The organism is Variovorax sp. GW821-FHT09B01 (assembly GCF_059418345.1).
Genome location: NZ_JBWKPQ010000002.1, coordinates 76,497 through 265,735, shown reverse-complemented (window position 1 = coordinate 265,735; position 189,239 = coordinate 76,497). Strand labels below are relative to the sequence as shown.

The window sequence follows — 189,239 nt, the reverse complement described above, 5'->3', positions numbered from 1 at the left end:
GGGCACCAGATCCAAGAGCAGCTTCAAAAGGTTCTTGAGATTCTTCGAATGAAGCCACCGTTTCACGGTGGCTTTTTTCTTGTCCGTTCGAATCATCAAACGGGCAACGCGATCAGGTCGTGCCCCTCGGCGCCCACGATGCGCGCGCGTGTGAACTCCCCCACCTTGAGCGTCTTGCTGATTTTCTCGGGCGGCAGCAGCCGCACGGTGCCGTCGATCTCGGGCGCGTCGGCATAGGTGCGTCCCACGCCGCCCTTGCGCCCCATCGCCGGCGCGGAATCGACCAGCACCTGCATCGTCGCGCCCACGCGCTCCTGCAGCTTGGCGATCGACACCGCCTCGGCCACTTCCATGAAGCGCGCACGGCGCGCCTCGCGCTCGGCCTCGGGCAGCATGCCGGGAATGTCGTTGGCGGTGGCGCCCTCGACCGGACTGTAGGCAAAGCAGCCCGCGCGATCGATGCGCGCTTCGCGGATGAAGTCGAGCAGGTGCTCGAATTCCTCTTCCGTCTCACCGGGAAAACCGGCGATGAAGGTGCTGCGGATCACGAGCTCCGGGCACACCTCGCGCCAGCGCGCGATGCGCTCCAGGTTCTTCTCGCCGCTGGCCGGACGCTTCATGCGGCGCAGCACATCGGGATGGCTGTGCTGCAGCGGCACGTCGAGGTAAGGCAGCACCTTGCCGCTGGCCATCAGCGGAATGACCTCGTCCACGCTCGGATAGGGGTAGACATAGTGCAGCCGCACCCAGGCGCCATAGGGCTCGGCGATCTCGCCGAGCGTGCGCACCAGCTCGAGCATGCGGGTCTTGACCGGCTTGCCGTCCCAGAACCCGGTGCGGTACTTGACATCCACGCCATAGGCCGAGGTGTCCTGGCTGATCACCAGCAGCTCCTTCACGCCACCCTCGAACAGCGCCTTCGCCTCGCTCAGAACGTCACCCACGGGCCGCGACACGAGGTCACCGCGCATCGAGGGAATGATGCAGAAGGTGCATCGATGGTTGCAGCCCTCGCTGATCTTCAGGTAGGCATAGTGGCGCGGCGTGAGCTTGAGGCCCGCCACGCCGAAGCTGTTGGGCACCAGGTCGACGAAGGGATCGTGCGGCTTCGGCAGGTTGGCGTGGACCGCATCCATCACCTCCTGCGTGGCATGCGGGCCCGTGACGGCCAGCACGCTGGGGTGCATCTGCTTGACCAGATTGCCGCCCTGGTCGCCCGTCTTGGCGCCCAGGCAGCCGGTGACGATCACCCGGCCGTTCTCGGCCAGCGCCTCGCCGATGGTGTCCAGGCTTTCCCGGACGGCATCGTCGATGAACCCGCAGGTGTTGACGATCACCAGGTCGGCGCCCTCGAAGGACTTGGCAGTCTGGTAGCCCTCGGCGCTCAGCTGCGTGAGGATCAATTCGGAATCGGTAAGGGCTTTGGGACAGCCCAGGCTCACGAAGCCGACCTTGGGGGCGGCCGTCGTGGCTGTTCGTTCGTGGGAGGCAACTTCGCTCATAGCCTCCTATTGTCCCAGCTATCTGGGACGACAGGTATTTCAGGGACGCTTGATGCCAAAGGCGCCCAATACCTGCTCGGTGCTTTTCTGCATCTGCTCCTGCATCTGCAGGAAGACGTTCTTCGATTGCTCCACGTAGTTGCCCATCAGGCCCTGCAGCATCGGCGACTGCATGCTCATGAAGCGCGACCACATCTCGGGCGTCAGGCCCTCGGCCTTTTCGGCGAGCTGCGCCTGTACCTCGGTCATGGCCTGGATGTTCTTCTCGAGGTAGGGCGCCATGTAGCTCTGCATGGCCTGGCCATAGAAGCGGATGATGTTGGCCAGCACCTGCTCGGTGAACATCGGCGCACCGCCCGCCTCTTCTTCGAGAATGATCTGCAGCAGGATGCTGCGCGTGAGATCGTCGCCGGTCTTGGCATCGCGCACCACGAACTGGGCGCGCTCGATCACCAGTTGCTTGACCTCGGTCAGCGTGATGTAGGTGGACGTCTCGGTGTCGTAGAGCCTTCGGTTCGGGTACTTCTTGATCACACGCTGTACCGGCTTGACCCCGGACTTCTTGCTCTGCACTGCGGACTCCTTCACATGGACGCCCATGTCATCGGATGATTCTAGGGAGCGGTTTTGCTGCATCGCGACAAGGTTTACCCTGACCGCGCGCAACCGGCGGCCGCGCCTTCACTCCGCGGCGGTGGCGTATTCGGCGCCGCAAGCCGCGCAGGCGGCCGATTCGGGCCGCTCCGCCGTCTCCTCGCGGAAGCGCAACGGGCTCTTGTGCCCGTAGACGACCCAGCAGCGCGGGCAATGCTCGTGGCCAGCCGTCGGCAGATAGGCGCGGGCGCGCTGCTCGGCGCGCTCCTGCGTCACCGGCATGCCCTGCCGCGCCGCACGCTCGACCTCCCGCGCCGCCATGGTGTCGAGGCGGCCACCCGCACGGTCGTTGATGCCGTAGACGGCCCGCGCGAACTCGATCGGCGCCTGCTTCATCAGCGCGGCCAACCGCGCCTGCGCGCGCTCGCGATCCACCACGATCGGTCGCGCGCTCATCGGATGATCCCCGAGGGGAAATGAAAAGAAAAAAGGCTCTGCACGGCAGCCAAGTTAGCACAAGAAAATGGCCCGGTGGTTGCCTGTGGCGGCCATCCGAATGGGCGATTGCCACGACGGGAAGCCGGCCGAATGTCCGGTCCGACAGCCCGGCGAATGGCCGATCCAGGGAATGGCGCCCGTTCGGGCCCAGGCAGCTCTGCGAAAAAGATTCTACCCACGGGTAGGATCCTCATTCACCCTCGAGCCACCGCCCCGCCTGGAGCGCCCGGCTCCAGGATTCGGGAAGGACGCATCAGCGTCACGCCGGAATTACGGATGGGATGAAGAGGCAGGAGATGAAGCTTCGGACTTCACTGCAAGGGGGGAGAAGAATCTCCCCAAAATCTCCCGTTGTGCCTGAAGACTGGTCTTCTTCAGAGGGAGATTTGGTAGGCGCGATTGGACTCGAACCAACGACCCCCACCATGTCAAGGTGGTGCTCTAACCAGCTGAGCTACGCGCCTGCGATTGTTTCGAGAAGCTGAAAGTATAGCAGGAGAAATGGCCGTTTCCGGGGCGGCCGCCCCTTTTTCATCGGCGTCGCGCAGATCGAACGCCCGCCACCGCCGTGACCACGTTGAGCACCTGCGCGAGACGCGCCGCATCGGCGATCTCCACGGTGAAGGTCATCCATGCCGTGCCCTTGACCGACTGCGTCTGCACGCCGATCACGTTCATCTTCTCGCGCGCAAAGACATCGGAGATGTCGCGCAGCAGGCCCTGCCGGTCGGCCGCTTCCACGGCGACGTCGACCGCATAGACCGGAGCCTCGCCCTTGGTCGCGCCCCACTCCACGTCGATCACGCGCTCGCCGTCGCGCGAGGCCATCGTGCGGAAGTTGCTGCAATCCACGCGGTGCACGCTCACGCCGTGGCCGCGCGTGACGAAGCCCGCGATGGCATCAGGTGGCGCCGGCTTGCAGCACTTCGCGAGCTGCGTCATCAGCGAAGACACGCCGACCACCAGCACGCCGCCCTTGCCCGCCTTCTCGCTCGCGCGCGGCTTCTTGATCTGCACGCCGTCGTCGGGATTCGCCGGCGGCTCGGGCGGACGCAGCAGCGTCTCGATGTTGCGCAGCGAGAACTCGTCCTTGCCGACCACTTCGAACAGCTGGTCCGCCGACTTGAAACCCAATTGCGATGCGAGGTCCTCGAGCCGCATGGCCGTGCGGCCTTCGCGCTGCAGCAGCTTCTCGACCGCCTCGCGACCGCGCGCCACCGTCTCGTGCGTGATCTGCGCATTGAACCAGGCACGCACCTTGGCGCGTGCGCGATGGCTCGCGAGATAACCGAGTTCCGCATTGAGCCAGTCGCGCGACGGCCCGCCTTCCTTGGCCGCGATCACCTCCACCGTCTGCCCGTTCGACAGCGGCGTGTTGAGCGGCACCATCGCACCGTCGACGCGCGCGCCGCGGCAGCGGTGGCCCAGCGTGGTGTGCACCGTGTAGGCGAAATCGACCGGCGTCGCGCCCTGCGGCAGCTCGACGATCGCCGCATCGGGCGTCAGCACGTAGATGCGGTCGTCGAACAGGCCCTGGCCCTGCAGACCACCCGACAGGTCGCGCTCCCAGGCCAACAGCTGGCGCAGCACCGCGATCTTGGCGTCGTACTCGCCGCTGGCCCACACGCCAGCGTAGCCCTTGTGGCCGGCTTCCTTGTAGGCCCAGTGCGCCGCCACGCCATGCTCGGCGTGGTCGTGCATTTCCTCGGTACGGATCTGGATCTCGATCGGCTTGCCCACCTGGCCGTCGACCAGCGCGCGCACCACCGTGTGCAGCGACTGGTAGCCGTTGGGCTTGGGCCGCGCGATGTAGTCGTCGAACTCCTCGTCGATCGGCTGGAAGTGCGAATGCACCCAGGCCAGCGCGGCGTAGCAGTCCTTCACGTCGGGCACCACCACGCGCAGCGCGAGGATGTCGAAGACCTGCGCGAAGTCGAGCGACTTGCCGCGCATCTTCTTGACGATGCTGTAGATGTTCTTCGGCCGCCCCTGCACGACGGCGCGGATGCCCTCGGAGTGCAGCTCGCTCTCGAGCCGCGAGCGCAACTGCTCGACGTAGCTCTCGCGCTCGATGCGCTTCTCGTCGAGCAGGCGCGCGATCAGCTTGTAAGTTTCGGGCTCGAGGAAGCGGAACGAGAGGTCCTCGATCTCCCACTTGACCTGCCAGATGCCGAGCCGGTTCGCGAGCGGCGCGAACACCTGCAGCGATTCGCGCGCCACGCCCTCGGGCACCGGCTTCTTGCTGGCGGCCGCATAGCGCAGGGTCTGCAGGCGCGAGGCCAGGCGCAGCATCACCACGCGCAGGTCGCGCGAGAATGCCAGCAGCATCTTGCGCACGTTCTCGGTCTGGGCGCCCGCGCCCGCGCCCTCGTTCTGGTGCGCACGCGCCGCCGCGCGGGCCTGCTCCTGCACGCGCACGAGCTTGGTGGTTTCCACCGCCAGCGCCGCGAAGTTGTCGCCGAAGACCTTGGCGATGACTTCCTGCGGACGGTTGAGATGCGAACAGGCATAGACCAGATAGCTCGCGCCCTGCATGGCCTCGGAGCCGCCCATCTTCTTGACGATGGCGGCCACCGCGTCGGCGTGCGCCAGCGCGTTCTCGCCGGTGTCGAGCAGTTCGTCGACGATCAGCGGCTCGGCGAAGGCGCGTGCGCGCGCGAGCATGTTCTCCATCACCGGCGAGCGCTCGGCGGTGGCGGCCGACAACGGATAGTCGACGACGATGCCGTCCGAAGCCGGCATCCCCTGAAGGCTGGAAGACTCGCGCTTCACGCTGCCCTCAATCGAACAGGAAGTCCACGACCACCGCGGCCTGCGCGGGATCGACGAAGGTCGGCGCATGGCCGACGCCCTCGAACTCGACCAGTGCCGCATGGGGGCCGCGCTGCGTCATCGCGGTGACGGTCTCGCGCGACAGCAGGTCGGACTGGGCGCCGCGCGTGACGAGCACGCGCGCCGTGATCGCGTCGTACAGGCTCCACATGATGGCGCCGCCCTGTGCCGCGGCTTCCGGCGTGATGGCACGCAGGCCGACCGCGAGCGCCGGGTCGTAGTGAAGCATCCACGGACCGTCCGTGCCGGCCGGCGCATCGACCTTGGCCGTGCCATCGGCGCTGCGCTGCGAGGCCGGCACGACCATGGGCCGCGTCAGTTCGAGCCATTGTTCGGGCGTGTGCGGACCGAAGCTGGTGGAGATCGCCCACAGCGCGTCGGCCGCCTGCTGCAGGCTGTCGTAACGGCCGCCCTGCCCCACGTAGGCCGCGATGCGCTGGATCGCCGCCGCCTCGATGGTCGGGCCGACGTCGTTGACGACGAAGCGCCGCACCGGTGCCGGCAGCGGCAGTTCCTTGTGGCCGGCCAGCACGAAGCCGATCAGGCCGCCCATGCTGGTGCCCACGTAGTCGAGCGTCTGGATCGGATGCTGCTGTTGGAGCTGGGCGAGCAGCGCCGCCATGTCGCCCGCGTACAGCGGCACCTGGTAGGCCGCCGGGTCGCGCAGCCAGTCGCTGGCGCCGCGGCCCGCCACGTCGGGGCAGACCACCCGCACCCGGCCTTCGGCGCGCGCCACGAGCGCACGGGCCAGCGTGTCGAAATCGCGGCCCTGCCGGGTCAGGCCGTGCACGCAGAGCACCAGGTGAGGGCTGTCCGCGTCGCCCCACTGCCAATAGGCCATGCGGTGGCCGCCGTGGGTGTCGTTGCACGCCACGTGGTGAAGCGTCGGTTCGGTCATGGAAACAGGGCCGTTCTGGTGCGGATAATCTTCTCGTCGCATCCTAATTCATCCGGAGATTCATCTTCATGCTCAAAGGCAAAACCGCTCTTGTCACGGGGTCCACCAGCGGCATCGGGCTCGCCATCGCCAGCTCCCTCGCCCAGCAGGGCGCGAACATCGTGCTCAACGGCTTCGGCGACGCCGAGGCGCCCAAGGCGCAGATCGCCGCGCTCGGCGTGCACGCCGCGTACCACGGCGCCGACATGAGCAAGCCCGACCAGATCGAGGACATGATGAAGTTCGCCGCCGCCGAGTTCGGCCGCGTCGACATCCTGGTCAACAACGCCGGCATCCAGCACGTGGCCAAGGTCGAGGACTTCCCGCCCGAACGTTGGGACGCGATCATCGCGATCAACCTCACGAGCGCCTTCCACACCACGCGGCTGGCGATTCCCGCGATGCGCGAAGCCAACTGGGGCCGCGTCATCAACATCGCCTCGGCCCACGGCCTGGTGGCATCGGCCCAGAAATCGGCCTATGTGGCGGCCAAGCACGGCATCGTCGGCTTCACGAAGTCGGTGGCGCTCGAGACCGCGACCACCGGCATCACCAGCAACGCGATCTGCCCGGGCTGGGTGCTGACGCAGCTGGTGCAAAAGCAGATCGACGACCGCGCGGCCCGCGAAGGCATCAGCGCCACGCAGGCGCAGAACGACCTGCTGGGAGAGAAGCAGCCCTCGCTGCAGTTCACCACGGTGGAACAGCTCGGCGGACTCGCCGTGTTCCTGTGCTCGCCCGCGGCCGACCAGGTGCGCGGCGTGGCCTGGCAGATGGACGGCGGCTGGACCGCGCAGTAGGAAAGAAAAAACACGGGCGGAGCGCGCCAGGTGCCCCGCCCCGCAGCCCTTACTTGAGCTGCACCGATCCCGAGACGTTGACCACCACGCTGGTCTTGCCCGCCTCGATCGGCACCTGCGCGTCGGCCGAGAAGGACTTGGCCGACGCCGCCATCATGCGCGGACGGATCGGTCCGCCGTCGTTCGCATTCACCGACACCTCGCGCAGCGTGTAGCCCGCGAAGCCGAAGTTCTTCGACAGTTCGGTCGCCTTCTGCTTGAAGGCGTCGATCGCGAGCGTCTGCGCCTCGGCCTCGGTCTTGGCGCGCTGCTCGCGGCTCAGGCCGAAGCCCACGTTGCCGACGGTCAGCGTCGTGATGCGGCCGGCCGTCTGGGCGATGCGCGGGAAGTCCCGGCCCTCGAGCACGAGTTCGGCGGTGCCCTGCCAGCCGTTGATCTTGCCCTCGCGCGTGTAGCGCGGCGACAGGCTGAAGTTGCCGGTGCGCACGTCGAGCTGGCCGGCCTGCGCGTTCTTGCGAGCCTCGGTCAGCGCCGCGTCGAGCGCAGCCTTCAGCTGCGTCTGCACGCTGCCGGCATCGGTGCCGTCGCGCGTGGTCACGAGCGTCATGCTCAGCAGGTCCTGCTGCACCTCGACGGTTCCGTTGGCGCTGAGCTGCAGCACGTTCTGCGGCGGCGCCACGACAGCGTTCTGCGCCATGGCCGCGCCGGCCATGCCGGCCCATGCGGCGCAGGCCGCGATCAAGGTGATGGTTCTTTTCAAGATTGGCTCTCCCAGGTTGTAGGTACGTCGACGACGTACGAGAAGAAGACGGGTGCTCGGTGCACCCGCCCTCGCGGCGCGAGCCGTGGCTCGCGCATTGCGCTCAAGGTCGCTGGCTGCGCGGCGCGGGCAGGAGCCGCGCGGCCGGCATCGGTGCCGGCACGATGCGTTCGGCCGGCTGCGATTCTGCCGAATGCGTGGAGATGCCCGGCGTGCTCCACTGCCCGCGCACCTGCTGCCGCAATTCGTACAGCTCGGCCGGCGTAAGGCGCCGTCCCGCGATGGCTTCGCCGCGGCGCATCTCGTCGCGTTGTGCAGCGCGGTGCGCGGCCACCGCAGCCCGCAGATCGTAGCGGCGCCCATCGGCCACCCGAAGGAATTCGGCCGCCGAGATCGACGGCACACAGGCACACGCGAGCAGCAGCAAGGGTGTGGCGGATGAAAGAAATCTCTGCGCAAAAGTCATAGGGCAGAGGCACTGTGCCACCGCCGCGCTTACATCGGATGACTGGACCGCGAGCGGTCGCAAGTTTTGTAACTTAGTGTCAGTCTCAAAGCAAATCCGGCTCAACCGGCTTCCAACACCTTCAGAATCGGCGCTGTTACAAATTCGACGTTGTAGAAATGACTCAAGTTCCCGCTCGCACCGACAAGATCGTGATCGTCGACGACGACGCCCGCATCCGCGACCTGCTTCGCCGCTACCTGACCCAGGAAGGCTTCGAGGTGATCGTGGCCGAGGACGGCAAGGCGCTCAACCGCATCCTGTTGCGCGACACGGTCGACCTGATCGTGCTCGACCTCATGATGCCCGGCGAAGACGGCCTGTCCATCTGCCGCCGCCTGCGTGCCGCCAACGACCGCACGCCGATCATCATGCTCACCGCCAAGGGCGAAGACGTCGACCGCATCGTCGGTCTCGAGGTCGGCGCCGACGACTACCTCGGCAAGCCCTTCAACCCCCGCGAACTGCTGGCGCGCGTGCACGCCGTGCTGCGCCGCCGTCCGCCGCTCGAGGCGCCCGGCGCGCCCTCGACCGAGAACGAGACCGTCACCTTCGGTCCCTTCACCTTCGACCTGGGCTCGCGCACGCTCAAGAAGGACGGCGAGGAACTCTCGCTGACCACCGGCGAATTCGCGATGCTCAAGGCGCTGGTGCGCCACCCGCGCCAGCCGCTGTCGCGCGAGAAGCTGGCCCAGCTCGCGCGCGGCCGCGAGTTCGAGCCCTTCGACCGCAGCCTCGACGTGCAGATCTCGCGCCTGCGCAAGCTGGTCGAGTCCGACGCCGCGGCACCGCGCTACATCCAGACGGTGTGGGGCGTGGGCTACGTCTTCGTGCCGGACGGCACGGCCTGACGCGGCACCAGCGGTGGCCATCGGCCTCCCCTCTGGAAGAGAAGCCCCCCAGGAGGATGGCGCCCAGGTCACGATGCCCAGCCCGCTCGAGGGCGCGGCGCAGCGTGACCGGCGCCCCGGGCTCAAGCTCGGCTTCAGCCTGTTCTGGCGCACCTTCTTCCTGCTCGCCCTCCTGCTGATCGGCTGCACCGTCGCCTGGCTGCAGACCTTCCGCTCGCTCGAATACGAACCGCGCGCGATCCAGACCGCGCACCAGATCGCCTCGCTCGTGAACCTCACGCGCGCGGCGCTGGTGTACTCGGACGCGATCACGCGCGTGTCGCTGATCAAGACGCTGGCCGACCAGGAAGGCGTGCGCATCCTGCCGCGCGAACCCAACGACCGCGTGCAGCCCTACACCAGCGGCGCGCTCGACCAGCGCGTGACCGAGGAGCTGATCGACCAGCTCGGCGCCGGCACCACGGTGGCCAGCCGCGTCAACGACGAGGCCGGCCTGTGGATCGGCTTCACGATCGAGAGCGACACCTACTGGCTGCTGCTCGACCCCACGCGCTTCAGCCGCGTGGGCGGGCGCACCTGGCTGGTCTGGCTCAGCACCGCCATGGCGCTGTCGCTCGCGGGCGCGGCGCTGATCACGCGGCTCATCAACCTGCCGCTCAAGCAGCTCTCGCGCGCCACCATGCAGGTGCGCGAGGGCGAGTACGAGGCGCACCGGCTCGACGAGCGCGCGCGCACCAACGAGATCCGCGCGGTTAACATCGGCTTCAACCGCATGGCCGACCAGCTCGCCAAGATCGAGCAGGACCGCGCGATCATGCTGGCCGGCATCTCGCACGACCTGCGCACGCCGCTCGCACGGCTGCGCCTCGAGACCGAGATGAGCGTGGCCGATGAAGACGCGCGCGACCACATGGCGGCCGACATCGCGCAGCTCGACGCGATCATCGACAAGTTCCTCGACTACGCGCGGCCCGACCATGTCGATCCCAAGCCGGTGCTGCTGCGCGACGTGGTCGACTCCTGCACCTACGCCGTGCAGGACTACGAGGAGATGAGCATCACGGTCGACGTGCCGCCCGACTTGCGCGTGATGGGCGACGAGGTCGAGCTCACGCGCGTGATCTCCAATCTGGTCGAGAACGCGCGCCGCTACGGCAAGACGCCCGCCACCGGCATCGCCGACGTGGTGATCCAGGCGCAGGCGAGCAACGACGCGGTGCTGATCAAGGTGCGCGACCGTGGCGCCGGCGTGGAGCCGGCCCAGCTCGCGCAGCTCACCAAGCCCTTCTTCCGTGGCGATGCGGCGCGCACCTCGGCCGCGGGCGCGGGCCTGGGCCTGTCGATCGTGGCGAAGAACATCGAGCGCATGGGCGGCACCTTCGCGCTCACCAGCACGCCGGGACGCGGCCTCGCGGCGCACATCCGCATGCCGCGCGCGATGCCGGTGCCGCCGCGGCCGGTGCAGCCGCCGGTGCGCAAACTCTGAGAGAAAGAAGAAGTCGCGCGCTCAGCGGTGCAGCAGCACCACGGCGCGCGCTTCCATCGCGCGGCCCTCGCCCACCGGGCCCAGCTTCTCGGCCGTCTTGGCCTTCACGTTGACCTGCTCGCCCGCGATGCCCAGCGTCTGCGCGATGCGCTCGCGCATGGCCGGGATGTGCAGTGCCAGCTTCGGCGCCTGCGCGATCACGGTGCTGTCGATGTTGCCGATCTGCCAGCCCTCGGCACGCACGCGGCGCGCGGCTTCGGCCAGCAGCACGGCCGAGTCGGCGCCACGGAACTGCGCGTCGGTGTCCGGAAAATGCCGGCCGATGTCGCCCAGGCCCGCGCCGCCGAGCAGCGCGTCGGTGATCGCGTGCAGCAGCACGTCGGCATCGGAATGGCCGAGCAGACCCGTGACATGGGGCACCTCGACGCCGCCGAGGATCAGCTTGCGCCCCGCCACCAGCTGATGGACGTCCCAGCCCTCGCCGACGCGGATGTCGAAGGCGCCGCTCATGCGAGCACCTTCTTGCGCGCCAGCAGCAGCGCCTCGGCCAGCGCGAAGTCCTCGGGATAGGTGACCTTGAAGTTCTGCGCGCTGCCCGGTACCAGCAGCGGCGTCAGCCCGACCGCCTCGATCGCGCCGGCCTCGTCGGTCACCGCGTCGCCGGCACGCTCGAGCGCGTCGAGCAGCATGCCGATGCGGAACATCTGCGGCGTCTGCGCGAGCCATTTGTCGGCGCGCGGCAGGGTCTGCGCCACGCGGCTGTCGGCGGTCGACACCTTGAGCGTGTCGGCCAGCCGGTGCGCCAGCAGGCCGCCGACAGCATCGTGCTCGCAGGCCGCGATCAGCGCCTCGATCTGGCTCGGCGTCACGAGGCAGCGCGCCGCATCGTGCACCAGCACCCAGTCGTGCGCCCCGGCGCCCTTCTGCCGCAACGCCAGCAGGCCGTTGCGCACCGAGGCCGCGCGCGTCACGCCGCCCACGCGCAGCAGGTGCTCGTCCTGCAGCGGAAAGAGCGGCAGCGCGGCGTCCACGTCGCGGTCCTCGGGCGCCACCACCAGCGCGATGCCGGCGAAGCGCCCGTTCAGCGCGCGGAAGGCCTCCAGCGTGTGCGCCACCATCGGCGCCCCGGCCAGCCGCCGGTACTGCTTCGGCTGCGGGGACTGCGCATGGCCGGCACGGTGGCCGGAACCGGCGCACGGGATCAGCACGAAGAGGCGGGAAGAAGACATGGTGCGGCAGACGGTCGGCCAGTGCGCCGACAAGCAGAAGAAGGGCCGCCATTCTAGAATCGACCCCATTGCACACCCCTCGCCAGTCGGCGCGGGGTGTTGTGCATTTCCAGCAAGCCTTTATGGACCTCCCCCATCTCACGGCGGGCAAGCGCTTCACGCTGCCGCGCCCCCCGCTGTCGGCCGATGCGCTGCTGCTGGCCCAGCTCGCGCGGCGCGAAAAGTCCGCGGGTCGCGCCACGGCCATGTTCACGGCCGATGCCAACGACGCCCAGCGCCTGATCGACGAGATCGCCTTCTTCGCGCCCGAGCTGCGCTGCGCCCTGTTTCCCGACTGGGAGACGCTGCCCTACGACAGCTTCTCGCCGCACCAGGACCTGATCAGCGAGCGCCTGGCCACGCTGTGGCGCATCAGCCAGAAGGAAGCCGACGTGGTGCTGGTGCCCGCCACCACCGCGCTCTACCGGCTCGCGCCGCCGTCCTTCCTCGCGGGCTACACCTTCCATTTCAAGACCAAGCAGAAGCTGCAGGACGCCAAGCTCAAGGCGCAGCTCACGCTGGCCGGCTACACCCACGTCACGCAGGTGGTGAGCCCGGGCGAGTACGCGGTGCGCGGCGGCCTGATCGACCTGTTCCCGATGGGCTCGCCGGTGCCCTACCGGGTCGACCTGTTCGACGACGAGATCGATTCGATCCGCACCTTCGACCCCGACACCCAGCGCAGCCTCTACCCGGTGCCCGAGGTGCGGCTGCTGCCGGGCCGCGAGTTCCCGATGGACGACGACGCGCGCGCGCGCTTTCGCGGCCGCTGGCGCGAGCTGCTCGAGGGCGACCCGACCAAGAGCCGCATCTACAAGGACATGGGCAACGGCGTGGCCACCGCCGGCATCGAGTACTACCTGCCGCTGTTCTTCGACGAGACGGCGACCGTGTTCGACTACCTGGGCCCCGACACCACCGTGGTGCTGCATGGCGAGCTCGAGCCCGCGTTCCAGCACTTCTGGCAGGACACCGGCGAGCGCTACCGCCTGGTGCGCGGCGATCCCGAGCGCCCGGCGCTGCCGCCCGAGGCGCTGTTCCTCAATGCCGAGCAGTTCTACCAGCGCGTGAAGCCGCATGCGCAGCTGTCGATCCGCTCGACCGCCGACGCCGCGCCCTTCGCCGAGTTCGACACCCTGCCCGCCTTCTCGGTGGTGCGCGGTGCCGACGATCCGCTGGTGCGGCTCAAGGCCCACATCGCCGCCACACCGCACCGCGTGCTGATGATCGCGGAGAGCGACGGGCGGCGCGAGAGCCTGCTCGACTTCCTGCGCGCCAGCGGCGTGAGCCCGCCGGCCTTCGACTCGCTGGCCGAGTTCGAGGCCGCGGCCGACGAGAAGGTCGGCATCGCCACCGCCGCGCTGGCGGCCGGCTTCGCCTGGCGCGAAAAGGGCATCGACTTCGTCACCGAGACCGAGCTGTTCGCCACCGGCAGCACCGGCCGGCGCCGCAACAAGAAGCAGGAACAGGTCAGCGACGTCGAGGCACTGATCAAGGACCTGTCCGAGCTCAACGTGGGCGACCCGGTGGTGCACTCCGCGCACGGCATCGGCCGGTACCGCGGCCTGATCCACATGGACCTGGGCCAGGGCAGCGATGCCGAGGGCAAGCCGCTGCTGCAGGAGATGCTGCACCTGGAGTACGCCGACAAGGCCACCCTCTACGTGCCCGTGAGCCAGCTGCACCTGGTGAGCCGCTACACCGGCGTCAGCGCCGACGAGGCGCCGCTGCACAAGCTCGGTTCGGGCCAGTGGGACAAGGCCAAGCGCAAGGCCGCCGAGCAGGTGCGCGACTCGGCCGCCGAGTTGCTCAACATCTACGCGCGCCGCGCCGCGCGCGAGGGCCATGCGTTCCGCTACTCGCCGGCCGACTACGAGGTGTTCGCCAACGACTTCGGCTTCCAGGAAACCGCCGACCAGAAGGCCGCGATCCATGCCGTGGTGCAGGACATGATCTCGCCGCAGCCGATGGACCGCCTGGTCTGCGGGGACGTCGGTTTCGGCAAGACCGAGGTCGCGCTGCGCGCCGCCTTCATCGCGGTCACCGGCGGCAAGCAGGTGGCCTTCCTCGCGCCCACCACGCTGCTGGCCGAGCAGCACTACCAGACCCTGGTCGACCGCTTCGCCAAATGGCCGGTGAAGGTGGCCGAGATGAGCCGCTTCCGTTCGACCAAGGAAATCACGACCGCCGCCAAGGGCCTGGCCGAGGGCACGGTCGACATCGTGGTCGGCACCCACAAGCTGCTCTCGGAATCGGTCAAGTTCAAGAACCTGGGGCTGCTGATCATCGACGAGGAGCACCGCTTCGGCGTGCGCCACAAGGAGGCCATGAAGGCGCTGCGCGCCGAGGTCGACGTGCTCACGCTCACCGCCACGCCGATCCCGCGCACGCTGGGCATGGCGCTCGAGGGCCTGCGCGACCTCAGCGTGATCGCCACCGCGCCACAGCGCCGGCTCGCGATCAAGACCTTCGTTCGCAACGAGGGCACCGGCGTGATCCGCGAGGCCGTGCTGCGCGAGCTCAAGCGAGGCGGCCAGGTCTACTTCCTGCACAACGAGGTCGAGACCATCGAGAACCGGCGCCAGAAGCTCGAGGAGATCCTGCCCGAGGCGCGCATCGCCGTGGCCCACGGCCAGATGCCCGAGCGCGAGCTCGAGCGCGTGATGCGCGACTTCGTGGCCCAGCGCTACAACCTGCTGCTGTGCTCGACCATCATCGAGACCGGCATCGACGTGCCGACCGCGAACACCATTGTGATGAGCCGCGCCGACAAGTTCGGCCTGGCGCAGCTGCACCAGCTGCGCGGCCGCGTCGGCCGTTCGCACCACCAGGCCTATGCCTACCTCATGGTGCCCGACACCGAGGGCCTGACCAAGCAGGCTGCGCAGCGGCTCGACGCGATCCAGCAGATGGAGGAGCTGGGCTCGGGCTTCTACCTCGCGATGCACGACCTCGAGATCCGCGGCACCGGCGAGGTGCTCGGCGAGAACCAGAGCGGCAACATGATGGAGATCGGCTTCCAGCTCTACAACGAGATGCTCAGCGAGGCCGTGCGCTCGCTCAAGGCCGGGCAGGAGCCCGACCTGCTGTCGCCGCTGTCGGTCACGACCGAGATCAACCTGCACGCGCCCGCCCTGCTGCCCGACGACTACTGCGGCGACGTCCACCTGCGGCTGTCGTTCTACAAGAAGCTCGCCACCGCGAAGAACCCCGACCAGATCGACACCCTGCTGGAGGAGATCGTCGACCGCTTCGGCAAGCTGCCGCCGCAGGCCCAGACCCTGATCGACACCCACCGCCTGCGCGTGCTCGCGCGGCCCTACGGCGTGGTCAAGGTCGATGCGGCACCGGGCGTCATCAACATCACCTTCAAGAAGGATCCGCCGGTCGATTCGATGGCGATCATCCACCTGATCCAGAAGAACAAGCACATCAAGCTGGCCGGCAACGAGAAGCTGCGCATCGAGCGCGAGCTCAAGGAGCCGAAGGAGCGGGCGCAGATGGTGCGCGATGTGTTGCGCAGCCTGGGGCAGCCGCTGGTCAAGGAAAGCCCCACGGCCGTCGTATAAGTGCCAGCCACTTATATAATTGCCGATGTAATTTTTCGGGAGATCCGCCATGTCCCAAATCACGATCTACCTGGACGAAGAGTCCGAGAAAACAGCGCGCGCGGCAGCGGCGGCGGCGAACCTGCCCTTGAGCCGCTGGTTCGCCCTGCTGGTGGCGCGTGAAGGGCAGCGCGGCAAGAAGACCGGTTGGCAGAGCTTCTTTGCCGAAGCCGACAAGCAGAAAGCCGCCTGGGACGAATTCCCCCTGACCGAGGACATGCACAAGGACCTGCCTCCCGATACGCCGCGCGAGTCCTTGTGAAGTACCTGCTGGACACCAACACCCTCATCTACGCCTTTCGCGGCACGGGCGGTGTGCGCGTGCGCATGAATGGCACGCCCGATGCGGACATGAATCTGTGCGCCATCAATCTGTTCGAACTCGAGTTCGGTTTCGCCAAATCCGCCAACCCGGGCCCGCAGCGAGCGCTGCTCGACGAGCTGGTGCAGCGCCTGCGCGTCCTGCCGCTGGACAGCGCGAGCGCGGAATCGGCCGGACAGATCAAGGCCCACCTGCAACAGGCCGGTACGCCGATCGGCCCCTATGACCTGCTCATCGCGGGCATCGCGATGGCGCACAACCTGATCGTCGTCAGCCGCAACGTCAGCGAGTTCTCGCGCGTGCCCGGCCTGCGCGTCGAGAACTGGTATCACTGAATGACCCTTGCCCCCTCCTCCCCCGGCCTCGTCCTCCAGCGCTTCACGCCGCCGCTTCAACTCGCTGACTTCAAGCTCATCGCCTTCGACATGGACTCGACGCTGATCAGCATCGAGTGCATCGACGAGATCGCCGACGCGGTCGGCAAGAAGACCGAGGTGGCCGCGATCACCGAGGCCACGATGCGCGGCGAGATCAAGGACTTCAAGGAAAGCCTGCGTCGCCGCGTCGCGCTGCTGAAAGGCGTGCCGGTCGGCGCGCTGCAGCAGGTCTACGACGAGCGGCTCAGGCTCAACCCCGGCGCGTCCGAACTGGTGGCGGCCTGCAAGGCGGCGGGCCTCAAGGTGCTGCTGGTCTCGGGCGGCTTCACCTTCTTCGCCAACCGCGTGAAGGAACGCCTGGGCATCGACTTCGCGCGCTCGAACCTGCTCGACGAGGCCGACGGCCAGCTCACGGGCCAGGTCGCGATGCAGAGCTGGGGCGATATCTGCGACGGCGCCGAGAAGCGCCGCACCCTGCTTGAGGTGGCTTCGCTGATGGGCATCTCGGCGCAGGAATGCATCGCGGTGGGCGACGGCGCCAACGACCTGCCGATGATGGGCGAGGCCGGGCTGTCGGTGGCCTACCACGCCAAGCCCAAGGTGCGCGAGCAGGCGATGGTGGCGATCAACGAAGGCGGGCTCGACCGCCTGCTCGAGGTCGTCCGGCCCTGACCGGTCAGGCCGGGCTGCCGGCCGCCGGCGACCTGGCCGCGGTGCCCAGCAGCCGCTCGCGCATCGACGGCACCACGGTGTCGGCCGCGCGCTCGAGCTGCTCCACCAGGCCGCCCACGCCGACCGCGAAACGCGCGCCCGAGGCGCTCGAAGCCGAGCCCAGCGCGATGATGCCGATGCCCTCGGTGACCACGCCGCGCGAGAACGCATAGCCGCGCTCGCGCGTCTCCTGCACGCGCGCCTTCACGTAGTCGGCATCGACGTCCTGCCCGCCGGGCTTGAGGCGCGCATTGCTGCGATGGATGGTGCGCGCCACGTGGTCGTCGCTGCTGGCCGCGAGCAGCGCCCAGCCGGTGCCCGACATGCACAGCAGCCGGCGCGTGCCGGGCTGCACGTTGAACTGGATCGCGCGGCTGCCGAAGATCACGTGCACGTACTGCGCGTAGATGTCGTTCTCGACCGCGAGGATGGCGGTGAAGCCGGTCTCGCGCGCGATGTCGCCGAGCACGGTGAGCAGCTGCCCGCCCTGGAACATCGAGTCCATCACCCAGTCGCCGATCGAGGCCAGGCGCGGCGTGGCGAGGTAGGCGCGCAGCGAGGAGTCGTAGCGCAGGTAGCCCAGCGTGGCGACGCTCTTGAGCAGCACCTGCGCGCTCGACAGCGGGTAGCCGAGCCGCTCGGAGATCTCGCGCACCGTCACCGGCCGCCGCACCTCCCGCAGGTACTCGAGCACCTGAAACACCCGCCCCGCCGTCTTGATGACCGATTGCTCCACTTCATGTTCTCCGCGGTCCCAGCCGGCATGTTGCGCGCTCGACCGCCCGGGCCGGACCGCGCGCGATGCTACTGCAACTCGATGCCGGTGATGCCCATCAGCCGCTTCCAGCGCTCGATCTCCTCGGCCTGGTAGCGGCGCAGTTCGGGCGCCGAGGACATGATCAGTTCGGTGCCCTGCTTGCGGTAGTAGGCCTGGATCTCGGGTGTCTGCGCGGCCTTGGCGAACAGCGCGCCGAGCTGCTCGAGCGCGGCCGGCGGCGCCTTCGAACTCACGGCGGCGGCAACCCAGTTGAACGCGAGGTAGTCGGGATAGCCGGCCTCGCCGACGGTGGGCACCTCGGGCAGCACGATCGAGCGCTTGGGCGCGGTGAAGGCCAGCGGCCGCACGCGGCCCGAGCGCGCGAGCTCGTTGGCGCCGGTGGCATCGACCACCGCGAAATCGACCTCGCCCGTGAGCACCGCGTTGACGGCCTCGCCCGCGCCCTTGTAGTTGATGCCGGCGGTCTTGATCTTCGCCATTTCGTTGAACCACTCGGAGTAGAGCGTGTACGACATGGAGCCGCTCGCGTAGTTGAGCTTGCCCGGCCGCTTGCGCGCATCGGCCACGAGGTCGGCCAGCGAACGGTGGGCCGAGGCGGCCGGCACGATGACCAGGCAGGCGCCGCGCGACAGCAGCGTGATCGGCGCGAAGTCGGCGATCGGGTCGTAGGGCAGCTTGCGGAAGGTGGCGGCGTTGGTGGTCAGCGTCGAGTTGCTGCCGATGAACACCGTGTGGCCGTCGTGCGGCGGATTCAGCGCCGTCTGCACGCCGATGAAACCGTTGCCGCCGGGCTTGTTCTCCACCGTCACCGCCTGGCCCGAGAGGTCGCCGATGCTCTTGGCGAACAGGCGCGCCGTGATGTCGGTGCCGCTGCCGGGCGGGAATGGCACGATGAAGCGCATCGCGTGCGAAGGAAAGGCCTGCGCCTGCGCGCGGCCGGGCAAGCTCGCGGCACCGGCCAGCGCCGCGCCGGTGCCGAGCAGCAGCCGGCGGCGGTCGCGAGAGAAATCACTCATGGGATCGTCTCCTGGTTTCCTGTCTTCAGCGCCGCGAGCCCAAGAGCTCGCGCGCCACCACCCAGCGGTGCACCTCGCTGGGTCCTTCGTAGATGCGCATCAGCCGGGTCTCGTTGGCCATCTGCTGCAGCGGCATTTCCTTGGTCATGCCCATGGCGCCGAAGACCTGCATCGCCATGTCGATCACGTCCCAGGCCATCTCGGTGGCGTAGACCTTGATCATCGAGACCTGCGAGCGCGCCTCCTCGCCGCGGTCGATGCGCGCGGCGGCCTCGTAGGTCATGAGGCGGCAGGCGTGGATGCGGGTGGCGGCATCGGCCACGCCCCATTGCACGCTCTGGCGGTCGGACAGCAGCGCGCCGAAGGTCTTTCGCATCGGCGCGTACTCGCAGACCATGTCGAGCGCGCGCTGGGCGCGGCCGATGCACCAGGCCGCCATCTGCACGCGCCGGCTCGACAGCCGCGCCTGCATCGGCGCGAAGCCCTGCCCTTCCTGGCCCAGCAGCTGGCCGGCGCCGACGCGGCAGTCCTGCAGCCCCACCTCGTAGGTCGACACGCCGCCGAGCATCGGGATGCGGCGCTCGACGATGAAGCCCGGCGTGTCCTTGTCGACGATGAAGGCCGAGATGCCGCCGCGCGGGCCGAGCGCCTTGTCGGTCACGGCCATCACGATGGTCCAGTCGGCGCGCGCGGCGCGGCTGATCCAGATCTTGCGGCCGTTGAGCACCCAGTTGCCCTGCGCGTCGCGCTCGGCGCGCGTGCCCATCGCCGACGGATCGGCGCCCGCGCCGGGTTCGGAGATCGCGATCGCCGAGACCGTCTCGCCGCGCGCATAGGGCGCGAGGTAGCGCTCGGTCTGCGCCGCGTCGGCCGTCTTCAGCAGCATGCGCAGGTTCGGCGAATCGGGCGGCAGGTCGTAGGGCACGATGGTTTTGCCGAGTTCCTCGTTGACGCCCACCATGGCCGTCACCGGCAGGTCGGAGCCGCCGAGTTCGGCCGGCGCATCGAGCCCCCAGAGGCCGAGCTCGCGCGAGAGCGCATCGAGCCGCTCGTGCTCCTCGGGCATCAGCATCAGCTGCCCGCCCTCGGCTTCGCGTTTCAGCACCGCCGGCTCCAGCGGCAGCAGCTCGTCGCGCACGAAGCGCGCGACCAGGTCCTTGAGCATGCGGTGCTCGTCATCGAGTTCGAAGTTCATGCCCCCGCCCCTCACTCGCCGGCCACCGCGCGGTTGGCTTTGAGCCGCGCGATGGCTTCCTCGCCGAGGCCGGCCTCGCGCAGGATCTCGCTGGTGTGCTGCCCCACGGTGGGCGCCTGGCGGTACACGCGGGTCGGCGTGGCCGAGAAGCGCGCCGTGGGCCGCAGCTGGCGGATCGGTCCTTCGGTCGGATGCTGCGCGTCCTCGAACAGGCCCACGGCCTTCAGGTGCGGGTGCGCGGGCAGGTCGTCGAGCGCATAGATCGGCGTGGCCGGGATGTCCAGCTTCTCGCACAGCGCCATCCACTCGGCCGTGGTCTTCAGCGGCGACAGCTCGCGCAGGTGGCCGTAGAGCGCGCGCACCTGCGCATTGCGCTCCTGCCGGTTGGCGATGCTGTAGCGCTCGGCCAGCTCGGGCCGGCCGACCTCGACGAAGAAGGCCTGCCAGTGGCGCTCGGTGTAGGGCAGCATGCTGATCCAGCCGTCGCGCGTGCGCGCCGGCTTGCGTCCGCCCTCGAGCAGCCGCGGATAGCCGGCCTTCACCGCCGAGCCCTGGAAGGTCATGCCGCCCATGTGCTCGGCCAGCACGAAGGCCGCCATGGTCTCGAGCATCGGCACCTCGACGTACTGGCCCTGCCCGCTGCGCTCGCGGTGCAGCAGCGCGGCCAGCACCGCGTTGCAGACCGCGAGGCCGGTGGTCTTGTCGGCGATCAGGCTGGGCGTGTAGTCGGGCTGCTCGCGTCCCACCGAGCCCACGCCCACCAGGCCGCAGGCGGCCTGGATGATGTCGTCGAAGGCCGGCTTGTCGCGGTGCGGGCCGTCCTGGCCGAAGCCGGTGGCGGCGCAATACACCACCTTGGGGTTGAGCTTCGCCACCGCCTCGTAGCCGAGCCCGAGGCGCTCGACCGCGGCCACGCGCATGTTGTGCACCACCACGTCCACCTGCGGGATCAGCGCGCGCAGCGCGGCCACGCCCTCGGGTGACTTGAGGTCGACCGCGAGCGAGCGCTTGTTGCGGTTCACGGCCAGGAAGATCGAGCTCATGCCCGGGTGCTGCGAGATGCCGTTGGCGCGCATCATGTCGCCCTCGGGCGGCTCGACCTTGATCACGTCGGCGCCGTAGTCGGCCAGCATCTGGGTGGCCAGCGGGCCGAGCACCACGGCCGTGAGGTCGAGCACGCGGATGCCCTTGAGGGGGCCCGAGGGCGCGTTGGAAGTCGTATCGGTCATAGAGAAGAAAGAAGAGGAAATCAGTTGGGCAGGCCCACGAGATGCCGCGCCATCACCACGCGCTGGATCTGGCCGGTGCCCTCGACGATGTCGAGCGCCTTCACGTCGCGAAACAGCTTCTCGATCAGGTGGTCGCCGCGGCCGCCTGCCAGGCCCAGCACCTCCATCGCGAAGCTCGTGGCCTCGAAGGCGGCCGGCGGCGCGAGCGCCTTCGAGGCCGAGGCCTCGAGCATGTTGGGCTGGCGCCGGTCGGCCAGCCAGGCGGCACGCAGCGCCATCAGCAGCGCGGCCTTGAGCTTGCGGCGCGAACGCTCGAGCCGGTCGCGCAGCCGCAGGTCGGAGGCCAGGCCCTGGGCCTGCATGAAGGCCGCGGCCTCGTCGAGCGCGGCGCGGCCGATGCCCACCGCCATGCCGGCGATGGCCGGGCGGCCCGCGTTGAAGGTGTTCATCGCGCCCTTGAAGCCGCCCGAGCGCTGCTCGTAGTAGGCCTCGCCGCCGAGCAGGTTGGCCGCCGGCACGCGGCAGCCCGAGAGGAAGAAGGAGGTCGACTCGTAGGCCTTCAGGCCCATCTTCTTCTCGATGCGGAAGTCGCCGAAGCCCGGCGTGCCGCGCTCGACCACGAAGGCGCGGTGGCCCGCGCGGCCCAGCGCCGGATCGATGGTGGCGAACACCACGGTCCATTCGGCGCGGCCCGAGTTGCCCGAGAAGGACTTGGCGCCGTCGAGCACCCAGTGGTCGCCGTCGCGCCGCGCGCGGGTCTTGATGTTGGCCACGTCGGAGCCGCCCGAGGGCTCGGTCATCGCGAAGGCACCCCAGATCGGGCGCTGCGGATTCACGAAGGGCGAGAGAAAGCGCTGCTTCTGCTCGGGCGTGCCCATCGAGAGGATCGGCGGTTCGCCCAGGCCCGGGCCCGGCAGCGCGACGCCGATGCCGCGGTCCCAGTAGGCGCCCTCCTCGGCCAGCAGCACCTGGGCCACGGCCGAGCCGGCCTTGTTGGGCGCGGGCGCATCCGCGCCGTCGGGTGCCGCGTCGGCCGCGCGCCAGCGCGTGCAGCCGAAGCCCTCGGCCAGCATGCGCACGAAGAAGGGGTCGTCCACCGGCAGCGGCGCGCCCGCGCGGTCGGCGCGCCAGCCCGCGGGCCGCATCTCGTCGCGCCCGAGGCGGCGCAGGGTCTGCAGGCGGGACTGGTCGTCCGCGCTGATCGAAAAATCCATCTCAGGCTCCCTGGGTCGTTGCGTCGGTGGTGGCAAGAAAGTCGATCGGCGCGGCGATCGCGGCCGGCAGCGCGTCGTCGCGCGCGGCATCGGCGCCGCCGAGCAGCAAACCCAGCGCGCGCAGTTCGCGCAGCTGCTTCTCCACCGGGTAATCGCGCATGAAGCCCGCGCCGCCGAGGATCTGCACCGCGTTGGCGCCGATGAAGACCGCGTTCTCGATCGCCTCGATCAGCGCCGTGGCCGCGGCCTCGCGCGCGGGCCGGCCGGCATCGAGCCGCCAGGCGGCCTCGTGCAGCAGCTGGCGCGCGGCATCCACCGCGCTGTGCATGTCGACGATCAGGAAGGCCAGCGCCTGGTGGTGCGCGATCGGCTTGCCGAAGGCGACGCGTTCGAGCGCGTAGCGGCGCGAGTAGTCGGCCGCCGCATGCATCTGGCCGACCAGCAGCGCCGCGAGCTGCACGCGCGCATGGGCCAGCGCGAGCGCGGCGGCCGCGGGGTCGGTCCACGCGGCCTCGACCGGCGCGCGGTCCACGCGCAGCTCGCTCGCGCCCGCGGCACGCAGGCCGGCACCGGGCACTTCGGTGAGCACGATGCCCTGCGTGACCAGGCGCAGCCCGTCGCGGCTCAGCACCGCGAGCAGGTCGATGCGGTCGGTCGGCAGCCAGGCCCCGTGGCCGCTCAGCGCATCGCCGTCGCTCGTCCACTGGCCGCGCGCATCGAACACCAGCGCCGCGCGCGCATCGGGCCGCGCCAGCAGCGGCTGCAGATGGCGCTGCAATGCCGCCTCGCCGCCAAAGGCCAGCAGCGCCTGCGCGACCGCGCCGATCGGCTGTAGCGCCAGCGCCGCGCCGGGGCAGCCGGCCGCAAGCCGCTCGGTCACCAGCACGCGCGCGAGCGCGCCGAGGCCGGCACCGCCCGCGGACTCCGGCCAGTCGATGCGGTCGAAACCGATCTGGGCCGCCTCGCGCCGCAGGGCCTCGGGCAGCGCGCGCTGCGCCTCGAAGGCGCGCTGCGAGGGCAACAACTGTTCGTCGGAAAAACGCTGGGCCGTCTCGGCCACCAGCGCGAGTTCTTCATCGAGTGCGAAATCGATCATGGCGTGCTCCGGCGCGGCTCAATGGCGTCCGAAGACGGGATCGCGGCGCTGCGCCATCGCGGCCACGCCCTCGCGGAAGTCCTGGGTCTGGAAGTGCTGGCGCTGCTCACCGGCCTCGCGCTCGACCGCGGCACGCACCGCCTCGACCAGCCCGGCGCGCAGGCTCGCGCGCGTCGACTCGACCGCGATCGGCGCCGAGATCGCGATCTCCTCGGCCAGCGCCTGGGCGCGCTCGCGCACCTGGTCCTGCGGCGCCAGCTCGTCGACCAGGCCGATGCGCAACGCCTCGGCGCCGTCGATGCGGCGGCCGGTGTAGAGCAGCAGCGCGGCCTGCTGCGCGCCGACCAGGCGCGGCAACGTGTGGCTCAGCGCGAAGCCCGGATGGAAGCCCAGGCGCGCGAAGTTGGCGCTGAAGCGCGCCTCGGCGCAGGCGACGCGGAAATCGGCCACCAGCGCGAGCCCCAGCCCGCCGCCCACGGCCGGCCCCTGCACCGCCGCGATCACCGGCTTGGTCACCGCGAACAGCCGGATCGCCTGCCGGTAGAGCTCGCCCGGGTCGCGCCGCTCGCCGGCCGCGGGCGTGGGCGACGAGAAATCGGCGCCCGCGCAGAAGGAGCGCCCTTGCGCCGCCAGCACGATGGCGCGGCATGCCGGGTCGGCCTGCAGCGACTCGAAGGCCTCGGCCAGCGCCGAGATCAGCGCGAGGTCGAAGAAGTTGTGGGGCGGCCGGCACATCTCCACCGTGGCCGTGTGGCCGGCGCGGTGGATCGAGAGGTCGGACGGATTCGCTGCTGTGCTCATGGGACTCCTGTCTGGCTGTTCTTTTTCAACGATATAACAGATACATGTTTTTTAAAAGCACATATGTATTATTATTTGGCCAGCCCGAAGCCCGGGCAGGTCGGCGAACGACCGGTTCAGTCACGAACTCAGGAGCAAAAAAGATGGAGACAAGCAGGCGCCGGCTGTTGCTGGCATTGGCGGGTACGGCGGGCGCGGCGGTGGCGGGACCGGCCTTCGCGCAGGGCACGGCCTTTCCGACGCGGCCGATCAAGATCGTGGTGCCGTTCACGCCCGGCAGCGGCTCGGACAATTCGGCGCGCTACTTCGGCGACCAGCTCGCCGCGCAGCTCGGCCAGGCGGTGGTGGTCGAGAACAAGCCCGGCGCCAACGGCATCATCGCGCTGCAGCAGGTGAAGAACGCGCCGGCCGACGGCTACATGCTGCTGCTGGCGAGCAACTCGCCGATGGCCGTGAACCCGCTGACCATCAAGGACCTGGGCTACGACTCGGTGAAGGACTACAAGCCGGTGTCGGGCCTGACGCGCGGCATGAACGTGGTGGTGGTCTCGAACGATTCGCCGTTCGCGAGCATCGAGGCGCTGCTGGCCGCCAGCAAGAGCAAGTCGCTCACCGTCGGCACCTACTCCGCGGGCTACCAGCTCGCGGCCGCCTGGCTCGCCAACGTGGCCGGCGGCGACTTCACCAACGTGCCCTACAAGGGGCAGGCGCCGATCATGACCGACGTGATCGGCAACCAGCTCGACTTCGCGCTGGTCGACCTCGGCGGCGCGATGCCGCTGATCAAGGGCGGCAAACTGCGCCCGCTCGCGGTCTCGGGCGAAGCGCGCAACCCCGACCTGCCCAACGTGCCGACGATCCGCGAGAAGGGCTTCAACGAGTACGTGCAGTACAGCTGGGTGTCGTTCTACGTGCGCTCGCAGACGCCCGACGACATCACCGCGAAACTCGCCGAGGCGCTGCAGAAGACGCTGGCCACCGAGGACGCGCGCGCCTTCGTGCGCAAGTCGGGCGCCGAGCTCATGCCCTACCCGCCCGAGAAGATGCAGCGCTTCCACCTCGAGGAGATCGCACGCTTCCGCAAGATCGCGGCCATCGCCAACATCAAGCCCGAGTGACCCAGAATGGCGACATGAACCAAGCCGTCCCCTCGTCCGAAGCCCCCCTCTACAACGCGCCGGCGCTGGTCGCCTATGCCGATGCCCTGCTGCAGAAGTGCGGCCTCGCCGCGCCGATGGCCGCGAGCGTGGCGCGCACGCTGGTCGAGGGCGACCTGCTGGGTCACGACACCCACGGCCTCGCGCTGCTCGCGGGCTATGCGAGGGAGCTCGAGGCGGGCGGCATGGCGCGCGAGGGTGCGCCCGAGGTGCTGTCGGACCGCCCCGCCGCCGTGCTGTGGGACGGCCGGCGCCTGCCCGGCCCCTGGCTCATGGAGCAAGGCCTCGACCTGCTGATCCCGCGCGCCCGCGAACTCGGCACCGCCTCGCTGGTGATCCGCCGCAGCCACCACATCGCCTGCCTCGCCGTCTACATGCTGCGCGCGCTGCAGGAGGACATGCTGATGCTGCTGGCCTGCTCCGACCCCAACACCGCGAGCGTCGCGCCCTTCGGCGGCACGCAGGCCGTGTTCACCCCCAACCCGCTGGCGCTGGGCTTCGGGCTCTCGCAGGGCGGCGTGATGGTCGACATCTCGGCCTCCATCACCACCAACGGCATGAGCAACCGCAAGCGCGCGGCCGGCGAGACCTTCGCCGAGCAGTGGCTGATCGATGCGCAGGGCCGGCCCTCGAACGATCCGCAGGTGCTGTTCGACAGCCCGCCCGGCACCTTGCTGCCGGTGGGCGGCCTGAGCCATGGCCACAAGGGCTACGGCATGGCGCTGCTGGTCGAGGCGCTGACCGGCGGCCTCGCGGGCCACGGCCGCGCCGACCCGCCCGAGGGCTGGGGCGCGACCGTGCACCTCACGCTGCACGACCTGCATGCCTTCGGCGGCAAGGCGGCCTTCCTGCGGCAAATGGACGAGGTCGCCGAACGCTGCCGCGGCAATGCGCCCATCGACCCGGCGAAGCCGGTGCGGCTGCCGGGCGAAGGCGGGTTGAAGCGTCGGGAGGCGCAATCGAGGGACGGGGTGCGGCTGCACCCGTCGATCGCGCGTTCGCTGCAGGAGGTGGAGCAGCGGCACGGCCTGCGGCTGGCGCAGGCGCTGGCCCGATGACCTAGGCGGCGGGAGTGACGCGCACGGCCGTCACCTCCAGGGCTTCGCCCAGCCGCAGCTTGCGCATCAGGTCCATCGCCGCCAGCCGTTCGGCGGGCGGCAATGCCTCCTTCAGGCCGAAGGCATCGGACAGCTCGTCGACCTCGTGTTCCCCGGTCACGCCGGTGAGCTCGCGCACCTCGAAGCCGATCGACGCGAGGAAGGGCAGCAAGGCCTCCTCGGTGAAGTAGTGGAGATGGAACGGCGGCGCGAACCACTTCCATCGGTCGAGCCGTCGCTGCGCGACCAGTCCACCCCAGCAGGGCACCGCGATGTCGAGCACGCCGCCCGGCAGCAGCAGGTCATGGATGCGCCGCAGCGCCGCATAGGGATCGGGCATGTGCTCGAGTGCGTGAAAGCTCACCACCGCGTTCGCGCGCGGCAGGGACAGGGCCGCATCGGACAGGGTGCCGCAATAGCCGCGCCCTCCATTGGCGTTGAGAAACGCGATCCCTTCGGGCGAGGGGTCGACGCCGATGCAGTCGTACCCGAGCTTTCCGAGCTCCAGCATGACCAGACCGTGCATGCAGCCGACCTCGATCACGGTGGCATCGCCGGGCTGGCCGAATCGCTCGAGGATGCGGGCAATGTGCCGGGCATGGTTGGCCTTGTCCGACGGATCAGCCCGGTAGCGTGCCACATCGTCGTCGCCGATGTCGGTGAAGGCGTTTCGGGCGCCATAGATGGCCGCCAGTTCCTCGTTGGACGGCAGCGGCCACATCAGTTGCGCCTTGCAGCCCGAGCACTTGACCAGGTCGCCGTGGTAGTGCTTGAACATCTTGAGCGCCTCATGGCCGCCGCACGCAGGACAGGTGAACGGCGCCCGCAGGCCCAGGGATTCCAGGCCGCCGTGGGCGTGGGCGAGATCCCGCTCGAGCGATGCCAACCGCATCGCGCCGTCGGCAAGGGTGGCTTCGAGCTGATCGATCCGCAGCGTCTTCGCGCCGATCTCGGCCAGGCCGGCGTCGATATCGGCGCGCGCCGCCTGCGCGGTCGACGTTCGCTGCATGGTGTAGCCGAGTGCTCCCAGGAATGACTTCGCCGCCGTCTTGATCATGCAATGCCCCGTGTCGACCGTGGAGGGGGAAGGCGATGCCGGTCATCGCCCGTCGAACCGGTTTTCTACCACCGGGCGCCAGGAGGGCCTTGCCTCCATGCGCGCTCGATACCCGTAGGACTATTCAGCGTCGGACGGGGCGGCCTCGCCCGCAGGCCGCGCCTTGCGCGTGGCCGGCTTCGCGAGGATCTCGAGGTAGAACTGCTTGCCGCCCTCGGCCACCACGTGGTCGATGCTGGCGGTGATGGCCGACAGGTGGATGGTCTCGGCGTTGTCGGCGGTGCTGCCGAAGCGGCAATCGAAGTCCCAGAAATCGGCGCCGGCTGGCAGTGCATGGCCGCGCTCGCGCTTGATGTACTTGCGGATTTCGTGCTTGATGGCTTCGAGGAGGCGGTCGGGGTGCTTGCCCTCGACCTGAAGCTGGAAGGTTTTTCTCATGGGTGATGGTAACCAATGCCCCGCCGCGCCACTGTGTACAGTCGGCGGCTCAACGGAAAGCAGGTGAAAGACATGGCGCGCGCGAACGACTGGGCAAGCAAGGTGATGGCATTGATCAACGGCGGCAATCCCACCGCGGCCATCGCGCAGATCAAGGTCGCGCCCTCGGTCAAGGACCTGAAGGCGCTGCAGACCATCATGACGCTCTCGAAGATGAAAGGCCGCTATCCGAACGTGGATGCGGCCATTGCGGACAACCTGGCGCTGCTCGCGGCGCCCCGGCTGCACCGCTCGCCCTGACAGCCGGCTCTACAGCGCCTGGCCGAGGCGCTTGACGCCCTCTTCGATCTTCGCCACGTCGGCGGTCGCGAAGCTCAGGCGCAGGGTCGCCACGTCGGGGTTCTCGGCATAGAACGGCGCGCCGGGCACGAAGGCAACCAGCTTCTCGATCGCGCGCTTGGCGAGTTCGTTGGCGTTGGCCAGCTTGCCGTTGGCGCCCGTGAGACGGGCCCAGAAGAACAGGCCGCCATTGGGCTGGGTGAAGCTCACCGCGTCGCCGAGTTCGCGCTGCAGCGCCTGGCCCATGGCCTTGGCGCGCTGGCCGTAGACCTCGCGCACATGCGCCAGCGTGGCCGGCATGCGACCGCTCTTGAGGTACTGGGCCGCGGTGGCTTGCGAGAAGGTGCTGGTGTGGGCGTCGCTGAACTGCTTGCACATGGTGGCCTTGGCCAGCAGTTCGGCCGGCGCGATCATCCAGCCGATGCGCAGGCCCGGGCTCAGCACCTTGCTGAGGCTGCCGCAATGGGCCAGCAGCTCGCGGCTGCCGGGCACGTCCTTGCTCAGGGCCATGATCGACGGGGGCGGCGCCTCGCCGAAGTACAGGTCGCCATAGGGATCGTCCTCGACGATCAGCGTCTGGTACTTGACGGCCAGCTCGAGCACCTTCTTGCGGCGCTCCAGGCTCAGCATCGCGCCGCTGGGATTGCCGAAGGTGGGGATCAGGTAGACGAACTTGGGCTTGTGCTCGGCGATTAGCTTCTCGAGCTCGTCGGTCTTCACGCCGTTGGCGTCGATCGGCGCGCTGATGAGCTGTGCGCCGTAGAGGCGGAAGCACTGGATGGTGGCGAGGAAGGTCGGGCCCTCGACGATCACCTTGTCGCCGGGCGAAATCATGGTCTTGCCCAGCAGGTCGAGCGCCTGCTGGCTGCCGGTGGTAACGATCAGGCCGCTGGGGTCGACCTCGACGCCCTTGGTCTTCATGAAGGCGCTGAGCTGGGCGCGCAGCGGCTCATAGCCTTCGGTGGCGCCGTACTGCAGCGCGCCGCCGGCCTCCTCGGTGAGTGCCTTCTGGCTCGCCTCCTTGAGGCCCTCGACGTCGAACATCGCGCTGTCGGGGAAGCCGCCCGCGAAGCTGATGATGCCGGGCTTGCCCAGCAGCTTGAAGAGTTCGCGGATGGCGGAGGTTTCGACGTTGTCGAGGCGGGAGGCGAATTGCATGGTCAGTCTCACTTTCTGGCCGCCATTGTGGCGAAAGCCGCGGGAAATTAAGTTGCGTAGGTCATTCCCGTTTCAGCGATATATTGCGCCTGCCTTTCCGTCGCCCCATGAAAAAAGAAAACATCGCGCCCTTCTTCGCCGTCCTGCAGGCCGCCAACCCCACGCCCGAGACCGAACTCGAATACGACACGCCCTTCGAGCTGCTGGCCGCCGTGCTGCTGTCGGCGCAGGCCACCGACGTGGGCGTGAACAAGGCGACGCGCAAGTTGTTCCCCGTGGCCAACACGCCGCAGGCGATCCTCGACCTCGGCGTCGAGGGCCTGGAGGGCTACATCAAGACCATCGGCCTGTACCGCAGCAAGGCCAAGCACCTGATCGAGGCCTGCCGCATGCTGGTCGAGCAGCACGGCGGCGAGGTGCCGCGCACGCGCGCCGAGCTCGAGGCCCTGCCCGGCGTGGGCCGCAAGACCGCCAACGTGGTGCTCAACGTGGCTTTCGGCGAAGCCACGATCGCGGTCGACACCCACATCTTCCGCCTCGGCAACCGCACAGGGCTGGCGCCGGGCAAAAACCCGTTGGAGGTCGAGCTCAAGCTCGAGAAACGCGTGCCGCTCGAATACCGGCTGCATGCGCACCACTGGCTGATCCTGCACGGGCGTTATGTCTGCGTGGCGCGCACGCCGCGCTGCTGGGACTGCGCGGTGTCGACCTACTGCGACTACAAGCCGAAGACGCCCGCGCCCAAGCGCTGAGCCTGCATCAGGCCGACCGGAGCTCGACCACCTGCCAGCCGCCGAAGGGCAGCGGCGTCGACGGCCACTCGGTGGCATCGCGCGGACAGCGCGTACCGGCGTGCAGCAGCGACACGGCACGCAGCACACCCGCATGCGCGACCCACAGCGCATCGCCCTGCCCGGCTCGCCATTCGTCGTAGGCGCCGGCCACGCGCGCCATGAAGGCACGCACGCTCTCGCCATGCACGCCGGCTCGGGTGTCGGCGAAGTCGGCGGTCCAGGCATCGAGTTCGGCGCGCGCGATGGCCGACCAGGACTGCCCTTCCCAAGCGCCGAAATCCATCTCGGCGATGCGCGCATCGTGTTGCACGGCGAGGTCGGGCCGCAGCGCGGCGATCGCGCCGGCCAGCGCGGCGCAGCGCCGCAGCGGCGACGACAGCACGGCGAGCCCCGGCGGCAGTTCGCGCGCGATGCGCTCGGCGGCCGCGTGCGTGGCCTCGGCCTCGGCCTCGAGGTCGCTCGCGCCGTAGCACAGGCCCGCCTCGGCGATCACCGGCGCATGCCGCAGCAGCCAGAGCCTGCGCATGCTCATGCCCGCCACGCCAATGCGAGGTAGATCGCGATCTCGCAGACCTGCTGCGTGGCGCCGAGCCCGTCTCCCGTGAAGCCCTGCAGCCGGCGCCGGAAGAGCCGCGCCATCCACAGCGCCGCCAACGCCGCCGCGAGCAGCGCCGCCAGCGCATGGGCCGCGCCGTGCGACAGCGCGAGCAGCGCCAGCGCGGGCAGCGTCCACAGCACGCCGATCGCGAGCGCGCCGCCGCTGATCGCATCGGCCAGCGGCTTGGCCTTGCTCGCGCCGCTGTCGCCCACATAGGGCAACCAGCGGATCAAGGCGAGCGGCGCGAGCCGCGACAGCACATGAGCGCCGACGATGGCCGCGGCCACCGCGTGCAACCCGCCGCCAGCCAGCACCGCGATCAGCGCGCACTTGAGGCCCAGCGCCAGCACCAGCGCGATCGCGCCGAAGGCACCGATGCGCGAGTCCTTCATGATCTCGAGCGCCCGCGCACGGTCGGCCGAACCGCCCAGGCCGTCGGCCACGTCGGCCAGCCCATCCTCGTGGAAGGCGCCGGTCAGCATCATGGTCGCGACCGTGCTCAGCACCGCCGCCGCGAACGCGCCCGCCAGGCCTGGCAGGCCCATCGCCACGCCCACGAACACCAGCGCCGCCACGCCGCCGGCCAGCCAGCCGATGCCCGGCAGGTGCGCCGCGCTCGCGCGCAGCATCTGCGGGCTGTAGCCGACCCAGGCCGCGAGCCGGCCCGTGACCGGCACGCGGGTGAAGAACTGCAGCGCGAGCAGGAAGTGCCGCAGGCCGGTCATCGATCTCAGGCGTCCTTGCGCGAGACGCCGGCCGATTCGAAGCTCGCCATCTCGCGCACGATGCGGCAGGCCGATTCGAGCAGCGGCCAGGCCAGCGCGCCGCCCGAGCCCTCGCCCAGGCGCAGGCCCAGGTTCAGCAGCGGCTCGAGCTGCAGCCGCTCGAGCAGCAGCGCATGGCCCGGTTCGGCCGAGACGTGGGCCGCCACGCAGCGCTGCGCCACATGCGGGCGCAGCGCCTGCGCCACCAGCACGGCGGCGCTCGCGATGAAGCCATCGAGCACGATCACGCGCCGTTCCTCGGCCGCCTGCAGCACCGCGCCGACCAGGGTCGCGATCTCGAAGCCCCCGAGCGCGGCCAGCGCGTCGAGCGGCGCGGTGGCATCCGCATGCAGTGCCAGCACCTCGCGCAGCACGGCGCGCTTGCGCGCCAGTCCGTCGGCGTCGAGCCCGGTGCCGGCGCCGGTGCAGCGGTCGATGTCGATATCGGCCAGGCGCGCCAGCAGCAGCGCGGCGGCCGAGCTGTTGCCGATGCCCATCTCGCCGAGCAGCAGCGCATTGCCCGGCAGCGCGCGCACGATCTCGCGGCCGTTGGCGATGGCCTGCGCGCACTGCGCGGCGCTCATCGCCGGGCCAGCCGAGGCATCGGCGGTGCCGGCCGCGATGCGCCGCTGCACCAGGCCGGGCCGCGGCTGGAAGTCGCGCCGCACGCCGCAGTCGGCCACGGTCAGCGCCAGGCCGTGCTGGCGCGCGAGCACGCTGACGGCCGCGCCGCCGGCCAGGAAGTTCTCGACCATCTGCCAGGTCACGTCGCTCGGATAGGCCGAGACGCCGCGCGCCGCCAGCCCGTGGTCGGCCGCACAGACCAGCATCTGCGGCGCCTCGAGCGTCGGCGACTCGGTGCCGAGGATCGTGCCCAGGCGCAGCGCCAGCGCCTCGAGCCGGCCGAGCGCGCCCAGCGGCTTGGTCTTGTTGTCGAGCGCGGCCTGCAGCCGGGCCGCGAGCGCGGCGTCGGCGATGTCGGGCACCGCGGGAAGAAGGTCGTCGTGGGTCATGCGATCAGGCCGGCGAGCACGCCGGCGTCGAAGTGGTTGTCGATGAAGTCGGCCAGGCCGTCGAAGGTGGCGTCGAGCGTGGGCGCCGCGACGCCGAACAGCGCCTGCAGCGCCGCGGGGTCCTCGAACAGTCCGTGCAGATAGAGGCCGAGCACGTTGCCGCGCGCGTTCTGCCAGGCCAGCCCCTCGGGCATCACCGCGCCGCCGTCGCCGGCCATCTGCGGATGGGCCGCGGTCTGGCCGTGGTGGATCTCGTAGCCGGCCACCGCCACGTTCGACAGCGCGGCCCAGGCGCCCGCCAGCGTGCCGAAGGCGGCCTCGCGGCGGCGCACGGTCTTGTCGCGCTCGAACACCGTCACCAGCGGCAGCAGGCCCAGCCCGGGCGCGTTGCCGTCGATGCCGTGCGGATCGACCAGCGCCTCGCCGAGCATCTGCAGTCCGCCGCAGACGCCGAGCACCGCGCCGCCGCGCGCCGCATGCTCGGCCACCGCGCGGTCGAGCCCCTGCGCGCGCAGCCAGGCCAGGTCGCCGCTGGTGTGCTTGGAGCCGGGCAGCACGATCCAGTCGGCGCCGGCCACGTCGGCCGGGGCGCGGGCCCAGACCAGACGCACGCCGGGCACGTTCTTCAGCGGCTGGAACTCGTCGAGGTTGCTGATGCGCGGATAGGCGATGACGGCGACGGTGCGCGTCACCGCGCCCGAGGATCGGCTGCGGTCGTCGAACACGCCGTCCTCCTCGGGCAGGCCGTGCTGCCACCACATCGGCAGGGTCGCGACCACGGGCACGCCGGTCATCTCGCGCAGCTGCTCGGGCGCGGGCGCGAGCAACGAGGCATCGCCCCTGAACTTGTTGAGCACGAAACCCGCGAGCAGCGCGCGGTCGGCCTCGGGCAGCAGCGCCCAGGTGCCGTAGAGATGGGCGAAGGCGCCGCCGCGGTCGATGTCGGTGGCCAGCAGGCAGCGCGCCCGGGCATGCCGCGCGATGCGCAGGTTGACGATGTCGCTGGCCATCAGGTTGATCTCGGCCGGCGAGCCGGCACCCTCGATCACGACCACGTCGTTCTCGGCGCGCAGTTCGTCGAGCGCACGCGCGAGCTGCGGCCACACGCGCTCGCTGCGCCCGCGCCACGGCAGCGCCGACAGGGTCTCGTCGACCTGCCCCATCAGCACCACCTGGCTGTGGGTGTCGCGCTCGGGCTTGAGCAGCAGCGGGTTCATGCGCACCTCGGGCCGCGCCCGGGCCGCGAGCGCCTGGAAGTACTGGGCACTACCGATTTCGCCGCCCTCGACCACGCGCGCGTTGTTGCTCATGTTCTGCGCCTTGTAGGGCGCCACCTTGAGGCCCTGGCGCGCGTACCAGCGGCACAGCGCGGTCGCGATCCAGCTCTTGCCGGCTCCGCTGGTCGTGCCCAGCACCATCACGCAACGCGCCCCGCCGGTGTGCTCTCGCGCGCTCGCCGGCGCCGCCGCTGCCTGGAAATTCATGGCGGGATTGTCGTTGAGGGCGCACGGGTGCCCGAAACGCAACGCCGGAATGCGGCTTCCGTCACGCAACCGGCCTGGTGAACCCACAGGTTGCATCCGGTTCGGCGAATCCTCCGTATACACGGCTTCTCCGTCACAGCGCCCCGCGACCCTGCCCCATGCCCGCCCTCAACGACCTGGCCCTCACCGTCGAAGAACCCGAACCGGACCGCTTCCACTGGGTCCTGCTCGAGGCGCTGGACAGCGGCGAGGCCGACGTGCTCGATTACCGCGTCTACCGCCGCGCGGCGCGCGCCGAGGCCAGCTACTCGAATGCGCTGGTGATGGGCGTGGCGGAGCTGCAGAAGATCAGCGCCGCGCGGCCGTCCGATCCGGACGCCTGAGTGCCAACACTCAAGGCGCGAAGCCCGAGCGCCGCACCACCGGCTCCCACTGCTGCCGGTAGGCCTTGAGCATCTGCACCGTCTCGGCATTGCTGCTGACCACCGGCGTGATGTAGAGCGCATCGGCCGCCTTCTGCAGCCCCGGGTCCTGCATCACCTCGCGGATCTTCGCGGCCAGCAGCTGCACCTTGGCCGGCGGCATGCTGCTCGGCGCGAAGAAGGTGTTCCAGCCGTCGGCATCGATCTTCATGCCGGCCTCGCGGAAGGTCGGCAGCGAGGGCGCGAAGCTCGCGCGCTTCTTGCCCGACACGGCCAGGATGCGGATCTTGCCGGCCACGTGCTGCGCATAGAGCGAGTCCAGCGTGTCGATGGCGATCGGCAGCGAGCCGCCGGTCAGGTCGGCGGCCAGCGGCGCCGAGCCGCCATAGCCCTTGATCTGCGGCTGCACGCTCAGCGCATCGCCGACCATCAGGCCAAAGAAGTGCGGCAGGCTGCCGGTGGCCGGCACGCCGAAGATCGCCTCCTCGGGATGGGCCCAGAGCCGGCCCACGAGGAACATGGCGCGGTCGAGCTGCAGCTTCTGCCCCACGGCCAGCGCGAAGTCGTAGCTGCTGACCTGGGTGACGGGCACGAAGTCCTTGTCGGGGTCGTAGCCCGCGTCCTTGAACACCAGCGGCGCCACCACCATCACGGCCGGGTTGCCGAGCATCAGCACGTTCTCGGTCGCGGGTGCGCGCCGCAGCTGCTTGGCCGCGAGCCGGCCGCCCTCGCCCGCGCGGTTCTCGACCGTGACCGCCACGCCGAGCTTGGGGCCGAGCCGCTCGGCGATCAGCCGCGCGATGCGGTCGGTGCTGCCGCCGGGCGCATAGCCGACGACCAGCGTGAGCGGGCTCTCGAGGTTCTGCGCCTGCGCGGGCGCCAGGACACCGCCGATCGCGAGCGCGAGGCAGCAGGCGGCGAGTCGTCGCCGGGAGGGAAAAAAGGGCACGGGGGGATCTCCTCACGCCGGCGGCTGGTGGCCGGCTTTTGTTACGCTGTTTATATGCAGGTAACAAATAGTTGATCTAATCCATCATCGGGCGCCGCGGCGGCGCCGCCACATCCCGCGCCCTCCGTGAGTTCTTCTTCCCTGCAAGCCTTTCCCGACGCGGCCGCGCTGCTCGCGCCCCGCTCCCTCGACGACCTGCTGCTCTACCGGCTCTCGCGCGCGGCGCGCGCCGGTGCCGGCATGGCCACGCGGCTGGTCGAGGGCGGCTTCGGCATCACGCGCCGCGAATGGGGAATGATCGGCACGCTCGCGCAGACCGGCGAGATCACGCCCTCGGCACTGTCGGAGCAATTGAACCTGGACCGCGTGCGCACCTCGCGCGGGCTGCGCAGCCTGGTCGAGAAACAGCTGGTGGAACGGCGCCGCGACGCCGAGGACCGGCGCGAGGTGCATGTGCGGCTGAGCCCCGCGGGCCGGCAGCTCTACGACGAGCTGTTCCCGCGCATCGCCGACCTCAACACCGGCCTGCTCGAGGGCATGGAACCCGCGCACATCGAGATCCTGCTGCAGTGCCTGCAGCGGCTCGAGCAGCGCGGCGGCGCGCTCAGCGCCCAGGGCATGGTGCCCGAGAAGGCCGACCGCCGTTCGGGCGGCACGCGCCACCGCTGGCCGAAGCGGGGCGCGTAAGGACGACGCGAAGAGCGCTCAGCTCTTCGGACCGCGCGGGCTGCCGCCGCCCGAGGAGGCCACCGCGCCCGGCACTTCCCAGCCGCCGCCGATCGCGCGGATCAGCCCCACGGCCGCCTGGTACTGCGCCGACTTCACCTGCAGCGCCTGGCGCCGGTTGCGCAGTTCGCTGCGGCGCGCGTCGAGCAGGTCGAGCTGGCTGATGTAGCCGTTGCGGTAGCGCGTGTCCGACAGGCTGGTCGCGCGCGCGGCCGAGGCCACGGCCGTGGCCTGCACGCCCGACTGCTCCTGCAGGATGCGGATCGACGACAGCTGGTCCTCGACCTCCTGGAAGGCCACCAGCACCTGGTTGCGGTAGCTGGCCAGCGCGCCGTCGAGCTGCGCGTTGGCGCTCTGCAGCCCGGCCTCGCGGCGGCCGCCGTCGAAGATCGGCAGCGACAGCAGCGCGCCCACGCCCCACGAGCGGGCCGACCACTTGAACAGGTCGCCGACCTCGGGCGAGGCATAGCCGGCCGCGCCGGTCAGCGAGATGTCCGGGAACCACGCGGCCTGCGCCACGCCCACGCGCGACTGGGCCGCGAACACCGCGTTCTGCGCGGCCGACACATCGGGCCGGCGCGTCAGCACCGTGGCCGGCACGCCGGGCGGGATCGCGGGCAGCGCGGTGGTCCAGTCGGCCGGCCGCACGCCGAAGCTCGAGGCCGAATCGCCCACCAGCACCGCGAGCGCATGCTCGACCTGGGCCCGCTGGCGATCGATCGCCAGCGCATCCGACTCGGTCGACGAGACCTCGGTCTGCACGCGCGCCACGTCGAGCTCGGCGATGTCGCCGGCCTGCTGGCGGCGCTGCGACAGGCGCAGCGTGTCGCGGTAGGCCTCGACCTGCTCGCGCACCAGCACGCGCTCGGCATCGAGGGCGCGCAGCGTGAGATAGGTCTGCGCCACCTCGGCCTGCACCGCCAGCCGCGTGCTCTGCAGCAGCGCCTCGCGGCCGGCCGCGTCGAGCCGTGCCGCGTCGCTGGCGCGCGAGAGGCGGCCGAACAGGTCGAGCTCGTACGAGAAGGTGGCACCGGCATTGGTCATGGTGGCCGGCGAGGTGCTGGCCGTGGCCTTGTCGAGGCCGGCACCGCGGTTGGCGCCGGCGCTCAGGCCCACCTGCGGCAGCCGGTCGGCGTTGACGCTGCGCGCGATGGCGCGCGCCTCGGCCAGCCGCGCCGCCGCGCCCTGGATGTTGTTGTTGTTGACGTCGGCCTTGGCGATCAGCTCGTCGAGGACCGGGTCGTTGAAAGCCTGCCACCAGGGGCCGCGCGCGGCGCCCTCGGAGGGCACGGCGCGGGTCCAGCCGGCGGGCGGCGTGGCGCCCTGCTCCTTGAACTGGGCCGCCGAGGGGGTCTCGGGCAGGCCCGAGGGCACGCTCGCGCAGCCGGCCAGGGCCAGGGCCGCCACCAGGGGCAGCACGGCCGCGCGCAGCGGCGCCGAGAGGGATGAGAGCTTGAAGTTCATGATCGAGCTTCCTTCTTGTTCTGTGGTTCGTTCGTCATTCATGCGAGGTCCGCGGCGAGGCCGGCACCGGATGCAGGCCGCCACCGTGGCCACCGCCCGATCCGCCGTGCGAGCCGCCCGAGGCCGGATGGTCGGCCGACACGAAGTCCTCGCCATGCGGCACCTCGCCGTGCAGCTTCAACGGCCGGTTGCCCGCGATGCGGCGCATCAGCACGTAGAACACCGGCGTCAGGAACAGGCCGAAGGCCGTCACGCCGATCATCCCGGCGAACACCGCCACGCCCATCGCCTTGCGCATCTCCGAGCCCGCGCCGGTCGACAGCACCAGGGGCAGCACGCCCATGACGAAGGCCAGCGAGGTCATCAGGATCGGGCGCAAACGCAGCCGGCTGGCTTCGATCGCGGCCTGGATCGGCGTGCGTCCCGCGAACTCGAGCTCGCGTGCGAACTCCACGATCAGGATCGCGTTCTTCGCACTGAGCCCCACCAGCACGATCAGCCCGATCTGCGTGAAGACGTTGTTGTCGCCTCCCGAGATCCACACGCCCGCCATCGCGGCCATGATGCCCATCGGCACGATCAGGATGATCGCGATCGGCAGCGTCAGGCTCTCGTATTGAGCGGCCAGCACCAGGAACACCAGCAGGATCGCCAGCGGGAACACCAGGAAGGCGGAGTTGCCGGCCAGGATTTCCTGGTAGGTCAGCTCGGTCCACTCGAAGCTCACGCCCTTGGGCAGCGTCTCGGCCGCGATCTTGGTGATCGCGTCCTGCGCCTGGCCCGACGAATAGCCGGGGGCCGGGCCGCCGTTGATGTCGGCCGCCAGGTAGCCGTTGTAGCGCATGGCGCGTTCCGGACCGAAGGTCGAGTTGACCTTCATCAGCGCGGCCAGCGGCACCATCTCGCCCGAGGTCGAGCGCACCTTCAGCAGGCCCACGTCTTCGGCACGGGCGCGGTAAGGCGCATCGGCCTGGACGCGCACGGAGTACGTGCGGCCGAACTTGTTGAAGTCGTTGGCGTACAGGCTACCGAGGTAGATCTGCATCGTGTCGAAGATGTCCGTCACCGGCACGCCGAGCTGGCGCGCCTTGGTGCGGTCGATGTCGGCGTACAGCTGCGGCACGTTGACCTGCCAGCTCGTGAACATGCCCGTGAGCTCGGGCGCGGCATAGGCCTTGGCCATGAAGGCCTTGACCGCCACGTCCATCTGGTCGTAGCCGACCGAGGCGCGGTCCTCGATCTGCAGCTTGAAGCCGCCCGTGGTGCCCAGGCCCGCCACCGGCGGCGGCGGGAACATCACGATGAACGCGTCCTGGATGCTCGAGAAGGCGCCGTTGAGCTGGCCCGCCACCGCGCCGCCGCTCTGGTCGGCGCGCTTGCGCTGGTCGAAGGGCTTGAGCGTGGCGAACACGATGCCCGAGTTCGAGCTGTTGGTGAAGCCGTTGATCGACAGGCCCGGGAAGGCGATGGCGTCTTCCACGTTCGGGTTCTTCTTCATGATCTCGCCCATGCGCTGGATCACTTCGTCGGTGCGGTCGAGCGTGGCGCCGTCGGGCAGCTGCGCGAAACCGATCAGGTACTGCTTGTCCTGCGCCGGCACGAAGCCGCTGGGCACGGCCTTGAACAGGCCGAAGGTCACGCCGACCAGCGCGAGGTAGATCACCAGCATCAGCGTCTTGCGCGAGATCACGCGCTTGACGCCGCCGCTGTAGGCCTCGGAGCCGCGATGGAAGAACCGGTTGAAGCCGCGGAACAGCCAGCCGAAGGCCCGGTCCATGCCGCGCGTCAGCGCGTCCTTGGGCTGGTCATGGCCGCGCAGCAGCAAGGCGGCGAGCGCGGGCGACAGGGTCAGCGAGTTGATCGCCGAGATCACGGTCGAGATCGCGATGGTCACGGCGAACTGGCGGTAGAACTGGCCCGTGAGGCCGCTGATGAAGGCCAGCGGCACGAACACGGCCACCAGCACCAGCGCGATCGCGATGATGGGCCCGGACACCTCGCGCATCGCGCGGTAGGTCGCCTCGCGCGGCGTGAGCCCCGCCTCGATGTTGCGCTCGACGTTCTCCACCACCACGATGGCGTCGTCCACCACGATGCCGATCGCCAGCACCAGCCCGAACAGGCTCAGCGCGTTGATCGAGAAGCCGAGCACGTGCAGCACGGCGAAGGTACCGATCACCGACACCGGCACGGCCAGCAGCGGAATGATCGACGCGCGCCAGGTCTGCAGGAACAGGATCACGACCAGCACCACCAGCATGATGGCTTCGAGCAGCGTGTGGATCACCGATTCGATGGACGCGCGCACGAACTGCGTCGGGTCGTAGGCGATGCGGTATTCCAGGCCTTCCGGCATGTTCTTGTTGAGCTCGGCCATGGTCTTGCGGACGTTCGCCGAGATGTCGAGCGCGTTCGAGCCCGGGGCCTGGAACACGCCCATGCCGACGGCCGGGTCGTTGTTCAGCAGCGAGCGCAGCGAGTAGTCGGCGGCGCCCATCTCGAGGCGGCCGATGTCGCGAAGGCGCGTGACGGCGCCGTCGGTGCCGCTCTTGACGATGATGTCGCCGAACTCTTCCTCGCTCTGCAGGCGCCCTTGCGCATTGATCGAGAGCTGCATGTCCACGCCCGACAGGCCCGGCGAAGCGCCGACCACGCCGGCCGCGGCCTGCACGTTCTGGCCGCGGATCGCGGCCACCACGTCGGAGGCCGAGAGGCCGCGCTGCGCCACCTTCTGCGGGTCGAGCCAGACGCGCATCGAGTAGTCGCCGCCACCGAAGATCTGGACCTGGCCCACGCCTTCGATGCGCGCCAGCGGGTCCTTCACGTTCAGCACCGCGTAGTTGCGCAGGTAGTTGATGTCGTAACGGCCGTTGGGCGACACGAGGTGGACCACCATCGTGAGGTCGGGCGCGCTCTTCACCGTGGTGATGCCGAGCCGGCGCACTTCCTCGGGCAGGCGCGGCTCGGCTTGCGAGACGCGGTTCTGCACCAGCTGCTGTGCCTTGTCGGGATCGGTGCCGAGGCGGAACGTGACGGTGAGTGTCAGCACGCCGTCGGTGGTCGCCTGGCTGCCCATGTAGAGCATGCCCTCGACGCCGTTGATCTGCTCCTCCAGCGGGGTCGCCACGGTCTCGGCGATCACCTTCGGGTTGGCACCCGGGTACTGGGCGCGCACCACCACCGAGGGAGGTGCGACTTCCGGGTACTCGGAGATCGGCAGACCGCGCAACGCGATCAGGCCGGCTATCAGCATCAAGAGCGACAGCACGCCGGCAAAGATCGGCCGGTCGATGAAGAATTTAGAGAGATTCATTTCGTTGGCTCCATCGCGCGGACAGCGCGATCCACGCCGCTTCGAAAAAGACGAGCGGCATCCAGGTGGCTCCCATCAAGGAACTTCGAGTAACGCTGGCGAGCCGGCCGGTGCCGCTGTCGCCGTTGTCGGTGTCCCGGGTTTCCCGGCGCGCCGGCCTGTGGTCAGGCTGGCGCGCGGGGCCCGGTGTCGTTCAGGACTTCGCGGCCTGCGCCACTTGTTCCGTCGGTTGTTGCGCCTTGCCGTCGGCCTTGGCGTCCATGGTCACGGTCTGCGGCGCCACCAGCGCACCCGGGCGGATGTGCTGCAGGCCGTTGACCACCACGCGGTCGCCCGCCTTCAGGCCCTTGCTCACGACGCGCAGGCCGTTGATCGAGGCGCCGAGCGCGACTTCGCGGTAGACCGCCTTGTTGTCCTCGCCCACGACCATCACGAACTTCTTGTTCTGGTCGGTGCCGATGGCGCGTTCGCTGACCAGCAGCGCGGTGTCGTTGCGGGCCTGGCCCATGCGGATGCGGGCGAACTGGCCGGGGATCAGGGCGCCATCCTTGTTGTCGAAGGAGGCGCGCACGCGCACCGTGCCGCTGCGGGCGTCGACCTGGTTGTCGATCAGCTGCAGCTTGCCGACGAAGGGCGTGCCGTCCAGGCCGGCCGTGCCCATCTGCACCGGGATCGATTCGATCTGGCCGCGGGCGCTGGAGCCGGTCGGCAGGTCCTTCAGGGCCCGCGTGATCACCTGCTCGTCGGCATCGAAGCTCGCGTAGATCGGGCTCACCGAGACCAGCGTGGTCAGCACCGGGGCGCCGGGACCGGCCGCCACCAGGTTGCCCACCGTGACCTCGATCTTGCCGATGCGGCCCGAGACCGGGGCCCGCACCTGGGTGTAGCCCAGGTTCAGGCGTGCCGACTGCAGCGAGGCCTGGGCCGCGCGCAGGTTGGCTTCGGCTTCGCGGCCGGCGTTCACGCGCTCGTCGTATTCGCGCTGGGCGATCGCCTGCTCGTCCCACAGGCGCTTGGCGCGCTCCTGCTCGCTGCGGCTGAAGGACTGGCGGGCCTGCGCCGACGCCACCTGCGCCTCGGCGCGCTCGACCTCGGCCGCGTACGGCGCGGGATCGATGGTCACCAGCAGGTCGCCCTGCTTGACCAGCGCGCCTTCGCGGAAGTGCAGCGACTGCACGGCACCCGCGACGCGGGAGCGCACGTCGACGCGTTCGACCGCTTCGAGGCGGCCCGAGAACTCGTCCCAGGCGTTGATCTCGCTCGGCGCCACCGCGGCGACCGAGACCGGGATGGCTTGCGGCGCGCCCGCGGCCGGCGCGTTGGCCTCGGCCTTGAAGCTGTGCATGCCCAGCACCGCGGCGGCCACCGCCAGCAAGGCGGTGACGCCGGTCACGGCGGGCCACAGGCCCTTGCGGGCCGCGGAGGAAAACGTTGGCTTGTTGTTCGACATGGTGATTCGTCCTTCTCTCAGATGACTCAAATGACTCGGATGACTTTTCGGGATGCAACAGTCCGTCCTGGCGCCCTCGCACCAAGAAAAACGGAGATTTCGGAAAAAGGCCGGCCGCACCGGGTGCCCCCGGTGGCTCGGCCGTATCGGCGGGGCCGTCGCCGCGTTGGCGACCGACCTCACCGCGCTAGCGGCTGGCTATCTGGCTGACGTCGCTGGCTAACTGGGCTTCGGTGTCGCCCCTTGGGGCGGTGTGGTCGCCGCAAAGAATTCGCGGAAGTGCTGCTGCACGGTCGCCTCGCAGACCTTGCAGCCCATGCACTCGGCGTCGTAGAGCGCCTTGGGCCATTCGGCCGCGTTGCTCAGCACCGCGCTCGTGACCTCGATGCCGGCCGAGCGCAGCCGGCCCGCGAAGGTCAGCGCCTCGTCGCGCATCGCGTCGTCCTCGCCCACCAGCACCAGCGCCGGGGCCAGCGACGAGAGGCGCAGCGAACCGCTGGGCACCGCATAGGGGTGCGTGGCGTTCGACGGGCAGCTCAGGTACTTCTCCCAGCCCGTGGCCCAGCGGCATTCGGGCGAATCGTTGGTCGCCTTGCGCAGCGACGCGGTGCCGGCGCAGGGATCGAGCATCGGCGACAGCAGGATCTGGCCCGCCAGCGGCGGATGGGCGCGGTCGCGCGAGATCAGCGCCACCGCCGCCGCCAGGTTGCCGCCGGCTTCCTCGCCGGCCAGGTAGACCTGGGCGCCGCGGCCGCCGAGCTTGACGCGCTGCTTGTAGAGCCACTCGAGCGCCGCGTAGCCGACCTCGATCGGCTCGGGAAACGGCGACTCGGGGGCCAGCGGGTAGTCGAGCGAGACCACCACCGCGCCGGCGCCGGCCAGGAGGCGCGCCACGTTGCGGCCATTGTCGAGCCCGCCGCAGATGAAGGTGCCGCCATGGAAGTGCAGCACCAGCGGCACGGTTTCTCCCTTGGGGCGCTGGCCGTAGACACGGGCGCCCACCGGATCGCGGCCGGGCAGCTCGATCGACAGATCGGCTTCCGCGCCTTGCACCGCGGCGAGCGCGACTGCTTCGGCGGAGCGGGACGATGGACGGGGTGACATGGGGACGACCTCGGGAAATGGGCGATGGTTGAAATATAAGGCGCCGACTGTCGCGTTAAACAGGGATGCAAGCCCTACTCTGTTTCCAAACTACGAACAATCGGACCGGGTCACCAAAGGGTTATGACCTTGTGTGAGAATCCGCACCCCCCGGCGAGGGCCGGGTCTCAAGAACAGGCATTCGATGGATCAGATCCAGGCCATGCGGATCTTCGTCCGCGTCGTGGAAGCCGGCACCTTCACCCGCGCGGCGGACTCGCTCGCCCTGCCCAAGGGCACCGTCACCAAGCAGATCCAGGCCCTGGAATCGCGGCTGCGCGTGAAGTTGCTGAACCGTACCACCCGCCGGGTGACGGTCACGCCGGACGGCGCCGCGTACTTCGAACGGGCGGCGCGGCTGCTCAACGACTTCGACGACATGGAAGCCAGCATGACGAATGCGCAGTCCAGCCCCACGGGCCGGCTGCGCATCGACGTCGGCACCTCGGTTGCGCGGCTGGTGATCCTGCCGGCCCTGGCCACCTTCTGCGACCGCTACCCCGAGATCCAGGTCGACCTCGGGGTCAGCGACCGCACGGTGGACCTGATCAGCGACAACGTCGACTGCGTGATCCGCGCCGGCGACCTCGCCGACCAGTCGCTGGTGGCGCGGCGCATCGGCACCCTGCACTTCGTGACCGTGGCCTCGCCGGCCTACATCAAGCGCTATGGTGCGCCGCAGCATCCGAACGACATCGAGAAGCGGCACCACGTGGTGAGCTACTTCTCGGGCACCACGCGGCGCGTCTACCCGCACGAGTTCAAGAAGGGCGACGAGCACATCGAGCTCAACGGCCCCTACCGGGTGTCGGTCAACGAGAGCAACGCCCACATGGCGGCCGTGCTCGGCGGCTTCGGCATCTCGCAGTGCATCACCTTCATGGCCGAGCCGCACCTCGAGAGCGGCGAACTGATCGAGGTGCTGTCCGACTGGCACCGCGACCCGCTGCCGATCCACGTGGTCTACCCGCCCAACCGCCACCTGAGCGCCAAGGTCCGCGCCTTCGTGGACTGGGCCGCCGAGCTGTTCGCGAAGACGCCGCGGTTGCAGCGGCGCTGAGCGCCATGCTGTTCTCGCCCGAGCGCCACGAGCCCCTGCGGGCCGACGCCTGGGACGAGGGCCGCGCGCGCGAAGCCATCGAGCGCATCGTGCGCGACACCGAGGCGCGCTTCACGCCCGAAGGGCTGTGGCCCATGCATCCGAGCGATGCGTCGAATCCCGACCCGCAGTACCTGCTGTACTGGGGCGCCAGCGGCGTGATCTGGGCACTGCACCACCTGCAGGGCCGCGGCGCCGCGCGGCTGGCGCGCGACTACGCGCCGGTCGTGCCGGGCCTGATCGCCGCCAACCGCGCGGCCATGGGTCGTCCCGCCGACGCCGGCTTCGCGGCCTACCTGATGGGCGACACCGGCATCCGGCTGCTCGAGCACCGGCTCCAGCCCTCGGCCGCCATCGCCGACGAACTCGCTCGGCTGTGCTGCGGCCACCTCGACGACCCAACCCTCGAACTGATGTGGGGCACGCCCGGCACCATGCTCGCGGCGCTGTTCATGCACGAGCGCACCGGCGAGCAACGCTGGGCTCATATCTACCGCGACACCGCGCGGCGGCTGTGGTCGCAGCTCGAATGGTCCGAGGACTTCGGCTGCCACTTCTGGACCCAGCAGCTCTATGGCCAGCGCTCGACCTACATCGACGCGGTGCACGGCTTCGTCGCCACCGCGGTGCCGCTGATCCATGGCCGCCACCTGCTCGACGACGCCGAATGGAACGCCTGGCGCGACTGCATCGCCAACACCGTGCAGCGCACCGCCGACCGCGAGGGCGCGCAGGCGAACTGGCGCCCGCGCCTGTTCCCGCTGCCCGATGCCTCGCGGCCGAAGCTGGTGCAGATGTGCCATGGCGCGCCGGGCTTCGTGATCTGCCTCGCGGACTTTCCGGGCGACACGCTCGACGAGCTGCTGCTCGCCGCCGGCGAGACCACCTGGCAGGCCGGCCCGCTGAACAAGGGCTCGAACCTGTGCCACGGCACCGGCGGCAACGGCTATGCCTTCCTCAAGCTGTACCGCCGCTTCGGCGACGCCGCCTGGCTGGACCGGGCGCGCGCCTTCGCCATGCACGGCATCGCGCAGACCGAGGCCGAGCTGGCGGAACACGGCCACCTGCGCTATTCGCTGTGGACCGGCGACCCCGGCTTCGCGATCTACCTGTGGGATTGCATCGAGGGCACGGACCGCTTCCCGACCCTCGACTGTTTCTTCTAAGCCGGCGGCCGCCGCGCGCGCAGCTCGCCGGCCGTCGTCGCCCAGGCCTTGCCCAGCATGCGCGTGAGATAGGCGCCCGAGGCCCAGCCGACCTGCTGCGCCACCGACAGCACCGATTCGTCGGTGCTCTGCAGCAGATGGCGCGCGCGCTCGAGGCGCCGCTGCTGCTGGAATTCGAGCGGCGACAGCCCATAGGCCGCGCGGAACAGCCGCTCGACCTGCCGGCGCGAGAGCCGGTGCCGCACCGCGAAGGCCTCGAGCGGCAGCGCCGCCGCGAGCTCGGCCTCGATGTCGCTGGCCAGCAGCGCGGCGATCACCGCGCCGGGCGTGCCGCGGCCGTCGGGATGCACCAGCGGGTTGGCCATGAGCCGCGCCGCCTCCATCACCAGCGCGCCGCAATGGGCCACGTGCGCCATCGAGGGTTCGGGTGCGGAGGGCGCGCCGGCCATCTCGAGCAACCGGTGCGACAGCAGGTTGAGCGCGCCGCTGCCCGCGCGCAGGCCCTGGGCCGGCTTCGCGATGCCGTGCGCGCGCAGCGCTGTGTCCCAGAACTCCGAGTCGACATAGACCGCGAGGTGCGTCTGGCGCAGCGTCATCGCGCTGGTGGCATGGGCGGCGCCGGCCGCGAACCAGAGGAAGTGGCCGGGCGAGGATTGCAGCGCGTCGCCGCGCGGATCGATCACGTCGAAGCGACCCGCCAGCGGCACGAACAGCATGTCGCAATCGTGCGCATGCGGCGTGGTGGCGTAGCCGTCGAGCGTGCTCGCCACCGGCGTCGCCTTGTGGGCCAGGCGGTCGGAGAACGCGGAGATGCGCGGTCCGGATGGGGCGGCTGGGGACGGCATGGGGCCGATTGTGTGGTCAATCGCGCGGCCGATGTCGCATTCGTGCGCGCGCACGTCGCGAGCGGAGGCACGCGGAGGGGAGTCGGCAGGAAGACTAGGGCCTCCCCTCCACCCGTTCCGCCAAGGACCTCCATGATCGCCAGCCTCCGCCCGCCACGGCGCCTCGCCCTGATGGCCGCCGCCGCCCTGCTCGCCGCCGCCTGCGGTGCCGCGGCCGCCGCCGACACCTATCCCGCCAAGCCGATCACCATCGTCGTGCCCTTCCCGGCCGGCGGCGGCACCGACGTGATCTTCCGCGCGGTGCAGGTCAGGCTGCAGGCCGAGCTCGGCGTGCCGGTGATCATCGACAACCGCGCGGGCGCCGGCGGCACGGTGGGCACCGGCTATGCCTCCAAGGCCGCGCCCGACGGCTACACGCTGGTGGCCGCCACCACCACGACCATCGCCTCGGCCCAGGCCGTCTACCCCAAGCTGCCCTACGACCCGCTGGCCGATCTCGCGCCCGTGGGCACGCTGGGCACCACGCCCTTCGTGCTGGTGGTGGCACCCACGCTGCCCGCGAAGAACCTCGCCGACTTCATCCGCGACGCCAAGGCCAGGCCCGGCACGCTCAACTACGGCAGCATCGGCAACGGCACCGCGAGCCACCTCGCGGGCGAGCTGTTCAAGCAGCGCACCGGCATCGAGATGACCCACATTCCCTACCGCGGCGCGGCGCCCGCGCAGACCGACCTGATGGCCGGCCAGATCCAGGCGCTGTTCGACAACCCCACCGCGCTCGCGCCCCAGGTGCGCGCCGGCCGCATGCGCGCGCTCGCGATCAGCCAGCCCTCGGCGGTGTTTCCCGAGCTGCCGAGCTTCGAGGCCGCGGGCATCAAGGACTTCAAGCCCGAGCTCTGGTACGGGCTGATGGCGCCCGCGGCCACGCCCAGGCCGGTGGTGGAGCGGCTGCGCTCGGCGCTCGACAAGGCGCTGCAGGACCGCAACCTGCGCGCCGACATGATGGCCAAGGGCGTCTCGCCCGCGAGCTGGTCGCCCGAGCAGTTCGGCCAGCGCGTGCGCGCCGACATCGCGCTGTGGGGCGGCATCGCGCGTTCCGTCAACGCGAAGGCGGACTGAATCATGACCATGCAGCTCGTTCGCGTCTTCGCCCGCCCCGGCACCCGCGCCGGCGGCAACCCGGCCCCGGTCTGGCTCGATGCCGATGCGATGTCCACCGAGGACATGCAGGCCCGCACCCGCGAGAGCGGGCACGAGTCGGTGTTCGTGCTCGCGCCCGACGATGCCGCCCGGCACCGCCTGCGCATGCGCTACTTCGTGCCGCGCCACGAGATGGAGATGTGCGGCCATGCCACGCTCGGCGCGCTGTGGCTGCTGCACGAGCGCGGCCGCTGGAGCGGCGAACCGATCGCGGTGCAGACGCTCAGCGGCACGGTGCACGGCCGCTTCGTCGACGGCGCGGTCGAGATCAGCCAGCCCAGCGCCAGCATCGCCGTGGTCGACGCGGCCCTGGTGCGCGAGATCGCGCAGTGCCTGGGCATCGACCTGGTGCAGATCGTCGCGCCCGTGCTCAACGCCGCCACCAGCCGCGTGAAGACGCTGGTGCGGCTCGAGAGCCCCGAACTGCTGCACGGCCTGCGGCCCGACTTCGCGCGCGTCGAGGCGCTGTGCGACCGGCTCGGCTCGACCGGGCTCTATCCCTTCGCATCGAACGCCGACGTGCAGGGCACCGAGGTCAGCGCGCGCCAGTTCCCGCGTTCCTCCGGCTATCCCGAGGACGCGGCCACCGGCATCGCCGCCGCCGCGCTGGCCTGGGGCCTGCGCGAGATGGCGCTGGTCGGCGCCGACGGCACGCTGGTCACGGTGCGCCAGGGCGAGGCCATGGGCTCGCCCTCGGCGATCCAGGTGCGGCTGCCCGCGCAGGCCGATGCCGCCGAAGGCTGCTGGCTGCGCGGCGACGCGCAGGCGATGGACGAGGTGCCGCATGACTGATGCCGACCGGCGCCTGGAGGCGCTCGCCGCCCAGGCGGGCCACGATGCCTCGCCCGCCGCGCGCCCCGCGGGCCGCTATGCGAGCTTCGCGCGCGCCGGCGAGCTGCTGCATTCGAGCGGCGTGGTCGGGCGCGAGAACGGCGCGGTGATCGCGGGCACTATCGACGACAGCGACGCGGGCATCGCGCTCGGCGAACGGGCCGCGGTCGCCGCCGCCATCGCGCTGCTGCGTGCCGCGCGCACCGAGCTCGGCGGCCTCGACCGCGTGCAGAAGATCGTCGCCCTCACCGGCTACCTGCAGACCGGGCCCGGCTTCACGCAGCATGTGCGGGTGATGAATGCCGCGAGCGAACTGCTGCGCCAGGTGTTCCCCGACCAGCCGCTGCCCGCGCGCACCACGGTCGGCGTGGCCTCGCCGCCGGGCGGGGGCGCGGTCGAGATCTCGCTGGTGCTGCAGGAGCGGTCGGCGGACTGAAGGCGGGGCCTCAGGCCCCGAGCCAGCGCACCACCAGCGGCACCAGCAAGGCCGTCGCGATGCCGTTGAGCCCCATCGCGAGCGCCGAGAACGCGCCCGCGGTCTCGTTGACCTGGATCGCGCGCGCGGTGCCGATGCCGTGCGCCGTGATGCCGACCGCGAAGCCGCGCACCGCGGGCTCCTCGATGCGCAGCAGGTTCAAGAGGCCCGTGGCCATGATCGCGCCCGCGATGCCGGTGATGGCGGCCGCGACCGCCGACAGCGACGGCAGGCCGCCGATCTTTTCCGACACGCCCATCGCGATCGGCATGGTGGCCGACTTCGGCGCCAGCGACATCAGCAGCTCGTGCGAACCGCCGAGCGCCCAGGCGATGCCCACGGCCGACACGATGGCCGCCACCGAGCCCGCGAGCAGCGCCACGCCGATCGGCAGCCACAGCCGGCGCAGCCGCGCCACCTGGCTGTAGAGCGGCACCGCCAGCGCCACCGTGGCCGGCCCGATCAGGAAGTGCACGAACTTCGCGCCCTCGAAGTAGGTGTCGTAGGGCGTGCGCGTCGCCAGCAGCACGGCGACGATCACGATCACCGACACCAGCACCGGATTGACCACCGGATTGGCCCCGCTGCGCCGGTGCAGCCACAGCGCGCCCAGGTAGGCCAGCAGCGTGAGCGCGAGCCACAGCAGCGGCGACTGGGCCAGGAAGACCCAGATCTCGGACAGCTTCGCGGGCGCGCTCATTGGGCGTCCTTGCCGGTGATGCGGATCATCCAGCGCAGGGTGAGCGCGGTCACGGTCATGGTGAAGGCCGCGCCCAGGATGCCCGCGGCCAGGAACGGCAGCCACTCGCGGCCCACGCGCTCAAAGTGCAGCATCACGCCGGTCACGGCCGGGATGAACAGCAGCATCAGGTTGCGCAGCAGATGGCCCGAGGTCTCGCCCAGGCTCTCGGGCACGCCGCCGCGCCACAGCAGGCCGGCGAACAGGAACAGCATGCCGAGCAGCGGACCGGGCACCGGCAAGCTCAGCCACTGCACCAGCAGTTCGCCGGCGAGCTGGCAGAGAAAGAGCGTGGTGATGGCGTAGAGCATGGAAGAGGTCCTCGTGGTCGTTCTTGCCGGCTAGTTTGCACCCGCCAGGCGCTGCCATGCGGCGTGCAGCGCGGTCTGGCTCGCGGGAGGCAGCACGCCCATGCGCACCTGGCCCGGCAGGCCGAAGGACGCGCAGTCGCGCAGCTTGATGCCCTCGGCGCGCAAACCGGCCAGCAGGCCCGCGAAGTCGGTCGCCATCGGCTGCGCGAGGTGGTAGTTCGCCACGCTGGGCGTGCTCTGCCAGCCCATGCGCGCGCACAGCGCGAGCTGCGCGGCCTTCCATTCGCGCAGCGTGGCCAGGCTGTCGCGCACCCAGGCCTGCACCGCGGGCTCGGCCCAGGCCGACAGCATCGCCACGCCATGCGCGCCCACGGGCCAGGAAGCGCCCAGGCGCAGCAGCGCGCCCACCGCCTCCTGCGCGTCGGCCGGCGCGATCGCATAGGCCGCGCGCACGCCCGTCATGCCCAGCGCCTTGTTGGGCGACCACATCTGCCAGAGCCGGTCGAGCCGCGCGGGCGCCAGCGCGAGTTCGCCTTCGAGCCGCAACGGTTCGTAGGCGCGGTCGAGCACGAAGGGCACGCCCTCGGGCAGCGCGGCGATCGACGCGGCCAGGCCGGGCTGCGCCTGCCCCTGCGGCGCCGACGGATCGCAGCACCACGCGAGCCGCGGCCGCCGCGCCGCCTGCGGCGCACGCACCACCTGCAGGCCCCAGGCGCGCGCGGCGGCCGCGTAGTCGCCATAGGAGGTGGCCGGCAGCACGACCTCGCCGTGCGCGCCGCGATCCTCCCGCGCCACCCAGGCGGTGATGCGACGGATGAACTCGCTCGCGCCGGCCGCGATCACGATGCGCCAGGGCGCCACGCCATGCAGCGCCGCGAGCCGCGCGCGCAAGGCCGTGTAGGCCGGATCGGGGTAGCGCGTCGCATCGGCCGCGCGCACCCGCGCCAGCGCCTCGGGGCACGGGCCGCAGGCATTGGCATTGGTCGAGAAATCGTGCGCGGGCGCGCCGAGCGCATCGGGGCCGCCATGGGTCGGGGTGAAGTCGAGCTCGCTCATCGCGCCCCCATGAACAGCAGAACGACCGGCAGCCAGGCGGCCAGCGCCAGCAGCAGCACGGCGCGCTGACCGAAGCGGGCCGCACGCGCGGTGTCGGCGGGCATTGCGGCCCGGCCCTCGGCGTTGAGCGCATAGACCGCGGGCTTGGCCAGCCGCACGCCGAGCAGCAGCGCCATCGCGGCCATCGGCCAGCCGCTGTTGGGCGACGGCGTGCGGCGCGCCTCGCGCGCGAGGCCGCGCGGCCAGCGCCCGGCCGCCATTGCCAGCAACAGCACCGTGAGCCGCGCGGGCAGCCACGACAGCAGGTCGTCGGCGCGCGCGGCCCATTTGCCGGCCCAGGTCCAGTCGCGGCCGCCGCGCTCGCCGCGGTAGCCCCACATCGCATCGGCCGTGTTGGCGAAGCGGTAGAGCGCCGCGCCCGGCAGGCCCAACAGCAGGAACCAGAACACCGGCGCGACCAGCGAATCGTTGAGGTTCTCGGCCAGCGATTCGATCGCGCTCTCGCGCACCTCGCGCTCGCCGAGCAGCGAGACATCGCGGCTCACGAGGCGCGCGAGCCGCGCCCGGCCCGCCTCCAGCGATTCGCCGAGCGCGGCCTCGACCGCGAGCACCTCGTCGCGCAGCATGCGCCAGGCGAACAGCGGCTTGAGCAGCAGGCCCAGCAGCAGCGCGAAGGCCCAGGCCGGCAGCGCGTTCTGCAGCACCGCCTGCAGCGCGACGGCGATCGCGAGCACGGCCAGCGCCCCCGTGCACCAGGCGATGGCGCCGAGCACGAAGGCGCGCCCTGCCTGGCCGGAGGCCGCGCCGAACGGCGGCGCGATGCGCGCGCCGGCCCAGCCCAGGTAGCGCCCGATCCACACCACCGGATGCCAGCGCGCGGGCGGCTCGCCGAGCCAGAGGTCGACCGCGAGCGCGATCCACATCGCGGCCAGCATGGCCAGCACGGGAGCGGTGAAATCGATGGCCGGCATGGCGCGATTGTCCCGAATCAGTGAACGGGCCGCGGCCGGCGGTGCCGGTGCCACTGGGTCAGCGCGCCGAGCGCGAACAGCGCCGCCATGCCGAACAGCGCCCAGAGCGTGCGCACCACCGAGGCGCTGCGCGGCGCGGGCACGGTCTCGGGCTGCGGTTCGAGCCGCAGGCCGCGCACGGGCTGGGTCGCGGCCGCCTCGCCTTGTCGGCTTTCACTCGGTGCCGGCGACTCGGCCTGCGTCGCGGGGGCCGTGGCGCCCTGCACCTCCACCGGCACCACGACCGGCTTCGGCGGCGCGTTCATCGCCGCGCCCGCGAAGCGCTCCACCGCCACGTTGCGCTCGCGCAGCCCGCTGGCCTGCGCCGCCTGCGAATAGGCCTGCGCGAGCTCGCGCCGCGTCGCGGCATCGGGCGACCAGTAGTTCAGGCGCACCGCATCGAGCATGCGTTCCAGCGTCTGCGCGTAGGCCGCGCGGTTCGCGCCCTCGAGCCAGGCGCGCGTGCCGAGCCGCTCGCGGTCGCGCACATAGGTGTCGTGCAGCGACTGCCACTGGTCGGGCCGCACCGTGGCCGGCGCGGTCACCTGCCAGCCCCAGAGGAACTGCGCGGTCTTCAGCACCTGCAGCGCGCCGCTGTAGCCCTCGGCCTGCTGCGCCGCGATCCATTGCGGGTGCAGGTAGCGCGTCTGCATCTCGCGCGCGATCGCGCCGGCGGCGGTGTCGGTGCGCACCGCGCCGGTGTCGCGCAGGTTCTGCACATAGAGCGCCGGGTCCTTGCCCGTGAGATGGCGCACCGCCTGCGCGATGCCGCCGAGGTACTGGAACGGATCGTCGTTGGTCAGCACGCCATAGAGGTTGGAGCTGCGCGCCATCAGCGCCGCGTCGACCTGCGCGAGATTGCCCGCGAAGGCACCGGGCCGCGCGGCACCCTCGAGGCCCTGGCCATAGGCATGGCCCATGCGGTCGATGAACAGGCCCGCCATCTGCGCGTCGCCGCCGCCGCGGCGTTGCGAGCGCCAGAGCTCGCTCGCGAGCGCGGCCTCCTCGAGCCCGGCGCCGTAGCTGCCCTGCTCGTTCGAGAACACGCGCGCGGTCGACCAGCGCGTGGCCTCCGCCTCCGACGCGCCCTCGCCCCGCAGCCGCCGCGCCAGCGCCTCGCTGTGGCGCGCGACCGCGTTGGCGCCCGCGGGCTCGCGCAGCGCCGCCACCTGCCGCACCGCTTCGTCGAGCCAGCGCATCACGTGCGGGAACTGGTCGCGGTACGAGCCCGTCACGCTGACCAGCACGTCGATGCGCGGCCGCTTCAAGGCCGAGGCGGGCAGCACCTCGATGCCGTTCATGCGCCCCGCCTCGTCCCAGCGCGGCCGCACGCCCAGCGCGTGGAAGGCCTGGCTCTCGAGCACGCCCTGATGGCGCGAGGCTTCGCCGGCCCAGAGCGTGAACGCGATCTTCTCGGGCGCCTTGCCGCCGTGGGACTGCGCGTAGGCCGCGATCCAGGCGTCCATGGCGGCCACGCCGGTGTCCCAGGCCGCGCGCGTGGGCACGCGGCTGGGATCGAAGCCGTAGAGGTTGCGCCCGGTCGGCAGGCTGTCGGGATTGCGCACCGGATCGCCGCCATAGCTGGCGCGCAGATAGCGGCCGTCGAGGGCCGTCAGCAGGCCCTCGATCTCCTCGTTGTGCGCCAGCGTCGCGTCGAGCTGGCGCACGCGCGTGGCCAGCGCGCGCAGGGTCTCGGCCTGCGCGGGCGCGGTGGTTGCACCGTCGAAGTCGGCATCGTCGAGCACCCTCGCCACCCAACGCCCCAGCGGCGAATCGGCCATGTCGGCCGGCTCGCGCAGGAAGGTCTCGTCGAGGTCCTCGCCGAGCGCGGTCGCGAGCGGCTTGCCGACGATCTGCAGCAGCGTGGCGCGCCGACGCCGGGCATCGGGCGCCTCGCCGAAGGTCGCGAGGCCCAGCGGCTGCGCGGTCTGCGCGAGTTCGTCGAGGTAAGGATGCAGCACCGCCACGAAGCCCGCGAAGTCGGCGCGGATGCGCGCGGCGGTCCAGGCCAAGTCGCGGTCGTAGCGCTGGGCCACGAAGTCGGCCAGCAGTTGCCGTTCGAGCGCGGCCTTGACCGGGCCGGGGGCGAGCGTCTCCCAGTCGTGCATGCGCTCGTGCATCTGCGTGAGGCCCGGGCGCAAGCCGGCCGGCGAGAACATCGGCGTCGAATGGCTGACCATCGTCGCGCGGCCGCGGCGCTTGGCGGTGGTGGCCTCGCCGAGGTTGTCCATCACATAGGGATAGATGTTGGGCAGGTCGCCGAGCACCAGCAGCGGATCGTCCTGCACCGACAGCCCGCGCTCCTTGCCGGCCGACCATTCGACCGTGCCGTGCGTGCCCACGTGCACCACGGCCGAGGCGCCGAACTGCGTGCGCAGCCAGAGGTAGGTGGCGAGGTAGGCATGGCCCAGCGGCACCGCCGAGCGGTGGTAGACCTGCTGCGCCTTGTCCTTCACCGCCGTGCCGGGTTCGAAGCGCGGCGGCTGGCGCAGCACCACCACCTTGCCGAAGCGCACGCGCGGAATCACGAAGGCCGGCGCGCCGTCCACCGTGCGCAGCTGGGTCGAGCTTTCGGGCGCGCCCCAATAGGCCTCGATGCGCTGCTGCGTTTCGACGGGCAGCGCGCGGAACCATGCGAGGTAGCGCGCGAGCGGCAGCGTGTCGGCCAGGCCCTGCGCGAGCAGCGGCTGCAGTTCGTCGGGTCCCGGCGCCGGGTAGGACGCCTTGAGCGTGGCCTGCACCTGCGCGATCAGCGTCTCGGGCGCGGGCGCCTCGGTCCGGTAGCCGGCCGATTGCATGGCCGCGATCATGCGGCTCACGCTGCGCGGCACGTTGAGGAAGGAGGCGCCGAAGTTGGCCTCGCCCGGCGGGTAGTTGTAGACCAGCATCGCGACCCGGCGCTGGTCCGCGCTGGTGCGCTGCAGCCGCAGCAGCGCGGCGGCCTTGTCGGCGACCGCCTCGATCTGCGCGGGCAGCGGCTGCAGGCTGCCGCTCGCGGCATCGCGCGCGCTCACGAGCATCGGGTCGGTCATGCCGGCGAGTTCGCTCGGGCTGTAGTAGGCGGCGATGTCGGACTGAGCCAGGCCGTCCTTGCTCTGCGCCCACTGCGCCGCATCCATGGCCAGCGACGGCAGGGTCTGCAGCACCGGCACGCCGATGCGCTCGAACTCGGCCTTGCGCTCGTTGGGCGTGAAGACCAGCGCGGCATTCACGATCAGGTCGGCCACGCGGCGGCCACCCTCGGCCTGGGTCATGCGCGTGTAGAGGTCCTTCTGCTGGCGCGGACCGTAGAAGGCATAGGCGCGCAGGCCGCGCTGCGCGAGCGCGGCGATCATCGCGTCGAGCCAGGCCGTGTCCTCGCCGGTCACGGTGGCGGCATTGACCGCGATCGCCACCGTGCCGTTCGTGCCGGGCAACTGTTCGACCGCCTCGATGCTTGTTTCGATGCGCGGCCATCCCGGGTGATAGAAGCCCGCGAGCGGCGTCGCCACGGGTTCGGGCAGGCCCTCGGACACGCCGACCCTGGCGAGCGCCTGCATCGACGCCGAGAGATTCGCGCCGCCCGCGAAGCGCCAGTAGGCGCGCAGCCGCTGCGCCCAGGCCGCATCGACGCCACGCTCGGCCGCGAGCGGCGGCGCGGCCGTGAGCTGGCCCCGGGCGACCAGCGCGAACTCGCCGACCAGCACATAGGGCGCCGCGCTGCGCGCGATCGCGTCGCCGAAGCGCGCCGCCGCGGCCTGCGCCACGCTCAGGTGCGGCGCATCGATCACCAGCAGCCGCGCGCCCTCGAGCGCGGCCGACAGGGCCTCGGGCGAGTCCCGCGTGGCCGACAGCACCTGCAACGGCAGCCCGGCCTGCTGCGCCGCGGCCTGCAGCCGCGCCACGCGCGCGGGCGACACCAGCGAAGTCGCGAGCACAACGACCGGGCCAGCTGCCTGTTGCTGCGCCCAGGCCGGCACCGCCACCAGCCACGCCAGCAGCCACAGCGCGACCCAGCGCCGCGGCAGGCTCACTTGCCGCCCTGCACCGGCACCGCGTCGGCCGGCACGTAGACCATGGTCCCGTCCTTGAGGCGCCAGGCCGTGCCCGCGCGTTCGCCGTCGCCCTCGCCGGTCGCGCCGCTGGCCTTGAAGCGCGTGATCTTGCGGCCCTCGCGCGTCACGATCTCCATGTTCGGCTGGCCCTCGTTGCGGATCACCGTGACCTTGTCCTGCGCGAAGGGGTTCATCGGGTTGTTGATGACCGCGATCATCAGCATGCCGATCACGACCATGAAGACGTCGATCAGGTTGATGGTCGAGAGCACCGGATCGTCGTCGTCGCCGTCCAGGCTGCTCAGGATGGAGAACTGCCGCTTGGTCATGAAAGCCGATCCCGTGCGTCGAGCAGCATCACCAGCTCGCGCATCAGCCAGCGCCGGCGCACGGTGTAGACCACGAAGGCGATCGAGGCCGAGGCCAGCGCGACGATCACGCTCGCGAAGGCCGGCGCGAGGCTCTGCGCCACGCCCTGCGACTCGCCCGAGGCCACGGCCACCAGCGCGGGGCCCATCGGGATCATGGTGGCGATCAGGCCCAGCATCGGCGCCACGCGGCTGCACAGCCGCACGCCCTCGAGCTCCTTGAGCACGGCCAGCTCCATCTGCTCCTGGCTGGCCTGCGCATGCGGCGCCAGCACCAGCGCGCGCGACGGGTCGCGGCGCCGCTGCAGGTATTCGACGCCGAAGGCACCGAGGCACCACACGGCATAGACGAAGGACAGCAGCACGCCCAGCGTCACCGGCCAGAGGAACAGGCGCGCGAGCTCGAACAGGACGGTATCGAAGGCCAGCATCAGGCGGACTCCAGGTCAGGCGAAGAAGGATCGGGATCGAACAGGTCCGCGGGCCGGCCCCAGGCCTCGTCGAACACCAGCGACGACAGCGGCGCGCGCCGCGCCCAGCGCTCGCGCTGCAGCATCGGCTCCTCGTAGAAGCCATGCACCGGCCCGAGGCACAGCAGCGCGATGATCTCGGCGCCAGCCGGCAGGCCCAGCAGCGCCGCCACCTCGGCCGGATCGAACAGCGAGACCCAGCCCATGCCCAGCCCCTCGGCGCGCGCGGCCAGCCAGAGGTTCTGGATCGCGCAGGCCGCGGAGGCCAGGTCCATCTGCGGCAGGGTGCGGCGGCCGAACACATGGTGCTCGCGGCCGTCGGCCAGCGTCACGGCGAGCAGCTCGGCAGCGTCGAGCAGGCCCTCGACCTTGAGCCGCATGAAGGCGTCCTCGCGCTCGCCGAGCGCGCGCGCGGTCAGCACGCGTTCGCGCTCGACCGTCGCATGCAGGCGCGTGCGCAGGGCCGCGTCGCGGATGCGGATGAAGCGCCAGGGCTGCATGAAGCCGACGCTGGGCGCATGGTGGGCCGCCTCGAGCAGCCGGCGCAGCAGCGCGGGCGCGACCTCGCCGCCCGCGAAATGCCGCATGTCGCGCCGCTCGTGGATGGCGCGGTAGACCGCCCTCGCCTCCTCGGCCGCGAACGCCTGGCTCATCCGGCTCAATCCTCGATGCCGCGCTGCGCCGGGATGCCGGCCTTGAAGGCATGCTTGACCAGCGTCATCTCGGTCACGGTGTCGGCCAGCTCGATGAGCTCGGGCGGGCAGCGGCGGCCCGTGAGCGCCACGTGCACATGTTTCGGCCGCGCGCGCAGGGTCTCGAGCACGCCCTCGAGCGGCAGCCAGCCGTAGATCAGCGGGTAGGTGATCTCGTCGAGCACCACGAGGAAGTACTCGCCCGAGAGGATCGCGGCCTTCGCCTTCTCCCAGCCGTCGCGCGCCAGCTGCCCGGAGCGCTCGAGGTCCTGGCTCTTCCAGCTGAAGCCGTCGCCCAGGCCCTCGATCGGGATGCCGATCTGCTCGAACATGCGGTGTTCGCCGAAACGCGCGCTCGGCACCTTCATGAACTGGTAGATCTTCACGGCCTTGCCGCGGCCATGCGCGCGCAGCGCCAGCCCGAAGGCCGCGGTGCTCTTGCCCTTGCCGTCGCCGGTGTTGACGATGACGATGCCGCGGCGTTCGCCTTCGGGCTTCTCGTAGGGCTTCTCGCTGGGTGGGGTTTCTATCTGCATGGGTGGGTCTCTTTCAAGGCTTTCGAATACGGGCAGCCGGACGCAGAGGACGCGAAGGTTTCGCGAAGGACGCAAAAGAAGACATCCAAAAATTTTCTTTGAATTCTTTCGCGCCTTTCGCGATACCTTCGCGCCCTTCGCGTACGGCTGTCCGACCCCGCATTCATCGCGGCAACGCAATCCATTGCTCGGCCACGCGATGTACGCGAATCCGGTGATCGAACACCTGCTCGAGCGCCGCATGCGTCGCGGGATCGCTGCTGCCGCCGTGGTGCACCACGCGGCCGCGGTCCATCACCACGAGTTCGTCGGCGGCCAGGGCCATGGGCAGTTCGTGCAGCACGCTGACCACGGTATGGCCCGCGGCGACCAGCGCGCGCACGGTCTGCATCCAGTCGGCCTGGTGCGGCGGGTCGAGGTTGGCGAGCGGCTCGTCCATCAGCAGCAGCTCGGCCTCGACCGCGAGCGCGCGTGCCAGCAGCACGCGCTGGCGCTCGCCGCCCGAGAGCTGGCCCAGCGGGCGTTCGCGCCAGTCCCAGGCCTGGGTGGCGCGCAGCGCGCGCTCCACGGCGGCGCGGTCGGTGGCGTCGGGCGCGGCCAGCCAGCGCTGGTGCGGCAGGCGGCCGAGCATCGCGACGTCGTAGACCAGCAGGTCGTCGGCCGCGCCCTCGCCCGCCACGCCCTGGCCCAGCCACGAGAGGCGACGCGCGCGCTGGCGCGCCGGCAGCTTCGCCGCGGGCTCGCCGAACAGCCGCAGCTCGCCGCGGTGCGCGAGCAGGCCCGCCAGCACCTTGAGCAGGGTCGACTTGCCGGCGCCGTTGGGGCCGACGATGCTGGTCCAGCGCGCGGCCGCGATCGCGAGGTCGATGCCGTGCAGCACCTCGGTGCCGCCGAGCGCCGCGCTCACGCCGCGCACCTCGAGCGCCTGGGCGGTGGCGGCCGTCATGAGGCCGTGCCCCTCGCGGTGCGCCGGTGCATCAGCCACAGCAGGTAGCTGCCGCCCAGCACCGCCGTGAGCACGCCCACGGGCAGCTCCTGCGGCGCGATCAGCCAGCGCGCCAGCAGGTCGGCCGCCATCAGCAGCAGCCCGCCCATCGCGGCCGACAGCACGATCAGCCGCGCATGCGTGGTCTTGACGACAGAGCGCACCAGGTGCGGCGCGGCCAGGCCGACGAAGGCGATCAGGCCGGTCTGCGCCACCGCGGCGCCGGTGGCCAGCGCCAGCACCACCACCAGCGCGGCGCGCATCGCGCCCAGCGGCAGGCCCAGGCTGCGCGCGGTGGCCTCGCCGAGCGCCAGGCCGTCGAGCACCGGCGCCAGCGCCCAGGCCAGCAGCAGGCACAGCGCGCAGGCCAGCGCCATCACCGCGCAGGCGCTCCAGCCGACAAGACCGGTGTTGCCGAGCGTGAAGCCCTGGATCGCCTGCAGGATGTCGGCCGAGGCGATGGTGATCAGGTCCTTCATCGCGCCCAGCACCACGCCCACGATCACGCCCGCGAGCAGCAGCCGCAGCGTCTGCTGCACGCCGCGCGCGAGCAGCAAGGTGAGCATCACGGCCGCCATCGAGCCGAGGAAGGCCGCGCCCGTGAGGCCCAGCCGCACCACCCACTGCGCGCTGGCGGCCGAGCCGCCGAAGAACAGCAGCGCCAGCGCCACGCCCAGCGAGGCGCCCGAGGCGCTGCCGAGCAGGAAGGGATCGGCCAGCGGATTGCGGAACAGCCCCTGCGCCACCGCGCCGGCCAGCCCGAGCAGCGCGCCCGCGAGCCAGGCGCCGAGGGTGCGCGGCAGCCGGATGTCCCACACGATCTGCAGCGACACCGGATCGTGGCGCGCCGACAGGAAGCTCTCGAAGCCGGTGCTGCCGATGCCCAGGCCGAGCAGCAGCAAGGCGGCGCCGAGCACCAGCAGCGCGAGGCCGAACAGCACCACGCGGCGCAGGTGGCCCGCGGGCATCAGCGCGCGCCTCCCTTGTCTGCCTTGTCGCCCAGGCATTGCGCCATCAGCCGTGCCGCCTCGTCCATGCGCGGGCCGGGGCGCACCAGCACGTCGGACTGCTCGGCCGTGAAGCGGCAGATGCGCCCTTCGCGCACCGCGCGCATGGTGCTCCAGCCCGGGCGCTGTTCGAGGCCCTGCGCGCTGCGCACGCTGACCATGATCAGGTCGGGATTGGCGCGCACCACGTATTCGGGATTGAGCTTGGGAAAGGGGCCGAGCGCCGCGGGCACGATGTTTCTGGCGCCCAGCCGCGTCAGCGTCTCGCCGATGAAGGAGGATTCGCCGGCCGCATACGGGCCGCTGTTGACCTCGAAGTACACGCGCACGCCGCGCGCGGCGGCCGGCAGCGACTGCGCCACGGCCGACACCGCCGCATCGATGGCGCGCCAGACCGCCGGCGCCTCGTGGGTGCCGAGCACCTGGTCGAGCTTGCCGAGCACGCGGCGCACGTCGGCATGGTTCTTCGGCTCGAGCACCAGCACCTTGAGGCCCAGCGCCTCGAGCCGCTCGGTCACGCGCGAGGACTTGGCGAGCAGCACCACGTCGGGCTTGAGCGCCACCACGGCCTCGACATTGGGGTCGATGCCGCCACCGAGTTGCGGCAGGCCGCGCACCGGCGCCGGCGAATTCGAATAGCGGTCGACCCCGACCAGCCGCGCGCAGGCGCCGAGCGCGCAGACCGATTCCGTCAGCGAGGGCAGCAGCGTCACGATGCGCTGCGGCGGCTGCGGCAGCTCGACGCTCACGCCGCGCTCGTCGACCACCGCGAGCGCGCTCGCGGGCGGCGACCACAGGCCCGTGGCGAGTGCCAGTGCCGCCAGCGCGGCGGCGAGAAAGCCTTTCATCGGCCCGGCTCCTTCAGGGTCAGCGGCAGGCCCGCGGCCATCAAGGTGACGCGGTGACAGACACCGGCCACATCCTGGTTGAGCCGGCCCAGCGCATCGACGAAGGCGCGCGTCTCGCGGCCCAGCGGGATCACGCCCAGGCCGATCTCGTTGCCCACCAGCACCACGGGACCGCGCGCATCGCGCAGCGCGCCCAGCAGCAGGTTGATGTGCGCGGTGGGCGTGCGCGAGACCGGCCGCGCGCCCACGGCGCGCAGCGGCATCAGCAAGTTCGTGAGCCACATCGTGAGGCAGTCGACCAGCACCAGCGATTCGGGCGTGCTCTGGGTCACGATGGCGCGCGCCAGCTCGACCGGTTCCTCGATCGTGCGCAAGCTGGGCACGCGCTCGGCGCGGTCGGCCTGGTGGCGCACGATGCGCTCGCGCATCTCGTCGTCGTAGGCCTGCGCGGTGGCGATCAGCACCGCGCGACGCTGCTTCGGCGCGGCCGCGAGCCAGTCGGCCGCGCGCTGCTCGGCGCGACGCGACTTGCCGCTCTTCTGGCCGCCGAGGATGAATTCGTGTTCAGGCGTCAACGCGATGCTCCTGGGCAACCGGTGCCCCGGTTTCGAGCGGCGCGGCATCGAACAGCCGCGCGGTGGCTTCGGGACTGGAGGCGAACCAGGCGTGGAAGTAGCTCGCGCGCACGGCGCCGCGCACATAGAGCGCCTCGCCGCCGGCCGTGCCTTGCGGGCGGCGCGAATGGGCGGCCGGCACCAGCGGCGTCTCGCAGCGCGAGTAGTGGAAGGTATGGCCACGCAGCGTGTGCGCGCCCAGCGCGAGCGCCTGCGGGCCGAGGCCGGCGAGCCGCTTCTGCAGCGTGACGCGCCCGGGCAGCAGGCCCCAGAGCGCATGCACCGCAGCTTCGTCGCCATCGCCGATGCCGGGCACCGCGATCTCGTCGAACAGCGCCATCATCCCGCCGCATTCGGCCCAGATCGGCCGGCCTGCGGCCGCATGGGCGGCGAGCGCGGCGCGCAGGTCCGAACGCCGCGCGAGCGTGGCGGCATGCAGCTCGGGATAGCCGCCGGGCAGCCACAGCGCATCGCAGTCGGGCAGCGCCTCGCCGGCCAGCGGCGAGAAGAAGACCAGCCTGGCGCCGAGCGCGTTCAGCGTGTCGAGGTTGGCCGGGTAGATGAACGAGAAGGCCGCGTCGCGCGCGATGCCGATGGTGCGGCCCGCGAGCAGCGGCGCGATCGGTGCGACCTCGCCGGCCGGCGGCGCTTCGAAGCGCACCTGCGGCAGCTGCAGCGACCCCAGCGGCGTACCGGCCAGCGCATCGGCCACGCGGTCGAGCCGCTCGGCCGCGTCGCCGAGCTCGTGCGCCGCCACCAGGCCCAGGTGGCGTTCGGGCAGCGAGAAGCCCGCATCGCGCGGCAAGGCGCCGAGCCAGTCCGCGGGTTCGCGCAGCGCGCCGCGCAGCATGTCGGCATGGTGCTCGCCGGCCACACGATTGGCCAGCACGCCGGCCCAGGGCAGCCCGGGCCTGAAGCTCTGCAGCCCATGCGCCAGCGCGCCGAAGGTGCCGGCCATCGCATGGGCATCGATCACGGCCAGCACCGGCAGGCCGAAGCGCTGCGCCAGGTCGGCCGCGCTCGGCGTGCCGTCGAACAGGCCCATCACGCCCTCGACGATCACCAGGTCCGACTCGGCCGCGGCCGCATGCAACCGTGCGCGGCAGTCGGCCTCGCCAGTCATCCACAGGTCGAGCGAATGCACGGGCGCGCCGGTGGCCAGCCGCAGCCAGTGCGGGTCGAGGAAGTCGGGCCCGCACTTGAAGGCGCGCACGCGCCGGCCCTGGCGCGCGTGCAGCCGCGCGAGCGCGGCGGCCACGGTGGTCTTGCCCTGCCCGGAGGCGGGCGCGGCCACGAGCACGGCGGCGCAGCTCGCCGCGCGATCAGGCAGGTGTTGGCTTACTGGGGCGTCCACTTCAATCCGACGTACGCGTTGCGGCCGTTGGTAGCGTAGCCGCGCGCGAGCATGTAGTCCTTGTCGCCCGCATTGTCGATGCGCGCGACCAGGTCGACGTCGCGCACGATCTTCGTGCTGGCCACGAGGTTCAGCAGCGTGTAGCCGCCGAGCTTCAGGGTATTGGCCGCGTCGTCGTAGCGCTGGCTCGAGGTCTGCACCTCGGCGCCCAGCGTCCAGCCACCGAGGCGCCAGTCGGCGCCCAGCGTGGCATAGCGCTTGGCGCGGCGCGCGAGCAGCTTGTCGGTGGCCAGGTCGCGCGGGTCCTGGAAGTCGAGCGAGGCGCGCAGCGTGACGTCGCCGATGCGGTGGCCGGCCGAGAGCGTCACGCCCTCGTAGCGCGCCCGCGCGGTGCTGCCGTAGCAGCCGAAGGACGAGGCGCAGCCCTTGGCGGTCGAGTCGAACACGATCAGGTTGCGCACCTGGTTGCGGTAGACCACGATGCCGGCGTTGGTCGGGCCATCGGTGTACTTGAGGCCGAGCTCGACGTTGCGGCTCGACTCGGGCTGCAGGTCGGGCTTGCCGTATTCGCTGAAGCGCTGGTAGAGCGTGGGGGCGCGGAAGGCGGTGCCGGCCGACGCGGTCACGCGCAGCTTCGGCGTGATCGCGAAGCCGTAGGCTGCGCTGCCGGTGGTCTTGCCGCCGAAATCGCTGTCCTTGTCGTGGCGCACGTTGAGCTGCAGCGAATGCGGGCCCTGCACGAAGCCATAGCCGAGCGCCACGGCATCCTGCGAGCGCTTGCCCACCAGCCCCTTGTCGGTAGCGCTGGTGGGCGCGTTTTCGAGCCGGTCCTCGCGGCGTTCGAGTGCGGCCGTCACCAGGTGCGCCCCGAAGCGCAGCTCGTTCTGGAACAGGTAGCCGCGCAGCCGGGTCTCGGTGCGGTAGTACGAAGGCATGGTGCTGTAGACCGATTGCGAATCGGTCACCTGCAGCCGCGTGCTGTAGACCTCGTTCCATTGCGCCGACCAGGTGAGGCCTCCCGTCAGCAACCGGTTGCGGCCCAAGTCGTCGAGGTAGTAGGCCGGCGGCTTCTTGGCGGTGACCCTGTTGTCGTAGCGCGCCTGCATGTCGTTCGCCAGCGCAGTGGCCTCGATGCGTTGGCCGGGCGCGATCTGCCAGCCCAGGCGCACATTGCCCGAGGTGGTGTTGTAGCCGTCGCGGTCGGGGCTCGTGAAGCCGTCCTTGAGCGGGGCACGCTTCTCGAGCGGCTGCACGTTGAAGCCCCGGCTTTCCTCGTGCGCCACGCCGAACGAATAGTCGAAGGCATTGGCCTTGCCGCTGATCGCGGCCTCGGTGCGGAACAGGCCATGGCTGCCGACGCCAATGCCGATCGAGGGCGACACGCCTTCTTCGCCGCGCTTGGTGAACAGCTGGATCACGCCGCCGATGGCGTCGGAGCCGTAGACCGCGGCGGCCGGGCCGCGCAGCACCTCGATGCGGTCGATCTGCGAGAGCGGAATGGTCTGCCAGTTCGCACCGCCCGTGGTTTGCGAATCGATGCGCACACCGTCGAGATAGACCGCGGTGAAGCGCGTTTCGGCGCCACGGATGAACAGGCTGGTGTTGTTGCCCACGCTGCCGTTGCTCACGATCTGGATACCGGCCTGGCGCGCGAGCACATCGGCCACGCTTGCGGCCCCGCTGCGCTCGATGGTCTCGCGGTCGATCACCGAGACATCGGCCACCAGGTCCGACAGCGGCTGCGCGGTGCGGGTGGCCGTGACCACCGTCTCGCCGAGCACGCCGGGCTGTTGCTGTGCCGAAGCGGCCGATGGCAGCTGGGCCAGCAGCAGGCCACCGAAGGCCGGCACCAGGGCCAGCGGCAGGCCGGCCAGGCGCGCGCGCAAGGAGGACGCAGAAACGCGAGCGCGCGAACGGCGCGAGAAGGAAACGCAGGAAATCATGGAATGAGCGAACGAACGTCTATGCCCCTTGCCGGCCTCCCCGCCGGCGCCCGGGGCGCCATTGGCTCGTGCATGCATCGACGAAGCGAAGGGCATGCGCGAACCGCCTTGTTGGCCGGTATCCGGGCTGGCAGACCGGCCCTCGCCGCCTTCCCAGGCGCCTGTTTCAGGGCGCCCAGTGGCTCGTGTGGAGAGGGTGGCACCTTGCGGCGCCGTCTGCTTGACCGTTGCGGGGGCAGCGCAGGCGGCTTCGGTGCCGGCGCGCGGCCGGTCCCTTCACTCCTGCTTCCCGTTGAACCGCGGCGCGTGAACCACGCCGCAGGCACCAACGGGCGAGATTCTAGGCGCTGCGCCGCGCGCCTTAAGTCGAAAGTTGCGTGCGCCCGACGTTCGCCGCGCCTCGCGCACTAACATCGACGGGCTATGCGACGCCATCACCGACTCCCCGCATGACCCTGCGCTCCTCGCCGCTGCTGCGCCTGCGCTCCGCCCTGCAGCGCCTGTTCGGCGTCTCGGGCTGGCAGTCGATGCTGCTGTGGTCCATCGTCGCCGGCCTGCTCGGCACGCTCGCGACCGAACTGTTCCGCGCCACGCTGCGCGGCTTCGAGCACCTGGTGCTCGGCCCCGGCGACAGCCTGGTCGCGATGGCGCGCGCGCTGCCGTGGTGGGCGCGCATCGCCTTCCCCGCCGCGGGCGGCCTCGTGGCCGGCGGCCTGCTCGTGCTCGCCAGGCGCGTCGCGGTGCGCAGCGCCACCTCCGACTACATGGAAGCGATCGTGCTCGGCGACGGCCGCATCCCGGTCACGCAGACGCTGGTGCGCAGCGCCTCCTCGCTCGTGAGCATCGGCACCGGCGGCTCGATCGGCCGCGAGGGCTCGATGGTGCAGCTCGCCGCGTTGGCCGCCTCGCTGCTGGGCCGGGTGTTCCGCTTCCCGGTCGAGCGGCTGCGGCTGCTGGTGGCCTGCGGCGCGGCGGCCGGCCTCACGGCCGCGTACAACGCGCCGATCGCGGGCGCCTTCTTCGTCGCCGAGATCGTGCTGGGCTCGATCGTGATGGAGAGCGTGGGCCCGATCCTGATCGCGGCGGTGGTCGCCAACATCGTGATGCGCGCCCTGCCCGGCTACCAGCCGCCCTACCAGATGCCGGTGTTCCCCGAGCTGCATGGCGCCGAGATCCCGCTGTTCGCGCTGCTCGGCGTGCTGCTGGGCTTCGCGGCCGCGGGCTTCCTGCGCGCGCTGCAGGGCAGCCGGGTGCTGTTCGCGCGGCTGCCCTGCGCGCTGCCGTGGCGGCTCGCGCTCGGCGGGCTCGCGATGGGGCTGGTGTCGGTGCCCTGGCCCGAGGTCTGGGGCAACGGTTACAGCGTGGTCAACGCGGTGCTGCACACGCCCTGGACCTGGACCCTGATCGCCATGGTGCTGGCGGCCAAGCTGGTTGCCACGCTGGCCACGGCCGGCTCGGGCGCGGTCGGCGGCGTGTTCACGCCCGCGCTGTTCTTCGGCTGCATGGTGGGCGCGCTGTTCGGCCATGCCGCGCAGGCGCTGTGGCCGCATGCGGTGTCGGCGCCCTCGGCCTACGCGGTGGTGGGCATGGGCGCCTTTCTCGCGGGCGCCACGCAGGCGCCGCTGATGGCGATCCTCATGATCTTCGAGATGACGCTCAACTACCAGGTGATGCTGCCGCTGATGCTGGCCGGCGTGATCGCCTATTTCGTCGCGCGCTCGGCCAATGCGGGCTCGATGTACGAGATCACGCTGCGCCGGCGCGAGCAGCAGGACGAGCAGCTGCGCCTGCGCGCGCTGCACATCCGCGACCTGGTGCAGCCGGCGCAGACGGTGGTCGGCCCCGAGGCCGATCGCGAGGCGATGAGCCGGCTGTTCCTGCAGCATCCGGTGAAGTACCTCTACGTGGTCGATGCGCAGCAGCGCTACCTCGGCGTGGTGCCGCTCTCCGCGCTCGGCACGGCCGCGGCCGAGGTGCGCGCGGCGGACCTGCTGTCGCAGGCCATCGCGCCGATCACGGCCGACACCAGCCTGGGCGAGGCGCTGCAGCGCTTCCTCGAGCACCTGGGCGAGCGGCTGCCGGTGATCGAGAGCACGGCGAATCCGGTGCTGCTGGGCGTGGCCGCCAAGAGCGCGTTGCTCGCCACCTACGTGCGGCTCAGCGAAGTTTGATGGCGCGGCGCGCAGGCCGCAGAATGCCGTGCCAGGCGCGGCGGGTGCCCCGGAGGACCGCCGCTTTCACGGGAAACTACAATCGCGCACCATGCCCGCCTCCAGCCCCATCGACCAGATCGCCGAGCGCGTGGAACGCCTGCTCTTGCGTCACGAAGAGGTGCAGCGCACGAATGCGCTGCTGCAGGAACAGGTCGATGCGCTGACGCGCGAGCGCGATGCGCTCAAGTCGCGGCTCGCGGCGGCGCGCACGCGGCTCGATGCGCTGCTCGAGCAGCTGCCGGCCGTACCTCCCTCCGAAGATTCCCCCGCATGAAGCAGATCGAAGTTCAGATCATGGGCCAGAGCTACCTGCTCGGCTGTCCCGATGGCGGCGAAGCGCAACTGCGCGACGCGGTCGAACGCGTGGATGCGGCCATGTGCAAGATCCGCGACGCGGGCAAGGTCAAGGCGCGCGATCGCATCGCGGTGCTGGCCTCGTTGAACCTGGCCTTCGATCTCGCGGCGCAGGAGGCCACGGCGAAGGCCGCGCCGCCCGCAGAGCCGACCACGGCCCCGGCCGCGGCACCCGCCGACGACGGCGCGGTCGATCCGAAGGCCACGCAACTGATCCACAAGCTCGACCAGGCACTGGCCGGCGACGGTCATCTGCTCTGAGCTGATCCGAGCATCAGCGCGCTTTCTTTCTCTCATTCGCAGAGATCGGCGCGCACTGCAAGAACTTCGATGCAAACCTGCCCGCGCCGCAGGGATTCCACCAAAAAAACCGGGAGCCGCCCCAGCGCGAAGGCGTAAAATCGTTCCTGTCTGCGGTGCGCGTTGGGCTTTATATGTCCTTGTTCCAATGCTCTACGGAGCCGGGCTTGGTATATCGCTCGACGGGTGTGATCATCTCGCGTCAGATGAACCCGAAGTCTTGCTGCCCTCGCCCACCTGAACCCCGGTTCAGGATGCGAGTCTGGCGCCCATTCGCAGACACCTATTCCTCTTCGTTGCGCTGAGTGCGCATCGAACATCGGCGATCCCCGGCATGGCGGGATCGCCCCCAAGAACCCACGCTGTATCCACATCGATACATCCGATCCTGGCTGCTGCGCGACCGTGCGCGCCGGGCCGCAGCTACGTTTCAGATAGCATTGCGGCCCACCCCCCTCCCTTTTTCCCTCGAACCGAGGCCCGTTGCCATCGTTGCACGGCGCCCTTGCCTTACCCGAAAGTCCGTGGCGTGAACGTGACCAGCCTGCTCGACCCCCTCCTGATCGCCGAACTGGTCGCCCTCGGCCTCGGCACCGGTTTTCTCGCGGGCCTGCTCGGCATCGGCGGCGGCATGGTGATGGTGCCGTTCATCACTATCATCATGGGCCACCGCGGCGTGCCGGCCGACCTCGCGGTGAAGATGGCGATCGCGACCTCGATGGCCACCATCATCTTCACCTCGGTGTCGAGCGTGCGCGCGCACCACAAGCGCGGCGCGGTGCGCTGGGACATCGTCAAGCGCCTCGCGCCCGGCATCGTGATCGGCAGCCTCGTGGGCAGCCTCGGCATCTTCGCGCTGCTCAAGGGCACGGCGCTGGCGATCGTGTTCGCGCTGTTCGTGGGCTTCTCGGCCACGCAGATGTTCCTCGACCGTAAGCCCAAGCCCACGCGCCAGATGCCGGGCACCGTGGGCCAGCTCGGCGCCGGCGGCGCCATCGGCCTGGTCTCGGGCCTGGTCGGCGCGGGCGGCGGCTTCATCAGCGTGCCCTTCATGACCTGGTGCAACATCTCGATCCACAACGCGGTCGCCACCAGCGCCGCGCTGGGCTTCCCGATCGCGGTGGCCAACGTGGCCGGCTACGTGATCAGCGGCCAGACGGTGCAGGGCTTGCCGGCCGGCTCCTTCGGCTATATCTGGCTGCCCGCGCTCGCGGTGATCGCCGTGTGCAGCGTGCTGACCGCGCCGCTGGGCGCCAGAGCCGCGCACAACCTGCCGGTGAAGAAGCTCAAGCGCGTGTTCGCGAGCATCCTGTACCTGCTCGCGGCCTACATGCTCTGGAAGGGTCTGCGCGGCTGATTGCGCGGCTCTCTTCCGACCTCTTCCGTCTCCCTTTTCTCGATGTCACGACGCGCCCGGCCGGCGCGTCGTGCGCTTGCGCGCGCAGCAGTTTTTCTCAACCAGCGCCAGCAAATCTCGATGGTTCGCACCGGCCGAAAGCCGGACCATTCCGTTCACGCCAACCACACGAGGAACGGACATGAGCAAGAGACTTTCGGTCGCCATCATCGGCGCCGGCATGGGCGGCCTGGCCACGGCCGCTGCGCTGCGCCGCGTCGGCATCGACGTCATGGTCTACGAACAGGCCGAGAAATTCACCCGCCTGGGCGCGGGCATCCAGATCGGCTGCAACGCGATGCAGGTGCTGCGCGGCCTGGGCCTCGAGGAGCGCATGCGCGCCGAGGCCTTCTACCCGCGCTCCTGGAACAACAAGGACGCCTACACCGGCGAGGTGCGCTTCGACATGATCTTCGGCGAGACCGCCGAGCGGAAGTTCGGCGCGCCCTACCTGCTCGCGCACCGCGGCGACCTGCATGCCGCGCTGCACAGCGCCGTGCTCGACGAATTCATCCGCCGCGGCCATAAGCTCGCGGGCTTCTCGCAAGGCGACGGCGGTGTCGAGCTGCGCTTCGCCAACGGCGCCACCGTGCATGCCGACGCGGTGGTGGCGGCCGACGGCGTGCACTCGCTGGTCAAGGACCAGCTGTTCGGCAGGTCCGAGCCCAACTTCACGGGCCGCATCGCCTACCGCACCACCTTCTCGGCGGCGCTGCTCGGCGGCCAGGAGATCGACCAGTGCACCAAGTGGTGGGGCAAGGACCGCCACATCGTCATCTACTACGTCAAGCCCGACCGCAGCGAGGTCTACTTCGTGACCAGCCAGCCCGAGCCCGGCTTCCGCCTCGAGTCGTGGTCCACCAAGGGCGACATCCATGCGCTGCGCGAGGCCTTCGCCGACTTCCATCCGCAGGTGCGCCACGTGCTGCAGTCCTGCCCCGAGGTCCACAAGTGGGCGCTGGTCGACCGCGACCCGCTGCCGCGCTGGAGCGAAGGCAACATCACGCTGCTCGGCGATGCCTGCCACCCGATGACGCCCTACATGGCGCAGGGCGCGGCGATGGCGATCGAGGATGCGGCGGTGCTCTCGCGCTGCCTCCAGGGCATCGACCGCGACGGCGTGGCCGAGGCCTTCCAGCGCTTCGAGGCCACGCGCAAGCCGCGCACCTCGAAGGTCCAGCTGACCTCGCGCACCAACACCTGGCTGCGCGATCCGCAGGACTCCGACTGGGTCTATGCCTACGACGCCTGGAACGCGCCGCTGGCCGAGGCGGCCGTGGCCTGAAGGGAGCGACGACATGGCAGACAAAACCCACACCTCGGCGAAGTTCCAGCGCGGGCTCGCCACGCGCAAGGCGGTGCTCGGCGCCGAGTACGTCGAGAAGTCGATCGCCGAGGCCGACGACTTCAGCTGGCCGATGCAGCAGCTCACCACCGAGTACTGCTGGGACGAGATCTGGAACCGCCCGGGCCTGGACCGGCGCAGCCGCAGCCTGCTGAACCTCGGCATGATCAGCGCGCTCAACCGGCCGCACGAGCTGCGCCTGCATGTGCGCGGCGCGATCAACAACGGCATCACGCCCACCGAGCTGCAGGAGGTGTTCCTGCAGGTCGCCATCTACTGCGGCGTGCCCGCGGCGCTCGACAGCCTGCGCAACGCGCGCGAGGTGCTCAAGGAGATGAAGCTCGCCTGAAGCTTCGCCCTTTTAAAAAACATCGGAGACAACGCAATGGACAACCAGGCAATGCTGAGCCGCCGCGCGCTGCTCGCGCTCGCGGCCGCGTCGATGGGCACGCCGGCGCTCGCGCAGCCGGCCGCGTCACGCGGCAAGGTCACGAAGATCCTCGTGGGCTTTCCGCCGGGCCAGGCCACCGATATCGTGGCGCGGCTGATGGCCGAGAAGATGCAGGCCGTGACGGGCGAGAACTACATCGTCGACAACAAACCGGGCCAGGGCGGCAGCATCGCGATGGGCCAGCTCGCGAAGTCGCCCAACGACGGCTCGACGATGATGCTCACGCACATGTCGGCCGTGGCCACCAACCCGCACCTCTACCGCAGCGTGCCCTACGACTCGCTCAAGGATTACGAGGCGGTGGGCCTGGTCGGCGACCTGCCCTTCGTGCTGGTGTGCCATCCCTCGCTGCCCTTCACCGACGCGCAGGGGCTGGTGGCCTATGCCAAGGCCAACCCGGGCAAGCTCACCAATGCCTCCTCGGGCAACGGCACGGTGTCGCACCTCGCGATGGAGGAGCTCAAGCGGCGCGCGGGCATCGACATCGTGCACGTGCCCTACAAGGGCAGCGCGCCGGGCCTGACCGACGTGGTCGCGGGCAATGTCTCGCTGGCGCTCGAGACCGCGGCCGGCGTGCAGGCCTTCGTGCAGGGCGGCAAGCTGCGCGCGCTCGGCGCGGCCACCGCGAGCCGGCTCGACGCGCCGCTGGCCGTGCCCACATTGATCGAGCAGGGCTTCGCCGACTTCCGCGCTTCGACCTGGCTGATGCTGCTCTACCCCGTCGGCACCTCGAGGACGCTGGTGGCTTCGACCCACGAGGCGATCGGCAAGGCGATGCGCAAGCCCGAGGTGGAGCGGCGCATGCGCAGCATCGGCGCGCTGCCGCGCTACAGCGCCAGCCCCGAGGAAGCCGCGGCCTACGTCGCCAGCGAGTTCAAGAGCTGGGGCGAGCTGGTGCGCCGCAGCGGCGTGCAGATGGACTGAGCGGCGCGCTCAGGACGCCGGGACCTGCGAGCGCAGCCATTGCTGCATCGAGGCCTCGGTGTCGCTGCCCTCGCGCACCAGCCATTCGCAGAAGCTCTCGGTCACCTGGTCGGCATGGGCCGTGCTCGCGAAGTAGCGCCGCTGCTTGGCGGCCAGCACGCCGAAGGGCGCGCACAGCCGGCCCGCGATGATGTCGTCGAAGGCGAGGAACAGCGGCACCAGCGCCAGGCCCAGCCCGTCGATCGCGGCCTGCAGCGCGAAGTACATCTGCTCGAAGCGGATCGCGCCGCCGGGCTTGAGCCCGGCCACGCCGGCGGCCGCGAGCCAGTCCTCCCAGGCATAGGGCTCGGTGGCGAAGCTCACGAGCGTTTGCGCGGCCAGGTCGCGCGGCTCGCGCAGCCGGCCGCCGTCGAGCAGGTCCACATGGCACACCGGCAGGATCAGCTCGCTCATGAAGGGCCGCGACACGCAGTGCGGCGGCGGCTCGAGCGCGCCCGCGATGGCGATGTCGTAGCGGCCCTCGTCGAAGTTGACCGGCGCCAGCAAGGTGGTGAGCCGCAGGTCGACCTCGGGCCGCCTGCGCTGGAAGGCCGGCAGGCGCGAGAGCAGCCAGCGCATGGTGAAGGTCGGCGGCGCGTTGATGCGCAGCGCGGTCGGCACCGCCTGCTCGCGCAACTGCATCGAGGCCACCGCCACGCGGTCGAGCGTGGCCGTCAGTTCGCCGAGGTAGAGGCGCCCGGCCTCGGTCAAAGCGAGCTGCGAGGAGGTGCGCCGGAACAGCGGCACGCCCAGCCATTCCTCGAGCAGCGCGACCTGGCGGCTGATGGCGCCGTTGGTCACGCTCAGTTCTTCCGCGGCGCGCGTGAAGCTCACGTGCCGGCCCGCGGCCTCGAAGGCGCGGATCGCGTTCAGGGGTGGAAGTTTTCTGGACATGGCGGGGCGACTGTAGGCCGCGATGGGTGCAAGCGGGTTGCGTTTTTCTCAACGGGCTTCAGTTTTACTCGGTGGTGGGGCCTGGGGAAAGGGGCGAGACTGGCCCCTCATGACGACCACCCGGCACCTCCTCCTTCCCACCGCGGCCTGCCGCGTCGCGGTCCATATCGACGGCCCCGCGGACGGCCCCGTGGTGCTGCTCGCGCACGCGATCCTGTCTTCGTCGGTGCTGTGGCACCGCCAGGCCGGGTGGCTGGCCGCCGAGGGCTGGCGCGTGCTGCGGCCCGACACGCGCGGCCATGGCCGGTCGGAGGCGCCCTCACCGCCATCACTGCCCTGGCGCATGGGCGACCTGGCGCGCGACGTGGTCGAGATCCTCGATGCGCTCGACATCCGCGCGGCGCACTACATCGGGCTCTCGCTCGGCGGCATGTGCGGCTTCGCGCTGGCCGAACGGCATCCCGAGCGCCTGGCCAGCCTGTGCCTGTGCGACTGCCGCGCCGACGCGCCCGCGGCCTTCGCGCAGCCCTGGGACGAGCGCATCGCGCTCGTCGAGGCCCAGGGCTGCGAAGCGCTCGCGGGCCCGACCATCGAACGCTGGCTAGGCCGCAGCTTCATCGAGGCCCATCCCGCCGAGGCGCGGGCCCTGCATGCGGCCGCGGCCGGCACGTCGCGCGCGGGCATGGTCGGCTGCGCGCGCGCGATCCAGCAACTCGACCACCGCGCGGCCGCGCGCGGCATCCACGTGCCCACGACCTTGATCGCGGGCGCCAACGACGGCGGCCTGCCCGACGCGATGCGCGAGCTGCAGGCCGAGATCCTCGGCGCCTCTCTGGAGATCGTTCCCGACGCGGGCCACCTGCCGAACATCGACCAGCCCGAGCGCTTCGATGCCGCGCTGCGCGCCCACCTGCGGCTCGCGCGTCAGGCGGCCTGAGCCGCAAGCACCCGCAAACGGTGTTGACTTCGTTGCGGCGGCCCGGTGCGGGTCCTATAACGAGCGCATGAAAATCCTCATCGCCGCCGACGGCAGCGCCTTCACCCAGAAGGCCCTCGCCTATCTGATCGCCCATCGCAACATGTTCGTGGATGGCCACGAGCTCGTGGTGGTCCATGTCTGCACCGGCATCTCGGCCAACGTGGCGCGCCACCTCAGCAAGGAGGCGGTCGCCGACTACTACGCCGAGGAAAGCGCCAAGGTGGTCGACCCGGTGAAGCAATACTTCGCCGACAACGGCGTCGCAAACTTCCGCATCGACGCGCGCCACGGCCACGTGGCCGAGGAGATCCTCAAGGCGGCCGCTGCCGCGCAGGCCGAGCTGATCGTGCTCGGCACGCACGGCCATGGCCTGTTCGGCCGCGCACTGATGGGTTCGGTGGCGACCAAGGTGGTGGCCGAGACCGACATCTCGGTGCTGCTGGTCCAGCAGTAGGGTCTACTGCATGCGCTGCTGCCGCCACTCGCGCGGCGAGCAGCCGAAGCGCTCCTTGAACGCGCGGCTGAAATGCGCCGCGTCGTTGAAGCCGCGGCCATAGGCGATCTCGGCCACGGGCCGGCCCGCGAGGCGCGGCTCGAGCAGGTCGCGGCTGCAGGCCTCGAGCCGGCGCTCCCAGATGTACTGCGCGGGCGTCAGCGGCTCGCTCTTGAAGACGCGGTGGATCTGGCTGGCCGACACGCCGAGCTCGGCCGCGAGGCTGCCCACCGACAGCGCGGGATCGCCGAGCTGTTCCTCGATGCGCCGCTTCACGCGCGCGAGGTGATAGGCCGTGAGGCTGCTGAGCGAAGGCGCGCTGGCCGCCGGCAGGGTCTGCAGCCCCGCCACCAGGATGTTCTGCACGCCATTGGCCACCGCGAGCGCCGAAGCCGGCTGCAGCGTCTCGATGTCCTCGCGCAGGGTACGGATCATGCCCAGCAGCAGGTGGCCCGCGCCCTGGCGGCCCGACACGGTGGTGGCCGTGAGCGCCTGCGTCTCGCGCAACTCGCTGCGCAGCCGGTCGCCGGGCAGCTTGAGCACGATCTGCTCGAAGCGGTCGTCGAACAGCAGCTGGTAGGGCCGCGTGCTGTCGTAGAGCGCGAAGTCGCCGGCCTCGAGCACCGCGTCGCGCCCGTCCTGGCGCACCACGCCGCGGCCCTGGGCCTGGATGCTCACGAGGAAGTAGTCGTCGCCCGAGCGCGCGATGTGGCCCGAGGTGCGCAGCACCTTCTGAGGGCCCGAACGCACCACCGACACGTCGAGCCCGGGCAGCGTGTGCTGGCGGATGCTGCCCTCGAAGTCCTCGGACTCGTCGGGCCGCACCGGATCGCAACCGAGCTGCACATAGACGTTGCAGATCATGTCGGTCCAGTAGGCCAGCCGCTGCGAGCGCGCAACGGCATCGGTGCTGAGCAGCGTGTTCATCGGTAGGGCCTCGAGGGAGGGGAACGGCGGGGCATGCGACACAGGAACAAGAACGGTGCAAGTTGCGGTCAAGGCGTTCGCAGGCGGCGAATTTACGCTTCAAGCAACCCGCATGCCACCGCGCAAACCCGCGCCGGGGCACCGCGGCGAATCCACGTTCTCCACCGAAAGGCCCCGCCATGCCCACCACCGTTCATCCCAAGCTCCGCGTCGCCGCCGTGCAGGCCGCGCCCGTGTTCCTCGACCTCGACGGCACCATCGACAAGACCATCGCCCTGATGGCGCAGGCCGCCGCGCAGGGCGTGAAGCTGATCGCCTTTCCCGAGACCTGGATCCCCGGCTATCCCTGGTGGATCTGGCTCGACTCGCCGGCCTGGGGCATGCAGTTCGTGCAGCGCTACCACGACAACTCGCTGGTGATCGGCTCGGTGGAGTTCGAGCGCCTGCAGGCGGCCGCGCGCCAGCATTCGATCTGGCTCTCGTTCGGCTTCAGCGAGAAGGCCGCGGGCAGCCTCTACATCGCGCAGGCGCTGATCGACGACCAGGGCCAGGTGGCGCAGACGCGCCGCAAGCTCAAGCCCACGCACGTGGAGCGCACCGTGTTCGGCGAAGGCGACGGCGCCGACCTGCACGTGGTGCCCACCGCCATCGGCAACATCGGCTCGCTGTGCTGCTGGGAACACCTGCAGCCGCTGAGCAAGTACGCGATGTATTCGCAGAACGAGCAGATCCACTGCGCCGCGTGGCCCAGCTTCTCGCTCTACCGCGGCGCGGCCAACGCGCTGGGCGCCGAGGTCAACAATGCCGCGAGCCAGGTCTATGCGGTCGAGGGCGGCTGCTTCGTGCTCGCGCCCTGCGCCACGGTCTCGAAGGCGATGAGCGAGCTGATGTGCACCGATGCCGGCAAGCAGCAGATGCTGGGCGTGGGCGGCGGCCATGCGCGCATCTACGGGCCCGACGGCTCCGCGCTCGGCACGCCGCTGCCCGAGACCGAGGAAGGCCTGGTGATCGCCGACATCGACCTCGGGATGATCTCGCTCGCGAAGGCCGCGGCCGACCCGAGCGGCCACTACTCCCGGCCCGACGTCACGCAGCTGCTGCTCAACAAGACGCGCCGCGAGCCCGTGGTGGTGCAGCTCACGCCCGTGCCCGAGGGCAACGCGGCCGAGCCGGTCGAGGCCTGAGCGCGTACGAAGGAGCCGCGCCATGGAATCCGCCATCGACGAGCACCTGAAGTGCCCGCGCACGCGCACCCGCCGCGTGGAGGACGACTACACACCGCCCTACCCCGTCTGGTCGGCGCGCGCCGACCGCGCGGTCACGCAGGTGGTGATGGGCTACTTCGGCGTGCAGTCGCTCGGCGCCGCGCAGCAGGGCCGCGCCTGCGCCGCGCTGATGCGCATCGCGCGCGACTTCGCGCGGCCCGACGGCCCGCTGCACCACGACCTTACGCACTATGTCGATGCCGACGGCCACGACAACATGATCGCGATCGCCTACTGGACCGATCCGGCGGCCTTCGCGCGCTGGAGCGCCACGCCCGAGATCGACGGCTGGTGGCAGTCGGACGAGCGGCTGCACGAGGGCCTGGGCTATTTCCGCGAGATCGTGTCGCCGCGCGTGCAGCACTTCGAGACCATGTTCAACACGCCCGACCGGCTCGAGGGCATCGGCGTGGCCATGGGCGGCGTGAGCGGCGAGCTGCAGGAGCATGGCTACTGGGGATCGATGCGCGACCGCATCCCGCTGTCGCAGACCGATCCGATGTCGCCCTCGGGCACGCGCGCGGCGATCGGCGACGAGCCCGCGCCGGGCCGGCGCGTGCGCATCGCGGGCCATGAACACGTCGCGATGATCCGCTCGGGCCAGGAATGGACCGACACCACCGGCCAGGAGCGCACGCTCTATCTCGAGGAGATGGAGCCGGTGCTGCGCGAAGGCATGGACTTCCTGCGCGACCAGGGCCTGGCCATCGGCTGCTACAGCAACCGCTACATGCAGCATCTCGATGCGCAGGGCGCGCCGCTGCAGAAGTCCTTCGGCCTGAGCTTCTGGCACTCGCTGGCCGACATGGAACGCTGGGCCGAATCGCATCCGACCCACGTGGCGATCTTCGGCAGCTTCATGCGCTATGTGCAGGCGCTGAACTTCCAGCTGCAACTGCGCGTGTACCACGAGGTGTCGGTGCTCAAGGCCAACGAACAGCGCTACGAATACGTCAACTGCCATGCGCGCACGGGACTGATGAACGGCATGGGTTGAGAGCGCCGCATGGCGGATGCCTTAGGATTCGCGCCCCGAACCCTAGGACCCCGATCATGTGGCGCGAATTCGAAAGCCTCGTCGAAAGCTCGATGAAGGAATGGAAGATCCCGGGGCTCGCGCTCGCGGTGATCGAAGATGGCGAGGTCTCGCTGCTGAAGGGCTATGGCGTGCGCGACCTGCGCGGCAACGAGCCCGTGACCGCCGACACGCAGTTCCTGCTGTGCTCGATCACCAAGTCGTTCACCGCGGCCGGACTCGGCCTGCTGGTCGACGAGGGCCGGCTCGCCTGGAGCCGGCCGGTGCGCGAAGTCATTCCGGAGTTCCGGCTGCACGATACGGTGGCGACCGCGCAGCTCACGGTGCGCGACCTGCTGAGCCACCTGAGCGGCCTGCCGCGCCACGACTGGCTGCACATGCCGGCCGACCTGACGAGCGCGCAGATGCTGCCGCTGCTGCGCCACCTGGTGCCGAGCCGCGAACTGCGCGAGGCCTTCCAGTACTCGAACCTCGGCTACATGGTCGCGGGCATCGTGATCGAGCGCATCAGCGGACAGGGATGGCAGGACTTCGTGACCGAGCGGCTGCTCAAACCGCTGGGCTTCACGCACTACGGCTTCGGCATCGACGCGCTGGTGGCGGCCGCCGATGCGGCCCGCCCGCACACCATGGTCGAGGGCGATCCCGTGCCCGCGCAGCTGTGGCCGGTGCCGACGGCCGCGGGCGGCGGGCTCAATGCCAGCGCCGCCGATCTCGCGAAGTGGATGCGCTGCCTGCTCGACGAAGGCCGCGTGGGCGACACGCCGCTGCTGTCGGCCAAGACGGTGCGCGAGATGGGCATGCCGCGCGCCTGGATGTCGCGCTCCGAACATGCGGAGATCGGCGATTCGCACTACGGCCTGGGCCTGTTCTGCGAGAACTACCGCGGCGACCGCACGCTCGCGCATTCGGGCTCGTGGTTCGGCTGGGCCACGCTGATGACCGTGGTGCCCTCGCGCCGCGCGGGCGTGGCGGTGCTGACCAACCGCGCGCCGGGCGCCGTGCCCTCGATCCTCACCTTCGCGGCGCTCGACCGCATCGCGGGCCGCGAGCCGGTCGACTGGTTCCAGCGGCTGCTCACGAAGCGCCGCGCCGACCTGGTGCAGCAGCGGGTCGACGAGAAGGCGCGCACGGACCGGCGCCGCACCGGCACGCAGCCCAGCCATGCGCTCGAGGAATATGCGGGCCGCTACGAGCATCCGGCCTACGGCTGCATCGAGATCGCGCACGAGGGCGACCACCTCGCCTGGCACTGGCGCGGCGCCGCCGGCGCGCTCACGCACTGGCACTACGACATGTTCGTCACGCCGGACCGGCCGACGGTGTTCCACCCGGACAACCTCGCGCTGAGCTTTCTCTACGACCGCGCGGGCCGCATCGACCGCATCGCGGTGCCCTTCGAGCCGATGGTGGAGGACATCGTGTTCAGGCGCGCGAAGGACGCGCCCCAAACCTAGAACGCCTAGGCGAACAAGCCCTTGTGCTCGCCGCGCAGCAGCGCCTTCTGCACCTTGCCCATGGTGTTGCGCGGCAGCTCCGGCACGATGAAGCAGCGCTTCGGGATCTTGAAGTTCGCGAGCCGGGCCTTGAGCTCGGCCACGATCGCGTCGCCATCGAGCGTGGCGCCGGGCTTGGCGATGACGATCGCCACGCCGACCTCGCCGAAGTCGGGGTGCGGCACGCCGACCACCGCGCTCTCGGCCACGCCGGCCATCTCGTTGATGTAGCCCTCGATCTCGGCCGGATAGACGTTGTAGCCGCCGCTGATGATCAGGTCCTTGCTGCGCCCGACGATGGTGATGTAGCCGCGGCCGTCGATCTTGCCCACGTCGCCGGTCTTGAAGAAGCCGTCGGCCGTGAACTCCTCCTGCGTCTTCTCGGGCATGCGCCAGTAGCCCGCGAACACGTTGGGACCGCTGACCTCGATGCCGCCGATCTCGTCGGTGGTGCAGTCGCGGCCCTGGTCGTCGCGCACGCGCAGCTGCACGCCCGGCAGCGCGAAGCCGACGGTACCGCCGCGGCGCTCGCCCTGCTCGGGGCGGTAGGGGTTCGAGGTCAGCATGATGGTTTCGCTCATGCCGTAGCGCTCGAGGATGGTGTGGCCGGTGCGCTCGCGCCACTCGTCGAAGGTCTCGATCAGCAGCGGCGCCGAACCCGCGACGAACAGCCGCATGTTGCGCACCGCCTCGCGCGTGAGGCCGGGCTCGGCCAGCAGGCGCACGTAGAGCGTGGGCACGCCCATGAACACGGTGGCCTCGGGCAGCTTCGCGGCGATGCGCTTGGGATCGAACTTCGAGAACCAGAGGATCTTGCTGCCGTTGAGCAGCGCGCCGTGCAGCGCCACGAACAGGCCGTGCACGTGGAAGATCGGCAGCGCGTGGATCAGCACGTCGCCCTCGGTCCAGCCCCAGTAGTCCTTGAGCACCTCGGCATTCGACAGCAGGTTGCCGTGCGTGAGCATCGCGCCCTTGCTGCGGCCGGTGGTGCCGCTGGTGTAGAGGATCGCGGCCAGGTCGTCGGCCGACTTCGTGGCCGGCTTGTGCACATCGCTGCAGCTGGCCGCGACCTCGAGCAGGGTGCCGCTGCGGTCGTCGTCGAGCGTGAACACGTGGCGGGTGCCGGCGGCCGTGGCCAGCGGTGCCACCCAGGCCGCGTTGCGGCTGGTGCAGACCACCACGGCGGGCTCGGCGTTGCCGATGAAGTACTCGATCTCGGCGCTCTGGTAGGCGGTGTTGAGCGGCAGGAACACATAGCCCGCGCGCAGGGTGGCGAGGTACAGCAGCATCGCCTCGACCGACTTCTCGACCTGCACCGCGATGCGCGCGCCCTTCTCGAGCTTCAGCGCGTCGAGCAGGTTGGCGATCATCGCGCTCGCGCGATCGAGGTCGCGCCACGAATACGCGAGGCCGTTGTCGGTCTCGACCGCGATGGCATCGAGGTCGGCGGGAAAGGCCGCGCGCAGGGCGGCGAACAGGTTGGCGTTGGCGGTCTTCTTCATCGGTCGGACTTCACAGGAGGCGGAAAACGAAAGGCGGGTCAGAAATCGGGCGCGCGCTTGGCGAGGAAGGCGGCGATGCCTTCGCGGTGCTCGGCCGAGTCGGCGTAGTCGTAGGCGGTGGCGACCAGCGCGGCGACCGGCTCCACCTCGGGCGGCGCGGTGTTGGCGCCGGTCACGGCATGGTGCAGCACGGCGAAGGTGCGCTTGTGCATGCGCGCTGTCTGCGGCGCGAGCCGCGCGATGCGCGCCGCGTGCGCCTCGGCCGCGGCGGCCACCTCGGCATCGGGCAGCACCGACAGCAGGAAGCCCGCGTGGTAGAGCCGCGTGGCGTCGTGCACGCCGGCGGCCAGCAGCATGTCGCGCGCCAGCGTGTCGCCGATGGCGCCATGCACCAGCGCGGCCTCGCGCGGTGCCATCGGAAAGCCGAGCTTCGCGATCGGCGCGCCGAATTTCGACGAGGTACCCGCGAGGCGGATGTCGCAGCAGCTCGCGATCTCGATGCCCGCGCCCATGCAGGCGCCCTCGATCTGCGCGACCAGCGGCAGCGGGCAGTCGAGCAGCGCCTGCAGCGCGGCCCAGACCTCGTTCTCGTGGAATTCGCGCAGGCTCGCGGCCTCGAAGCGGAACGACGGGTACTCGGAAATGTCGCCGCCCGCGCAGAAGGCGCCGCCCTCCCCGCGCACGATCACGCAGCGCAGCGCCGGGTCGGCGCCGAGGCCGGCCACCAGCGCGCGCAACTCGCGCCACATCGCGCGCGTCATCGCGTTCAGGCGCGCCGGGTTCGACAGCGTGAGGAACGCGAGCGCGCCCTCGCGGCGCAGGCTGACGCTGCCCGCGCTCATTCGAGCTTGGCGCCCGAGGCCTTGACCACGGCGGCCCAGCGCTTGATCTCCGAATTGACGAAGCCGCCGTACGCGGCCATGGTCAGGTTCGGGATCTCGGAGCCGTTCTGCGCCCAGATGGCCTTGAGCTCGTCGCTCGCGAGCGATTTCTTCATGTCCTCGACCACCTTGGCCTGCACGTCGGCCGGCGTGCCCTTGGGCGTCCAGAGGCCGTACCAGGTGGTCACCGTGTAGTCGGGCAGGCCCACCTCGGCCGCGCAGGGCACGTCGGGGAAGGCCGGGTTGCGCTTGGCGCCCGCGACCATCAGCGCCTTGATGCGGCCGCTCTTGATGTGCTGCGCCGAGGAGCCGAGGCCGTCGAACATCAGGTCGACGTTGCCCGAGATCAGGTCGGCCAGCGCCGGGCCCGCGCCGCGGTACGGGATGTGGGTGATGAAGGTGCCGGTCTGGATCTTGAACAGCTCGCCCGCCAGGTGGTGCGAGGTGCCCGCGCCGGCCGAGCCGTAGTTGAACTTGCCGGGGCTGCGCTTCACCAGCGCGATGAATTCCTGGATGGTCGCGGCGGGCACGCGCTTGGGATTGACCACCACCACCTGCGGCACGTTGGCCAGCAGCATCAGCGGCACGAAGTCCTTCTCGATGTCGTAGTCGAGCTTGGGATAGATCGAGGGCGCGATCGCGTGGTGCACCGCGCCCATGAACAGCGTGTAGCCGTCGGCCGGCGCCTTGGAGGCGATGCTCGCGCCCAGCGTGCCGCCCGCGCCGCCGCGGTTGTCGATCACCAGGGTCTGGCCCGTGAGCTTGGCGAACTGGCCCGACAGCGGACGCGCGAAGGCGTCGGTGCCGCCGCCAGCCGGGAACGGCACGATCATGTTGACCGGCTTGGTCGGCCAGTTGCTCTGCGCGGTCGCGGCGCCGCCGCACAGAACCGCCGCGCCCGCAGCCGCCAGGCGCAACACGTCGCGCCGCTGAAAACTCTGGTTCATCTGTCTCATCTCCTGTCGTTGTGGATCGCCGCGGATGCGACGGCCGGCGCTGTGTGCGCCGGGCTTGGGGCCCGGTCAGGCCTTCTTGAAAAACAGACTGTCGACGTCCCCCGACACGGCCACCTTGCCTTGCGCGAGCCAGTCGCGGTGCCGGTCGAGACGCTTGAGATCGTAAAGGTAGTTCACCATGAGGCCATAGGACTGCTTGTGTCCCTTGGGCGACGGATCGCCGGCCCAGTTGAGGCGCTCGACGCGCGCGCCGTTGCCCAGGTGGAAGCGCGCGACCGGGTCGGCCGGCGTGCCGTCGACCAGCGAGCGGCCCAGGTACTCGGCGGCGCACTGCAGCAGCCACTGGCGCAGCGGCGACTTGGGGTCCAGGCTCGCGGCGGCATCGACCGCGGCCACCAGCCGGTCGGCCGTGGGCGGCAGCGAGCCCACGAGGCGGCCGACTTCGGCGGCGCGCTTCTCGTCGAGGCGCGCGACCATGTCGGGCGCGTTCTTCGCGAGCCAGGTGCGAAAGCCCGGGATCGGCGACAGCGTGGCGAAGGTCTTCAGCCGCGGCAGCTCGTCCTGCAGGGTCTCGACCACGCGCTTGATCAGCGAATCGCCGAAGCTCACGCCGCGCAGGCCGTTCTGGGTGTTGCTGATCGAATAGAAGATCGCGGTGGTGGCGCGCGCCGGCGGCACCGGCACGGCGGCCTCGTCGAGCAGCGGCATGATGCCGTCGCTCACGCGGTCGACCAGCGCCACCTCGACGAAGATCAGCGGCTCGTTGGGCAGCCGCGGATGGAAGAAGCCGTAGCAGCGGCGGTCGCTGTCGTCGAGCCGGTTCTTCACGTCGTTCCAGCTCTTGATGTCGTGCACCGCCTCGTAGCGGATCAGCTTCTCGATCAGCGAGGCCGGCGAGTTCCAGTCGATGCGGCGCAGCTCGAGGAAGGCGACGTCGAACCAGGTCGAGAACAGCTGCTCGAGCTCGGCGTCGAGCGCGAGCAGGCGGCGGTCGCCCTTGAGGCCGGGCAGCAGCTCGGCGCGCAGGTCGACCAAAAAGCGCATGCCCGCGGGCTCGACCGCGAAACGCTGCAAGAGGCGCATGCGCGGCGACACCAGCGCGCGGCGCAGCTTGAGCTCGGCCTGGCCTTCGTCGGGCGTGCCGACGGCGGCCTGGTGCTGGTCGCGCGCGGTCTTGAGCTTTTGCGCATCGGCGGCGAAATGCTCGCTCATCAGCGCCCAGAAATCGCGCCGCTCCTCGGGCGTGGCGGCCGCGTATTCGACCGCGATGGCATGGGCGCGGCGGCCGCCCTCGACCTCGCTCACGCGCGGGTCGATCACCGACTGCATCGCGGCCAGCACGCGGCGCAGCGCGCGCGGCGACAGCGCCTCGTCGGCCTTGCGCAGGGTGGCCTCGAGCCGCTCGGCGGTGGTGCGGGCGCTGGGCTTGGGGGCCGACTTGGCGGCACCCTTGGCCGGCGCGTCGGAGGCCACCGGCACCTTGCGTTCGTTCTTGTCGCCCGTGCGCAATCGCGCCTGGAACCATTCGGTCGCACTCATCGTGGATGCACTCCCATGCAGAAAGAAAAAGACGAAGAAGAGGTGGCGGCGCGCTTCATGGCATGACCCGCGATTTCTGCTGGTTGCGCATCACCTCGCGCAGCGCCTCGCGCTGGCGCGTCATGTGGGTGCGCATCGCGGCATCGGCGCCTTCGCTGTCGCGCGCCTTGAGCGCCGCGAACACCGCGAGATGCTCCGACAGGCTCTGCTCGAGCCGCCCCGGCGCATGCAGCTGCTGCTGGCGCGCGAGCTTGAGGATCTTGCGCAGGTCGCCGATCACCTGGGCCAGCCACTTGTTGTCGGCCAGCTGGATGATGGCCTCGTGGATCAGGTGGTTGGTGGCGTAGTAGTCGTTGATGCGCTTGGCCTTGGCGTGGCGCACCAGCCGCTCGTGCAGGGCGTCGAGCTCGTGCAGCTCGGCATCGCTGGCGTTGCGCGCCGCCTCGAAGGCGCAGCGGCCCTCGAGCAGCGCAATGACCGGAAAGATCTCGTCGAGATCGCGCTCGGTCACCTCGCGCACGAAGCAGCCGCGGCGCGGCTCGTGGCGCAGCAGGCCTTCGGCCGTGAGCACCTTGAGCGCCTCGCGCAGCGGCGTGCGCGAGATCGACAGGCGCTCGCACAGCGCGATCTCGTCGACGAAGCTGCCGGGCGCCAGGGTGCCGTCGAAGATCTGCTCGCGCAGCGTGGTGGCGACTTCGTCGTGCAGGGAGTTGTGGACCAGGCGCATGGCGGGTTCGATCGCGTAATTTCCTGTAATTACGCGTAATTCTGAGCCTGGATGCGAAGCAGCGCAAGGGCCGCGCGTGCGGCGCGGGGCTCCGGACTTACCCTGGTCAGACGATAGGTTGCGTGGCCGGCGGTGCGGCACGCAGGGGGAGCAGCGAGTGCGGGACGGGGCGGTGCCCCGCCCTCCCCGGCTCCCGGTGCGGCGTCAGGCCTTGCTCGCGACCGGCACGGCCTGCTCGCGGCGCGAGGCCCAGACCCACAGCGCGATGCCGCCCAGGATCATCGGCACGCAGAGCCACTGGCCCTGGCTCAGGTCAAGGGCGCGCAGGCCCAATTCGTTGCCCGGATGGGCAAAGATCTTGTCGGGCTCGCGGAAGAACTCGGCGATGAAACGGAAGATGCCGTAGCCGACCAGGAAGGCGGCCGACACCTGGGCCTGCTTGCGCGGCTTGCGCGCGTAGAGCCACAGCAGCACGAACAGCAGCAGCCCCTCGAGCAGGAACTGGTAGACCTGCGAGGGATGGCGCGGCAGCATCGAGCCGCTCTGCGGGAACACCATGCCCCAGGGCAGGTCGGGGCTGCTGAAGCGGCCCCAGAGTTCGCCATTGATGAAGTTGCCCACGCGCCCCGCCGCGAGGCCGGTGGGCACGCAGGGCGCGACGAAGTCCATCACCTGCCAGAACGGCCGCGCGCGCGAACGCGCGAACCAGACCATGGCCGCGATCACGCCGAGCATGCCGCCATGGAAGCTCATGCCGCCTTCCCAGACCTTGAAGATCTCGAGCGGGTTGAACAGGTAGAACTCGGGCCGGTAGAACAGGCAGTAGCCGAGCCGCCCGCCGACGATGACGCCGACCACGCCGAGGAACAGGATGTCCTCGATGTCCTTGCGCTGCCAGGCCCCGGCGCCCACGAGGCTGCGGTAGGGCTCGTGCTTGAGCCGCAGCGTGCCGAGGAAGTAGAACAGCGCGAAGGCCGCCAGGTAGGTCAGGCCGTACCAGTGGATGGCGATCGGCCCGAGCTGCAGGGCGATGGGATTGATCTGCGGATACATGAGCATCCGCGGATTGTGCCCGCGCCGCATGACGCGGCCGGGGGCGTGGGGGCATCCGGGCACGCGGCCCGGCGCCCCGCCGCCCTCAGGCGCTCAGCGCCCGAATTTCCACCACACCAGGCCGGCCACCGCGGCCGGCACGGCGAACACCAGCAGGAAGATCGGCAGCTCCTCGGCCACGCTGTAGCCGGCCTCGATCACCCCCACCGCCATGTTGATGCCGGCGCCGATGAACCAGGCCGGCACGAACCACATCGCGGCCGTGCTCAGGGCCGCGTCGCCGCTGCCGCCCAGCACGCGGCCGGCCAGCAGGAAAAGGGCCAGCAGCACGAAGCCGCTGCCCATCACGATGAGCGTATGCATCGCTTGCCCGATGCGATGCGTCAGCGCGTGGTGTAGCCGCCGTTGGCGAAGATGGTCTGGCCGGTGATCCACCAGCCCTCGGTGACCAGGAAGCGCACGATGGGCGCGATGTCCTCGATGTCGGTCAGGCCCTTCTTCGAGAACTTGCTGAGCGCGGCGGCGCTGCTGTGGTAGTCCACCGCCTCCTTGCTCTCCTGGCCATAGAAGAAGGGCGTGTCCATCGGGCCCGGGCCGATCGCGTTGACCGAGATGCCGCGGTCGCCGAACTCCTTGGAGGCGGCGCGCGTGTAGTGCTCCACCGCGGCCTTCGAGCCCGGGTAGATCGCATAGAACGGCGTGTAGGCCGCGAGCAGCGAGCTCACGATCGTGACGATGCTGCCGCCCTCGGCCAGCGTGCGGCCGGCCTGCTGGATGAAGAAGAAGGCGGCCTTGGCATTGGCGTCGAAGCTCTTGTCGTAGTCGGCTTCGGTGACGTCGAGGATCGGCTTCTTGATGACCACGCCCGCGGTGTTGATCGCGATGTCGACCTGGCCGAACTGCTTGACGGCCTGGTCGAACAGCTTGACGTTGTTCTCGACCACCGCGAGGTCGCCCTGCACCAGCAGGGTGTCGGCGCCCTTGGCCTTGAGGGCGGCGGCGGTCTTCTCGGCATCGGCGCGCGAGCTGTCGCTGTTGTAGTGGATGGCGACGCCGCGCACGCCCCCGTCGACCAGCTGTTCGGCGACGAGCGCGCCGAGGTTCTTGCCGCCGCCGGCGATGACGGCGACCTTGTTCTTCAGTGTGCGTGCGGACATGGGGATCTCCTTGGTTGAAAGCCATTGATGTGTGACACGAGGCGCAGTGTATTGATCGCCAGACGGCCGATAAATAGGCAATTCGAGGCTAGACTGTTTGGAAATTTCCGAACAATCGGCCGCCTCGCGCCAGACCCGGACCCTTCTCATGGACCGCATCGACCTCCTCCAGGTCTTCCTGCGCGTGGCCGAATCCGGCAGCTTCACGCGCGCGGCCGACCGCCTCGGCCTGCCGCGCGCCACCATCTCGACCGCGGTGCAGCAGCTCGAGGCGCGGCTGGGCTCGCGGCTGCTCCACCGCACCACGCGGCGCGTGGGCCTCACGCCCGACGGCGAGGTGCTGCTCGAGCGCGCCCGCGCGCTGGTGGCCGACATGGACGACCTGGAGCAGCAGTTCCTGCCCACGCACGGCAGCGTGGGCGGGCGGCTCAAGGTCGACGTGCCCAGCCGCATCGCGCGGCTGCTGATCGCGCCCGCGCTGCCGGACTTCTTCGCGCGCTATCCGGCGCTCGAGCTCGAACTCGGCTCGAGCGACCGCGCGGTCGACCTGGTGCACGAGGGCGTGGACTGCGCGCTGCGCGTGGGGCCGCTGGCCAGCAGCAGCCTGGTGGCGCGGCCGCTCGGGCACTTCACGCTGGTCAACTGCGCGAGCCCGGCCTACCTGACGCGGCACGGCACGCCGCGCACGCCGGCCGACTTGCCGCAGCACCTGGCGGTGAACTACGCCTCGCCGACCAGCGGCCGCGCGGCGCCCTGGGAATGGCAGCGCGACGGCGAGACCGCCTCGCTGCGCATGCGCAGCCAGGTGACGGCCAACAACGCCGAGACCTACATCGCCTGCGCGCTCGCGGGCCTGGGGCTGATCCAGATCCCGCTGTACGACGTGCGCACGCAGCTCGCGGCCGGCGAGCTGGTCGAGCTGATGCCCGACGCACGCGCCGAGCCGCTGCCGGTGCACCTGGTGTATCCGCACCGGCGCAACCTGTCGCGGCGCATGCAGGCTTTCGCGGGCTGGCTCGAGACGCTGCTGGCCTCGGCCCTCGACGGACCGCCGCCCGCTCCCGCCGCTATTTCGCGCCGCGCGCGGCCGCCGGCTGGCGCTCCTGCACGAACGCGATGAAGCGCTCGAGCGCTGGGTTGGCGGCCTCGGCCGGCCACACCAGGCTGGTTTCGCAGCGCGGCAGCACCGGCACCGCGCGGCGCCGGCCGACGGGCGCGAACTCGTCGGCGCCGCGGTAGACCACGCCCGCGCGGCGGAACTGCGTGACGCTCTCGGGCACCCAGGCCACGCCGATGCCGCCCGAAACCAGGTTGACGATGGTCTGCATCTGGATCGCCTCCTGTGCCAGCTGCGGCGCGCGTCCGGCCGCGTGGTAGAGCGCGAAGACCGCGTCGTGCAGCGAAGGCACGATGCGGCGCGGAAAGATCACCAGCGGCTCGGCCAGCACCTCGGCCAGCGGCAGCTTCTCGGCGCTCGCGAGCGCATGCCGCTGCGGCAGCGCCAGCACCAGCGGCTCCTGCGACACCGCCAGCCGCGCCAGCCCCGGCGGCGCGGCGCCCGGCGAATGCAGCATCAGGCCGGCATCGATCTCGCCGCGCGCGAAGGCCTCGAGCTGCACGTCGCCCGTGGCCTCGACCAGCTCGAGCGCCACCTCGGGACAGAGCACGCGGAACTCGCGCACCCAGTCGGGCAACTGCTCGAAGCCCACGGTCGAGACGAAGGCGATGCGCACCCGGCCCACCTGCCCGGCCGCGGCCGCGCGGGCGCGCGCCGGCAGGGCCTGGGCCCGCGCCAGCAGCTCGCGCACGTCGGGCAGCAGCGCCTCGCCGGCCGGCGTAAGCGCCACCCGGCGCCGCGTGCGGTCGAACAGCACCACGCCCAGGGTCTTCTCGAGCTGGGCGATGGCCTGCGTGACCGGCGGCTGGGTCATGTGCAGGCGCTGGGCGGCGCGGCCGAAATGCAGTTCCTCGGCCACGGCCACGAACTGGCGCCAGGCCCGCAGGTCGATCAGGCTTTCATTCATATGCCAAGCATATCAATCGGCCTCTCAAAATGGATTGGAAGCAATCAATCAGAAGTCCGATACTTGGCGCTCCCCGGTTTTCCCTCCCCACGATCGAAGAGACACCCACCATGGACACCAAGCCAATCCAGATCAATCGCCGCAGCGCCAACATCGTCGAAGGCAAGAGCCGCGCGCCCAACCGTTCGATGTTCTACGCGATGGGCTACGAGGAAGGCGACTTCAAGAAGCCGATGGTCGGCGTCGCCAACGGCCACAGCACCATCACGCCCTGCAACTCGGGCCTGCAGAAGCTGGCCGACGCGGCCATCGCGGGCATCGAGGAAGCCGGCGGCAACGCGCAGGTGTTCGGCACCCCCACCATCTCCGACGGCATGGCCATGGGCACCGAAGGCATGAAGTACTCGCTGGTGAGCCGCGAGGTCATCTCCGACTGCATCGAGACCTGCGTCGGCGGCCAGTGGATGGACGGCGTGCTGGTGGTCGGCGGCTGCGACAAGAACATGCCCGGCGGCCTGATGGGCATGCTGCGCGCCAACGTGCCTGCCATCTACGTCTACGGCGGCACCATCCTGCCGGGCCGCTACAAGGGCCAGGACCTCAACATCGTCAGCGTGTTCGAGGCCGTGGGCCAGAACGCCGCCGGCAACATGAGCGACGAGGACCTGCACGAGATCGAGAAGCGCGCCATCCCCGGCACCGGCTCGTGCGGCGGCATGTACACGGCCAACACCATGTCGAGCGCCTTCGAGGCGCTCGGCATCTCGCTGCCCTATTCGTCGACCATGGCGAACCCGCACGACGAGAAGGCCAACTCGGCCAAGGAATCGGCCAAGGTGCTGATCGAGGCGATCAAGAAGGACCTGAAGCCGCGCGACATCGTGACCAAGAAGGCGATCGAGAACGCGGTGGCGGTGATCATGGCCACGGGCGGCTCGACCAACGCGGTGCTGCACTTCCTCGCGATCGCGCACGCGGCCGAGGTGGAATGGACCATCGACGACTTCGAGCGCATGCGCAAGAAGGTGCCGGTGATCTGCGACCTGAAGCCCTCGGGCAAGTACCTCGCGGTCGACCTGCACCAGGCCGGCGGCATTCCGCAGGTCATGAAGGTGCTGCTCAACGCCGGCCTGCTGCATGGCGACTGCGTCACCATCAGCGGCCAGACCATCGCCGAAGTGCTCAAGGACGTGCCCGACGTGCCGCGCGCCGACCAGGACGTGATCCGCCCGATCGACAAGCCGATGTACGACGAAGGCCACCTGGCCATCCTCAAGGGCAACCTGTCGCCCGAAGGCGCGGTCGCCAAGATCACCGGCCTCAAGAACCCGGTCATCACCGGCCCGGCGCGCGTGTTCGACGACGAGCAGTCGGCGCTCAAGGCCATCCTCGACGGCAAGATCGTGGCCGGCGACGTGATGGTGCTGCGCTACCTCGGCCCCAAGGGCGGCCCGGGCATGCCCGAGATGCTGGCGCCCACGGGTGCGCTGATCGGCGCGGGCCTCGGCGAGAGCGTGGGCCTGATCACCGACGGCCGCTTCTCTGGCGGCACCTGGGGCATGGTGGTGGGCCACGTGGCGCCCGAAGCGGCGGCCGGCGGCACCATCGCCTTCGTCCACGAGGGCGACTCGATCACCATCGACGCGCATGCGCTCAAGCTCGAGCTCAACGTGCCCGAGGCCGAGATCGCCAAGCGCCGCGAAGGCTGGAAGGCCCCGGCCCCGCGCTACACGCGCGGCGTGCAGGCCAAGTTCGCGTTCAATGCCTCGAGCGCGAGCTCGGGCGCGGTGCTCGACAAGTTCTGAAGCCCGGCGTTCAGGCCGTGGCGGCCGGTGGTTGCCACGGTTTCGCCACGTCCTCGTAGCCGATGGACTTCGGGCGCAGGCGCGGCAACAGGTCGTCGAAGCTCTCGAAACGCAGCAGTTCGCGCGGCGGACCGCGGTCCAGGTCGTCCACGACCAGCACGGCCGGGGCCTGCGCGCCGCTGTCGCGATAGTCGAGCATGACCACCCTGCCGTGGTCGGCCTCGAGCACCACGATGCGCTGCGGCGCGTCGAAGCCTTGCTTCCACGGCGTTTCGCCCGGCGGGAACACGATGCGGTCCGACAGCTCGGCCAGCGTCGCGAGGTATTCCATCGGCATCAGGTAGCGCAGGACCTCGCTGTACGGCTGGCCTTCGCCGTCGGCGATGTCGACCCAGCGGCACGAGACGCCGCCGCCATTCTTCACGCGCCACAGCGCCACGAGCGCGCCCGGCAGCCGCAGGCCCAGCCGCGCCTCGGTCTGCGCGATCAACGCATCGTCGGCCGTCAGTTGCGGCTCGGAACCGTCCTTGCGCTGCGCCGCGTTGAGATAGAAGAAATGAGGCTGTGCCTCGCCCCAGAACATCGAGGCACGCCATTGCTCCGGTGCCTCGCCCAGCGGCGGGCCCAGATCGCGCGCGACCGTTCGCGCCACGCCCCGCTCCGGGCGCACGCGCCGCAGCGCCGCGAGGAAATCGTCGAAGTTCTCGAAGGCGATGTCGACCGGCTCCACGCCGGGCTGGCGGTCGAAGTCCGCGATGAGCACCCGCGCCTGCGGTCCCCGCGTGTAGTCGAGCAGGGTCATGTCGCCGTAGCGGGCCTGCAGCACCACCAGCTTGTCGGCGCCGGCCGGCACGTCCTCGGGCTCGTGCGTGAAGTCCTCGTAGTGCTCGGCCACGGTACGCAGCTTGTCCACGGCCGCGAGGCTCGAATAGTCGATGGAGAAGGCGCCGCGCCAGTCGTCGTAGAACGGACCGGCATCGCGCTTCAACGGCACATAGAGCCAGCCCACGTAGCCGCCGTTCATCCGGCCATAGAGCTCGCGCAGCGTGTCGGGCAGGCGAAAGCCCAACCGCGCTTCGGCGGCCGCGAGCATGGCCTCGCTGGCCGCGAACGGCGGCTTCTCGACCGGCGCGCCGCGCTGTGCGAGCGCTTCGCGCGCGGCGTTCTTGCGCCAGTAGCCGGGGGACTCGAAGAAGGTGTCGGGGTTCAGCGGCGTCGGGTCGATGTCGAGTTCGGGCTCGGCTTCCGCTGCGGGTGATACGGGCGATGGCGTGGCAGCCACGGGCTCGGGCGCCGCGGCCTCGAGCCGGATGATCGCAGCGCTCACCACGACCGCCAGCACGAACAGCGCCGCGGCCCACTGGACGTCGGCGCCCGAGAACGCGGCTATCGGCGCGGCCGGCGCCAGCAGCATGCTCAGGCCCAGCCCGAGCAGATAGAACACGCCCGCGAGCACCGCCTGGATCGGCAGCGTCACCAGCGCCGACAGCACGATCCGCTTCGCGCCGCCGAGCCGCCAGGCCAAGGTCCAGGCATTCCACTTGCCGAGCGCATAGAGCACGGTGAACAGCGGCGTCGCCAGCAGCACGATCCATGGCGAGCGATGCAGCCAGCCGGCCGCGCCCATGGCCAGCACGATCAGCAAGCCCATGGCGATCCGCAGCACGGGCGCGAGCCCGCTCGACGGCATGCGTGTGGTCATTTCGATCCTCCCCGGTGAAGCGCCGCGATGCATGCGGCGCGTCGGAAGAGTTTCACATGCGGACCACGGCGGGCCCGTCAGCGCAGAGGAGTCAGCGGCGTGGGCGCGATCCGCTGCCGGTCTTCAGGCCCATGTTGGTCTTCTGCCGGTCGATGCGCGCCTGGCGACGCGCATCCTCGCGCTCGACCACCTTGCGCTTGGTGTAGCCCGAGGCATCGGCCCAGGCCCACCAGGCCATGGCGAGCGCGAAGGGAATCAGCACGATCCACCAGCTCCAGGTGGCGACCGGGCCGACTTCGAAGTATTTGAGGGCCACGCCCAGGATGCCCAGCACCAGAAACCACATCGCGAATCCCTTCGGGTCGTGTCGCGCGATGCGGTCGCACGCCGGCGGTCGGTGCTCCCTACAATCATCGCGTTGAGCCGTCGAATGTAACTCAGCCCTTACATAAACAGAGAATCCGATCCCCATGAAAAGAGCCCTGCTGTTCGCGACCCTGGCCCTCGGCCTGGCAGCCCCCGCCTTCGCCGACCTGGCGCTGGCCACCTCGAAGAACTGCATGAGCTGTCATGCGGTCGAGCGCAAGGTGCTCGGCCCGTCGTTCAAGGACGTGGCGGCCAAGTACAAGGACAACGCGGGCGCGGCCGACATGCTGGCCGGCAAGATCATCAAGGGCGGTTCGGGCGTCTGGGGCCCGGTGCCGATGCCGGCCAACAACCAGGTCAGCGAAGCCGACGCGAAGAAGCTCGCGGCCTGGATCCTGTCGACGAAGTAAGGCCGGTCCTCAGACCCGCGGATCGAGTTCCACGGGCAGCGAAGGCCGGCGCTCGATGCGGTCCTCGAGCTGGCCGATGTGCGCGGCCAGCGTGTTGTCGGACTGGTCCGAACGCAGCCGCACCGCGGCCTCGAGCTGGTCGATGCGCGCCAGCAGGGCCGTCTGGCGGTCGGCGTTCTGCGCCATGTGCTGGTTCTCCTGCGCCTGCAGGAAGTTGCGCAGTTCGGTGAAGCGCGATGCCTCGGCCTTGTCGGCCAGGTCGCGCTGCACCTGCATCTCCTTGGTGTGGCGCTTGGTGTCGAGCAGCACCGAGCTGTGCAGGTACAGCACGTAGACCAGGAAGAAGGCCGCCAGCACCACGGTGAGCCCCAGCATGATCAGGCCCAGCGGCGCCGAGACGGTCATGAAGCCCAGCCACACATCGGTGGGCGTGGACAGCGTGCCCCAGTTGAGCGCGGCCAGTGCCGCGATCAGCAGCACGATGACGAACAGGAAAGCGGATCTCACGCCCATGGGGGCCTCCTTCGGAAAGATCGAACACGTTGGGAACCCGCGCGCTTCGAGGCGCGCGGTGGTGCCAGCGGTTTTACCTCAGCGAAGGGGCCTGCCCGGCCCTCGGCCCGGCACAGACGCCCCTGTCCTACAGCAGGAATGCCGCGTCGCTCAATTCGTCTGCGACAACTGATCGAGGATCGCCGGATTCTCGAGCGTGGAGGTGTCCTGCGTGATCGCCTCGCCCTTGGCGATGCTGCGCAGCAGCCGCCGCATGATCTTGCCGCTGCGCGTCTTCGGCAGGTTGTCGCCGAAGCGGATGTCCTTGGGCTTGGCGATCGGCCCGATCTCCTTGGCCACCCAGTTGCGCAACTCGGTGGCGATCTGCCTGGCTTCCTCGCCGGTCGGCCGCGCGCGCTTGAGCACGACGAAGGCGCAGATCGCCTCGCCCGTCAGGTCGTCGGGGCGCCCCACCACCGCGGCCTCGGCCACGAGGTCGGTCTTGGACACCAGCGCCGACTCGATCTCCATCGTGCCCAGCCGGTGGCCCGACACATTGAGCACGTCGTCGATGCGGCCCGTGATGCGGAAGTAGCCGCGGTCGGCGCTGCGCACCGCACCGTCGCCCGCCAGATAGATCGTGCCGCCCATCTCCTCGGGGAAATAACTCTTCTTGAAGCGCTCGGGGTCGTTCCAGATGGTGCGGATCATCGAGGGCCAGGGCCGCTTGATCACCAGCATGCCGCCCGCGCCGTTGGGCAGGTCCTTGCCGGTCTCGTCGACGATCGCGGCCATGATGCCCGGCAGCGGCAAGGTGCACGAGCCCGGCACCAGCGGCGTGGCGCCCGGCAGCGGCGTGATCACGTGGCCGCCGGTCTCGGTCTGCCAGAAGGTGTCGACGATCGGGCAGCGCTCGCCGCCGATATTGCGGTGGTACCACATCCAGGCCTCGGGATTGATCGGCTCGCCGACCGAACCCAGGATGCGCAGGCTCGTGAGATCCCAGTTCTTCGGATGCACCTTCTCGTCGCCCTCGGCCGCCTTGATCAGCGAGCGGATCGCGGTCGGCGCGGTATAGAACACGCTGACCTTGTGCTTCTCGATCATCTGCCAGAAGCGCCCCGCGTGCGGGAAGGTCGGGATGCCCTCGAACACCACCTGGGTGGCGCCGGCCGCGAGCGGGCCGTAGGCGACGTAGGTGTGGCCCGTGATCCAGCCGATGTCGGCGGTGCACCAGAACACGTCCTCGGGGCGGATGTCGAAGGTCCAGTCCATCGTCATCTTGGCCCACAGCAGGTAGCCGCCGGTGGCGTGCTGCACGCCCTTGGGCTTGCCGGTGGAGCCCGAGGTGTAGAGGATGAACAGCGGATGCTCGGCATTCACCGGCTCGGGCGCGCACTCGGTGCTCTGGCCGGCCAGCGCCTCGGCGAAGGTCTTGTCGCGGCCTTCCACGCGATTCCAGGCCGAGGGCGTGCGCTCGAACACGAACACGGTCTTGATCGACTCGCAGCCGCCGAGCGCGATGCCGTCGTCGACGATGGCCTTGAGCGGCAGCTCCTTGCCGCCGCGCAGCTGGAAGTTGGCGGTGATGACCGCGACCGCGCCGGCGTCGATGATGCGTTCCTGCAGCGCCTTGGCCGAGAAGCCGCCGAACACCACGCTGTGGGTGGCGCCGATGCGCGCGCAGGCCTGCATCGCGATCACGCCCTCGACCGTCATCGGCATGTAGATGATGACGCGGTCGCCCTTCTGGATGCCGGAGGCCTTGAGCGCATTGGCGAACTGGCTCACGCGCGCGAGCAGTTCCTTGTAGGTGACCTTCGTGACGGTGCCGTCGTCGGCTTCGAAGACGATGGCGGTCTTGTTCTCGACGGGCGTGCCGATGTGGCGGTCGAGGCAGTTGGCGCTGGCGTTGAGTTCGCCGTCGCCGAACCATTGGTAGAACGGCGCGTTCGATTCGTCGAGGATCTTGCTGAAGGGCTTCGTCCACTGCAGGTGGGTCGTGGCCTGGCGGCTCCAGAAGCCTTCGAAGTCCTGTTCCGCTTCCTTGCACAGGGCGTCGTAGGCGGCCATGCCGGAAATGCGGGCGCCCTCCGTGGCGCGGGCATCGGGCGGGAACACGCGGTTCTCGACCAGGACGGATTCAATGTTCTTCGATGCGCTGCTCATGTCTCGTGTCTCCTGGATGAATTGCGGCCGTAATGTCGGCGCGACCACTTACGGGCCACTGACGCCGAACCGGCGTGCTGCTGACGGACCCCCGATGTTAGAGCGGGGGGTTATCACGAGTGCGTCACCGGGACACCCCTAGAATCCGCGCTCCCCGTCACACACGCCTCCCCGATGTCCTCCCCCGACCCCTTCGATCCCCGGAACATGCCCGTTCACGCCCGCACCTCTCCGTTGCGCCCGCTGCCACGGCTGATCTTCGCGAGCCGCTGGCTCCAGCTGCCGCTGTACCTGGGACTGATCGTGGCGCAGGCGGTCTACGTGGTGCATTTCCTGGTCGAGCTGCTGCACCTGGTCGAGGCCGCGTTCGGCAGCCAGACCGCGCTGCAGGCGCTAATCAACAGCATCGGCTACAAGACCACCGCGCCGGTGGCCGCGCTCAACGAGACGGTGATCATGCTGGTGGTGCTGGCGCTGATCGACGTGGTGATGATCTCGAACCTGCTGATCATGGTGATCGTGGGCGGCTACGAGACCTTCGTGAGCCGCATGGACCTCGAGGGCCACCGCGACCAGCCCGAGTGGCTGAGCCACGTGAACGCCTCGGTGCTCAAGGTCAAGCTGGCCACCGCCATCATCGGCATCAGCTCGATCCACCTGCTCAAGACCTTCATCAACGCCGACAACTACACCGACAAGGTGCTGATCGCGCAGACGGTGATCCACGTCGCCTTCCTGCTCTCGGCCATGGCCATCGCCTTCACCGACCGGCTGATGGCGCATCCCCCGGCCGACCACTGAGCTTCGTTCAGGCCGCCAGCGGCAGGTCCCAGGCCGGCACGGCGGTGAAGCGCTGCGCCAGGAAATCGAGCATGGTGCGCAAGGTGGCCGGCATGTGCTTGCGCGAGGTGTAGACCGCGTACATGCCCACCACCTGCGGCTCGAAATCGGGGAACAGCGGCACCAGCTCCCCGCCGTGCACGAGCTGCGCCGTCAGGTAGGTCGGCAGCATCGCGATGCCCGCGCCCGCGCGCGCCAGGCACATCAGGCTGGCCGCATCGTTGGCCGACACGTTGCCGTCCACGGCCACCGACACCGGCGCGCCGTCGCTCTTGCGCGTGAAGCTCCAGAGGCTGTGGCCGAAGTAGGAATGCGTGAGGCAGTTGCGCTGCGCCAGTTCGTCCACGCGCTGCGGCGTACCGTGCTCGGCCAGGTAGGCCGGCGAGGCGCAGACCACCGAGCGGCAGTCCGTGAGCCGGCGCGCGATCAGGTTGGGATCGATCTCGGCCGCGGTGCGGATCGCGAGGTCGATGCGCTCGTCGACCAGGTTCACGGTGCGGTCGAGCAGCACCAGGTCGACCATCACGCCCGGATAGAGCCGCACGTAGTCGGCGATCGCGTCGGCCAGTTGCGCCTGCGCGAACGAGGTGCCGGTGGTGATGCGCAACTGCCCGCGCGGCGCCTCGGCCGGATGGCGCACCGCGGCCTGCATGTCGCCCGCGAGCTCCAGCACCTGGCGGCAGCGCGGCAGCAGTTCCTCGCCCGCGGCCGTGAGGCTCAGGCGCCGGGTGGTGCGGTGCAACAGCCGCGCGCCGGTCCATTGCTCGAGCTCGGCGACGTAGCGCGTGACCACGGGGCGCGACATGTCGAGCTTGTCGGCGGCGGCCGAGAGGCTGCCCGCGTCGACCACGGTCACGAAGACCCGCATTGCGTTGAGACGGTCCATTCGAACGATTTTAGGAATAAAGAAGCGCGAATTTCGAGGTATTTCTTTCGAAATGAGAAACCTAAGATGAGCTTCATCGCCCTCTTCCCATCGCTCGTTCCAAGGAGTCCTCCATGAGCCACATCGCCATCATCGGCGCCACCGGTCGCGCCGGCGGCCGCCTCCTCGAAGAAGCACTGCGCCGCGGCCACACGGTCACGGCCATCGCGCGCCATGCCAGCGCCAAGCTTTCCGACCGCGCCAACGTCAAGGCCGTCGACCTCGACGTGCTCGACGGCGCCGCGCTCGAGAAGGCCCTGGCCGGCCACGACGCCGTGTTCAGCGCCGCCCACTTCGCGACCGTGCCGCCCGCGGCCATCATCGAACCCGCGAAGCGCGCGGGCGTGAAGCGCCTGCTGGTGGTCGGCGGCGCCGGCAGCCTGTTCGCGGCACCGGGCCTCAAGGTCATCGAGACACCGAACTTCCCCGAGGCCTACAAGGCCGAGGCCTCGGCCGGTGGCGTGTTCCTCGAGGCGCTGCGCGCCGAGAAGGAACTCGACTGGACCTTCCTCTCGCCCTCGGCCGAATTCGTCGAAGGCGAACGCACCGGCAAGTTCCGCCTCGGCCAGAACGACCTGCTGGTCAGCGCCGAGGGCCGCAGCTGGATCACGTTCGAGGACTACGCGATCGCCTTCATCGACGAGCTCGAGAAGCCGGCGCACTCGCGTCAACGCTACACGATCGGGTACTGAGCTCGCCCTATCTCCAACGAAAAAAGGACCCTCGCGGGTCCTTTTTGCATGGAGCCGATCGGGCTCAGCGACCGGTCATGTTCTCGGGCACCACCCACTGGTCGAACTGCTCGGCCGTGAGGTGGCCCGAGGCGATCGCGGCCTCGCGCAGGCTGGTGCCTTCCTTGTGCGCCTTCTTGGCGATGTAGGCCGACTTGTCGTAGCCGATGTGCGTGTTGAGCGCGGTCACCAGCATCAGCGAGCGCTGCACCAACTCGGTGATGCGTTCGCGGTTCGGCTCGATGCCCACGGCGCAGTGGTCGTTGAAGCTCACCATGCCGTCGGCCAGCAGGCGCACGCTCTGCAGGAAGTTGTGGGCAACCATCGGGCGGAACACGTTGAGCTCGAAGTTGCCCGAGGCGCCGCCGATGTTGATGGCGACGTCGTTGCCGAACACCTGCGCGGCCAGCATCGTGACGGCCTCGCTCTGGGTCGGGTTGACCTTGCCCGGCATGATCGACGAGCCCGGTTCGTTCTCGGGAATGCTGAGTTCGCCGATGCCGCTGCGCGGTCCGCTCGCGAGCCAGCGCACGTCGTTGGCGATCTTGTTCATGCTGGCGGCCAGGGTCTTGAGCGCGCCGTGGGCATGCACCAGCGCATCGACGCTGGCCATCGCCTCGAACTTGCTCGGCGCGGTCACGAACGGCAGGCCGGTGAGCTTCGCGAGCTCGGCCGCCACCTGCTCGGCATAGCCCTTGGGCGCGTTGAGGCCGGTGCCCACGGCCGTGCCGCCCAGCGCCAGTTCGCTCAGGTGCGGCAGCGCGGCGCGCACGTGCGCCTCGCCATGCGCGAGTTGCGCCACGTAGCCCGAGAACTCCTGGCCCAGGGTGAGCGGCGTGGCGTCCTGCAGGTGGGTGCGGCCGATCTTCACGATGTCGGCGAAGTCCTTCGACTTCTGCTCGAGCGTGCCGCGCAGCTTGGCGATGGCCGGCAGCAGCTTGTGCGTGATGGCCTCGACGGCCGCCACGTGCATCGCGGTCGGGAACACGTCGTTGCTCGACTGGCTGCGGTTCACGTCGTCGTTGGGATGCACCAGGCGGCCCTCGCCGCGCTCGCCGCCCAGCAGCTCGCTCGCGCGGTTGGCCAGCACCTCGTTGACGTTCATGTTGGTCTGCGTGCCCGAGCCGGTCTGCCAGACCACCAGCGGGAACTCGCCCGGGTGCTTGCCGGCGATGACCTCGTCGGCTGCCGCCACGATGGCGTGGGTCTTCTTCTCGTCCTGCAGGCCCAGCGCGTGGTTGACCACGGCCGATGCGCGCTTGACCTGGGCCAGGGCCTTGATGATTTCGCGCGGCTGCTGCTCGCCCGAGATGTCGAAGTTCTGCAGCGAGCGCTGCGTTTGCGCGCCCCACAGCTTGTCGGCCGGCACGTCGATCGGTCCGAAGGTGTCGCGCTCGGCACGGGTCTTGGGGGAAGTCGTCATGAGAAAAGCTCCGCAGTCTTGAAAAGGGGTGCGCCCGCTCGCCGGACGCGGCCCCGAGTATCGCCCGATAAGAATGGCTCTCATCTGACGCGGCCATTGCGTTCCAGACTACAGCTGTTCACGGGGGGCGGATTGACATGCTTCATGTCAAAAAGTTATAATCATCGTCTTTCGCGGACCTGCAAGTCATTACGAACCCGTTGCGGGATGACGCTGCAGCTCCCACCGGCACTACTCGCGGATCTCCGAATCCCGTCGCGGTGCCGGTTCTCCGCCGGGCCCAGCCCGGCACACCGGCCGGATAGTTCCGGCCCCACTGCCACGTCACGCTTCTCCAGGCGGCGCCCCTCGACCAGGCCCGTTGCCCGCGAGCGAAGCATCCGGCGGGCACTGGTTTCGTCGCCATGTCGTCCTCAGTGCCTTCCGGCAGCCATCGGCTGATGGCGTGGCCGCTGCCGTCCCGCTTCCAGGCGGAACGGCACCCGTCCAACCTTCGCACAAGGAGCCCCGGCATATGGCCAAAGGAATTCTCATCGACCACGTCTTCAAGGTCTTCGGCGACGCGCCCGACGACGCGCTGGCGCTGGTGCGCCAAGGTCTGTCGAAGAAGGAGATCCTCGCGAAGACCGGCCAGTCGATCGGCGTGTTCGATGCCACCTTCGAGATCCAGGCCGGCGAGATCTTCGTGATCATGGGCCTGTCGGGCTCGGGCAAGTCGACGCTGGTGCGGCTGCTGAACCGGCTGATCGATCCGACCGCGGGCCGCATCGTGATCGACGGCGCCGACATCAACGAGCATTCCGACGCCAAGCTGCGCGCGCTGCGCCGCAAGGACATCAGCATGGTGTTCCAGTCCTTCGCGCTGATGCCGCACATGACGGTGCGCGAGAACACGGCCTTCGGGCTCGAGCTGTCGGGCACCGGCAAGAAAGAGCGCCTGGCGCAGGCCGACCTGGCGCTCGCGCAGGTGGGGCTGGCGGGCTGGGGCGACAGCTATCCCGACGAGCTCTCGGGCGGCATGCAGCAGCGCGTGGGGCTGGCGCGCGCGCTGGCCTCCGATCCCTCGATCCTGCTGATGGACGAGGCCTTCTCGGCGCTCGACCCGATCATCCGCACCGAGATGCAGTCCGAGCTGCTGCGGCTGCAGCAACAGCAGCGCCGCACCATCGTCTTCATCTCGCACGACCTCGACGAGGCGATGCGCATCGGCGACCGCATCGCGATCATGAAGGACGGCCAGGTGATCCAGGTCGGCACGCCCGACGAGATCCTGCGCTGCCCGGCCAACGACTACGTGCGCAGCTTCGTGCGCGGCGTGGACGCGGCGGCCGTGTTCAAGGCCGCCGACATCGCGCGCAAGCCGCTGACCGTGGTCTGCGAGCACCCCGAGCGCGGAGCCCGCGCGGCGCTCAAGCTGCTGGAAGACCAGGACCGCGACTTCGCCTACGTGACCAGCCCCGACCGGCGCTACCTCGGCACGGTCTCGGCCGACACGCTGCGCGCGGCGCTCGACGGCCATTCGGGACCGCTGGGCCTGCGCCACGCGTTCCTCGCCGACCTCGGCACCATCGAGGCCGACGCGCCCGTGGCCGGACTGATCGGCCAGGTCGGCCAGGCGCCCTGCGCGGTGCCGGTGGTGGCGGCCGACGGCCGCTTCTGCGGCGCGATCAGCAAGACCACGCTGCTGAAGTTCCTCGACCGCGACACGCCGCCGATCGATCCCGCGCTGCCGCCCGCCCCCGCCGCGAGCGCCGCCCCGGCCCATGTCCTGGCCTGAACCCGATTTCGAAGGAACCGCCGAGATGAACGACACCACCCTGCCCTCCGACCTCGCCACCGCCAACGATGCCGCCGCCACGCTGGCGCAGCAGCCAGCGCCGGCGCCCGTGGCGCTCGACCCGTGGGAGGCCCTGTCGGCCGCGCCCGATCCCGCGGCGACCAGCGCCTGGCTCGACGCGCCCGTGCCGCCCGACGCCGCGCACCAGCTCGCCGGCCAGGCCGACGCCGCCGGCTTCCAGTTGCACCGCCTCTGGGACGGCTCGCTGCCGGTCGAGTCCTGGATCAACCAGGGCCTGGGCTGGGTGGTCGAGCACTTCCGCCCCTTCTTCCAGACCGTGCGGCTGCCGATCGACAGCACCCTGAACTCGGTGCAGAGCCTGCTGACCGGGCTGCCGACGCTCGCGATGATCGCGCTGGTCGGCCTGCTGGCCTGGCAGTTCGCGGGCCGCGCGCTGGCCATCGGCAGCACCGTCGCGCTGCTGCTGGTCGCGATGCTGGGCATCTGGCCCGAGGCCATGGTCACGCTGTCGCTGGTGCTGACCTCGCTGGTGTTCTGCATGGTGATCGGCCTGCCGCTGGGCGTGCTGCTGGCCAGCAGCGACCGGGCCCAGCGCGTGATGCGCCCGGTACTCGACGCGATGCAGACCACGCCGGCCTTCGTCTACCTGGTGCCGGTGGTGATGCTGTTCGGCATCGGCAACGTGCCGGGCGTGATCGTGACCATCGTGTTCGCGCTGGCGCCGCTGGTGCGCCTGACCAACCTGGGCCTGCGCCAGGTGCGGCCCGACCTGATCGAGGCCGCGCGCGCCTACGGTGCTTCGCCCTGGCAGATGCTGGTGAAGGTGAAGCTGCCGCTGGCCATGCCCTCGATCATGGCCGGCATCAACCAGGCGCTGATGCTGTCGCTGTCGATGGTCGTCATCGCCTCGATGATCGCCGTGGGCGGCCTGGGCCAGATGGTGCTGCGCGGCATCGGCCGGCTCGACATGGGCCTGGCCACCGTCGGCGGCCTGGGCATCGTGCTGCTCGCGATCTCGCTCGACCGGCTGACGCAGGCCATGGGCCGGCCGCGCCGCGGCGGCCAGCGCTGGTGGCATGGCGGCCCCGTGGGCCTGGCGCTGCGCACGCTGCAGCGCGCGGTGGCGCCGTCCGCATCGCGCGGCACGGAAGAAGCCGTGCCCGCGCTCTCGACCCAGGCCCGCTGAAGCACAGGAGGAACACGACGCATGAAGACATCGATGAATCCCCTCGCACGCAGCCTCGCCCTGCTGGCCCTGGCCTTCGCGGCCGCGACGACCTTCACCCTGCCGGCGCACGCCGCCACCGACCTGCCCGGCCAGGGCATCGTCGTCAAGCCGCTCAAGAGCTCGCTGGCCGAAGAGGCCTTCCAGACCCTGCTCGTGATGCGCGCGCTCGAGAAGCTCGGCTACACGGTCGAGCCGATGAAGGACCTGGAGCCCGCGACCGAGCACCTGGCGATCGCCAACGGCGACGCCACCTTCATGGCCAACCACTGGAGCCTGCTGCACGCCGACTTCTACAAGAACAGCGGCGGCGACGCGAAGCTGTGGCGCCAGGGCGTGTACGCCGACGGCGCGGTGCAGGGCTACCTGATCGACCGCAAGACCGCCGAGCAGTACCACATCACCAGCATCGCCCAGCTCAAGGAGCCGGCGATCGCGAAGCTGTTCGACACCGACGGCGACGGCAAGGCCGACCTCACGGGCTGCAACCCCGGCTGGGGCTGCGAGCTCGCGATCGAGAACCACCTGGGCGCCTACGGCCTGCGCGACACCGTCACGCACCGCCAGGGCAGCTATGCCGCGCTGATGGCCGACACCATCGCGCGCTTCAGGCAGGACAAGCCGATCCTCTACTACACCTGGACGCCCTACTGGGTCAGCGCCGTGCTGCGCCCGGGCGCCGACGTGGTGTGGCTGCAGGTGCCGTTCTCGGCTTCGCAGAGCGGCGAGAACGTGGACACGCGCCAGCCGAACGGCAAGAACTACGGCTTCCTCGCCAACCAGGAGCGCATCGTCGCCAACCGCGAGTTCGCCGAGAAGAACCCGGCCGCGGCAAAGCTGTTCGAGGTCATGAACGTGCCGATCGGCGACATCAACGCGCAGAACCTGCGCATGAGCGAAGGCGCCAACAGCCAGCAGGACGTGGAGCGGCATGCCGACGGCTGGATCCGCGCGCACCAGCAGCTGTTCGACGGCTGGATCGCGCAGGCGCGGGCCGCGGCGCAGTAGCCGCCGGCCGCGCGGCCGGGATCAGAAGGCGACCCGGTCCGCGCCCTTGAGCGCCAGCATGGTGCGCGCCTCGTCGGGCGTGGCGATCTCGTGGCCCAGTTCCTCCAGCAGGCGGCGCACCTTCGCGACCTGCTGCGCGTTCGAGGTCGCCAGCTCGCCGCGCGCGATCTGCAGCGAATCCTCGAGGCCCACCCGCACGTGGCCGCCCAGCGTCGCGGCGGCCACGGCCAGCTGCATCTGGCTCGCGCCCGCGCCCAGCACCGACCATTGGTAGCCGGTGCCGAAGAGCTTGTCGGCGGTGCGCTTCATGAAGACCAGGTTCTCGAGGTCCGCGCCGATGCCGCCGAGGATGCCGAGCACGAACTGGATGAAGACCGGCGCCTGGAACAGGCCGCTGTCCATGCAGAACTTCAGGTTGTAGAGCTGGCCCACGTCGTAGCACTCGTGCTCGAACTTGATGCCGTGCGTTTCGAGTGCGCGGGCCGCCATGCCGATGTCGCGGAAGGTGTTGCGGAAGATGTAGCCGTCGGACTCGCGCAGGTAGGACTCCTCCCAGTCGAACTTCCATTCCTTGTAGCGCTGCGCGAGCGGATGCATGGAGAAGTTCATGCTCCCCATGTTGAGCGAGCACATCTCCGGCGAGAAGCGCAGCGCCGGTGCGATGCGTTCGGCCACCGTGTGGTTGAGGCTGCCGCCGGTCGACAGGTTGACCACCGCGCCGGTGGCGGCGCGGATGGCGGGCAGGAAGGCCTGGAAGCGTTCCGGATCGATGGAGACCGCGCCCGTGTCCGGATGCCGCGCATGCAGGTGCAACACCGCGGCGCCGGCCTCGGCCGCCTCGATGGCCTGCCGGGCGATGTCCTCGGGTCGGTAGGGCAACGCGTCCGACATGGTCGGCGTGTGGATGGCGCCGGTCACGGCGCAGGTGATGATGACTTTTCGGGAAGGCTTGGTCATGGCGTGGCCGATGGGGTGGGTGTGCAAAGGGGTTCGGGCATGGCATCCAGCCCCACGGGGGCGCGCTGCCAGACCAGTTTGAGGACGGTTTCCACGCCCGCCTGCGGCTGCGGCGCGGTGCGCAGCTCGACCGTGTCGCCGGCCAGCCGCACCTCGCGGCGCAGGCGGGTCCCCACCCAGTTCGGGTAGGTCGAGATGTCGACGTGGTGCACGATCCAGTCGCCCTCGCGGACGTAGCGTCCGGCATAGCCGATCGAGGAGCGGTACGCGGATGCGCTCTCGGCGTCGGTGGCGTCCTGCCGGTCCGAGCCCGAAAGGCGCGCGCGGCCGTCGTGCGTGATGAGTGCCGTCATGCGGCCGTCGGCGCCGTAGTGGATGACGCCCGAGGGCCGGGCGCCGTAGACGTCGAACAGACGTTCTCCACGGGGGTCCACCGCGTAGGCCTCGCGCAGGTACCAGGTACCCAGCAAGGTGTCGTCCGGTGCACCGCTCATGGCAGCACCGCCACGGCTCGCACCCAGCCGGCCGAGGCCTTGTGGATCTTCACGGGGAAGCAGATGACGTGGAAGCCGCTGGCGGGCAGGAGGTCGAGGTTGGTCAGTTTTTCCATCTGGTAGTAGCCCGTGGTGCGGCCGGCCTTGTGGCCCTCCCAGATCAGGGAGGCGTCTCCGGTGGCGGCGTAGCGCCGGGCGGTGTGCGAGAAAGGGGCGTCCCAGGACCAGGCGTCGGTACCCACCACGCGCACGCCCTGCTGCGTCAGCCAGAGCGTGGCCTCGCGGCCCAGGCCGCAGCCGCTGTCGAGGTAGTCGGGTTGGCCATAGCGCGCGGCGGCGGCCGTGTTCACCAGCACGATGTCCAGCGGCTGCAGCACGTGGCCGATGCGCTGCAGTTCCGTGGCCAGGTCATCGGCCGTGGCGACGTGGCCGTGCGGCAGGTGGCGCAGGTCCAGCTTCACGCCGGGGCGATGGCACCAGTCCAGCGGCACCTCGTCGATGGTGGCGGCGGGCCGGCCGCCGTCCATGGTCGAGGCGTAGTGCCACGGCGCGTCCATGTGGGTGCCGTTGTGGGTGGACAGGTCGATGCGTTCCACCGCCCAGGCCTCGCCATCGGGCAGGTCCTCGGGCCGCAGGCCGGCGAAGGGCCCGGCCAGGGCCGCGAAGGTCTCGTGGTGGTGCTGGTAGCGGATGCGCGGCCCGTTGCCCGGGCGGTCCACCGGCAGGTCGTTCTCGATGGCGACGGACAAGTCGATCAACTGCATGGATACCCCCCCTCACTGCTGCGCCAGGCCGATGGACTTCACCAGTCCGGGCCAGCGCTGCGTTTCCGTCTTGAGGTGCGCGGCGGCCGCCTGCACCGTGCCGCCCACGGGCTCGTTGGCGAACTCGCGGAACTTCGCGGCCACCTCGGGCTGCGCGAGGATCGCGTTCGCCTCGCGGTTGAGGCGCGCCACCACGTCGGCGGGCGTGCCGGCCGGCGCCACCAGCATGAACCACAGGGAGAAGTCGATGCCCGGCAGGCCGGCCTCGGCGAAAGTCGGCACCTCGGGCAGCAGGCTGGTGCGGGCGCGGGTGGAGACGGCCAGCGGCCGCACCTTGCGCGACTCGATGAAGGGCCGGATGGTGCCCACGTTGTCGCACAGCGCCTGCACGCTGCCGCCCAGCAGGTCGGTGATGGCGGGGGCCGCGCCCTTGTACGGCACATGGGTCACGCTGGCGCCGGCCTCGCGGGCGAACAGCCCGGCGCAGATGTGGTGCGGCGAGCCCTCGCCGGCGTTGGCCAGGGTCAGTTGGCCCGGATGCTGGCGCGCGAAGGCGATCAGCTGGCGCAGGTCGCCCGCGGGGGCTCCCGGGCCCGCCACCAGCACCAGCGGCGCGGACGAGACCTGCACGATGGGCGCGAACGCGCGTGCCGGGTCATAGGGCATGCGTGCGTACAGCCCCGGGTTCACGGCCAGCGGGCCCAGGCCCGCGAGCAGCAGCGTGTAGCCGTCGGGCCGGGCCTTGGCCACCGCGTCGGCGCCGATGTTGCCGTTGGCGCCACCGCGGTTGTCGACCACGAAGGGCTGGCCCAGGCGCTGCGAGAGCTTGTCCGCGAGCAGGCGGGCGATGTTGTCGGTGCCTCCGCCCGCGGGGTAAGGCACGACCAGGCGAACGCTGCGCTCGGGGTACTGCGACCAGGCCGGCGCCGCGGCGAGCACGGCCAGGGACAAGGCGGCGGCAGCGCCGCGCAAGAGGGCAAACAGGGTCATCTGGTCTCCACCGGCGGTTCATCCGTCGGGCTTATTAGTTAGTCGATCGACTAATAATAACCGCGGAATCGGACCCTCGGCAAGGCCAGTTACCATCGATCCCCTTCCCCGCAGCCCGCGCGATCGCGATCCCCGATGCCCGCCACTCCCAAAGCCTCCACGGCCGAAGCGCCCGCGCCCAAGGCCCCTCGAACACCTCGCAAGACCGATGGCCGCGAAGCCATCCTGCGCGCGGCCGAGCGGCTGTTCGCGGAGCACGGATTCGAAGGCTGCTCGCTGCGCGCGGTGGCCGACCTGGCCAAGGTCAACCAGGGGATGATTCATTACTTCTTCAAGTCGAAGGACGCCCTCTTCCTCGAGGCCTACATGCGCGGCGGCCAGCCGCTGGTGGACGAGCGCATGCGGTTGCTCGATGCCGAAGAAGCGCTGCAGGAAGACCGCCCCATCGGGCTCGAGCGCCTGATCGAGATCTTCCTGACGCCGGCCGTGGCGCTCGCGCTCAGCGGCGCGCGGGGCCGCAACTTCCTGCGCATGCAGGCCCATCTGCAGCTCGACGGCACGCGCTTCGGCAGCAAGCTGCGCAGCTCGCTCTACGACGACTCCTCGCGGCGCTTCGTGCGCGCCTTCGCGCGCAGCCTGCCCGGGCTCTCGCAGGAGCAGGTGGCCTGGCGCTTCATCTTCGTGCTGGGCACCTACCAGTACGTGCTGGCCGACACCGGCCGGCTCGAAGTGATCTCCGACGGCGCGAGCAACGGCCGCGAATTCGACAAGGCGCTGCGCGAGATGATTCCGTTCCTGGCGGCGGGTATGCGCGCGGCGGGGCCCGCCTGACAAGGTGTGAATAGACCTACTGCGCGCCCCGATCTCGCACCTGCGGTCCTCACCGTACAAAGTACGGCTCCGGTCCTCGGCGCGACCTCGGGGCGCTCGCTACGGTTTCTTCACACCTTGTGAGCGCCCCAGCCGGCAAAACCCGGCGCTGAGATAATCGGGGGGCGTTTCCACACCCTAAAAAAAGCCCCCCACCATGACGACCACGATCCAGCAGGCCGACCTGATCGAATCGATCAGCGCCGCGCTGCAGTACATCAGCTACTACCACCCCGCCGACTACATCGCCCACCTGGCCAAGGCCTACGAGCGCGAGCAGAGTCCCGCCGCCAAGGACGCGATGGCGCAGATCCTCACCAACAGCAAGATGAGCGCGACCGGCCAGCGCCCGATCTGCCAGGACACCGGCATCGTCAACGTGTTCCTCAAGGTGGGCATGGACGTGCGCTGGGGCGGCTTCACCGGCAGCCTCGACGACGCCATCAACGAAGGCGTGCGCCGCGGCTACAACCACCCCGACAACACGCTGCGCGCCTCGGTCGTGGCCGATCCGCAGTTCGACCGCAAGAACACCAAGGACAACACGCCCGCGGTGATCTTCACCGAGATCGTGCCCGGCGACAAAGTCGAGGTGACGGTGGCCGCCAAGGGCGGCGGCAGCGAGAACAAGAGCAAGCTGGTGATGCTGAACCCCGGCGACAGCGTGGTCGACTGGGTGCTCAAGACCGTGCCGACCATGGGCGCCGGCTGGTGCCCGCCGGGCATGCTGGGCATCGGCATCGGCGGCACGGCCGAGAAGGCCGCGCTGCTGGCCAAGGAAAGCCTGATGGACGACCTCGACATGCACGAGCTGCAGGCCAAGGCGGCACGAAAGGAAGAGCTGACCAAGGTCGAAGCCCTGCGCCTCGAGCTGTTCGAGAAGGTCAACGCCCTGGGCATCGGCGCGCAGGGCCTGGGCGGCCTCGCGACCGTGCTCGACGTCAAGATCAAGATGTACCCGACCCACGCGGCCAGCAAGCCGGTGGCGATGATCCCGAACTGCGCGGCCACGCGCCATGCGCACTTCGTGATGGACGGCAGCGGCCCGGTCTACCTCGAGGCGCCCTCGCTCGACCTGTGGCCCAAGATCGACTGGGCACCCGACGAAAAGAAGAGCAAGCGCGTCGACCTCGACAAGCTCACGCCGGCCGAAGTCGCGAGCTGGAAGCCCGGCGACACGCTGCTGCTCAACGGAAAGATGCTCACCGGCCGCGACGCCGCGCACAAGCGCATCCAGGACATGCTGGCCAAGGGCGAGAAGCTGCCCGTGGACTTCACCAACCGCGTCATCTACTACGTGGGCCCGGTCGATCCGGTGAAGGGCGAGGCCGTGGGCCCGGCCGGCCCGACCACCGCCACGCGCATGGACGGCTTCACCGAGATGATGCTGGCCCAGACCGGCCTGATCGCGATGATCGGCAAGGCCGAGCGCGGCCCGGTCGCGATCGAGGCGATCAAGAAGCACAAGAGCGCCTACCTGATGGCCGTGGGCGGCGCCGCCTACCTGGTGAGCAAGGCGATCAAGACCGCCAAGGTGGTGGGCTTCGAGGACCTGGGCATGGAAGCCATCTACGAATTCGACGTGGTCGACATGCCGGTGACGGTGGCGGTCGACGCCGGAGGCACCAGCGCGCACATCACCGGCCCGGCCGAGTGGCAGAAGCGCATCGCCAGCGGCGAGTTCAAGACCATCACGCTGGAACCCGCTTGAGCCTCGCCGCGCGTCCGCAGCCGTCCCCATCCACTTCGCCCGTCGGCGTGTTCGACAGCGGCGTGGGCGGGCTGAGCGTGCTGGGCGCGCTGCGTGCCGAGCTGCCGCGCGAGCGCTTCGTCTACTTCGCCGACACCGCGCATGCGCCCTACGGCGAGCGCGGCGACGCCTACGTGACCGAGCATTCGCGACGCGTGGTCCAGACGCTGGTGCGCGAGCATGGCATCAAGGCGCTGGTGGTGGCCTGCAACACCGCCACCACGGCCGCGATCCACGTGCTGCGCGCCGAGAACCCCGAGCTGCCGATCGTCGGCCTCGAGCCCGCGATCAAGCCCGCGGTGGCGGGCAGCGCCACCGGCCACGTCTCGGTGCTGGCCACGCGCGGCACGCTGGCGAGCGCCAAGTACGCGGCGCTGCGCCATACCTTTCCGCATCCCGAGCGCATCCGCTCGGTGCCCTGCGACGGGCTGGTGGCGGCGATCGAGCGACTCGACGAGCTCGCCATCGACCAGCTCTGCGCCCACTACATGGCGCTGGCCGGCCCCTTCGGGGGCGACGCCGGCGAGACCGACACCGTGGTGCTCGGCTGCACCCACTATCCGCTGCTGCAGGACCGGCTGCGGCGGCTGGCACCTGCCGCCGTGCGCTTCCTCGATTCCGGCGTGCCGGTGGCGCTGCATACGCGGCGGCTGCTCGGTGCGGCGGGGCTGCTGCGCGAAGATGCCGCGGCCCATGACGAAGGCTGGGTGGCTCTGCGCAGCAGCGGCGATGCCGCGGTGCTCCAGGCCGCGGCCGCGCGCTGGCTGGGACTGCGGCCTGCCGACCTGCTCCCCGACCGCCCGCAGGCGACCACGGCCTGAACGGCCGCCTCGTTCCATGCGCCCGCTGCGCCACCTCGCCCTCCTGCTCGCCGGCCTGCTCGCGGCCGGCGTGGGCCATGCGGCCTGCGAGAGCGGCCTGGCCGAGCGCATGCACGCCAAGCTGCATCCGCACCGTCCGCTCGACGAGCGGCTGGCCGCCTGCAAGCCCTGGCCGGCCTATCCGGGCCGCAGCATCGTCGTGCTGCCGATGCCGCGCGAGACCAGCGACAACGGCGCCAAGGTCTACGACCTCGAGGTGCTGCTGATCCAGCGCCCCGACAACGGCAACACCGAGCGCGACACCGTCATCGGCCGGCTCTTCCAGGCCGAGGCGCTCGACGAGGACCGCCACAACCTGATCCAGGACGTGCGCATCGACACCTCGCGCTACGTGCTCGCGAGCGACACCCGCGCCTTCGGCCTGCGCGTGCGCTACCGCGACGTCGGCGCCGCCAGCGCCGCGAGCGAGACGCTGCGCCTCTACGTGCAGCAGGGCTCGAAGCTGCGCCAGGTGCTGCAGGAGATCGAGCTCGACCGCGAGAGCGGCGAATGGGATGCCTCGGCCTGCGCCGGGCATTTCGAGAAGCTGCGCACCATGCTGTCGGTGGGCAAGGCCGCGAGCAACGGCTATGCCGACCTGATGCTGTCGCGCACCGTCGTGCAGAGCCGCGCGCAGGCATCCGAGGACCAGGGCTGCGTCGAGAAGGCGCTGCCCGCGCGTTTCAATTCGGTGACGCTGCGCTACGACGGCGAACGCTACAAGGTCCCGAAGTCGCTGCGGCAGTCTTCGTTCTGACACACCGTCTTTACCGTCGAGCACCGCGGTGTTTCACGGAAATGTCATTCCAAAGTACCAGCATGCGCGGTTTGTTCAGAACAACCAACGCGCACCATGACAACGCCCACTCCGCTTCGCTCGACCCGCATTCCCTTCAAGCCCATGCTGCTCGCCAGCGCCCTCTCGCTGATGCTGGCCGCCTGCGGTGGCGGCGGTAGCGACGGCGGTTTCATCGGCTTCCTGCCGCCCCCGCCGCCCGCCACGGCGCCGCCGCCGCCTGCGCCCCCGCCGGCGCCGCAGCTCGTGTCGAGCGCCACCTTCACGCCCAACGCCGGCACCACCGAAGGTTCCTCGGACGCCTCCACCGCCTTCGCGCTGCCCGACGGCTTCATGCTGGTAGCCGACGACGAGGCCAACGTGCTGCGCGTGTACCCGCGTGCCGGCGGCGCCGCGGTCAAGGAATGGAGCTACGAGACCGATGGGCCGAAGCTCGGCAAGGAACTCGACCTCGAGGCCGGTACGCGCATCGGCGACACGCTCTATCTCACGGGCTCCAACAGCAACAAGAAGGACGGCTCGGAAGCCGCCGACCGCTCGCACCTGTTCGCGGTCAAGGTAAGCGGTACCGGCGCGACCACCGCCTTCGCCTATGTCGGCGAATTCGCGCAGCTCGAAAGCCAGCTCGTGGCCTGGGACACCACCAACGGCCACGGCCTGGGTGCCAACCATTTCGGCTTCGCCGTCTCGGCCGGTGCGGGCGTGATCCCCGAGCAGGTCAACGGCTTCTCGATCGAGGGCATGACCTCCTCGCCGGGCGACACCGCGCTGTGGCTGGGCTTCCGCGCGCCGCAGACCAGCACCTCGACGCGCACCAATGCCCTGATCGTGCCGGTGCAGAACTACGCCGCACTGGTGAACAAGACCGCCACGCAGGCCAGCTTCGGCGCGCCGATCGAGATCGACCTCGGTGGCCGCGGCATCCGCTCGATCGACAAGGGCACCGACGGCCGCTACCTGATCACCGCCGGCCCCGCGGGCCCGGCCAGCGCCGACGTGGACCGCAACTTCGCGCTGTTCTCGTGGAGCGGCAATCCGGCCGAAGCACCGGTCGAGCTCTCGAACGACCTCGACGCGCTGCGCAAGGCCACCGGCGGCAGCTTCGAATCGGCCGTGGAAGTGCCCGGCCCGGTCGCAGCCGGCACGCAGGTGCAACTGCTGCTCGACAACGGCGACACCGTGTGGCCGGGCCAGACCGACGCGTCGAAGGACCTTCCGCCGGCCGACCAGAAGTTCGAGGGCTTCGTCGTGCGCCTGGGCCAGCCCTGGGTCGATACCGCCGCGCCGGTGCTCAAGAGCGCCTCGCCCAAGGCCGGCGACGGCAGCGTGGGCGTGAACTCGAAGATCACGCTGAATTTCAACGAGGGCGTGCGCCTGGGCGCGGGCAACATCGTGCTGCACAAGGCCGACGGCAGCGTGGTCGAAACCTTCTCGGCCGCGAGCCCGGCCGCACGCGTGCAGCGTGCCTTCAACGTGCTGACGTTCACGCCGAGCCAGCCGCTCGCCGCGTCCACCAGCTATTACGTGACCGTGGACGCCAACGCCGTGCTCGATGCAAAGGGCAACGCCTTCGCGGGCGTGGCGGATGCGAGCACCATCGCCTTCACCACCAGCGCGCCGCCTTCCTTCGGCCCCGGCGACATCCTGTTCCTGGGCCTGAACGCCGACAAGACCGACGCCTTCGCCTTCGTGCTGCTCAAGCCGATGGATGCCGGCACGCGCATCGTGTTCACCGACCGCGATCGCACCGCCGACAAGGAGTTCGACGGCGTGACCAACGAGAGCGCCTATGTCTGGACCGCCGACCGCAATCTCACGGTGGGCACCATCGTGACCATCCAGCCGGACGTCAGCAAGAACACCAACCCGATCGCCAACATCGGCACCACGCAGGGTGCGGGCGGCGGCCTCAGCGCGACCAACGAGACGGTCTATGCCTTCGTCGGCGGCACCGTCGCGGGTCTGGGCGACGGCGCGGCTGGTGCGATCAGTGGCGTGGGTACCTACCTGGCCAGCATCACGGTGGGTCCGGCCACGGGCGCGGGCAGCATTCCCGCCGCGCTGAGCAGCGCGGGTGTCGCGATCAACTTCCCCGACAAGTTCGACGTGCTCTACAACGGTCCGATGCTGCCGGCCTCGCCGACGCCGACCGACATCGCGAACTTCACGGCCAGCGTGAAGAACACGGCGAACTGGAAGTCCCAGGCCGGTACCGGCTGGCCCCTGACCAACGGCAGCCTGTTCGGCGGCTCCTGAGACCTACGCCTGCCCTCGCAGCGCGGCCTCGCGGCCGCGCCGCACGTCGATCGGCCACAGCAGCAGCAGGCCGGCGACGAACAGCACCGCGGTCGACAGGATCGCGATGCGCTGGTTGCCGGCCGTGAGCCAGGTGACCGCGCCGTAGGCCAGCGGGCCGACGATGCTCGCGAGCCGCGTGGCGAAGGACCAGAGCCCGAAGAACTCGGCCATCTGGGCCGGCGGCGCGAAGTAGCCGGTCATCGCGCGGCCGGCCGACTGGCTCGAACCCATCGCCAGGCCCGCGATGGCCGCGGCCCACCAGAAGCCGCCCTTGGTCGTGACCAGCGCGGCGATCACGCAGACCGCGATCCAGGCCACCAGCGTGACGGCCAGCGAGGTCTTGTGGCCGATGCGGTCCTGCACGTAGCCGAAGCCGAAGGCACCGAGCGCCGCCGCGATGTTGAGCACGAAGATCAGCACCATGGTCTCGCTCGCGACGAAGCCGATCACCTGCTCGGCATAGATCGCGGCCAGCGTGATGGCCACCGCCACGCCGCCCTGGTAGCAGACGGTGCAGGCCAGCAGGGTCATGAAGTCGCGGTAGGCGCGCGCCTGGCGGAAGGTGGAGCGCAGCTGCTGCCAGGCGCCCGGCGCCTTGGCGTCGCCGAGAGCCTGCGCGCTCGGCCTGGCGCGCTCGGGCAGCAGCGCGAAGGTGGCGCAGGCGGCCGTGCCGTAGATCGCGGCGGTGATCAGCATCGTCACCGGCACGAAGTGCGAGGCCGGCAGGCCGCGGGCCTGCGACCACAGCACGTAGGCCAGGCACAGGCCCAGCGCCAGCATGCCGCCGACATAGCCGAAGGCCCAGCCCCAGCCGCTGACCTTGCCCATGCCCTCGGGCGTCGCGAGCTCGGGCAGGAAGGCGCCGGTCAGCGACTCGCCGTACGAATAGAAGGTGTTCGACACCACGATCAGCAGCATGGCGACCGCCACGCCCGTGGCGCCCGAGAAGCGCGGCGAGAGCGCCAGCGCCGCGGTGCCGATCACGCAGCCCACGGTGGTGATCGCCAGCAGCCGCTTCTTGGCCGCGCGCAGGTCGGCCCAGGCGCCGATGGCCGGCATCGTGAACATCACGATCGCATAGGAGATGCTGAGCGCCACGGTCCATGCGAACGGGCCCCAGGGCGCGCCCTTGGCGATGCCGCCCACGAAATAGGCGGCGAACACGGCCGTGATGACCACGGTCGTGTAGCCCGAGTTGGCGAAGTCGTACATGGCCCAGCCGAACACCTCGCGCTTGCGCACGCCGGCGTTGAGGGCGGAAGAAGGAAAGAGCGCTGCCATGCGGCGGATGGTGGTGGCGCCGCGTGGCAGGCGTGTGGCGCTCAGTGCAGGTGGCGCGGGCGGCGTCCGCCGCCATGGCCGCTGCTGCCGCCGCCACCGGTACCGCCGGTGCCGCGCGGGCGCTTGCCGATCTCGAGCGAATTCACCAGGGCATCGAAGCGGTCGCTGAACAGGCGGTCGATCTCGGCCACCACGCCGCCGAGTTCGGAGCCGTCGAAGTGGCGCTCCATCAGGTTCACCACGTCCTCGACCAGCAGGTCGCGCTGCACCTGCATGATCGCGGCCGGATTCGGGCCCACGAACAGCATCACGAAGTCGTCGCGCGACTCCTCGTCGGGGTCGCCCTCTTCCTCGTCGAAGTCGGTGTCGTAGAAGGTGACCTCGATGGCCGCGCCGCGCTCGGAGAGTTCGTTCAGGGCCATGCACATCTCGTCGAGCGCCTGGCGGAAGTCCTCGTCGCCGGCCACGGTCCAGCACATCTGGAGCATGTGGTCCTTGGGCTCGAAGCGGATGCCGGGTTCTTCCTCGTAGGAGCTGGCGGCGCCGTCGGCGAGCGACTTGGCGCCCGCGTATTTCCACAATGGCTTCAGCGCTTCCTGGATCTGGTCGAAACCGACGTCCGAACGCAGGGCCACGTCGCCATGCACATGAATTTCGAATGGAGCGTTGTAGCGAGGCATTGAATGCTCCCTTGTTAGATGTGGTGCCCGGAACGGGGGTCGAACCCGTATGCCCCGATTAAGGAAGCGGCGGATTTTAAGCCGAAGAATCGGCACTGCACCGAGGCCCTCCGGGCTTGGATAGAGCCCCCTGGGGCAGGTTTTCACAGGGACATCTTGTCTTGATGATACCCGGGTGCTTGATGCAAATCGACCCGGTTCCCTTTCGCTTGGCTCCTGCCCGGCTCCTGGAAATCGGGCAATTCCAAGGAGCAATCATGGCGAAGATCAAACTGACGAAAACGGCGGTCGATGCGGCGCAGCCTCAATCCACTGACGTGGAGCTACGCGACACGCTGGTTCCGGGCTTCCTGTGCAAGGTGACCCCCACAGGCCGGAAGGTGTTCATGGTGCAGTATCGCACCAACGCAGGCGAGCGCCGCAAGCCGTCGCTTGGGCTGTTCGGTGAACTGACCGTCGAGCAAGCCCGCACGCTCGCACAAAACTGGCTGGCCGAAGTCCGCCGTGGTGGCGACCCCGGCGGCCAGAAGGCGGAGGCGCGCAAGGCGCCGACCGTTGCCGAACTGTGTACCCGCTTCATGGAGGACTACTCCAAGACCCGCAACAAGCCGAGCACCCAGCGTTCGTATCAGCATCAAATCGACCGTTCGATCATTCCGGCCTTCGGCAACATGAAAGTGGCGGACGTCACCCGCCTGGATGTGACCGCGCTGATGAAGCGCAAAGAGAAGTCGCCTATCCAGGCCAATCGGGTGCTCGGCTGCATTCGCAAGATGTTCAACCTCGCCGAACTGTGGGGCTACCGGCCCGATGGCTCCAATCCCTGCCGGCACGTTCCGAAGTATCCCGAGAAAGGCAAGACGCGTTTGATCACCGACGCGCAGATGGCGCTGTTGTTCGCCTATCTCGAAAAGGCTGACGCCGAAGGGCTGGAACATCCGACGCTGACACTGGCGATCCGGCTGCAGTTCGAGTTTGCTGCCCGCATGTCGGAGATCCTGCTGCTGGAATGGGACTGGATCGACCTGCCCAACAAGCGTGTGGTCTGGCCGGATAGCAAGACCGGCGACATGTCCAAGCCCATGAGCGAGGAAGCACACCGGCTCTTGTCGACCGCGGCGCGCTACGAGAATTCTCCCTATGTCTGCCCCTCGATCTTCAATCACAAGAAATCGCTGACTGCCAATTCCTACTATCAGGCATGGCGGCGCGTCCTCAATCGCGCAGGCGTTCCCCATGTCGGAACGCACGGCATCCGCCATCGCGCTGCGACGGACATCGCCAACTCAGGTGTCCCCGTGAAGGTCGGCATGGCGCTGACCGCACACAAGACGGTCACGATGTTCATGCGGTACGTGCACACCGAGGACGATCCCGTTCGCGCAGCTGCTGAGCTGGTGGCGAGCCGGCGCAAGGTCGTGATCGAAACGCGGCCGTCACCAGCCGCCGACGTTTCGCCCCCGGCTCCGGTGATGCAGGAGCCCAAGAGCCCGGTCGCGGTCTACAAGCCATTCCGGCATCGTAAGGAGGGCACGCGCGCAGTCCCGCCCGGCAGCAAGCGCGCGACCGAGGCGCCGGCCGAGCTTGCGTCATGAAGGTGGCCACCTTGATGTTTGTGATTTATAAGTTACAATGGAGGCCAAGCCATGGTTGAAGTCCGGCGATACCAACGTGTGGATGGCGCGGTGCCGCTGACCGATTGGTTGGCCGATCTGCGGGACGTGCGGGCTCGGGCCAAGCTGGAAATCCGTTTCCGGCGGGTGTCCCTGGGCATCTTTGGCGACATCAAGCCGGTCGGCGAAGGTGTCCTGGAACTGCGCGAGGACATCGGCCCCGGCTATCGCGTGTACATCGGCCGGCACGGTGCAGCGCTGGTCATCCTGCTGTGTGGCGGCGACAAGCGCTCGCAGGATGCGGACATTCAACGGGCCAAGGAATACTGGCTGGACTGGAAACGGAGAAATACATGAGCAATCGCAAACATGCCGCCTCGGTCTCCCATAGCGAGGCCACCATTGCCGAGCTGCGTGCCGATCGAGGCTTTGCGGTCGAGTACCTGAAATCCGCACTGGAAGAACTGGACAACCCGGAGTATCGCGCGGTCGGCCTGCTCGCGCTACGCGACGTGGCCGAGGCCTATGGCGGACTGGCTACGGTCGCCCAGGAAGCGGGTATCACCCGTGAAGCGCTCTATCGGGCTCTGTCGCCCACAGGCAATCCGACGCTCAAGACCTTGCTGGCGGTATTGCACGCGGTCGGAATGCGCTTGTCCGTTGCTCCGGCCGAACCCATCGTGTCGCACGGGTGAACCCTCAACACACTATTCCATCATCAACAGGCCCTTAAAGACCGTGATGCAGTGCCAGAGTATCTCGCCGTATGGGAATGGGGCGACAGTAAGGGAAGTCGATCCGCGCAACGAAGAACTGGACGACCGAGCATGAATGAGAAGGAACAGAGTGCAAGCGAGCAATGGCTCGAAGCGCGCGCGCCCGGTTTTCTGGATCTTCCAGATCCCGATCGCCGCGCCATATTTGACTTCGCCTTTCTCTGGAGTCTTTTCGAGGCACAGATCATGGCCAATTTCGCCCGTGCCGACCGCATTCGGGAACGAGTCGATGTTTGGGCAATGGACGGTACGCTTGAAGCTGGTCTCTACGACGCAGAGCTCGCCTACTTTCGGAATCGTTACTTCGCCGATGGCGCATTGACCTATCACTTCCCTCATCTCAACCTTCGCCCCTCAGACCACCCTGATCTCGTGCAGGCGGTTATCAAGGGCGCGAACAACGCCCCCCGCGACCGGATGTTGGCCCTTCTGATGATCGTCTGGCGACTGCGCAACAACCTCTTCCACGGTGCAAAATGGGCCTACGGACTTCGCGACCAGCTAGACAATTTCAGGCATGCGAACAGCATCTTGATGCGAATGCTCGAACGCCATGGTCAGCTCGGCTAACGACGTAAGTCCACTGGATCGGAGTTAGGGGAATGCGGCTTTGCGATCTTGACGGGAAAGCCCATTGCAAGCGCGAGACCAGCGCCTAGCCCAGGCCACCACCTTCCTGAACCGCTTCACACTCTTCGCGCAGGACAATGTAAAAACCTGCCCGACAACATCGCAAGCGTCCAGCCAAGCATCCTGTAGCGGAATGCGTTCCCACAAAGACGATTGCGTATGAAATAGGCACATCTCCGCCAGCCGAATCAACCGTGTGGCCAGCACCTTCAAATGTTCCTCCTAGCAAAGGGGACATCACCGGCCGTCATCAGGGCGGCACAACGGTCAGCAAAAGCAGCTGGAACAGCCAGAGCGCTCAGGTGCCGCGCCCGAGTGACACCGACGTAGACCACGCGCTTTGCCTCCGCTTCGATCCGATTTGCCCACGATTCGAAAAGCGCTTCGCTGCGGTTCTTCGGGGCTCGATTGGGAGGAATCACGACGCACACAGCATCGTACTCACGCCCTTTCGCCTCGTGAATCTTGGCGCACCTCAAGCCGGTCTCAATTGGAATCTGAAGATGGCTCGACCATTGCCCATTGGGTGGCTTCCGGAAAAACGTACGCATCGTCACACCCGGGGGTAGCGGTAGGCCAAGCAGTTGAACCTGCGCATGTACGGTGTCGATCCATGCGAGGCGATCGGCGTCGGTATTCCCGCACACCTTGGGTAGGTTCATGAGGAGGGTCAGAGTTCGTCGACGATGGGCACGCCGGTCCATACCTGTCCGTTCGATGGCCCGCCGAAGATGCTCGCCTTCCTGACGCAAACCCATGAAGTCCAGTAGCAGGGCTTCCGCCGCTTGCACTACCGTTTCCTTGGACCGCGCAGTCGCGGCAGGTGACCAGAACTCGGCTACTCGTCGGGCAAGCGATTCAATCCGCGAGGTTCCATTAGAGTCAACTGCGGCCACACTGCTGGCCGCACGCTGCGCGACATTGCCTGAATGCGCCAAGACAATCGCGTTGGCCGAATCCAAACCAAGTTCAACCACCCGACCAAGGAAGGCCTGGCCGATTGCTGCGCTCGGACCGCGGCCACCGTATGAGAGAAGTAGAACGGGATGTGCAACGTCCGCGGTGTCACCAACGGAGTCGTCTACCTGCGCCTCGCTTCTAAGCGTTGCAGCCAATCTGCAGATGGCAGGACTGCTGCGAAAATTTCCTGTTAACTCATGACGCGCCTCTGCGGGATAGGTGTCCTTTAACTCCTGAATACCAGCCAGATTGCCATTGCGGAATTCGTAGATTGCCTGGTCGGGGTCGCACACGAAGGTGACCCGAACGCCGTGTCCCCGCAACCAGGAGAGAATTTGCAAGTCGAGCGGATTGCAATCCTGTCCTTCGTCCACCATGACCTCATGAAACCGTGCCGCCAGCGCACGCCCTAGTGCCTTTCCTCTTACTGGATCGCGGATCAACTGCAGAGTTTGAACACGAGCATCGGCAGCGCTCAAATAGCCAGCCTGAAGCAAGCCACGTCGCCGAAGGGATGCAGCCTGTTGATACCTGGCTTGATGCTGTTGAACATGATTTCGAAGTCCGGCGTGTCCAATCTTGTCGGGCAGAATCACATTGGTTTCAGGGTCGAAAAGATCCAAGCTCACCGGATCGCCTTGGAAGGCGAATTGCCCCGACAGCCGAATGCCGACACCAAGGCTGTCCCAGCTGTCGAGGATGATCGGACGCGTTTTGCTTGCCACAGCACAGCCTGGCAGTACAACGAAGTGACGAACGAACGCATCGAGCGTGCCCATGAAGCTGGGGTGTCTCAATAGGGAATCGAGCGCCGCTGCACGACAGCGTTCCCGAAACTCATCGACGGCGGAGTTTGTGAAAGACAGCACCGCCACGCCATGTCGCGCCGGCAACGCGGCTGCGATCCTCGTCAAGCGCGCGATTATTGTCCGCGTCTTGCCAGCACCAGGGCATGCATGTACGAATGCGCTTCCGGCATACTGGGAAAATGCTTCCTGCTCTCCGGTCAGGCCCTGGATACCGGTCATACGTGCGCGGCACCGCGGATCGCTTCGGCGAGATAGTCAGGCACCACGAAAGCCTCGCCTGCCGCGATTCGTGAGGCAATCGCTTGAGCCAAATCGCCCTTGCGGGTCTTCTTGGCCTCTATCAGTTTGAGGAATGCATCGGGACGTTCCGGCGCTGCGACACCTTCAATTCGATCCATCCAGTCGCGACGTGAATTGCGATGCAGCCGAAGGAACACGCTCTTTAAGAACGCTTCGTTGCCAGCCCTGAAAATCTCGTGTTCTAGCGTGAGCTGGTTGGTCAACACCGTCAGTGCCTGCGGCGCGCGATGTGTTTCAGCGAGATTCTCCAGATCGAGCTTTCGATTCCCCAGCACGGTCGGGTCCGCGTCGGTGATCACGATCAGCCGGTCTGCAATGCGTGCGTCGCCATACGGCCGCAACAGCACTTCGACATACGGGCGAAAGTCCACGCCCTCGATCGCCACGATGACGGTTCCCTTGAATCGTAGCCATCCGTCAGAGTCTGCGGCGAGAACGACCTTCTGCGCGAGCACCGGCAACAGCAATGCCTCGGCGATTCCCTCCACCAAGATGGCTCGATTGCCGAACAGCAGCGCTGAGCGGGTCACATCTAGATAGCGGCTGATCTTGTCGAGCGTTTTCGGCTTCAGTCCGAGTTCGGCGATAGGCACGCTGACTGATTCAGAAACCGCTATCCCATTCTGTTCGCGCCGCCGCGATCTCATGACCACCAGATGCGACGGAGACACCCATGCTGTCAAGTTCGGTGAATGCGTGGTAACCACGATCTGAATGCGGCCCTCCGGCTTGCCGGCCTCAATGGCGCGTGCCGCAGATTGACGTGCTTGCTCCAGAAGGAATTCGAGGACCAACACCTGGAGTTGCGGATGCAGATGCGCTTCCGGCTCTTCGACGAGAAAGATCGTCAGGTCGGCCTCCTTGGCTTTTGCCAGTTCGACAACGACCGTGGCCATATAGAGCAAATTGGAGTAGCCGAGGCCAGATGCTCGAATGTCTTCGGGCGCCAGGCCAATGTCGGCCAAGCGGAACCGCAAGTCGCGGGCGACGTCGAGTAGTGTTTCCTCCCCAAAGTCCAACGCTGCAGCCTGAGGGCGGACACCATTTGTCAACATCCCCAGCGCGGTGCCGATCTCCGTATTCATCGTTTTCAGGATGTCGGGTCTCGCGACTGCCCGGCGAACACCTGCGAGAAAGTCCGGCTCTTGCTCCTTCGGCAGGAAGTGGCGTAACAATGCCATGACCCGCGTTCCGCTGCCGGTACCAAGCGCTTGGTGCGCGTCACGCAGCGGCGGTAGGTACACGTGCCGGATCAGATCGGAGGAGCCGGCTTCAGGCTCGTTGGTGTCGAAGCGCCCGGCCCACATCGTGGTCTTGCCGCGTGGGGCGCGCTCGGATCGTGCCTCGTATCGATAGCCAAAAACCGCCTCATCCTGGGTGGGGTCCGGCACAGCCGAGATCAGCAAACCTTTCAACGTATCCCCAAGCCCCCTAAAAGTGCCTTCTATTTGGAAGTTGGGGACGGTGGCGTGGCGTCGTACATCCTCGTCTTCTGGATACCGCTCCCTACGTCCGCTCAGCGGCAGTGTCAGCAGCCTTATCGCATCGACAACGTTCGACTTCCCACCATTGTTCTCGCCAACCAAGACAGTCAGATCGGGACGAAGGCTGATGGTCACATTGTCGAACGACCGGAAACGCGAAATTGCCAAGTTCCCCAGATGCATGATCTCCCCTTATGAGCCCAGAGCAATAACGCTTGCCATGGCAACCGTGGCCGTGTGGCTCGCACTCACCAGCCATCGGACAATCCCCTGTTCGTCCGCGATCTCCACCAATCTGCGGTGCAGAGCAACAGTTGGTGCGCCTTTCCGCTGAGACACGACCTCGACATCCGTAAACGCGATGCCGTCGCCCCAGCCTGTACCAAGTGCCTTCAACACGGCCTCCTTGATGGCAAAGCGCGAGGCAAGCCTCTCGATCCTGTTGCCTCCTTCATTCGCAGTAGCTAGTTCCCCAGGAGTGAAGTACCGATCCAAGAAGTCGCTGGCCTGTTCGTTCATCAGCCGGGAGAAATCTGCTACGTCGACAACATCTATGCCGTGAGCTACAACGTTCCCGAACCTTGATAACTGATGGTTGCCGGTCATGCCAAGGGCCTTGCGTTGTTATAAGCTTCCAACAGCCATCACGACTTGCGCGGAGCTTTCCGCCGGACGCTATCGGGTGGTCCGAGAAAAGTCAGACTCTTAGCATCCTGATCGACAAGTATCTTTCCTCCGCCGGCACTCAGAACCTGGCGCCAGACCTCAAATCCGACCAAGATCGCGCGCTGCCACTCCCCAAGCGACCTCTCTCGCACTTCGAGTAGCGATGTCACACCCTTGATCGTACGCAGCAACTTGTAGTCCAAATCGCCAACACCTTCGAGCCAACGGTGTTCCTTCGCATAGTCAAAAACCAGCGCTGCGACGCCCTCGTCCAGAACCTGGGCTCGGCCACCGTCCTGCACCTCGTCCACTTGAGGGATGCTCTTGCGCTTCCTCTTCAAGAGTTTTCGAATAACCGGCGACCAGCCAAGTACGGCGACATAACCGAGATGGAACACGTCGTGAAACCGATAGCCATCGGGGTCATCCGCGTTGTCGGTCAGGTCGTCACCAATCTTCTTGCCGTTGACGCACATTCGAATCTTCTTGCGCCCGTCAACGGTCACCTCGCTGAGTTCCACCTCGAACCGTCTAGGCAACCGCTCGTGCTCTTCGAACTCTGCATCGAAAGCGAGAGACCCCGTATCCTGCGGCCCCCAGCGGTCCCTAGTCTTCTTCAGATTTGCCTGCGCAATATCCTCAAGTTTTAGATCGAACTTTGCAGCGACGTTTCCGACATACCAAAGCAAGTCGCCCAACTCTTCCGACACTCGCTCCCTGAACAGGAGATGGGAATCGCCGTCTCGAAGGTGCTTCTTGTACTCACTGAGCAGTTCGCCCGTCTCACCTGCCAGACCGAGCAAAGGAACCATGAGGTCGTTTCCTGCATCGCCGCTTTTCCGTCGTGACGGCACGCGATCTGTTTTCTGTGCTTCCCGCTGGTAGGTGTTCAAGTTCATCACGAGTTTCCTAAGTCCAAGGTTGACTGGGCAATTGACCTGTTCGCGGTTTTCCCATCCCGCATCTGGCTGACGCGGCCCGAAAGATCTGCCTCGATTTTTGAATTGATACCCCATTTGGGTGGATACCAAGGCAGGTCCAAGGGTCCGGTGGGAGAAAACTTCTGCTTGATGCGCGTACGCCCGGAAATTCCGGCCACGTCTGGGTGAGCCACCCGCGCGTACTTGTCGACCTCGCAAAAGAGGTTTTGGCAATCTATCAATTGCAGCCGGCGCCCCCAAAGGGATTGGAAGTTGATGCCTAGCCGCTCGAACTCGCGTTCCTGGTTATCGGCCATCAATCGGATCAGTTCCGCCTCGTTGAGACCCGCGCTATCAGCAAAACACTTTCTCAGGCCATCGCGTGCGCCAGGACCCGGGATGACGAAATCCATCTCGGAGAAGTCCGTGACTTCGCTGTAGTTGATGTCAGTCACGAACTGGTATGCCAGGAAGTCCCCAATCGTTGGGTAGCTTCGGAGCAGTTCGAACGCGGTCTGCATTTTCTTCAACTGCGCCAACTGACCTGCAAGGTCATCAGCCATCATTCGCTCCAGCAAGCGCAAATGGTTTTGATGCTTGGCCGTATGCCCAAAAGCGGAGCCGCCGGGCGGCATGATGTAAGCAGCCGAGTAGATGCGGCCCCCGGCCCTCATCGCCTGACTCAGGACCTTGTCATAGTGTTCGAACTTGTAGTTCTTGAAGGTGACTTCACCGAAGGTGTGCTCAAGCAGCTTCCAAGTCTCGATCTTATTGAACAGCTTGAATAGCAAAGTACGGAACAGCACCTCGGACGGCGACGTCGGAAGATCGTCGCGATAGATCACATGCCTGACCAAGTATTGGCTGACACGATCCGAAGCACGATAAGCGTTTGTGAACTTGTGAACAGAGATCACAGGATCGGTAGTCCACGGCGCTGACTTCCCCTTCAACCTTTGGTAAAAGACGTTCTGTCGCTCCACGGCGAATCGCCAGTAGCTGTCGAATACCGGCGTCACTTTGATCGGCAGCAAGTGCGATGGACCGACGATAGATGCAGGCACGGCCATGGAATCACTTTCCGAAGGCTGGTAGCTCTTGCTGATGCCAACCCTCACGCTGCAGTCTCGACAACTGGCGCGGGCACCTCTTCATTCACGGCCGGCGGCTTCAGAGCGAAACTTGCGCGTGCTGCCGTGATCAAGGGTTGCAGATCGACATCGGACTTGGAAATGCGCTCGAACTTGGCGACGCCGACAACAACATTCATTCGAAGTAGCTTGATTTTCATTTCATGGGCCATAAAGGCTCCCAACTGGGCAATGCCGAGATAATTTCCGTATGCCTTCACGAACAGTTGCTGCGTCGCGTAGAAAGCGTTGATGACAAGCCCGTGTTTGGTAGGCTCGAAACTGACATGCTGGAGGCAGGGGAACTGAAGTTGAGCATCGGCGACATGATCTCGGGCTGGATCGAATACGCTCGCTTGGAACATCGATCGCCGTACACCCTCCCGTCCTTCATACTGAGACAGGATCCATTCGAGCTGATTGCCATCGCAGGGGCCCCGGCCATACCCTGTCATTCGCTCGAAATAAAGACCGCGCCGGTTGTCTCGTGGATTCATCGCCTGATAGCGCGGGAATGCATCCTTGTAGTATCGGAACAGCGCCGCGCGATCGCCCTGAGCTACCTGCCACAAGCGTTGCGGGAAGATCGTGAAAGCCACATCGTCAACGCTGCGCATACGCTTGACCGCCAGCAACGTGTCAAGCGCCGAGCGGATGGCCGGTGTTTCCTGCACAACACCGCGTTCATCGAAGCCGGTCACGCTCAGGATAAGCGGCGATATCTCGGGACCAGCGTGATCAATAACGTGGAGCACGGCCTTGGCCCAAGCTCGCGACATGTCTGGCTCGTCGACGAGGAGCGGGCCAATCGAATGGGGAAGCTTAGTCATCTGCAGTTTCCTCAAGGTGACGAAATCGAGCCAAACCAACATACTGGCGCCTTGCAATACGAACATAGGTCGCCCAAGGAGTGCCGGGTATCACCACCCGCGTGATACCGCACTTTGCGGCGCGAAAGAGTCGCCCTGCAGCCATCTCACGTTCGGGCGCGAGCATTGAGGTGTCCACAACCACACCCGCTGGAAGCAGCAGCAGCCCGTCCTGCTCGATGTCGAGCGTCGGTGAATTCCAGTGCTGATCTGCAACCGTAAGCGGCATGGAAACTACCTCACCCAGCAGCTCCGTGCGGATCGCCTTGGGCGTAATACGCCCAAGGCGATCACGCTGCACGTGGTTGATCATGTTGATACCGTAGGCGAGGTGATTCACCAGAGTCGCCTGCCCAACACCGAAGTTGCAGGCGATGGCGTACATGTCGAGGGCCGTTGCGCGGTTTGGGTCTAAGCCGCGCTTTGCAAAGGCCTCGCGCAGGCCAAGCGTTGGCATCAAGACGAAAGCAGCGAAAGCGTCAGCCAATACTTCGTTAGGTGGGCGATCAGCACTGTTGGCCTGATCTTCCCGCAACTCGTCGATGGTCGAGCCGTGGCCGAAAACGTGATGCCCCAGTTCGTGCGCACACGTGAAAGTCCGTCTCGCCAAGGGCCTGAGCACTGAAACATGGATTCTCGGCTTCGGCGTCCGGTCGTACATGCCCTCCATATTGATATCGTTAAAGCGGACTGCGACGTTGTGCGCCTCGCACAAGCCATAGATGCAGGCGGGGCTCTTGAGATCCAATCCCGCCTTTACGCGCGCCGCGATCGAAGCCTGCATGCCTTGCATCACAAGAGCTTTCCGCCCCGCGGTCGACATGTTCGAGGGCTGAGCACTCATTTGCTTCCCCCTCCCTCTTCGGCGTCCGAGCTGCGCATAGATGCCAGCAACCGCAGCAGTCGATCCAGATCGTCAGGCTTCAGCTTGCTCAGTTCGCGTGCGGCAAGCTGGAGTCGCGGGTCATTCATTTCGAGCTGTTCGGCTGTTTCGCCAAGCAGCCATGAAACGGTGACATCGTAGGTCTCCGCGAATTTCGTCAGTTCTTCTGCAGAAACACGACGATTGCCGGCCTCGATCTCAGAAACCGTCGGCCGATGCATCTGCAGCACCTTGGCCACTTGGCCTTGCGACAGACCTGCGGCCTTTCTCGCCTCTCGCAAACGTTCGGCGAGCGCCGAGCGATGGGTGTCCGAACCGTCTGTCATTGCGCGTTCGCCTGCATGGGTTCAACCACGGCCTGGCCTTCTACCAGGGCTACGACCTTTGCCACGATCTCGTCAATGGTCAGCGCAATGCTGGAATCGTCCTGCCGGAAGATATTCACATCATTGGCGATGCTGATCCCAAGCTTCGCGCCCAGCATGCCAATGGCGACGGGCCATATCTTGCTGTCGAACTTCGGCAGTTCCTCGATAGGCTTCGTCGCGCCGCCAAGCGGCGGGCACTCAAGCTCGCTCGTGGCTTGTATGTTCTGCAACACTTCCACCAGGGTCGTCTGAATCAGAGCAGCATCCATTTGGACCTCCATGCACGCCATTACGGCCAGTAAGAATATCTTACCATCACACTTGAAGCGCTGCAAGCTGCACCGTGAATGCGGGGCGACGGTCGTAGGCATCTGTATCTGCCCCGGTGCGGCCTGTGCTGCGCTTGGCTTGAGGCGATGAGCGCGGCACCCATTCCTGATAGCCGATGCGGCACTCCTGGCCGCCGACAAGGCGTGTCGATCAGCCCGAAACCGAATTCCAGAAAGGTGGGCGGTGGCTACTTGGCTCCATCGCGTTCACGTTGACGGAGCCGCTTCACGTATGGGCCATTGAACAGGTCTTCGGCAGCCAAGTCCAGCGCGCAGCTCGCCAAGGTAGCGAGCGTGTTGTCGGTGGCTTTGAAGTCGGTGGGCAGTTGGCCGTGATTGCGGCCACTGTTCTCATCAATCGCTGCAAGCAGCGCCTTGAGGAAATCGGCCCGGGATGGGCGCGAAGCCACGGTCGCGGCTGCAGTCAAGTGGTCGGTGGCTTCCATGACTGCGTCCTCGGCATCAGAGGCCAGCTCTTGCAGGAAGTCGCTCAGCGACGGCCAATACTTGAGATCAAACTGGCCATGAAGGTCATCAAGGCGCTCCCGGACGTATGACATGAAAAGGTAGTTGCCCTTGGCCGCCGCCTCGATTACATCGCACACGTGGTAGTGGGTGTCGGTGCTGAAGCCGGAGGTGTTGTGAAGATCGGAGCGCTGCTGCAGCAGCCCGGCCAACTCTGCCGCCTTCCTCGCAATCTGCTGGTTGACTTTGCCGAGATCGCCGCGTGCGGCACGCGCCTGCGCGATCTTCTCCGGGTTCCAGAACGCGGCGGTACTGAGGATCAGCCCTAGAAAGATCTGCAGCGCGTTCGGATGTGCATTGAGCTTGCTGTGCAGTTCTTCGTAGGCCTCGGTCAATTCAAGACCACGAGCAAGCAGCCGATCCGCAACAGCATTCTCGCTGGGCAGGATGCGGTGCTCGACGTTATAGCGTTTCCCCTCGATGAGGATGTTTTCGCAGATCTGCTTCGGGTTATCGGATTGGGGTGCGCTCATGGCCTGTCTTTGATGGTGAAGATGCCTGGTAGCGTATTTGACCAAGCTACTTCTGTCGGTACCCCAATGCCCGCCATCGAATCGGTGCTCAGGTACCCGAATGCCAATTCAGGTCTGGGCGTCCCCGGCCAAGGAGCACGGCCGGTCGCGCTGTCGTGCTGCGCATCGAGCCTCGCTGCGCGAGTCTCGCCCCTGGTGGGCTTCCATCGTTCCCTCGCTCCGCTCGGCTGACGCCTCCGGCCCGGCTTCCAGCTTCGGGCCTGCGCGCTTCGCTTGCCATGCGGTCGGCGCAAAGAGGCGGCCGTTGCCTTGTTCAGCCGTCTCCCCTGACTCCATCACCTTGCTCGCGACTGTAGCCCGCGGCCGTGTGCCGTCAAGGCGCGCAGGGCCGTGTCCTCGGCTGCGCCTGCGGGCCGCACCAACCCTGCGCTCGTTTCCTTGACGGCCCCCGTCCGCGCGCTCCTGACCGTCGCGGGCGATGAACTCAGGAAAGACGGTGGCAACAGGGCCAACCGGGTTCCTCGTGCCGACCGCACCGAACAGCCGAAAGGCTGGGCTCCGAATCTAGGAAGCCGGTGTGCGGTGAACAGCAAACCCTTTTTTCTTTGTCAGGAGAAATGCCATGCAACTCGCATCCCGCTTCGCTTCCCGTTCGCCGGTGCTGCGTTCGGAACGTCCCTTGTCCGATGACCAAATCCGGGCCGTGGCCCCGTCCATCTTCGCGGAATCCCCACACGAAAGCCGCTCGCAGCGGTACAGCTACATCCCCACCGCCACCGTGCTGCAAGAACTGCGCGGGGAAGGCTTCGAGCCTTTCATGGTGACGCAGACCCGCGTGCGCCACGACGACCGCCGCGACTACACCAAGCACATGATTCGGCTGCGCCACGCCAGCCAGATCAACGGCCGCGAGGCCAACGAAATCATCCTGCTGAACTCCCATGACGGCACCAGCAGCTATCAGATGCTGGCCGGAATGTTCCGCTTCGTTTGCAGCAATGGCCTTGTCTGCGGCGACACCGTGGCCGACGTGCGTGTGCCGCACAAGGGCGACGTAGCCGGGCACGTCATCGAAGGCGCTTACGAAGTCCTGCACGGCTTCGACCGGGCGCAGGAATCCCGCGATGCCATGCGCGCCATCACGCTGGACGCCGGGGAATCGGAAGTGTTCGCCCGCGCTGCGCTGGCGTTGAAGTACGACGAGGACAGGCCCGCGCCCATCACGGAATCGCAAATCCTGATGCCACGCCGCCATGACGACGACCGCCGCGACCTGTGGAGCGTGTTCAACCGCACGCAGGAGAACTTGACCAAAGGTGGCTTGTCCGCCCGCGCCGCGAATGGCCGCCGCCAGACCACCCGGCCCGTGCAGGGCATCGACCAAAGCGTGCGCCTGAACCGCGCCCTGTGGCTGCTGGCCGATGGCCTGCGCCAGTTGAAAGCCTGAATCCCCACGCGGCAGGGGCAGGCAGCAGCCCTTGCCGCTTCTCTCGCTGCTGCATCCCTAACCGCAAGGAGTTATCACCATGAACGCCGTACTCAAAACCGAAGCCGTCGCCATCGAAGCCGCCGCCCCGCTGGAAATGGCCGACCCGTCCAAGAACCTGATCTTGGTTCCCCTCTCGCAGTTGCTGCCGCGCCGCTCCAAGCGCAACGCCCGCAAGATGCCGCGCCTGTCCATCCCCGAACTGGCCGCGAGCATTGCCCGCATCGGCCTGCTGCAAAACCTTATCGTCATCCTTTCCGCCGATGGCGAGACTTACGAGGTGGTTGCCGGTGATCGCCGCCTGACCGCCTTGAAGCTGCTGGCGAAGAAGAAGCGCATCCCCGCCGACTACGAAGTGCCGTGCCTGCTGGTGCCCGATGCGTCCGCTCGTACCGTCAGCCTCGCGGAAAACCTGATGCGCGAGCAGATGCACCCCGCCGACCATTTCGAGGCGTTCGCCGCGCTGGTCAAGGAAGGCCGGCCCCTAGAGGACATTGCCGCCGACTTCGGCGTGTCCCCGCTGGTGGTACAGCGCCGCTTGAAGCTCGCCCACATCGCGCCGCGCCTGATGGCCGACTACCGCGCCGGAACCGTCACGCTGGAACAGTTGATGGCCTTGACCATCACCGACGACCACGGCGCGCAGGAAGCCGCATTCTATGGTGCGCCGGAATGGCAGCGCAGCCCGTCCAAGCTGCGCGAGCGCCTGACCGAGCGCGAAATCGACGCCACGCACGCGCTGGTGCGCTTCGTCGGGCTGGACACCTACCGGCAGGCAGGCGGCGGCATCCGCCGCGACCTGTTCGCCGAAGGCGATGCCGGAACCTACCTCACCGATACCGCAGTGCTGGAAACACTGATGCGCGACAAGCTGGCAACGCTGGGCGAGGACGTGCGCGCCGAGGGCTGGGCATGGGTGGAGGCCGTGCCGCATCTGGCCTACGAGGAACGGCAGGCGTTCCAGAACGCCCCGCGCCACCGCCGCGAGCCGACCACCCGCGAGGCCCGCCGCATCGCCTCACTGGAAACTCGTCTCGAAAAGATCGACACCGAACTAGAAGAAGCCTGCGACGCCGAGGACGAGGCCAAGGCCGAGAAACTGGAACAGCGGCGCGATCAGGTGGTCAGCGAACTGCAAGACGCGGAGGACGCCTTGCAAGGCTATGCCCCCGAGGTGCGCGAGGTGGCCGGTGCCATCGTCACCATCGACCGCAACGGCGAGGCCGTCATTCATCGCGGCCTGCTGCGTGAAGCCGAGGCCAAGGCGCTGCGCACGCTGGAAAAGCTGCGGCGCGGTTTCGGCAGCACCGAAGGCGAAGCCGCCAACGACGAGCACGACGCCGACGACGCGCCCAAGGCCGCGAGTCTGTCCGACAGGCTGGCGCAGCGGTTGAGCGCCCACCGCACGGCGGCGCTGCAAATCGAAGTCGCCCGGCATCCGCACGTCGCGCTGGCCTCGCTGGTGCATGGCATGGTGCAGACCGTCCTGCAGGAAAGCCACTACGGCCGCGACTTGCCGCTGGGCGTGAGCCTGAAAGTGCAAGACCGGCTGGAAGGCATGGCCCCGGACTGGCCGGAATCGCCCGCCGCCGTGGCGTTGCGCGAACTGCAACAGGTGGCCGGTGAAGCCTTGCCGGAGGACAGCTCCGAACTGTTCGCCGCACTGCTGGCGAAGCCGCAAGACGAGCTGGTGCGCCTGCTGGCCGTGTGCGTGGCTTCCACGGTGGACGTGGTGACGCCTCGCGCCACAGTGCAGCAACCCGGCGAGGAACTGGCGCAGGCCGTGGGCCTCGACATGGCCGCATGGTGGAAGCCGACCGCAGAAGGCTATTTCAAGCACGTTTCCAAGGCCGTGATTCTGGATGCCGTGGGCGCATTTGCACCGGAATCCATCACCCGGCTGGCGAAGCTCAAGAAGGCCGACATTGCCAGCGAAGCCGAGCGGCTGGCCGATGGTAAGGGCTGGATGCCCGCCATCTTCAAGGCCGCAGGCCCACAAGATGCCGCGCAGGAGGCAGGCCCGGAGCAGGACGCCCCGGAGGATGCGGAGGCAATGGCGGATGAACCCGCCGAGACGCTGGCCGCTTGACCTGCGCCGAAGGCAAGCGCCCCGGCCTCGACCGGGGCGCTTCGCCGGAAGGAGAAGCCCCCATGACCCACACCACCACCAGCCGCCCGCGCATGGCGGCGATCTACGCCCCCGGCACGGTGCGCGCCCGCCGCTGGCACGGCGATGGCGACGTGCGCGGCTACCGCCCGCCCTCGGGCTGGTCGGCCTGCGCCGACCTCACCGACATTCACCCCATCACTGGGCGAGCCTTGCCGCGTGCCGTGTGGTGGCTCATCGAGACGAAGGAATAACCGCGTTCAGCACCGCGCCCTGGGCGCGGTGAAACGCAAAATCCGGGCGCGGCAGTGGCAGCGCCCGGTGTTCAAAGCCAACAGCCGAATCGAAACGCCGCCGCCTTCACGGCGGCTCACCAGGATCAGACGATACCGTGCTGCCTCAGCAGTGCTTGTTCATCGCCTGACACCCAGCCGAATATCTTGGGTTCGCCATTGAGCTGCTGCACGAGGTAGTGGACGTCGAAGTCGATGGACACGTCCGGGGCTGTGCCCCGGTCATAGGTCGCCGTCCAGGCGACGTGCGCGAGGCAGTGATGTTCGTCGATGGGGTCGATGCGAACGCCGCGCAGCGTCATGTCCTTCGTGCCGAGCTGGCGGTAACGCTTGAATCCTTGACGCATGACCTGTTTCAGTTGCTCGTCGTTCTGGCCCGCCATGACCCCGGCCGGCGAAGCTGCGATGAAGGCAGTCGCGTAGGACAAAGCGACCTGCTCCATGTCTGCTTCGTTTTTCAATCCTTGGCGGAAGAAGTCTTGGTATCGCTTGAAGAACTCATGGATGCGCTTTTCTTCCATCGTTGCTTCCTTGGGTATGGGCTTCGCTGTTCGTACTCGTCATGGTAGGGCGTGTCGGCGCACAGCGCCGCCGGGCTTTCGGGCTGCGCCCCGTGCCGCCTATGCCGTCACGGCCATTCGGCTTCAATCCCTCACGCCTTCGCGCCTGCGGCGCTGCGCGCTTCGCTTGCCTCCCAGGGGAAAGCCCTGCGGGCTATCCCCGCCACGCGATGCTTGGCGCCCCTCGATGCCGCCGAACCGGTTGCGCCGGATCGGCCCGGCCAGCGCCCCGCCGCGATGGACGGGGCGCTGGCGAACACGCTGGCGCTCGCTGCGGCAGGTTGTGCAGATGCGTGCCGTCCTCAACGCTGGCGGTTCCTGCCCATCACGTCACGAAGGACAGTTCACGGACGACCCGCCCGGCATCGCTATGGAGCTTCCACGCCACGCCTCAAGAGCGGCGCCGCAAGGTGCGGCAGGGGCGTTCTCGCCTGTCGTCGGGTGGTTGACCTGGCGCGCGTCAGCGGGCGAGCCGGAGAAGCCTTCGGGCGGGGATACCGAGTCGGCCCCATCTCCTTTCGGAGCGGTTCGGCCCAAGGCGTCCTTGTCTCGTTGTGAATCCTGGCGGGGGCGCGGCTGCGCCTCGGGCTTCATGGCTGCAACCGTCCGGCGAAAACAATTTCCCCGCCGCTGCGCGGCTTCCTCGCGCAGCAAATTCTTTTCGCCTCCCGGTTCTCCACTGCGTTTCGACCGCAAGCGGTGCAGCCAGCCCGTCCCCCGCCGGCCGGATCACAACAAGGACGCGATGGGCGCGAACCTTGTTCAACCGAAAGGAGAAAACATCATGGCCAACATCGGCACCTTCACCGCAGAGAAAGACGGCTTCACCGGCACGCTGCGCACCCTGACGCTCAACGTCAAGGTCAAGCTGGTTCCCAACGACAAGGGCAGCAGCGAGAACGCCCCGGACTTCCGCCTCCAGGCCGCCGGCCACGACATCGGCGCGGCATGGAACAAGACCAGCGAGGCCGGGCGGGAATACAAGTCCGTGACCCTCGACGATCCTTCGTTCCCGGCTCCGGTCTATGCCCGCCTGATCGAAGGCGAGGACGGCACGCACGACCTGATCTGGTCGCGCAGCAAGCCACAGGCGGCGTGACCGCCGCAGCGCCCCGCCCATCGCGGCGGAGCGCTGCGCTGCTGATCGCAGCACATCACCACCCCAATCACATCAGGCGCGCGGCTTCGCCGCGTCGCGCTCCTTCAATACCGACTCCAGTTCCTGGCGCACTTGCGCCAGCAGCTCGTCGGCCTTGCGCGGGCTGTCGCCCGCGTAGGCCAGCGTCAGTAGCGTGAGCGGGTGGATCTCCATCACCTCGCACAGCTCGGCCAGCTTATGCAGGGTCGGGCTTTTCAGGTCGCGTTCGAGGGTGCTCATATAGGTGCGGCTGGACACGTCGGAGAAGGCTTCCTGGCTCAAGCCACGCGCCTTCCTGACTGTCTTCAACGCCTTCGCCAATGAGTACCGAGCCGCCACCTATGGTTTCCCTCGAAAAACCAAGATGACAGCCCATTGCGCCCTATAGGGCTACAATCTATAGTGTTCATTTGGTGTTCTACGTTTTTGTGCCTTTACGGAAATCCGCATCGACGGGTTTCAGCAAAGCCACGCAAGCGCCTCCGTGCTTGCGCACGAAGACGTAAATCCGGTTTGGCGGTTCTACGCTTGGACGTGAAACCGCATCCGTGCATCATTGGATTTGTGGGATTGCCACCATGCCCCAGCCACTCGCCACCGCCCCGGAGCGCGCGCAATTGCTCGCCAACGGCGAGGCCCGCGCCGCTGGCCGGGTCATCGACCCGGTGCCTGTGGTGCGGCTGTTCACGCCGGACGCGCATGTGACCTGGCTGCTGGCCGCGCTCGATCCCGCCGATGGCGATACCGCCTGGGGGCTCATCGACCTGGGAATCGGGATGCCCGCGCAAGGCACCGTCAAGCTGTCCGAGCTGGCCGGCATCGTCGGGCCGCGCCAGCAGCCCGTGCTGCGCGACCTCTATTTCCGCCCCACGCGCACGCTGTCGGAATACACCCGGCTGGCCGAGCGCGACGGAGCGATCCCGGACTGAATACGGCTTACTGTGACTTTTTCAGTCTGGTGTCATACCGGGTAAGTCTTAATCGGGATTCTTGCGGCATAGCCCCAGCAGCCTGATCCAAATAGACATGATGCTTGGCGCGGGCTGCGGCAGGCTGGCTTGTGCAGTGTCCCCGGTCGGGGCACTGTCGCCGCAGCATTGAGACGAATACTGCAACGCATCGGAGCCAATCGGTCTTGACAGCCCCATCCATCCTTTTAACCCACGACGTTCCGACGAGGCGATGTAGCGCGTAGTTCTTCCGTGGCGGCGAGTCCTGTTCGCAGGAGGAGGCGTCATGGTCAATCCTCATCACATCGCGCATTGGTATCCGACTGCCGCATACCTGTATGTCCTTTGGCTGGACGCGCTTGCGCTTGCTTGGGAGTACCTGCGCAGGCATCCCGACTACCGGCTCGACTGGCTGCGCCGTCATCGCCGGCTTGAAGCAGCGCATCGCTGGGGTTTGCGCCTGCTGGAAGACCCGGCGCTGGATGCGCGTGACGCGCATCCAGCCTGGCTGCCTGGTCATGCCTCCGTGGTACAGCTCTACCCCGACGCCGATCCGCCGCAAGATGCCACCGCCTTCGCGTTCTGGCGCATCCCCGGCCACAAGCAACTACTCCACGACGGCAAAGGGCTGGCGCTGACTGCGCGCAGCCCAGGCCATTGCCTGCGCTTCGCGCTGGCGCCCGGCTTGGAAGACGGCATGGCCGTGGCCTATGCCCAGCGCGGCGGCACTGCCGCGCCTGCGCGCGGTCATGCGCCCGGCGCGACCTTCGCCGCCACTACGCCCAGGCCAACACCTTCCGCGCTATTGGAGCTGCACACCTTGCAGGCGCTCGACGCGACCCTGGCGGGCGCGTCCTTGCGCGATGTGGGCGAAGGGCTGTTCGGTGCCGACGCCGCGGCTGACTGGTACAGCGACGGCGGCCTGCGCTCGAAGGTGCGCCGCCTGGTGCGGCGCGGCGATGCGCTGATGCGCGGCGGTTATCGCTGCCTAGCACAGCTTCCGCCGCTTGAGAAGGGTCGTTTTGAGGACGACGCAAAACGGCCCTGAGCAGGACAGCTTGCTTTTCTGAGACTGCCTCCATCCGGTCGCGCTGTGTGGCCGGTCGTTTTCAACCGATGGAGGTTCACACCATGCGTCCCGCTCCCTTGCGGCCTGCCGCCACTGTCCCGACCGCTGCCGCGCAGCCCCAACGCTATCTCACCAACGACGAAGCCGCCGAATACCTGCGCCTGTCGCCGCGCACGCTGGAAAAGCAGCGCGTGATCGGCGGCGGCCCGCGCTTTCGCAAGTTCGGCCGGCGCGTCATGTACGCCGTGGCCGACCTCGATGCCTGGGCCGCCGACCGCAGCTTCGAGACGACCTCCGATCCCGAGTACGCCGAGCACCACTCGGCCGACAGCCGTGCGCGTTGATCGGTGGCGCGTGGGTGGCCTTCGCCGTGTCCAAACCCTTGCAGGAACGCGAACAGCTCGACTTGTTTCGCGCGCTGCCGGGCGACATGGCGCCACGCGACAGCCAGGACTTGATGGCCTTTCCGTTCTTCTCGCTGGCGAAGTCCAAGCGGATCAAGCCCATCGACTTCCGGGCGGGCAACGTGACGATCCGCGTGGAAGGCACGCAGGAACATGGCATCGCCACGATCTGGGATGCCGACATCCTGATCTGGGCCGCCAGCCAGATCGTGGAAGCGCGCGACGCGGGCCTGCGGCCCTCGCGCTTGATGCAGGTGCGCCCCTACGAGGTGCTGCGCTTCATCGGGCGCGGTACGTCGCTGCGCGACTACCAGCGCCTCAAGGCCGCGCTCGACCGGCTGCAATCGACCACGGTGGCCACGTCCATCCGGGAGATGACCGGGCGGCGCCTGCACCGTTTCTCGTGGATCAACGAATGGAAGGAATTGGCCGATGCCAGCGGCACGCCGCTGGGCCTCGAACTGATCCTGCCGGACTGGTTCTTTGCCGGCGTGCTGGACGCCGCCCTGGTGCTGACCATCGACCCGGCGTATTTCCGGCTCACGGGCGGCATCGAGCGGTGGCTGTACCGCCTGGTGCGCAAGCACGGCGGCCAACAGCCGGGCGGCTGGCAATTCGACTTCCAGCACCTGTACCGCAAATCGGGCAGCGTGGCGCGCTACTACGACTTCGCCGCCGACCTGCGGGCGCTGGTGGCGCGGCAAGCCTTGCCGGGCTACCTGTTGGGCATCGAGTACGTATCCGGGATTTCCTCGCCGCTGCTGACCTTCCGGCCCGTGCCGCAGACGGCACGAGGATAACTTCGGGAGAGCCTGTGGATGGACTCGTGCTATCAGGCAACAGAGGTATCGTGCTATCAGGCAACGAATCCTCGTGCTATCAGGCAACAAAATCGGCCGCAAACCCGCGCCAGCACAGGGTTTCGCGTCCTTCTAACTTCCCTAACTTAAATTCTCTAACTTTTAGTAGAAGCGCCGCGCCACGGTGGATAACCGCCACGCGGCCACAAGCGCAGCAGCAAAAGCCCGGCCTTCCAACACGGAGGGCCGCGCCATGATCGTTGCTCTGCTCAACCAGAAAGGCGGCGTGGGCAAGACCACGCTCGCCACCCACATCGCCGGCGAGCTGGCGATGCGAGGCCAGCACGTCGTGCTGCTGGATGCCGACCCGCAAGGCTCATCGCTGGACTGGACGCAGCGCAGAAGCCAGCAAGGCTTGCCACGGCTGTTCAGCGCCGTGGGCCTCGCACGCGAAACGCTGCACCAAGAGGCGCCAGAACTCGCCAGGCGGGCCGCTCACGTCGTCATCGACGGCCCGCCCAGGATCGCCGCCTTGGCGCGCTCCGCGCTGCTGGCGGCCGAGCGCGTGCTGATCCCGGTGCAGCCCAGCCCCTACGACATGTGGGCCAGCGCGGAGATGGTGGCGCTGATCCGCGAAGCGCAGGTGTTCCGGCCTGCGCTGCGCGCGGCCTTCGTCATCAATCGCCGCGTCAGTACCACGGTGATCGGGCGCGAAGCGCGCCAGGCGCTCGCCGACCAGCCGCTTCCTGCGCTGCGCGCGGAAGTGCATCAGCGCATCGTGTTCGCCGACAGCGTGGCCGCTGGTCGGCTTGCACGCGAGACGGCGCCCGACAGCGCCGCCGCGCGCGAGATCACTGCGCTGGTGGATGAACTGCTGCGGTGGACGCCATGACAGTGAAGTCGCCACCGAACGGCAAGCGCACAGCAAAGCGCGTCGGCATCGGCGCGCGTCCACCCGCGAATCCGCACGCCGAGGCGTGGATTCGCCAGGGCGACGCCGATGCGTTGGGCAAGGGCGACCTCTACACGGCTCGCTTGACCCTCGACATCACGCCCGAGATGCGGGCGCGCATCAAGATCGCCGCCTTCGGTCAAGGCGTGACCGTGGCCGACCTGCTGCGCGGCCTGTTGGAGCGAGAGTTTCCAGAGCACCGCAAGGAGAACACGCCATGAACGCATCCGCTTCGTCTGCCCCCGCGCCTGTTGCCATCGCGGCTACGGCTGCGCTCGCAGCGCCTTCCAGCCAGCCTGCCAGCGCGCCATTGACGCGCGTGGCGCTGGCCTACATCGAACCGCGCTTCAAGCTCTATTTGCGCTTCGGCGAACCCGCGCGCACGCTCCAGCTCGACCGCTGGCGGCGCTGCGCGGTGTTCCTGCCGGGCGCCATGTTCTGCCGCATCCGCTGGTTGGCCAACGACTACGGCACCGTTCGCTGGCAGCTCATGGTGATGCAGGCTTGTACGCCGCTCGATGCGGCGCAGCGCATCCCCGGCGTGCAGCCGGGCGTGCGCCTGCTGCTGCACGCCGAAGGCGAGAACCAAGTCCGTGCCGTGCTGGAACGCATCGACGCCATCGAGGCGCTGGGCATCGCGCCTGTCGGCATTTCGCCCGCGTACTGGCGTACGCTCGCCAACCGCCTCGCCGCGCGCCTGCCGCTGCCTGAATACAACGCCGAGCGGCACGCCGCCTGGCTGACCGGGAGGGCGCTGTCATGACCGCCGTTTCCACTGCCGGCATCGCGCCGCGTCCTCGCTCGCCCCGCGTACGTTTGCGCGCTCGCCTCGTGCTGGCGGGCCTGTCCGCCTGCGGCCTCGCTGCGCTGGCCTGGGCGTCCTTCGTGCAGCCGTTGCCGCGCCTGATCTACAACCCGTCCGACAGCGTGGCGGTCGGCTGGTATCGCATCGATCCGCTGGGCCACGGCACCGGCTCGCTGCCACATCCCTTGTCCGTGGGCAGCATCGTCCTGACCACGCTGCCGCCAGACGCTGCCGCGCTGGCCGCGCAGCGCGGCTACCTGCCGGCGCGCGTGCCGCTGCTCAAGCGCGTGGGCGCCGTCGCGCCGCTGGAGGTGTGCATCACGGGTCGCGGCGTCCGCATCGACGGCGTGCCTTCGGCCGCCGTGCTGCCTGCTGACCGCTGGGGCCGGCCGCTGCCATCCTGGCAGCAATGCCGCCGCCTTGAATCCGGCGAACTGTTCCTGCTCAGTGTGACCAACCCGGCATCGTTCGACAGTCGGTATTTCGGGCCGGTCAATGCGGGCGCCGTGATCGGCGTCGCGCATCCGGTCTGGCTGGAGTCCCGCCCATGATGGTCGCCGACTCGCTGCACGTTGCCGTGCATCTCATCGTGCCATCGGGCGTGCCGATCCGGTGGCCTTCCGCGTGTCGTCGCGCGTGCAGTGCGAGCGCATCCGCGCCGCACTTCGCGCTGCCTCCGGCGCAGCCGTCCCATGTGCAGGCGTCTTGCCTCGAACGCGCCCGGCCTATGGCCGTCGCCGCGTTCGCCGGCGCGCTGGCTGCTCGCGCAGCAACGCCGCCGGGCCGCCGCTGCCCGGAGCGCCAGCGAGGGGCAAAGGCGGAAGGCAAGATTGAAGGGCGCGGCACCACGGTGCGCGCAAAGCCAGTCTGCACATGGGTTTGGGGCAGCACGCGCCACAGGGTGGCTTCGTGCCGCCAACAGCGCAAATGCCATGCAGGCATTGGGAACACCGTGTGCCGCATCCGCTCGGGCGCGATGGGCTTGGCTGGAGGCGCATCATGAGCCAGCGCGGAAACTCGGATGGTGATGACCGTTTCCGCGTGCGGCCAGGCAAGCCGAAGCAGCGCGGCGACACCTTCATTGCGCAGGTGCTGCGTCAGACCAGCAAGGCGGCTGGCGTTACAGGCGGCAAGCGCGGAATGGGTGGCAAGGTGAGGGGCAAAACCACCGGCAAGGCGCCTGGTTCTCGTCTGGGGCGCGGGCATACGGCGGCGAGCTTCACGGGCCAGTCCTTGACTGCCTATTCACGCCGGGCCACGGTCAAGGTTCGGCTGGTGTATTTGCAGCAGGCCAGCGGCAAATCGACGGTGCAGCACCTGCGTTACATCGGGCGCGAAGGCGTGGATCGCCAGGGCGAACAGGGACGGGCCTATGGGACCATCACCGACGAGGCGGACACGGCAGCTTTCGAGGAACGCGGGCGGGGCGACCGTCACCAGTTCCGCTTCATCGTCTCGCCCGAGCATGCCGACCAACTCGAAGACCTGCGCACCTATACCCGCCACCTGATGCAGCGCATGGAGGCTGATCTGGGCACCCGGCTGGACTGGGTGGCGGTGGATCACTGGAACACCGACAACCCGCACACCCACGTCGTGCTGCGCGGCAAGGACGATACGGGCAAAGACCTCATCATCTCGCAGGAGTACATCACCCGCGGGATGCGCGAGCGGGCGATGGAACTGGCCACCGAATGGCTCGGGCCACGCACCGAGCTGGAGATCCAGCGCACTCTGGCCCGCGAGGTGGAGCAGGAGCGCTGGACTTCTCTGGATCGAACCTTGCAGCGTGAAGCGGTAGAGGGATTGGTGAAAATCGAACGCTTCAATGATCCCAAGCTGCAGCGCCAGCGCCTGCTGCTGGTCGGGCGACTGCAACGGCTTCAGCGCATGGGCTTGGCGACGGAAACCCAGCCTGGCACCTGTGCCGTCCACGCCGAAGCTGAGTCCACCCTGCGGGCGATGGGCGAGCGCGGCGACATCATCCGCACCATGCAACGTGCGATGGGCGGCAGGCAGCGCGACCTGGCCGTGTTCCAGCCGGCCGAAGATGGGCACTCCATCATCGGCCGCGTAGCGGGCAAGGGGCTGGCCGACGAACTGTACGACCGGGGCTATCTCGTGGTCGATGGCATCGACGGCAAGGCGCACTACGTCGCGCTGTCGCCCAGGACGAAACTGGAGCAGTATCCGATGGGCGCGGTGGTCGAGGTGAAAGGCTCTGCCGAGATACGGGCGGCGGACAAGACCATCGCCGCGATGGCAAGCAATGGCCTGTACCGCACCGACCATCACCTTGCCATCGCGCAAGGGCAGACTGTCCCTGGCCGCGATCCGCAAGAAGTCGTGGCAGCCCATGTCCGGCGCCTGGAAGCCCTGCGCCGGGCTGGCATCGTGGAGCGCGTGGCCGAGGGGCTATGGAAGGTGCCGGACGACCTGCCCGAGCGTGGCCGCCAGTACGACGCGCAGCGCCTGGGCGGCGTGGCCGTGGAGCTAAAATCGCACCTGCCCATTGAGCGTCAAGCTCGCGTCATCGGCGCCACCTGGCTCGACCAGCAGTTGATCGGCGGCGGCTCCGGCTTGGGTGATTTGGGTTTTGGTAGCGAGGCCAAGCAGGCAATGCAGCAGCGTGCCAACTTCCTGACGGAACAGGGGCTGGCCGAGCGGCGCGGGCAGCGCGTGATCTTGGCGCGCAACCTGCTGGGCACGCTGCGCGACCGGGAACTGACGCTCGCCGCGAAGGACATTGCCGCCGAAACCGGCTTGGGGTATCGCCCCGTGGCTGACGGCCAGCGCGTGGCCGGCATCTACCGGCGCAGCGTGATGCTTGCCAGCGGACGCTACGCACTGCTCGATGAGGGTATGGGGTTCAGCTTGGTGCCTTGGAAGCCGGTGCTTGAACAGCGGCTGGGGCAGCAACTCGTCGCCACAATGCGAGGCGGGAGCGTGTCATGGAAGATCGGGCGACGGCGCAACCTGTCCATCCAATGATGAATGGAGCAAATCAGAGATTCAACACGCCCCCTCATTCAGGCCAGCAATCACTGGGATTTTACCGTGTGTTGGCTTTGATACCGAGGTGATGGACTGCACAACTCTCTCCGTCTGTTTGTGACAGAGGGCTGACTTCAAAGCTTTGCTACTACCGTACGCAAGTGAGGCACGTTTCGGCAATTCCGGTGTGTTTTCTTCTAGTATTCTTCTACCAACAATGCACGTATCTGTTGCAGCGCAGCAGGATCGTCCATGGTGGTGAGGTCACCCGGATCGCGCCCCTCGCACACGGCCTGGATGGCGCGGCGCAACAGTTTGCCGCTGCGGGTCTTGGGTAGCACTGTCACGAAGCGCACCCGGGCCGGGCGCGCCACGGCACCCAACTGCTCGTCCACCCGCTTCATGATCTCGCCCTCCAGCTTGAGTTTCGAGGCATCGTCGTAGAGCGAAGAACTGTCCTTGGCCACCACGAAAGCCATCGCCACCTGCCCCTTGAGCTGGTCGGCAACCCCTACCACCGCCACCTCGGCCACATTGGCGTGGCTGGAAATGCTTTCCTCGATCTCCCGCGTGCCCAGGCGGTGGCCCGCCACGTTGATCACGTCGTCGGTACGGCCCAGGATGTAGAAGTAGCCGTCCTGGTCGCGGATGCCCCAGTCGAAGGTGCTGTAGACCAGCTTGCCGGGAATGCTCTTCCAGTAGGTGTTGACGAAGCGCGCGTCGTCCCGCCAGACCGTCTGCATGAAGCCGGGCGGCGTCGGGCCCTCGATCACCACCACGCCCTTCTCGTCGGCGCCGGTCAGCTCCTCGCCGGTCGATTCGTGCAGGAGCTTCACGTTGTAGCCGTACATGGGCACGCCGGGGCTGCCGAACTTGCTCGCCTTCTTCTCCACCCCGTTGGCGATGGTGAGGATGGGCCAGCCGCTCTCCGTCTGCCAGTAGTTGTCGATGATGGGCACCCCCAGGCTGTCGCTGATCCAGCGCGCGGTGGGTTCGTCCAGCGGCTCGCCGCCCAGGAACAGGGCCTTGAGGCTGGAGAGGTCGTACTGCTTGAGGTAGGCCGGGTCCTGCTTCTTGAGCACGCGCACGGCGGTGGGCGCACTGAACATCACCGTCACCTTGTACTTCTCCACCAGGCGCCACCAGATGCCGCCATCGGGCCGGATCGGCAGGCCTTCGTACAGGATGGTCGCCATGCCCGCGATCAGGGGACCGTAGACGATGTAACTGTGGCCAACCACCCAGCCGATGTCGCTGGTGGAGAAATAGGTTTCGCCCGGTGCGCCCATGAAGATGTGCTTCATGCTGGCGGCCAGCGCCACCAGATACCCCCCGGTGTCGCGCTGCACGCCCTTGGGCTTGCCCGTGGTACCGCTGGTGTAGATGGTGTAGCTGATGGCGGTGGACTCCATCCACTCACAGGGCACCTGCGCGTTCAGGTGCTGCTCGCGCAAGGCGGTGTAGTCGTGGTCCCGCCCGGGCACAAGGCTCATTGGCGCGAGCCCCCGGTTCACCATGATCACGGAAGCAGGTTTGTGAGTGGACAGCCGGATCGCTTCGTCCAGCAGCGGCTTGTACTCGACCACCTTGCCGCCACGCGAACCGGCATCGGCGCTCACGATGGCGACGGGGGCGGCGTCGTCGATGCGGTTGGCCAGTGAATGGCTCGCGAAACCACCAAACACGACGGAATGGATGGCGCCAATGCGCGCACAGGCCAGCATCGCGAAGGTGGCCTCGGGAATCATGGGCATGTAGATAAGCACGCGATCGCCCTTCTTCACGCCCTGCCCCAGCAGCACCGCCGCCATGCGCTGGACTTCGGCATGCAGCTCCCGGAAGCTGTAGGTGCGCTCGGTGTCCATTTCGGTGGACACGTAGATCAGCGCGTTCTGGTCTGCGCGGTCTTTCAGGTGCCGGTCCACCGCGTTGTGGCACAGGTTGGTCAGCCCGCCCTCGAACCAGTGCGCGAACGGTGGGTTGTCGTGGTTGCAGACCCGGTCGAAGGGCTTGTGCCAGTCCACCAACCCGGCCTGTTCGGTCCAGAAGGCATCACGGTCGTCGATGGAGAGATTGCGAAAATCATTGAATCTCATCAGGATGTACTAGGTTAAGTTAAGTATGACGTCACTGGCCGCCAAAGCTGTACCAACGAACTTGTTCTAAATCAAACAGAACGACCACACATCTGCGTCTGCCTTGAGGGCGAACATTTTCTCAATCCGATCTGAAGCAGAAGTAATCAGAGCACCCTTCTGCCGCTCAATTGGCGTCGACAGGATCATCCCTGCTTACCTCAGGAAAAATCCAGATCGAAAACACCATAAACCCGCCCAAGAAAAATGCAGCCCAACCAGCCGTTCGAAGATCAATCGAAAACTCATACAAACCTATCACCCCGAAGAGCATCAAAATCAGTATGGAAATAATTACTTTGAATTTAGTTGGCATTTAATCACTCCGGATATTTGGCAGTCATGCTAGAAACTTGCCGATTTCACAACGCCATCATTTGAATTGGGTGTACGAACTGTTTTTCGAAGATCTTGCTTCAAATAACGCGTGCTGTAGCCGTTAAAGATATGACCCCAAAATCCTCTTTTGAGATCGGAGGTTCCAAACAACCAATCAAAAATAGGGGTTCCGATACCCATATTAACTTCCATCATCAATGGATGATCGTGATGCGCCGTATGATGCCGGCGCGCAGTATTAATAATCGGCGTATTTCGAATAAGCCAGTTGTCGTTCACATGGCATGAGAAATGAACGAGTTCATAGAACATGTAGCTACCCGTCAGCGCGGCCATCAACAGCCAGCCGAAATTAGGGGAGAGAATCCAGCCAGCGACGAGCGATGGCACGAGAGACAGCAAGGTAAGCACGATCATTGTGAAAGGGGGAAAGAAGGTTACACGCCAATCTCTATGATCCGCGAAACGCATTTCTTCGCGCGTAAAGAACTGATGATGCATCAATGTGTGTCGCACATAGAGCGCCCGGAAAATGACGTTCTTGCGAGGCCGATGCATTACATGCGCATGCAGCAAGTATTCGGTGAGTTGATATGCCATGAAACCCAATGGCAAGGCCAGCCATTCCCACAGTTGGACGTTGCGAAGATTGGCAGCATAGATGTAGAGCGCCGTGAAACCGCTGATGGCAATGATCGCCAAGTGCAGCCAACCGTGGTACCAACCCGCCACACGATGTCGATACTCTTTGCGATATCGACGCTGGCGTTCCTTCATCATAGTAGATTGAAGCTCCATGAAAACCTCCAATTAAATTCACCCCAACAGGGGCATGCCTGCCAACAACACTCGATTTCAGCCGCAGTCAATACCTTGACTTGCTTCGTAGCCAGTTTTCAATATCTGCGGAAGCAATGCTCCACTCATTATCAAAATTTGCAACCATGACCTTCATGAAAGATTCGCAAGAATCAGCGGAAAGATTCAAGTCACCGGTGTGATCCAAAAGAAGAGCGAAAGCCAACTGCCGCGGCTCGGCACCTTCGTACCCCCATTCGAACCCCATTTCCGCATAGCGACGCAGGTCGGTCCGGTCAGGCAACAATTGGCCATCGGCGAGCACTTTAATTCCATCGATAGTTCGATCGCCCGTATATGTCTTCATATCTCGCCCCTGGTCAAGTTTGAGGTTCCGCATCCACGGCACCCGCGATAATTTTCATAACCTCCACGTCCCCGAGAGCTCCGCTCAACGAGCCCGTGTAAATAATTTCACCGCGCTCAATCACCACTAGTTTATCTATGTAATCTGGAACATGATGCAAATTGGATTCAGCCATCACAATGGCTTTCCCAGATTGGCGAATCGCGGCGACTCCCTCCGCTACAAGTGGAATGATGGCGGGTGAGAGACCTTCAAAAGGTTCGTCGAGTAAAAGGAGTTCTGCGTCGAGAGCCAATGCGCGGGCGATAGATACCATCTTGCGCTCGCCACCCGAAAGCTCTGCCCCCCCGCGTTTACGGTATCGTTCCAGCTTAGGGAAAATACGATATGCTTCCGAAATGCGCTCCGCAGCAGGTCTGCCACAGGTACGAGTCCACGTCGGAAGTTCAATGTTTTCCTCGACCGTGAGGTCGGCATACACTTCCGATTCTTCAGGGGAAAAGCCAATGCCCAGTTGCGCAATCTGCCATGTGCTCAAGCGCGCAAGATCTTTATCTTCCCACGAGATGCGCCCGGAAACGGGCCGAAGATAGCCCATCAACGACCGAAAAGTGGTGGTCTTTCCCGCTCCATTTCTGCCGAGAAGACATACCAGTTCACCGGCGCGAACCTCAAGACTGATACCTCGAAGAATTCGACTTCCCTGGATGTCCACGGTCAGTTCGGACACGTTCAGCATGGCTGGTGTTCCCCCTCGTTTTTTTTCTGACTACTGTGGACAGGGCCGATCACTGCTTCAAGCATCAAGGAGTCCTTAAAGAAAACATCCGGAGACATATCTCCAATCACACGCCCTTCCTGAAGCGCGATCACCCGATGCGAGTAACGTGCGACCAGTGTCATGTCATGCTCGACTTGAATGATGGCGCTCACCCCTTCCGAGCGTGCCGCCTTCACTAACAGTTCCATAATCCCGTATTTGTCTCCACTTGAGACGCCCGAAGTAGGTTCATCTAAAAGGATGGCCTTAGGACGAAGTGCAAATGCGCTGGCGATATCAAGGAGTTTTTTCTCTCCTTGTGAGAGAGAACCAGCTCGTTCAAAAAGCTTGTGATGCAACCCAAGTGTTCCAGCAATATGCTGAACTTCGTCCTCGATCTGAGGATCTTTGGTCAATGTTCGTAATGGATTCGAAGCTCTACGCAACCTTGAACTTACAGCAACTGCGATCGTCTCCCAAACGCTCACCTCTGGAAAAATATTGACCAGCTGGAATGAACGGGCCATGCCCATCGCAGCCAACTTAACCGGACCTACTCCAGCAATACTATTTCCCATGAAATGCACCGTCCCTTGGGAGGGGGCTGCCAACCCCGTCAACACATTGACGAGTGTGGTCTTCCCTGCTCCATTCGGGCCGACTATTGACACGAATTCACCGCCTCCGATCTCCAAAGACACATTCTTTAGAGCTTGGTACGATCCATAAGATTTGGATACATTGCATGCGCTCAACATGGCACTCATTGAGCATCTCCCCTTACACGACGTTGCAAGTGATTGGAAATCGTGCCGATCAATCCTTCTGGAAGCACAAGCACGAGAAACACCAACGTAGCACCCAACATAAATCTCCAGTAGGCCGTACTCGATACCAGTACTTCATGCAGCAGAACAAAAATGAGCGCCCCTACCCCAGGCCCCACAAAGGTTCCAGCCCCCCCAAGAATCATCATGAAAATAAGATTGCCTGACTGAGGCCAATACGCAAGCTCCGGATCAGCAAGTCCAGTGGAAACCCCCAACATCGCGCCAGCGATTGCACCGAAAACGCCAGACACTACAAAGGCAAACAGTCGGAGGCGATAGACACGTACGCCAAGGTACCGAGCCTTGCTCTCATTGTCTCTAATAGCGCGCAGCTGGAGGCCAAGAGGCGAACTGACGATGCGCCAGGTGAGCAATCCGAGCAGCACATAAACTATCAAACAGTAGTAATAGAACGGACCACTGAGAAACTGAGTCGCAGTCATATCCCAATCCTGCCCCAGTAACATCGGCCGCAGGACACGCATACCTTGATCACCTCCTGTCAAGTTGTAGAACTTGAACAGGAAAGAGTGAAGAAGCATGCCAAACGCAAGTGTGAGCATGCCAAAGAAGATATGTGTGAAACGGACACAGAGAGCACCAATCGCCAATGCGAATAGTCCTCCCAAACTCGCTGCTGCGATCAAGATCAACTCAAAGTGGAGAACGCCCGCCTGGGTCGCTGCGGCCGCCACGTATGCCCCTACAGCCAAGAACATTGCATGGCCAAAGGACAGCAACCCCGTGTAGCCAAACAGAAGATTCATGCCGAGAAGAGCGATTCCAAATGCCAAGGCAGGCATAAGCATCACGGTGCTGTACGGCGTTAGCATCAAAGGTGCAATTGCAAGTCCAGCTAGCAACACAACAAATGGAATAACGCCGTTAAGCAACCGCGGCTTCGGCCGAGGCCGAATTCTCGGAGAAATTACGTCAAATACTGCGCTCAAGATGCGCTCCTTCCAAACAATCCAACAGGGCGAATCAAGAGGACAACAACGACAACTAGATAGATGGAGAGAATCTCCACTTCAGGAGCTAACGAAACTGCGAACGCCCGCATGAGCCCGACAATGATGGCGCCAACAGCAGCCCCAGCCATGCTGCCCAAGCCCCCGATCACAACAACTGCAAAGGCCTCCACCACGAGTTCAGCGGCCATGGTCATAGAGGCAGCCGAAGTGGGAATAACCAATGCCCCACCCACAGTTCCTAGAATGCAGCCCAGCGTAAAAACCATTGTGAATACTTTGGATGAATTAACACCCAATGCTTCAGTCATGTTCCGATTTTCAGCCGTAGCCCGTACGATCCGTCCAATACGGGTTCGCTTGAGTGACAATCCTAAAATCATTGCGATTAGGATGCTCGCTCCAATGACAAGAAAGTTATATACAGGGATCTGCAATCCACTTATGTCGATCGTTCCATATATTCCATATAGAGAGCTGTCCATTGATCTCGGTGCAGCACCCCAGAAAAAACGAAAAACATCCTGGAACATCAGCAAAAGACCAAAGGTCAGCAAAAGTTGATAGCTAGGGTCTCGCCTATATACGGGACGTAACAACAACTCTAACGGAGCTCCGACTGTTCCAACGAGTACACCAGACAACACAAGTGCTGGAACAAGAAAAATCATCGGCATTTGCCATTGGTGCAAGAGGCCGACAGCCGTGATAGCAAAAAACGCTCCCAGCGCATAGAACGAACCACAGGCAAGATTGACGACCTTTTGAACGCCAAAGATGAGTTGTAGACCGCAGGCGACAAGAAACAAAATCGCGGCTTGGAAGAGACCGGCTAAAAAGAGGTTGGCATACTGCATTGAAGCGTCCATTTCATGCGTGTACGGAATTTTTAACTTAGCGGAGTGCGCTTAAAGCACACTCCGCTAACGAATAATTACACGCGGAAATCTGCAGTCTTGATCCATTTCCAGTAGTCTGCGCCTGCAGGTTTCTGCAATTGATCAGAAAACGCGGCGGTAATATCGGACAGCCCCGGGTACTCATGCTGAGTACTGTTCTTACTGAAGCCTTGGTAGAACATCTGTTCGGCAATCTTGTCGGCCCGATAACGCCCTCGGCCACCTAGACTTTCGATGTCGTTTCCGGCAATGGCATCAGCGATCTCATCAGTTTTTGGCCAGCGGCCGGCAGCCTTCGCCGCCTTCTCGACACCGGCTTTGTAAGCCATCAGATTGAAGTAGGCGCGGTCAGCCGATGTGGTCGGAATGGCCTTGTAGCGGTCCCTGTATTCCGCAACAAACGACTTCTGCAATTCGGATGCTCCGGGCAAGTCAAAGTAGAAGGTGTTCTGCCCCAGCAATGCACCCTCGGGAACGAAACTGGACCGCAGGTCATTGATTTGACCACCCGCCACGGTCGACACGATCTTTGCGTTGGCCAGCAGACCTGCCGCGGAGGCCTGCCGAAGAAAGATAGGAAGATCGGAGAGGAAGAGCGAATTGAAAATCAGATCAGGCTTGGCGGCGTTCAATGCCGCCACGTTCGTCGTGAGATCGGTGGCACCAACCCGGATCCATTGCTCAGAAACAACCTTGGCCTCGATGTCATAGCGAGACAACAACGTCTTGAACGTTTCCCAGCAGTTTCGCCCATACGAATAGTCGGAATTCACTCCTGCAATAGTTGCGAACTTACCTTTGAAGCGTTTGATGGCCATGAGCGAGCTCATCACTGCTTCACACTCGTTGTCAGTCGACCGGAACACAAAACGAGTTTTTGGCATCGACTCTTGCACTCCGTTTTGTGTCGTTCCATCCCAGCACTGGAGCAGAACACGCTCATCCTCTGCGACGGGGGCGACTGCCAGAGTAACGCCGGTAGAAATCAGTCCATGAATGGCGTCCACCTTCTCCTGCAGTGCCAGATGGCGAAACCGCTCAACTGTGTCCTTGGGAGTGGTCTCCTCCTGAATGACGAGCTCCACTTTCCTACCTGCGATCCCCCCCGACCGGTTGATTCGGTCCACCCCCCACCGAACGGCTCGAATGCTGTCCTCCCCCATGAAGGCAGCCACCCCTGATCGCGGCGCCAACAGGCCAAGACGCAGAGGTCGGTCCTGCGCAAACAGAGGCCCACCCACAGATATCGCCGCCGCACCCAGGGTTGCTTGGGTAAAAGTCCGCCGACTTAACTTCATTTTGTCTCCTTTGCATGACACAGATAGATGAGGACCAATCGATGTCATGCAGTTTCGCAGTCACATGCCGACTTGCATGACACAAGTATATTACATGAGCGGCAAAAGTATCTCATAGAGGGTTTTCCCTTGAAATGAGGTACTAAGAGGATGTGCGGCCGAGAGGTGGCCCCATCGGTCTGAACACGAGTCGGGCGACGACAAGTGGAACGCTGCCGGGGTTGACCGCAGTGCAGAGATGTCCACGGTGGCGGGCGGGCGTCGCTTGCGCGAACGCACGACCGACGCGGTGGGCATCTCGTGTGACCGCCCATGCTGATGGCGATGCCCTCGCCCTTGAGCCGCTCGGTGAACACCATGCTGGTGAACTGCGAACCCTGGTCGGTATCGAAGATCTCCGGCTTGACGTGACGCGCGATCGCATGGTCGAGCACGCGCACGCAGAAGTCCGCTTCCATCGACATCGACACGTCCCTGGCCGGGACCTTGCGGCTATGTCAGTCAATGATCGCGGCCAGGTACACGAAGCCGCGTGCCATCGGGATGCAGGTCAGGTCCATCGCCCAGACCTGGTTCGCACGCTCGATCGCCAGGCCGCGCAACAGGTACGGGTAGATCACACATGCTGCGGCTCGTGTTGGGCTTGCTGTACAGCGCCTTGATGCCCATGCGCCGCATGAGGGGCGCCACGTGCTTGCGCCCGACCTCGAAGCCTCGTGCCTTGAGCATGTGGCGCGGCATGCGACTGCCGGCGAACGGTTGACCTCCAGCGCCACCTTGGCCTTGAACGCCGGTGAGAAGTTCCGGCGTGGTCTTCTGCTCATGCTCTCGCTCCATGTCAGCCCGCTCTTCGCGGACCGCTCACAGGGCAGAGTTTTCACTCATCGCCGTGTTCAGATTTCCGGGGCCACCTTTGTGGTCCAGCGGCGCAACAAGAACGTGGCGGCGGTGGCACTCGCCAGCAAGAACGCTCGAATCGTCTGGGCGTTGCTGGCCCGTGATCGGCGTAACGAGACGGGTTACAGGAAGGCGGCCGAGGTCGAGTGATCGAACCTTTGAAGTTTCCAACTTCTTGCTGTACGCGAAATCGAGGCAGGGTCAAACTGCCTGACTTAATCTCCGCGCGCCGGGGCCAATTCGCAGCACCAAGGTACCCAAGTTCTAATTGGTGATGGTCTCTCGCGCAAAGCTCTCGATGTAGTCAACAAGACGATCGGAGGCCGCAGCGGCATCCTTAGCGTGACCCCTGGCTATCGCCTCGGCCATTTTTGAATGCAATGTGGCCGCCAGCGGAAGATCTCCAACCCTGCGATAGTGCGCGAACCAGAACCTGCGCGATAAACCGCGCATGAGCGCCATCGTCTTGGTTATGAACTCATTGCGAGCCGCCTTCCACATGCACTCATCGAGTTCTCGATCTAGCTGAGCAAAAAGCCCTTCGTCGCGCGCGCTAGCTGCATGAAGCAGAGAAGCGCCGATCTGGGCAAAATGCGCCCTCTCCTCCTCTGTTGCCCGCTCTGCTGCGAGTTGTGCGAGAAGACGTTGCACTTCCCTTCGCAACTCCAGCAATCGGAGTTGGGTGCGAATATTGGTTTCGGAAACAAGAACCCCTCGCTTGGGGAGGACCACAACCAGTCCCTCTCCGGCGAGACGCTGGAGCGCCTCTCTGATTGGTGTTCTACCAATTTCCAGCAGTTCCGACAAACCATACTCAGAAAGCACCACGCCTGGTGCTAGCTGCAGAGTAATGATCATCTCCTCAAGCCTCTTATAAGCCTGCTCGGCCAGAGTCGGCGCTTCAGTTCGGTTGGAGTTGGATTTTTGTCTCCTAGAGGAAACAGCGAGCGACTTCTTCATGCAATGCCTTTGCCGGTATGAAACGAGCCCTTCGTCAGCGCGATGGGGCAAAAAACAAGTTGTGTCCTGTTGACATGCTAGCTGAACTTGGACAGCACATGGTCCTCGGCCGCTTCGCAGTGCCCTTGCTCAGGGTCCACTGTATCTGGTCCGTTGTCCGCGACCTCTGCATCACTTACGCGAGGAAAGGTCTGCGCAACGTGATTCGCAGCGCCGATTCGGAAGCATCTTGACTACGCCACGCTACGCATGGTTGCTTCAAATCACTGCTCGTACGCGGCGCTACATGATGGTTTCGGTGCCCTTCGAGGCCGCCCCGCATAAGGCTGCGGACGCACTCATCCCTGCGCGCCCCATCAAGCTGCGCCGAGCCATCCACAGGTTCGACAGCGCGAACAGCGTGACGATCTGAACTGTGTTCTTCGCCAGGCCGCGGTACCGCACCTTCGTGTAGCCGAACTGCCGCTTTAATACACGAAACGGGTGCTCGACCTGGGCTCGGATGCTCGCCGTCAGCTTCTCCGCCTGCTCTGCCAGGAAGTCGGGCTGCAGGAATGGGTTCAGCTTGCGGCGGTCGCCGGCGCGCATCGCCACGTGCCACTGCAGCCCCTGAGCCTCGCCGCGCTTGTGAACGCTGCGGTAGCCGGCGTCGCCGAAGGCGACCTCCTCAACGCCGTGCAGCAAGCTGCCTGCCTGCGTCACGTCGTTCACGTTGGCCGACCAGCCCACGACGCTGTGCACCAGTCCCGACTCTGCATCGACGCGTTCTTCGTCGAACTCGGCGCTGCGATCAGCGTGGCGTCGACCACCTTGCACTTCTTCATCAACAGGCCCTTGGCCTGCAGGATGTCGTTGACCACTCGCAGCATGTCGGTCGCCAGGTCGTGCTTCTCCAGCAGGTGGCCGAACCTCAGGATCGTCGTCTCGTCCGGCAACCGCGCCACGTCGCCTGGCTTGGCGAACTCGCGAAACACGGGCATGTCGTGCAGCGCCTCTTCCATCGCCGGGTCGCTCAGCGCGAACCACTGCTGGAGGTAATGAACCCGCAGCATCGTCTCGATGGCAAACGGCGGCCGGCCCGTCTTCGCCTTCAGGTAGTACGGCTTCACGATCTGCACCAGCGCCGACCACGGAACCACGCGCTCCATCTCCTCCCAGAACTCCCGCTTGCGCGTCTTCTTGGTCGACAGGTTCAGGCCCAGTCCGAGTTGCTTCATGCCGCAGATCATCGCAGGGCGCTGCCGTTCACGCTACGCGGCCAGCGCCTGAGTTTTGCAGACATTCCCTAGAGCCCGAATGACGTAAGCGGCGGCAAGCGAGAGTCAGCCTCGACTCGCGTCAAGCTTCTTAGCCAGCCGACAATGGGAGCTTGTTGACATCTTGCATATTACAAGGATATGTGTAAGATGCTAGACGGCCGAGACTCTGAACCAACTCTGCCCTTTTCATATTGCAAGGAGACGTGTATGAGATTCACTGGAAAAACTGCTTTCGTGACAGGCGCCGCGAGCGGCATTGGTGAAGCCACAGCAAGGATGTTTGCGCGCGAGGGCGCGCGCGTGGTCATCGCTGACCTACTAGAGCAAGAAGGCCAAGCAGTCGCACAGTCGATTACCGAGGGGGGTGGCGAAGCATGCTTCGTCAAACTAGACGTCACTGAAGAGGAAAACTGGAAGGAAGCCCTTCGAAAGGGGGAGCAATCCTTCGAAGCCATTCATATCGTTGTAAGCAATGCCGGCATAAGCGGTATGGTTCCTGATCATGAAAAGGTCGACTATCTCGACCGACTGACGTCAATCCATATCCGCGGCACCTTCCTAGCCATCCGCCATGGCGCCCGCGCCATCACTCGTGCAGGTGGGGGATCAATCATCACGATTTCCTCCATCGCAGCGTATGCAGGCATGCCCGGTCTCCACATGGGCTATTGCGCCGTGAAAGCCGGGGTGTTGGCCATGACGCGCTCTGCTGCAGGCGAGTACGCAAGATCAGGGATCCGGGTAAACGCCATCGTTCCCGGTCTTCTGCCCCCCATGCGAACCTCAGTGGTGTCCGCTGATCCCAAAATGCGGGAAAAGTTCTTTGAAACCGTTCCACTGGGCGGCACCGGTAAGCGAGAAGACGCCGCGAACGCAATCTTGTTTCTTGCATCAGAAGAGGCTGGGTACGTGACTGGCGCCGAGATACTGCTGGACGGCGGCTTCTTGGCATATCGATACTGAGTCTCGCCCCATGAACACCTTTGTCATGGTCCATGGGGCCTGGTCAGCAGGTTGGGCGTGGTGGCGAATGCACTCTCTCTTTTTGGCAGCGCATCACCGACTCCTGACGCCAACCTGTACGGGGCTGGGTGAACGCTCGCACTTGCTTGGACCTCGTATCGACCTGCATATGCACGTCGATGATGTCGTCCGTGCTATCGAGTCGGAGAACCTCAACCATGTCATCTTGGTCGGGCACAGCTATGGGGGAATGGTCGTGACTGGTGTGGCCGACAGAATCCCCGATCGGATTCAACAGTTGATATACATCGACGCACTACTACCGGAGTCCGATGAGTGCGCATTGGATCTCATGCCAAAGGCTCAGCGAGCCGCCATCCTGGAAGACGTCAAGAACAATGGATTCGGTTGGCTGGTCCCCCCAAGCCCACTTCCGCCGGACACCCCTGACCATGATCAAAAGCTCGCCCAAGGGAGGCGCGGACCGCAACCCCTTGCTACGTTCACATCTCCTCTATGTCTAGCGGGAGAAGCTTCAAACATCCCTTCTGCGTATATTTACTGTACGAAGACTGGTCTGTATGACACCTTTGGTCTTTCGGCGTCCCGCGCTCAAGCCCGAGAAGGGTGGAAATATTATGAGCTGCCTGCTTCGCACAACCCCCACATCACCATGCCAGAGCAACTCACCACCTTGCTCTTGTCAATTGCCGATTTAACCAACTAAAAGGCTCCTCCTCGAGTATCGACGGAGTGTGTCTGCGGCCATCGTTGCACACGTAAGGCCAGGCTCTCAACGATTCGGGAAATGCAATCGTGGCGGGGCGTCATGATCGCTCCGATTTTCATCCGATCTACATCTGTACGGAACGCCAATCGTTGTCCACACAGATCGTTGTGACGAGATTGAGCATGGAGGCTCTGCGATGAAGATGCATTTTGAGAGGGCACTATATGGAGCTTCGTCATCTGCGTTGCTTCTTGGCCGTTGCTGAAGAACTCCACTTCGCACGAGCAGCGGAGAGGCTGCACATTGAGCAGTCGCCTCTGTCGCGCGCTATCAAGGAGTTGGAGGTGGAACTCGGGGCGGTGTTATTTGCTCGCACCACTCGCAGCACTCGATTGACGCTCGCTGGCCGACTGTTCTTGGAACACGTGCGTCGCGTGTTCACTGTCTTGGAGCAAGCCCGCGATAGCGTGAAAGCGGCGGCCAATGGTTTCCATGGGCAATTGCGAGTGGCATTGTCGGACGGCATCACACCGTCGCGCCTACCGGCTCTGCTGGCGCTATGCCGACAAGAAGAGCCTGAACTTGAACTCCGATTCTTCGAGGTACCGCTATCACAGCAGATCAAAGGTCTGCACGACGATCTGTACGACGTGGGGTTTGCGCAGTCTGATGAAGTAGGTGACAGCATCGCCGCCATACCTGTATGGCGAGACGCGCTCATAGTAACGGTGCCAGCCCGGCATCCGCTGCTTGCGTACAAGCGCATTCCTTTGGAGGAGTTGCTGCGCTATCCGCTGGTTCTATGCGATCCACAAGTTTGCGAAGGCCATGCCAGATTCGTAGATCGTGTGCTACGCCGGGCCGGCACGGAGCCGTTGGTCGCAGAACGGGTTGCTACGTGCGATCTGATGATGGTGCTGGTGTCGGCTGGCCTGGCGCTTGGGTTTACGGGTGCCGCGCGCATTGCCGCTAACCCTGACGCAGGTGTGGTGGCCCGACCGCTGGCATTGCGCGTGCCACCGCTGACAACTTACCTACTGTTCCCCGAAGGCGAGCCGTCCGATGTGCTGGCCCGGTTCATTGAGCGCGTGCAGGCCATTGAATCTCCGGAACCCCCAAGGCCCAAGCCGGGCCATCATTCCGATCCCTTGGAGGAATCCACGCCATGAAGAAGCTCATCCAGTTCCTGCTGGTGGCCGCGCTGACTGCCTGCGGCAATTCCGAGACGCCACAAACGACCAACGTTCCGGAGGCGAATATCCCGACGGTGGAAGAACTGGCGGCCAACCCCGAACAGCTCAAAGAGCTGCGCCAACAATGCAAGACGGATCGCCCCAAGCTGGGCGACGTGCTGTGCAATCGGGTAGCCGAAGCCACGCGCAAGCGGTTCTATGGCGACGGTGAAACGCCGTACACACCACCGAAGGAATCAGCCAAGTTCTGATCGTTGGCGGTTCGCAGCATCGCCTCAATATTTCTGCTCGACACGCCGCAATGCGCTATCGCTTGCGGTGTTTTTCATTGGTTCGCCCCTGCACTAATTCTGTCTTTTTGCTCGACCTTTCTGCTCGAAGCAGTCTTTGACCGGCACTGACCCGACACCCATCCTGACGCCTGCGGCACGTTCTTGTGCCGCCTTCCCCATGAGGAATCAGCGCAGGAGAAATCGGAGGCCAGGTCATGCAAGGGACGAACGTGCTGTTCGGTCAGATCGCCGTGGTATTCGGCATCGTGATCGCCGGCGTGTGGGGCGCCACACAATGGACAGCAGCGGCTCTTGGCTATCAACTACGCCTTGGCTCGCCCTGGTTTGACCTTCTCGGCACACCGATCTACCACCCGTGGAAGCTGTTTGAGTGGTGGTTCGTTTTCGATGCCTACGCGCCGCGCGTGTTCGATACCGGCGGCGCCATCGCGGGCGGCAGCGGCCTGCTGGCGGTGGTGGTCGCCATAGGCATGTCGATTTGGCGCTCGCGCCAATCGCGCCTTGTCACGACTTACGGCTCTGCCCGCTGGGCGAACGCGCAGGACATTCGCATGGCGGGCCTCACGCAGCCGGCCGGCGTGTTCCTGGGCCAGCATGACCGCCAGTACCTGCGGCATGAAGGCCCGGAACATGTCCTGACCTTCGCGCCCACGCGCTCCGGCAAGGGCGTGGGCCTGGTGGTGCCCACCTTGCTGTCCTGGCCCGCATCCGCCGTCATCCACGACATCAAGGGCGAGAACTGGCAGATCACCGCCGGCTGGCGCTCGCGCTTCTCACATTGCCTGCTGTTCAACCCGACCGATGCGAAGTCGGCGGCCTACAACCCGCTGCTGGAGGTACGGCGCGGCGCGCATGAGGTGCGCGACGTGCAGAACATCGCGGACATTCTGGTTGATCCCGAAGGCGCGCTGGAGAAGCGAAACCATTGGGAAAAAACCAGCCACGCACTGCTGGTCGGGGCCATCCTGCATGTGCTCTACGCGGGCAAGGACAAGACGCTGCGCGGCGTCGCCAACTTCCTTAGCGACCCGGCCAGCCCCTTCGAGCTGACCTTGCATCGGATGATGACCACGCCGCACCTCGGCGATGGGGCGCATCCGGTCGTCGCGTCGGCGGCGCGTGAAGTCCTCAACAAGAGCGACAACGAACGCTCGGGCGTGCTGTCCACGGCCATGTCGTTCCTCGGCCTGTACCGCGATCCCACGGTGGCCGAAGTCACTTCGCGCTGCGACTGGCGCATCGCAGACCTGATCGCGGCAGCGCATCCTGTGTCGCTGTACCTGGTGGTGCCGCCTTCGGACATTTCGCGGACGAAGCCGCTCATTCGCCTGATCCTCAACCAGATCGGTCGGCGCCTCTCCGAATCGCTCGATGGCTCCGATGGCATCGAGCGCCGCCACAAGCTGCTGCTGATGCTCGACGAGTTCCCGGCGCTGGGGCGCTTGGACTTCTTCGAGACGGCACTGGCCTTCATGGCCGGATACGGCATCCGCAGCTTCCTCATCGCGCAGTCGCTCAACCAGATCGACAAAGCCTACGGCCAGAACCATTCGATTCTCGACAACTGCCATGTGCGCGTGACGTTCGCCACGAACGACGAACGCACCGCCAAGCGGATCTCCGAGACGCTGGGCACGGCCACCGAGCTGCGTGCCCAGCGCAACTACGCGGGCCATCGGCTCGCGCCGTGGCTGGGCCACCTGATGGTGTCGCGCCAGGAGACGGCCCGCCCGCTGCTGACGCCGGGCGAAGTCATGCAGCTTCCACCCGACGAGGCCGTGGTGATGGTGTCCAGCATGGCGCCGATCAAGGCGAAGAAGCTGCGCTACTACGTGGACAGCAACTTCAAGCGTCGCGTGCTGCCGCCGCCCGCGCTGGCGGACGGGCAGTACGCCGACGCGCCGCCATCGCGGCCCGATGACTGGAGCGGGCTGGCGATTCCGCTGATGCCGGCAGCACCGGGCACGGCATCCGCCGACGACTTGGACAGCACCGACGACGGCGGCCCATGCCGTCAGCCCGAACTCTCCGAAACCGTCGCCTACGACCCCGTGCTGGCCTCGCCTGCGGCCGACCTTGGGCTGCTCGATGACGACGACGACCTGCCGCTTCCCCTTCCTCGCCAGCTTGATCCAGCCATGCAGCGCACGGCCCGGCTGGCTTCCCTCGACCCCAACGACGGAATCGAGCTATGAGCCACTACCGCCTGAACCTCTTTATCCAGCCCGAGCACGCCAAGCGGCTCGATGAGCTTGCCGCCAAGAAAGGCGTGTCCAAGTCGTCCATCGTCGCGGCGGCGCTCGCATCGTGGCTGTCGCCCGATGCCGCCGACCAGCGCGAAGCGGCCATCGCCAAGCGGCTGGATCGCCTGTCGCGCCAGGCCGAGCGCATGGAGCGCGACCAGAACATCGCCATCGAAACGCTGGCGCTGTTCATTCGCTACTACCTCACGGTCAGCACACCAGTCCCCGAGGCGCACCAAGACGCGGCACGCGCGCAGGGCAAAGCGCGCTTCGAGCAGTTCACCGAGCAGCTTGGCCGCCACCTGCTGCGGGGCCGCAGCCTGGTGCGCGACGTGGTGGAGGAACTGCATCCCGACCCGATGCGGATGGAAGACGCGGCGGCAGCCGCGCAAGCGCAGGAGCGTGCGTCATGAGTGCCGTTCCGCAGTCCATGACCGCCACGTCGCTCGACCGCCGCATCCAGATGTTGCGCACGGCGATGGGGCCGCTGATCGCCGCCGCGCTCGAAGACCCGGACGTGGTGGAGGTGATGCTGAATCCTGATCGCACCCTTTGGGTGGATCGGCTTTCCAGTGGGCGCGCGCCGATGGGCGTGGAACTGTCCGAGGCGGACGGCGAGCGAATCATCCGCCTGGTCGCGGCCCACGTCGGCGCAGAAGTCCATCGCGGCCAGCCGCTGCTGTCCGCCGAGTTGCCCGAAACCGGCGAACGCTTCGAGGGCATCTTGCCGCCGGCAGCGCCGGGGCCGGCCTTCGCGCTGCGCAAGCGTGCCATCGGCGTAATTCCGCTGGAGCGGTACGTCATCGACGGAATGATGACCAGCGCGCAAGCGGGCTTTCTCGTTCGCGCCGTGCGCGAGCGGCAGAACGTGCTGATCGCCGGCGCCACCAGCAGCGGCAAGACCACGCTCGCCAATGCTTTGCTCGCCGAAATCGCCGCCACCGGCGACCGCGTGCTGGTGCTCGAAGACACGGTGGAGCTGCAATGCGCGGCCCGTGACCACGTTCCTCTGCGCACCCGCGCAGGCGTGGTGTCCATGACCGAGCTGGTGCGCTCGTCCATGCGCCTGCGGCCTGATCGCGTCGTCGTTGGCGAAGTGCGCGGCGCCGAGGCGCTGGATCTCATCAAGGTGTGGGGCACCGGCCATCCCGGCGGCATCGCCACGATCCATGCCGGCTCCGCACTCGGCGCGCTGCTGCGCTTGGAGCAACTGATTCTCGAAGTGGCGGTGAACCCGCCCCGTGCGCTGATCGCCGAGGCGGTCAACGTGGTGATCCACATCGCCGGGCGCGGGCGCAAACGCCGCATCGAGAGCATCGCCCGCGTCGTCGGCTTCGACGGCGTGGGCTACCAACTGGCGGACGCGCTGGAAACGCCGTTTCCCGAGCTGCCGCCGCTTCCCAATGCCGCACCCGCTGCGGCGACTTCCCCATCCCCTGACTCACTTGGAGAACTGCCATGACGCAGATGACCATTCCTGCTTTCCGTTTTTCTGCAAATCCGGCTTTGCGCCACGCGCGGCTGCGCTGCCTGGCCCGCCCTGCGGGGCAAGGGCTGCTGCTGGCCGCGCTGCTGCTGTTCCTAGCCGGAACCGCGCAGGCCGCCGGTTCCTCGATGCCGTGGGAAGGCCCGCTGCAATCCATCCTCGAATCCATCCAGGGGCCGGTGGCGCGAATCGTCGCGGTCATCATCATCATCGCCACGGGCCTCGCGCTCGCCTTCGGCGACACGTCCGGCGGATTCCGCAAGCTGATCCAGATCGTCTTCGGTCTGTCCATCGCGTTTGCGGCTTCCAGCTTCTTCCTGTCGTTCTTCAGCTTCTCCGGCGGGGCGGTCGTATGAGTGCCCCGGACACCTTCAGGGACGGCTTCGAGGTGCCGCTGCATCGCTCACTGACCGAGCCGATTCTGCTTGGCGGTGCGCCGCGCACCGTGGCGATCGCCAACGGCACGCTGGCCGCCGCTGTCGGCTTGGGCCTGCAACTGTGGATTCCCGGCGTGGTGCTCTGGATCGTCGGCCATTCGCTGGCGGTGTGGGGTGCGCGCGTCGATCCGCAGTTCATGCAGGTCTTCGCCCGGCACATCAAGCACCGCCCGCTGCTGGACGTGTGAGGGGAGGACGCCGCGATGCTGAATCTCGCCGAATACCGCCAGCGCCCGGCCTTGCTTGCCGACTGGCTGCCCTGGGCCGGGCTGGTCGCGCCGGGTCTCGTCTTGAACAAGGACGGCAGTTTCCAGCGCACGGCCCGGTTTCGCGGGCCTGACCTCGACAGCGCGACGCAAGGCGAGCTGGTCGCCACGTCGGCGCGGTTGAACAATGCGCTGCGCCGCATGGGATCGGGCTGGGCGCTATTCATCGAAGCCGAGCGCCGGCCTGCGGCCGACTATCCGCACTCGGAGTTTCCCGAGCCGCTTTCGTGGGTGGTGGAGGAAGAACGCCGGGCCGCCTTCGAGGAATCGGGTAATCACTTCGAGAGCGGCTATCACCTGACGCTGCTTTACCTGCCGCCGGAAGAATCCCGCGCTCGTGCAGCCAGGATGCTCTACGAGAACACGCCGACGAATGGCGTGGACTGGCGCGAGCGGCTGCAAGCCTTCGTCGCGGAAACGGATCGCGTCTTCGACCTGCTCGACAGCGTGATGCCGGAAATTGACTGGCTCGATGACGCGCAGACGCTGACCTACCTGCACGCGACCATCTCGACGCGGCGCTATCGCGTGGGCGTGCCCGAAGTGCCGTTCCACATCGACGCGCTGCTGACCGATTCCGCGCTGGTCGGCGGCCTGGCGCCCATGCTGGGCGACCAGCACCTGCGCGTGGTGTCGGTGCGCGGCTTCCCGACCTCGACCTGGCCGGGGATTCTGGACGACCTCAACCGCCTCGGTTTTGCGTACCGCTGGAGCACGCGCTTTCTCTGCCTCGACAAAGCCGAGGCGGAAAAAGAACTTTCACGCCTGCGCCGCCAGTGGTTCGCCAAGCGCAAGAACGTCATCGCGCTGCTGCGCGAAACGATCTTCCAGCAGGAAAGCCCGCTGGTCGATACCGACGCCAACAACAAAGCCGCCGATGCCGACGCTGCCTTGCAGGAGCTGGGCGGCGATCAAGTCGCCTTCGGCTATCTGACGGCGACCGTCACCGTCATGGACGAGGACGCTGCCGTCGCAGACGAGAAGCTGCGCATGGTGGAGCGCGTCATCCAGGGTCGGGGCTTCATCACCATCCCTGAAACGCTCAATGCTGTGGATGCCTGGCTGTCCTCGCTCCCCGGCAACGCCTACGCCAACGTGCGCCAGCCCATCGTCTCGACGCTGAACCTGGCGCACATGATGCCGGTGTCGGCGGTATGGGCCGGGCCGGAGAAGAACGACCACCTCAACGGCGCGCCGCTGATCGTCACGCGCACCGAAGGCGCCACGCCGTTCCGGCTGGTGACGCACATCGGCGACGTGGGCCACACGCTGGTCGCAGGCCCGACTGGCATGGGCAAGTCGGTCTTGCTCGCCATGCTGGCGATGCAATTCCGCCGCTATCGCGGCTCGCGCATCTTCGCCTTCGACATGGGCGGCTCCATGCGAGCCACGGTTCTGGGGCTGGACGGCGAGCACTACGACCTCGGGACGGATGGCGAAACCGCCTTCCAGCCACTCGCGCGCATCGACCGTGAGGGCTACCGCACCTGGGCCGCCGAATGGATCGAAGGCCGCTTGCTGCACGAAGGCGTGGCGGTCGGCCCCGACGAGAAGGCGGCTATCTGGTCGGCGCTGGGAAGTCTCGCCGGTGCGCCGGTGGAGCAGCGCACGATGACGGGACTTTCTGTGCTGCTGCAATCGAACACGCTGCGGCAGGCGCTGTCGCCCTATGTGCTCGGTGGCGCGCACGGCAAGCTGCTGGACGCCGACCACGACCGGCTGGGCATGGCCGACGTGCAGTGCTTCGAGATGGAGGAGCTGATGCACAGCAAGGCCGCCGTCATGGCCGTGCTGCATTACCTTTTTGCGCGTTTCGATGAACGCTTCGACGGGGCGCCCACGCTGCTGATCCTCGATGAAGCGTGGCTGTTCCTCGACGACCCGGTGTTTGCCGCACGCATCCGCCAGTGGCTCAAGACGCTGCGCAAGAAGAACGTCAGCGTCATCTTCGCCACGCAGAGCCTCGCCGACATCAAGGATTCGAGCATCGCGCCCGCGATCATCGAGAGCTGCGCGAGTCGGATTTTCTTGCCCAACCCGCAGGCGACGGAACCGCAGATTCGCACGATCTACGAAGGCTTCGGCCTGAACAGCCGGCAGATCGAGATCGTCGCCACCGCGAGCCCCAAGCGCGACTACTACTACCAATCCCGCCTCGGCAATCGCCTGTTCGACCTCGACCTGGGGCAGGCGGCGCTGGCCTTCGCGGGCGCTTCCACGCCGCAAGACCAGCGCGACATAGACCGCGTGCTGCTGGACGCCGGCGTGCCCGGCTTCGCGGGCGCCTGGCTGCGCCATCGCGGCCTCGATTGGGCGGCCGACCTGCTGCCCTCGTTCCCCGGCCTCGCGCCGGGTTCTTTCCGTACCACCGACCACCCACAGGAGAACCTGCCATGAAAAAGCGTCTTGTCGCCGCCGCCATCTCGGCCATGCTTTGCACTGCCACCGCCCACGCGCAATGGGTTGTGATCGACCCCACGAACCTCGTGCAGAACACGCTGACCGCGATCCGCACGCTGGAGCAGATCAATAACCAGATCCAGCAACTCCAGAACGAAGCGCAGATGCTGATGAATCAGGCGCGCAACCTCGCCAGCCTGCCGTCCAGCGTGGTCGGCCAGTTGCGCGCCAATCTGGCGACCACGCAGCGGCTGATCGACCAGGCGCGCGGCCTGGCCTACGACGTGACGAATCTGGATCGGGAGTTCCAGCGCCTGTATCCCGAGCAGTACGCCGCCACCGTCAGCGGCGACCAGATGTACCGCGATGCGCAGGAGCATTGGCGGAACACGCTCAACGGCTTGCAGACCACCATGCGGATGCAGGCCCAGGTGTCGCAGAACCTGGGCGAAGACGAAAGCGTGCTGGCCGACCTCGTGGGCAAGAGCCAGTCGGCCGAAGGCGCGCTGCAAGCCATGCAGGCCATGAACCAGTTGCTGGCCTTGCAGGCCAAGCAGTCGATCCAGTCGCAGCGGCTCCAGATCACGCAAGATCGGGCCGCCTCGCTGGAGTTGGCACGGCAGACCGCGGCCACGGAACGCGCCCGCGAGGTGCGGCGGCGTTTCTTGGGCGATGGCACGCCATACACGCCGCAGCGCGTGGATTTCTACGGCAACTGACGGGAGGCCGCTATGCGATGCGTCCTCGTCCCGTCTGTTCTGGTACTTGCTGCGCTGCTGGCCGCTTGCAGCGAACAGCCGGCTGACCACCTTGCCGATGCCTTGGCCGCCGATCCCTTGCGGCTCAAGGCATTGCGCGCGCAATGCGCGGACGACCGGCAGGCCACGGGCGAGGACGCTTGCCGCGCCGCCGCCCAAGCCTTCCGGCGGCGCTTCTTCTCCGGCCAGGCTGGGCCGGATGAATACCAGACGCTGGCCGACCTGCCGCCGATCCCGCCGAGCTTCGAGGAACCGGCCGATGGCATGGCGCCGGCCGTTCCCGCCGAACCGAAGGACACGCCATGAATGACGTGACCATCATCGACCAATTCCTCAACACCTTTGCCGCTTATATCGACTCGGGTTTCGGGCTGCTGCGGGGCGAAGTGGCGTTCCTCACGGCCACGCTGATCGTCATCGACATGACGATCGCCGGCCTGTATTGGGCCATGAGCCATGCCACCGGCCAGGGCGAGGACGTGATCGCCAAGCTGCTGCGCAAGGTGCTCTACGTCGGTGCCTTCGCCTACATCATCAATAACTTCAACTGGCTGGCCAGCATCGTGTTCCGCTCGTTTGCGGGATTGGGCATCACAGCCACCGGCTCGGCCATCACGATGGAGAACTTCTTGCAGCCGGGCCGGCTGGCGAAAACCGGCATCGACGCCGGGGCGCCGATTCTGGAGCAGATCGGCGAGATGGCGGGCTTTCCCGAAGTGTTTGTGAACCTCGACCCCATCGTGGTGATGTTCTTCGCGTGGCTGGTCGTGGTCTTGTGCTTCTTCGTGCTGGCGATCCAACTGTTCATCACGCTGATCGAGTTCAAGCTGACCACGCTCGCCGGATTCGTGTTGGTGCCGTTCGCGCTCTGGAACAAGACCGCGTTCCTCGCCGAGAAGGTCTTGGGCAACGTGGTGGCCTCCGGCGTCAAGGTGCTGGTGCTGGCCGTGATCGTCGGTATCGGCTCAGGCTTGTTCGCTCAGTTCCAAGTCCATCCTGCCGAGCCGTCCATCGACCACGCGCTGGTCATCATGCTGGCCTCGCTCACCTTGCTGGCGCTCGGGATCTTCGGCCCCGGCATCGCCACGGGCCTCGTCTCCGGTGCGCCGCAGCTCGGCGCTGGCGCAATGGCCGGTGCTGCTGTCGGCGCTGCCGGCACGGCCGTCGCCATCGGCGCCGCCGCGACGGGCGTGGGTGGCGCCGTGGCTGCTGGTGCGCGCATGGCCCCGGCTGCCGCCAAGCTGGCCGGTAGCGGTGCGCGCGCCGCTACGTCGGCGGCCAGCAGTGCGAAGTCGGCGTTTCAGGCCGGTTCCGCCGCCGCTGGCGGCGGCGCAAAGGGCGCGATGGCGGGCCTGGGCAACGTCGCCAAGACCGGCGCGCGGGCGGCCGGGCGAGGCGCTGCATCCCGCGCTTCCGCTGCCGGGCAACGCATGGCCGCTCCCTTCCACGCTGGCTGGAATGGCGCTGCTGCCGATGGTGGCGCGGGCGCGGCATCCGGTCAGGGTGCCGCAGGCGAGGCCGCATCCGGCGCCGCTACGGCGCAGACACAGGAACGGCCCGCTTGGGCCAAGCGCCTGCATCGCCGCCAGCAACTCACCCACGCCGCGACCACCACCGCCCACACGCTGCGCGGTGGCGATGGCGGCGGCTCCGGCCAGGGGCCGAGCCTGCGCGGCTCCGACGAATAAAGCGATTCATAAGGAGAACTGACCATGCGATTCAAGAAGCCGCAGGTGCGCTATGCCGACACGCCGCAGCCTGCCACGCCGTACCAAGCTGCCGGCCAGGTGTGGGACGACCGTATCGGCTCGCCGCGCGTGCAGGCGAAGAACTGGCGGCTGATGGCCTTCGGCTGCCTGACGCTCGCGCTGCTGATGGCTGGCGGCCTGGTGTGGCGCTCGGCGCAGTCCATCGTGACGCCCTACGTCGTGGAGGTGGACAACGCGGGCCAGGTGCGCGCCGTGGGCGAAGCCGCCACGCCCTACAAGCCCAGCGATGCACAGACCGCGTACCACCTGGGCCGCTTCATCGGCCTGGTGCGCTCGCTGTCCATCGACCCCATCGTTGTCCGCCAGAACTGGCTCGACGCCTACGACTACACGACCGACAAGGGTGCGGCCGTGCTCAACGACTACGCGCGCGTGAACGACCCGTTCGCGCGCATCGGCCGGGAGTCGGTGACGGTGCAGATCACCAGCGTCGTGCGTGCCAGTGACATGTCTTTCAACGTGCGCTGGACGGAGCGCCGCTACGTCAACGGCGCCGCGGCCGGCCTGGAGCGGTGGACGGCCGTGGTGTCCATCGTGCTCCAGCCGCCGCGCACGGAAGAACGCCTGCGCAAGAACCCCCTGGGCATCTACGTCAACGGCCTGTCGTGGAGCCGCGAACTGGATTCTTCAGAAGGAGCCAAACCATGAATGATCTTTTCCGTAAATCCGCTTTGCCGGTGATCTTGCTTGCCCTGGCGGGCTGCGCCACGCAGGGCAAGCCGCCGCCCGTGATTTCGCTCGATGAGCCGGTACAGGCCCAACCGTTGCCCGAACCTCCTGCGCCGGTGGAGGTGGTGGCCGTGCCCGAGGTGCTGCCGATGCCGGCGCAGTTGAAGCCGTTGCCCGAAGCCGAGGACGCCAAGCCCATGCCGGAGCCGGCAGACGAGAAGGTGCGCGTCTCGCGCGCCAATGCCGAGGCCCGCGTCGCACCTACGCGCGAGGGCTACGTCAACGCGATTCAGGTGTGGCCGTTCACCGACGGCGCGCTGTATCAGGTCTATGCGGCCGTGGGCCGCGTGACCGTGGTTTCGCTCCAGCCGGGCGAGGAGCTGGTGACGGTCGCCGCCGGAGATACCGTGCGCTGGATCGTGGGCGACACGTCCAGCGGACGCGGTGCCGAGTTGCGCGTGAACGTGCTCGTTAAGCCGATCCGCTCGGGCCTCAGGACCAATCTTGTCATCACCACCAGCCGCAGGACGTACCTGTTGGAGCTGGCCTCGACGGAAAAGACGTGGATGGCGTCGGCGTCCTGGGAATATCCGCGCGACCGGATGCTGGCCTTGCAGCGCCAGGCGCAGGCGGCCAGCGCAGCCGCGCCGGTGGATTCCGGCTTGTCGTTGGAGAACCTGCGCTTCCGCTACGCGGTCAGCGGCAGTAATCCGCCGTGGAAGCCGCTGCGCGCCTTCGACGACGGGCAGAAGGTCTATATCCAGTTCCCCGCCGGCATCGCGCAAGGCGAGCTGCCGCCGCTGTTCGTGATCGGGCCGGAAGGCGACGGGCAACTGGTCAATTACCGCTTCCGCTCGCCGTACTACATCTTGGATCGGCTGTTCGGCGCGGCCGAACTGCGCCTGGGCGGTGACAAGGGCGACGTGGTGCGGATCAAGCGCACGGACGGCGTCGCGCGGAGGAACTGACCATGAGCCAGGACGACACCCCCGACCTCGCCACGCCGCAGGCGGACAAGGTCGCACCGGAGGCGGTGGCGCTGCGCGCCCAGCCGCGCCCGGTCACACGCCTGAACCGGCGCACGCTGGCCATCCTCGTTGGCGGCCTATCGGTCGCCGTGCTCGGCGCCACGATTTGGTCGCTGCAGCCCCCGCGGCGCGCGGCCAGTGAGCAGACCGAGCTTTACAACGTCGAGCGCGTGTCGAAGTCCGAAGGTCTGGATGGCCTGCCGGCGGACTACTCGAAGCTGCCGCCGAAGTTACCCGAATTGGGGCCGCCGCTGCCGGGCGATCTTGGCCCCGCCATCGTCAACTCGCAGCAGCCCGTGACGCCAGCATATGCGCCACCGGGCCATGATCCCGAGGATGCCTTGCGCAAGGAGGCCGATGCAGCGGCGGCTTCGTCGGTGTTCTTCCGCTCGGGTGGCCAACGTGCAGCCACGGTGGCGCAGGCAGCGCCGGTGGCGCCTGGCGCAGCAAGCACGCTCGCGGCCTTCGATCCGCTCGCCGGCGGGCCGGCCTCGACGGCGGCCCAGCCTGCCGACCCGACTGCCGTGCAGAACCGGCAAGACCAGAAGGAGGCGTTCCTGAAAGGCGGCGCTACGGAAACCCGCAACTCCGGCAACTTGGCGCTGCCGGCGTCGCCCTATCAGGTGATGGCCGGAACGGTGATCGCTGGCGCCTTGGTCACGGGCATCAAATCAGACTTGCCGGGCGACGTGATCGCCACGGTGACAGAGCCGGTCTTTGACACGGCCACAGGCAAGTTCCTGCTGATCCCGCAGGGATCGCGCATCCTCGGGCGCTACAACAGCCAGGTCAGCTACGGGCAGAGCCGCGTACAGGTAGTGTGGAACCGGATCATCCTGCCCGACACGTCCTCGCTCACGCTCGACAACCTTGTCGGCACCGACCCGGCCGGTTACGCCGGCCTGGAAGACGATGTGAACTGGCATTGGAATCGCATCGTCGCGGGCGCTGTGCTGACGACGCTGCTGGGCGTCGGCGCCGAGCTGGCCGCGCCTGATAACCGCCAGAACGGCAACCGCATCGTCATCGCCGGCCGTGACAGCGCCCAGGACAGCATCAACCAGGTCGGCCAGGAGATCACCCGGCGCAACATGAACATACAGCCGACGTTGACGGCGCGCCCCGGCTTGCCGGTGCGCGTCATCGTTAACCGGGATCTCGTGCTGCGGCCCTATCAGCCGCTGTTCTTCAACCGGGGAGCTTCGCAATGAGCACGACCAAGAAGCTGCGGCTCGGGCCGCTGCCCAAGACCGAGAGCGTCAAGCTGACATTCGCGTGCCCGGCCAGCCTGAAAGCCGACCTCGACCGCTATGCCGCGCTGCACGCGCAGTCGTATGGCGAAGCGGTCGATGCCGCGACGCTGATCCCGCACATGCTGGAGGCATTCATGGCTGGGGATCGAGGCTTCAAGCGCACGCAGCCCAAGAACGGAAAAGCCGCCCCTGCGTGAACAGGGGCGGCTCTAGATTGGTGCCCGAGGCCGGAATCGAACCGGCATGACCGTAAGGTCGAGGGATTTTCTTACCACTTCGACTTTCGCCGCCAACGCGCATGCGCTGTTCGTGGTCTGGAGCACGCCTTCACCATAGCCTTGCGGCCGTAGGTGCCCGCCGTCTGCTCTCTACACCTTCCCAAACTGTTGCTTGGGCTTGGCTCGGCGTTGGCTCGGGTGCAGAAGCATCCAGGGCTTTCGCCGATTTTGACGGGCTTCACTCCGGGCGTTTCCCCCCGAAGGCTCAAATTGTTCAAGTCCCTTGTGTCTACCGATTTCACCACTCGGGCGTAGCGTGCAATGCGCTGGAAACACCTACCTCCATCTACTGGCGCCTAGCTGGCTCCTGACCGTCAAGCCAAGCTATGAAGCTGCATCATGGACGCTCGCAAACCGTTGTCACTATTGGCCTTCTGGCCCGTTGGCGCAAGCAAGAAGGACTTGACAAAACAGATTTTAAGTCCGATGTGTCTACCAATTTCACCATCCGGGCCCCGGGTTGAATGACGACGATACCCCAAACGAAACGAGCCCCGTCAACGTGGTTGGCGGGGCCTGGTTTATCGACGCTGGATTCAACGGGAGAAGTGTGGAGGCGCGATCCGGAGTCGAACCGGACTAGACGGATTTGCAATCCGTTGCATAACCGCTTTGCTATCGCGCCACGCAGAAAAAACGAAATCGAACTAGCGAAAAAAAGGGAAGCTGTTGCTTCCCTTTTTCAAAACTGGAGCGGGAAAAGAGTCTCGAACTCTCGACCTCAACCTTGGCAAGGTTGCGCTCTACCAACTGAGCTATTCCCGCGTTTCGAGCCTTGAATTATAGACCAGATTTTCGGGGTTTCGCAAGGCGAGCCCCCGAATTTCATGATCGTGTCGTTCAGTGCTTGACCGAGCCTTCCGAAGCCTGCGACTCGCGCTGCTTCGCGATCTCGGCCACGGCCGCCGCCGAGGCCGCGACCTCTTCGTCGGACAGCGGCGTGGGCAGCTTCTCGAGCGCAATCTCGAGCACCTTGTCGATCCACTTGACCGGCACGATCTCGAGGCCGTTCTTCACGTTCTCGGGAATGTCCTGCAGGTCCTTGGCGTTCTCCTCGGGGATCAGCACCGTCTTGATGCCGCCGCGCAGGGCCGCCAGCAGCTTTTCCTTCAGGCCGCCGATCGCCGTGACTTCGCCGCGCAGCGTGATCTCGCCGGTCATCGCCACATCGGCGCGCACCGGGATGCCCGTGAGCGCCGACACGAAGGCTGTGGTCATCGCCGCGCCCGCGCTCGGGCCGTCCTTGGGCGTGGCGCCGTCGGGCACGTGGATGTGGATGTCGCGCTTCTCGAACACCTCGTCCTTGATGCCCAGGCGGCGCGAGCGGCTGCGCACCACCGTGCGCGCGGCCTCGACCGATTCCTTCATCACGTCGCCCAGCGAACCGGTACGACTGATCACGCCCTTGCCAGGCATGGTCACGGCCTCGATCGTCAGCAGGTCGCCGCCGACCTCGGTCCATGCGAGGCCGACCACCTGGCCAACCTGGTTCTGCTTCTCGGCCAGGCCGAAGGTGAACTTGCGCACGCCGAGGAAGTCGTTGAGGTTCTCGCCGGTGACCGTGACCTTGGGCGTCATCTGCTTGAGCAGCAGGCCCTTGACCACCTTGCGGCAGATCTTCGAGAGCTCGCGCTCGAGCGAACGCACGCCGGCTTCACGCGTGTAGTAGCGCACGATGTCGCGCACGGCCTCCTCGGTGACGAGCAGTTCCTCTTCCTTCACGCCGTTGTTCTTCAGCTGCTTGGGCAGCAGGTACTTGATCGCGATGTTGGTCTTCTCGTCCTCGGTGTAGCCCGAGAGGCGGATGACTTCCATGCGGTCCAGCAGCGCCGGCGGGATGTTCATCGAGTTCGAGGTGGCGACGAACATCACGTCGCTCAGGTCGAAGTCGACTTCCACGTAGTGGTCGCCGAAGGTGTGGTTCTGCTCGGGATCGAGCACCTCGAGCAGCGCGCTCGACGGGTCGCCGCGGAAGTCGGTGCCCAGCTTGTCGATCTCGTCGAGCAGGAACAGCGGGTTGCGCGTGCCGATCTTGCTGAGCCCCTGCAGCACCTTGCCCGGCAGCGCGCCGATGTAGGTGCGGCGGTGGCCGCGGATCTCGGCTTCGTCGCGCATGCCGCCGAGCGCCATGCGGGTGTACTTGCGGCCGGTCGCCTTGGCGATCGACTGCCCGAGCGAGGTCTTGCCCACGCCCGGCGGGCCCACGAGGCACAGGATCGGCGCCTTGACCTTGTCGACACGCTGCTGCACCGCGAGGTACTCGAGGATGCGGTCCTTGACCTTCTCGAGGCCGTAGTGGTCGGCGTTGAGCACCGCCTCGGCATTCGCGAGGTCGTGCTTGATCTTGGTCCGCTTGGCCCAGGGCAGGCCCACCAGCACGTCGATGTAGTTGCGCACCACGGTGGCTTCGGCCGACATGGGCGACATCAGCTTGAGCTTCTTGAGCTCGCCCTCGGCCTTCTTGAGCGCGTCCTTGGGCATCTTGGCGAGCTTGATCTTCTTCTCGATCTCCTCGATGTCCGCGCCCTCCTCGCCTTCGCCGAGCTCCTTCTGGATCGCCTTGACCTGCTCGTTGAGGTAGAAGTCGCGCTGGTTCTTCTCCATCTGGCGCTTCACGCGGCCACGGATCTTCTTGTCGACGTTGAGGATGTCGACCTCGCGCTCGAGCTGGCCGAACAAGTTCTCCAGCCGTGCCTTGGTGTCGTCGAGGTCGAGCACCGCCTGCTTGTTGTCGAGCTTGAGCGGCAGGTGCGCGGCGATCGTGTCGGCCAGGCGGCCCGGATCGTCGATGCTCGAGATCGAGGTCAGGATCTCGGGCGGAATCTTCTTGTTGAGCTTCACGTACTGGTCGAACTGCTGCATCACCGCGCGGCGCAGCGCCTCGACCTCGGTGCCCTTCTCGCCGCCCTCGGGCGCCGCCACCGGCGTCACGTTGGCCGAGAAGTGGGTCTCGCCGTCATCGATGCGGTTCACGCGGGCGCGCTGCTGGCCCTCGACCAGCACCTTCACCGTGCCGTCGGGCAGCTTGAGCATCTGCAGGATGGTCGAGACGCAGCCGACCTCGAACATGTCCTCGACCGAGGGCTCGTCCTTGGCGGCGGCCTTCTGGGCCACCAGCATGATGCGGCGCTCGGCCTCCATGGCCAGCTCGAGCGCCTTGATGCTCTTGGGGCGCCCCACGAACAGCGGGATCACCATATGGGGGAACACGACGACATCGCGCAGCGGCAGCAGCGGCAGATCGATGGCGTCGGCGGGCAGAGGGGTATGACCGGACATGGATATCCTTTGATTGATCAAGCAAAGATGGTCGGCGACACGGGCATTTCAAGCCCGCGGCCGCAGTCTTTGTCGAAGACGCCGGGCATCTCGGGGGGAAGAGCCGGCTTGGGAGTCACTCAGGCCTTCTTGGCTGCCTCGCGGTACACGAGCAGCGGGGGCTTGTTTTCGTCGATGGTCGATTCCTCGACCACGACCTTGTCGACGTTGGTGGCATTGGGCAGCTCGAACATCGTGTCGATCAGCGACTGTTCGAGGATCGAGCGCAGGCCGCGCGCGCCGGTCTTGCGGGCCAGGGCCTTGCGCGCGATCGCCTTGAGGGCGGCGGGGCGGATCTCGAGGTCCACGCCCTCCATCTGCAGCAGCTTGGTGAACTGCTTGACAACGGCGTTCTTGGGCTCGGTGAGGATGCGCACCAGCGCGTCCTCGCTGAGCTCGGCCAGCGAGGCCACCACGGGCATGCGGCCCACGAGTTCGGGGATCAGGCCGAACTTGATCAGATCCTCGGGCTCGACCTCGCGGAACACCTCGGTGAGGCTGCGCTGGGCCTTGCTCTTGACGCTGGCGCCGAAACCGATGCCCGAGGCCTCGGTGCGGTTCTCGATCACCTTCTCGAGGCCCGCGAAGGCGCCGCCGCAGATGAACAGGATGTTGGTCGTGTCGATCTGCAGGAAGTCCTGGTTCGGGTGCTTGCGCCCGCCCTGCGGCGGCACGCTGGCCATGGTGCCTTCGATGAGCTTGAGCAGCGCCTGCTGCACGCCCTCGCCCGACACGTCGCGCGTGATCGAGGGGTTGTCGGACTTGCGCGAGATCTTGTCGATCTCGTCGATGTAGACGATGCCGCGTTGCGCGCGCTCGACCTCGTAGTTGCAACTCTGCAGCAGCTTCTGGATGATGTTCTCGACGTCCTCGCCGACGTAGCCGGCCTCGGTCAGCGTGGTGGCGTCGGCCATCACGAAGGGCACGTCGAGCTGGCGCGCCAGCGTCTGCGCCAGGAGCGTCTTGCCCGAGCCCGTGGGGCCGATCAGCAGGATGTTGCTCTTGCTGAGCTCCACGTCCTCGCCCTTGGCCTTTTCCTTGTGGCGCAGGCGCTTGTAGTGGTTGTAGACGGCCACCGACAGCATGCGCTTGGCCGGCTCCTGGCCGATCACGTAATTGTCGAGGTTGGTCTTGATCTCGAGCGGCGTCGGCAGGTCGTTGCGCGCCTCGCGCGCTTCCTCGCCGGCCGGCAGTTCGTCGCGGATGATCTCGTTGCAGAGGTCGATGCACTCGTCGCAGATGAAGACCGAAGGACCCGCGATCAGCTTCTTCACCTCGTGCTGGCTTTTGCCGCAGAACGAGCAGTAGAGCGTTTTTTCGCTGGAAGTGCCTTTTTTCTCGGCCATGGACAGGTGCCTCGTAACGGGTTTGGACAATGATAACGAAACAAAAACGGCGTTTCCCGTGTGGAAAACGCCGTTGTTGCCTTTTTGGCGCCTCCGGCATCGCGACGCCGGCGCGCCGAACCCCGCTCAGGGGCGCTTGGCGATGACCTGGTCGACCAGGCCGTAGTCCTTGGCCTCGTCGGCCGTCAGGAAGTAATCGCGCTCGGTATCGGACTTGACCTTGTCCAGCGGCTGGCCGGTGCGCTCGGCCAGGATGCGGTTCATCTGGTCCTTGGTGCGCAGGATGTCGCGCGCATGGATCTCGATGTCGGTGGCCTGGCCGCGGGCGCCGCCGAGCACCTGGTGGATCATGATCTTCGAGTTGGGCAGCGAGAAGCGCTTGCCCTTGGCACCGGCCGCGAGCAGGAACGCGCCCATGCTGGCCGCGAAGCCCACGCACAGGGTCGAGACCTCGGGCTTGATGAACTGCATGGTGTCGTAGATCGCCATGCCGGCCGTGACGCTGCCGCCCGGCGAGTTGATGTAGAACGAGATGTCCTTGTCGGGGTTCTCGCTCTCGAGGAACAGCAGCTGGGCCACCACGAGGTTGGCGGTCTGGTCGTTGACCTCGCCCACCAGGAAGATGATGCGTTCCTTGAGGAGCCGCGAGTAGATGTCGTAGGACCGTTCGCCACGGCCCGATTGCTCGATGACCATCGGGACCATGCCGAGGCCTTGGATTTCCTGTGCGCTCATGAATTTGCTCCGGAGAAGGGTTCGTTCGCTGTCGTCAATCTGAACTGTACGCCTGAGTGAAATGGGGCTCGTGCCGCAAAGCACAAGCCCCATGGCGTCCCGGGCCGAGGCGGCGATCAGGCCTGTTGCTGCTGCGCCATCAGTTCGTCGAACGACACCGACTTCTCGGCGACCTTGGCCTTGCCGAGCACGAAATCGGTCACGTTGTTCTCGATCACCACGGCCTCGACTTCGGCCAGGCGGTTGTTGTCGCTGAAGTACCAGCGCACCACGTCGGCCGGCTTCTCGTAGCTCGAGGCGAGCTCGTCGATGTGGGCCTTGATCTGCTCGGGCTTGGCCTGCAGGTTGTTGGCGCGCACCAGCTCGGCGACCACCAGGCCCAGGCGCACGCGGCGCTCGGCCTGGGGACGGAACACTTCCTCGGGGATCGGGGCCTTGTCGGCGTCCTTGATGCCGCGCTGCTTGAGCTCGGCGCGCGCGCCTTCGATCATGCGGTTGACTTCGGACTGCACGCTGGCGTTGGGCAGGTCGAGCTCGGCGTTGGCCACCAGCGCGTCCATCACGGCGTTCTTGTTGCGCGCCAGCAGGCGGAACTTGACCTCGCGCTCGAGGTTCTTCTTGATGTCGGCGCGCAGGCCATCGACCGTGGCGTCGGCAATGCCGAGCGACTTGGCGAGCTGCTCGTTGACTTCGGGCAGGTGCGAGGCTTCGATCTTCTTCAGCGTGACGAGGAAGTCGGCCTGCTTGCCGGCCACGTCCTGGCCGTGATAGTCGGCCGGGAACGACAGCGGGAAGGTGCGGCTGTCGCCGGCCTTCATGCCGCGCACGGCGTCTTCGAATTCCTTGAGCATCTGGCCTTCGCCGACCACGAACTGGAAGTCCTCGGCCTTGCCGCCCTGGAAGGGCTCGCCGTCGATCTTGCCTTCGAAGTCGACGGTCACGCGGTCGTCGTCCTGGGCCACGGCGTCTTGCGCGCGCTGCGCGAAGGTGCGGCGCTGCTTGCGCAGGATGTCCAGCGTCTTGTCGATCGCGTCGTCGCCCACTTCGGCCGACAGCTTCTCGACTTCGGCGCCCGACAGGTCGTTGATCTTGACTTCGGGGAACACCTCGAACACCGCGTCGAAGGACAGCTCGCCCTCGGGCGCGCCTTCCTTCTCGGTGATGCGGGGCTGGCCGGCCACGCGCAGCTTGGCTTCGTTGGCGGCCTGCGAGAAGGCCTCGCCGACCTTGTCGTTCATGACCTCGAACTGCACCGAGTAGCCATAGCGCTGGGCCACGACGTTCATCGGCACCTTGCCGGGACGGAAGCCGTCCATCTTGACGGTGCGCGCGAGCTTCTTGAGGCGCGAATCGACTTCGGACTGGATGATGCCGACCGGCAGGGTCAGCGTGATCTTGCGTTCGAGCTTCTCGAGGGTTTCAACGGTCACGGTCATGATGTCTTCCTTGTGAGGGGGCTGCCACGCGGGGCCTGCATCGTTTTTATCAATACAGATCAAGGACTTACACGCGCTGGCGGGATTGATGCGGAGGCACGCGCATGCTGCGCGTAAAACCGGGCAACCCAAGATTCTAATCGGCCGGAACAGGCTCCCTTGGGCATGACCCGAAGTCGATGCGCGGAGGCCGCGGACGGCAGGCCGGATGGCCCCCGGTTTCGCGCTTACAGTGGCGGCCGGTTCGCCATTGCCCACAGGAAACCCGATGCTCCAGCGATTGCTCGCCGCCTTCAGCCTGGCCCTTGCCGCCGCCCTCGTGTTCTCCCTTCCGCTGGCGGCCCAGGCGAAGACCGGCGACGCGCAGGCGGCGAAGGTGCCAACCATCCAGCAGATCTACGAAGCGGCGAGCAAGGGCCGGATGGACGCCGCCAACACGATGATCGAGAAGGTGCTCAAGAGCCATCCCCGCAGTGCGAAGGCCCATTTCGTCCACTCGGAGCTGCTGGCGATGCAGGACCGGCTCGACGACGCACGGGAGGCGCTGGCGCGGGCCAGGAAGCTGTCGCCAAGCCTCGAGTTCGCGAAAGCCGAATCGGTCGCCAAGCTCGAACGAAAGCTGGAGGCGCCGGTCGAAATCCAGCCCGAGCCCGCGCCCGCCGCATTGCCCGCCGCGCCGGCGATGCCCTCGAGCCTGCCCTCGCCGAACGACTACTTCCCACCGGACAGCAAGATCGCCTGGGGACCGATTGCCCTGGCGGCGACCGGTATCCTCGCGCTGGCCCTCGTCGCGCAGGTCTTCTTCCGGCGGCGTACGCGCACCGTCGACCTTCTCGAGCCCACGGAGCCCTCCGCGCACCGCTCGCGCCGGTTCTCGCGGCCCCTCAGCGATTCGTCGATGGGCTACGGCACGCCCGCGACGGACGGCGATCGGGAGTTCCCGCCCACGCCGGTGCCGAGCCAGGGCCCGAACCTCACGGAAGCGCTCGCGGTCGGCGCGGTGGTCGGTACCGTGGTCGTGGGCGAAGTGCTGCGCCGGGTCATCCAGGATCACGCGGACGAGCAGCGCGGCACCACGGTGAACATCTTCAACCATCACCATCACCGCAGCAACCGCAGCCCGTGGTCGTCGTCCGATCCCGACCCGGAACCCTCGTACGACCGCAGCTTCGTGGACAAGGACTTCGGCATCAAGGACACGAGCTCGTGGGACAGCGCGAGCGACAGCAGCGACAGCTCGAGCAGCAGCAGCGACAGCGGCGGCGGCAGCAACGACTGGTAGCCCACGAAAAAAGCCTCCGGTCCCTGCGGAACGGAGGCTTTCTCGCTGCTCGATAGAACGGTCTACATAGCAGAGGCTGGTGCGCGGGGCCGGACTCGAACCGGCACGTTCTTGCGAACGTCAGGACCTAAACCTGGTGCGTCTACCAATTTCGCCACCCGCGCGATGCCAATCTTTCAGGTGAATGCAAAAGCGGACGGCCTTCCGGCACCTCGGTCATCCCTGGTGCCAAAGACCATCCGCTTGAAATCGGTCAGCTTCGGATTTTAAACATGAATGGGGGCCGCTTCCGGCCCGCTCGGTGCCGCGGGCTGCGCCTCCTCGCGCTTGACCCGGAACGCCGCCGCATACATCGCCGGCAGCGCCAGCAAGGTCAGCACCGTCGCCACGATCAGCCCGCCCATGATGGCGACCGCCATCGGCCCCCAGAACACGCTGCGCGAGAGCGGGATCATCGCCAGCACGGCGGCCGCGGCGGTCAGCACGATCGGGCGCAGGCGGCGCACGGCCGACTCGACGATGGCGTCCCAGGCCGGCACGCCGGCCGCGCGGTCGTGCTCGATCTGGTCGATCAGGATCACGGCGTTGCGCTGGATCATCCCCATCAGCGCGATCACGCCGAGCAGCGCGACGAAGCCGAAGGGCCGGTTCAGCACCAGCAGCGCACCGGCCACGCCGGCGATGCCCATGGGTCCGGTGATGAACACCAGCAGCGAGCGGCTGAAGCTGTGCAGCTGCAGCATCAGCAGCGTGAACACCAGGAACAGCATGATCGGCACGCCGGCCACGATGGAGGCCGAGCCCTTGCTGCTCTCCTCCACGGCACCCGCCACCTCGATGCGATAGGCGCCCTGCCCGGCCGCGTGCCAGCCGGCCTCGAGCTCGCGCAGCTTCGGCAGCAGCTGGTCGGTCACGGTCGCGCCCTGCAGGCCCTCGGTCACGTCGCCCTGCACGGTGATCGCGTAGTCGCGGTTCTCGCGCCACATCACGCCCGGCTCCCAAGTGAACACCGGCTTGGCGATCTGCGTCAGCGGGATCGAGCGGCCCGAGGCCGTCGGCAGGTAGGCGTTGCCGATGTCCGAGATCGCTTCGCGCTCATCGGCCGACTGGCGCAGCACGATGTCGATCAGCAGGTCGTTCTCGCGGTACTGGCCCACGGTGGTGCCGCTGAACATAGTGCGCGAGGCCTGCGCGATGGCCTGGCTGGTCACGCCGAGCGCGCGCGCCTTGGCCTGGTCGACCTCGAGGCGGATCACCTTCACCGACTCGTTCCAGTTGTCGTTCACGCCGCGCATGTTGGCGTTCTCGCGCAGCACGGCCTTGACCTCGTCGGCGTGCGCGCGCAGCTGCGTCGGGTCGGTGCCGATCACGCGGAACTGCACCGGGTACGGCACCGGCGGCCCGTTGGGCAGCAGCTTCACGCGGCCGCGCACCTCGGGGAATTCCTGCGCCAGCAGGCCGGGCAGCGACAGCCGCAGCGTCTCGCGCACCTTGAGGTCGCTCGCCAGCACGATCAGCTGCGAGACGTTGGACTGCGGGAACACCTGGTCCAGCGGCAGGTAGAAGCGCGGCACGCCCGAGCCGATCCAGGTGCTGACGGTCTTCACGCCCGCTTCCTTGAGGATGCGCTGCTCGACCCGCTTCGCCACTTCCTCGTTGGCCTGGAACGAGGTGCCCTCGGGGAACCAGATGTCGACCAGGATCTCGGGCCGGCTCGAGTCGGGGAAGAACTGCTGCTGCACCTTGCCCATGCCGACGATGCCGAGCGCGAAGATCAGCACGGTGGCGCCGATGGTCAGCCAGCGGTGCTGCACGCACCAGTTCACCGCGCGGCGGAAGGCGTTGTAGAACGGCGTGTCGAACAGCTCGTGCGGCGGCGCGTCGGGGTCGTGTGGCTTCACCTTGAGCAGCAAGGTGCCCAGGTACGGCACGAAGTACACCGAGACGATCCACGACAGCACCAGCGCGATCACCGTCACGGCGAAGATCGCGAAGGTGTATTCGCCGGTCACCGACTTGGCGATGCCGATCGGCAGGAAGCCCGCGGCGGTGATCAGCGTACCGGTGAGCATGGGCTTGGCCGTCACGTCGTAGGCGAAGGTGGCGGCGCGGACCTTGTCGTAGCCCTCCTCCATCTTCCGCACCATCATCTCGACCGCGATGATCGCGTCGTCCACCAGCAGGCCCAGCGCGATGATCAGCGAGCCCAGCGAGATCTTGTGCAGCCCGATGCCGAAGTAGTTCATCGCCAGGAAGGTCACGGCCAGCACCAGCGGGATGGTGATCGCCACCACCAGGCCCGGGCGCATGTCGATGTACCAGCCGAAGCGCCCGCCCTTGTGCAGGCCCAGCGAGATGATGCTGACCGCCAGCACGATGGCCACGGCCTCGATCAGCACGCGCACGAACTCGTTGACCGAGCTCGCCACGGCGACGGGCTGGTCCTGCACCTGCGCGAGCTTCACGCCCAGCGGCAGCTGCTTGTCGATGCTCACGGTGGCCGCGCGCAGTGCCTTGCCCAAGGCGATGATGTCGCCGCCCTTGGTCATCGACACGCCGAGCGCGATCACTTCCTTGCCCTGGTGGTGCACCTTGACCGCGGGCGGATCGATGTAGCCGCGGCGGATCTCGGCGATGTCGCCGAGCTTGAGCTGGTTGCCCGAGCTGCCGCGGATCGGCATCTCGCGCAGTTGGTCGACGTTGGTGAACTGGCCGCCCACGCGCACCTGCACCACGTCGAGCGGCGACTGGATCGTGCCGGCGCTCTCGACCGCGTTCTGCGAGCCGAGCTGCTGCAGCACGGCGTTGAAGTCGAGGCCCAGCTGCGCCAGGCGCTTCTGCGAGATCTCGATGAAGACCTTCTCGTCCTGCACGCCGAACTGGTCGACCTTGGCCACGTCCTTCACGCGCAGCAGCTGCTGGCGCACATCGTCGGCCAGGGTCTTGAGCTCGGCGTAGCTGAAGCCCTCGCTCTCGAGCGCGTAGATCACGCCGTAGACATCGCCGAAGTCGTCGTTGAAGAACGGCCCCTGCACGCCCGCGGGCAGGGTGCCGCGCATGTCGCCGATCTTCTTGCGCACCGTGTACCAGACGTTGGCGACCTCGCTCGCCTTCGAGGAGTCCTTGATCTGGAAGATGATCTGCGACTCGCCGGGCTTGGAGTAGCTGCGGATCTTGTCGGCGTACGGCGCCTCCTGCAGCGTGCGCTCGAGCTTGTCGGTGACCTGCTCGGCCACCTGCTGCGCGGTGGCGCCGGGCCAGTAGGTACGCACCACCATCGCGCGGAAGGTGAAGGGCGGATCCTCGTCCTGCCCGAGCTGGAAGTAGGCGAAGGCGCCCAGCAGCATCAGCACCAGCATCAGGTAGCGCGTGAGCGGCGCGTGGTCGAGCGCCCATTTCGAGAGATTGAAGCCGCCCGCGCGGGCGCCCGGCTCGGCGCCGTGGTTCGCCTTGTCAGCGCCGCTCATTTGCCGGCACCCGCTGCGATCTCCTTCTTGTTGGCGGCCACGGGCGCGACGCCCTGCGTGGCACTGCCCGCGTCCGCACCGCCCGCCGCCGCTTCACGCGGCTGGTAGATCGTGACCTTCTGGCCCGGCGACAGCACGTGCACCCCGGCCACCACCACCTGCATGCCGGGCGTGACGCCGGCGCCGATCACGGCCTCGTTGCCGTCGGCGGTCGCCACCTGCACCGGCTGCGAGCGCACGGTCATGGTCGACTTGTCGAGCACCCACACGGCCGTGCCCTTGCCTTCCTGGCGCAGCGCGCTGGTCGGCAGCTTGACGACGGCCGGGCCGCTGCGCGCGAGCGCCTGCGGCCGCGCATAGACCGTGGCGCCGAGCGCGGGCGCGCTGGCGGCATCGATCGCCACCTTCACGGTGAAGGTGCGCGTCACGGCGTCGGCGCTGGCCGCCACCTCGCGCACCTGGCCCTGCAGTTCCTCGCCGCCCGACCAGCCGCGCACCGCGACCGCCGAGCCGGGCTTGATCAGGCCCGCGCGGTCCTCGGGCACCGCGAACACCACGTCGCGCGCGCCGTCCTGCGCGATCCGCACCACCGGCGTGCCGGCCTGCACCACCTGGCCCGGCTCGGCCTCGATGGCGGTGATGACGCCGGCCACGTCGGCCACCAGCGTGGTGTAGGCGGCCTGGTTGCCCTGCGACGAGAGCTGGGCCTGCGCCTGCTCGAGCTGGGCCTGCGCCGCCTTCCAGGTCGATTCGCGGCGCTCGAGTTCGGCGCCGCTGATGAAGTTCTGCTCGCGCAGCTCGCGGTAGCGCTTGAGGTCGGCCGCGGCCAGGTCGCGGTTGGTCAGCGCCGCGGCCTGCTGGGCACGGGCCGCCTCGGCGGCCAGCCGGTAGTCCTGCGGATCGAGCTGGGCCAGCACCTGGCCGGCCTGCACGCGCTGGCCGAGCTCGGCCTGGCGGCGCGTGATCTTGCCCGCCACGCGGAAGCCCAGGCGCGACTCGACGCGCGCCCGCACCTCGGCCGAGAACTCGGGCTGGGCATCGAATTCGCTGGTGCCCACGGTCACCAGCTTGACCGCGCGGACCGGTTCCTCCGCGGGTTTGGACGGCGAGCAGGCGGCCAGGGCCACGAGGGCGGGAACCAGCAGCCAGGCGGCCGCGCGGTCGAGCGAGAAGATGGATTGGGAGGCGGTCATGAGACACCCTGGAAGGAACGAACCGGGTCTTTAATGACCCACCGGTTAGTAATCTAGGGTAAACGTGAACCGCTGTCAATTACCCGCCGGTCATTAACGCCGGCGGGAGGCGGTGCCGGCGCTCAGGTCCGCTGGCCCATTTCCACCAGCCGGTTGTCGGGTAGCTCGAAGTAGTCCGAGGCGCGCCCCGCGTTGCGCTGCAGCCAGCCGAACAGCGCGCGCCGGATCGGGCTGAGGCCCGGCAGGTTCTCCTCGCCCACCGAGGCGCGCGAGACGAAGTACGAGGTCTTCATCGAGTCGATCGCCAGCGTCTTCTGGTAGGCCAGGATGCGGATGAACTCGGGCACGTCGGGCCGTTCCATGAAGCCGTGGCGCGCGGTCACGACCCAGATGCCGGTCATCAGCGACTCGGCCTCGATGCGCAGGCGCGCGTCGACGCGCGGCGTGTCGCAGGGCAGCACGCGCAGCACGATCACCTGCTCGTGCAGCACCTGGTTGTGCTTGAGGTTGTGCAGCAGCGCATGCGGCACCGACGTGACGTTGACATTGAGGAACACCGCCGTGCCCTGCACCCGGTGCGGCATGTGGTGGGCCAGCGACTCGAAGAAGGGCCGCAGCGGCAGGCTCTCGGCCGCGGCCGCCTCCAGCCCCAGGCGCCGCCCCTTGGCCCAGGTGGTGAACAGCAGCATCACGCCCGCCGCCACCGCCAGCGTGAGCCAGCCGCCCTCGGCCACCTTGAGGCTGTTGGCGACCACGAAGGTCAGATCGACCGCCGCGAAGGCCGCCACGCCCAGCGCCACCGCGGGCTTGTTCCAGCGCCACAGCCCCCAGGCCACGATGCCGGCCAGCAGGGTGGTCGTGACCATGGTGATCGACACCGCGATGCCGTAGGCGGCCGACAGCGCGCTCGAGCTGCGGAAGCCCAGCACCAGCAGCAGCACGCCCACCATCAGCAGCCAGTTGACGGTCGGCACGTAGATCTGGCCGATGGCCGTGCCCGAGGTCTGGATCACGCGCATGCGCGGCAGGTAGCCCATGCGCATCGCGTGCGCCGTGAGCGAGAAGGCGCCCGAGATCACCGCCTGCGAGGCGATCACCGTCGCCATCGCGGCGAGCAGCACCATCGGCAGCACGCCCCAGGCCGGAAAGAGCCGGAAGAAGGGGTTGTCGATCGCCGCCGGGTTGGCCAGCACCAGCGCGCCCTGGCCGAAGTAGTTGAGCACCAGCCCCGGCAGCGCGATGAACAGCCAGGCGAGCCGGATCGGCCGCGCGCCGAAGTGGCCCATGTCGGCATACAGCGCCTCGCCGCCGGTGAAGGCCAGGAACACCGCCCCCAGCACCGCCAGCGACTGCAGCCGGTGCTCGACCAGGAACAGCACGGCACGGCGCGGATCGAGCGCCGCCAGCACCTGCGGCTGGGCCAGCACCTGCAGCAGCCCGGCCACGCCGATCACCACGAACCACAGCAGCATCACCGGCCCGAACACCTTGCCGACCGCGCCGGTGCCCTTCTTCTGCACCGCGAACAGCGCGATCAGGATCACCACCGTGATCGGCAGCACCGCGCGCTCGAGCATCGGCGCGCGCACCTCCAGCCCCTCGACCGCCGACAGCACCGAGATCGCCGGCGTGATCAGGCTGTCGCCGTAGAACATGGCCGCGCCCACCAGGCCGAGCAGTCCGATCAGGTGGCCGAGCCAGGGCTTGGCGCCGATGCGCGTGGCGGCATTGCGCGCCAGCGCCTGCAGCGCCAGGATGCCGCCCTCGCCGTCGTGGTCGGCGCGCAGCACGAACACCACGTACTTGAGCGTCACCACGAACAGCAGGCCCCAGAAGATCAGCGACAGCAGGCCCAGCACCGCGTCGGGCGAGAACGGCACGCCGTGCTCCGGGTTGAGCGTTTCCTTGAAGGCGTACAGCGGCGAGGTGCCGATGTCGCCGAACACGACGCCGAGCGCCGCGATCACGACCAGGCCCTTGCCGGCCGGGTGCGCCGCGTCGCCTTGCGCGGTGGAAGTCCTGGCCGGTGCATTCATGGGGCAAGAATCGAGAGTGGGGACGCCGGGAGCATAGCCGTGCTGGTTGACAATCGCAGCGTGTCCCAGACGCCCCCTCCCCCCCTCGCCGCCGCCGCCCCGACGCACTACGAGAATTTTCCCGTGGCCTCGTGGCTGTGCCCGCCGCGGCTGCGCGCGCCGATCGCGGCCATCTACCACTTCGCGCGCACGGCCGACGACATCGCCGACGAGGGCCAGGCCACGCCCGCACAGCGCCTGGCCGAGCTGCACGCCTACCGTGCCGCGCTGGCCGATGCGGCCCAGGGCCGGGTCGACCCGGCCGGGCGCTGGGCCGGGGTGTTCGGCCCGCTGGCCCACAACATCGAAGCCTTCGGCCTGCCCGAAAGCCTGCTGGCCGACCTGCTCGACGCCTTCATGCAGGACATCGTGAAGACCCGCGACGGCAGCGACTACGCCGACCGCGAGGAGTTGCTCGACTACTGCCGCCGCTCGGCCAACCCCGTGGGCCGGCTGCTGCTGCACCTGTACGGCGTGCACGACGCGCCCTCGCTCGCGCAGAGCGACGCCATCTGCAGCGCGCTGCAACTCATCAATTTCTGGCAGGACCCGAGCGTGGACCTGCCGCGCGGGCGCTTCTACTTCCCGATGACCGACTGCGCCCGGCGCGGCTTCACGCGCCAGCACTTCAAGGTGTTCGCGCCGCTCTCGCCCACCTACCCGCCGCCGCAGGAGGCGATCAATCTGATCTCGGTGGTGTCGTTCTGGGCCCGCGAGCTGATGCACCAGGGCGCGCCGCTGGTGCACCGCCTGCCGGGACGCGCCGGCTGGGAGCTGCGCCTGGTCGTGCAGGGCGGCCTGCGCATCCTCGACAAGATCGAGGACCTGGGCTTCGACAGCTTCACGCAGCGACCCACGATCGGCAAGGCCGATGCCCCCGTGCTGCTCTGGAAGGCGCTGCGGATGCGGAGACAATCACGGCCCATGAACGCAGCGCCCTCCCGATGAATCCCGAGCAATACGTGCAAGACAAGGCCGCCGCCTCGGGCAGCAGTTTCTATTACGCCTTCCTGTTCCTTCCCAAGCCGCGGCGCGCGGCCATCACCGCCTTCTACGCCTTCTGCCGCGAGGTCGACGACGTGGTCGACGAGGTCAGCGACCCCGGCGTGGCCGCCACCAAGCTCGCCTGGTGGCGCACCGAGGTGGCCCAGGCCTTCGCGGGCACGCCGCGCCATCCGGTGATGCAGGCGCTGATGCCGCACGTGTCGGCCTACGGCATCGAGGCGCGCCAGCTCGACCAGGTCATCGAGGGCTGCCAGATGGACCTCGAGCAGACCCGCTACCTCGACTTCCCCGGCCTCGCGCGCTACTGCCACCTGGTGGCGGGCGTGGTGGGCGAGGTGGCGGCGCGCATCTTCGGCCAGACCGAGGCGCAGACCACCGCCTACGCGCACAAGCTCGGCCTCGCGCTGCAGCTCACCAACATCATTCGCGACGTGGGCGAGGACGCCCTGCGCGGACGCATCTACCTGCCGGTCAACGACCTGCAGAAGCACGAGGTCAAGGCGCACGAGATCCTCAACCGCGTGCATTCCGAGCGCTTCGTCGCGCTGATGAAGTTCCAGGCGCAGCGCGCCCATGCCGCCTACGACGAGGCGCTGGCACTGCTGCCCGCGGCCGACCGCCGCGCGCAGAAGCCCGGCCTGATGATGGCCAGCATCTACCGCACCCTGCTGCGCGAGATCGAGCGCGACGACTTCCAGGTGCTGAACCAGCGCGTGAGCCTCACGCCCGTGCGCAAGCTGTGGCTGGCCTGGAAGGTGCAGGCGCTGGGCCGGCTGTGAGGCTGGCGGTCGTCGGCGCCGGCTGGGCCGGCCTGGCCTGCGCGGTCGAGGCCGTGCGCCAGGGCCATGCGGTCACCCTGTTCGAGGCCGCGCCCAACGCTGGCGGCCGCGCGCGCCGCGTCGACGACATGCACGGCATGGCGCTCGACAACGGCCAGCACATCCTGATCGGCGCCTACGCCGCCACGCTGCAGCTGATGCGCGACGTCGGCGTCGATCCCGAGCGGGCGCTGCTGCGCCTGCCGCTGTCGCTGCGCTTCGCCGATGGCGGCGGCCTGCAGTTGCCGCGGCTGCCCGCGCCGCTCGACCTGCTGGTGGGCATCTTCCAGGCGCGCGGCTGGACCTGGCGCGACAAGTCCGCGCTGCTGCGCTCCGCGATCGGCTGGCGCCTCAAGGGCTTTCGCTGCGACGCCTCGACCACCGTGGCCGAGCTCTGCGCGGGCCTCACGCCGCGCGTGATGCAGGAGCTGATCGAGCCGCTGTGCGTCTCGGCGCTCAACACGCCCGTTGCGCAATCGAGCGGCCAGGTCTTCCTGCGCGTGCTCAACGATGCCCTCTTCAGCGGCAGCGGCGGCGCCGACCTGCTGCTGCCGCGCGCCGACCTCGGCGCGCTGCTGCCCGATGCGGCACTCGCCTGGCTGCGCGCGCATGCCGCGAGCCTGCGCATCGGCCAGCGCGTGCGCACGATCGCGCCCGAGGCGAAGGCCTGGCGCGTCGACGGCGAAGCTTTCGACCGCGTGGTGCTGGCCTGCGCGCCCTGGGATGCCGCCCGGCTGGTGCGCGCCAGCGGCCTGTCGGCCGAGGCCTGGTGCGCATGCACCGAGGCGCTGCGCTTCGAGGCCATCGCCACGATCTACCTGCGCGGCGCCACGCCGCTGGCCGAACCGATGCTCGCGCTGCGCAGCGACCCGGCCACGGCACCGGCCCAGTTCGTGTTCGACAAGGACCGGCTCTGCGGCCTGCCCGGCGTGCTCGCGATGGTCGTGAGCGCCAACGAGACGCCGCGCGAGCTGCTCGAGACGCAGGCGCTCGCGCAGGCGGCCGCGCAACTGGGCCAGGCCGACCTGCGGGTCGTGCAGACCGTGGTCGAGAAGCGCGCGACCTTCGCGTGCACGCCTGGACTGGCACGGCCACCGGCCACCATCGCGCCCGGCCTGCTGGCCTGCGGCGACTATGTGGCAGGCCCCTACCCCGCCACGCTCGAGGGCGCGGTGCTCAGCGGCCTGGCCGCGGCAAGGGCGACGGCATGAGCAGCGAGCTGCGCTACCTCGACTTCGACTACAGCGAGGACGCCGACGGCCATGGCAGCTTCGATGCAATGGCCTCGATCGCGCCCGAGCGCCTGGGCGAGGTGCAAGCCGAGATCGACCGGGTGCTGGCCTGGGCCGAGGCCGCCTTTCCCGATGCGCGCGGCGCGCTCGACGAAGGGGCGACCTGGGACCACGACCTGCAGCACACGCGCGATGATGCGCGTTTCGAGACCCTGGCCTTCTCGCTGAGCGGCACGGCCAACTTCTGCGCCGCGCTGCGCGAACGCTTCGGCCTCGATTAAGCCGCTGTCTTGTTGCGCAGTCGCAGCAGGCTAAGCCCCAGCAGCACGAAGGCGCCACCCGAGACCTTGTTGAACAGCCGCGTGCGGCGCGGGTCCGACAGCTGCTTGCGCAGCAGGCGCGCGAGCAGTACGTAGAAGGCGTGCGACAGCACCGAGGCCGCGGCGAAGGTGGTGGTCAGCACCGCGAACTGGGTGGCGATCGGTGCGTCCTGCGTGAGGAACTGCGGGAACAGCGCCGAGAAGAACAGGATGCTCTTCGGGTTGGTCAGCGCCACCGTCAGGCCATGGCCGAACAGGCGCCAGCTCGAACGCGGCGAGCCCGCCGCCGCGGCACCCTGTAGGTCGGCGAACACGCTGCCCTGGCTGCGCCACTGCTTGATGCCGAGGTAGATCAGGTAGGCCGCGCCGGCCAGCTTCAGCACCATGAAGGCATGGGCCGAGGTCGAGAGCACCACGCCCAGCCCGGCCATCGCGGCGGCCGACACCATGAAGAGCCCGGTCGCATTGCCCAGCGAGCTGATCATCGCGCGGCGCGGCCCCACGGACATCGAGTTCGACACCGCCAGCAGCACCGCGGGGCCGGGCGTGAAGGCGACGAGCAGGGTCACGCCGCAGAAGAGGAGCCAGTTGGACAGATGCATGGGGAGCTTTCGCGCGGCGCGCTCGCGCCGCAGGCCGGGGAAGCAAAACTATAGTCGGGCCACCCGTTCGCCGCAGCCGCGGCGGAAATTGCCCTCACGGCCCATCCTCCCCGTCACGCACCATGGTCACCTGCTACCTGCGCTACATCGTCGACCCCTACAAGCTCAAGGAGTTCGAGCACTACGGCAAGCTCTGGATCCCGCTGGTCGAGAAGTTCGGCGGCAAGCACCACGGCTACTTCCTGCCTTCCGAAGGCGTCAGCAATGTGGCGCTCGCGATGTTCAGCTTTCCCAGCCTCGCGGCCTACGAGCAGTACCGCGCCGACTCGATGCAGGACGCCGACTGCCAGGCCGCCTTCCGCTATGCCGAGGAAACGCGCTGCTTCCTCAGCTACGAGCGCAGCTTCTTCCGTCCGGTCTTCGCCTGAGGATCAGGCGCCGAGCGCCACACAGAGCGCGTGCAGGTTCGGCACGATCAGCTGCGGCCGCGCGCCATTCACCCAGGGCCGCTCGTCGCGCACCAGCCAGGCGGCCTGCATGCCGGCGTTGAGCGCGCCCACCACGTCGAGCTCGGCATCGTCGCCCACGTGCAGCACGTCCTTGGGCAGCAGGCCGACCGAGGCCGCGGCCGCGCGGAAGATCGGCGCATGCGGCTTGCCGCTGCCGAAGGCGCGCGCATTGAAGGCGGTGCGGAACCAGCGCGCCACGCCGGTCTTGTGGATGTCGGCATTGCCGTTCGACACCGCCACCAGCGGATAGCGTTCGCTGAGCCACTTGAGCGCGGGCAGCGCATCGTCGTAGAGCGTCACGCGCTGGCGCTCGGCGAAGAAGGCATCGAAGGCCGGATCGGCCAGCGCCGGGTCCTCGCCCGCGCGGCGCAGCGCGGTGCGTATCGATTCGCGGCGCAGCGCGCTGAGGTCGTGC

General features: G+C 67.7%; 181 protein-coding genes, 5 tRNA genes, 3 pseudogenes and 1 riboswitch (1 of these 190 only partly in view). Of the genes and pseudogenes, 84 read left to right on the top strand and 105 right to left on the bottom strand.

Annotated elements, in window-relative coordinates; translation table 11 throughout:
- Positions 1-95: 95 nt before the first annotated feature.
- The 6 genes from rimO to AC07RV_RS08380 all read right to left on the bottom strand — a co-directional run bounded on the left by rimO (position 96) and on the right by AC07RV_RS08380 (position 6,324).
- Positions 96-1,502: a 30S ribosomal protein S12 methylthiotransferase RimO gene (rimO, locus tag AC07RV_RS08405; RefSeq protein WP_208510880.1), complete on the bottom strand. Its 1,407-nt coding sequence runs from the start codon at positions 1,500-1,502 to the stop codon at positions 96-98.
- Positions 1,503-1,541: 39 nt separating this feature from the next.
- On the bottom strand, positions 1,542-2,102 hold the full coding sequence (gene phaR, locus AC07RV_RS08400; RefSeq protein ID WP_057591651.1) for a polyhydroxyalkanoate synthesis repressor PhaR: 561 nt from the start codon (positions 2,100-2,102) through the stop codon (positions 1,542-1,544).
- Between the two features lie 81 nt (positions 2,103-2,183).
- Positions 2,184-2,552 (bottom strand): hypothetical protein, encoded by a 369-nt coding sequence (locus tag AC07RV_RS08395; protein WP_093342281.1) that lies wholly within the window; start codon positions 2,550-2,552, stop codon positions 2,184-2,186.
- A 429-nt stretch (positions 2,553-2,981) separates the two neighbouring features.
- A tRNA-Val gene (locus tag AC07RV_RS08390) sits at positions 2,982-3,058 on the bottom strand.
- A gap of 67 nt (positions 3,059-3,125) precedes the next feature.
- A complete protein-coding gene (locus AC07RV_RS08385; protein ID WP_444814122.1) occupies positions 3,126-5,336 on the bottom strand; it encodes a RelA/SpoT family protein in 2,211 nt (736 codons plus the stop codon).
- 37 nt (positions 5,337-5,373) lie between these two features.
- Positions 5,374-6,324 (bottom strand): alpha/beta fold hydrolase, encoded by a 951-nt coding sequence (locus AC07RV_RS08380; protein ID WP_296776590.1) that lies wholly within the window; start codon positions 6,322-6,324, stop codon positions 5,374-5,376.
- Positions 6,325-6,392: 68 nt separating this feature from the next.
- On the opposite strand from AC07RV_RS08380, the gene AC07RV_RS08375 reads away from it, so the two are divergent.
- Positions 6,393-7,163 (top strand): 3-hydroxybutyrate dehydrogenase, encoded by a 771-nt coding sequence (locus tag AC07RV_RS08375; RefSeq protein WP_296776593.1) that lies wholly within the window; start codon positions 6,393-6,395, stop codon positions 7,161-7,163.
- Between the two features lie 49 nt (positions 7,164-7,212).
- Here AC07RV_RS08375 and AC07RV_RS08370 read toward each other — a convergent pair whose 3' ends face one another.
- Complete coding sequence (locus tag AC07RV_RS08370; protein WP_296776597.1) at positions 7,213-7,923, bottom strand: SIMPL domain-containing protein; 711 nt, start codon at positions 7,921-7,923, stop codon at positions 7,213-7,215.
- Positions 7,924-8,026: 103 nt separating this feature from the next.
- Positions 8,027-8,350, bottom strand: coding sequence for a hypothetical protein (locus AC07RV_RS08365; protein WP_296776599.1), 324 nt, complete (start codon positions 8,348-8,350; stop codon positions 8,027-8,029).
- A 197-nt stretch (positions 8,351-8,547) separates the two neighbouring features.
- On the opposite strand from AC07RV_RS08365, the gene ompR reads away from it, so the two are divergent.
- Both ompR and AC07RV_RS08355 read left to right on the top strand, forming a co-directional pair.
- Positions 8,548-9,279, top strand: coding sequence for an osmolarity response regulator transcription factor OmpR (ompR, locus tag AC07RV_RS08360; RefSeq protein ID WP_093342288.1), 732 nt, complete (start codon positions 8,548-8,550; stop codon positions 9,277-9,279).
- A 73-nt stretch (positions 9,280-9,352) separates the two neighbouring features.
- The gene (locus AC07RV_RS08355) at positions 9,353-10,765 is read left to right on the top strand and encodes a sensor histidine kinase family protein (protein WP_093342290.1); all 1,413 of its coding nucleotides are present in this window, start codon (positions 9,353-9,355) and stop codon (positions 10,763-10,765) included.
- Positions 10,766-10,786: 21 nt separating this feature from the next.
- On the opposite strand, the gene ispF is transcribed toward AC07RV_RS08355, so the two are convergent.
- Positions 10,787-11,275, bottom strand: a complete 489-nt coding sequence (gene ispF, locus AC07RV_RS08350; protein WP_296776604.1) for a 2-C-methyl-D-erythritol 2,4-cyclodiphosphate synthase — start codon at positions 11,273-11,275, stop codon at positions 10,787-10,789.
- Positions 11,272-11,994 carry a 2-C-methyl-D-erythritol 4-phosphate cytidylyltransferase gene (gene ispD / locus AC07RV_RS08345; protein WP_093342490.1) on the bottom strand — a complete coding sequence of 241 codons (723 nt, stop codon included), beginning with the start codon at positions 11,992-11,994 and terminating at the stop codon, positions 11,272-11,274. The genes ispF and ispD overlap by 4 nt, the downstream gene beginning before the upstream one ends.
- 122 nt (positions 11,995-12,116) lie before the next feature.
- Here ispD and mfd point away from each other — a divergent pair, with 122 nt between their 5' ends.
- From mfd to serB, 4 genes are read left to right on the top strand one after another with little or no spacing between them, the layout of a single operon-like run.
- Positions 12,117-15,602: a transcription-repair coupling factor gene (mfd, locus tag AC07RV_RS08340; protein ID WP_296776609.1), complete on the top strand. Its 3,486-nt coding sequence runs from the start codon at positions 12,117-12,119 to the stop codon at positions 15,600-15,602.
- A 49-nt stretch (positions 15,603-15,651) separates the two neighbouring features.
- On the top strand, positions 15,652-15,903 hold the full coding sequence (locus AC07RV_RS08335) for a CopG family transcriptional regulator (protein ID WP_143129128.1): 252 nt from the start codon (positions 15,652-15,654) through the stop codon (positions 15,901-15,903).
- Complete coding sequence (locus AC07RV_RS08330) at positions 15,900-16,298, top strand: type II toxin-antitoxin system VapC family toxin (protein ID WP_296776615.1); 399 nt, start codon at positions 15,900-15,902, stop codon at positions 16,296-16,298. Before AC07RV_RS08335 ends, AC07RV_RS08330 begins: the two co-directional genes overlap by 4 nt.
- Positions 16,299-17,012 (top strand): phosphoserine phosphatase SerB, encoded by a 714-nt coding sequence (serB, locus tag AC07RV_RS08325; protein ID WP_296776618.1) that lies wholly within the window; start codon positions 16,299-16,301, stop codon positions 17,010-17,012. It begins immediately after the preceding gene.
- Positions 17,013-17,016: 4 nt separating this feature from the next.
- Here the strand turns inward: serB and AC07RV_RS08320 are convergent, their stop codons facing one another.
- The 7 genes from AC07RV_RS08320 to AC07RV_RS08290 form a co-directional block, all read right to left on the bottom strand.
- Positions 17,017-17,787: an IclR family transcriptional regulator gene (locus AC07RV_RS08320; RefSeq protein WP_057591639.1), complete on the bottom strand. Its 771-nt coding sequence runs from the start codon at positions 17,785-17,787 to the stop codon at positions 17,017-17,019.
- A 68-nt stretch (positions 17,788-17,855) separates the two neighbouring features.
- Positions 17,856-18,845: a Bug family tripartite tricarboxylate transporter substrate binding protein gene (locus tag AC07RV_RS08315; protein WP_296776620.1), complete on the bottom strand. Its 990-nt coding sequence runs from the start codon at positions 18,843-18,845 to the stop codon at positions 17,856-17,858.
- A 25-nt stretch (positions 18,846-18,870) separates the two neighbouring features.
- The gene (locus tag AC07RV_RS08310; RefSeq protein ID WP_296776622.1) at positions 18,871-20,040 is read right to left on the bottom strand and encodes an acyl-CoA dehydrogenase family protein; all 1,170 of its coding nucleotides are present in this window, start codon (positions 20,038-20,040) and stop codon (positions 18,871-18,873) included.
- A gap of 11 nt (positions 20,041-20,051) precedes the next feature.
- Positions 20,052-21,269 carry a CaiB/BaiF CoA transferase family protein gene (locus AC07RV_RS08305; protein ID WP_296776625.1) on the bottom strand — a complete coding sequence of 406 codons (1,218 nt, stop codon included), beginning with the start codon at positions 21,267-21,269 and terminating at the stop codon, positions 20,052-20,054.
- A gap of 20 nt (positions 21,270-21,289) precedes the next feature.
- Positions 21,290-22,483 (bottom strand): acyl-CoA dehydrogenase family protein, encoded by a 1,194-nt coding sequence (locus tag AC07RV_RS08300; RefSeq protein ID WP_296776628.1) that lies wholly within the window; start codon positions 22,481-22,483, stop codon positions 21,290-21,292.
- A 1-nt stretch (position 22,484) separates the two neighbouring features.
- A complete protein-coding gene (locus AC07RV_RS08295; RefSeq protein WP_296776631.1) occupies positions 22,485-23,579 on the bottom strand; it encodes an acyl-CoA dehydrogenase family protein in 1,095 nt (364 codons plus the stop codon).
- An 18-nt stretch (positions 23,580-23,597) separates the two neighbouring features.
- A complete protein-coding gene (locus tag AC07RV_RS08290; protein ID WP_208510867.1) occupies positions 23,598-24,380 on the bottom strand; it encodes an enoyl-CoA hydratase/isomerase family protein in 783 nt (260 codons plus the stop codon).
- A gap of 143 nt (positions 24,381-24,523) precedes the next feature.
- Here AC07RV_RS08290 and AC07RV_RS08285 point away from each other — a divergent pair, with 143 nt between their 5' ends.
- Together AC07RV_RS08285 and AC07RV_RS08280 are read left to right on the top strand one after the other, a co-directional pair.
- Positions 24,524-25,498 (top strand): tripartite tricarboxylate transporter substrate binding protein, encoded by a 975-nt coding sequence (locus AC07RV_RS08285; RefSeq protein ID WP_296776637.1) that lies wholly within the window; start codon positions 24,524-24,526, stop codon positions 25,496-25,498.
- Positions 25,499-25,512: 14 nt separating this feature from the next.
- Positions 25,513-26,595 carry an Ldh family oxidoreductase gene (locus tag AC07RV_RS08280; RefSeq protein ID WP_296776639.1) on the top strand — a complete coding sequence of 361 codons (1,083 nt, stop codon included), beginning with the start codon at positions 25,513-25,515 and terminating at the stop codon, positions 26,593-26,595.
- A 1-nt stretch (position 26,596) separates the two neighbouring features.
- On the opposite strand, the gene AC07RV_RS08275 is transcribed toward AC07RV_RS08280, so the two are convergent.
- Positions 26,597-27,691, bottom strand: coding sequence for a class I SAM-dependent methyltransferase (locus AC07RV_RS08275; protein WP_296776642.1), 1,095 nt, complete (start codon positions 27,689-27,691; stop codon positions 26,597-26,599).
- Positions 27,692-27,811: 120 nt separating this feature from the next.
- Positions 27,812-28,129 carry a DUF6172 family protein gene (locus AC07RV_RS08270; RefSeq protein ID WP_296776644.1) on the bottom strand — a complete coding sequence of 106 codons (318 nt, stop codon included), beginning with the start codon at positions 28,127-28,129 and terminating at the stop codon, positions 27,812-27,814.
- A 72-nt stretch (positions 28,130-28,201) separates the two neighbouring features.
- Between AC07RV_RS08270 and AC07RV_RS08265 the strand changes: the two genes are divergently transcribed.
- Positions 28,202-28,429 carry a hypothetical protein gene (locus tag AC07RV_RS08265; protein WP_093342309.1) on the top strand — a complete coding sequence of 76 codons (228 nt, stop codon included), beginning with the start codon at positions 28,202-28,204 and terminating at the stop codon, positions 28,427-28,429.
- Between the two features lie 9 nt (positions 28,430-28,438).
- On the opposite strand, the gene AC07RV_RS08260 is transcribed toward AC07RV_RS08265, so the two are convergent.
- Positions 28,439-29,626 (bottom strand): aminotransferase-like domain-containing protein, encoded by a 1,188-nt coding sequence (locus AC07RV_RS08260; protein WP_208510862.1) that lies wholly within the window; start codon positions 29,624-29,626, stop codon positions 28,439-28,441.
- A gap of 107 nt (positions 29,627-29,733) precedes the next feature.
- Here AC07RV_RS08260 and nth point away from each other — a divergent pair, with 107 nt between their 5' ends.
- Positions 29,734-30,378, top strand: a complete 645-nt coding sequence (gene nth / locus AC07RV_RS08255) for an endonuclease III (protein ID WP_296776647.1) — start codon at positions 29,734-29,736, stop codon at positions 30,376-30,378.
- Between the two features lie 7 nt (positions 30,379-30,385).
- Here the strand turns inward: nth and AC07RV_RS08250 are convergent, their stop codons facing one another.
- Genes AC07RV_RS08250 through AC07RV_RS08235 form a run of 4 tightly spaced genes read right to left on the bottom strand, consistent with a single transcriptional unit; the run spans position 30,386 to position 34,279 of the window.
- Entirely contained in the window at positions 30,386-30,952 is a 567-nt protein-coding gene (locus tag AC07RV_RS08250) for a histidine phosphatase family protein (protein WP_366928984.1), read from the bottom strand.
- Complete coding sequence (locus AC07RV_RS08245; RefSeq protein WP_296776650.1) at positions 30,949-31,743, bottom strand: adenosylcobinamide-GDP ribazoletransferase; 795 nt, start codon at positions 31,741-31,743, stop codon at positions 30,949-30,951. The genes AC07RV_RS08250 and AC07RV_RS08245 overlap by 4 nt, the downstream gene beginning before the upstream one ends.
- 5 nt (positions 31,744-31,748) lie before the next feature.
- The gene (gene cobT, locus AC07RV_RS08240) at positions 31,749-32,795 is read right to left on the bottom strand and encodes a nicotinate-nucleotide--dimethylbenzimidazole phosphoribosyltransferase (protein ID WP_296776652.1); all 1,047 of its coding nucleotides are present in this window, start codon (positions 32,793-32,795) and stop codon (positions 31,749-31,751) included.
- Positions 32,792-34,279: a cobyric acid synthase gene (locus AC07RV_RS08235; RefSeq protein WP_296776655.1), complete on the bottom strand. Its 1,488-nt coding sequence runs from the start codon at positions 34,277-34,279 to the stop codon at positions 32,792-32,794. The genes cobT and AC07RV_RS08235 overlap by 4 nt, the downstream gene beginning before the upstream one ends.
- 158 nt (positions 34,280-34,437) lie before the next feature.
- Between AC07RV_RS08235 and AC07RV_RS08230 the strand changes: the two genes are divergently transcribed.
- On the top strand, positions 34,438-34,662 hold the full coding sequence (locus tag AC07RV_RS08230; protein ID WP_093342316.1) for a hypothetical protein: 225 nt from the start codon (positions 34,438-34,440) through the stop codon (positions 34,660-34,662).
- A gap of 10 nt (positions 34,663-34,672) precedes the next feature.
- Here the strand turns inward: AC07RV_RS08230 and AC07RV_RS08225 are convergent, their stop codons facing one another.
- Positions 34,673-35,650: a tripartite tricarboxylate transporter substrate-binding protein gene (locus AC07RV_RS08225; RefSeq protein ID WP_093342317.1), complete on the bottom strand. Its 978-nt coding sequence runs from the start codon at positions 35,648-35,650 to the stop codon at positions 34,673-34,675.
- A 141-nt stretch (positions 35,651-35,791) separates the two neighbouring features.
- On the opposite strand from AC07RV_RS08225, the gene AC07RV_RS08220 reads away from it, so the two are divergent.
- Positions 35,792-36,337, top strand: coding sequence for a MarR family winged helix-turn-helix transcriptional regulator (locus tag AC07RV_RS08220; protein ID WP_208510915.1), 546 nt, complete (start codon positions 35,792-35,794; stop codon positions 36,335-36,337).
- 18 nt (positions 36,338-36,355) lie between these two features.
- On the opposite strand, the gene AC07RV_RS08215 is transcribed toward AC07RV_RS08220, so the two are convergent.
- The 4 genes from AC07RV_RS08215 to AC07RV_RS08200 all read right to left on the bottom strand — a co-directional run bounded on the left by AC07RV_RS08215 (position 36,356) and on the right by AC07RV_RS08200 (position 43,707).
- Complete coding sequence (locus tag AC07RV_RS08215) at positions 36,356-37,840, bottom strand: efflux transporter outer membrane subunit (RefSeq protein ID WP_296776661.1); 1,485 nt, start codon at positions 37,838-37,840, stop codon at positions 36,356-36,358.
- A 34-nt stretch (positions 37,841-37,874) separates the two neighbouring features.
- Complete coding sequence (locus AC07RV_RS08210) at positions 37,875-41,153, bottom strand: efflux RND transporter permease subunit (RefSeq protein ID WP_296776665.1); 3,279 nt, start codon at positions 41,151-41,153, stop codon at positions 37,875-37,877.
- A gap of 193 nt (positions 41,154-41,346) precedes the next feature.
- Entirely contained in the window at positions 41,347-42,603 is a 1,257-nt protein-coding gene (locus AC07RV_RS08205; protein ID WP_208510856.1) for an efflux RND transporter periplasmic adaptor subunit, read from the bottom strand.
- Between the two features lie 219 nt (positions 42,604-42,822).
- The gene (locus AC07RV_RS08200; protein ID WP_093342323.1) at positions 42,823-43,707 is read right to left on the bottom strand and encodes an alpha/beta hydrolase; all 885 of its coding nucleotides are present in this window, start codon (positions 43,705-43,707) and stop codon (positions 42,823-42,825) included.
- Positions 43,708-43,891: 184 nt separating this feature from the next.
- Here AC07RV_RS08200 and AC07RV_RS08195 point away from each other — a divergent pair, with 184 nt between their 5' ends.
- Together AC07RV_RS08195 and AC07RV_RS08190 are read left to right on the top strand one after the other, a co-directional pair.
- Complete coding sequence (locus AC07RV_RS08195; RefSeq protein WP_208510854.1) at positions 43,892-44,806, top strand: LysR family transcriptional regulator; 915 nt, start codon at positions 43,892-43,894, stop codon at positions 44,804-44,806.
- 5 nt (positions 44,807-44,811) lie between these two features.
- Positions 44,812-46,011 (top strand): lanthionine synthetase C family protein, encoded by a 1,200-nt coding sequence (locus AC07RV_RS08190; RefSeq protein ID WP_296776671.1) that lies wholly within the window; start codon positions 44,812-44,814, stop codon positions 46,009-46,011.
- On the opposite strand, the gene AC07RV_RS08185 is transcribed toward AC07RV_RS08190, so the two are convergent.
- A complete protein-coding gene (locus AC07RV_RS08185) occupies positions 46,008-46,856 on the bottom strand; it encodes a helix-turn-helix domain-containing protein (RefSeq protein ID WP_296776673.1) in 849 nt (282 codons plus the stop codon). The two genes, AC07RV_RS08190 and AC07RV_RS08185, sit on opposite strands and share 4 nt — an antisense overlap.
- Before the next feature lie 132 nt (positions 46,857-46,988).
- Between AC07RV_RS08185 and AC07RV_RS08180 the strand changes: the two genes are divergently transcribed.
- The 3 genes from AC07RV_RS08180 to AC07RV_RS08170 are packed head-to-tail and all read left to right on the top strand — an operon-like array spanning position 46,989 to position 49,323.
- Positions 46,989-47,975, top strand: a complete 987-nt coding sequence (locus AC07RV_RS08180; protein WP_296776676.1) for a Bug family tripartite tricarboxylate transporter substrate binding protein — start codon at positions 46,989-46,991, stop codon at positions 47,973-47,975.
- Between the two features lie 3 nt (positions 47,976-47,978).
- Positions 47,979-48,848, top strand: coding sequence for a PhzF family phenazine biosynthesis protein (locus AC07RV_RS08175; RefSeq protein ID WP_444814127.1), 870 nt, complete (start codon positions 47,979-47,981; stop codon positions 48,846-48,848).
- Positions 48,841-49,323: a RidA family protein gene (locus AC07RV_RS08170; protein ID WP_296776680.1), complete on the top strand. Its 483-nt coding sequence runs from the start codon at positions 48,841-48,843 to the stop codon at positions 49,321-49,323. Before AC07RV_RS08175 ends, AC07RV_RS08170 begins: the two co-directional genes overlap by 8 nt.
- A 10-nt stretch (positions 49,324-49,333) precedes the next feature.
- Here the strand turns inward: AC07RV_RS08170 and AC07RV_RS08165 are convergent, their stop codons facing one another.
- The 15 genes from AC07RV_RS08165 to AC07RV_RS08095 all read right to left on the bottom strand — a co-directional run bounded on the left by AC07RV_RS08165 (position 49,334) and on the right by AC07RV_RS08095 (position 65,329).
- Positions 49,334-50,062, bottom strand: a complete 729-nt coding sequence (locus AC07RV_RS08165) for an LrgB family protein (protein ID WP_296776682.1) — start codon at positions 50,060-50,062, stop codon at positions 49,334-49,336.
- The gene (locus AC07RV_RS08160; RefSeq protein ID WP_057591611.1) at positions 50,059-50,412 is read right to left on the bottom strand and encodes a CidA/LrgA family protein; all 354 of its coding nucleotides are present in this window, start codon (positions 50,410-50,412) and stop codon (positions 50,059-50,061) included. The genes AC07RV_RS08165 and AC07RV_RS08160 overlap by 4 nt, the downstream gene beginning before the upstream one ends.
- A 30-nt stretch (positions 50,413-50,442) precedes the next feature.
- Positions 50,443-51,468: an aminotransferase class I/II-fold pyridoxal phosphate-dependent enzyme gene (locus AC07RV_RS08155; protein ID WP_296776685.1), complete on the bottom strand. Its 1,026-nt coding sequence runs from the start codon at positions 51,466-51,468 to the stop codon at positions 50,443-50,445.
- Positions 51,465-52,439, bottom strand: coding sequence for an adenosylcobinamide-phosphate synthase CbiB (gene cbiB, locus AC07RV_RS08150; protein WP_296776687.1), 975 nt, complete (start codon positions 52,437-52,439; stop codon positions 51,465-51,467). The genes AC07RV_RS08155 and cbiB overlap by 4 nt, the downstream gene beginning before the upstream one ends.
- A gap of 17 nt (positions 52,440-52,456) precedes the next feature.
- Complete coding sequence (cobN, locus tag AC07RV_RS08145) at positions 52,457-56,491, bottom strand: cobaltochelatase subunit CobN (RefSeq protein WP_296776689.1); 4,035 nt, start codon at positions 56,489-56,491, stop codon at positions 52,457-52,459.
- The gene (locus AC07RV_RS08140) at positions 56,488-56,841 is read right to left on the bottom strand and encodes a DUF2149 domain-containing protein (protein WP_296776692.1); all 354 of its coding nucleotides are present in this window, start codon (positions 56,839-56,841) and stop codon (positions 56,488-56,490) included. The genes cobN and AC07RV_RS08140 overlap by 4 nt, the downstream gene beginning before the upstream one ends.
- The gene (locus AC07RV_RS08135) at positions 56,838-57,311 is read right to left on the bottom strand and encodes a MotA/TolQ/ExbB proton channel family protein (protein ID WP_208513237.1); all 474 of its coding nucleotides are present in this window, start codon (positions 57,309-57,311) and stop codon (positions 56,838-56,840) included. Before AC07RV_RS08135 ends, AC07RV_RS08140 begins: the two co-directional genes overlap by 4 nt.
- Entirely contained in the window at positions 57,311-58,003 is a 693-nt protein-coding gene (gene bluB / locus AC07RV_RS08130; RefSeq protein ID WP_296776696.1) for a 5,6-dimethylbenzimidazole synthase, read from the bottom strand. Before bluB ends, AC07RV_RS08135 begins: the two co-directional genes overlap by 1 nt.
- Before the next feature lie 5 nt (positions 58,004-58,008).
- Positions 58,009-58,578 (bottom strand): cob(I)yrinic acid a,c-diamide adenosyltransferase, encoded by a 570-nt coding sequence (gene cobO / locus AC07RV_RS08125; RefSeq protein WP_296742543.1) that lies wholly within the window; start codon positions 58,576-58,578, stop codon positions 58,009-58,011.
- A 163-nt stretch (positions 58,579-58,741) separates the two neighbouring features.
- On the bottom strand, positions 58,742-59,524 hold the full coding sequence (locus tag AC07RV_RS08120) for an ABC transporter ATP-binding protein (protein ID WP_296776700.1): 783 nt from the start codon (positions 59,522-59,524) through the stop codon (positions 58,742-58,744).
- Positions 59,521-60,531: a FecCD family ABC transporter permease gene (locus AC07RV_RS08115; protein ID WP_296776702.1), complete on the bottom strand. Its 1,011-nt coding sequence runs from the start codon at positions 60,529-60,531 to the stop codon at positions 59,521-59,523. Before AC07RV_RS08115 ends, AC07RV_RS08120 begins: the two co-directional genes overlap by 4 nt.
- Positions 60,531-61,418: an ABC transporter substrate-binding protein gene (locus AC07RV_RS08110; protein ID WP_296776705.1), complete on the bottom strand. Its 888-nt coding sequence runs from the start codon at positions 61,416-61,418 to the stop codon at positions 60,531-60,533. Before AC07RV_RS08110 ends, AC07RV_RS08115 begins: the two co-directional genes overlap by 1 nt.
- On the bottom strand, positions 61,415-62,041 hold the full coding sequence (locus tag AC07RV_RS08105; protein WP_296776709.1) for a bifunctional adenosylcobinamide kinase/adenosylcobinamide-phosphate guanylyltransferase: 627 nt from the start codon (positions 62,039-62,041) through the stop codon (positions 61,415-61,417). The genes AC07RV_RS08110 and AC07RV_RS08105 overlap by 4 nt, the downstream gene beginning before the upstream one ends.
- Positions 61,983-63,386: a cobyrinic acid a,c-diamide synthase CobB gene (locus AC07RV_RS08100; protein ID WP_296776712.1), complete on the bottom strand. Its 1,404-nt coding sequence runs from the start codon at positions 63,384-63,386 to the stop codon at positions 61,983-61,985. The genes AC07RV_RS08105 and AC07RV_RS08100 overlap by 59 nt, the downstream gene beginning before the upstream one ends.
- Entirely contained in the window at positions 63,371-65,329 is a 1,959-nt protein-coding gene (locus tag AC07RV_RS08095; RefSeq protein ID WP_296776714.1) for a TonB-dependent receptor domain-containing protein, read from the bottom strand. The genes AC07RV_RS08100 and AC07RV_RS08095 overlap by 16 nt, the downstream gene beginning before the upstream one ends.
- A 96-nt stretch (positions 65,330-65,425) precedes the next feature.
- Positions 65,426-65,673, bottom strand: a riboswitch (cobalamin riboswitch).
- Positions 65,674-65,778: 105 nt separating this feature from the next.
- On the opposite strand from AC07RV_RS08095, the gene AC07RV_RS08090 reads away from it, so the two are divergent.
- The 7 genes from AC07RV_RS08090 (at position 65,779) to AC07RV_RS08060 (ending at position 72,312) form a co-directional block, all read left to right on the top strand.
- Positions 65,779-67,500: a ClcB-like voltage-gated chloride channel protein gene (locus AC07RV_RS08090; RefSeq protein WP_296776716.1), complete on the top strand. Its 1,722-nt coding sequence runs from the start codon at positions 65,779-65,781 to the stop codon at positions 67,498-67,500.
- A 91-nt stretch (positions 67,501-67,591) separates the two neighbouring features.
- Positions 67,592-67,816, top strand: coding sequence for a hypothetical protein (locus AC07RV_RS08085; RefSeq protein ID WP_057594567.1), 225 nt, complete (start codon positions 67,592-67,594; stop codon positions 67,814-67,816).
- Positions 67,813-68,157: a cell division protein ZapA gene (locus AC07RV_RS08080; RefSeq protein WP_093342354.1), complete on the top strand. Its 345-nt coding sequence runs from the start codon at positions 67,813-67,815 to the stop codon at positions 68,155-68,157. The genes AC07RV_RS08085 and AC07RV_RS08080 overlap by 4 nt, the downstream gene beginning before the upstream one ends.
- A gap of 574 nt (positions 68,158-68,731) precedes the next feature.
- Positions 68,732-69,553 (top strand): sulfite exporter TauE/SafE family protein, encoded by an 822-nt coding sequence (locus AC07RV_RS08075; RefSeq protein WP_093342503.1) that lies wholly within the window; start codon positions 68,732-68,734, stop codon positions 69,551-69,553.
- Positions 69,554-69,734: 181 nt separating this feature from the next.
- Positions 69,735-70,877, top strand: a complete 1,143-nt coding sequence (locus AC07RV_RS08070; protein ID WP_296776719.1) for an FAD-dependent monooxygenase — start codon at positions 69,735-69,737, stop codon at positions 70,875-70,877.
- Positions 70,878-70,890: 13 nt separating this feature from the next.
- Positions 70,891-71,286 carry a carboxymuconolactone decarboxylase family protein gene (locus AC07RV_RS08065; RefSeq protein ID WP_093342355.1) on the top strand — a complete coding sequence of 132 codons (396 nt, stop codon included), beginning with the start codon at positions 70,891-70,893 and terminating at the stop codon, positions 71,284-71,286.
- A 36-nt stretch (positions 71,287-71,322) separates the two neighbouring features.
- The gene (locus AC07RV_RS08060; protein WP_296776724.1) at positions 71,323-72,312 is read left to right on the top strand and encodes a Bug family tripartite tricarboxylate transporter substrate binding protein; all 990 of its coding nucleotides are present in this window, start codon (positions 71,323-71,325) and stop codon (positions 72,310-72,312) included.
- 9 nt (positions 72,313-72,321) lie between these two features.
- Here the strand turns inward: AC07RV_RS08060 and AC07RV_RS08055 are convergent, their stop codons facing one another.
- Complete coding sequence (locus tag AC07RV_RS08055; RefSeq protein ID WP_296776726.1) at positions 72,322-73,245, bottom strand: LysR substrate-binding domain-containing protein; 924 nt, start codon at positions 73,243-73,245, stop codon at positions 72,322-72,324.
- Between the two features lie 109 nt (positions 73,246-73,354).
- On the opposite strand from AC07RV_RS08055, the gene AC07RV_RS08050 reads away from it, so the two are divergent.
- Both AC07RV_RS08050 and AC07RV_RS08045 read left to right on the top strand, forming a co-directional pair.
- Positions 73,355-74,182 (top strand): alpha/beta fold hydrolase, encoded by an 828-nt coding sequence (locus tag AC07RV_RS08050; RefSeq protein ID WP_296776729.1) that lies wholly within the window; start codon positions 73,355-73,357, stop codon positions 74,180-74,182.
- Between the two features lie 67 nt (positions 74,183-74,249).
- A complete protein-coding gene (locus AC07RV_RS08045; protein ID WP_296776731.1) occupies positions 74,250-74,678 on the top strand; it encodes a universal stress protein in 429 nt (142 codons plus the stop codon).
- 3 nt (positions 74,679-74,681) lie between these two features.
- Here the strand turns inward: AC07RV_RS08045 and AC07RV_RS08040 are convergent, their stop codons facing one another.
- Positions 74,682-75,644 (bottom strand): AraC-like ligand-binding domain-containing protein, encoded by a 963-nt coding sequence (locus AC07RV_RS08040; RefSeq protein WP_296776733.1) that lies wholly within the window; start codon positions 75,642-75,644, stop codon positions 74,682-74,684.
- 179 nt (positions 75,645-75,823) lie between these two features.
- Here AC07RV_RS08040 and AC07RV_RS08035 point away from each other — a divergent pair, with 179 nt between their 5' ends.
- Genes AC07RV_RS08035 through AC07RV_RS08025 form a run of 3 tightly spaced genes read left to right on the top strand, consistent with a single transcriptional unit; the run spans position 75,824 to position 79,402 of the window.
- Complete coding sequence (locus AC07RV_RS08035) at positions 75,824-76,828, top strand: carbon-nitrogen hydrolase family protein (protein ID WP_093342366.1); 1,005 nt, start codon at positions 75,824-75,826, stop codon at positions 76,826-76,828.
- Positions 76,829-76,850: 22 nt separating this feature from the next.
- Positions 76,851-77,906 (top strand): phenylacetaldoxime dehydratase family protein, encoded by a 1,056-nt coding sequence (locus tag AC07RV_RS08030; protein WP_296776737.1) that lies wholly within the window; start codon positions 76,851-76,853, stop codon positions 77,904-77,906.
- A gap of 56 nt (positions 77,907-77,962) precedes the next feature.
- A complete protein-coding gene (locus tag AC07RV_RS08025) occupies positions 77,963-79,402 on the top strand; it encodes a serine hydrolase (RefSeq protein ID WP_296776739.1) in 1,440 nt (479 codons plus the stop codon).
- 5 nt (positions 79,403-79,407) lie between these two features.
- Here AC07RV_RS08025 and AC07RV_RS08020 read toward each other — a convergent pair whose 3' ends face one another.
- The 8 genes from AC07RV_RS08020 to AC07RV_RS07985 form a co-directional block, all read right to left on the bottom strand.
- The gene (locus AC07RV_RS08020) at positions 79,408-80,943 is read right to left on the bottom strand and encodes a malonate--CoA ligase (RefSeq protein WP_296776741.1); all 1,536 of its coding nucleotides are present in this window, start codon (positions 80,941-80,943) and stop codon (positions 79,408-79,410) included.
- 38 nt (positions 80,944-80,981) lie between these two features.
- A complete protein-coding gene (locus tag AC07RV_RS08015) occupies positions 80,982-81,785 on the bottom strand; it encodes an enoyl-CoA hydratase/isomerase family protein (protein ID WP_296776743.1) in 804 nt (267 codons plus the stop codon).
- Complete coding sequence (locus AC07RV_RS08010) at positions 81,782-82,771, bottom strand: Bug family tripartite tricarboxylate transporter substrate binding protein (RefSeq protein ID WP_296776745.1); 990 nt, start codon at positions 82,769-82,771, stop codon at positions 81,782-81,784. The genes AC07RV_RS08015 and AC07RV_RS08010 overlap by 4 nt, the downstream gene beginning before the upstream one ends.
- 75 nt (positions 82,772-82,846) lie before the next feature.
- Positions 82,847-84,319, bottom strand: a complete 1,473-nt coding sequence (locus AC07RV_RS08005; RefSeq protein ID WP_296776748.1) for a malonyl-CoA decarboxylase — start codon at positions 84,317-84,319, stop codon at positions 82,847-82,849.
- 55 nt (positions 84,320-84,374) lie between these two features.
- Entirely contained in the window at positions 84,375-85,046 is a 672-nt protein-coding gene (locus AC07RV_RS08000) for a GntR family transcriptional regulator (RefSeq protein WP_057594552.1), read from the bottom strand.
- Between the two features lie 204 nt (positions 85,047-85,250).
- Entirely contained in the window at positions 85,251-86,105 is an 855-nt protein-coding gene (gene lgt / locus AC07RV_RS07995; RefSeq protein WP_203201273.1) for a prolipoprotein diacylglyceryl transferase, read from the bottom strand.
- A gap of 87 nt (positions 86,106-86,192) precedes the next feature.
- On the bottom strand, positions 86,193-86,462 hold the full coding sequence (locus AC07RV_RS07990; protein ID WP_208513143.1) for a hypothetical protein: 270 nt from the start codon (positions 86,460-86,462) through the stop codon (positions 86,193-86,195).
- Between the two features lie 20 nt (positions 86,463-86,482).
- Positions 86,483-87,256 (bottom strand): SDR family oxidoreductase, encoded by a 774-nt coding sequence (locus AC07RV_RS07985; RefSeq protein ID WP_093342386.1) that lies wholly within the window; start codon positions 87,254-87,256, stop codon positions 86,483-86,485.
- Positions 87,257-87,404: 148 nt separating this feature from the next.
- Here AC07RV_RS07985 and AC07RV_RS07980 point away from each other — a divergent pair, with 148 nt between their 5' ends.
- Positions 87,405-88,376 carry a LysR family transcriptional regulator gene (locus tag AC07RV_RS07980; protein ID WP_296776754.1) on the top strand — a complete coding sequence of 324 codons (972 nt, stop codon included), beginning with the start codon at positions 87,405-87,407 and terminating at the stop codon, positions 88,374-88,376.
- Here AC07RV_RS07980 and AC07RV_RS07975 read toward each other — a convergent pair.
- Positions 88,324-89,280 carry a LysR family transcriptional regulator gene (locus AC07RV_RS07975; RefSeq protein WP_296776756.1) on the bottom strand — a complete coding sequence of 319 codons (957 nt, stop codon included), beginning with the start codon at positions 89,278-89,280 and terminating at the stop codon, positions 88,324-88,326. The genes AC07RV_RS07980 and AC07RV_RS07975 overlap by 53 nt on opposite strands.
- A gap of 110 nt (positions 89,281-89,390) precedes the next feature.
- On the opposite strand from AC07RV_RS07975, the gene ilvD reads away from it, so the two are divergent.
- The gene (gene ilvD / locus AC07RV_RS07970) at positions 89,391-91,085 is read left to right on the top strand and encodes a dihydroxy-acid dehydratase (RefSeq protein WP_296776758.1); all 1,695 of its coding nucleotides are present in this window, start codon (positions 89,391-89,393) and stop codon (positions 91,083-91,085) included.
- A 10-nt stretch (positions 91,086-91,095) separates the two neighbouring features.
- On the opposite strand, the gene AC07RV_RS07965 is transcribed toward ilvD, so the two are convergent.
- Positions 91,096-92,787 carry an SMI1/KNR4 family protein gene (locus tag AC07RV_RS07965; protein ID WP_296776761.1) on the bottom strand — a complete coding sequence of 564 codons (1,692 nt, stop codon included), beginning with the start codon at positions 92,785-92,787 and terminating at the stop codon, positions 91,096-91,098.
- Between the two features lie 91 nt (positions 92,788-92,878).
- The gene (locus tag AC07RV_RS07960; RefSeq protein ID WP_093342394.1) at positions 92,879-93,133 is read right to left on the bottom strand and encodes a TIGR04438 family Trp-rich protein; all 255 of its coding nucleotides are present in this window, start codon (positions 93,131-93,133) and stop codon (positions 92,879-92,881) included.
- 124 nt (positions 93,134-93,257) lie between these two features.
- On the opposite strand from AC07RV_RS07960, the gene AC07RV_RS07955 reads away from it, so the two are divergent.
- Positions 93,258-93,563, top strand: a complete 306-nt coding sequence (locus AC07RV_RS07955) for a c-type cytochrome (protein WP_057594543.1) — start codon at positions 93,258-93,260, stop codon at positions 93,561-93,563.
- Between the two features lie 9 nt (positions 93,564-93,572).
- Here AC07RV_RS07955 and AC07RV_RS07950 read toward each other — a convergent pair whose 3' ends face one another.
- Together AC07RV_RS07950 and acs are read right to left on the bottom strand one after the other, a co-directional pair.
- Entirely contained in the window at positions 93,573-94,076 is a 504-nt protein-coding gene (locus AC07RV_RS07950; RefSeq protein WP_208513145.1) for a LapA family protein, read from the bottom strand.
- A 150-nt stretch (positions 94,077-94,226) separates the two neighbouring features.
- Positions 94,227-96,224, bottom strand: a complete 1,998-nt coding sequence (acs, locus tag AC07RV_RS07945) for an acetate--CoA ligase (RefSeq protein ID WP_492713615.1) — start codon at positions 96,222-96,224, stop codon at positions 94,227-94,229.
- Positions 96,225-96,398: 174 nt separating this feature from the next.
- Between acs and AC07RV_RS07940 the strand changes: the two genes are divergently transcribed.
- Positions 96,399-97,025 carry a YqhA family protein gene (locus AC07RV_RS07940; protein ID WP_093344195.1) on the top strand — a complete coding sequence of 209 codons (627 nt, stop codon included), beginning with the start codon at positions 96,399-96,401 and terminating at the stop codon, positions 97,023-97,025.
- 7 nt (positions 97,026-97,032) lie between these two features.
- Here the strand turns inward: AC07RV_RS07940 and AC07RV_RS07935 are convergent, their stop codons facing one another.
- On the bottom strand, positions 97,033-97,950 hold the full coding sequence (locus tag AC07RV_RS07935) for a LysR family transcriptional regulator (protein ID WP_093344196.1): 918 nt from the start codon (positions 97,948-97,950) through the stop codon (positions 97,033-97,035).
- A gap of 113 nt (positions 97,951-98,063) precedes the next feature.
- Here AC07RV_RS07935 and AC07RV_RS07930 point away from each other — a divergent pair, with 113 nt between their 5' ends.
- On the top strand, positions 98,064-98,681 hold the full coding sequence (locus AC07RV_RS07930) for an NAD(P)-dependent oxidoreductase (protein WP_296775271.1): 618 nt from the start codon (positions 98,064-98,066) through the stop codon (positions 98,679-98,681).
- Positions 98,682-98,745: 64 nt separating this feature from the next.
- Here AC07RV_RS07930 and fumC read toward each other — a convergent pair whose 3' ends face one another.
- Positions 98,746-100,143 carry a class II fumarate hydratase gene (gene fumC, locus AC07RV_RS07925; protein WP_093344199.1) on the bottom strand — a complete coding sequence of 466 codons (1,398 nt, stop codon included), beginning with the start codon at positions 100,141-100,143 and terminating at the stop codon, positions 98,746-98,748.
- Between the two features lie 514 nt (positions 100,144-100,657).
- Here fumC and proV point away from each other — a divergent pair.
- The 3 genes from proV to proX are packed head-to-tail and all read left to right on the top strand — an operon-like array spanning position 100,658 to position 104,174.
- Positions 100,658-101,920 (top strand): glycine betaine/L-proline ABC transporter ATP-binding protein ProV, encoded by a 1,263-nt coding sequence (gene proV, locus AC07RV_RS07920; protein WP_296775267.1) that lies wholly within the window; start codon positions 100,658-100,660, stop codon positions 101,918-101,920.
- 25 nt (positions 101,921-101,945) lie between these two features.
- Positions 101,946-103,127: a glycine betaine/L-proline ABC transporter permease ProW gene (proW, locus tag AC07RV_RS07915; protein WP_296775265.1), complete on the top strand. Its 1,182-nt coding sequence runs from the start codon at positions 101,946-101,948 to the stop codon at positions 103,125-103,127.
- A gap of 33 nt (positions 103,128-103,160) precedes the next feature.
- Positions 103,161-104,174, top strand: coding sequence for a glycine betaine/L-proline ABC transporter substrate-binding protein ProX (proX, locus tag AC07RV_RS07910; RefSeq protein ID WP_296775262.1), 1,014 nt, complete (start codon positions 103,161-103,163; stop codon positions 104,172-104,174).
- 21 nt (positions 104,175-104,195) lie between these two features.
- Here proX and kce read toward each other — a convergent pair whose 3' ends face one another.
- From kce to AC07RV_RS07890, 4 genes are read right to left on the bottom strand one after another with little or no spacing between them, the layout of a single operon-like run.
- The gene (kce, locus tag AC07RV_RS07905; protein WP_296775260.1) at positions 104,196-105,131 is read right to left on the bottom strand and encodes a 3,5-dioxohexanoate:acetyl-CoA acetone transferase; all 936 of its coding nucleotides are present in this window, start codon (positions 105,129-105,131) and stop codon (positions 104,196-104,198) included.
- On the bottom strand, positions 105,128-105,625 hold the full coding sequence (locus tag AC07RV_RS07900) for a lipocalin-like domain-containing protein (RefSeq protein WP_296775257.1): 498 nt from the start codon (positions 105,623-105,625) through the stop codon (positions 105,128-105,130). The genes kce and AC07RV_RS07900 overlap by 4 nt, the downstream gene beginning before the upstream one ends.
- Positions 105,622-106,389 carry a cyclase family protein gene (locus AC07RV_RS07895; RefSeq protein ID WP_296775254.1) on the bottom strand — a complete coding sequence of 256 codons (768 nt, stop codon included), beginning with the start codon at positions 106,387-106,389 and terminating at the stop codon, positions 105,622-105,624. The genes AC07RV_RS07900 and AC07RV_RS07895 overlap by 4 nt, the downstream gene beginning before the upstream one ends.
- A gap of 12 nt (positions 106,390-106,401) precedes the next feature.
- Positions 106,402-107,379, bottom strand: coding sequence for a Bug family tripartite tricarboxylate transporter substrate binding protein (locus tag AC07RV_RS07890; protein ID WP_296775250.1), 978 nt, complete (start codon positions 107,377-107,379; stop codon positions 106,402-106,404).
- 135 nt (positions 107,380-107,514) lie between these two features.
- Here AC07RV_RS07890 and AC07RV_RS07885 point away from each other — a divergent pair, with 135 nt between their 5' ends.
- The 5 genes from AC07RV_RS07885 (at position 107,515) to AC07RV_RS07865 (ending at position 113,911) form a co-directional block, all read left to right on the top strand.
- Positions 107,515-108,210 (top strand): TetR/AcrR family transcriptional regulator, encoded by a 696-nt coding sequence (locus AC07RV_RS07885; protein ID WP_296775246.1) that lies wholly within the window; start codon positions 107,515-107,517, stop codon positions 108,208-108,210.
- A gap of 196 nt (positions 108,211-108,406) precedes the next feature.
- Entirely contained in the window at positions 108,407-109,960 is a 1,554-nt protein-coding gene (locus tag AC07RV_RS07880; protein WP_209545105.1) for a fumarate hydratase, read from the top strand.
- Entirely contained in the window at positions 109,957-110,820 is an 864-nt protein-coding gene (murI, locus tag AC07RV_RS07875; RefSeq protein ID WP_444814240.1) for a glutamate racemase, read from the top strand. Before AC07RV_RS07880 ends, murI begins: the two co-directional genes overlap by 4 nt.
- Before the next feature lie 16 nt (positions 110,821-110,836).
- A complete protein-coding gene (locus AC07RV_RS07870) occupies positions 110,837-111,616 on the top strand; it encodes a PA3715 family protein (RefSeq protein WP_296781810.1) in 780 nt (259 codons plus the stop codon).
- 96 nt (positions 111,617-111,712) lie between these two features.
- A complete protein-coding gene (locus tag AC07RV_RS07865) occupies positions 111,713-113,911 on the top strand; it encodes an Ig-like domain-containing domain (protein WP_296781811.1) in 2,199 nt (732 codons plus the stop codon).
- A gap of 3 nt (positions 113,912-113,914) precedes the next feature.
- Here AC07RV_RS07865 and AC07RV_RS07860 read toward each other — a convergent pair whose 3' ends face one another.
- The 3 genes from AC07RV_RS07860 to AC07RV_RS07850 form a co-directional block, all read right to left on the bottom strand.
- Positions 113,915-115,234, bottom strand: a complete 1,320-nt coding sequence (locus tag AC07RV_RS07860) for an MFS transporter (protein ID WP_296781812.1) — start codon at positions 115,232-115,234, stop codon at positions 113,915-113,917.
- A 41-nt stretch (positions 115,235-115,275) separates the two neighbouring features.
- On the bottom strand, positions 115,276-115,914 hold the full coding sequence (locus tag AC07RV_RS07855; RefSeq protein ID WP_093344220.1) for a DUF6806 family protein: 639 nt from the start codon (positions 115,912-115,914) through the stop codon (positions 115,276-115,278).
- A 21-nt stretch (positions 115,915-115,935) separates the two neighbouring features.
- A tRNA-OTHER gene (locus AC07RV_RS07850) sits at positions 115,936-116,030 on the bottom strand.
- A 141-nt stretch (positions 116,031-116,171) separates the two neighbouring features.
- Between AC07RV_RS07850 and AC07RV_RS07845 the strand changes: the two genes are divergently transcribed.
- From AC07RV_RS07845 to AC07RV_RS07830, 4 genes are all read left to right on the top strand, one after another.
- On the top strand, positions 116,172-117,509 hold the full coding sequence (locus AC07RV_RS07845) for a tyrosine-type recombinase/integrase (protein WP_296781814.1): 1,338 nt from the start codon (positions 116,172-116,174) through the stop codon (positions 117,507-117,509).
- Positions 117,510-117,560: 51 nt separating this feature from the next.
- Positions 117,561-117,884 carry a type II toxin-antitoxin system RelE/ParE family toxin gene (locus tag AC07RV_RS07840; RefSeq protein WP_296781815.1) on the top strand — a complete coding sequence of 108 codons (324 nt, stop codon included), beginning with the start codon at positions 117,561-117,563 and terminating at the stop codon, positions 117,882-117,884.
- Positions 117,881-118,222 (top strand): addiction module antidote protein, encoded by a 342-nt coding sequence (locus AC07RV_RS07835; RefSeq protein WP_296781816.1) that lies wholly within the window; start codon positions 117,881-117,883, stop codon positions 118,220-118,222. Before AC07RV_RS07840 ends, AC07RV_RS07835 begins: the two co-directional genes overlap by 4 nt.
- A 132-nt stretch (positions 118,223-118,354) precedes the next feature.
- Positions 118,355-118,873, top strand: coding sequence for a hypothetical protein (locus AC07RV_RS07830; protein WP_296781817.1), 519 nt, complete (start codon positions 118,355-118,357; stop codon positions 118,871-118,873).
- A gap of 269 nt (positions 118,874-119,142) precedes the next feature.
- Here AC07RV_RS07830 and AC07RV_RS07825 read toward each other — a convergent pair whose 3' ends face one another.
- The 10 genes from AC07RV_RS07825 to AC07RV_RS07780 all read right to left on the bottom strand — a co-directional run bounded on the left by AC07RV_RS07825 (position 119,143) and on the right by AC07RV_RS07780 (position 128,649).
- A complete protein-coding gene (locus AC07RV_RS07825) occupies positions 119,143-120,921 on the bottom strand; it encodes an ATP-dependent helicase (RefSeq protein ID WP_296781818.1) in 1,779 nt (592 codons plus the stop codon).
- Positions 120,918-122,669, bottom strand: coding sequence for an ATP-dependent nuclease (locus tag AC07RV_RS07820; RefSeq protein ID WP_296781820.1), 1,752 nt, complete (start codon positions 122,667-122,669; stop codon positions 120,918-120,920). Before AC07RV_RS07820 ends, AC07RV_RS07825 begins: the two co-directional genes overlap by 4 nt.
- Before the next feature lie 9 nt (positions 122,670-122,678).
- Positions 122,679-123,092, bottom strand: coding sequence for a holo-ACP synthase (gene acpS / locus AC07RV_RS07815; RefSeq protein WP_296781821.1), 414 nt, complete (start codon positions 123,090-123,092; stop codon positions 122,679-122,681).
- Between the two features lie 38 nt (positions 123,093-123,130).
- Positions 123,131-124,051: a nucleoside triphosphate pyrophosphohydrolase family protein gene (locus AC07RV_RS07810; protein WP_296781822.1), complete on the bottom strand. Its 921-nt coding sequence runs from the start codon at positions 124,049-124,051 to the stop codon at positions 123,131-123,133.
- The gene (locus AC07RV_RS07805; protein WP_296781823.1) at positions 124,051-125,142 is read right to left on the bottom strand and encodes a nucleotide kinase domain-containing protein; all 1,092 of its coding nucleotides are present in this window, start codon (positions 125,140-125,142) and stop codon (positions 124,051-124,053) included. The genes AC07RV_RS07810 and AC07RV_RS07805 overlap by 1 nt, the downstream gene beginning before the upstream one ends.
- A 44-nt stretch (positions 125,143-125,186) precedes the next feature.
- The gene (locus AC07RV_RS07800; RefSeq protein WP_296781825.1) at positions 125,187-126,032 is read right to left on the bottom strand and encodes a thymidylate synthase family protein; all 846 of its coding nucleotides are present in this window, start codon (positions 126,030-126,032) and stop codon (positions 125,187-125,189) included.
- Complete coding sequence (locus AC07RV_RS07795) at positions 126,025-126,915, bottom strand: ImmA/IrrE family metallo-endopeptidase (protein WP_296781826.1); 891 nt, start codon at positions 126,913-126,915, stop codon at positions 126,025-126,027. The genes AC07RV_RS07800 and AC07RV_RS07795 overlap by 8 nt, the downstream gene beginning before the upstream one ends.
- Positions 126,912-127,280, bottom strand: a complete 369-nt coding sequence (locus tag AC07RV_RS07790; RefSeq protein ID WP_296781827.1) for a helix-turn-helix domain-containing protein — start codon at positions 127,278-127,280, stop codon at positions 126,912-126,914. Before AC07RV_RS07790 ends, AC07RV_RS07795 begins: the two co-directional genes overlap by 4 nt.
- Positions 127,277-127,591: a hypothetical protein gene (locus tag AC07RV_RS07785; RefSeq protein ID WP_296781829.1), complete on the bottom strand. Its 315-nt coding sequence runs from the start codon at positions 127,589-127,591 to the stop codon at positions 127,277-127,279. The genes AC07RV_RS07790 and AC07RV_RS07785 overlap by 4 nt, the downstream gene beginning before the upstream one ends.
- Positions 127,592-127,839: 248 nt before the next feature.
- Positions 127,840-128,649 carry a hypothetical protein gene (locus tag AC07RV_RS07780; protein ID WP_296781831.1) on the bottom strand — a complete coding sequence of 270 codons (810 nt, stop codon included), beginning with the start codon at positions 128,647-128,649 and terminating at the stop codon, positions 127,840-127,842.
- A 622-nt stretch (positions 128,650-129,271) separates the two neighbouring features.
- Here AC07RV_RS07780 and AC07RV_RS07775 point away from each other — a divergent pair.
- The 3 genes from AC07RV_RS07775 (at position 129,272) to AC07RV_RS07765 (ending at position 132,496) form a co-directional block, all read left to right on the top strand.
- The gene (locus tag AC07RV_RS07775; protein WP_296781832.1) at positions 129,272-130,096 is read left to right on the top strand and encodes a DUF932 domain-containing protein; all 825 of its coding nucleotides are present in this window, start codon (positions 129,272-129,274) and stop codon (positions 130,094-130,096) included.
- 79 nt (positions 130,097-130,175) lie between these two features.
- A complete protein-coding gene (locus AC07RV_RS07770) occupies positions 130,176-132,224 on the top strand; it encodes a ParB/RepB/Spo0J family partition protein (protein ID WP_296781833.1) in 2,049 nt (682 codons plus the stop codon).
- Positions 132,225-132,286: 62 nt separating this feature from the next.
- Positions 132,287-132,496: a hypothetical protein gene (locus AC07RV_RS07765; RefSeq protein ID WP_296781834.1), complete on the top strand. Its 210-nt coding sequence runs from the start codon at positions 132,287-132,289 to the stop codon at positions 132,494-132,496.
- Between the two features lie 125 nt (positions 132,497-132,621).
- On the opposite strand, the gene AC07RV_RS07760 is transcribed toward AC07RV_RS07765, so the two are convergent.
- The gene (locus AC07RV_RS07760) at positions 132,622-133,056 is read right to left on the bottom strand and encodes a DUF6841 family protein (RefSeq protein ID WP_296781836.1); all 435 of its coding nucleotides are present in this window, start codon (positions 133,054-133,056) and stop codon (positions 132,622-132,624) included.
- An 823-nt stretch (positions 133,057-133,879) separates the two neighbouring features.
- Between AC07RV_RS07760 and AC07RV_RS07755 the strand changes: the two genes are divergently transcribed.
- The gene (locus AC07RV_RS07755) at positions 133,880-134,194 is read left to right on the top strand and encodes a DUF736 domain-containing protein (protein ID WP_296781932.1); all 315 of its coding nucleotides are present in this window, start codon (positions 133,880-133,882) and stop codon (positions 134,192-134,194) included.
- A gap of 72 nt (positions 134,195-134,266) precedes the next feature.
- Here AC07RV_RS07755 and AC07RV_RS07750 read toward each other — a convergent pair whose 3' ends face one another.
- Positions 134,267-134,572, bottom strand: a complete 306-nt coding sequence (locus AC07RV_RS07750) for a helix-turn-helix domain-containing protein (protein WP_296781837.1) — start codon at positions 134,570-134,572, stop codon at positions 134,267-134,269.
- A 239-nt stretch (positions 134,573-134,811) separates the two neighbouring features.
- On the opposite strand from AC07RV_RS07750, the gene AC07RV_RS07745 reads away from it, so the two are divergent.
- The 9 genes from AC07RV_RS07745 to AC07RV_RS07705 all read left to right on the top strand — a co-directional run bounded on the left by AC07RV_RS07745 (position 134,812) and on the right by AC07RV_RS07705 (position 142,204).
- A complete protein-coding gene (locus AC07RV_RS07745) occupies positions 134,812-135,162 on the top strand; it encodes a DUF2958 domain-containing protein (protein WP_296781838.1) in 351 nt (116 codons plus the stop codon).
- A 307-nt stretch (positions 135,163-135,469) separates the two neighbouring features.
- Positions 135,470-136,231: a DUF2285 domain-containing protein gene (locus AC07RV_RS07740; RefSeq protein WP_296781840.1), complete on the top strand. Its 762-nt coding sequence runs from the start codon at positions 135,470-135,472 to the stop codon at positions 136,229-136,231.
- A gap of 83 nt (positions 136,232-136,314) precedes the next feature.
- Complete coding sequence (locus AC07RV_RS07735; protein WP_296781841.1) at positions 136,315-136,596, top strand: helix-turn-helix transcriptional regulator; 282 nt, start codon at positions 136,315-136,317, stop codon at positions 136,594-136,596.
- Between the two features lie 86 nt (positions 136,597-136,682).
- Positions 136,683-137,456 (top strand): replication initiator protein A, encoded by a 774-nt coding sequence (locus AC07RV_RS07730; protein WP_296781933.1) that lies wholly within the window; start codon positions 136,683-136,685, stop codon positions 137,454-137,456.
- A 253-nt stretch (positions 137,457-137,709) separates the two neighbouring features.
- Positions 137,710-138,348, top strand: a complete 639-nt coding sequence (gene parA / locus AC07RV_RS07725) for a ParA family partition ATPase (RefSeq protein ID WP_296781842.1) — start codon at positions 137,710-137,712, stop codon at positions 138,346-138,348.
- The gene (locus tag AC07RV_RS07720; RefSeq protein ID WP_296781843.1) at positions 138,345-138,629 is read left to right on the top strand and encodes a chromosome partitioning protein ParB; all 285 of its coding nucleotides are present in this window, start codon (positions 138,345-138,347) and stop codon (positions 138,627-138,629) included. The genes parA and AC07RV_RS07720 overlap by 4 nt, the downstream gene beginning before the upstream one ends.
- Positions 138,626-139,171: a DUF2840 domain-containing protein gene (locus AC07RV_RS07715; protein ID WP_296781844.1), complete on the top strand. Its 546-nt coding sequence runs from the start codon at positions 138,626-138,628 to the stop codon at positions 139,169-139,171. Before AC07RV_RS07720 ends, AC07RV_RS07715 begins: the two co-directional genes overlap by 4 nt.
- Positions 139,168-139,764, top strand: coding sequence for a S26 family signal peptidase (locus tag AC07RV_RS07710; RefSeq protein ID WP_296781845.1), 597 nt, complete (start codon positions 139,168-139,170; stop codon positions 139,762-139,764). Before AC07RV_RS07715 ends, AC07RV_RS07710 begins: the two co-directional genes overlap by 4 nt.
- A 448-nt stretch (positions 139,765-140,212) precedes the next feature.
- Positions 140,213-142,204, top strand: coding sequence for a relaxase/mobilization nuclease and DUF3363 domain-containing protein (locus tag AC07RV_RS07705; protein WP_296781847.1), 1,992 nt, complete (start codon positions 140,213-140,215; stop codon positions 142,202-142,204).
- Positions 142,205-142,404: 200 nt separating this feature from the next.
- On the opposite strand, the gene AC07RV_RS07700 is transcribed toward AC07RV_RS07705, so the two are convergent.
- The 10 genes and pseudogenes from AC07RV_RS07700 to AC07RV_RS07655 all read right to left on the bottom strand — a co-directional run.
- Positions 142,405-144,303 (bottom strand): propionate--CoA ligase, encoded by a 1,899-nt coding sequence (locus AC07RV_RS07700; protein WP_296781849.1) that lies wholly within the window; start codon positions 144,301-144,303, stop codon positions 142,405-142,407.
- A gap of 166 nt (positions 144,304-144,469) precedes the next feature.
- The gene (locus AC07RV_RS07695) at positions 144,470-144,658 is read right to left on the bottom strand and encodes a hypothetical protein (protein ID WP_081266257.1); all 189 of its coding nucleotides are present in this window, start codon (positions 144,656-144,658) and stop codon (positions 144,470-144,472) included.
- Between the two features lie 29 nt (positions 144,659-144,687).
- Entirely contained in the window at positions 144,688-145,479 is a 792-nt protein-coding gene (locus AC07RV_RS07690) for a sterol desaturase family protein (protein ID WP_081266375.1), read from the bottom strand.
- A 67-nt stretch (positions 145,480-145,546) separates the two neighbouring features.
- Positions 145,547-145,846, bottom strand: coding sequence for a DUF6166 domain-containing protein (locus tag AC07RV_RS07685; protein ID WP_082548887.1), 300 nt, complete (start codon positions 145,844-145,846; stop codon positions 145,547-145,549).
- A 13-nt stretch (positions 145,847-145,859) separates the two neighbouring features.
- On the bottom strand, positions 145,860-146,585 hold the full coding sequence (locus AC07RV_RS07680) for an ABC transporter ATP-binding protein (protein ID WP_081266255.1): 726 nt from the start codon (positions 146,583-146,585) through the stop codon (positions 145,860-145,862).
- Entirely contained in the window at positions 146,579-147,373 is a 795-nt protein-coding gene (locus tag AC07RV_RS07675; protein ID WP_066123746.1) for an ABC transporter ATP-binding protein, read from the bottom strand. Before AC07RV_RS07675 ends, AC07RV_RS07680 begins: the two co-directional genes overlap by 7 nt.
- Positions 147,370-148,386: a branched-chain amino acid ABC transporter permease gene (locus tag AC07RV_RS07670; RefSeq protein WP_056581651.1), complete on the bottom strand. Its 1,017-nt coding sequence runs from the start codon at positions 148,384-148,386 to the stop codon at positions 147,370-147,372. The genes AC07RV_RS07675 and AC07RV_RS07670 overlap by 4 nt, the downstream gene beginning before the upstream one ends.
- Positions 148,383-149,264 (bottom strand): branched-chain amino acid ABC transporter permease, encoded by an 882-nt coding sequence (locus tag AC07RV_RS07665; RefSeq protein WP_056581653.1) that lies wholly within the window; start codon positions 149,262-149,264, stop codon positions 148,383-148,385. The genes AC07RV_RS07670 and AC07RV_RS07665 overlap by 4 nt, the downstream gene beginning before the upstream one ends.
- A 77-nt stretch (positions 149,265-149,341) precedes the next feature.
- Complete coding sequence (locus AC07RV_RS07660) at positions 149,342-150,604, bottom strand: ABC transporter substrate-binding protein (RefSeq protein WP_056581658.1); 1,263 nt, start codon at positions 150,602-150,604, stop codon at positions 149,342-149,344.
- Between the two features lie 305 nt (positions 150,605-150,909).
- Positions 150,910-151,363 (bottom strand): annotated as a pseudogene (locus AC07RV_RS07655) (transposase); the annotation flags it as partial.
- A gap of 156 nt (positions 151,364-151,519) precedes the next feature.
- Between AC07RV_RS07655 and AC07RV_RS07650 the strand changes: the two are divergent.
- Positions 151,520-151,651 (top strand): annotated as a pseudogene (locus AC07RV_RS07650) (IS110 family transposase); the annotation flags it as partial.
- 114 nt (positions 151,652-151,765) lie between these two features.
- Here the strand turns inward: AC07RV_RS07650 and AC07RV_RS07645 are convergent.
- Positions 151,766-152,461, bottom strand: a complete 696-nt coding sequence (locus AC07RV_RS07645) for a GntR family transcriptional regulator (protein WP_296781853.1) — start codon at positions 152,459-152,461, stop codon at positions 151,766-151,768.
- Positions 152,462-152,743: 282 nt separating this feature from the next.
- Positions 152,744-153,678: pseudogene (locus tag AC07RV_RS07640) on the bottom strand (IS5 family transposase).
- 249 nt (positions 153,679-153,927) lie between these two features.
- Between AC07RV_RS07640 and AC07RV_RS07635 the strand changes: the two are divergent.
- The 17 genes from AC07RV_RS07635 to AC07RV_RS07555 all read left to right on the top strand — a co-directional run bounded on the left by AC07RV_RS07635 (position 153,928) and on the right by AC07RV_RS07555 (position 169,405).
- A complete protein-coding gene (locus AC07RV_RS07635; RefSeq protein WP_296781855.1) occupies positions 153,928-154,683 on the top strand; it encodes an SDR family NAD(P)-dependent oxidoreductase in 756 nt (251 codons plus the stop codon).
- Positions 154,684-154,693: 10 nt separating this feature from the next.
- Positions 154,694-155,410: an alpha/beta fold hydrolase gene (locus AC07RV_RS07630; RefSeq protein WP_082548893.1), complete on the top strand. Its 717-nt coding sequence runs from the start codon at positions 154,694-154,696 to the stop codon at positions 155,408-155,410.
- A gap of 227 nt (positions 155,411-155,637) precedes the next feature.
- The gene (locus AC07RV_RS07625; RefSeq protein WP_066123738.1) at positions 155,638-156,582 is read left to right on the top strand and encodes a LysR family transcriptional regulator; all 945 of its coding nucleotides are present in this window, start codon (positions 155,638-155,640) and stop codon (positions 156,580-156,582) included.
- Positions 156,579-156,857 carry an EexN family lipoprotein gene (locus AC07RV_RS07620; protein WP_296781857.1) on the top strand — a complete coding sequence of 93 codons (279 nt, stop codon included), beginning with the start codon at positions 156,579-156,581 and terminating at the stop codon, positions 156,855-156,857. Before AC07RV_RS07625 ends, AC07RV_RS07620 begins: the two co-directional genes overlap by 4 nt.
- A gap of 236 nt (positions 156,858-157,093) precedes the next feature.
- Positions 157,094-159,094, top strand: a complete 2,001-nt coding sequence (locus AC07RV_RS07615) for a conjugal transfer protein TraG (RefSeq protein WP_296781859.1) — start codon at positions 157,094-157,096, stop codon at positions 159,092-159,094.
- Positions 159,091-159,555: a ribbon-helix-helix protein, CopG family gene (locus AC07RV_RS07610; protein WP_003111089.1), complete on the top strand. Its 465-nt coding sequence runs from the start codon at positions 159,091-159,093 to the stop codon at positions 159,553-159,555. The genes AC07RV_RS07615 and AC07RV_RS07610 overlap by 4 nt, the downstream gene beginning before the upstream one ends.
- On the top strand, positions 159,552-160,604 hold the full coding sequence (trbB, locus tag AC07RV_RS07605; protein ID WP_296781864.1) for a P-type conjugative transfer ATPase TrbB: 1,053 nt from the start codon (positions 159,552-159,554) through the stop codon (positions 160,602-160,604). The genes AC07RV_RS07610 and trbB overlap by 4 nt, the downstream gene beginning before the upstream one ends.
- On the top strand, positions 160,601-160,984 hold the full coding sequence (locus AC07RV_RS07600) for a TrbC/VirB2 family type IV secretion system protein (RefSeq protein ID WP_056581670.1): 384 nt from the start codon (positions 160,601-160,603) through the stop codon (positions 160,982-160,984). Before trbB ends, AC07RV_RS07600 begins: the two co-directional genes overlap by 4 nt.
- Entirely contained in the window at positions 160,981-161,253 is a 273-nt protein-coding gene (locus AC07RV_RS07595; RefSeq protein WP_056581671.1) for a VirB3 family type IV secretion system protein, read from the top strand. Before AC07RV_RS07600 ends, AC07RV_RS07595 begins: the two co-directional genes overlap by 4 nt.
- Before the next feature lie 15 nt (positions 161,254-161,268).
- Complete coding sequence (trbE, locus tag AC07RV_RS07590; protein WP_296781865.1) at positions 161,269-163,728, top strand: conjugal transfer protein TrbE; 2,460 nt, start codon at positions 161,269-161,271, stop codon at positions 163,726-163,728.
- Positions 163,725-164,450, top strand: coding sequence for a P-type conjugative transfer protein TrbJ (gene trbJ / locus AC07RV_RS07585; RefSeq protein ID WP_056581676.1), 726 nt, complete (start codon positions 163,725-163,727; stop codon positions 164,448-164,450). Before trbE ends, trbJ begins: the two co-directional genes overlap by 4 nt.
- A gap of 12 nt (positions 164,451-164,462) precedes the next feature.
- Positions 164,463-164,795 (top strand): hypothetical protein, encoded by a 333-nt coding sequence (locus AC07RV_RS07580; protein WP_296781866.1) that lies wholly within the window; start codon positions 164,463-164,465, stop codon positions 164,793-164,795.
- Positions 164,792-166,177, top strand: coding sequence for a P-type conjugative transfer protein TrbL (gene trbL / locus AC07RV_RS07575; RefSeq protein ID WP_296781867.1), 1,386 nt, complete (start codon positions 164,792-164,794; stop codon positions 166,175-166,177). Before AC07RV_RS07580 ends, trbL begins: the two co-directional genes overlap by 4 nt.
- 24 nt (positions 166,178-166,201) lie before the next feature.
- The gene (trbF, locus tag AC07RV_RS07570; RefSeq protein WP_296781869.1) at positions 166,202-166,906 is read left to right on the top strand and encodes a conjugal transfer protein TrbF; all 705 of its coding nucleotides are present in this window, start codon (positions 166,202-166,204) and stop codon (positions 166,904-166,906) included.
- A complete protein-coding gene (gene trbG, locus AC07RV_RS07565) occupies positions 166,903-167,895 on the top strand; it encodes a P-type conjugative transfer protein TrbG (RefSeq protein ID WP_296781870.1) in 993 nt (330 codons plus the stop codon). Before trbF ends, trbG begins: the two co-directional genes overlap by 4 nt.
- A gap of 2 nt (positions 167,896-167,897) precedes the next feature.
- The gene (locus tag AC07RV_RS07560) at positions 167,898-169,166 is read left to right on the top strand and encodes a TraB/TrbI/VirB10 family type IV secretion system protein (RefSeq protein WP_056581690.1); all 1,269 of its coding nucleotides are present in this window, start codon (positions 167,898-167,900) and stop codon (positions 169,164-169,166) included.
- A complete protein-coding gene (locus AC07RV_RS07555) occupies positions 169,163-169,405 on the top strand; it encodes a DUF2274 domain-containing protein (RefSeq protein ID WP_056581693.1) in 243 nt (80 codons plus the stop codon). Before AC07RV_RS07560 ends, AC07RV_RS07555 begins: the two co-directional genes overlap by 4 nt.
- Positions 169,406-170,037: 632 nt before the next feature.
- Here AC07RV_RS07555 and AC07RV_RS07550 read toward each other — a convergent pair.
- The 6 genes from AC07RV_RS07550 to tig all read right to left on the bottom strand — a co-directional run bounded on the left by AC07RV_RS07550 (position 170,038) and on the right by tig (position 176,321).
- Positions 170,038-170,111 (bottom strand) — tRNA-Cys (locus AC07RV_RS07550).
- A 64-nt stretch (positions 170,112-170,175) separates the two neighbouring features.
- Positions 170,176-170,251 (bottom strand) — tRNA-Gly (locus AC07RV_RS07545).
- 75 nt (positions 170,252-170,326) lie between these two features.
- Entirely contained in the window at positions 170,327-172,765 is a 2,439-nt protein-coding gene (lon, locus tag AC07RV_RS07540; protein ID WP_093344222.1) for an endopeptidase La, read from the bottom strand.
- Positions 172,766-172,884: 119 nt separating this feature from the next.
- Positions 172,885-174,150 carry an ATP-dependent Clp protease ATP-binding subunit ClpX gene (clpX, locus tag AC07RV_RS07535; protein WP_093344223.1) on the bottom strand — a complete coding sequence of 422 codons (1,266 nt, stop codon included), beginning with the start codon at positions 174,148-174,150 and terminating at the stop codon, positions 172,885-172,887.
- Positions 174,151-174,276: 126 nt separating this feature from the next.
- Positions 174,277-174,885 carry an ATP-dependent Clp endopeptidase proteolytic subunit ClpP gene (clpP, locus tag AC07RV_RS07530; RefSeq protein ID WP_093344225.1) on the bottom strand — a complete coding sequence of 203 codons (609 nt, stop codon included), beginning with the start codon at positions 174,883-174,885 and terminating at the stop codon, positions 174,277-174,279.
- Between the two features lie 116 nt (positions 174,886-175,001).
- Positions 175,002-176,321, bottom strand: coding sequence for a trigger factor (tig, locus tag AC07RV_RS07525; protein ID WP_093344226.1), 1,320 nt, complete (start codon positions 176,319-176,321; stop codon positions 175,002-175,004).
- Between the two features lie 280 nt (positions 176,322-176,601).
- Here tig and AC07RV_RS07520 point away from each other — a divergent pair, with 280 nt between their 5' ends.
- On the top strand, positions 176,602-177,603 hold the full coding sequence (locus AC07RV_RS07520) for a tetratricopeptide repeat protein (RefSeq protein ID WP_296781872.1): 1,002 nt from the start codon (positions 176,602-176,604) through the stop codon (positions 177,601-177,603).
- 77 nt (positions 177,604-177,680) lie between these two features.
- Here AC07RV_RS07520 and AC07RV_RS07515 read toward each other — a convergent pair.
- The 4 genes from AC07RV_RS07515 to AC07RV_RS07500 all read right to left on the bottom strand — a co-directional run bounded on the left by AC07RV_RS07515 (position 177,681) and on the right by AC07RV_RS07500 (position 184,299).
- Positions 177,681-177,767: transfer RNA gene (locus tag AC07RV_RS07515), tRNA-Leu, on the bottom strand.
- A 102-nt stretch (positions 177,768-177,869) separates the two neighbouring features.
- Positions 177,870-181,070 carry an efflux RND transporter permease subunit gene (locus tag AC07RV_RS07510; protein ID WP_296781873.1) on the bottom strand — a complete coding sequence of 1,067 codons (3,201 nt, stop codon included), beginning with the start codon at positions 181,068-181,070 and terminating at the stop codon, positions 177,870-177,872.
- Complete coding sequence (locus AC07RV_RS07505) at positions 181,067-182,263, bottom strand: efflux RND transporter periplasmic adaptor subunit (RefSeq protein WP_296781875.1); 1,197 nt, start codon at positions 182,261-182,263, stop codon at positions 181,067-181,069. Before AC07RV_RS07505 ends, AC07RV_RS07510 begins: the two co-directional genes overlap by 4 nt.
- 122 nt (positions 182,264-182,385) lie before the next feature.
- The gene (locus AC07RV_RS07500; RefSeq protein WP_444814239.1) at positions 182,386-184,299 is read right to left on the bottom strand and encodes a potassium transporter Kup; all 1,914 of its coding nucleotides are present in this window, start codon (positions 184,297-184,299) and stop codon (positions 182,386-182,388) included.
- 42 nt (positions 184,300-184,341) lie between these two features.
- Here AC07RV_RS07500 and hpnC point away from each other — a divergent pair, with 42 nt between their 5' ends.
- From hpnC to AC07RV_RS07480, 4 genes are read left to right on the top strand one after another with little or no spacing between them, the layout of a single operon-like run.
- Positions 184,342-185,286, top strand: a complete 945-nt coding sequence (gene hpnC / locus AC07RV_RS07495) for a squalene synthase HpnC (RefSeq protein WP_444814242.1) — start codon at positions 184,342-184,344, stop codon at positions 185,284-185,286.
- Complete coding sequence (gene hpnD, locus AC07RV_RS07490) at positions 185,283-186,122, top strand: presqualene diphosphate synthase HpnD (protein WP_296781878.1); 840 nt, start codon at positions 185,283-185,285, stop codon at positions 186,120-186,122. The genes hpnC and hpnD overlap by 4 nt, the downstream gene beginning before the upstream one ends.
- On the top strand, positions 186,119-187,372 hold the full coding sequence (gene hpnE, locus AC07RV_RS07485; protein ID WP_296781880.1) for a hydroxysqualene dehydroxylase HpnE: 1,254 nt from the start codon (positions 186,119-186,121) through the stop codon (positions 187,370-187,372). Before hpnD ends, hpnE begins: the two co-directional genes overlap by 4 nt.
- Positions 187,369-187,674: a hypothetical protein gene (locus AC07RV_RS07480; protein ID WP_296781882.1), complete on the top strand. Its 306-nt coding sequence runs from the start codon at positions 187,369-187,371 to the stop codon at positions 187,672-187,674. The genes hpnE and AC07RV_RS07480 overlap by 4 nt, the downstream gene beginning before the upstream one ends.
- Here the strand turns inward: AC07RV_RS07480 and AC07RV_RS07475 are convergent.
- Complete coding sequence (locus tag AC07RV_RS07475) at positions 187,671-188,315, bottom strand: LysE family translocator (protein ID WP_296781883.1); 645 nt, start codon at positions 188,313-188,315, stop codon at positions 187,671-187,673. The two genes, AC07RV_RS07480 and AC07RV_RS07475, sit on opposite strands and share 4 nt — an antisense overlap.
- Positions 188,316-188,437: 122 nt before the next feature.
- On the opposite strand from AC07RV_RS07475, the gene AC07RV_RS07470 reads away from it, so the two are divergent.
- Positions 188,438-188,743, top strand: a complete 306-nt coding sequence (locus AC07RV_RS07470) for an NIPSNAP family protein (RefSeq protein WP_296781884.1) — start codon at positions 188,438-188,440, stop codon at positions 188,741-188,743.
- Between the two features lie 3 nt (positions 188,744-188,746).
- On the opposite strand, the gene AC07RV_RS07465 is transcribed toward AC07RV_RS07470, so the two are convergent.
- On the bottom strand, positions 188,747-189,239 hold the 3' portion of the coding sequence (locus AC07RV_RS07465) for an HAD family hydrolase (protein ID WP_296781885.1). The gene runs 239 nt beyond the window's last position; only the last 493 of its 732 coding nucleotides appear in the window; its start codon lies off the right edge, out of view; the stop codon is at positions 188,747-188,749.

Excerpts from the sequence above, each read along its gene's own strand:
- AC07RV_RS07680 (WP_081266255.1), bottom strand. The coding sequence starts at position 146,585 with ATGCTGAACGTGTCCGAACTGACCGTGGACATCCAGGGAAGTCGAATT.
- AC07RV_RS08045 (WP_296776731.1), top strand. The coding sequence starts at position 74,250 with ATGAAAATCCTCATCGCCGCCGACGGCAGCGCCTTCACCCAGAAGGCC.
- cbiB (WP_296776687.1), bottom strand. The coding sequence starts at position 52,439 with ATGCCGGCCATCGATTTCACCGCTCCCGTGCTGGCCATGCTGGCCGCG.
- AC07RV_RS08245 (WP_296776650.1), bottom strand. The coding sequence starts at position 31,743 with ATGACCGGCCTGCGGCACTTCCTGCTCGCGCTGCAGTTCTTCACCCGC.
- AC07RV_RS08055 (WP_296776726.1), bottom strand. The coding sequence starts at position 73,245 with ATGTCCAGAAAACTTCCACCCCTGAACGCGATCCGCGCCTTCGAGGCC.
- AC07RV_RS08120 (WP_296776700.1), bottom strand. The coding sequence starts at position 59,524 with ATGACGGCCGCCACCGCCCAGGCGCTCGAGGTGCGCGGCGTGAGCGCG.
- AC07RV_RS08265 (WP_093342309.1), top strand. The coding sequence starts at position 28,202 with ATGGCGCGCGCGAACGACTGGGCAAGCAAGGTGATGGCATTGATCAAC.
- AC07RV_RS08115 (WP_296776702.1), bottom strand. The coding sequence starts at position 60,531 with ATGCCCGCGGGCCACCTGCGCCGCGTGGTGCTGTTCGGCCTCGCGCTG.
- AC07RV_RS07845 (WP_296781814.1), top strand. The coding sequence starts at position 116,172 with ATGGCGAAGATCAAACTGACGAAAACGGCGGTCGATGCGGCGCAGCCT.
- AC07RV_RS07860 (WP_296781812.1), bottom strand. The coding sequence starts at position 115,234 with ATGGCAGCGCTCTTTCCTTCTTCCGCCCTCAACGCCGGCGTGCGCAAG.
- AC07RV_RS08280 (WP_296776639.1), top strand. The coding sequence starts at position 25,513 with ATGAACCAAGCCGTCCCCTCGTCCGAAGCCCCCCTCTACAACGCGCCG.
- AC07RV_RS07895 (WP_296775254.1), bottom strand. The coding sequence starts at position 106,389 with ATGCAGTTGATCGACTTGTCCGTCGCCATCGAGAACGACCTGCCGGTG.
- AC07RV_RS08375 (WP_296776593.1), top strand. The coding sequence starts at position 6,393 with ATGCTCAAAGGCAAAACCGCTCTTGTCACGGGGTCCACCAGCGGCATC.
- AC07RV_RS07510 (WP_296781873.1), bottom strand. The coding sequence starts at position 181,070 with ATGAGCGGCGCTGACAAGGCGAACCACGGCGCCGAGCCGGGCGCCCGC.
- AC07RV_RS07665 (WP_056581653.1), bottom strand. The coding sequence starts at position 149,264 with ATGCAGTATGCCAACCTCTTTTTAGCCGGTCTCTTCCAAGCCGCGATT.
- AC07RV_RS07795 (WP_296781826.1), bottom strand. The coding sequence starts at position 126,915 with ATGAGTGCTCAGCCCTCGAACATGTCGACCGCGGGGCGGAAAGCTCTT.
- proV (WP_296775267.1), top strand. The coding sequence starts at position 100,658 with ATGGCCAAAGGAATTCTCATCGACCACGTCTTCAAGGTCTTCGGCGAC.
- AC07RV_RS08010 (WP_296776745.1), bottom strand. The coding sequence starts at position 82,771 with ATGAACCAGAGTTTTCAGCGGCGCGACGTGTTGCGCCTGGCGGCTGCG.
- parA (WP_296781842.1), top strand. The coding sequence starts at position 137,710 with ATGATCGTTGCTCTGCTCAACCAGAAAGGCGGCGTGGGCAAGACCACG.
- AC07RV_RS08070 (WP_296776719.1), top strand. The coding sequence starts at position 69,735 with ATGAGCAAGAGACTTTCGGTCGCCATCATCGGCGCCGGCATGGGCGGC.
- trbG (WP_296781870.1), top strand. The coding sequence starts at position 166,903 with ATGAATGATCTTTTCCGTAAATCCGCTTTGCCGGTGATCTTGCTTGCC.
- AC07RV_RS07705 (WP_296781847.1), top strand. The coding sequence starts at position 140,213 with ATGAGCCAGCGCGGAAACTCGGATGGTGATGACCGTTTCCGCGTGCGG.
- bluB (WP_296776696.1), bottom strand. The coding sequence starts at position 58,003 with ATGAGCCAGGCGTTCGCGGCCGAGGAGGCGAGGGCGGTCTACCGCGCC.
- AC07RV_RS08135 (WP_208513237.1), bottom strand. The coding sequence starts at position 57,311 with ATGCTGGCCTTCGATACCGTCCTGTTCGAGCTCGCGCGCCTGTTCCTC.
- AC07RV_RS08315 (WP_296776620.1), bottom strand. The coding sequence starts at position 18,845 with ATGAGTGATTTCTCTCGCGACCGCCGCCGGCTGCTGCTCGGCACCGGC.
- trbF (WP_296781869.1), top strand. The coding sequence starts at position 166,202 with ATGCGATTCAAGAAGCCGCAGGTGCGCTATGCCGACACGCCGCAGCCT.
- AC07RV_RS07690 (WP_081266375.1), bottom strand. The coding sequence starts at position 145,479 with ATGGAGCTTCAATCTACTATGATGAAGGAACGCCAGCGTCGATATCGC.
- trbE (WP_296781865.1), top strand. The coding sequence starts at position 161,269 with ATGCTGAATCTCGCCGAATACCGCCAGCGCCCGGCCTTGCTTGCCGAC.
- tig (WP_093344226.1), bottom strand. The coding sequence starts at position 176,321 with ATGACCGTGACCGTTGAAACCCTCGAGAAGCTCGAACGCAAGATCACG.
- AC07RV_RS07760 (WP_296781836.1), bottom strand. The coding sequence starts at position 133,056 with ATGGAAGAAAAGCGCATCCATGAGTTCTTCAAGCGATACCAAGACTTC.
- AC07RV_RS08275 (WP_296776642.1), bottom strand. The coding sequence starts at position 27,691 with ATGATCAAGACGGCGGCGAAGTCATTCCTGGGAGCACTCGGCTACACC.
- trbJ (WP_056581676.1), top strand. The coding sequence starts at position 163,725 with ATGAAAAAGCGTCTTGTCGCCGCCGCCATCTCGGCCATGCTTTGCACT.
- AC07RV_RS08170 (WP_296776680.1), top strand. The coding sequence starts at position 48,841 with ATGACTGATGCCGACCGGCGCCTGGAGGCGCTCGCCGCCCAGGCGGGC.
- hpnD (WP_296781878.1), top strand. The coding sequence starts at position 185,283 with ATGAATCCCGAGCAATACGTGCAAGACAAGGCCGCCGCCTCGGGCAGC.
- AC07RV_RS07765 (WP_296781834.1), top strand. The coding sequence starts at position 132,287 with ATGACCCACACCACCACCAGCCGCCCGCGCATGGCGGCGATCTACGCC.
- AC07RV_RS08335 (WP_143129128.1), top strand. The coding sequence starts at position 15,652 with ATGTCCCAAATCACGATCTACCTGGACGAAGAGTCCGAGAAAACAGCG.
- AC07RV_RS07645 (WP_296781853.1), bottom strand. The coding sequence starts at position 152,461 with ATGAAGAAGTCGCTCGCTGTTTCCTCTAGGAGACAAAAATCCAACTCC.
- AC07RV_RS08085 (WP_057594567.1), top strand. The coding sequence starts at position 67,592 with ATGCCCGCCTCCAGCCCCATCGACCAGATCGCCGAGCGCGTGGAACGC.
- AC07RV_RS07700 (WP_296781849.1), bottom strand. The coding sequence starts at position 144,303 with ATGAGATTCAATGATTTTCGCAATCTCTCCATCGACGACCGTGATGCC.
- AC07RV_RS07715 (WP_296781844.1), top strand. The coding sequence starts at position 138,626 with ATGAACGCATCCGCTTCGTCTGCCCCCGCGCCTGTTGCCATCGCGGCT.
- AC07RV_RS07985 (WP_093342386.1), bottom strand. The coding sequence starts at position 87,256 with ATGTCCGCACGCACACTGAAGAACAAGGTCGCCGTCATCGCCGGCGGC.
- AC07RV_RS07790 (WP_296781827.1), bottom strand. The coding sequence starts at position 127,280 with ATGACAGACGGTTCGGACACCCATCGCTCGGCGCTCGCCGAACGTTTG.
- AC07RV_RS08165 (WP_296776682.1), bottom strand. The coding sequence starts at position 50,062 with ATGAGCGCGCCCGCGAAGCTGTCCGAGATCTGGGTCTTCCTGGCCCAG.
- AC07RV_RS07475 (WP_296781883.1), bottom strand. The coding sequence starts at position 188,315 with ATGCATCTGTCCAACTGGCTCCTCTTCTGCGGCGTGACCCTGCTCGTC.
- AC07RV_RS08080 (WP_093342354.1), top strand. The coding sequence starts at position 67,813 with ATGAAGCAGATCGAAGTTCAGATCATGGGCCAGAGCTACCTGCTCGGC.
- AC07RV_RS07890 (WP_296775250.1), bottom strand. The coding sequence starts at position 107,379 with ATGACCCTGTTTGCCCTCTTGCGCGGCGCTGCCGCCGCCTTGTCCCTG.
- ispF (WP_296776604.1), bottom strand. The coding sequence starts at position 11,275 with ATGAGCGGCGCCTTCGACATCCGCGTCGGCGAGGGCTGGGACGTCCAT.
- cobO (WP_296742543.1), bottom strand. The coding sequence starts at position 58,578 with ATGCAGATAGAAACCCCACCCAGCGAGAAGCCCTACGAGAAGCCCGAA.
- AC07RV_RS07800 (WP_296781825.1), bottom strand. The coding sequence starts at position 126,032 with ATGACTAAGCTTCCCCATTCGATTGGCCCGCTCCTCGTCGACGAGCCA.
- AC07RV_RS08095 (WP_296776714.1), bottom strand. The coding sequence starts at position 65,329 with ATGATTTCCTGCGTTTCCTTCTCGCGCCGTTCGCGCGCTCGCGTTTCT.
- ispD (WP_093342490.1), bottom strand. The coding sequence starts at position 11,994 with ATGTCTTCTTCCCGCCTCTTCGTGCTGATCCCGTGCGCCGGTTCCGGC.
- AC07RV_RS08250 (WP_366928984.1), bottom strand. The coding sequence starts at position 30,952 with ATGAGCATGCGCAGGCTCTGGCTGCTGCGGCATGCGCCGGTGATCGCC.
- AC07RV_RS08035 (WP_093342366.1), top strand. The coding sequence starts at position 75,824 with ATGCCCACCACCGTTCATCCCAAGCTCCGCGTCGCCGCCGTGCAGGCC.
- AC07RV_RS08285 (WP_296776637.1), top strand. The coding sequence starts at position 24,524 with ATGGAGACAAGCAGGCGCCGGCTGTTGCTGGCATTGGCGGGTACGGCG.
- AC07RV_RS08395 (WP_093342281.1), bottom strand. The coding sequence starts at position 2,552 with ATGAGCGCGCGACCGATCGTGGTGGATCGCGAGCGCGCGCAGGCGCGG.
- lgt (WP_203201273.1), bottom strand. The coding sequence starts at position 86,105 with ATGCTCATGTATCCGCAGATCAATCCCATCGCCCTGCAGCTCGGGCCG.
- AC07RV_RS07470 (WP_296781884.1), top strand. The coding sequence starts at position 188,438 with ATGGTCACCTGCTACCTGCGCTACATCGTCGACCCCTACAAGCTCAAG.
- AC07RV_RS07885 (WP_296775246.1), top strand. The coding sequence starts at position 107,515 with ATGCCCGCCACTCCCAAAGCCTCCACGGCCGAAGCGCCCGCGCCCAAG.
- AC07RV_RS07865 (WP_296781811.1), top strand. The coding sequence starts at position 111,713 with ATGACAACGCCCACTCCGCTTCGCTCGACCCGCATTCCCTTCAAGCCC.
- AC07RV_RS07940 (WP_093344195.1), top strand. The coding sequence starts at position 96,399 with ATGTCCTCCCCCGACCCCTTCGATCCCCGGAACATGCCCGTTCACGCC.
- AC07RV_RS08160 (WP_057591611.1), bottom strand. The coding sequence starts at position 50,412 with ATGCTCTACGCCATCACCACGCTCTTTCTCTGCCAGCTCGCCGGCGAA.
- AC07RV_RS08380 (WP_296776590.1), bottom strand. The coding sequence starts at position 6,324 with ATGACCGAACCGACGCTTCACCACGTGGCGTGCAACGACACCCACGGC.
- AC07RV_RS08175 (WP_444814127.1), top strand. The coding sequence starts at position 47,979 with ATGACCATGCAGCTCGTTCGCGTCTTCGCCCGCCCCGGCACCCGCGCC.
- AC07RV_RS07775 (WP_296781832.1), top strand. The coding sequence starts at position 129,272 with ATGCAACTCGCATCCCGCTTCGCTTCCCGTTCGCCGGTGCTGCGTTCG.
- AC07RV_RS08015 (WP_296776743.1), bottom strand. The coding sequence starts at position 81,785 with ATGAGCGCGGGCAGCGTCAGCCTGCGCCGCGAGGGCGCGCTCGCGTTC.
- AC07RV_RS08155 (WP_296776685.1), bottom strand. The coding sequence starts at position 51,468 with ATGAGCGAGCTCGACTTCACCCCGACCCATGGCGGCCCCGATGCGCTC.
- AC07RV_RS08290 (WP_208510867.1), bottom strand. The coding sequence starts at position 24,380 with ATGAGCACAGCAGCGAATCCGTCCGACCTCTCGATCCACCGCGCCGGC.
- AC07RV_RS07780 (WP_296781831.1), bottom strand. The coding sequence starts at position 128,649 with ATGAGCGCACCCCAATCCGATAACCCGAAGCAGATCTGCGAAAACATC.
- AC07RV_RS07830 (WP_296781817.1), top strand. The coding sequence starts at position 118,355 with ATGAATGAGAAGGAACAGAGTGCAAGCGAGCAATGGCTCGAAGCGCGC.
- AC07RV_RS07880 (WP_209545105.1), top strand. The coding sequence starts at position 108,407 with ATGACGACCACGATCCAGCAGGCCGACCTGATCGAATCGATCAGCGCC.
- AC07RV_RS07980 (WP_296776754.1), top strand. The coding sequence starts at position 87,405 with ATGGACCGCATCGACCTCCTCCAGGTCTTCCTGCGCGTGGCCGAATCC.
- AC07RV_RS07505 (WP_296781875.1), bottom strand. The coding sequence starts at position 182,263 with ATGACCGCCTCCCAATCCATCTTCTCGCTCGACCGCGCGGCCGCCTGG.
- proW (WP_296775265.1), top strand. The coding sequence starts at position 101,946 with ATGAACGACACCACCCTGCCCTCCGACCTCGCCACCGCCAACGATGCC.
- AC07RV_RS08260 (WP_208510862.1), bottom strand. The coding sequence starts at position 29,626 with ATGCAATTCGCCTCCCGCCTCGACAACGTCGAAACCTCCGCCATCCGC.
- AC07RV_RS08110 (WP_296776705.1), bottom strand. The coding sequence starts at position 61,418 with ATGAAAGGCTTTCTCGCCGCCGCGCTGGCGGCACTGGCACTCGCCACG.
- AC07RV_RS07810 (WP_296781822.1), bottom strand. The coding sequence starts at position 124,051 with ATGAACTTGAACACCTACCAGCGGGAAGCACAGAAAACAGATCGCGTG.
- AC07RV_RS07930 (WP_296775271.1), top strand. The coding sequence starts at position 98,064 with ATGAGCCACATCGCCATCATCGGCGCCACCGGTCGCGCCGGCGGCCGC.
- AC07RV_RS08200 (WP_093342323.1), bottom strand. The coding sequence starts at position 43,707 with ATGTCACCCCGTCCATCGTCCCGCTCCGCCGAAGCAGTCGCGCTCGCC.
- AC07RV_RS07820 (WP_296781820.1), bottom strand. The coding sequence starts at position 122,669 with ATGCATCTGGGGAACTTGGCAATTTCGCGTTTCCGGTCGTTCGACAAT.
- AC07RV_RS07835 (WP_296781816.1), top strand. The coding sequence starts at position 117,881 with ATGAGCAATCGCAAACATGCCGCCTCGGTCTCCCATAGCGAGGCCACC.
- AC07RV_RS07580 (WP_296781866.1), top strand. The coding sequence starts at position 164,463 with ATGCGATGCGTCCTCGTCCCGTCTGTTCTGGTACTTGCTGCGCTGCTG.
- AC07RV_RS07615 (WP_296781859.1), top strand. The coding sequence starts at position 157,094 with ATGCAAGGGACGAACGTGCTGTTCGGTCAGATCGCCGTGGTATTCGGC.
- AC07RV_RS08185 (WP_296776673.1), bottom strand. The coding sequence starts at position 46,856 with ATGCCGTCCCCAGCCGCCCCATCCGGACCGCGCATCTCCGCGTTCTCC.
- AC07RV_RS07965 (WP_296776761.1), bottom strand. The coding sequence starts at position 92,787 with ATGACCACACGCATGCCGTCGAGCGGGCTCGCGCCCGTGCTGCGGATC.
- AC07RV_RS07710 (WP_296781845.1), top strand. The coding sequence starts at position 139,168 with ATGACCGCCGTTTCCACTGCCGGCATCGCGCCGCGTCCTCGCTCGCCC.
- AC07RV_RS08020 (WP_296776741.1), bottom strand. The coding sequence starts at position 80,943 with ATGAAGAAGACCGCCAACGCCAACCTGTTCGCCGCCCTGCGCGCGGCC.
- AC07RV_RS08180 (WP_296776676.1), top strand. The coding sequence starts at position 46,989 with ATGATCGCCAGCCTCCGCCCGCCACGGCGCCTCGCCCTGATGGCCGCC.
- clpP (WP_093344225.1), bottom strand. The coding sequence starts at position 174,885 with ATGAGCGCACAGGAAATCCAAGGCCTCGGCATGGTCCCGATGGTCATC.
- AC07RV_RS08190 (WP_296776671.1), top strand. The coding sequence starts at position 44,812 with ATGCTGTTCTCGCCCGAGCGCCACGAGCCCCTGCGGGCCGACGCCTGG.
- AC07RV_RS08355 (WP_093342290.1), top strand. The coding sequence starts at position 9,353 with ATGCCCAGCCCGCTCGAGGGCGCGGCGCAGCGTGACCGGCGCCCCGGG.
- proX (WP_296775262.1), top strand. The coding sequence starts at position 103,161 with ATGAATCCCCTCGCACGCAGCCTCGCCCTGCTGGCCCTGGCCTTCGCG.
- AC07RV_RS07555 (WP_056581693.1), top strand. The coding sequence starts at position 169,163 with ATGAGCACGACCAAGAAGCTGCGGCTCGGGCCGCTGCCCAAGACCGAG.
- AC07RV_RS07960 (WP_093342394.1), bottom strand. The coding sequence starts at position 93,133 with ATGTGGTTTCTGGTGCTGGGCATCCTGGGCGTGGCCCTCAAATACTTC.
- AC07RV_RS08230 (WP_093342316.1), top strand. The coding sequence starts at position 34,438 with ATGCCCGCCCTCAACGACCTGGCCCTCACCGTCGAAGAACCCGAACCG.
- AC07RV_RS07825 (WP_296781818.1), bottom strand. The coding sequence starts at position 120,921 with ATGACCGGTATCCAGGGCCTGACCGGAGAGCAGGAAGCATTTTCCCAG.
- AC07RV_RS07675 (WP_066123746.1), bottom strand. The coding sequence starts at position 147,373 with ATGAGTGCCATGTTGAGCGCATGCAATGTATCCAAATCTTATGGATCG.
- AC07RV_RS07785 (WP_296781829.1), bottom strand. The coding sequence starts at position 127,591 with ATGGATGCTGCTCTGATTCAGACGACCCTGGTGGAAGTGTTGCAGAAC.
- AC07RV_RS08295 (WP_296776631.1), bottom strand. The coding sequence starts at position 23,579 with ATGATCGATTTCGCACTCGATGAAGAACTCGCGCTGGTGGCCGAGACG.
- AC07RV_RS07740 (WP_296781840.1), top strand. The coding sequence starts at position 135,470 with ATGGTCAATCCTCATCACATCGCGCATTGGTATCCGACTGCCGCATAC.
- AC07RV_RS07635 (WP_296781855.1), top strand. The coding sequence starts at position 153,928 with ATGAGATTCACTGGAAAAACTGCTTTCGTGACAGGCGCCGCGAGCGGC.
- AC07RV_RS08000 (WP_057594552.1), bottom strand. The coding sequence starts at position 85,046 with ATGCGCCTGGTCCACAACTCCCTGCACGACGAAGTCGCCACCACGCTG.
- AC07RV_RS08305 (WP_296776625.1), bottom strand. The coding sequence starts at position 21,269 with ATGACCGATACGACTTCCAACGCGCCCTCGGGCCCCCTCAAGGGCATC.
- AC07RV_RS07480 (WP_296781882.1), top strand. The coding sequence starts at position 187,369 with ATGAGCAGCGAGCTGCGCTACCTCGACTTCGACTACAGCGAGGACGCC.
- AC07RV_RS07840 (WP_296781815.1), top strand. The coding sequence starts at position 117,561 with ATGGTTGAAGTCCGGCGATACCAACGTGTGGATGGCGCGGTGCCGCTG.
- AC07RV_RS07955 (WP_057594543.1), top strand. The coding sequence starts at position 93,258 with ATGAAAAGAGCCCTGCTGTTCGCGACCCTGGCCCTCGGCCTGGCAGCC.
- AC07RV_RS07975 (WP_296776756.1), bottom strand. The coding sequence starts at position 89,280 with ATGAATGAAAGCCTGATCGACCTGCGGGCCTGGCGCCAGTTCGTGGCC.
- acs (WP_492713615.1), bottom strand. The coding sequence starts at position 96,224 with ATGAGCAGCGCATCGAAGAACATTGAATCCGTCCTGGTCGAGAACCGC.
- AC07RV_RS07990 (WP_208513143.1), bottom strand. The coding sequence starts at position 86,462 with ATGCATACGCTCATCGTGATGGGCAGCGGCTTCGTGCTGCTGGCCCTT.
- AC07RV_RS07620 (WP_296781857.1), top strand. The coding sequence starts at position 156,579 with ATGAAGAAGCTCATCCAGTTCCTGCTGGTGGCCGCGCTGACTGCCTGC.
- AC07RV_RS07950 (WP_208513145.1), bottom strand. The coding sequence starts at position 94,076 with ATGGGCGTGAGATCCGCTTTCCTGTTCGTCATCGTGCTGCTGATCGCG.
- AC07RV_RS07600 (WP_056581670.1), top strand. The coding sequence starts at position 160,601 with ATGACGCAGATGACCATTCCTGCTTTCCGTTTTTCTGCAAATCCGGCT.
- AC07RV_RS07695 (WP_081266257.1), bottom strand. The coding sequence starts at position 144,658 with ATGCCAACTAAATTCAAAGTAATTATTTCCATACTGATTTTGATGCTC.
- fumC (WP_093344199.1), bottom strand. The coding sequence starts at position 100,143 with ATGACGACTTCCCCCAAGACCCGTGCCGAGCGCGACACCTTCGGACCG.
- AC07RV_RS08140 (WP_296776692.1), bottom strand. The coding sequence starts at position 56,841 with ATGACCAAGCGGCAGTTCTCCATCCTGAGCAGCCTGGACGGCGACGAC.
- AC07RV_RS07935 (WP_093344196.1), bottom strand. The coding sequence starts at position 97,950 with ATGGACCGTCTCAACGCAATGCGGGTCTTCGTGACCGTGGTCGACGCG.
- AC07RV_RS07610 (WP_003111089.1), top strand. The coding sequence starts at position 159,091 with ATGAGCCACTACCGCCTGAACCTCTTTATCCAGCCCGAGCACGCCAAG.
- lon (WP_093344222.1), bottom strand. The coding sequence starts at position 172,765 with ATGTCCGGTCATACCCCTCTGCCCGCCGACGCCATCGATCTGCCGCTG.
- AC07RV_RS07500 (WP_444814239.1), bottom strand. The coding sequence starts at position 184,299 with ATGAATGCACCGGCCAGGACTTCCACCGCGCAAGGCGACGCGGCGCAC.
- AC07RV_RS07755 (WP_296781932.1), top strand. The coding sequence starts at position 133,880 with ATGGCCAACATCGGCACCTTCACCGCAGAGAAAGACGGCTTCACCGGC.
- AC07RV_RS08385 (WP_444814122.1), bottom strand. The coding sequence starts at position 5,336 with ATGCCGGCTTCGGACGGCATCGTCGTCGACTATCCGTTGTCGGCCGCC.
- AC07RV_RS07870 (WP_296781810.1), top strand. The coding sequence starts at position 110,837 with ATGCGCCCGCTGCGCCACCTCGCCCTCCTGCTCGCCGGCCTGCTCGCG.
- serB (WP_296776618.1), top strand. The coding sequence starts at position 16,299 with ATGACCCTTGCCCCCTCCTCCCCCGGCCTCGTCCTCCAGCGCTTCACG.
- AC07RV_RS07720 (WP_296781843.1), top strand. The coding sequence starts at position 138,345 with ATGACAGTGAAGTCGCCACCGAACGGCAAGCGCACAGCAAAGCGCGTC.
- AC07RV_RS08025 (WP_296776739.1), top strand. The coding sequence starts at position 77,963 with ATGTGGCGCGAATTCGAAAGCCTCGTCGAAAGCTCGATGAAGGAATGG.
- AC07RV_RS08205 (WP_208510856.1), bottom strand. The coding sequence starts at position 42,603 with ATGTCGAACAACAAGCCAACGTTTTCCTCCGCGGCCCGCAAGGGCCTG.
- AC07RV_RS07805 (WP_296781823.1), bottom strand. The coding sequence starts at position 125,142 with ATGGCCGTGCCTGCATCTATCGTCGGTCCATCGCACTTGCTGCCGATC.
- AC07RV_RS07730 (WP_296781933.1), top strand. The coding sequence starts at position 136,683 with ATGGCGCCACGCGACAGCCAGGACTTGATGGCCTTTCCGTTCTTCTCG.
- AC07RV_RS08065 (WP_093342355.1), top strand. The coding sequence starts at position 70,891 with ATGGCAGACAAAACCCACACCTCGGCGAAGTTCCAGCGCGGGCTCGCC.
- trbB (WP_296781864.1), top strand. The coding sequence starts at position 159,552 with ATGAGTGCCGTTCCGCAGTCCATGACCGCCACGTCGCTCGACCGCCGC.
- nth (WP_296776647.1), top strand. The coding sequence starts at position 29,734 with ATGAAAAAAGAAAACATCGCGCCCTTCTTCGCCGTCCTGCAGGCCGCC.
- AC07RV_RS08300 (WP_296776628.1), bottom strand. The coding sequence starts at position 22,483 with ATGGATTTTTCGATCAGCGCGGACGACCAGTCCCGCCTGCAGACCCTG.
- AC07RV_RS07900 (WP_296775257.1), bottom strand. The coding sequence starts at position 105,625 with ATGAGCGGTGCACCGGACGACACCTTGCTGGGTACCTGGTACCTGCGC.
- AC07RV_RS07625 (WP_066123738.1), top strand. The coding sequence starts at position 155,638 with ATGGAGCTTCGTCATCTGCGTTGCTTCTTGGCCGTTGCTGAAGAACTC.
- AC07RV_RS08270 (WP_296776644.1), bottom strand. The coding sequence starts at position 28,129 with ATGAGAAAAACCTTCCAGCTTCAGGTCGAGGGCAAGCACCCCGACCGC.
- AC07RV_RS07595 (WP_056581671.1), top strand. The coding sequence starts at position 160,981 with ATGAGTGCCCCGGACACCTTCAGGGACGGCTTCGAGGTGCCGCTGCAT.
- AC07RV_RS07735 (WP_296781841.1), top strand. The coding sequence starts at position 136,315 with ATGCGTCCCGCTCCCTTGCGGCCTGCCGCCACTGTCCCGACCGCTGCC.
- cobT (WP_296776652.1), bottom strand. The coding sequence starts at position 32,795 with ATGACCCACGACGACCTTCTTCCCGCGGTGCCCGACATCGCCGACGCC.
- AC07RV_RS08310 (WP_296776622.1), bottom strand. The coding sequence starts at position 20,040 with ATGAACTTCGAACTCGATGACGAGCACCGCATGCTCAAGGACCTGGTC.
- mfd (WP_296776609.1), top strand. The coding sequence starts at position 12,117 with ATGGACCTCCCCCATCTCACGGCGGGCAAGCGCTTCACGCTGCCGCGC.
- AC07RV_RS07685 (WP_082548887.1), bottom strand. The coding sequence starts at position 145,846 with ATGAAGACATATACGGGCGATCGAACTATCGATGGAATTAAAGTGCTC.
- AC07RV_RS08210 (WP_296776665.1), bottom strand. The coding sequence starts at position 41,153 with ATGAATCTCTCTAAATTCTTCATCGACCGGCCGATCTTTGCCGGCGTG.
- rimO (WP_208510880.1), bottom strand. The coding sequence starts at position 1,502 with ATGAGCGAAGTTGCCTCCCACGAACGAACAGCCACGACGGCCGCCCCC.
- ompR (WP_093342288.1), top strand. The coding sequence starts at position 8,548 with ATGACTCAAGTTCCCGCTCGCACCGACAAGATCGTGATCGTCGACGAC.
- AC07RV_RS08215 (WP_296776661.1), bottom strand. The coding sequence starts at position 37,840 with ATGAACTTCAAGCTCTCATCCCTCTCGGCGCCGCTGCGCGCGGCCGTG.
- acpS (WP_296781821.1), bottom strand. The coding sequence starts at position 123,092 with ATGACCGGCAACCATCAGTTATCAAGGTTCGGGAACGTTGTAGCTCAC.
- AC07RV_RS08050 (WP_296776729.1), top strand. The coding sequence starts at position 73,355 with ATGACGACCACCCGGCACCTCCTCCTTCCCACCGCGGCCTGCCGCGTC.
- AC07RV_RS08060 (WP_296776724.1), top strand. The coding sequence starts at position 71,323 with ATGGACAACCAGGCAATGCTGAGCCGCCGCGCGCTGCTCGCGCTCGCG.
- AC07RV_RS07630 (WP_082548893.1), top strand. The coding sequence starts at position 154,694 with ATGAACACCTTTGTCATGGTCCATGGGGCCTGGTCAGCAGGTTGGGCG.
- phaR (WP_057591651.1), bottom strand. The coding sequence starts at position 2,102 with ATGGGCGTCCATGTGAAGGAGTCCGCAGTGCAGAGCAAGAAGTCCGGG.
- AC07RV_RS08105 (WP_296776709.1), bottom strand. The coding sequence starts at position 62,041 with ATGCCGCGCCGCTCGAAACCGGGGCACCGGTTGCCCAGGAGCATCGCG.
- AC07RV_RS07660 (WP_056581658.1), bottom strand. The coding sequence starts at position 150,604 with ATGAAGTTAAGTCGGCGGACTTTTACCCAAGCAACCCTGGGTGCGGCG.
- AC07RV_RS07560 (WP_056581690.1), top strand. The coding sequence starts at position 167,898 with ATGAGCCAGGACGACACCCCCGACCTCGCCACGCCGCAGGCGGACAAG.
- AC07RV_RS08090 (WP_296776716.1), top strand. The coding sequence starts at position 65,779 with ATGACCCTGCGCTCCTCGCCGCTGCTGCGCCTGCGCTCCGCCCTGCAG.
- AC07RV_RS08030 (WP_296776737.1), top strand. The coding sequence starts at position 76,851 with ATGGAATCCGCCATCGACGAGCACCTGAAGTGCCCGCGCACGCGCACC.
- AC07RV_RS08040 (WP_296776733.1), bottom strand. The coding sequence starts at position 75,644 with ATGAACACGCTGCTCAGCACCGATGCCGTTGCGCGCTCGCAGCGGCTG.
- trbL (WP_296781867.1), top strand. The coding sequence starts at position 164,792 with ATGAATGACGTGACCATCATCGACCAATTCCTCAACACCTTTGCCGCT.
- AC07RV_RS07770 (WP_296781833.1), top strand. The coding sequence starts at position 130,176 with ATGAACGCCGTACTCAAAACCGAAGCCGTCGCCATCGAAGCCGCCGCC.
- clpX (WP_093344223.1), bottom strand. The coding sequence starts at position 174,150 with ATGGCCGAGAAAAAAGGCACTTCCAGCGAAAAAACGCTCTACTGCTCG.
- AC07RV_RS08235 (WP_296776655.1), bottom strand. The coding sequence starts at position 34,279 with ATGAATTTCCAGGCAGCGGCGGCGCCGGCGAGCGCGCGAGAGCACACC.
- ilvD (WP_296776758.1), top strand. The coding sequence starts at position 89,391 with ATGGACACCAAGCCAATCCAGATCAATCGCCGCAGCGCCAACATCGTC.
- AC07RV_RS07855 (WP_093344220.1), bottom strand. The coding sequence starts at position 115,914 with ATGCCTCGCTACAACGCTCCATTCGAAATTCATGTGCATGGCGACGTG.
- AC07RV_RS07745 (WP_296781838.1), top strand. The coding sequence starts at position 134,812 with ATGCCCCAGCCACTCGCCACCGCCCCGGAGCGCGCGCAATTGCTCGCC.
- AC07RV_RS08005 (WP_296776748.1), bottom strand. The coding sequence starts at position 84,319 with ATGAGTGCGACCGAATGGTTCCAGGCGCGATTGCGCACGGGCGACAAG.
- AC07RV_RS08195 (WP_208510854.1), top strand. The coding sequence starts at position 43,892 with ATGGATCAGATCCAGGCCATGCGGATCTTCGTCCGCGTCGTGGAAGCC.
- kce (WP_296775260.1), bottom strand. The coding sequence starts at position 105,131 with ATGACCAAGCCTTCCCGAAAAGTCATCATCACCTGCGCCGTGACCGGC.